Here is a 217,658-nt window from a genome sequence, read left to right as displayed (position 1 = left end):
TTGGGCAGTTCCTCGACGTTGTAGAGGACGACCAGGTCGACGGCCTCCTCCATGAAGTCCATGATGTCGTCGAGGGACGAGGCGAGGGAGTAGATGTCCTCGCGGTCGAAGGGCGTGATGAAGGAGGAGTTCAACTGGTGGAAGATCGCGTGCGTGGCGTCGTCGCCTGCGTGTTCCGCGGCCCGCATACGCTCTGCGATCTCGGCTCGGGCAGACATGTCCGCCCCGAGCAGTTCCATCAGGAGCTTCGAGCCCGTGACGATGTTGTCCGCGGAGGCGGCGAACATGTCGTAGAAGCTCGTCTCCCGGGGGGTCAGACGAAAGCGCACGTGGGGTCCTCTAGGTGCTTCGGTTCCGGTCAGGCTGATGCTAGGCGCAACATTCGGCCACGGCTAACGGGCCGTCCTCCAGTGTCGCCCATAAAGCAGACTTGTCGGCACGGGGGCGGTGAGGTGAATCCGGTCCCGGTTGCGGCCACAGGGTCCATACCCAGGAAAGTTCGTTACGATATACCCGGTTGGGGTATGCGCATGGAGGCGTTATGACGACCACCGAGACCGGTGCGGGCGAGGCGATCGAGGTCGTTACCGATCACGACCGGGGCGTTCACGGGTACCACAAGCAGAAGGACGAGCACCTGAAGCGGCTGCGCCGGATCGAGGGGCAGATCCGGGGGCTGCAGAGGATGGTCGACGAGGACGTCTACTGCATCGACATACTGACGCAGGTGTCCGCGTCCACCAAGGCCCTGCAGTCCTTCGCCCTGCAACTGCTGGAGGAGCACCTTCGGCACTGTGTCGCCGACGCCGCCGTCAAGGGCGGGGGCGAGATCGACGCCAAGGTGGAGGAGGCGACCAAGGCCATCGCCCGGCTGTTGCGGACCTGAGGGGAGAGGGGTGCGTGCGGGGCTCAGCGGGTCTTTTCGCGTTCCTCCGCGACCCTGAGGACCTCGTCGATGCTCTCCAGGCTCAGGCGGTCCTCCGCGGCTGAGGCCGCGATGATCAGCTCTCCGCACAGTTCGATCTCGGCGAGTGCCACGTGGTCCTGTACTGCCGTACCGCCGACCGGAGCCACGCGCATCACCTCTTCTCTGCCGTCACCGACTTCCTAGAGTAGGGAGTGGCCTACACAACGCGCATGGCACGGACGGGCTAGTTCTCGCCCTACGGGTGGGCGGTTGTGGGGTCAGCCTTCGGTCAGTCTTCGGCGATTCTGCCTGCGTAGATGTCCTTTTTGGGGGGCAGCCGCACGTTCGCCGGGGTGCCGAAGTCGTAGAGCAGGGTGGTGGAGGCGACGGACACGGGGGACTGTTCCCGGCCGTTGACGAAGCTGAAGCGGTGCCTCAGCTTGCGGATGCGGCCCTTGTCGTCCAGGTAGGCGTCGAAGGGGACCTGTGCCGAGGCGAAGCCCTTCGCCGCCGCGGTGAGGGAGGGCCTGGTGGTGGGTGAGGCCGCCTGGGCCGCCTTGGTGAGGTCCGCCGTGCCGCGGTAGTGGTGGAGTCTCGTGCCGTCGTCGCCGCTGGTCGCGCCTACGTACGTCGCCTGCTCCGCGCCGCGGAGCACCTCGGCCGCCGTGTACGGGTCCGTCGCGCCGCCCGTCACCAGGTTGCCGTCCGAGATCGTGGCCGTGTCGATCCGCACCCACTTGTCGGACGGGACGCCCGCGCCGCGGTTCTTCATGAACAGCGCGCCCGGCGAGAGCAGCTCGGTGATGGGGTGGTCGGCGGTGCGGCCCGCGGGGTCCTGGGGGAGCCGGACCTTCAGTCGGCCGCGCTGGCGGGTGAAGTCGTAGACGCCCGTGCCGCTGATCGTGACCCTGGTGCCGCCCGTCGCCATCTCCATCGACGTACGGGTGCGGGAGCTGCCCGCCTCGCGGAGGATGTCCGCGGCGTGGTGGAGGGTCTCCAGGGGGGTGGTCGCGGCCTGGGCGCTCTCCGCGGCGGCGCCGCCCGAGCAGGCGGTCGCCGTGGTCCACAGGCCCGCCATCAGGGCGGCCACGACCACGGTTCCGTCCGCCCTGCCGTGCTGCCGCTGCCGTTCCGCCATCGTCGTCCAACCCCCAGCCGGTACGTCCGTCACGGGCCCGTCGTTCCCGTTAACGACGGGTCACTGGGGCCGTCACGCGTGTGTGGGGGTGCGGCGGGAGGCTCGGGGAGGCATACGTGGTGTTCACCCGGCGTGGGTAGCGTTCCGGTGTGACGCAGCAGGACCAGTCCATGACCACGCAGGAGCCGTCCGGGCACCGTACGACCACCATTGAGCAGGGGCCTTTCTGTGTGGCCCGGTGCTCGTGCGGGTGGCGGGGGCCCGCGCGCCGGGCGCGGAGCCTGGCGCGGCGGGACGCGGAGGGGCATGTTCCGCTTGGGGGGGAGTGAGGCCTTTTAGGGGGTGCTCGGGGTGCTCCGGGTGTTCAGGGACGTCAGCAGGTCGTCCAGGAGGGTGCGGTCGCGGGGCTGGGTGAGGCGGGTGCGGGCCTCCTCCAGGGGGAGCCAGAGGATGCGGTCCACCTCGTGGGATGGCGTGAAAGTGCCGGTGCGCGCCTCGGCCGCCCAGTAGCGGACCTCCTTGGGGTGGCCGTCCACCAGGTAGTGGTGGGTGGCCAGTTCGCGGCCCGGGGTCGCGTCGTAGCCCGTCTCCTCCGCCACCTCCCGCAGGGCCGCGGGGAGGTGGTCCTCCTCCGGTTTGAGCTTGCCCTTCGGGTGTGACCAGTCGTCGTACTTCGGCCTGTGGACCAGGCAGATCTCCAGTTCGGCGGGGTGCAGGGGGGAGTGGCGCCAGAGGACGCAGCCTGCCGCCTGGAGGGGGGATGAGGGTTGTGGAGTGGGGGTGGGGGTGGGTTGTGGAGTGGTGGTGGGGGTGGGGGTGGGTTGTGGAGTGGGGGGATCTGGGGGGCTTGTCATGGGGTGGTGACCCTTTGTTTTTGCCATGACTGTTGGAACGCGAACCTCGCCGCCTCTACCTCGTGGCGCTGGTCCGCGTGCAGGACACCCAGAGCGTATGCCGTCGCGGGGGCGATGCGGGGGGTGCGGGCCGCCGACGCTGCCGCCGCCGAGGCCTCCGCGGCGTCGCGGTGGCGGTTGAGGGCCTGGCCCGCCGCGAGCAGCCGGACGTTCACGGTGGCCTCGGCGCCCTCGATGACCTCGCGGGCGTAGCGGTGCAGGCGCAGCAGGAGGCGGACCTGGTGCCAGGGGGCGTCCTGGGCGTGCGGGGCCGGGTCCGGGGAGAGGCCGTGGACGAGGGCCGTCGCGTTGTACGGGTGGCCCGCCGTGAGCAGGGGGAGCGCGGCGACCGCGTCCGTCAGGCGTTCCTCGGCCGCCGCCGCCAGGGGGTGGAGGTCGGCGGTGGTGGCGCTCGGGGTGAGCGGGACCTCGCTGGCCAGGACGGCGACCTTGTCGGCGACGGCGTGGAAGCGGGAGGAGCCGAGGGCCTGGAGGGCGGCGGAGTGGGCGCGGGTGCGGGCGAGGGTGAGTTGGCGGTCGAGCAGGGCGCCTGCCTTTGCCGCGCCTACCGTGAGGTTGGCCGTGTTGGTGGTGGCGGTGGTGGTGCCGGTCGTGGTGCCGGTCGTGGTGGCGGTCGGGGTGGGGGTGGTGGTGCCTGTGGTGCCGGTCGTGGTGGGGGCCGTGGGCTGGGACGGGAGTGCTGGGGAGCCCGAGAGGCGGTGCAGGGCGTTCAGCAGGCGTTCCAGGCGGGCCGCGTAGGCGTGCTCCAGGGCCAGGGTGCCGGAGAGCCACGCCAGTTCCGGGCGCATCCCCTCGGACCAGTCGGGGTCGAGCAGTGGGCGGAAGGTGTGCAGGCTGCCGCTGATGCGGCGGGCCGAGCGGCGCAGGGCCCGCGCGGCGTCGACGGACTCCGCCGAGCCGTTTCCGCCCGCGCCGGTCTCCCGGTGCTGGCGCAGGGCTCGGAGGAACTCCGTGGCCTGGGCGCGGAGGTAGCCCGCGAGGGCGTTCCCCGTCACCGTCCTGGCCATGGGGTCCGTCGGGTCAAGGTGTTGCTGTGCCACGCCGGCGCCTCCGGGCGTCTATGAGCATCTCCTGGACGTTTCGCAGGGGGTGGCCGTCCGTGTCGGTCGCGTGCCGGGTCCATTCGCCGTCCGGGCCCAGGTGCCAGGAGGCGGTGGAGTCCGACATGCCGGTCTCCAGGAGCCGGTTCAGCGCGGCCCGGTGGGCCGGGTCGACGACCCGGACCAGGGCCTCGATACGGCGGTCGAGGTTGCGGTGCATCATGTCGGCGCTGCCGAGCCACACCTCGGGTTCGCCGCCGTTGCCGAAGGCGAAGACCCGGGAGTGCTCCAGGAAGCGGCCGAGGACCGAACGCACGCGTATGTTCTCCGACAGGCCCGGCACGCCTGGGCGTACCGCACATATGCCGCGCACCCAGACGTCCACGGGTACGCCCGCCTGCGACGCGCGGTAGAGCGCGTCGATGACGGCCTCGTCGACCATCGAGTTGACCTTGATGCGGACGTAGGCGGGTCGTCCGGCGCGGTGGTGCTGCGCCTCCTTGTCGATGCGCGAGACCAGGCCGTCGCGCAGGGACTTCGGGGCTACGAGGAGACGGCGGTACGTCTCTCGGCGGGAGTAGCCGGAGAGGCGGTTGAACAGGTCGGAGAGGTCCGCGCCGACCTGGGGGTCCGCCGTGAGCAGGCCGAGGTCCTCGTAGAGGCGGGCCGTCTTGGGGTGGTAGTTGCCCGTGCCGACGTGGCTGTAGCGGCGGAGGGTGTCGCCCTCCTGGCGGACCACGAGGGAGAGCTTGCAGTGCGTCTTGAGGCCGACCAGGCCGTAGACGACGTGGCAGCCCGCCTCTTCGAGCTTGCGGGCCCACTTGATGTTGGCGTGTTCGTCGAAGCGGGCCTTGATCTCCACCAGGACGAGGACCTGCTTGCCCGCCTCGGCGGCGTCGATCAGGGCGTTGACTATGGGGGAGTCGCCGGAGGTGCGGTAGAGCGTCTGCTTGATGGCGAGGACGTCCGGGTCTTCGGCCGCCTGTTCGAGGAACGCCTGTACGGAGGTGGAGAAGCTGTCGTACGGGTGGTGGAGGAGGACGTCACGCGTGCGGAGCGCGGCGAAGATGTCGGGCGGTGAGGACGACTCGACCTCGGCGAGGTCGCGGTGGGTGCCCGCGATGAACTTGCGGTACTTCAGCTCGGGGCGGTCCAGGCCGTGGATGCGGAACAGGCCGGTGAGGTCGAGCGGGCCGGGGAGGGGGTAGACCTCCGCCTCGCTGACCTTCAGTTCGCGGACGAGGAGGTCCAGGACCTCGCGGTGGATGGACTCCTCCACCTCCAGGCGGACGGGCGGGCCGAAGCGGCGCCGCATGAGTTCCTTCTCCAGGGCCTGGAGGAGGTTCTCGGCGTCGTCCTCTTCCACTTCGAGGTCCTCGTTGCGGGTGACGCGGAACGCGTGGTGCTCCAGGACCTCCATGCCGGGGAACAGCTCTTCGAGGTGGGCCGGGGCCGCGATGACGTCCTCCAGGGGGACGTAGCGGCCGGGGGACGCCTCCAGGAAGCGGGAGAGCAGCGGGGGGACCTTCACGCGGGCGAAGTGGCGGTTGCCGTTGACCGGGTTGCGTACGACGACGGCCAGGTTGAGGGAGAGGCCGGAGATGTACGGGAAGGGGTGGGCCGGGTCGACGGCGAGGGGGGTGAGGACCGGGAAGATCTGGTGCTTGAAGAGGGTGAACAGGCGGGCCTGTTCCTTCTCCGTCAGCTCCGACCAGCGGACCAGGTGGATGCCCTCGTCGGCGAGGGCGGGGGCGACGTCCTCGTGGAAGCAGGCGGCGTGCCGGGCCATGAGTTCGCGCGAGCGTGCCCAGATCATCTCCAGGACCTCGCGGGGCTGGAGGCCGGAGGCGGAGCGGGTGGCTACGCCGGTGGCGATGCGGCGCTTCAGGCCCGCGACGCGGACCATGAAGAACTCGTCCAGGTTGCTGGCGAAGATCGCGAGGAAGTTGGCACGCTCCAGGAGGGGGGTGTCGGGGTCCTCGGCGAGTTCCAGGACGCGTTCGTTGAACGCGAGCCAGCTACGTTCGCGGTCGAGGAAGCGGTTGGCGGGGAGGGGGGTGGCGCCGCCTGCCGCCTGGGTCTCCTCGTAGGCGTCGAGGTCGGAGTCGAGGTCGGGCTCCAGGTCGGAGACGGAGCCTGCCACGGTGCGGGCGCGGTGGGCGGCGATGGAGCCCACGGAGGGCTGCGCGTGCTGGGGCTGGACCGGTGCCTGGGCGTTCTGCTGGCTCATGTCGCCATTCTTCCGTGCCCAGGGGTTCTCGGGCGCGTCGGAACGTGCGGGCGGGAGCGGGAGCACGGCGGCTTCGTTCTCCGCGGGGCCCTTGGGGGGCGGCGAAGGCTCTGGCACGGCGGGCGTCATTGGCTGAGCGTTGCAAGGTCATCTGAATCGATGGTTACGGCGACATGACGTGCGAGATAGCGGGGGGCGGCTCCCGGGGGCGGGCGGGGGTGCCTGCGGCGGCCTGCGCGGGTGGGGTGGGTGGCGTGCGTAGCGCTGTCTGCCGGGGGGTGGGTCGGGGCCGCGCCGGGGGGTGTCCGTCCTCGGAACCGCGCGGGCTGTTGGGTGCGCGGTAAACGGCGTTCTCCGCGCGAACCACTGCGGGCGGACACCCCCCGACACGTCCCCTTCCGTCGTACGGCGACTGCGGCCCGTCGCCAGCTAGCGCCCTAGCCGCGGGCAGCCCCGCCGCCGTAACCGCCTTAGCTGCGGGCAGTCGTGCCGCTGGGGCGGCACGGGTGGGCGCAGCGGCACCCCGTCAGCGCCGGGCCGCGCGACCCACCCCCGCGCCAGCAGCCGCGCCGGGCAACCTGTGGGCGCTGGGCCGCGCGCCGCGCGACGGTCACGTCTCCGTGCGGTACATCAGGTCCGTCTCGTACGTGGTGAAGCCGAGGCGTTCGTACACCGTCACCGCCGCCGTGTTGTCCGCGTCGACGTACAGCATCGCCGTCGGCAACCCCTGCGCCGCCAGATGGCGCAGCCCGATCGTGGTGAGGGACTTGCCGAGGCCGCCCCCCTGCGCGCCGGGTGCGACGCCGAGGACGTAGACCTCGCCGAGCTGCTCCTCGGCGTGCACCTTCGTCCAGTGGAAGCCGACGAGGTCGTCGCCGCGGAAGGCGAGGAAGAAGCCCGCGGGATCGAACCACGGCTCGGACTTGCGGTCGTCGAGGTCGCGTTGGGTGAGGGAGCCCTGTTCCGGATGGTGGGCGAACGCGGCGGCGTTCACGGCCAGCCACGCCGTGTCGTCCGCGCCGGGGACGAAGGTGCGTACCGTCACGTCGGCGGGCAGGGCCGGGTCGGGCAGGTCGAGGTCGGTCAGGGGGCGGCGTAGCTGTCGTAGCTCGCGGAAGAGGGTGAGGCCGAGGACCTGCGCGAGGTGCCGCGCGGCCGAGTGGCCGCCGTGGGCCCACACCCGTAGCCGTTTGCCGGACGCGGCGAGGAGGGCGGAGCCGAGGGCGCGGCCGTGGCCCTTGCCCCGGTGGGAGGGGTGGATGACCAGTTCCGCGGCGGGCGCCTCCACCGGGTCGGTGTCCTCCAACTGGGCGTAGCCGACGAGTTCGCCGCCGTTGGTGGTGAGGAGGAAGTGGGACACGCCCTCGCGCGGGCCGCCGCGCAGTGCCAGTCGGCCCTGTTCGGACACCGCCTGCTGGCCGTCGCTGCGGGCGGCCTCCGCGAGCAGGTCGAGTACGGCGTCGGTCTGCTCCGGGGTGAGCGCGGGGAGGGTGCGGAGGGCGCGGGAGTGGCCGGGGCGGGCGAGGTCGTCGCTGGTCATGCCTCTGAGGGTAAAGGGGAGGGGGCGGGGAGCGGGGGCAAAGGGAAACCAGGATGTAACCATGCACCCCCTGTCGCGCTACGCGCGTTGACTCTAGGCTGCGGGCGATCAGCCAATGCCTCACAGGACCCACAGGGGGGCGCCATGCCAGCTACCACATCCCAGCCGCACCGGCGCCGGAGAAGCCGTACGTACCGGCTCCTCACGGCCGCGGCGAGTATCGCGACCGTCGGCGCGCTGGCGGCTGCCCTGCCGTCCGCCGCGTCCGCCGGTGAGAAGGGCAAGCCCGGCAAGGAGACGTCCGGCCGCTACCAGGACGTCCAACTGCTGTCCTTCAACGACCTGCACGGCAACCTGGAGCCCCCGACCGGTTCCTCCGGCCGCCTCACCCACCTGAACGCGGACGGCACGACCACGACCGTCGACGCGGGCGGTGTCGAGTACCTGGCCACCCACCTGCGCCAGGCGCGCGAGGGGAACAAGTACTCGATCACCGCGGCGGGCGGTGACATGGTCGGCGCCTCGCCGCTGATCTCGGGTCTCTTCCACGACGAGCCCACCATCGAGGCGCTGAACAAGCTGGAGCTGGACGTCACCAGCGTCGGCAACCACGAGTTCGACGAGGGCGCCCGGGAACTGGCCCGCCTTCAGAACGGCGGCTGCCACCCGACCGAGGGCTGCTACACCGACGAGGGCTTCGCGGGCGCCGACTTCCCGTACCTCGCGGCGAACGTCCTGGACGAGAAGACCGGCAAGCCGATCCTCAAGCCGTACTGGGTGTGGAAGAAGAAGGACGTCAAGGTCGGCTTCATCGGCGTGACCCTGGAGGCCACCCCGAACATCGTCTCCGCCGACGGCGTCAAGGGCCTCACCTTCAAGGACGAGGTCGAGACGATCAACAAGTACGCCAAGGTGCTCCAGGCGCAGGGCGTGAAGTCGATCGTCGCGCTGATCCACGAGGGCGGCTCCCCGGCCTCGGCGGCGTACAACTACGACTGTGACTCCCCCGGCGCGGGCGACGGCATCTCCGGCCCGATCGTCGACATCGCCAAGAACATCACCCCGCAGGTGGACGCGCTGGTCACCGGCCACACGCACGCGGCGTACGCCTGCACGATCCCGGACCCGGCGGGCAACCCGCGCACGGTCACCTCGGCGGCGTCCTTCGGCCGCCTCTACACCGACACGACGCTGACGTACGACCGGTGGACGGGTGACATCGCCCGTACGGCGGTGAAGTCCGCGAACCACGTGGTCAGCCGGGACGTCACCAAGGCGCCCGACATGACCGAGCTGATCAGCAAGTGGAACACGCTGGCCGCCCCGACCGGCAACCGTCCCATCGGGTACATCACCGCCGACATCGGCATCACCGGCACCGAGTCCCCGCTCGGCGACCTCATCGCCGACGCGCAGCTCGCGTACGGCAAGGAGCTGGACCCGGAGACCGACCTCGCGCTGATGAACCCCGGCGGCATCCGGATGCCCCTGACCTACGCGGCCAAGGGCGCCGAGGGCGACGGCGTGGTGACGTACGCGGAGGGCTTCGCGGTGCAGCCGTTCGCCAACACCGTCAACCTCCAGTCCTTCACCGGCGAGCAGGTCGTGCAGGTCCTGAAGGAGCAGGTCAGTGGCGCGAACGCGGCCTCCCCGAAGATCCTCCAGCCGTCGTCCGGGCTGACGTACACGCTGGACCTGACGAAGACCGGCGCCGACCGTGTCGTCACCGACTCCATCCGGTTGAACGGCGCCCCGATCGACCTGACGGCCACCTACCGCGTCGCCACCAACAGCTTCCTCGCGGGCGGCGGCGACGGCTTCCCGACGCTGGCCACGGGCGGCGACGACCTCGTCGGCGCGGACGACCTGACGGCCCTGGAGAAGTACCTGACGGCGACCTCCTCCCCCACGGCCCCGATCGCTCCTCCGGCGGCCAACCGGATCACCATCGTCCGGTAGCACGACGGTTTCTGAGCGGGGCTCCGGGTTCTCCGGGGCCCCGCGCGTTTCCCTCGTTCGAGTGTTGTGAGTGTGGTTACTGCTTGGTGTTTTCGCAGTTCACGCGGCTTTTCAGGGCGTTCCGTGATGGGCGTCCGTAGATCGTTCTCCCGGTATGTATGGGGCTCGCTGTCAGAGAGCCTGAGGGGGACGATCAACTTGAGGGACGGGATGTTGCGCACGCGCCTGGGGCGTGGGTGTGCCGTGGTGCTGGCGGCGGTGGGGCTGGTGGTCTCGGCTCCGCCGACCCACGCGACCTCCGCCGCCACGTCAGTGGGGCTGCCGGGCGGAAACAAGATCGTGATCAACGCCTGGCACTGCGCGGTCTACGCGAACGCCTGTGACTGGAAGGCGTCCACGAAGATGTCCGGCAACAGCCCCAAGCGGGCACGGTGGATCCAGAACCGCGCCGAGTTGGAGGCGCACGGAGTGGGTGTCTCGATCACCATCTCGAAGAACCCCGAGGCCACCCTGAACATGGTCAGCCGGTCCCTGGGCGTGGTGCGCTGGAAGAACACCCGCGCCCGGATCTCCGACACCTACGGCCAGATGCGGCCGAGCAAGACGACCCTGTACGTGTCGACCCGTAGCTGCGGTTCGGCGCAGGTGACGGGCTCGATCAGGGTGAGTGAGAAGTGCGCCTACGCGGGCGCTTCCTGAACAGGGGTGGGGTGGCCGTGGCCGCTGCCCTGGTGGCGGTGGCGTCGTGCGGGTTCGGAGGCGGACGCCCGGAGCTGCCTCAGCACCCCGCCGCGCGGCAGTTCGACCTGCTGGTCAGTGAGCAGAACGGCTACTACTACCCGCCCTTCCTGCGCGAGCAGCCCGCGGGGGCCGAGGCGCAGTCGTACGCCGTGCGCGCCCTGGCGGAACTGGGGCGGCGGCCCCGGGTGAGCGCCTCCGCGGACCGGGTCGCGGCGCTGCGCCGGGAGGCGCTGGCGTCCTCACCGCTGTGGGGTCGCGAGTGGCTGGTCGCGCTGCGGCGGGCCGGTGCCACGGGAGTCCTCGACGCGGGGGACGCGCGAGCGGTACGGCGGTTGCGGGCGGACGGCGGTTGGTACGTCGATCCCGCTCTCGGCGACGGTACGGACGCGGCTCGGCTCGGCGCGACCTGGGCGGCCCTCGGCGTACTCGAAGCCCTGGGGCGGCTGGACGACTTGTCGGCGGCGGAGCGGAACAGGACCGCCGACTGGTTGTCCTCACGGGTGACCGAAGGGCTTCCGGCCGATCAGAAGGCCGCGCTGGCGGGTTCGCTGCGGCTGCTCGGCAGGTCCGTGCCCGCGCGGATTGCCGCCGTCGCCGCGCCCCGCACCGCTCACTGGACAGCCCTCTCCCCTGACGACCGGGTGGAGTTGCTGAGCGACACCTATCACTACGTCCTGGTGCGAGAGGCGGCTGACCTGCGTCCCGTCGTCGACCGGGGACTGTGGGAGGCGGTCCTGCGGGAGGGCGCGGACGTCCTGCCGTACGAGCAGCTCTACTGGGTGGTGCACATCCTCAAGGCGGCCGGGGCGGACGGGGACTCGTTCGAGGGTGTCGGGGAGCGGCTCGGTGCCGCGCGGCTTGACGACGGGACCCTGCGGGACCCGAGCGTCTACCTCGGTGATCCCGAGTCCTCCCTCTTCGTCGAGCGGCTACGGGCGCTCGCGGGCTGGCCGCGCCGGGACCTCCGGCTGCTCGCTGCCGTCGAGCGGGAGGAGGCGTCCGGTGAGGCGAGTCAGGACGGCGGTGACCGGCTGAGCCGAGCGGCGGTGCGCAGGCTCGCCGGCGGCGAGGGCGCGGGAGGCGATGACGCGGGGCGGCTGTGCGCGGCTGGCGGGGTGCTGCCCGGCGTCGTGACCGCGGGCAATGCCGCGCAGTGGCAGCGCGCCGCTCTCAACTGCGCCGACGCGGGGGCCACTGGAGCCATCGCCGCTCCCCGGGTCGAGGCCTGGGAACTGGGCGGCCCGGACGCCGTGGTGGCCGCGGCCACGGTCGTCGTCGGGTTCGCCGACGCGGGGTTGCCGGGGCGTACGCCGACCTGGATCGCGCGGGGCGCGCTGCGGCCTTGGGCCCGGAGTCCGGAGCGGTTCGTCTCCCTCTACGACTACAGCCTGGTCGTACGGGCGTACGCCCTGCTCGGCGGTGAGCTGGACCGGCCACTGCGGTCGGCGCTGGAGCGCGGTGTGGTGCCTTATCGGGGTTGCCCCGGGCTGCCGGATCTGTTCCGGGTGAGGGCTGGGGATCCGGCCTGCGATCTCAAGACCACCTGGGGTGTGTGGGCGCTGGACCGGGCGTGGGGCGGGGTCATGGGCTGGGTGCCGGGGAGCGGTACCGGAGCGGGACGAGGGACGGGAGCAGGTCGGTGAGCACGCTGTTGCGGGCGGAGGGTGTGGGCAAGACCTATGCCCGGCGGGAGAAGGAGAAAAGGCGAGGGATTGGGGTTCTGCGGGACGTCGATCTCGGCGTACGGGGAGGAGAGGTGACCGCGCTGGTCGGTCCCTCGGGGGCGGGGAAGACCACGCTCCTGCACATCCTGGGGCTGCTGACCCCGCCGGACAGCGGCCGGGTGTGCGTCGGGCACGGCGCGGACGAGGTCGACACGACAGGGCTCGGGGACCGTGCGCTGGCCGATCTGCGGCGGGCCCGGCTCGGGTTCGTCTTCCAGTCGTACAACCTCCTGCCGCAGCACTCGGCGTTGCGCAACGTGCTCCTGCCGTACGCCGGACGCGCCGCGGAGGGTGCCGAGCGCGCCCGCGCGCTGCTGGAACGGGTCGGACTCGCCGAGCGCGCCGGTCATCTGCCCGGTGAGCTGTCCGGCGGGGAGCAGCAGCGGGTCGCGCTGGCCCGGGCGCTGATCAACGACCCGCGCGTGCTGCTGGCCGACGAACCCACCGGCAACCTCGACACCTGCAACGAGGAGACGCTGCTCGGGCTGTTCCGCGAACTGGCCGACGAGGGGCGGGCGGTGGTGCTGGTGACGCACAATCCGGCGGTGTCGGCGGTCGCGGACACCGTGTACCGGGTGGACGCGGGGGCGCTGGTGCCGGAGCGGAGTGCCGCGTGAACGTCCTGGTTCTGGCCCTCGCCAACGTACGTGCGCTGCGCCGCCGTCTGTACGGGCTGATGGCGCTGGTCGCCGTCGCCGTCGCGCTCTGCCTCGGAGCGCTGGGCGTCGCCGACCGGGCGCAGGGCGCCACCGACTCCAAGGTCACCGAGAGCGCGGCGAACCGCAGCATCACCGTTGACCGGCCCGACGACCGTCCCGGCACGGCGCCGCTGACCGACCACACGGCCGGACGGCTGGCCAGGCTGCCCGGCGTCGTGTCGGTCCAGCACCGGGCGCAGGTGTCGTTCAGCGTGTCGACGGAAGAGGGCGACACCGCCCTGCTGTACGCGACGACCCACCGGGCCGCGCTCACCCCACCGGTGACGAGGTCCGTGCGGAAACGGGTCTTCCCGCTGCGGCCCGGCGAGATCGTGGCACCGGCCACCGCGCAGGGTGTGGACCTGTCCCGACTGGTGGGCCGGGAGGTCGAGGTGGAGACCATCCGCTTCGTACGGCCCGGAGAGGGCACCGGCGTCACCGGTCGGGCCCGCCTCGTCGGCGTGTACGACCCCTCCTGGCAACTGGATGGCCCCGACGCGACCTACGCGGACGACGCGACCGTGATCCAGTGGGCGGCCCAGCGGGCGGGGCGGCCGACGGACGACTACCTCGGCGCCGTCGGCTACGACCAGCTCACCGTGGTCGCGCGGACGGCGGATGACGTACCCGGCGTACTGCGGGCCGTGCAGGACCGGGGCTATCCGGCGGTCACCCTGCGGCAGCAACTCGCCGCACTGCCCGCGGTCCTGGAACTGGTGCGGGTGGTCGGGCTGGTGTTGCTCGCCGTGCTGGGTGTGCTGGCGTTCGCGGGTGCCGTCACGGTGACCGGCGCGCTGTCGCGGCGTCGCGCCCAGGAGATCGGTGTCCTCAAGGCGGTCGGGTTCCGTACCCGGGCGGTGCTGACGATGCTCGTCGCCGAGATGGCGCTCGCGGGCGCGGCCGCCGCGTTGGTCGGTACGGCGCTGGGCGCGCTGCTCGGCGGGGCGGGCGCGGCTCTGATGAGGGGGAGCGCGGACCTGGCGCCCTACGCGGTGGACCGGGTGCCCCTGCCGACGCTGGGGGCGGTGGTGGCGGTGCTCGGGCTGACGGTGCTGGTGGTGACGGCAGGGGCGCTCGGACCGGCACGGCGGGCGGCGGCGATGTCGCCCGTGGACGCGATGCGGGAGTGGTGAGCCGTCCTGTGGCCTGGTCGAGGAGTCGGGGAGCGCGGCTGCTGGTCGCCTTCGGTGCGGTGGCCGCTTCGGTGATGGCGTGCGCCGGGCCGGGCGGGGTGGAGCTGGGGCACGACTGGCAGGGCGCCAGTTCGTTCGCGCTCGCTCGGGTGGACGGGCTGGTGACGGTGGTCGGTGTCGATCCCCGCGCGGGGCGCGCGGAGAGCCTCGCGGTCGTGTCGCAGCAAGCCGACGACACCGACTCCGTCAGCCCGCAGATCGTCGAACTCGCCGATGGGCGCTGGCTGGTGAGCGTGCCCCGGGACGGGGCCCGGGCAGATCGGCGGTACGTGGTCAACCGGGCCGACCGGGTTCTCGACGGGGTGGCGGGAGGTGAAGCGTGGCGCCGGGTGCTGGCGGGGCGGAGCCTTGTCGCCGAGCGCGGTGGCGGCGACGGACACGTCGATCGTGATCGCCGTCGCCACCGGTGCGGACACCGAGGTCGTCCAGCTCGATTCCCTCACCGGCCGCGAAGAGCACCGGGTGCGGGTGGCGGGGGTCGCGACGTCGCTGGCCCTCACGCCCAGTCCGGTGGGTTGGCTCCTCTATGCGGAGGAGTCGGTGACGTGCGTCGATCTGGCCACGGGGCGGATGACGCGATTCCGTCTGCCGGGCACCCTGTTGGACGCATGAGTTCGGGATCAACCGCCGGTGATACGGCCGCCCCGGCTGACGGCGATCCGGAGGGCGTCGTCCAGGGACTCCACGGTTCGGGTGAGGGCGAAGCGGACGGCCCGTTCACCGGCTTTGGCGTCGGCGAGCACTGCCCTGGCGCCCGCGCGGACCTGTTCGCCAGCGGCCAGTTGGGCCTCCTCCACGTCGTCCGCGAGGCGGGAGAGCAGGCTGCCGGGGTCGTCGGTGCTCAGGTAGCAGGGCTTGCCCTCGGGGGTGGTCCAGGGGAGGAGGCGTAGTCCGTTCTTCGTCATGCGGGGGCCTCCACCATGTCGAGGCTGCGGAGGTACGGGCGGCCCAGCGGGGTGTCGTACCAGATGGGGGAGTCGGGGTGGGTGGGCGGTGGGGGTGCCGGGAGTCGTGGTGACGGGGGGTGTTGGCGGGTCGCCCGGTGGCTGCCGCGGGCGGGGAAGAGGATGCGCGTGAGCAGGAGGAGCAGGGACTCGCGGAATCCGGGCATGCGGGCGCGCATGGCGATCTCCTTGGCGGGAGCAGGGGTGGGTTGACGAGCGGTGATTACCGTTCGTGCCCTGATCGTCACAGGAGCGGCGTACGCTGCGGAAGGGGTTGAGTGTTGTCTGGGGCGCCAGGCAACGGAGAGGGGTGACATGGGTGTCGCGGTTGACGGAGGGCGGGTCGCACTGGGGCGGACGCTCAGGTTCCTGCGGGAGGCGGCGGGCAAGTCGCTGGGCCAGTTGGCCGAGGAAACCGGGTACGACAAGAGCTACCTGAGTCGTCTGGAGTCGGGTGAGCGACTGTCCAAGGTGCGGGTCATGGAGGACCTGGACAGCTACTACGGCTCCGGTGACCTGCTGGTGAGCCACTGGAAGGCCGCACGGCACGATGCCTTCAAGGCCAAGTACCAGGACTTCATGCGGCTGGAGGAGACGGCGCGGATCATGCACAAGTACGCGCCCAACGTGCCCGGTCTGCTTCAGACCGAGGAGTTCGCCCGCGAGGTGTTGTCTGAGCCCCAGACAACACCTCGGGACGCCGATGCGGTGGAGGAGCAGGTGGCCGCGCGCCTGGGTCGGCAACTCCTGCTGCGGAAGGACCCGGCGCCCAGTGTGCGTTTCGTGGTGGACGAGTTGGCGTTCCGCCGTGCCTCCGCGAGCGCGGAGGTCTGGAACGGGCAGTTGCTGCAAGTCGAGGCCGTCGCTCAGTGGCCGAATGTCACCGTTCAGGTGCTGCCGTTCGCCGCGGGTCTTCACGACCTCATGGGGAAGGGGTCCCTGACCCTGCTCTGGCAGCGGGATGGAAGTGCCGTCGCCTACACGGAGGGTGACAGCAGCGGCCTGCTGACGGACGATCCAGACGACGTGTTGCGCCACCGCTTGTCCTACGATCGGCTCCGGGATCTGGCGCTGTCGCCGTCGGACTCGCTCTCGTTCATCCGGGACGTACTGGAGGAGCACCGGTCATGAAGCGCATCCCCGACCTCGATGCCGCCGTGTGGCGCAAGTCCACCTACAGCGACGGGGGCGACAACAACTGCCTCGAAGTCGTGGACGGATTGGGCATAGTTCCTGTCCGCGACAGCAAGGCCCCGGAGGCCGGGGTGTTGGTCTTCGGGGCTGACTGCTGGCGGGTGTTCGTCGCGGGGGTCAGGACGCCGTAGGGGTCCAGTCGGTGAGCCAGTCCGCCGTCTCCTGGTCGGCTGCCTGGGACGCGGTCAGGATGGGGCGGTTGGTGGAGGCGGGGCCTGCGCCGGGGCCCGTGTTGTTGTACTCGGCGAAGCGGTCGTCCTTCCAGGAGAAGCCGCTCATGTCGGTCCAGGGGGTGGACTTGATGGCCGCGCTGAGGGTGGTGTCGCGGACCGTGGTCTGGGGGTCGAGGGTGGCGTCGCCGCCCGCGTGCCAGGGGCGGCCCAGGTAGAAGGAGGCGGCCGAGACGTCGCCGTTGACCGTGGAGCGGGTGATCAGGAAGCCCTTGCGGTTGGCCGCTGTGCTGGGGGCCGTGAGGTAGCCCGCCGACGTGCCGTTCCAGCGCTTCTTCAACGTGAGGACCGAGCGGTCGATCACTGCCGTCGCGCGGCCGAAGATGAAGTCGACGTTGCCGACGACGTAGGAGTTGGTGAGGTAGACCCTGCCCAGCCTGTCCTTGGACGCGGTGTCGAGGAGGAGGGTGTCCTGGTCGCCGTTGATGATGAGGGAGTCCAGGAGGATTCTGTCGGCCGCCGTGCGGAGGGCTACCGCCTGGTGGCCGGAGAGGGACTGGTTCGCGGCCTCGTCGAAGTCGTTGCTGATGGTGAGGTTGCGGGCCTGGAAGTCGTCCGCCTCGACGGCGACCGTCGCGCTGCCCGAGGTGCCGTAGGTGCCGGAGCCGTCCGGCTTGGGGGTGCCGGACGCGTTGTTGTAGACGATCTCCGTGTCCTTGCGGCTGGCGCCGGTGCCCTGGAAGGTGATGTGCGGCTTGTTGGAGGGGACCTTGACCGTCTCGCGGTAGGTGCCGGGGGCGATGGAGATGACCACGCGGCTGGTGTTGTTCGCCGGTACGGCGTTCACCGCGGCCTGCACGGTCGTGTACTGGGCCGAGCCGTTCTTGGCCACGGTGAGGGTCGTGGCGGCAGTGGTGGCCGTGGTGGTGGCCGTGGTTGTCGTGCCCAGGGTGCTGCGCGGGCCCGTCTGGGACTTGAGGAGGGACGGGACGGTCGTCGCCTGGTCGAGGGTGTACGGGTAGTACGTCCTCGGGTCGAACGCCGTGCCGCCGCTCTCGTTGCGGCCGGTCATGCCGGAGAAGTGGTTGCCGCGCTGGACCAGGGTGGCCGTGCTGTCCTTGATGACCGGGTTCGTGAAGCCCTGGAAGTAGGAGTTCTCCAGGAGCATCGACGTCCGGCCGCGGGAGTAGTTGCCGTAGGAGGACGTGATGCCGGTGCCCGCCGTGTCCTCCAGGTAGTTGTTGTAGAGGTGGGCGTGGGCGCAGTTGTCGGTGGACGGGTTGCGCTGTTCCGTCTCGCGGATCCAGTTGTGGTGGATCGTGATGTCGGTGACGACGTTCTCCGTCCAGCCGATGCCGAACGTCTTGTTGTTGTTGCTCATCCGGTTCCAGGAGACCGTGACGTTCGTGCTGTCCTTGCGGACGTCGATCAGGCCGTCCGCCATGTGGCGCAGGTCGTTGTGGTCGATCCAGACGTGGTGGGCGCCGTCCATCTGGATGGCGTCGTAGTCGTGGTCCTTGTCGTTCCAGATGCCCTGGTACGTGTCCCGGATGGTCAGGTTCCGGATGATCACGTTGTGGACGCCCTGGCCGAGGAAGAAGCCGCCGCCGACGATGTGGCCCGAGGTGCCGGAGCCGATGATGGTCTTGTCGGAGGCGACCTTGATTTCCTTGCCCACGGGGTTCATGTTGATCGCCGCCGCTACGACGATGACGTACGGCTCGGGCGCGGTGGCGTACTTCTCCAGGTCCGCGAGAGTGCGGACGGTGACCGTCTGGCCGTCCCGGCCGCCGTACGTGCCGTTCTGGCCGAGGGAATTGACGGAGGCGAAGCCGTCGGCTGTGTCCGAGGCCCAGGTCGCGGTGGCCGCGGCTGCGGTGCTGCGGGCGTCGGCGCCGAAGACGCCCGCGTCCGTGCCGTACACGAGGGCGGCGGTCGTGGTGAGGGCGACGGGGAGGCCCAGGGTCATGAACGTCGTGCGCTTCCTGCGGTGGCGGGGGCGGGGGCGACGTGGTTGGGGTACGCGGGTGTGGGTGTCACTCATGGGCCCGGTCCGTTCCGTGGGGGTGGGGATGGTCGTCCCCTAGTCGCCGCGGAGTGGTCCCGGGTTGCCGGGGGTGAACGGATCGGGTGGCCGACGCGTCTGAGGAGGGACTCAGGGAGGCGTTCGATGCGTGTGGTACCGACAGCGGTTGTCGCGGTGGTTGCCGTGGTGGGGGGTCTGGCGGGGTGTGGTGCGTCGGAGGGGGGCTCGGCGGCTGTGTCCTGTGCCTACGTCGTGGCCTATGACGGGCGTGCCTACTGGGGGACCGGGGACGGCGGCTTCGAGGTCCGCGAGTCCATCGGGACCGCCACCCAGCCGCCCTGCGACGACACACCGGGTGCGGAGGGGGACGGCGGCACCGGTGGTGCCGGGGTCCTGACCGCCTACCGGGTCGAAGGGCTGGACACCGGTACCGCCATCGCCGTGGGAACCTCGCCGGACGACGTCGTCCTCACGCGGGTCGATCCGGACAAGCTCGGTGCGGACGTCGTACGGGAGTTGTTCGAGGGGAACTAGCGCCCCCTACGGGACCTCCGGCGGTGGGGTCGCCGCGCCCGGTAGCCGGACCGTCGCCACCGTGCCGCCGTTCCGTGCCGGGCGCAGGGACACCTCGCCGCCCGTCTGCTGGATCGTGCGGGCGACGATGGAGAGGCCGAGGCCGGAGCCGGGGAGGGCGCGGGCGGACGGGGAGCGCCAGAAGCGGTCGAAGACGTGGGGGAGTTCGTCGGCGGGGATGCCGGGGCCGTGGTCGCGGACCGTGAGGGTGCCGTCGGCCAGGTGGACCTCGATCGTGCCGGACTCCGGGCTGAACTTCACCGCGTTGTCGAGGATGTTGACGATCGCCCGCTCCAGGGCCGACGGTTCCGCGCGGACGTACCAGGGGTGCACGTCCGCCGTGATCGTCAGCTCCGGGCCGCGCAGCCGGGCGCGGCGCAGGGCCGAATCGACCGTCTCGTGGAAGGCGATCACCTGGGCGCGGGCGGCGCTGTGCTGGCCCGTGTCCGGGCGGGAGAGTTCCTGTAGGTCGCCGATGAGGGCGGCCAGTTCCGTCATCTGCGCCTTCACCGACGCCAGCAGGGCCTTGCGGTCGGCCTCGGGGAGGGGGCGGCCGGTCTCCTCGCTGCGGGTGAGGAGTTCGATGTTCGTACGGAGGGAGGTGAGCGGGGTGCGCAGTTCGTGGCCCGCGTCCGCGATCAGTTGTTGCTGGAGGTCGCGGGAGCTGGCCAGGGCCGACGTCATCGAGTTGAAGGAGTGGGAGAGCCGGGCCACCTCGTCGTCGCTGTCCTCCTCCACCGGGATGCGGATGGTGAGGTCCTCGGTGCGGGCGACGTGCTCCACGGCCTCCGTGAGCTTGTCGACGGGGCGCAGTCCCGCGCGGGCCACCGCCAGGCCCGCGGCCCCGGCGCCGACCACTCCGACGCCGGAGACGATGAGCAGGAGCAGGGCGAGTTCGTTCAGGGTGGACCGGGTGTCCTTCAGCGGGAACGCGAACTGGAGGGCGACCCCCTCGGCGAGCGGCGCGGTCATCACCCGGACGTCGTTGCCCTCGCTGTCCTTGCCGTCCCGGAAGCGGGCCTCCCCCTCGGCCGTCTCGGCGACCTTGACGTCGGCGGCGGTGATCCGCACCGCGCCCGCCGAGTCGTTGAAGACGCAGGCGTCGCCGTCGGAGGTGACGAGTTGCTTGTAGGAGCGGATGCTGGGGCCGATGCCCGGGGGCGCGTGGGGCGTCTGGCTGCAGTTCTGCAGGGTGGGGCGGACGTCGGCCAAGGCCACTTGGACGTTGCCGCCGCCCAGATTGTCGTCGATCTCGTCGTACAGCTTCCCGCGTACCACGAACCAGCACGTCACCGACACCGCCGCCACCGCGAACGCCACCGCCGCGGCCACCAGCAGCGCCAGTCGGGAGCGGATCGGCAGGGCGCGGAAGCGGCGGGCGAGGTGGTTCACTCGGCGCCGCCCTGGCGCAGGACGTAGCCGACGCCGCGCACGGTGTGCACGAGGCGGGGTTCGCCGCCCGCCTCGGTCTTGCGGCGCAGGTACATGACGTACACGTCGAGGGAGTTGGAGGACGGCTCGAAGTCGAAGCCCCAGACCGCCTTGAGGATCTGCTCCCGGGTGAGGACCTGGCGCGGGTGCGCCATGAACATCTCCAGCAGGGTGAACTCCGTGCGGGTCAGCTCCACCGGGCGCCTGCCCCGCGTCACCTCCCGCGTCGCCAGGTTCATGCGGAGGTCCGCGAAGGACAGGGTGTCGTCCTCCAGGTCGGTGCCGGGGACCGCCGCCGCGTAGGAGCTGCGGCGCAGCAGGGCGCGGATGCGGGCGAACAGCTCGTCCAGCTCGAAGGGCTTGACGAGGTAGTCGTCCGCGCCCGCGTCCAGGCCGGTCACCCGGTCGCCGACCGTGTCGCGGGCGGTGAGCATGAGGATGGGGAGGGTGTCGCCGGTGCCGCGGATTCGGCGGGCGGCGGTGAGGCCGTCCATGCGGGGCATCTGGATGTCGAGGACGACCAGGTCGGGCCGGTAGGCGGCGGTCTTCTCCAGGGCGTCCGCGCCGTCGACGGCGACCTCGGTGTCGTAGCCCTCGAAGGCGAGGCTGCGCTGGAGTGCTTCGCGCACCGCGGGCTCGTCGTCGACGATGAGGATGCGCTGGGGGTCGCGGTCGCCTTCGGCGGGGCTCATGGGTCTTCGGTCCTCGGGTGCGGTGGCGGGAGGGTGACGGGGCTGGCTGTTATCAGCGTCGCACGGTGGTGGGCGGTCCGGTGGGGTGGCTCAGCCGTTGACCGGGGTACGGCGGCGGGTGGCGGGCCTGCGGGACACGGGGGGCGCCAGCTCGGGGGCCCGGGTGCGGGGCGCGTGCAGTTCGTGGGCCACTTCCAGGGGCAGGGTGTGGTCCGCCGGGTCGGTGGCGGTGGTGGGTGCCGTCGTGTGCTGTATCTGCCTGATCATGTTCTGCTCCTTCGGAGTCAGTCGGTGCCGCCCGAGCGCAGCTCGCTCAGGTCCGCCTTCACCGTGTTCACCGGGATCGCGAAGCCGAGGCCCACGCTGCCCGCGTCCGCGGAGGACGACGAACCCGCCGACGAGTACATCGCGGAGTTGATGCCGATGATGTCGCCGTTCATGTCGATCAGCGCGCCGCCGGAGTTGCCGGGGTTCAGGGACGCGTCCGTCTGGATCGCCTTGTACGTCGTCGTGGACGAGCCGGTGTCGCCGTTGAACTGCTCGCCGCCGAACTCGAACGGCCAGCCGCCGCCCGGCTGCCGCTGTTGCTGGCCCTCGTCGGTGGAGACGGTGACGTCGCGGTCGAGGGCGGAGACGATGCCGCTGGTCACGGTGCCGGTGAGGCCCTCGGGGGAGCCGATCGCCACGACGGTGTCGCCGACCTGGACGTCGTCGGAGTCACCGAGCGAGGCCGCCTTCAGACCGGAGGCGTCGGCCAGCTTGATCAGCGCGAGGTCCTTGGCGGCGTCGGTGCCGACGACCTCGGCGGTGTACTCCTTGCCGTCGCTGGTCTTCACCTTGATCTCGTTGGCGCCGGAGATCACGTGGTTGTTGGTGACGATCTCGCCGTCACTGGTGATGATCACACCGGCGCCGGTGGACTCACCGCTGCCGGAGGTGGCGTTGATCTCGACGATGCTCGGGCTGACCGCCGCCGCGATCGCCGCGATGTCGCCCTTGCTGCTCGACGGCACCACGCTGGTGGCGGTGGTGCCGCTCGCGGCGGTGGTGTCGGAGCCGGTCAGCTCCTGGATGCCGTACGCCGTGCCGCCGCCGATGGCCGCGGCGACGATGGCGACGGCGGCGAGCAGACCGACCGGGCCCCGGGCACGGCCCTTGCGGCGGGCGGGCGGGGCGGCGACGGGCTCGGTGAGGAGGGGGGTGGGCTGGTAGGCGGGAGGGGGCGGCGGCCACTCCGGGTTCACGGGGGCCGCAGGGTGCGCCGGGTTCGCGGGGGCCGCAGGGTGCGCCGGGTTCGCGTGGCTCATGCTCTCGGTCATGTTCATGAGCCTGTCGCGCGACCATGAGAACGCCCTGAGTGCTCCCTGAGAAGCCCGGCAGAACCTCGTATGCCCGATATAAAGCCCGCCCTTGGGCCGCCGCTACGCGCGGGCCCTCACTCGCAGCCGCACGAGCGGCGCCGCACCAGCTTCGACGGGAACACCTTCAGGCGTTCCTTCCGTGAGCCCGCCACCCGCAGGCCGTCGTCCAGGACCAGGTCCACCGCCGCGCGGGCCATCGCCGAGCGGTCGGAGGCGACCGTCGTCAGGGGCGGGTCGGCGAGCGCCGCCTCCTTGATGTCGTCGAAGCCCGCCACCGCCAGTTCGCCGGGTACGTCGATCCGCAGCTCGCGGGCCGCGCGCAGCACGCCGATCGCCTGGTCGTCGGTGGAGCAGAAGATCGCGGGCGGGCGGCGCGGGCCGGAGAGGATCTCCAGGCCGACCTGGTAGGCGTCGTAGCGGTTGTACGGCGCCTCGAAGAGGCGGCCCTCGGTGGAGATGCCCGCCTCGGCCATCGCGCGCCGCCAGCCCTCGACGTGGTCGGAGACCGGGTCACCGACGGCCGGGGTCTGGGCGGTGCCGCCGACACAGGCGACGTAGTCGTAGCCGTGCTCCAGCAGGTGGCTGACGGCGGTCTGGGCGCCGCCGAGGTCGTCCATGACCACCGCGACGTCGTCCATGGCCTCGGGGCGTTCGTGCAGCAGCACCACGCGGGCGTCCCAGGCGTCGATCTCGGCGGCGGCGAGGTCGTTGAGGGCGTGGCTGACGAGGATGAGTCCGGAGACCCGCATCCCCAGGAAGGCGCGCAGGTAGTGCACCTCGCGCTCGCCGATGTAGTCGCTGTTGCCGACCAGCACCATCTTGCCGCGCTCGGACGCCGCCTGTTCGACCGCGTGCGCCATCTCCGCGAAGAACGGCTGGCGCGCGTCCGGCACGATCAGGCCTATGAGGTCGGTGCGCCGCGACGCCATCGCCTGGGCCACCCGGTCGGGGCGGTAGCCCAGCTCCTTGATGGCGGCGAGGACACGCTCGCGCGTGGCCGGGGCGACCGGCCGGGGTCCGTTGTTGATGACGTAGCTGACCACGGCGGTGGAAGTCCCCGCCAGTCTCGCCACGTCATCCCGAGTCACCTTGGCCACGCGCGGAGTCTACGCGGATGGACCCGCTCTGGGCAGGGCGTACGCCACTTCCGGACGGCGCATCGCCCGGCGTGACGGCGTGTGCTCACACGTGTGAGCACGCGCGCGCTCCGTCGTGCGCGTCCGTGCGCGTCCGCCGGGTGCGGTGACGCCTGCGGAGTCCGTCCGCGGGGCGCCATCGCGCCTACGCCCTACGCCTGCGCCAGGCGCCGTTACCGCCTACGCCTGCGCCAGGCGCCGGTTACCGCCTACGCCTGCGCCAGGCGCCGGTTACCGCCTACGCCTCCGCCGTCACCTCGGCCGCGTCCAGCGCCGCGGGCGCGCTGTCCGGCGCCTCCCGCTTCGCCGGGGCCGCCTTGGCCGCCTTCGCCTCGTCGGTGCCGCGGTCCGCCTTCTCCGGGGTGACGAAGCGGTAGCCGACGTTCCGTACGGTGCCGATCAGCGACTCGTGCTCCGGGCCGAGCTTCGCCCGCAGCCGCCGTACGTGCACGTCCACGGTGCGGGTGCCGCCGAAGTAGTCGTAGCCCCAGACCTCCTGGAGGAGCTGCGCGCGCGTGAAGACGCGGCCCGGGTGCTGGGCGAGGTACTTCAGCAGCTCGAACTCCTTGAAGGTCAGGTCCAGGACCCGGCCCTTCAGCTTCGCGCTGTACGTCGCCTCGTCCACCGACAGGTCACCGTTGCGGATCTCCATCGGGGAGTCGTCGTTGACGATCTGCTGACGGCCCATCGCGAGCCGCAGCCTCGCCTCGACCTCCGCCGGACCGGCGGTGTCGAGGAGGACGTCGTCGATGCCCCAGTCCGCGGTGACGGCGGCCAGGCCGCCCTCGGTCACCACCAGGATCAGGGGACAGCCGGGGCCCGTGGACCGCAGCAGTTGGCACAGGCTGCGGACCTGGGGGAGGTCGCGACGCCCGTCGATGAGGATCACGTCGGCGCCGGGGGTGTCCACCAGCGCGGGGCCCTCCGCCGGAGCCACGCGCACGTTGTGCAGCAGCAGGCCGAGCGCGGGGAGCACCTCCGTCGACGGCTGGAGGGCGTTGGTGAGGAGCAGCAGAGAACTCATCGCGCCCCTCCCGCCCGGTCGGTGTTGCGTCGTCGTCGTCCGTGCACGGTTCGCTCGCCCATAACGTCTGGTTCCTCCTCGGTCCCTGCGAGGACGTATGCGGCACTGCTTCGTACTGCTCCGCCATGCCATCGACAACCCGTACACCTGCGGTTTCCCGCGTCGTATACAACGCTTCCGAAAGCACAAAAGGACCCGGGGGCTACGCTGCCCGAGTCCTCTGCCCAGCAGAATAGCCCACATGAGCAACGGTCCGGCAGGTCATGTGACCCGATCCAGCCCGCCATCCGGCTTTCGTCCACACTCCGAGACGCCCGCGCGGCACGGAACCGCCCGATTGCGGACGTTTCTGTACACCGTCGACGGCGTGCCGATCGACGCCGTATACGACCCGGGTGCGGTCGTATACGAAAACTCCCGGCCGCCCTCCGTTCAGCCCGTGTTCGTCGTCGCCCACGGGTTCACCGGCGACGTCGACCGGCCGCACGTTCGGCGGGTGGTGCGCGCGCTGCGGGCTTACGGCGCCGTCGTCACGTTCTCCTTCCGGGGGCACGGCGCGTCCGGTGGGCGGTCCACCGTCGGCGACCGCGAGGTGCTCGACCTGGCCGCCGCCGTCGCCTGGGCACGCGAACTCGGGCACGCGCGCGTGGCCACCGTCGGCTTTTCCATGGGCGGCTCGGTCGTCCTGCGGCACGCGGCCCTGCACCCGGACGACACCGACGCCGTGGTCTCCGTCAGCGCGCCCGCCCGCTGGTACTACCGGGGTACGGCACCCATGCGGCGCCTGCACTGGCTCGTCACCCGGCCCACGGGGCGCCTGGTCGGCCGCTACGGCTTCCGCACCCGCATCCACCACCGGGACTGGGACCCCGTGCCGCTCTCGCCGGTCGAGGCCGTGCCGCGGATCGCGCCGACGCCGCTGCTCATCGTGCACGGCGACCGGGACGGCTACTTCCCCGTCGACCACCCGCACATGCTGGCCGCGGCGGCCGGTGACCACGGCGAACTCTGGCTGGAGGAGGGCATGGGGCACGCCGAGCACGCCGCGTCGGAGGAGCTGCTGGCGCGGATCGGCGGCTGGGCCGTGGGACGGACTGTCGGCGGGGCGGGCTAGCCTGGCCGTGTTACTGCGTTACTGCCGACTGACTCAAGGAACGAGATGGCAAAGGTCACGGTGCGCTACTGGGCCGCCGCGAAGGCCGCGGCCGGGACCGCCGAGGAGCGCTACGACGCGGCCACGCTCGCCGAGGCGCTCGACGCCGTGCGCGAGCGGCACCCCGGCGAACTGACGCGCGTGCTGCTGCGCTGCTCGTTCCTGATCGACGGCGACCCCGTGGGCACGCGCGGGCACGAGACGGTACGGCTGGCCGAGGGCGGCACGGTCGAGGTGCTCCCGCCGTTCGCAGGAGGGTGACCGCAGCGATGAGCGAGCAGCCGTACCAGCAGTACCAGGGGTCCTACGACCCGTATCAGCAGCAGTACCCGCAGCAGCAACACCAGCAGCAGCAACAACACCAACAGCAATACCCGCAGCAGTATCAGCAGCCGCAGCCGTACCAGCAGCCGCAGCCGCAGCCCTCCTGGTCCGGTCAGCAGGGGTATGACCCGGCCTACGCCGACCAGCAGTACACCCAGCAGTGGCAGGGGCAGACCTGGGAGACGCAGACGCAGCCCCCGGTGCCGCCGGTCGCGGCGGCCGAGACGGCGTACCTGCCGCCGGTGAGCGAGCAGGCGTACCCGGTGGACGACCACCAGGAGCCCGCCCCCCACCCCGCGGCGACGGCGGCCGACCCCGGCTACGGCCCCGCCACCCTCGCCGGGAACTCCCGGGTCACCGACGCCCAGCGCGCCCGGCTCGAAGGGCGTTCCCCGATCATCGAGCCCGGCGGCCAGCCCGCCGCGCTCACCGCGCTGCTGGGGCTGCTCCTCGGCGGTACGGCGGCCATCGGGTCGTACGCCCTGCTCGTACCGCTCGTCGTGCTCCAGGCGGTCACCGCCGCGGGCTGGTTCCGGCTGAACGGCATGTGGCCCGCCCGGCAGGGCATCGCGCTGGCCTTCGCGGGCGCGCTGACCGCCGACGCCGTGCTGCTCGCGGCGGGCCGGGAGCACGGGCCCGCGGCGATCCTCGGCACGATCGGCGTGTGGGTGCTGCTCGCCCTCGTCCTCCAACTGCGCTCGCACGCCGACCCGGACGAGCGGATGTACGGCCTGACGGCGACCGTCGTCTCGGCGGCGCTGTCCGTCGTGGCCGCCGGGTACCTCGCGGCCGAGGCGGACGCCGTGACCGTCGGTGCCGTCGCGGTGGGCGTCGCCCTCGTCGCGCGGGCGCTGCCGATGCCGACGGTCGCGTCGGTGGCCGTGGCGCTGCTCGCCGCGGCGGGCGCGGGCATCGCGGTCGGCGGGCTGACCGGCGTCGGGGCCGAGGGCGCCCTGGTGGGCGTCGGCGCGGCGGCCTGCGCGCTGATCGGGCACCGGGTCGCGAGCTACGACTACCCGTCCCGCTTCGTCCACTTCACCGCGGGCGTGGCCCTGCCGCTGACGGCGGCGGCGCCGGTGGTGTGGGTGCTGGGGCGGGCCCTGGGCTGAGGGCGCCGGGGGGAGGGCCGGGCCGCGGGCCCGCCCTGTCACAGCCTGTCGACAATCCGGGGGGCCGCCGCCTCCGCAGGGTTACGGTGGCGGTGACCTCGAAGACCGCCCGGGTGGGGGAACATGCGCGCGCTGCGAATAACTCTGATCGTCGTCGTCGTCCTCGGCGGCCTCTTCGTGGCCGCCGACCGGCTCGCCGTCCACTTCGCCGAGGGGGAGGCCGCGGACAAGCTCCGCACCACCGAGAACCTCGCCACCACCCCCGACGTGTCCATCAACGGCTTCCCGTTCCTCACCCAGGTCGTCGGCGGTGAGCTGGACGACGTGGAGATCGGCATCGAGAACTACGAGGCGACCGCGGGCGACGACGGCACGAGCATCCGGATCGACGACCTCAGGGCGAACATGAAGGGCGTCGAGTTCTCCGGCGACTACAGCTCCGCCACCGCCGACACCGCCACCGGCACCGCGACCATCGCCTACGACGAGCTGCTGAAGACCGCCAGGTCCGAGCCCGCGCAGGTGGCCCCCGGGGTCACGGCCAAGGTCGTCGGCCTCTCCGACGGCGGCGACGGCAAGATCAAGGTCGCGGTGGAGGCGACGGCGTTCGGCACCAAGCTGCCGCGGCCCGTCTCCGTGCTGAGCACGGTCACCGCGGAGGGCGACACCGTGCGGGTGAAGGCCGAGGCGCTGCCCAGCATCGGCGGGGTCGAGATCGGCGAGGACCAGATCCGGTCGATCACCGACTTCGAGCAGCGGATCGACGAGCTGCCGGGCGGCATCAAGCTGGACGAGGTGCGGGCGGCGGAGGACGGGGTGCGGATCACCGTGCGGGGTTCGGACGTGCGGCTGGCCGGGTAGCCCACCCGGTTGTCCGAGGGGCGAGACATGGGCGTCCGTACCGCAGATGTGACGGGGGATACAGGGCGCCGGGGGCCGTACGGGAGCTGGTCGTACGATCTTCCGGTCCCGCATCCTGGACGATCGCGTCTCAGTATCCGACACACCGGTGACATGCCCGCCCGACCGTCCCTACGATCGAGGCCATGAGACGACAGGCGGACCTCACGAAGCGGCGGGCAGTGGACCTGTGCCGCGTTGCCGCCATGCTCTGTCGCACCTTCTGACCGGAGGCCGTCGCCTCCGCGTTCCCCACCGCCCCGCACCAGGGGCACCCGTGCGCCCTGCGCACCCACGCACCTCGCACTGACCCACATTGGCACGCCCCGCCGCAACTGCCCCGGAGGAGACACCATGAGCCGCAGCGACGTCCTGGTCGACGCCGACTGGCTTCAGGACAACCTGGACGACCCGAACATCGCGGTCGTCGAGGTGGACGAGGACACGTCCGCGTACGACAAGAACCACATCCGCAACGCGATCAAGATCGACTGGACCGACGACCTCCAGGACCCGGTCCGCCGCGACTTCATCGACCAGGAGGGCTTCGAGAAGCTCCTCTCCGCCAAGGGCATCGCCAACGACACGCTGGTGATCCTCTACGGCGGCAACAACAACTGGTTCGCGTCGTACGCCTACTGGTACTTCAAGCTCTACGGCCACGAGAACGTCAAGCTCCTCGACGGTGGCCGCAAGAAGTGGGAGCTGGACGCCCGCGAGCTGGTCGAGGAGGTGCCCGAGCGCCCGGCGACGCAGTACAAGGCCAAGCCGCAGAACACGGCCATCCGCGCCTTCCGCGACGACGTGGTCGCCGCCATCGGCACCCAGAACCTGGTCGACGTCCGCTCGCCCGACGAGTTCTCCGGCAAGCTGCTCGCCCCGGCCCACCTCCCGCAGGAGCAGTCGCAGCGCCCGGGCCACGTCCCGTCCGCGCGGAACATCCCGTGGTCGAAGAACGCCAACGACGACGGCACGTTCAAGTCCGACGACGAGCTGAAGAAGCTCTACGAGGAGGAGAGCGTCGACCTCTCCAAGGACACGATCGCCTACTGCCGCATCGGTGAGCGCTCCGCCCTGACCTGGTTCGTGCTGCACGAGCTGCTGGGCGTGGAGAACGTCAAGAACTACGACGGCTCCTGGACCGAGTACGGCTCCCTCGTCGGCGTGCCGATCGAGCTCGGCGCCAACAAGTAACCGACCGACCTTCTACGTCCCTAGGAGAGACCCATGTGCGGAGCGAAGGCCGGTGGCCCCGACGCCTCGACGATCAAGCCCGGTGAGACCACGATCCAGGGCCAGGTGACCCGCGACGGCGAGCCCGTGACCGGCTACGTCCGGCTGCTGGACTCGACCGGCGAGTTCACCGCGGAGGTGCCCACCTCCGCGACCGGTCAGTTCCGGTTCTACGCGGCCGAGGGCACCTGGACGGTGCGCGCCCTGGTGCCCGGCGGCACGGCTGACCGTACGGTCGTCGTCGCCGAGAAGGGCGCCCTGGCGGAGGTCGCGATCGCCGTCTGAGTCCCGACGGGACGGCAGTGACGCTGGCGGGCCGTACCCGCGGGTGGTGAACACCCGGGGTGCGGCCCTTCGGCGTGCCCACCGGCCGGGCCGACCTACGCTGGAGTCATGTACGCACGGCGTCGTCGTCGCTACTTCGCCATGATGGGCTGCTGCCTGGGCCTGTTCGTCCTGGCCTGGGGCGTCGTACGGCTCTGGTCCGTCCCGGCCGCCGTCGCGATGTGCCTGGTCGCCATGGTCATCCCCCCGCTCGCCGCGATGGTCGCCAACCGGCGCGGCCCGGACGACCGGTGGTGGGACGACCCGTCCGGCGACCCCGAGTCCGACGAGTGGTGGGACGAGCTGGACGGCAAGCGCCGGGACCGGTAGGTCAGAAGACCTCGGTGGCTCAGGAGACTCGGTGGCTCAGTAGACGAGTGCCTGGGTGTCGTCCGCCAGGGACTCCTGGACGAAGACCTGCGCGCCCGCGATGCGGACGCCCTCGATGACGTCCTTCTCCGTGATCTCGCGGCGCGCCGCGCACTGGGTGCACAGGGTCACGCGGCCCCCGGCGAGCAGGGAGTCGAGCAGGTCGGGGAGCGGGGCGGCGTGCGGGAGGTCGAACTCGGCGGCGCGGCCCGGCAGGGCGAACCACGACGACTCCCCGGTCAGCCACAGGGACACCTCCACGCCGCTGGCCACGGCCACCGCGGCCACCGTGAACGCCTGCGAGCAGCGTTCCGGGGCGTCCGCCCCGGCCGTCACCTTGATCACGAGCTTCTTCGCCATCCACGAATCGTAATCAACGCCGCTACAACCTCTGACCAACGCTGTGGGTCCACTGTGCGCGCTTGTGGAATACGAGATTCGCGTTCTGTGGGGGACGTAGTGGAAAACGTGAGAGAAGAAGAACCCGAGAGACAGGTGCCGCAACCCGGTGCGGCGGGGGCGCCCCGGCGGCGTCGGGGGCGTACCGCCCTGCTCCTCGCCACCGCCGCCGTGCTCGGCGCCGTCGCCGGTACCTGCGTCGGCTACCTCGTCCAGGCCGACCGCGCGCCCACCAAGCTGCCGTCCCTGTCGCAGCCGGTGCTGCCGCAGGCGAAGGGCCCGGCGCCGGAGCCGCTGTCGGCCGCGCGGGACCGGCGGGTGCGGACCGACGGGGACCTGCGCAAGCTGCTGCTGGACCGGCCCCGCGGGGCCCGGGAGGGCGACTGGGCGGGCGAGGACGGCTGGATGGAACTCCCCGAGTACGCGGCGACGTACGAGCAGCCGGACGGGGCCTTCGACAACTCCATCGAGGCCGAGTTCCGCCGCGCCGCCGTCGCCACCTGGGAGCAGGGGGACTCCACCGTGGAGATCCGCCTCGTGCAGTACCGGCAGGAGCAGGACCTGGGCGCCCGCGAGGACATCGAGAACCTCGTCTACTGGGCCGACCAGGACGAGGACGCCGAGAGCTGGCCGATCCCCGGCACCGGGAACGACGTCGGGCTCGCGTACGCCGACACCGCGCCCACGAGTGAGCCCGGCTACCTGCCGTACTGGGAGGCCAGGGCGTTCGCCTGGCGCGGCGACATCGCCGTGCAGATCTGGGTCGCGGACAGCAAGCGCATCCCCAAGGCGAAGATCATGGATCTGGCCAAGCGGCAACTGGAGCGGCTGTGAGCGAGGTAGGCGAGACGAACGAGGCCAGCGAAGACAGCGGGGCCAACGAGGCCAGCGAAGTCAGCGTGGCGAATGAGGCCAGCGAAGTCAGCGTGGCGAATGAGGCCAGCGGGGCCAACGAGGTCCCTGAGGTCCCTGAGGTCTCTGAGGTCCCCGAGGTCCCCGAGGCGCCCCCGCCCCGGCGGAGCGGGCGCCGTATCGCCGCCGTCGTCGCCGCCGTGCTGGTGGTCGGGGCGGTGGTGGCCGGTACCGGGTACACCGTCGTGACCGTGCGGGACGCCGACCGGGACGCCGGGGCCCCCGTGTGGAGGTTCCCGAAGACCACGGCGGACAAGGCCGAGGCCAGGGCGTCGGGGCTGGCGGACATGCTCGTGCCCTTCGACGACACCGAGTGGGCCCGCGGCCCGGACATCGGACACTTCGGGTCGGACGCCTCGCTCAACGGGGACCGGGCCCTGGAACTGCGCAAGGAGTCGCTGCGCGACCTGCCGCGGTCCGAGCGCCGGGAGCTGGAGAGGCATCTGGAACGGCAGGAGATCCAGGGCCTGGCGATGCGCAGCTACCAGCGGACCCCATGGGGGGTGACCGACCGGGACCACGCCGTGACCGTGAGCGTGGAACTGGTCCGCATGGACCGGCGGGCCGCCCGCAGCGGTGCCGCGACCGTGAGGGAGTTCGTGGACGTCCTCGACGTCTTCCGCAAGGGGCCGGAGATCAAGGGCCACAAGGACGCCTACTGCTACCTGCCGCCCAAGGAGGCCGACGTGGAGCTGGACGCGATGTTCTGTACGGCGGTGCAGGGGGACGTGCTCGTCACCGCCACCGCGTACGGAGTCAAGCCGCTGGACACCGAGGCGGTGGCGGAACTGCTCCGTGAGCAGCTCGACCGGGTGGACGGGCCGGGGGAGGCGGTATGAGCAGCGAGGAACCGACCCCTGGCGTCGTCGCGCCGCCCATGCCCGCCGAGCCGCCCCGCATCGTCCCCGCCGTCCCCGCCGTACCCGCCGCCCCCGTCCGCAAGGACCGGCGGGTGCTGCGGGCCGTGCTGCGCTGGACCGCCGCCGCGGTGGTCTTCGCGGCGGTCGGTACGGCCACGGCGTACGGGATCACCGGGATGGAACGCACGGACGTGCCCGGTCTGGCCACCGAGTCGGACGGGCGCTGGGACTACCCCGAGCTGACCCGGCCGCCGCTGCCGTCCGGCAGTCCCGCCGCCTTCGCCGACTCCAACTCCGCGGCCTCCCACCACGCCGACCTGCGGGAACTCGTACTTCCCGCGCCCGAGGGCGCGACGCAGGACCCGAAGCTGCGGGGGCGGGACGGCTGGCTGCCGGTCGCGGAGTTCGTCGACCTGTTCGAGGCCGACACCGACCGTGAGGACATCACCTACGTCCTGCGCGACTACGGCGTCCGGCACATCGCCGCCCGCGGCTGGACCATGCCCGACGGCACCCGCGGCCGGGTCTACCTGCTGCGCTTCGACACGGCGGCCGTCGCCGACGAGGTGTACGCGCAGGAGCTGTTCCTCTCCGGTTCGCCGCGGTACGAGGTGCGGGGCGTCGACGTCGGCTCGCTCCCGGACGGCGGGTTCAAGCCGCCCAAGGCGCTGTACGACCTGGAGATCCAGGCCTTCGACGAGGCCAAGCCGTACGGCCGGGAACGGGTCCGGCAGGCGTACATCAGCGCGGGCGACGTCCTCGCGGTGATCGTGCTGTCCGGGAAGGACGGGGTGGCGGAGATCCCGTTCCAGCAGACGGTGGTGCTCCAGGGGCAACTGCTCGGCTGAGTGGACCGGTCGTCGGGAGGGCGTACCTCACAAAGAAGGGCGGGGGCTGGCCGCGTAAGCTGGGGCCCGGCCCCTGCCCGTCGTATCGCGCTCAATCGAGGAGCACCCGTGGAGATCTTCTTCTCAATCCTGCTGGTCCTGGTCTGCGTCGCCACCCTCGCGTTCGCCGGACTGGCCGTGAAGAAGCTCTACCAGGGCCAGCGCTGACCCGTACCCCGGAAGCACCCGTCTCCAGGAAACACCCAGGAAGTCCCTCTGATGATCGAGATCCCGTCCGACCTCCACAAGGACCTCGTCCCGCTTGCCTTCCTGCTCGGCAACTGGGCCGGTGCCGGGGTGCACGACTTCCCCGGCGCCGAGAAGTGCAACTTCGGGCAGGAGGTCACCTTCACCCACGACGGCCGGGACTTCCTGGAGTACCACTCGTACTCCTGGGTCCTCGACCAGGACGGCAACAAGGTGCGACCGCTGGAGTCCGAGCACGGCTTCTGGCGTATCGACGGCCTGCGCAAGGTGGAGGTCACGATGACCCGCGACGACGGCGTCATCGAGATCTGGTACGGCGAGCTGGCCGACCAGAAGCCGCAGATCGACCTGGTTACGGACGCGGTGGCGCGGACCCCGAACGCCCGCCCCTACAGCGGCGGCAAGCGGCTGTACGGCTACGTCAAGGGCGACCTGATGTGGGTCGGCGAGAAGCAGACGCCCGAGGTGTCGCTGCGGCCGTACATGTCCGCCCAGCTCAAGAAGGTCGTGACCCCGGAGGACGTCGAGCGCTGGGCGAAGGCCCTGCCCGACGACATGCCGGACGACGGGATCGCCTTCTTCAAGTAGTCCTAGACTCTCCAGTGTGGTGAGCACCGACTGGAAGAGCGACCTCAGGCAGCGCGGCTACCGGCTGACGCCGCAGCGGCAACTCGTCCTCGAGGCCGTCGACACCCTTGAGCACGCGACCCCCGACGACATCCTGGGCGAGGTCCGGAAGACGGCGTCGGGGGTCAACATTTCCACGGTGTACCGGACCCTGGAGCTGCTGGAGGAGCTGGGCTTGGTCAGCCACGCGCACCTGGGGCACGGCGCGCCCACGTACCACCTCGCGGACCGGCACCACCACATCCACCTGGTGTGCCGGGACTGCACGAACGTGATCGAGGCGGACGTGGAGGTCGCGGCGGAGTTCACGGCGAAGCTGCGGGACACGTTCGGGTTCGACACCGACATGAAGCACTTCGCGATCTTCGGGCGGTGCCGGGACTGCGCGGGGGCGGGGTCCGGTCCGGGCCCGGTAGCCGACGGTTCGGGTAATCGTTCAAGTACCGAGTCGTAGGCTTGGGGGCATGAAGAGCCCTCTGCTGTCCCTGCCCGGCGCCGTACCCGGCGAAGGCGTGGACGAAGGTGTCGCCGCGCACTACGGCGATCTGTTCCGGGAGCAGCGTGCCCTCGCCGAAGGCACCGGTTTCGTCGACCTGTCCCACCGCGGGGTGATCACGGTCTCCGGTGACGACCGGCTGAGCTGGCTGCACCTGCTGCTCACCCAGCACGTCAGCGAGCTGCCGGTCGGGCAGGCCACCGAGGCGCTGATCCTCTCCGCGCACGGGCACATCGAGCACGCGCTGTACCTCGTCGACGACGGTACGACCGTGTGGGCGCACGTTGAGCCGGGGACCGAGGACGCGCTGGTGGCGTACCTGGAGTCGATGAAGTTCTTCTACCGGGTCGAGGTCGCCGACCGCGGTGACGCCTACGCGGTCGTGCACCTGCCCGCCGGGTCCATCGCGGAGGTGCCGGAGGGCGTCGTCGTGCGCGAGACGTCGTACGGGCGCGATGTGTTCCTGCCGCGCGCCGAGCTTGAGGCGTACGCGGCGAAGGTCGGGCCCGCGGCCGGACTCCTCGCGTACGAGGCGCTGCGGGTGGAGCAGCACCGGCCCCGGCTCGGCTTCGAGACCGACCACCGGACCATTCCGCACGAGCTGGGCTGGATCGGGAGCGCGGTGCACCTGCAGAAGGGGTGCTACCGGGGGCAGGAGACCGTCGCCCGGGTGCAGAACCTCGGCAAGCCGCCGCGCCGGCTGGTCTTCCTGCACCTCGACGGCAGCGAGGTGCACCTGCCGCCGCACGGGACCGAGCTGCGGCTCGCCGCGGAGGGTGCCGAGGGGCGGAAGGTCGGGTTCGTGACCACGTCCGTGCGCCACCACGAGCTGGGGCCGGTGGCGTTGGCGCTGGTGAAGCGGAACGTGCCGGTGGACGCGGCGCTGGTCGCCGATACGACGGCGGCGGCGCAGGAGGTCGTGGTCGAGCCGTAGGGCTCAGATTTCGAGCAGGACCGTGAACGGGCCGTCGTTGGTGAGGCCGACCCGCATCCGGGTGCCGAAGCGGCCCGTGGCCACCGTGGCGCCGAGGGCGCGGAGCTGGGCGACGACCTCGTCGACGAGGGGTTCCGCGACGGGGCCCGGGGCGGCGGCGTTCCAGGTGGGGCGGCGGCCCTTGCGGGCGTCGCCGTAGAGGGTGAACTGGCTGATGACGAGCAGCGGGGCGTCGGTGTCGCTGCATGACTTCTCGTCGTGCAGGACGCGCAACGTCCAGAGTTTGCGGGCCAGTTGGGCCGCCTTCTCCTTGGTGTCGTCGTGCGTCACGCCGACCAGGACGCACAGGCCCTCGCCGGTGATCTCGCCGACCGTCTCCTCGTCCACGACGACGCTGGCGCCGTCCACTCGCTGAACCACTGCACGCATGGGGTCCATGATGCCCTGGGCTGATTTTCGCTCCGTACCCCCCCATCTGGGGCTGATCGGGGGCACTCGGTCACATAGCGGCCACTGGGGGTGGCACGATGCTGCCATTCGCCGGTCGAGGGGACGGTAGAGGCACATGAGCACACCGAGTACGGGGCAGCCCCCTGGGGCTGCCGTCTCGCTGACGTCTGTGGGCAGCGGAGCGGCGGGGGCCAGCGCCCGGCCGCCCGTGCAGCGCACCGACAGTCCGCGGCTGCCCGGGGAGCCGCCCGGGCGGGAGCTGACCGGGCTGAGCCTGCCCGAGCTGCGCACCCTGCGACGGGACGCGCAGCGGGACGAGGCGGACCTGAGTTATGTACGACGGCTGTTGCAGGGGCGGATCGACATCCTGCGGGCGGAGCTGGCGCGGCGGGGGCCGTCCTCGGCGGCGTCCGTGGTGGAGCGGCTGCCGGAGATCCTGACGGACGCCCCGGCGCGGTACCGGTCGTCCGCGCGGCACGTCACCGTCGGTACGCCGTACGGGGAGGAGTACCGGCGGCTGGCGGCGGAGATGCTCGCGGAGGTGGAGCTGTCGGCGCTGGACGCGCGCACGGACCTGGAGCTGACCAGCGCGATGGGACGGCTCGTCCGCTACGAGCAGCAGGTCTCCCGCCGCCGCCAGCGCCTCCAGCGGACGGCTGACGGGTGCAGCGCGGAGATCGCCCGCCGGTACCGCGAGGGGGAGGCCCAGGTGGACGACCTGCTGACGTGACACCCGCGGTGGGCCGCGCGGGTCCGGTGGGCGGCGCCGGGCCGGGCGGCGCACCCCGCCGTCCGCCCGAAAACGTCGCGACGTGCGGGACCTCGTAGCCCTAGCCTCGCTGGCATGAACGACGACGCCGCCGCCATAGACGTACGCCCGATCACCCGCGACGAGATACCCGCCTGGCTGCACGCAGTGAAGGTCGGGTTCCTGAAGTCGCCCGTCGTGACGGACGAGGACATCGCCGACCGCACCGCGCAGATCGACCCGTCGCGGGCGCTCGGCGCGTTCGACGGGGGCCGGTGCGTGGCGACGTTCAGGTCGTTCCCGCAGGAGCTGACGGCCGTGGGCGGCACCGTCGTACCCGCCGACGCGATCACGGCCGTGACGGTCACGGCGACGCACCGCCGCCGCGGCCTGCTCACCCGGATGATGCGACAGGACCTCACCGCGGCGAAGGAGCGGGGCGACGTCGTGGCGACGCTGATCGCGGCGGAGTACCCGATCTACGGCCGGTACGGCTTCGGCCCCGCCACCTCCGCCGTGGAGTGGACGGTCGACACGCTGCGCACCGGGTTCGACCGGAGTCGGCCGGGCCCGGAGTGCGGTGGGCGTATCGAGATGGTGGACGGCGAGGAGGTCCGCAAGATCGGGCCCGAGCTGCACGAGCGGCTGCGGCGGGCGCAGCACGGCGCCATCGACCGGGACGAGCGGTGGTGGCGGCTGACCACCGGGGCGGTGCGCCCCTCGCACGAGGAGTGGACCGAACCGTTCTACGCCGTGTACCGGGCGCCTGACGGTGAGGTGGAGGGGCTGGTCGCCTACCGGACCGACGGGGCGTGGAGCGCCAACAAGCAGCCGGAGAACACCGTGACCGTGCGGTGGCTGAACGCCGTGAGCCCGGCGGCCGAGCGCGCCCTGTGGACGTACCTCTGCACCCTGGACTGGGTGACCGTCGTGAAGAGCGGGATGCGGGCGCCGGACGACCTGCTGCCGCTGCTGCTGCCGAACCCGCGGGCCGCCAGGGTCACCGGCGAGGGGGACTGGCTGTGGGTGCGCGTCCTGGACGTCGTGCGGGCGCTGGAGGCGCGGGCGTACTCCGGGGCGGGGGAGCTGGTGATCGAGGTCGTGGACCCTGACGGGTTCGTCGGGGGGCGGTACCGGCTTGAGGCCGGGGAGGACGGCGCGCGGTGTACGGCGACCCGTGCCGACGCCGATCTGGTGCTGGGGGTGGGCGAGCTGGCCGCCCTGTGGCTGGGGGAGGAGTCCGTGGCGCGGTTGGCCGCGCTGGGGCGGGTCCGGGAAGGACGAGCGGGCGCCGGCCGGGTGGCCGACGCCCTGCTGCGTACGCCCAGGCGACCTTGGTGCCCGGACATGTTCTGAGTTCGGGTGGGTGTGGTGGTCGGTCCTTGCGGCCTCCTCGGGGTGGGTTCCGGGTGTTCCGTAGCTGTGCTCGGTGCCTGATTGAGTTGTGGCTGTGCGTCTGCGGTATTCGGTTGTCGGTGTTCAGTTGTGGCTGTGCTGGCTGTGCTGGCTGGCTGGCCGGGCTCCCGGCTCCCCTCCGGATGGGAGATCGGTCAGCCGGACTGGGCGAGCAGCATGACGAGGATGACCGCGCCGATGCCGCCGATCATGGTGTTCTTGGCCTTGACCCCGATGGTCAGCGCGACCAGCGCGATGATCCCCATCGGACCGAGCTTCCACTGGACGAACTGTTCGAAGCCGATGACCAGGGCGGCGATGACGATAGCGATGTACGGCATACGGTCCCCCCTTTCGGGCCGACCCTGGCGGCCAACCCCCCGTAAGTTTGACCATGTCGCGCAAGTTGGTGACCAACTTAACTCTGGTTATCTCCACTTGGAGCCGTCTCATAACCACCCGTCGGTGAACTGCCCCAAGATGGCGGGAAGTTGTAGTGTTTGGTTGTGGAGCCGGGAAACGACTCCGCCAATGGGCGGAAGAGGCCACAACCGTCACTGCCGGCACATCGCCGGGTGGCGGACGAGCTGCGCGCCCGCATCACCTCCAGGGTGCTGCGGCCGGGGCAGCGGATGCCCACGCAGGCGCGGCTGGCCGAGGAGTTCGGTGTGGAGCGCGGGGCCGTCCGGCAGGCGCTGCGCATCCTCCAGGAGGAAGGGCTGCTGACCAACGTGTCGCGGGGCAGCCCGGCGACGGTGGCCGACCGCCTTCCCGACGCCGTCACCGGGCCGGAGGCCCTGCCGCAGGCCACCATGGTGGCGCTGGCACCGCGGATCGCCCACGCCTTCACCGGCGCCCACGTCGAGATCGACGCCCTCTGCCTGACCGCGATCTCGCTCACCCTGGCGCTCGGCGAGCCGCTGCGGCGGATTCACGCCGGGGAGCTGAAACCGGCCAAGGTCGACGTCCGCGTGCTGCTGCCCAGCCGGGACATCGAGCTGGCCTTCCCGGCGCCGGTGGAGGCCACGGAGGACACCGAGCTGCTGCACCAGCGGTGGCTGGCGATGCGGAACGCGCAGGGGCAGGTGCTCCAGCACAACCTGCTGGCGCTGCGCTCCACCCACGGCATCGACGTGCGGGTCTCCTTCCGGGCGCTGCCGTTCACGCCGCCCGTGAAGCTGTACCTGCTCAACGGGGACGAGGCGCTGTTCGCCTACTACACGCTCCGGCGGCGGGCGGAGCAGGTGGGCGGGGAGCGGCTGGAGGTGTACGACGCGCTGGGGACCCAGACGACGCTCTTCGCCTTCGAGCAGGGGGCGGGCGCGCGGGACACGACCTTCGTGGAACAGTCGTGCCTGTGGTTCAACGCGCTGTGGGAGACCATCAGTTCGGAGCTGGTGCTCACGACCTGACGTCTCCCGTGTGCTGCGAGAGTGGTGTTGTCCTACAGGGCGGGGCCCGTCACCAGGAGGGCCAGGACGACCGCTCCGATGGAGCTGACCGCGGGGCTCTTGGCCTTGATGCCCAGGGTGAGCAGCAGCAGGCCGACGATGCCGGTGGCTCCGTACTTCGTTTCGACGACCTGCTCGAAGCCGACGACGAAGAGGGCGGAGAGGAGGGCGAGTGCAGGCACGATGGTTCCCCCTTCGCTTCCGCCAACTCTGAAAAGTTGGCGACCAACTTTGTTTAGGTTGTCCCCACTTGGTCGATAGTCATAAACAACTTCACAACAACTCCCGGTAAGTCGGCAAGAGTTGTAGCGTTTGGTCGTGACCCAGGAGAACGTGGCAGTGAACGGCAGCAGAAGGCTCACGCCGCAGGAGATCGCGGATGTCCTGCGGGAACGCATCCGTGCCGGGGAGCTGAAGGCCGGAGACCGGCTGCCCACCCAGGCCGAGCTGGCCGACGAGTTCGGCGTGGAGCGCGGCACCGTGCGCCAGGCGCTGCGGGTGCTCCAGGAGGACGGCCTCCTCACCAACGTAAGCAAGGGCAGCCCGCCCCGCATCGCCCCGCGCGCGCCCGTCCAGGACGAGCCGCAGCCGACCATGGTCGGGCTCTCGCCCCGGCTGACGGAGGCGTTCGGGGCGCGGCAGGTGCGGATCGCCGTCGTCTGCCACACCGCCGAGACGCTGATGCTGGCCCTCGGCGAGCCCCTGCGCCAGATCCACGAGGGGCGGGTCCGCCCGGAGACCATCGACGTGCGCATCCTGCTGCCCTCCCGGGAGATAGACCTCGCCTTCCCGGTGCCGGTCGGGGGCGCGGGCGAGGACGATCCCGTCCACCAGCGGTGGCTGGCGATGCGGAACGCGCAGGGTCAGGTGCTCCAGCACAACCTGCTGGCGCTGCGCTCCACCCACGGCATCGACGTGCGGGTCTCCTTCCGGGCGCTGCCGTTCACGCCGCCGTTCAAGCTGTACCTGCTCAACGGGGAGGAGGCGCTGCTCGGGTACTACATGCTCACCCGGCGGGAGGAGGAGTGGGGGGACCAGGTCCTCGACATGTACGACGCCCTGGGCGCCGCCTCGCTGCTGTTCTCCTTCCACGCGCGGGCCGGTCACCGGGACGCGGCCTTCGTGCAGGAATCGCAGAAGTGGTTCGACGCCCTCTGGGAAACCATCACCTCGGACCTGACACTCTCTTAGTGACTTCTGATACGACCCGGACCGAACACGTGTCAGCACCCACCGAGCGCCTGCGGGAGCGGATCTCCGGGGCGCGCGTCGTCCTGTGGGACTTCGACGGGCCGATCTGCCGGTTGTTCGCGCGGCACCGGGCCGAGCTGATCGCCCGCGACATGGTCGACTGGCTGGCCGCCCGCGGGCTGCGGGGCCTGCTCCGGGAGGAGGAGATACGGTCCTCCGATCCGCACTACGTGCTGCGCGCGGTCGGCGGACGGCATCCGAACAGCGACCTCGTCGCCGAGCTGGAGGAACGTCTCACCACGGAGGAGCTGCGGGCCACGTTCACCGCGATGCCCACGGCGTACGCCGATCCGCTCATCCGGACCTGGGCCGCGGTCGGCGCCCGGCTGGCCATCGCCACCAACAACTCGCCCCTCGCGGTCCGCCGCTACCTGGACGGCCGCGAGCTGACCGGCTACTTCACACCCCACATCTACGGCCGCACCCAGCGACTGGACCTCCTCAAACCCGACCCGCACAGCCTCCGCCGCGCCCTCAACGCGATGGGCTCCGCCCCCGGCGACGCCCTGATGATCGGCGACACCCCGAGCGACTGCCACGCCGCGACGGAGGCCGGGGTGCCGTTCCTCGGTTACGCGCGGAACGCGGAAGGGGACGAGCGGTTGCGGGTGGCTGGGGGCGATGTGGTCGTGGACTCGCTGGAGCCGGTGCTGGAGCTGGTGGCGGGCGGTCGCTGATCCCGGTCTCGCCTTCGAGACCTTCTCGGGCCGCCTCACGCCTGGAGCATCAGGAGGAGCAGGGCGACCGCGCCTAGGGACGCGCACGTGGAGTTGTTCGCCTTGAGGCCGATGGCCAGCAGGAGCAGGGCCGCGATGCCCACGGGGCCGAAGCGCCACCCCATCAACTGCTCCGCGCCCATGCCCACGGCCGCTACGAAAAGGCTCAGTACCGGCATGATATCCCCCTTGGTGGTCGTCAACCTTCCTGCCAATTGGACTGGTTGACTTGGATTGGGGTTTCCCGGTTCATGTGATCGTCTAACTTCCGGTCCAATGGGTGGATGGGTTGGCCGGAAACGGTGTGCCGCTGGTGCGGGTGCGGGTAGTTTGCACCCGTGGCCACATCATCAGCACAGTCAGGGGCCGGAGCGGGCCGGGCGGGGCGCGTGGAGGGCGGCCGAGCGTCCGCGCTGGTGGAGTCCGTGCTGCGCGAGCAACTGGCCAACGGCACGCTCCGGGTCGGTCAACTGCTCCCTCCGCAGCGGGCACTGGCGGACGAGTTCGGCGTCAGCCGGGACACCATCCAGCGGGTGCTGCGCAGACTCATCGAGGAGCGCTGGCTCCAGGCCCGGCAGGGCAGCGGCATCCGCGTGGTGCGGGTGCCGGATGTGGCCCGGACCGAGCCGGGACCGGAGGCCCGCGGTCGGGCCACTCTCGGTCCACTCATCCACCGGGCCTTCGAACAGCCCGAGGTCACCCTGGACACCTTCTCGCTGACCTCCGAGACCCTGGTCAGCCATCTGCGGGTGCAGGGCGAGCGCATCGCAGCCAGGGAGATCACCCCCGCGCGCGTGCGGCTGCGGATGCTCCTGCCCGCGGAGGAGCCCCGGTTGGCCTACCCGGCCGCCGTGGATCCCGTGGACGACCGCGTCTGGGCGCGCTGGCAGGCCATGGCCCAGGGATACGCCGACACGGTGGTTGAGCTCGCCGGGCGGTTCGCGCAGTGGGGCGTGGACGCCGGGGTGGAGATCCGCCGGGTGCGGATGACCCCGCAGTTCAAGCTGTACGTCTTCAACGACACCGACATGCTGTTCGGGCCCTACGAGGTGATGCGGCGGTCCATCGCGGTCGGCGACGGCGTCCCCGTCCCGGCGCTGGACGTGCTCGGCCTCGGCTCCGCCCTCTACCTGCACCACCGCGACCCCGACGACCCGGAAACCCACGACGGCTTCTTTGCGACCATGAAGGCCACCTTCGAGTCGTACTGGGAGCACCTGGGCGAGCCCGCGACCGAAACCTGACGGAACTGCACGACATCCGGCACGGTCCGTGACTGAGGGGCGGTCCACATGGTGACACGAAGTGAAGCAGGTCACGTGGCGTACTACTCTGAGCCGCCATGTCACCCCCTCTGCCTCGCTGGGCCCACCAGCATCTGGTGCGCTACTTCGCGGAGGCACGGCGCCGTGGCGCCGACGGACCGGTGGTTTCCGGCCATCACAACATCAACCTCATCGCGCCCCTGGGCCAGCCGCTGGCGTACCTGCTCGGCGCGGGGTCCGGCGCGGTCCGCGCCAAGTTCCGCACGCCGTACCCCACCGTCGAGGTCGTGCCGCGGATCTGGCCGCGCGAGGCGGAGGTGCTGCGGGTGGTGAGCGCACGCGTGGCTGAGGCACCGCGCTGTCTTGCGGACTTCGGAGAATGGTCACTGCACGACTACCTGGACGGGCAGCCGCTGTCCGAGGTGACACCCGAAGGGCAGCCGGTGGGCAGTGCGCGGCTGGCCGCGCTGGCGGCGTTCTTCGCCCGATTGGCCGAGGTACCGGCCGACGAGTTGCCGCCCCGTCCGGCCGACTGGCCCGGCAGTGGCGACAGCCGCGGGTTTCTGGACTGGCTGGCCCGGTTCGCCGAGCGGGACGTCCATCAGTCCAATCGGCCGCGTTTCGGCGCCCTGTTCGACGCGGTGGGGGTTCCGGTGGACGCCGTGGACCGCTTTCTGCGGACGGTGCCGCCGATGACGCCGCGGCGGTTCGCGCTGCTGCACACCGACGTCCACCGGGCCAACGTGATCGTCGTGACGGGCGCGGGCGGGGAGCGGCTGGCGGTCATCGACTGGGAACTCGCCCTGTACGGCGACCCGCTGCACGACCTGGCCACTCATCTGGTGCGGATGGACTACGACAAGGCCGAGCAGGAGCTGATGGTGCGGATGTGGGCGGACGCCATGCGGCACGCGGGCTACCCGGACGCGACCGCCGGGATGGACACCGACCTGTCGGTCTACCTCGCCTTCGAGTACGCCCAGTCCGTGTTCCCCGATGTCATGCGCGCGGCGCTCGCGCTGCCGGACGAGCCGGAGGAGCACCACTTCGGCGGCGCCGCGGCGCGTGTCCACCGGGCGCTGCGCCGGGCGAGCGAGCCGCTGGGGCTGGTGGACGGGCCCAAGGACGAGCAGCAGATCGTCGAGGTACTACGGCGCTGGCACGCGGCGGACCGGGCGGGAGCAGTGGCGTGAGCGCCGCCGACCCCGGAGGGCGGGGGACCGGGGGCGTTGGCGGTGGCGTGACGACGGCCGACCGGAGGGCGCGGGAACTGCTCGACGGGGCGGCGTGCGTGCTGTTCGACTTCGACGGACCCCTCTGCCGCCTCTTCCCCGAGGGAGCCTCGGCGCCCCTCGCGGACGAGGTGCGGAACCTGGTCGACAAGTTCGGTCTGGGCGGTGTACTGAACGAGTCCCAGCGCGCCAGCATCGACCCGCACGTGGTGCTGTGCGCCGTGCACCGGGCACGGCACGAGCGGGACGTCACCGAGCCGCTGGCGGTGATGGAGGCCGCCGTCACCGCCGGTGAGCTGTCCGCCGCGCGGTCCGCCTGGCCCACCCCGCGCGCTGACGCCCTCGTGACGTGGCTGGCGCGCCGGGGCGCCCGCCTGGCGGTCGTCACCAACAACGCCCCCGGCGCGGCGACGGCCTACCTGGACGGCAGGGGCCTGCTCGGCCACTTCGACACCGTCCAGGGCCGCACGGCCGACCCCGGCCTGATGAAGCCCCACCCCGACGTCCTGCACCGCGCCCTGCGCGCCCTCGCCCTCACCCCCGCCGACGCCGTCATGATCGGCGACACCAGCACGGACGCCACCGCGGCCCGCGCGGCCGGGGTGCCGTTCATCGGCTACGCCCGCAACGCCCGCAAGGCCCACGGCCTACGCACGGGCGGCGCGGACGTGATCGTGACGTCGTACGACCACCTGACCGGGCCGTTGCCGACCCGGCGGTGACTGCGGCCTGCTGGAGGGATGGCTCAGTGGCGGGTCAGGAGGTCGGTGACGCGCATGAAGCCGTCGGTGGCGTGGCCCAGGGCGATGACGCGGCGGGCCTGGCCCTCCGCCGCGCGTAGGACGCTCGCGTCGATGCCGTGGGCCTCCGAGGCGTGCACGATGTGGGCCATGGAGGAGGCCGCCGACGTGATCGGGTTGAGGTCGCCGGAGTACGTGCCGTCGTCGGCGTCGGCCGCGAACTGCTCGATCAGCGGCGGCAGGATCGCGGCGATGCCCTGCGCGAAGGGCGCCAGCTCGCGACCGGTGATGCCCTCCGCGCGGGCCACGGCGAGGGCGTGCGCGTAGCCCGCCATGGCCGTCCAGAAGATGTCGAGCAGGGCGATGTCGTAGGCCGCGGCGCGGCCGATGTCCTCCCCGAGGTGGGTGTGCGTGCCGCCGAGGGCGTCGAGGACGGGCCGGTGGCGCTCGTACAGCTCGCGTGGGCCGCTGTGCAGGAACACCGCGTCCGGCGTGCCGATGGTGGTGGCCGGGGTCATGATCGCGCCGTCGAGGTAGCCGACGCCGTGCTGGTCCGCCCAGGCGCCGGTGTCCCGGGCCCGGCCCGGCGTGTCGGCGCTGAGGTTGACGACCGTGCGCCCCTTGAGGGCGTCGGTCACCTCCTCCTCACGGAGGATGGCGTCGGAGGCGTCGTAGTTCACCACGCAGACCACGGTCAGCGCGCTCGCGCGGGCCGCCTCCGCGGCGGTCGGGGCCGTCGTCGCCCCACGGGCCGTCAGTTCCTCGGCCCGCCCTGGGGTGCGGTTCCAGACGGTGGTGCGCAGGCCGGAGTCGAGGAAGGCAGCGGCCAGGGCGCGGCCCATCGGACCGAGGCCGAGGACGCTGACGGCAGACTGGTCGTCGTACGAGGACATGCGGGAACTCCCGTGCGTTCGCATGGTGGTGGGGAAGAGTGGATCGCCGAGGGGGCGAGGATGACGCGCAGCCGGGCCCAGGACCCGAACGTGTGCGGGGTGACCGCCGCGATCGCCGTGATCGACGGCAAGTGGAAGACGAGCCTGCTGTGGCTGCTGGAGTCCGGGCCGCACCGCCCCGGCGAACTGCGCCGACGGCTGCCCGGCCTCAGCGAGAAGGTGCTGACGCAGGCGCTGCGCGAGATGGCGGAGGACGGTCTGGTGCACCGCGAGGTGCACGACGGTCTGCCGCTGAAGACGGTCTACTCGCTGACCGACTTCGGACGTGAGCTGTCCGAGGTGCTGGGCCCCCTCTCCGACTGGGGCCACCGGCGGCTGGAGCGGCTGGTGGCCCGTTGACTGACCCCCTCAGCGTCTCGTCGTAGCCGCGCCCTGCCAAGTACCCACTTTTTTGTGGGTATCAGTGGGTGTCAGTGGGTCTCAGTGGGTGTCAGTGGGTGTCAGTGGGTATCAGCGGCGCCGGGTCACCGCCGCTCCCTCACGTCGGCCACCACGCAGCTCACGTTGTCGGGGCCGCCCGAGCGGTTGGCGCGCTCGATGAGTTCGCGTACGGCCCGCTCCGGGTCGTCGGCCGTGCCGAGCAGCACCTCGCGGACCTCCGCCACGGGTACGACGGTGGAGAGGCCGTCCGAGCAGAGCAGGTACCGGTCGCCCGCGCGGGCGTCGTGCAGCCGCAGGTCGGCCGCGGCCTCGCCGTCGGCGCCCAGGGCCCGTACGAGCAGCGAGCGCTGGGGGTGTGAGGCGGCCTCCTCCGGGGTCAGGCGGCCCTCGTCGACCATCGACTGGACCATGGTGTGGTCGTGGGTGATCTGGAACAGCTCCCCGTCCCGGAGCAGATGGGCGCGCGAGTCGCCGATGTGGACGAGGGCGAGCTGCGAGCCCGTCCAGAGGAGGGCGGTGAGCGTGGTGCCCGCCTCCGCCGTCGACGGGTCGGCGGCGGCGACGCCGTGTACCGCGCGCTCGGCCCGCTCCACCGCGTCCTCCAGGACGTTGAGGAGGTTGCCCGCCGGGACGCCGTCCGTCTCCAGCCGCCTGAGCGCGTCCACGGCGGCGGCGCTGGCGGGCGCGCCGCCCGTACCGAACCCGTCGGCCACGGCGAGCAGCCGGGCGCCCGCGTACACGGTGTCCTGGTTGCTCTCGCGGACCAGCCCGGCGTCGGAGAGCGCGGCGTAGCGGATCTCCAGGGGCGCGGTGGCGGGTGCCGTCAGTGGGTCCATCGGTGGTTCCTTCCCTGACAGGTGGTCGACGAGGAAGGCGACCAGGTCCCGGCGGGCGGCGACGTCGGCCTCGACCTCCGCCCAGTAGGCGCGTACCTCCTGGGCGGCGGCTCCGGTCTCCGTGGTCCTGGCGTCCACCGCCTCGCAGACGCGGCGGATACGGGCCAGCGGCATCCCCAGCCGCCGGAGCCAGGCCACCAGCCGGGCCCGCTCCAACTGCCGGGGCGCGTAGTGCCGGTAGCCGGTCACGGGGTCGACCCGCGCCGGGGGCAGCAGGCCCAGCTCGTCGTACAGCCGCAGTGCCTTGGGCGACAGGCGTGCCGCCCGCGCGAACGCACCGATGGTCAGCAGGTCCGTGCCGTCCACGTCCACCGTCCTCGCCTTCCTCGTGCCGGGCGGTGTCGCCCGGCACGGATGATGCTGGGGGCTGCCCCAGGGGGAAGGTCAAAGCCCGGAACAGGGACGATACGGCGTCACGCCTCCGCGGTTCTCTGGCGCAGGGCCTGCCTGGTCTCGCGGTCGACCGTCCAGACGTTGGCGACCGGGCCGACGTGGCTGAGCTTCTCGGGGTTGAGGACGGAGCGGATGGCCTGGACCCGGCCGTCCAGGATGTCGAGTACGAGGGTGTTGATGACCTTGCCGTGCCGGTCCCGGAAGACCGCGCCGGGCTGGCCGTTGACGTGGCGCTGCTCCACCGAGCCGCCGATCCGCACGAACGGTGTGACGAGTACGGCGAGCAGCCGGGACACCTGCTCCGCGCCGAAGACGCCGGCGCGGAACTTCGGCGCCTTGCCGCCGCTGTCGCTGACCAACTGCACGTCGGCGGCGAGCAGTTCCCGCAGCCCCTTCAGATCGCCCTCGCGGAAGGCGTCGAAGAACCGCCCGGCGAGTTCCTCGCGCTCCTCGTGGTCGGCGGCGAAGCGGGGGCGCCCGGCCTCCATGTGGCGGCGGGCGCGGACCGCGAGCTGGCGGCAGGCGGCCTCCGAGCGGCCCACGGCCGTGGCGATTTCCGGGAAGCCGAACCCGAACACCTCCCGCAACACGAACACCGCGCGTTCCAGCGGGCTCAGCCGTTCCAGGAGGAGCAGCGCGGCCACGGACACCGAGTCGGCCAGTTCCGCGGAGCGTTCCGGGTCGTCGTAGGGGTCGGTCATCAGCGGCTCCGGGAACCAGGGGCCGACGTACTGCTCGCGGCGGACGCGGGCCGAGCGCAGGATGTCGATGGAGATCCGGGTGACCACGGCGGACAGGAAGGCCCGGGTCGACTTGGGCGTGGTGGGGGCGGCCTCCCAGCGCAGCCAGGTCTCCTGGACGGCGTCCTCCGCCTCGCTCACGCTGCCGAGGAGGCGGTAGGCGATGGCGAAGAGCAGTGGTCGCAGTTCCTCGAACTCCTCGGTACGGGTCATGCCAGTCTCCTCGGTACGGGTCATGCCAGTCCCTCCCTGAAGCCTTCCCGCCATGACGGGTAGTGCAGTTCCCAGCCCAGTTCGCGCTTGGCCCTGGCGTTGGAGAAGCCGCGACCCTCGGTCATCACGGCCACCGCGACCTCCCCGGCGAGCAGCCGGGCCAGCCAGCCGGGCAGGCGCACCGGTGGCTTGGCGCCGACGCAGGCCGCGAGATGGGGGAGCCACTCGCGGGCCGGTGCCGGTTCGTCGTCGACGATGTTGAACACGCCCCTCGCCTTCTGTTCCACGGCCAGTACGGTGGCGCTCGCCGCGTCGTCGACGTGCACCCACGAGTGGTGCCCGGCGCCGTCGCCGAGGAGCGGGAACCTCCGGCCCCGGACGCGTCGGACCTGGTCGTCGGTCGCGCCCGGCCCGTAGAACTCGCCGTAGCGCAGGACGGTGCCGCCGTCTCCCGCGACAGTGTCCTCGACGTACCTGATCGCCATGGCGGCCGGGTGGGCGGCCGTGCCCTCGTGCGGGTCGAGGGGGTCGTCCTCGGTCTTCACCCAGCCGCCCTCGCGGATGCCGTTCCAGCCCGCGAAGCTCTGCGCGAGGACGTGGCGGACGCCGGTGCCCTGGGCGGCGGCGAGCAGGTGGTCCGTGCCCTCGGTGCGCAGCCGGATCGTGGTGGCGGACCAGCGGTCCAGCCGCCCGAGGCGGGGCCTGCCCGCGTGGGCCGCGGCGAGGGCGGTCATCTGGTGCACGATCGCGTCCGGCGACGCGGCGGCCACGGCCTCGCCGACCGACATCGCGTCCAGCCCGTCCATGACCACGCCCGCCGCCCCCAGCCGCCGGAGCAGCCCCAGCTTGGCCGCGCTCGTGGTCGTGGCCGTCACCTGATGCCCCCGGGCCACCAGCCGCACCACCACCCGCCGCCCGAGGACGCCGGTCCCCCCGGCCACGAACACCCGCATAACCACCCTCACCCACCTTCTCGGCACCCATCGCCTGCCAGCCCTCTGACACGACGGAGACGAGACAGGGCTTGCGGGTGTGACACGGGGCTGCGAAGAGGGTGGGGGGAGGGGGGCGGGGGAGGGGCTGGGAGGGCTCAGCCGGTGAACTTCTCGGGTGAGGGCGCCGCTCTCGTCGTACAGCTCAAGGGTGAAGCGCACGCCGAAGCGGGAGAGCAGCGCGGCGAGGGTGTCGAGCCTGTCGGGGTCGATGACGCCGTGCAGCAGGGTGTCCGACCCGTCGGCCGGGTCCAGCTCGACCTGGCACCAGGCCGTCTCGACCTCGTACGCGTCCCAGGACGACGACCGGGACCGCCAGCCAGCGCCGACGAACTGCCCGGCCACCGCCGAGGCGCCGCGGTTGCGCAGGACGCCGTACAGGTTGTTGTCGGCTTCGCGCCAGGCGGGAGCCAACTCGGGGCCGTCGTCAGAGAGGTCCATCGTCCGTTCCCTACGTCGCGAGTCAGAGGGTGTCAGGTGGTGCCAAGTGGCGCCAAGTGGTGCCGGGTGGTGCCACTCGGGTGGTGTCGTGTGCTGGCAGTGGGGCGTTGCCGTGCGTGGAGCCGTGGGGTTTTGGCGAATTTCCCGGCGTTTACGCAGCTCAGCGCGGGATGGTGGCGTTGTGTGTCATGAGTGGTGCCATTCGGGGTTGCGGATGGCGTCACTGTGGTGCCAAGATAGCGGCCATGGACCTCACACCGTATGTCGACACCCTGCGACGCGAACTCGCGGTGGCCGCCGAGGCGGGGGGTGAAGACGCTCGGGAGCTGGCCGAGCGGCTCACCGCTCCGCTGGAGTCGGCGACCCGGCTGACCCTGCTCAACGTGCTCTCCGCCGCGATGGACGAGATCACCCGCGAGCTCGCCCCCGGCTCCGTCGACGTACGGCTGCGCGGACTCGACCCCGACTTCGTCGTGACCCCGCCGCCCGCTGGCGCCAGCCCCGTGGAGGCGCCGGTCGCGCCCGTCGAACCGTTCCGGACGCCGCCGCCCCCAGAGGGCGACGAGGGCGGCACCGCACGCGTCAACCTGCGGCTGCCCGCCCACCTCAAGGCCCGCGCCGAGGAGGCCGCGAGCCGCGAGGGCCTCTCGGTCAACGCCTGGCTCGTACGGGCCGTGTCCGCCGCGGTCGACGGCGGCGGCCAGCCCCGTACGACGGAGAAGACCCGCACCATCGGACAGAGCTTCACCGGCTGGGTGCGCTAGCCCCCGACCCGGACCCGCACCCCTCACCCCCCCACCCGCACCCCAACCACCCTTCACGTCCCGCGAGGGACGACCCGAGACCCACGAGGACGCCACAGCCATGCCTTCTTTCGACACTCCCACCACGATCTCCGTCACCGCGCACGTCTCCGCCGGTTCCATCCGGTTCACCGCGGGCGACCGGACCGACACGGTCGTCGACGTACGGCCCCGCGACCCGAAACGGGACCCCGACGTCCGTACGGCCGAGCAGACCGACGTGACGTACGCGGGCGGCGTGCTCACCATCAGGACGCCCAAGCAGCGCAACCTCATCGGCCGCACCGGCACCGTGGACATCGCGGTCGAACTGCCCACCGACTCCCGCGTCGACATGACCGGCTCCTGGGCCCAGGTCCTCGGTGAGGGCCAGCTCGGGGAGGTCCGCGTCAAGACCTCGTCCGGCGACGTACGACTCGACGCGACCGGTCCGCTCCAGCTCACCGCCTCCCACGGCTCGATCACCGTCGACCGCGTCGACGGCATGGCCGAGATCACCACCAGCTCCGGCAGCCTGCGGGTCGGCACCGTCCACGGTCCCGCCGTCCTGAAGAACTCGCACGGCTCCACCACCGTCGGCGCCGCCACCGGCGACCTGCGGGTCAGCGGGGCCAACGGGGACATCGACATCGCCCGCGCCGAGGGCTCGGTCGTCGCCACCACCGCCCACGGCGCCCTGCGCATCGCCGACATCGCCCGCGGCACCGCCCAGTTGGAGACGTCCTACGGCGCCATCGAGGTCGGCGTCCGCGAGGGTACCGCCGCCTGGCTGGACGTCAGCTCCGAGCACGGGCAGGTGCGCAACACGCTCGCCGCCTCCGGGCCGCCGGAGGAGGCCGAGGACACCGTCCGGGTCCGCGCCCGCACCCGCTACGGCAACATCGACGTCCGCCGCGCCAAGGTCTGAGCGTCCCCCCCAACTCCCACCTCCTTCCGCCTCTCAAAGGGAGAGCGCCATGCCTTCTTCTGTCATGCCCATGTCGAGCAACAACGAGAACGACGGCCACCCGCTCCCCGCCCAACGCGGCGGCGACGGCCCCCTGCCCCCCGCCGCCATCTCCACCCTCGGCCTCCGCAAGTCGTACGGCGACAAGACGGTGCTCGACGGCATCGACCTCCGCATCCCCGCGGGCACCGTCTTCGCGCTGCTCGGCCCGAACGGCGCGGGCAAGACCACCACCGTGCAGATCCTGTCCACGCTCATCGCGGCCGACGGCGGACAGGCCCAGGTCGCGGGCCACGACGTCGCCACGGCACCGGACGGCGTACGCGCCGCGATCGGCGTCACCGGCCAGTTCTCCGCGCTCGACGACCTGCTCACCGCCGAAGAGAACCTCATCCTCATGGCGGACCTGCTCCGCCTCGGCAAGCGCGAGGGCCGCTCCCGGGCCCGCCGCCTGCTGGAACGCTTCGACATCGCGGACGTCGCCCACCAGCGCGCCGCGACCTTCTCCGGCGGTATGCGGCGCCGACTCGACCTCGCGATGACCCTGGTCGGCGACCCCCAGGTGATCTTCCTGGACGAGCCGACGACCGGACTCGACCCGCGCAGCCGCCGCACCATGTGGGAGACGGTGCGCTCGCTGGTCGCGGGCGGTACGACGGTCTTCCTCACCACGCAGTACCTGGAGGAGGCCGACCAGCTCGCCGACCGCGTCGCCGTCCTCGACGGCGGCCGGATCGTCGCCGAGGGCACCGCCGAGGAACTCAAGGCCCGGATTCCCGGCAGCCACGTACGGCTCCGGCTCACCGACTCCGCCGAGTACGAGCGCGCCGTCGCCGCCCTCCCCGACGCGGCCCGCGACGACGAGAACCTCGCCCTGCGCGTCGCGGGCGACGGCGAACTGGAGGCACTGCGCGCCCTGCTGGACCGGCTCGACGCGGCGGGCGTCCGGGCCGCCGACCTCTCCGTGCACACCCCCGACCTCGACGACGTGTTCCTGGCCCTGACCGGCCACGGCACGACCGCCAGCCCCCTCACCGCCCAGGAGACCTCGCGATGAGCACCCTCACCTACGCCGTGCACGACTCCGCGACGATGCTGCGGCGCAACCTCCGGCACGCGATCCGCTACCCGGCCGTGGGGTTCGGCAGCGCCATGACGCCGATCCTGATGCTGCTGCTGTTCGTGTACGCCTTCGGTGACTCGATCGGCGCCGGGATGGGCGGCGGCCGGGACGCGTACCTGAACTACCTGACGCCCGGCATCATCATCATGGGCGTGGCCGCCGGTTCGATGTCGACCTCGATCGCGATCTGCTCCGACATGACCGAGGGCATCATCAACCGGTTCCGCACCATGGACATCACCCGCTCGTCGTTCATGACCGGCCATGTCGTCGGCAGCGTCATCCAGACGATGGTGTGCGCCGTCCTGGTCGTGGGCGTCGCGCTCGCCGTCGGCTTCCGGTCGGACGCGAGCCCGCTGGAGTGGCTGGCCGCCGCCGGGTTCCTCACGGCCATCGCGTTCGCGGTGACCTGGCTGTCGGCGGCGCTCGGCCTGATCTCCAAGACCGTCGAGTCCGCGAGCAACAAGCCGCTGCTGATCCAGTTCCTGCCGTTCCTCGGCTCCGCGTTCGTACCGGCCGAGTCGATGTCGCCGGGCCTGCGCTGGTTCGCCGAGTACCAGCCCTTCACCCCGATGACCGAGACCCTGCGCGGCCTCCTCTCCGGTTCGGAGATCGGCGACAACGGCTGGATCTCACTGACCTGGTGCGCCGCCATCGCCGTAACCGGCTACCTCTGGTCCCGCTCACTCTTCAACAGCACGACGACGAAGCGGAACTGAACCACCAGCCGCCCCGGCACCGATCCACCAGCCGCCCCGGCACCGATCCACCAGCCGCCCCGGCACCGATCCGCCAGCCGTACCGGCACCGATCCGCCAGCCGCACCGGCCCCGATCAACCAGCGGAGGGCCCCGCACACCCGCGGGCCCCCCGCTTCCGGCGTCCGTCCCGGCGGCGGCGCCGCGCGAGCGGCTCCCCCGAGGCGAAATCCCGCACCCTCCCCCCACGATCACTCCGACACTGCACCCATGCGCAGCTACCGAACCCTCTTCCGCACCCCCGAGTTCACCCCGTTCCTCCTCTCCTTCGCCGCCTCCGCCGCCGCCCAGACGATCGGCTCCCTGGCCCTCGGCACCCTGGTGTTCCGGGCCACCGGCTCCCCGCTCCTCACGGCGCTCAGCATGTTCGGGCCGCACCTGGCCATGCTGGCGGGGGCGGCACTGCTGCTCTCGGCCGCCGACCGGCTGGCCCCGCGGGCGATCCTCACCGGCCTCTCCCTCGTCTTCGCGGCGGCGACGGCGGTCCTGGCACTGCCGGGACTCCCGGTCTGGGCGGTCTTCGTCGTCGTACTCCTCCAGGGCCTGGTCGCCTCCCTGGGCGGCGGTGTGCGCGGCGGGCTGCTGAACGAGATCCTCACCAAGGACGGCTACGTGCTGGGCCGTTCGGTCTACAACATGCTCTGGGGTCTGACGCAGGTGGCGGGGTTCGCGACCGGCGGCGCGCTGCTGGTGCTGCTGTCCCCCCGGACCTGCCTGCTCCTGGCGGCGGGGCTGTACGCGGTGTCGGCCCTCGTCACCCGTCTGGGCCTCACGGCCCGCCCGCCGCGCTCCACCGGCCGCCCGTCCGTGGCGGCGACCTGGCGCACCAACGCCGTCCTGTGGTCCTCCCGCTCCCGCCGCCTGACCTACCTGGGCCTGTGGGTGCCCAACGGCCTGGTGGTCGGCGGGGACTCGCTCTACGTCTCCTACGCCCCCGACTCCGCGGGCACGCTGTACGCGTGCGGCGCGCTGGGCATGTTCGCGGGCGACCTCGCCGTGGGTCGTCTGGTGCCGCCCGCGTGGCGGCCCCACCTGGCGACGCCGCTGCGGCTGGTGCTGGCGGTGCCGTACCTGTTCTTCGTGCTGCGGCCGGGCGTGGCGCTGTCGGCGGTGGCCGTCACGGTCGCCTCGGTCGGGTTCGCCGCGAGCCTGGTCCTCCAGGAACGCCTGATGTCCCTCACCCCCGACGACCTGACCGGGCAGGCCCTCGGCCTGCACACCACCGGCATGGCCGCCATGCAGGGCGTCGGCGCGGCCGTCGCGGGCACGATCGCCCAGCTGACGTCCCCCGCCACGGCGATCACGGTGATGGCGGCCACCTCCGTCACGGTGACCCTGACCCTGGCGGCGCTCACGAGGAACGACCCCCGGGAGGCGACGGCCACGCGCCCCGCCACCGCGGAGTGACCAGGGCAACTTTTGCAAGCGGGCGCTTGCAAAAGTTAGCGAGGGTGGGGCAAGGTGGACGTATGGCATCGCTCAACGTCGGCAATCTCGGTGAGTACCTGCGCGAGCAGCGGCGCAACGCGCAGTTGTCGCTCAGGCAGCTCGCCGACGCGGCCGGGGTGTCCAACCCGTACCTGAGTCAGATCGAGCGCGGGCTGCGCAAGCCGAGCGCGGAGGTGCTGCAGCAGGTCGCCAAGGCGCTGCGGATCTCCGCCGAGACGCTGTACGTGCGGGCGGGCATCCTCGACGCCGAGCGGGACCGGGACGAGGTGGAGACCCGTGCCGTGATCCTCGCCGACCCCACGCTGAACGAGCGGCAGAAGCAGGTACTGCTCCAGATCTACGAGTCCTTCCGCAAGGAGAACGGCTACGAGGTCGCCGTCGACGCGGACGCCGGTGGTGACACCGGCGGCGATGCCGCGGGAGACCAGCAAACCCTCAGTACGGGGAGCGCCGGGGTTCGTAAGAATGGTGCGAACCCCCAGTGAAGCGAGTGAAACGTACGAAACGGATCCAGGAGGATCATCCCCATGGCCATGGCAGACGATCTGCGTAAGACCCTGAGTGACCCCAAGCCGCTGTACTTCGCCGCCGGCACCGCCGACCTCGCCCTCCAGCGGGCCAGGAAGGTCCCGGAGCTGGTGGAGCAGTGGCGCACCGAGGCCCCGGCCCGGTTCGAGGCCGTGCGCAACGCCGACCCGAAGGCCGTCCAGGAGAAGGCCGCCCACCGCGTCAAGGAGACGCAGGAGACCCTTCAGGCCCGGGTCGGGGAGTTCTTCGGCTCCCTGGACACCGACCTGAAGAAGCTCGGTGAGAGCGCCCAGGACCTCGCGCTGCGCGGGGTCGGCGTGGCCGCCGAGTACGCCGTGAAGGCCCGGGAGGCCTACGAGAAGGTCGCCGAGCACGGTGAGCAGGCCGTGAGGCAGTGGCGCGGCGAGGCCGCCGAGGAGATCGAGGAGCTGGCCGTGGCCGTCGAGCCGAAGGCCCAGCCCGTCGAGGTGAAGGAGGAGAAGCCGGTCGTCGCGGGGAGGACGGACACCGCCGTGAAGACCGACGCTCCCGCCAAGAAGGCCGCGGCGAGGAAGACCCCGGCCGCCCGCAAGGCCACCGCCAAGAAGACGACTCCGCCCGCCAAGTGATAGCGGGGGCGTCCGGCGTCACCCGGACAGGTGAACGGTCACGGGTCGGGCACTAGTGAGGTGTCCGGCCCGTTGTTCGGGTAGCGGGCCGGGATGTGCGGGTACGGTGACCGCGTAGGTCGAGTCGAGTCGGGTGGTGGACGTCGTGCTGTTGCAGGGTTTCGCAGGGTTCATGTCGCTGTTGAGCCTGGCTCTGACCGTTTTCAGCGGTTTCGCGCTGATCGATGCCGCCACGCGCCGTGAGGACGCCTATCGCGCGGCCGACAAGAAGACCAAGCCGTTCTGGCTGATCATCCTCGGGATCGCCTTCGTGGTGACCCTGCTCTTCCCGCTCCTGTCGCTGCTGCCGATCATCGGCCTCGTCGCGACGATCGTGTACATGGTCGACGTCCGCCCGGCCATCCGCAGCCTCCCGGGCGGAGGCCGCAACAGCAGACGGGGCTCCAGCAGCGACGGCCCCTACGGCCCTTGGAACGGCGGTCGCTGAGCCCTTCGGGCACACGCACGCAGGGGGGCGGCCGGAAGCCGTCAGGCGCCTACCGGACCGTTGGGACCCCGGTCCAGCAACAGCACCGCCACGTCATCGGTCAGCTCGCCGCCGTTGAGTTCCCGGACCTCGCTCACCGCGGCCCGCAGCAGTTGTTCTCCGCGCAGGCCCTGGGAGAGCTGGCGGCGGATCATCTCGACCATGCCGTCCTGCCCGAGCCGCTCGCCGCTCTCTCCGACACGGCCCTCGATCAGACCGTCCGTGTAGAGCATCAGGCTCCACTCGGCGCCCAGCTCCACCTCCATGCGCGGCCAGCGGGCGCCCGGCAGCAGGCCGAGGGCGGGGCCGTTGTTGTCGTAGGGGAGCAGGTGGGGCCGTCGGCCGGGGCGGGCGATCAGCGGGGACGGGTGACCGGCGAGGTACAGGCCCGCGCGGCGGCCGTCGGGGGCGATGTCCACCGTGCACAGCGTCGCGAAGATCTCCTCGTCGGAGCGCTCGTGCTCCAGGACCTGCTGGAGGGTGCTCAGCAACTGGTCACCGCAGAGCCCGGCCAGGGTCAGCGCCCGCCAGGCGATCCGCAGCTCCACGCCGAGCGCCGCCTCGTCGGGCCCATGGCCGCACACGTCACCGATCATGGCGTGCACGGTGCCGTCGGGGGTGCGGACGGTGTCGTAGAAGTCACCGCCGAGCAGCGCGCGGGAGCGGCCGGGGCGGTAGCGGGCGGCGAAGCGCAGCGAGGAGCCGTCCAGGAGGGGCGTGGGCAGCAGGCCGCGCTCCAGCCGGGCGTTCTCCTGCGCGCGCAGCTTGCCCTCGGCCAGCCGCCGCTCCGCCGTGTCGGAACGTTTCCGCTCCACCGCGTACCGGATCGCCCGGCTCAGCAGCCGTCCGTCCAGTTCGTCGCGGAAGAGGTAGTCCTGGGCGCCCACGCGCACGGCCTCCGCGCCGCGCTCGGCGTCGCCGGAGGCGGTCAGCGCGAGCACGGCGTGCCGGGGGGCCAGCTCCAGTACGTGCTTGAGCGGGGCCAGCTCGTCCTCGTCGCCGTCACCGGCGCGGCCCGGCGTGGGCAGCGCGAGGTCCAGCAGGATGCAGTGGACGTCGTCGGTGAGCAGCCGCTCGGCCTCGGTGAGGTTGCGGGCGGTGCGGACGCGGATCGGCTTGCCGGAGGAGTCCAGCAGCTCGGGCACGATCGTCGAGCCGCCCGGGTCGTCCTCGATGAGCAGCAGGGTGAGCGTGGTGCTCGCGGGGGTCGTGTGGGTTCCGACCGTGTGGTGGGCGACCGTGTCTTCCTTGCGCGGGGCCTCGGTGTCGGCCTCGGCGCCGGTGGGGCCGCCGACTGCGGGCGCGGACTGCGACGCCTGACCACTCTCCACGGCCGGGATCGCTCTCTGCCGCGGTACGGGTACGGGCATTGGCTTGGGTTCCTTCCCTCCCCCCGAGGGCGTGGCAGGGCGAGGGACATCGACCTACCGACGGGGACCATAGCGGGTGTCGGCGCCGCAACGGAATGGTGTGGGACACGTCGCCCGGCAGGAAGCCACTGTCATATGCCGCGTTCCGTACCGCAGTTGGACAGGGTGCCGCCTGGCCTGGGATGACGAAGGTCACGCCGGGCGGGTGGGGGGAGGGTGTTCGACGTGGAGTGGGTCACGTGACCCGGTCCACAGCCCTCATTCCGCCCCCGGCCGGACCACCCCGAGTATCGGCATCGAACCGGCCCCCGCCACCGTCACCGCCCGCCCCGGGCGCGGGGCGTGCACGATGGCGCCGTCGCCGACGTAGAGGCCCACGTGGCTGGCGTCGTCGAAGTAGATGACGAGGTCGCCGGGGCGCATGTCCTCGACGGCGACCCGCTTGAGCTGCTTCCACTGCTGCTGGGAGGTGCGGGGGATCACCGCGCCCGCGGTCGCCCACGCCTGTGAGGTCAGCCCGGAGCAGTCGTACGACATCGGCCCCTCGGCGCCCCATTCGTACGGTTTGCCGATCTGGGCCGTGGCGTACGCGACGGCCTTCCTGCCCGGGCCGGTCGCCTCGGGGTCGAGGTCGTCCAGGATTCCGGAGCTGAGCCAGGCGTTCTGTGCCTTGCGGGCGGCCTCCCGCTCCAGCAGCTCCAGGCGCTCCTTCTCCTCCTGCTCCAGCTCGGACTCCAGCTTCTCCGCCGCCGCGATCCGCTTCTTGATCTTCTTCTTGGCGGCGGCCTTCGCCTTGCGGTTGGACTCCAGCTTCTTCCACTGGGTGGAGGCGTCCGCCGCGTACTGCTCCAGGTCCTGCTGGGTGCGGGTCAGTTCGCTCAGGACGTGCTGGGTGGCGCGCTCGCCCTGGAGGATGCGGCCCGAGCCGTCGAGGAACTGCCGCGGGTCGTCGCTCAGCACCAACTGGGCCTCGGGCGGCAGCCCGCCGGTGCGGTACTGGGCGCGGGCGGCGGCGCCCGCGCGGTCCTTCAGCTCGTCCAGCCGCTTCTTGCCCTGGACGATCCGCTGGGCCAGCTTCACGATCTCCGCGGACTGCTGTTCGGCCTTCTCCTCCGCGGCGTTGTAGGCGTCGGTGGCGACGGCGGCCTCGTGGTAGAGCGTGTCCAGCCGCTGGCGGACCTCCTCAAGGTCCTTGCTCGGCGGGGGAGTCGGGGCGGCGGGGGCGGTCGAACCGCTCGGTGTGGGGGCCGGGTCCGCGAACGCCGTACCGGGCGCCGCCGCCAGTACGGTGACCGCGCAGACCACGGTCACGGCCGCCGTGAGCAGGCCACGCTTGCCCGTTCCCATCCCACTGCCCCCCAACTGATTTCCCGTCAGTAACTTACGAGCGCTCGGGGGATCGTGCCATGCCGCGCCGCAAAACGACAGAGGTGGTGACTCCCTCCCTCGTTCCCTCCGGTCTACGACAATCCCCCGCGGCCCTGTGACCAACACCTCACCCTTTGCGACGAACGACGGCCGGAGATCGTTCCCAAGGGACCAGAACCGGGACCGCGGCCGGGATCGAGATCGGGACCAGGTCAGGACCTCGGCGCCAACGCCGCCCACCGCACGGTCACTTCCCCCTGCCGCCACCGCCGCGGCCCGTCCACGACCGGCCAGTCGGCGCGCAGGTCCCGTACCGCCCGCAGCCAGCGCTGGCGGGCGCCGTAGGCGGCGTAGGGCGCGGCGGCGGCCCAGGCGCGGTCGAAGTCCCGGAGGAACGCGTGCACCGGCTCACCCGGGACGTTGCGGTGGATGAGCGCCTTCGGCAGCCGTTCCGCGAGGTCGGAGGGACGCTCCAGCGAGCCCAGCCGGGTCGCGAAGGTGACGGTGCGCGGCCCCTCGGGGCCGAGCGCCACCCACACGTGCCGTCGGCCGACCTCGTCGCACGTCCCCTCGACCAGCAGCCCGCCCCGCGACCCCGTCGACGGGTCGACCGGCGCGAGCCGCGCGCACAGCCGCTGCCAGACGGCGGCGACCTCGGCCTCGTCGTACTGGCGGAGCACGTTGGCCGCGCGGATCAGCAGCGGCCTCCCGGGGACGGGGACCTCGAAGCCGCCGTGCCGGAAGGTGAGGCCGTCCCGCTCGTACGGCAGGGCCGCCGCGACCCGGCCCTGGTCGATCTCGACGCCGACCACGCGCGCGTGGGGCGCGGCCGTGCGGAGCCGGGTGAGCAGTTCGACGGCGGTCCAGGGGGCGGCGCCGTAGCCGAGGTCGACGGCCACGGGGTCGGCGGCGCGGCGCAGTTCGGCGCCGTGCGTGGCGGCGATCCAGCGGTCCATGCGGCGCAGGCGGTTCGGATTGGTGGTCCCGCGCGTCACCGTGCCGAGGGGGCGGGTCGTGGCGCGGGCTGTCATGCGTCGAGGGTATGCGGGCGCACCGCGCGGGCACCCGCGACGGTGTGGGCGGCCATCGAGACGCGTCCCGCTCTCGAACGGTTGAGCGAAGAACGGTAATGATTCGGCAAAGACGCGATCACCGGAAATGGAGCGAACCCTTCCGGTGTTGCCTCCTTCGGAGGGGCCCCAGGCACCTCCTGGCAGTCATGCCCACGGCGAGGAGGACCGGCACGTGAGCCAATACGTCAGCAGGCTCGGTCGCCGTTCCCCGGCGACGTCCCCGCGGCTCCGGCTCGGGCACCGCCGCCCACGCCGGGTGGCGATGCTCTCCGTGCACACCTCGCCGCTCCACCAGCCCGGCACCGGCGACGCGGGCGGCATGAACGTCTACATCGTCGAACTCGCCCAGCGCCTCGCCGCCCTCAACATCGAGGTGGAGATCTTCACCCGGGCCACCACGGGCGCCCTTCCGCCCACCGTCGAGATCTGCCCCGGCGTCGTCGTCCGGCACGTCGACGCGGGCCCCTACGAGGGCCTCGCCAAGGAGGAGCTGCCCGCCCAGCTCTGCGCCTTCACCCACGGCGTGATGCAGGCGTGGGCGGGCCACCGCCCCGGCCACTACGACCTCGTCCACTCGCACTACTGGCTCTCCGGCCACGTCGGCTGGCTCGCCGCCCAGCGCTGGGGCGTGCCCCTGGTGCACGCCATGCACACCATGGCCAAGGTCAAGAACGCCAACCTCGCCGACGGCGACACCCCCGAGCCCGCCGCCCGCGTCATCGGCGAGACCCAGATCGTCAACGCCGCCGACCGGCTGATCGCGAACACCGCCGAGGAGGCCGCCGAGCTGGTACGGCACTACGCGGCTGACCCGGCCAAGGTCGCCGTCGTCCACCCCGGGGTCAACCTCGACCGCTTCCGTCCCGCGGACGGCCGCGCCGCCGCCCGCACCCGCCTCGGCCTGCCGCCGGACGCCCTGATCCCGCTCTTCGCGGGCCGCATCCAGCCCCTGAAGGCCCCGGACGTGCTGCTGCGCGCGGTCGCCGTCCTCCTCGACCAGCGCCCCGAACTGCGCACCCGGCTCGTCGTCCCCGTCGTCGGCGGCCCCAGCGGCAGCGGCCTCGCCAAGCCCGAGGGGCTCCAGAAGCTCGCCGCCCGGCTCGGCATCGCGGACGTCGTACGGTTCCGGCCGCCGGTCGGGCAGGAGCAGCTCGCGGACTGGTTCCGCGCGGCGTCCGTGCTCGTGATGCCGTCCTACAGCGAGTCCTTCGGCCTGGTCGCCATAGAGGCGCAGGCGGCGGGCACCCCGGTGCTCGCGGCGGCGGTCGGCGGCCTCCCGGTCGCCGTCCGCGACGGGGAGACCGGCTTCCTCGTCCAGGGCCACGACCCGGCGGCGTACGCGCGCGTGCTGCGCGACTTCGCCGAGTCCCCGGAGCTGACGCACCGGATGGGCGAGGCCGCGGCCCGGCACGCCCGCCGCTTCGGCTGGGACACGGCGGCGGCGGCCACGGCCGAGGTCTACACGGCCGCCCTGCACACCCACCGGCGTCGCGTACGCTCGCACCATGGGTGAGCACCATGGGTGAACCTCAAGACGCGGCGGCACGGACCGTCGAGGACGTCCTGAAGGACGCCGAACTGGAGTGGGAGAGCCCGGAGCCCGGCCACTACGTGGTCACGCTCCCCGGCACCCGCAAGCTGTCCACGACCGTCTCCCTGATCGTCGGCCGCCACTCCCTGTCCCTGAACGCCTTCGTCATCCGCCACCCCGACGAGAACGAACCCGGCGTCCACCGCTGGCTCCTGGAACGCAACCTCAAGCTTTACGGCGTCAGTTACGCCGTCGACCCGCTCGGCGACATCTACGTCACCGGCAAGCTGCCGCTGGCCTCCGTCACCGCCGACGAGATCGACCGCCTCCTCGGCCAGGTCCTGGAAGCCGCCGACGGCAGCTTCAACACCCTCCTGGAGCTGGGCTTCGCCACCGCCATCCGCAAGGAGTACGCGTGGCGCGTCTCCCGGGGCGAACCGACCCGCAACCTGGACGCGTTCGCGCACCTGACGCGGCGCCCGGAGCGGTAGTCCTCCTCAGGTAGGAGCCGCGGCCGACAGCCGGTAACGCCCCGGCGGCACCCCCACCAGCCTCCGGAAGTGCCGCGTGAGGTGCGACTGGTCGTAGAACCCGGTGCTGACCGCGACCTCCCCGGGCGACCGCCCGTCGAGCAGCAGCCGCCGGGCGCGCTCGACGCGGCGGGACATCAGGTACTGGTGCGGCGCGATGCCGTAGGCGGCACTGAACGCCCGTACGAGGTGGGCGGGGTGGGCCTGGAGCAGCGCGGCGGCGTCCTCCAGGGACACGCCCTCGACGACGCGCGCGTCGAGCAGTTCGCGCAGCCGCCGGGCGAGGACGGGATCACGTGACGGCGGTCGCCCGGCCGCCCCCGGCCCCCGCAGATGGGCCCGCAGCCGCTCCCCGACCAGTGTCAGCCTGCTGGCCGCCTCCAACTCGTCACCGGCCCGCGTGAGCGCCCCGTGCAACTGCCCGACGCGCCGCCGCAGCAGCGGGTCACGCAGGTCGGGCGCGTCGACCGCCGGGCCGATGAGGTCCTCCCCGAGCTGGGAGGCGTCCAGGTACAGCACGCGCTTGCGGAAGCCGTCCGCGGTGGCGGCGGAGCCGTTGTGCGGGACGTGGGGGGGCAGCAGGGTGACCGTGTCGTGCGGGGTGCCGTGCTGGTGCCGGTCCAGGTCGTACCGTACGGCGCCGTCGTCGACGATCAGCAGCGTCCAGGCGTCATGGACGTGCATCGGGTAGGCGTACTCGGTGAAGCGGGCGTGGAAGACCTCCACGACGCCGGGGATGCCGGGGCGCCAGGCGGTGACGGACTCGCGGGCGGCGGCCATGCAAAGAACGTACAAGACGGGCCGGGGAGACGATCGGCAGTCTCAAGGCATGAGCACGCGATTCGACACCAAGATTGCCGTCCTGCTCCGCGACGACCTGGAGCCCTGGCAGCGCCTGAACGTGACCGCCTTCCTGGTCAGCGGCCTCGGCACGGCCGTGCCCGAGGTGGTCGGGGAGCCGTACGAGGACGCCGACGCCGTGCCGTACCTGCCGATGTTCCGGCAGCCTGTGCTGGTCTTCGAGGCCACGAAGGAGACGCTGACGACGGCCCACGCGCGCGTGCTATCCCGCGCGCTGCCCCGCGCGGTCTTCACCTCCGACCTGTTCGCCACCGGCCATGACGAGGCCAACCGGGCCGCGGTACGGGCCGTACCGACCGCCGACCTGGACCTGGTGGGCCTCGCGGTGTACGGCCCGCGCAACGCGGTGGACAAGGCGGTCAAGGGCGCACGGATGCACCCCTGAGCGCGTCAGGCGGTGCGGGCGGGCCTCAGACCGTGCTGGAGGCCGCCCGCTCGGCGGCGACGGGCTCCACCGTCGCCGCCGCCGTCTCGTCCGGCAGCCGCCGCATCAGCGTCGCGTACCCGACGCCCGCGACGGTGCCGATGACCGCGGACAGCCCCCACAGCCACTCGGCGCCGTACCGGTCGATGACGAAACCGGACATCAGCGGCGCGACCAGCGCGGCGACGGACCAGGACATCGTGTACATGCCCTGGTAGCGACCCCGCCCGTGCACGGGGGACAGCCGTACGACGAGACCGGTCTGCGTCGGCGCGTTCACGATCTCGGCGAGGGTCCATACGCACACCGTGAGCGCGATCACGCCGACCGACCCGGCGAACGCGGTGAGCCCGAACCCGTACCCGGCGAGCAGCGACGAGACCACGAGCAGCCGCCGCGGGTCCCGGTGTTCGATGAGCCGCGTGACGGGGATCTGGAGCGCGACGATCAGCACGCCGTTGACGGCGATCGCCATGCCGTAGTCGGCGGACGAGAACCCGGCCTGCCCCATGGCGACGGGCAGCGCCACCGACCCCTGCTGGAAGATCAGGGCGACGAGGAAGGACAGCCCCACGACGCCCATGAACCGCCCGTCCCGCAGGACGGTCCCGAGCCCCACGGGCGGCGCGTCGTCCCCGGCGGCCTTGGCGGCGCGCTCCGGCCGCGACTCGGGCAGCTTCAGGAAGATGAGCACGGCACACGCGAGGGTCATGGCGGCCTCGATCAGGAACCCGGCGAGGTAGCTGCTCTCCGCGATGAACCCGGCGCCCATGGCGGAGACGGCGAAGCCGAGGTTGATCGCCCAGTAGTTGAGCGAGAAGGCCCGCACCCGGTCCTCGGGCCGCACGATGTCGGCCATCATCGCCTGCACGGCGGGCCGCGAGGCGCTGGAGGCGGCGCCGACGAGGAACGCGACGCCCGCGATCGACACCGGGTCCTGGACGAACCCGAGCGCCGCCACGGACACGGCGGTGGAGGTCTGCGCGACCAGCAGCGTGGGCCGCCGCCCGAGCCGGTCGGTCAGCACCCCGGCCCCCAGCGACGCCACCACCCCGCCGAGCCCGTGCAGCGCCGCGACGAGACCGGCGTACGAGGCCGAGTAGCCGCGGTCGAGGGTCAGGTAGAGCGCCATGAACGTCGCCACGAACGCGCCGAGCCGGTTGACGAGGGTGCTCGTCCACAGCCACCAGAACTCGCGGGGGAGTCCGGAGACGGTCTCTGACAGGGCACGTCTGAGGGCGGCAGGTGGCATCGAGGGGTCCCCCACGGTGTAAGTAAGTAAGCGGCTCAGCAAGCAAGCACACCTTACGTCGACTCCTCGCCCCCCATCCACTGATTAACCGCCCCCCACAGGGCGCGCTCCGCTACCTCCCCTACCTCCCGTACCGCCCTCCGGAGGAGCGATCGATCACCCGGTTCGATTACGCTCAGGCCCATGGCCGACGCACCGTACAAGCTGATCCTCCTCCGCCACGGCGAGAGCGAATGGAACGCGAAGAACCTGTTCACCGGCTGGGTGGACGTCAACCTCAACGAGAAGGGCGAGAAGGAGGCAGTCCGCGGCGGCGAGCTCCTGAAGGACGCCGACCTCCTCCCCGACGTGGTCCACACGTCCCTCCAGAAGCGCGCCATCCGCACCGCGCAGCTCGCGCTGGAGGCGGCCGACCGCCACTGGATCCCCGTCCACCGTTCATGGCGCCTCAACGAGCGCCACTACGGCGCCCTCCAGGGCAAGGACAAGGCCCAGACCCTCGCCGAGTTCGGCGAGGAGCAGTTCATGCTGTGGCGCCGCTCCTACGACACCCCGCCGCCGCCGCTCGCCAACGACGCCGAGTACTCCCAGTTCTCCGACCCGCGCTACGCGACCCTCCCGCCGGAGCTGCGCCCCCAGACGGAGTGCCTCAAGGACGTCGTCGTCCGGATGCTCCCCTACTGGTTCGACGCCATCGTCCCCGACCTCCTCACCGGCCGCGTCGTCCTCGTCGCCGCCCACGGCAACAGCCTCCGCGCCCTGGTCAAGCACCTGGACGGCATCTCCGACGCCGACATCGCGGGCCTGAACATCCCCACCGGCATCCCCCTCGCCTACGACCTCGACCCCGACTTCAAGCCCCTCAACCCGGGCGGCACCTACCTCGACCCGGCCGCGGCAGCGGCAGCGATCGAGGCGGTCAAGAACCAGGGCAAGAAGAAGTAAGCAGAGGCAAGAAGAACCAAGCGGTACTGATTAGCCCCCTGCCCGCAGGTTGTCCGCTGGTAGGGGGCTTTTCGTTGCCTTGAGCCTGTCGCTGGGCCGTCAGCCTGTGGACTGGTCCGTCAGGCGTGCCCGACGCGCCGCCACCCGTACCGACGTCTCTGGGAAGGCACATCAGGCGACGTCGTGGACGTTGTGCTCATGGAGGTCGGATGCGTGCCGGGCAACGGCACGGTAACCGGCATCGTCGTGGAGGTGGTGGGCTGCGGTGCTCCCCGGCCTGGGCAATACGACGCCGCACCGCGCTGATTCAACGCCCCGCGTTCTTCGGCACTGCCACATCGGGATAGAGGTCGGTGAACATCTCCGCGATCTCGTCGGAGCAGCCGGACCAGCGGATGAGTCGCGCAGGTAGATCACCGGCTGTGCTTCTCCGCCCGGTGCAGACGCTCTGCGTCCTCGACGGCACCCCACTCACGCGCACGCTCGAAGTGACGGCTGAGGCGCGCCACGCGCTCCTGCTGCTCGGCGTAGAAGCGCAGAGCGAGATTGACCGCCTCCTTCTTGGTCCTGACCTTGGACAGGGCCAAGGCGCGTTCCAGGGCATCGTCGTCGATGTCGATCTGGGTCACGGACATGCGGCACCTCCTCGCAAAGTTGGTGATGTACATAGAGGAATACGTCACCAACATTCAGCAGCTCGACTCTGGCAAGTCCCACTGTCAGCCCTCAGCTGTAGGTTGCCACTCATGGCTGAGAGACCGACTGAGAGTTGGCGTCGCGGTATAGCTGAGGAGGCCGCGGAGCTTGCTGCGGGCACGCTGGAGGCCGAGTGTGCCTGCATGGCTGAGCTGTTCCCCGAGGAACTTCTCAGGGTGACCGACGAGGTGCTCGACGCCTTCGAGGGTGCGCTTCCTGGGTTGGGCAACGCCAGTGACGAGGAGGTCTTTGCCGTCGTAGAGCGGGTTGTCCTGAGCCTGAACGCGGTGAACGAGGCCCACGGCGAAGCCGCCTTCGAGACCGACGAGCGTGAGGAGTTGTGCGCATACATTGACCAGTCGCTCAGCGAGTGCGGTGTCGATGTCGTCGGTCTGACCGCGCGCCACGGGCTCGGTCGGTATGAACTCACGGACAGGTGGCGGGAGTGGTAGGGCGGGAAGAGGCTCTCCTCGCCTGGCGGTGAGTCGGGTGCACCGGGTCCGTGACAGACAATCCGACACGCTCAGAGGGAAGCCTCAGCGACGGGTACGCCGAGTTGGCCGCCGTAGGTCCGTACGGGGCCGAGCTTGGACATGCCGTGGATGACTGGATGACCGCGGGGCGGTACGCCGAGCTGCGGTGAGCCCGGGCGGTGCGGTGGGCGGCGAGTGTCGTCGCCGCCCAGGGTGGCGCGGGCGTCAGATGGACAGCGGCACCGGATGCACCTCGTCCGCCGGGTGCCCCGCGCGCTCGTGGACGCGTTGGACCGCGTCCGCCGAAGGGGCCGCGGAGAGGCAGTAGACCGTGCCCGACTCCGGGTCGGCCCAGGCGCGTTCGAAGTGGACGCCCTTCTCCTCCTTCTCGATGGCCAGGTCCGCGTTGTGGGCCTCGCGTAGCTGCTCGGCGGTGATGCCCTTCATACCGTGGTGGACGTCCATGAACTGGGGCATGACGTCATGCCTCCCTCCGTCCTGGTACGGGTCTCACCTTCCATGCTGCGCCCGCCCGGCGGACCTGTCAGCCGCACTGGCAGGGGCCGCCCGACTGGCAGCCGCAGCCGCAGCCCGAGCCGCAGCCGCAGGCGGCGACGAGGGGCAGCGACCGTACCTCCACGGGCTGCTCGGTCGGGTGCTGCTGGGTGGGGTCGGGGGTCGGGGCGGGCTGGGTGGTGGGGGAGTCGGGCATGGTCGGTCCCTCCTGGAGGACGGTGCCGGTACCTGCACCTGGCCCCGTACGGCGCCGGTGCCTTGCCCATTCCATGCCCGTTCCCCTGGGCGCATCAACGGCGCACGGAGGCGAACACGCGCCCAGGGAAGGGGAGGGGGGAGGGCCGGGGCGGGACGGACCCAGCCCCGCCCCCGGCCCAGACCTCAGCCCTCCTCGCCCCCCGGCACCGTCTGGATCTCCGGCTGCGTCTCCTGCTGGAGCTCGTCCGCGTGCTCGCCCGTCACCAGGAAGACGACCCGCTTGGCGACCGACACCGCGTGGTCGGCGAAACGCTCGTAGTAGCGGCCCAGCAGGGTCACGTCGACGGCCGTCTCGATGCCGTGCTTCCAGCGCTCGTCGATCAGGTGCTGGAACAGGGTGCGGTGGAGCAGGTCCATCGCGTCGTCGTCCTGTTCGAGCTGGAGCGCCAGGTCGACGTCCTTGGTGACGATGACCTCCGCCGCCTTCGCCATGAGCCGCTGCGCGAGCTGGCCCATCTCCAGGATGGTGGCGTGCAGGTCGTGCGGGACGGCCCGCTCCGGGAACCGCAGCCGCGCCAGCTTGGCGACGTGCTGGGCGAGGTCGCCGGAGCGCTCCAGGTCCGCGGACATCCGCAGCGAGGTCACCACTATCCGAAGGTCCGTCGCCACCGGCTGCTGCCGCGCCAGCAGCGCGATCGCCCGAGCCTCCAGCTCGTGCTGGAGTTCGTCGACCCGCTTGTCCGCCTCGATCACGCTCTCGGCCAGCTTCAGGTCGGAGTCGAGGATGGCCGTGGTGGCGCGCCCGATCGCCGACCCGACCAGCCGGGCCATTTCGACCAGGCCGTCGCCGATCGAGTCCAGTTCCTCGTGGTACGCGTCCCGCATCAGGGTTCCTCTCGTGGTCGTGCGTCTCTTTCGGGTGGTTTCGGACACCTTCCGGCACCCCCGGAAAGGCCCCGGGAGATCCGGGGAAGGGGCCGGGCGGAGGTCCCGGAAGGTGTCCGAAGGGTGATCCGGCCGGAGTCCGGAAGCTCCGGTACCGCCCGGACCGACCCGGCCCCAGACCTACCCATGAGCCGGAAAGCCCATGGTGAAACCGGCGCCGCTCCCCCCACGCTCCCACGTTCCGGCCCGAACGCGTCGGTTTCCGCCACCCCAAATGAACCATCCCTGGCTCCAAGGTGAACTCTGGGCGACGAGTGTTCGAGCTGGTGCTCGGATGTCTGTGGGCACCGCACACGACATGCCTAACCTGGAGACATGGACGTGAACGCGGCGGTCGCCGCAGCGGCAGCGATCGCCGGGGTGCTCACCGGCGTGATCGCCATGCTGGCGTTCCGCTGGAGCGAACGCGACCTCAAGCGCCCCACCCGGACCTCCCTGCACACCGACCCGGTGCTCCCACCGGGCGTGGACACCGTGCTGTCGGTGCTGCGCTCCTCCGCCGTCGTCCTCGACGAGGCCGACGCCGTCGTCAAGGCCAGCTCCGCGGCGTACGCCCTCGGACTGGTCCGCGGCGGCAGGCTGGCCGTGGAGCCGATGCTGCAGATGGCCCGCGACACCCGGCGCGACGGCGAGATACGGCAGGTCGAACTGGACCTGCCCCGGCGCGGCACCGGCCGCGGCGAGGCCCTCGCCGTCTCCGCCCGCGTCGCCCCGCTCGGCTCCCGCCTGGTGCTGCTGCTCGTCGAGGACCTCACCGAGGCCCGCCGCATAGAGGCGGTCCGCCGTGACTTCGTCGCAAACGTCAGCCATGAGCTGAAGACCCCGGTCGGCGCGCTCTCCCTGCTCTCCGAGGCCGTCATGGACGCCTCCGACGACCCCGAGGCGGTGGAGCGGTTCGCCGGGCGGATGCAGATAGAGGCCACCCGGCTCACCAACCTGGTGCAGGAACTGATCGACCTCTCCCGTGTGCAGAACGACGACCCCCTGGACGACGCCGAACCGGTCCGGGTCGACGAACTCGTCGCCGAGGCCATCGACCGCTGCCGCCACACCGCCTCCAACAAGCAGATCACCATGGCCACCGGAGGCACCGCCGACCTGCACGTGTGGGGCCACCGCGGCCAGCTCGCCGCCGCGCTCGGCAACCTCGTGGAGAACGCCGTCAACTACTCACCCGCCCGCACCCGCGTCGGCATCGCCGCCCGCCGGGTCACCGCGACCGGCGGTGACATGATCGAGGTCGCCGTCACCGACCAGGGCATCGGCATCTCCGACAAGGACAAGGAGCGCATCTTCGAGCGCTTCTACCGGGTCGACCCCGCCCGCTCACGCGCCACCGGTGGTACGGGGCTCGGGCTGGCGATCGTCAAGCACGTGGCCGCCTCGCACGGCGGGGAGGTCACGGTGTGGAGTTCCGAGGGACAGGGCTCCACCTTCACCCTGCGGCTGCCGGAGGCGGGCGCCGCCCGCGACCGGGCCCACCAGCACCCCGCCGTCGACGACGAGGACGACGACGCCGGCGCCGGTCAGTCCACGGGCTCCCGTTCTCCGTCCCCTGACTCACCACCGTACGAAACACTTCCCGCTCCGGAGGTCCTTCCGTGACCCGTGTGCTCGTCGTCGAGGACGAGGAGTCCTTCTCCGACGCCCTGTCGTACATGCTCCGCAAGGAGGGCTTCGAGGTCGCCGTCGCGACCACCGGGCCCGACGGACTCGACGAGTTCGAGCGCAACGGCGCCGACCTCGTTCTGCTCGACCTGATGCTGCCCGGCCTGCCGGGCACCGAGGTCTGCCGTCAGCTGCGCGGTCGCTCCAACGTTCCCGTGATCATGGTGACCGCCAAGGACAGCGAGATCGACAAGGTTGTCGGGCTGGAGATAGGAGCCGACGACTACGTCACCAAGCCGTTCTCCTCGCGGGAGCTGGTCGCCCGCATCCGCGCCGTGCTGCGCCGCCGCGGCGAGCCCGAGGAGGTGACCCCGGCGGCCCTGGAGGCCGGTCCGGTCCGCATGGACGTCGACCGGCACGTGGTCACCGTCGGCGGCACCAAGGTCGACCTGCCGCTGAAGGAGTTCGACCTGCTGGAGATGCTGCTGCGCAACGCGGGCCGGGTCCTGACCCGGATGCAGCTCATCGACCGCGTCTGGGGCGCCGACTACGTCGGTGACACCAAGACCCTCGACGTCCACGTCAAGCGCCTGCGCGCCAAGATCGAACCCGACCCCGGCGCCCCGCGCTACCTGGTCACGGTCCGCGGCCTCGGCTACAAGTTCGAGCCGTAGGCCGTAGCCACCTCCGCGGTACGACGGTGAAGGGCGGGACCTCCGGTGAGGTCCCGCCCTTCGTCGTGCGTCGTGCGTACGGCGCTCAGTGGCCGCTGGCCTCTTCGCTGGCCTCGCCGCCCTCGGCCGGGGCGCTCGACTCCGGCGAGGTGGCTTCCTCACCCGAGTCCGACTCCGACCCGGACTCCGCGCCCGACTCGGTCGCGGTGGCCTCCGGCGACTCCTCGGCCTCCGGCGCCTCGGCGGCGGCGCTCGGGCCCCACGTCTCGTAGAAGCCCTCGGACGGCACGATGAACGCGTCCAGCGCCACGTCGCCGGTCTTGCTGAAGGAGAAGGTGACCTTGTGGGCGTCGCCGTCCGTGAGGCTGGCGCCGTCGGAGAGGACCGCCGAGGCGTTGCCCTCGCCGCCGATGACGACCGAGCCGCCCGCGGGGACGGTCAGCTTGCCCTCGCCCTGCGCGGGCGTCAGCTCCACCGAGCCGCTGACGCCGTCCAGGGTGATCGACTCCAGGGTCTGGGCGCCGGAGCCGCTGTTGAAGACCGTGGCCGAGATCGCGGCCGGACCGGTCGCCTCCGCCTCGGGCTGGGTGATGACGACGGCGTTCTGGATCTTGATGTCCCCGACGCTGGTGGCCGCGTTGTCCGGCTTGATGCCCAGGGTCTGGGAGCTGTTGCCAGCGCCGCAGGCGGCGAGCGAGGCGATCGAGAACGCGATGGCGGAAGCGGCGAGGGCGCCGCGTCGAAGGCTGCTGCTCACGGCGGCGGCAACTCCTTGAACGCAGGGGCGGCTGTCCTTGTAAAGCCACCCTAAGGATCTGTCAGCGGCCCCAGGTTACCGATCCGTTCCCCGGCCGCCGCACCCGACCCTCCCTACGGGGTGTCCCCGCGCCGGGGCGACTTCCGCGCCGTCGGACGTCGTCCCGGCGTCGGCCATTCCTATAAGCGGCGCGTAAGACGTGCGTAAGCCGCGCGTAACCCCCGCGGGGCAATCCGCGACGAAATCCCGGTGCGGAATGTGTCTGACCGAGGGCCAGAATTGATCACCGGAGAAGCGTCGGGCTAAGCCCGGCTAACCGGTGTGGGGGATCAGCGAAGTGGCTGTGATCAATTTCCGGAAACGTCTCGGACCCGACTCCCGGGGCCGAACGGAGTAGCGGAAGTCGATCGTTTGGAAGCGGACATATGTGGACGTTACGCCACTTGGCAGGGGTGCCGGAGGCGTGTAACACATGCGTTTCCCGTGCCCTGGAGAGCCGCTCCGACCTGCGAATACCGTGTTCCGGCGAGGCTGCGAAGCACGTTCCTGTCGCTGTTGTCAAGCCCTGAGATATGCCCTGACCTGCGAAAACGCCATTCAGAAGACGCCGTATCCGTGTTACCCTGGATAGCCACGGAAGGGGTACCTGTCACATGACGTTCAAGGTTGGCGACACCGTGGTCTATCCCCATCACGGGGCCGCGCTGATCGAGGCAATCGAAACTCGCCAGATCAAAGGCGTGGACAAGACCTACTTGGTGCTGAAGGTCGCCCAGGGTGACCTGACGGTACGTGTGCCAGCGGACAATGCGGAGTTCGTCGGCGTACGTGATGTGGTCGGTCAGGACGGGCTGGACCGGGTCTTCGAGGTGCTGCGCGCGCCGTACGCCGAGGAGCCCACGAACTGGTCGCGTCGGTACAAGGCAAATCTGGAGAAGCTCGCCTCCGGCGATGTCATCAAGGTCGCGGAAGTCGTGCGTGACCTGTGGCGTCGTGAGCGTGAGCGTGGACTCTCCGCCGGTGAGAAGCGGATGCTCGCCAAGGCCCGGCAGATCCTGGTCAGCGAACTCGCCCTCGCGGAGAACACCAACGAGGACAAGGCCGAGGCCCTGCTCGACGAGGTTCTCGCGTCCTGACGCGTGGCAGGTAGCCCGCGCACACCCACACCTCACTACTAGCGGCTGTCCACAGCCTGCTTCCTAGCGAGTGCGCGTGCCGCACGCTCTGCGCGCATCGAAATGCCGCGGTGCCCGATGACGACGACAGTGTGAACTGTCCCCGTCGCCGGGCGCTGCGGCATGTCTGTCTCCGGACCGCCCGTCTCCAGGCCCGCCCGCCCCGGTACTTTGGTGTGCCGGACTCGGGCTGCTGGCTTGACCAGTGTCACGGAAGGGTCCGGTCAAGGCGTCGCGCCCGGCACTCCCCGCGCTCCAGGAGCACGGGGTACGCCCAGGCCATACCCACGCCAGGCCAGCACACAAACCTGACAGGAACCGATGTCTGACACTTCGCGTCCTTCGCCCTCGGGAACCGGTCCGCGGGCCCTCGCAGACGGTCGTACGCAGCCCCTTGGCTCCGGTGCCCGCACCGCCGCGGTGATCCCGGCCGCGGGGCGGGGAGTGCGGCTGGGACCGGGCGCCCCCAAGGCGCTCCGCGCGCTGAACGGCACCCCGATGCTGGTGCACGCGGTGCGGGCCATGGCCGCCTCCCGTGCCGTGTCCCTCGTCGTGGTCGTGGCCCCGCCGGACGGTGCCGCGGAGGTCAAGTCCCTGCTCGACGCGCACGCGTTGCCCGAGCGGACGGACTTCCTCGTGGTCCCCGGCGGACAGTCCCGGCAGGAGTCCGTGAAGCTCGGCCTCGACGCGCTGCCGCCCGGCTACGACATCGTGCTGGTCCATGACGCGGCCCGGCCGCTGGTGCCGGTGGACACCGTGGACCTGGTGATCGAGACGGTGCGGGGCGGGGCGCCCGCGGTGGTGCCCGCGGTGCCGCTCGCGGACACCGTGAAGGAGGTCGACCCCGCCGAGGTGGCCGGGGCGGCCGAAACCGTCGTCGCCACGCCGGTGCGGGCGCGGCTGCGGGCGGTGCAGACGCCGCAGGGCTTCGAGCGGGGGGCGCTGGTGCGGGCGCACGAGACCGTGACGGGCGAGGTCACCGACGACGCGGGGATGGTCGAGCAGGTGGGGCTGCCGGTGGTGGTCGTACCCGGGCACGAGGAGGCGTTCAAGGTGACGCGGCCGTTGGACCTGGTGCTGGCGGAGGCGGTTCTGGCGCGCAGGAGGCTGAACGATGGGTTCTGAGGACATGCCGGTGGTGCTGCCGCAGGTCGGGATCGGCACGGACATCCACGCCTTCGAGGCGGGGCGGGAGCTGTGGTGCGCCGGGCTGAGGTGGGAGGGCGAGGGGGACGGGCTCGCCGGGCACTCCGACGCGGACGTCGTCGCCCATGCCGCGTGCAACGCGCTGTTCTCGGCGGCGGGGCTGGGGGATCTGGGGCAGCACTTCGGTACGGGGCGGCCGGAGTGGGCCGGGGCGTCCGGGGTGGTGCTGTTGGCGGAGGCGGCTCGGATCGTGCGGGCGGCGGGGTTCCGGATCGGGAACGTCGCGGTGCAGGTGGTGGGGGCGCGGCCGAAGATCGGTAAGCGGCGGGGGGAGGCGGAGAAGGTGTTGTCCGAGGCGGTGGGGGCGGCGGTGTCCGTGTCCGGGGCGACGACGGACGGGCTGGGGTTTCCTGGGCGGGGGGAGGGGTTGATGGCGGTGGCTACGGCGTTGGTGGTGCGGGTGCGGTAACTGTGTCGGGCGGGGGTGAGGTGGGCCGCGGGGTCCGGCGTCGACGGGTGCCCGGCGTGGCTGCTGGCGCGGCGGCCGGGTCGCGCGGCCCGGCGCTGCGGGGTGCCGCTGCGCCCACCCGTGCCGCCCCAGCGGCACGACTGCCCGCAGCTATGTGCATCCTGCGGCTGTGTACATAAAGACACAGGGCATCGCTTCCGGGCCACTACCCTGGAGGGGTGACTATTCGGCTGTACGACACCAGCGCCCGGCAGATTCGTGACTTCGACCCGTTGACGCCGGGCTGTGTCTCGATCTACCTGTGTGGTGCCACCGTGCAGGCCGCGCCGCACATCGGGCACATCCGGTCGGGGCTGAACTTCGACATCCTGCGGCGGTGGTTCGAGTACCGCGGCTACGACGTGACGTTCGTGCGGAACGTGACCGACATCGACGACAAGATCATCACCAAGTCCGCGGAGCAGGGTCGGCCCTGGTGGGCCATCGGGTACGAGAACGAGCGGGCGTTCAACGACGGCTACGCCGCGCTCGGCTGCCTGCCGCCCACCTACGAGCCCCGGGCCACCGGGCACGTGACCGAGATGGTCGAGATGATGCGCGGCCTCATCGAGCGCGGGCACGCCTACGAGGCCGACGGCAACGTCTACTTCGACGTGCGGTCGTTCCCGGAGTACCTGGAGCTGTCCAACCAGGAGCTGGACAACCTCAAGCAGCCCTCCTCCGCCGGTGAGACCGGCAAGCGCGACCCGCGCGACTTCGCCATGTGGAAGGCGGCGAAGCCGGGCGAGCCGAGCTGGGAGACGCCGTGGGGGCGGGGTCGGCCTGGGTGGCACCTGGAGTGCTCCGCCATGGCGCACAAGTACCTGGGCCGTGAGTTCGACATCCACGGGGGCGGGCTCGACCTGATCTTCCCGCACCATGAGAACGAGATCGCCCAGGCCAAGGCGTACGGCGACGAGTTCGCCCGGTACTGGCTGCACAACGCCTGGGTCACCATGAGCGGCGAGAAGATGTCCAAGTCGCTCGGCAACTCGGTGCTCGTCTCGGAGATGGTGAAGCACTGGCGGCCCATCGTGCTGCGGTACTACCTCGGCACCCCGCACTACCGCTCGATGATCGAGTACAGCGAGGAGGCCCTGCGCGAGGCCGACGCCGCGTTCGCCCGGATCGAGGGGTTCGTGCAGCGCGTCGTCGAGCTGGCCGGTGCCGTCGAGCCCGCCGCCGAGGTGCCGACCGCCTTCGCCGAGGCGATGGACGACGACCTCGGCGTCCCGCAGGCGCTCGCCGTCGTGCACACCACCGTCCGGCAGGGCAACTCCGCCCTCGCCGCCGACGACAAGGAGGCCGCGGTCGCCCGCCTTGCCGAGGTCCGCGCCATGCTCGGCGTCCTCGGTCTCGACCCCCTCGACCCCCAGTGGGCCGGGGACGGCGACCAGGGCGAGGACCTGCGCGGCGTGGTCGACGGGCTCGTACGGCTCGTCCTGGAGCAGCGCGAGGCGGCCCGCGGGCGCAAGGACTGGGCGACCGCGGACGCCATCCGCGACCAGCTCAAGCAGGCCGGTCTGGTCATCGAGGACAGTCCGCAGGGGCCCCGCTGGAGCCTCGGCGAGCGCTGAGCGCGGTGATCGATTGTGCCGCCCGGCCCCCCGGGCGGCACACTGCACAGAGCACACACGCATTTCCCCACTCCACTTCTCCCCACAGAACAGACAGGTAGGTCATGGCCGCGAACAACCGCCGCATGTCCGGCAAGAAGGGCGCGCAGGTCGGCAGTGGCGGCCAGCGGCGCCGGGGCCTGGAAGGCAAGGGCCCCACGCCGCCCGCCGAGATGCGCAAGGGGCACGTCAAGCAGCGGGCCGCCGCCGCGAAGGCGCGCCGCGCGCAGGGGCGCACACCCCAGCGCCGTACCGGCAGGACGGCGTCCGAGTACGTCGTCGGCCGCAACCCCGTCGTCGAGGCGCTGCGCGGCGGGGTGCCCGCCAGCACGCTGTACGTGCAGCAGTTCATCGACAACGACGAGCGGGTGCGCGAGGCGCTCCAGCTCGTCGCCGAGCGCGGTGGCGTCAACCTGATGGAGGCGCCGCGCCCCGAGCTTGACCGGATGACGAACGGGCTCAACCACCAGGGCCTGGTGCTCCAGGTCCCGCCGTACGAGTACGCGCACCCGGAGGACCTCGCCGACGCCGCCGCCGACGCGGGCGAGGACCCGCTGATCGTCGCCCTCGACGGGGTGACCGACCCGCGCAACCTGGGTGCCGTCGTACGGTCCGTCTCCGCGTTCGGCGGCCACGGGGTCGTCGTACCCGAGCGGCGTGCGGCCGGGATGACCGCGGGTGCCTGGAAGACGTCCGCGGGGACGGCCGCGCGGACGCCCGTCGCCCGTGCCACCAATCTGACGCGCACGCTGGAGGCGTACAAGAAGGCCGGGATCGTCGTCGTCGGGCTCGCCGCCGACGGGGAGACCGAGGTGCAGGAGCTGTCGGCGCTGGACGGGCCGGTCGTGATCGTCGTCGGCAGCGAGGGCAAGGGGCTGTCCCGGCTGGTCGGGGAGACCTGTGACTTCCGGGTGCGCATCCCGATGCCGGGCGGCGCGGAGTCGCTCAACGCCGGTGTGGCGGCGGGGATCGTGCTGTACGAGGCGGCGCGGCGCCGCGCCTGAACGCGCGTGCGGAGGGTCAACCGTACGGGGTAATCCGGGCGTTGAGGACGAGCTTGACGGGGTCCGGACACATCGCCCAAGTCAAAGCAGTGTCCTAAGCACACGTCACTCGGTTAGATGAGTGTGGACACCAGAACACCCCGCACACCCACGGGGGACCGCTCGTCGGGATTCGACGACGCTCCCGCGCTGAGCATGGTGAAGGTGCCGAGCGATCCGGCGCAGGTCATCGTCAATCATGCGAGCTTCCGCGTGCAGTTGGGCGCGTCCTCCGCACGGGCGGCCCAGCTCCCGCGGATCGCACGGCACGCGAGCGCCACCGAGGACACCGCCCGGATGCCCGTCGTCGGCGCGAGTACGGGCGCGCGGCGCCGCCCCGTCGTCTGGAGCGGGCGCTCCCTGCCCGACGACTCCGGCGCGCACCGCCTGCTCCAGGCCGTGCGCGGTGCGGGCGTCCGCCCCGCCGAGGAAGCCGACGCCGGGGCCGCCGCCGCCACCCAGGTCATCCCCCGCCTCGACCCCCAGCCGGGATACGACGCCTACGGCGGCGGTTACGGCGACGGGCCGGACGACGACCTCGTCCAGACCGTCGAGACGCCCGTCGTCGGCGCCCAGCGCGGCCCCGGCGACGCCACCCGGCTGCTGCCGCACATGCGCACCGTCGCCAGCGCCGACGAGGAAGCGGCGGCGGAGGCGGCGTACGCGGCACCCCCGTACGCCGACGAGGAACCGGACACCGCCGACGACCCGCCCGAGAGCGCCCCGCGCAGACACGGCGACGACCCCGCCCGGCACGCCTACTACCCCGGCCGCCGGATGAACCTCGGCGTGGTGCTGCTCCCGCTGCGGGTCTTCCTCGGGTTCATCTCCATCTACGCCGGGATGGGCAAGCTCTGCGACCCCGTCTACTTCGACGGCGGCAAGCGCGGCTCGATGGTGAAGTGGCTCAACACCCTGCACCCCTGGGAAGTGGCGGAGCCACTGCGGCAGTTCGCCCTCGCGCACCCCGTCGGCTCCGGGCTCGTCATCGCGTTCTTCCAGGTCATCGTCGGGGTGCTGACCGTGCTGGGCTGCTGGCAGCGGGTCGCCGCGGTGGTCGGCGCGCTGCTGTCCGCCGCGCTGCTCGTCACCGTGAGCTGGAAGAGCGTCCCCGCCTACGACACCCCCGACATCATCTACCTCGCCGCCTGGTCCCCGCTGATCATCGCCGGGGCGCCGGTGTACTCCGTCGACGGGCGGCTGGCGAGCGGTGCCTGGCGGCGGCTCGGACCGCGCTCGGACATCTGGGAGCTGCGGCTGTACGTGCTGCGGCGCGGCGCCCTCGTGACCGCCATCGTCGCCGGGCTGACGCTGCTCATCGGCTCGCTGCTCGGCAGCGCGGTGCGCGACGCCGACCGGGTCGTCGTCCCCGGGCCCGGCGAGGCCCCGCGCAACGAACTGCCGGGCTCACCGCTGCCGCGTGACCCGGACCGGCGCGGCACGTCCCCGTCGGCGTCGGCCTCGTCGCCCACCCAGGGCATGACGCAGGGCGCCACGTCGGCGGCGCCCACCGCGGGCGCCGCGGCCTCGCCGGGTGCCACCCGTGAGACCGGCGCGGTCACCGGCGGCGCGCCCAGCCAGACGCAGGGCACGGCGGGGCAGGCGCCGCCGCAGCAGACCTCGCCGGGGCAGCAGGCGCCGCCGAGCACCAGCTCCGGGCCGACCTCCGGCGGTGTGGCGACGAGCGGTGGCGATCCGGCGGGCGGTACGGGCGCCTCCACCGGGGCGGGTGGCGGCTCGGGCGGCGGTGAGACGACGTCCGGCGGTCAGCCGGGGCTGGTGGGTGGCCTGCTGGGCTGACCACGGGACAGTCGACGACGGAGCCGGGTCCCGCACCCTTCGAGGTGCGGGTCCGGCTCCGTGGCGCGCGCGCTCAGCGTCTGAGGGACGCCAGTTCCTTCGCCGCCTCCGTGAGGTCCTTCGCGGTGTCGATGGCGCGCCAGTAGGCGCCCTGGGGGAGCGGGAAACCGGCGAGGCGGTGCTCGCGGGCCAACTGGGGGAACGTGCTGCGCTCGTGGTCGCCGCGGTCCGGGAGCAGCTTGGCGAAGGCGGGCGAGAAGACGTAGACGCCCGCGTTGATCTCGAACGTGGACGGCGGGGACTCTATGAAGTCCGTGACGTGGCCGAAGCCGTCCGTCTGCACGGCGCCCCACGGCAGCCGGGGACGGGCCAGGGCGAGGGTGGCGACGGCGTCGCGCTCGGTGTGGAAGTCGGCCATGTCGCGCAGCGAGAACCGGGTCCAGATGTCGCCGTTGGTGGCGTACCAGGGCCGGTCGGGGTGCGGGAGGCGGGCGGCGGCGTACTTGAGGCCGCCGCCGCGGCCGAGGGGTTCGGGTTCGACGACGGTGGTGACGGAGACCGGCAGGTCGGCGGTGTCCAGCCAGTCCTGGAGCACCTCGGCGAGGTGGCCGCAGCTCACCACCACGTCGGTGACGCCCTCACCGGCGAGCCAGGAAAGCTGGTGGCCGATGATCGGAGTCCCCGTGCCGGGGATCTCGACCATCGGCTTGGGCCGGTCGTCGGTGTACGGGCGCAGCCGGGAACCCTGGCCACCGGCCAGGATGACGGCTTGGACGGGCCTGGCCGCGGCGGCGTTCGGATCAGTCATGTCCGGAAGCGTAAGGGCGTTCCGCGCGCGGCCGTCCGGCGGGTGTGCGGTAGGGGGTCGGACAGGGGTGCCGTACGGGGGTCAGTGGTGGGCTGCGGCCACCCCCGCGGCGAAGGCGGTGTCGCAGACCGGGCGGGCGTAGGACTGGGCGCGCGTCGGGCCGTAGACGCGGACGGCGGCGCGGCCGAGGGCGCGGGCGATGGAGGCGCAGTGCCGGGCCAGCGCGGGGCTCTCGTTGACGGCCTGCTGGAGCTGGGTGAGGGCGGCGCCCGGGTTCTTCGCCTGGAGCTCGGTCAGCAGCCGGTCCTGGAGGACCTGGTACGGGGCGCGGGCGGCGGCCTTGGAGGAGGCGCCGACGGCTGAGGCGTCCGCCGCGGTGAGCACCGGGTGCGAGGGGTTCCCCGACCAGTTGACTCGGGTGACCGCGAGGGTCCCGGAGAGCACCAGGACGACGGGCAGGACGAGGGCGAGGGTGCGGCCGATACGGCGGGCGGGGCCCCGGCCGCGACGCGTCTGTTGGGTGGTGGAGTGCTTCACGCGAGTGAGGGTAGCGCCCGGTAATGATTTGGCGACATTTGGTCACCGTATTGGGGGACGGGCAGGTGGGTTCTCCGGGGTGCGGGGTTGACGCACATGGTCGAAATGGGCGGTGTGCCGGGGTATTTGTCGACAAGCGAAAGCGCACGAAACGGGCCCCGTGGCGGTTCGCGGGGCCCGTTTCGTCAACCTGCGTGATTCACCCGGCTTCGCCGGTTTCGGCGTGGCTCAGGCGGCTGCGGTGCGTGCGGCTCAGTCGGAGAGGCGCGCGCCCGTGGAGGTGGAGAACACGTGGGTCTCACCGGAGCGCGGGACGATGTGCAGCGTGCTGCCCTTGTCCGGGACGCTGCGGCCACCGACGCGCACCACGAGGTCCTTGGACTCGCCGCCGACCTTGGCGGTGCCGTAGACGTACGCGTCGGAGCCCAGCTCCTCGACGACGTTCACGGTGACGGCGAGGCCCTGCTGGGAGTCGGCGCCCTCGACGTCGAAGTGCTCGGGGCGGACGCCGACGGTGACCGTCTTGTCGGTGGTGGCGGCGAGCGCGTCACGGTCGACCGGCACCACGCTGTTGCCGAACTTCACACCGCCGTCGGTGATCGGCACCTCGACCAGGTTCATCGCCGGGGAGCCGATGAAGCCCGCGACGAAGAGGTTGGCGGGCTTGTCGTACATGTTGCGCGGGGTGTCGACCTGCTGGAGCAGACCGTCCTTGAGGACGGCCACGCGGTCGCCCATCGTCAGGGCCTCGACCTGGTCGTGGGTGACGTAGACGGTGGTGATGCCCAGGCGGCGCTGGAGGGAGGCGATCTGCGTACGGGTGGAGACACGCAGCTTGGCGTCCAGGTTGGACAGCGGCTCGTCCATGAGGAAGACCTGCGGCTCACGCACGATGGCGCGGCCCATGGCGACACGCTGGCGCTGACCGCCGGAGAGCGCCTTCGGCTTGCGGTCCAGGTACTCGGTGAGGTCGAGGATCTTCGCGGCCTCTTCGACCTTCTGCCGGATCTCCGCCTTGTTGACGCCCGCGATCTTCAGGGCGAAGCCCATGTTGTCGGCGACCGTCATGTGCGGGTAGAGCGCGTAGTTCTGGAACACCATGGCGATGTCCCGGTCCTTGGGCGGCAGGTGCGTGACGTCGCGGTCACCGATGCGGATGGCGCCGCCGTTGACGTCCTCCAGGCCCGCGAGCATCCGCAGGGAGGTGGACTTGCCGCAACCGGACGGGCCGACCAGGACGAGGAACTCCCCGTCCGCGATCTCGATGTCGAGGCCGTCGACGGCGGGCTTGGTGGAACCCGGGTAGATCCGGGTCGCCTTGTCGAACGTGACTGTGGCCATGGTGAATGGGCCCCCTTCTACCGGCAGGAACGTGCCGGACGATCCGTTGTAGGAAGGTGGTGTAGTCCACGGCTGTGGACCAGCTCTCGGACGGTACCTGGCGTTCACCTGTTCTGTCAGTAGCCGAAGGGCTGTGAACTTCGCGGAAATTTTCGACGGGGCCCCGCCGCGAGCTGGGTACACTGCACGGGCACGCCGTCACGCGCGCGTGCGTGCCTCCTTAGCTCAGTTGGTCCAGAGCGGCTGTCTTGTAAACAGCAGGTCGTCGGTTCGAATCCGACAGGGGGCTCCAACAGCCCCGTTTCAGGCGGTGTTCCGCAGGGCGCGGGCGATGTGCAGGTGCTCCGGGGACGGTGGTTGGCCGGTCTCCGTCTGCCAGACGCAGTTCTGGAGGACGCGGGCGAGGGTCCAGGCGCGGGCCCGGTGGCGGTCCAGGGCGAGTACGGCGGTCAGCGCGTCGAAGCGGTGGCGGACGTCGGCCGGGTCGAAGCGGTTGGCCAGGGCCGGGAGGAGTTCGAAGCCGGGGTCGCCCGCGAGGGGCTTGGGGTCGATGGCGAGCCACGGGGCGCGCTCGGCGGCCAGGACGTTGGCGAAGTGCAGGTCCCAGTGCAGCAGCCGGTCGCCGGGCTCGGCGGCGACCTCGCGCAGGGCGGCGGCGCAGTCGGCGAGCAGCGCGCGGGCCGCCGGGTCGGCGACGCGGACCAGGGCCGGTGGGGTGCGGTCCAGGAGCGCCGGGGCGAGGTCGGCCAGGCGGCGCAGGCCGGGCGGGGCCGGGCGGGCGGTCAGGCGGGCCAGCAGACGGCCGATGACGAGGGTCGCCTCGTGGACGTCCGGGAGGGCGGCGAGGGTGCGGGCGGGGTCGAGGCGTTCCAGGAGCATCGTGCCCGTGGGCGGGTCGTGCGCGAGGAGCCGTACCGCCCCGTCGCCGTTCCAGGCGCGCAGCGCGACGGGTTCGCCGGTGCTCTCGTCGTCGGGGAGCTGGAGCTTCAGCGCGGCGGGGGTGCCGTCGGCGCGGACCACCGGCAGGACCAGCGCGCACACGCCGTACATCGAGGGACCGTCCGGGCGCAGCGCCCACGCGTCGAGGAACCGGGCGGCGAGACCCGGCAGCGCGGCGATGAACGCACGGCCCGCGGCGCCGTTGTAGCGGCTCTGGGTGGCCGCCAGCTCCGCCGGGACCTCGATCATCTACGGGACTGTAGCCGCGCGTTGCCCGGGATGCCGAGGGCTTTTCAGCGCACCGGCTCCGCCGCCGGTTCCGTCGCCGGGGTGCCGTGCTTCGGGGGCTTCGCGGTGACCATCAGGGCGGCCACCACCGCCGCCAGCAGCATCACCGCCGCCGCCCACCAGATCGCGACCGTGTAGCCGTGCACGGTGCCCTCGCGGACGACCTCCGCGCGCCGGGCCGGGTCGGTGAGGTGGGCCGTGACGTAGGCGGTCGTGCTGGTGGTGGCGATGGTGTTGAGCAGGGCCGTACCGATGGAGCCGCCGACCTGCTGGGCGGTGTTGACGGTGGCCGAGGTGACGCCGGAGTCCTGCGGGGCGACCCCCGCCGTCGCGGTCGAGAACACCGGCATGAAGGTGAGGCCCATGCCCAGGCCCATCAGGATCAGCGCGGGCATGATCTCCGTCGCGTACGACGAGTCGACCGTCAACTGGGTCAGCAGCACCATGCCGCCCGCCGCGAGCACCATGCCCGGCGCCATCAGCAGGCGCGGCGCGACGTGCTGGAGGAGCCGGGCGGAGATCTGCGTGGCGCCGACGATGATCGCGGCGGTCAGCGGCAGGAACGCCAGGCCCGTCCGCACCGGCGAGTAGGCCAGGATGACCTGGAGGTAGTAGGTCATGAACAGGAACAGGCCGAACATGCCGATCACGGCCAGCGCCATGGTGAGGAAGCAGCCCGCGCGGTTGCGGTCCCGGACGACGTGCAGCGGCAGCAGCGGCCTGGGCGCCCGGTTCTGCCACCACACGAACGCCGTCAGCAGGACGACGCCCACCGCGAACAGCGCGAGGACGTACGCGTCGCTCCAGCCGCGCGGCTCGGCCTCGCTGAACCCGTAGACGATCGCGACCAGCCCGCCGCAGCCGAGCAGCACCCCGGGGACGTCGAGCCGGGCGCCGGTGTGGCCGGGGCGGTCGTGGAGCAGTGCGAAGGCGCCGAACACGGCGAGGGCGGCGATGGGCACGTTGACGTACAGGCACCAGCGCCAGTCCAGGTACTCGGTGAGCAGACCGCCGACGATGAACCCGATCGCGGACCCGCTGCCCGCGAGCGCCCCGTACACGCCGAACGCCTTGCCGCGCTCCCTCGGGTCGGTGAACGTCGTGGTCAGCAGGGAGAGCGCGGACGGCGCGAGGACGGCGGCGAAGACGCCCTGGAGGGCGCGGGCGCCGAACAACATGCCCGAGCCGGTCGCCGCGCCGCCGAGCGCGGAGGCGCCCGCGAAGCCGATCAGGCCGATGACGAAGGTGCGTTTGCGTCCCACGAGATCCGCGATCCGGCCGCCGAGCAGCAGCAGTCCGCCGAAGGCGAGGGTGTAGGCGGCGATGACCCACTGCCGGTCCCCGTCGGAGATCCCGAGGTCGCGCTGGGCGGAGGGGAGGGCGATGTTCACGATCGTCGCGTCGAGTACGACCATGAGCTGCGCCAGCGCGATCACCACCAGGCCCCACCAGCGGCGCGGGTCGTGCTGGTCCGTTGCGGTGCTGGGTTCACCTTTTCGGGTGATACTCATCCGGCCAGAAGACCACGAATCGGGACGTGTCGCATCTGCGGGGGGCTGGTTGCCGCGAGGTTGGCCGCCGGGGGTCTGACTGCCGGGGGGGCTGGCTGCCGGGGGGCTGGCTGCCGCCGGGCTTCCTGGTCATGGCTCCCGCACCACCTCGCCGGTCACGGCTCCAGTACCACCTTGCCGGTCGTGCCGCGGGACTCCAGCGCGCGGTGCGCGGCGGCGGCCTCGGCGAGCGGGAAGCGCCGCACGGCCGGTACGAGGCGGCCCGCGGCGGCCTCGGCGAGCGCGCGCAGCTCCAGGGTGCGCACCGGGTTGTCGCCGCCCGCCTTCGCCAGCATCACCGGCCCGAGCACCTGCTCGGACACGCCCTCCACCAGGTACGGGACGGAGCCCTCCTTGATGCCCTGCGCCGACCAGCCGAAGACGATGTGCCTGCCGCCGGGCGCGAGCAGGCCGACGGCCGTGCGGGCGGTGTCGCCGCCCACGCCGTCGTAGACGATCGTCACCTTGCCGTCGTACGCGCCGACCCGCTCCGGCCACGCCGGGTCGCGGTAGTCGACGGCCAGGTCAGCGCCGTTGGCGGCGGCCATGGCCGTCTTCTCCGGGCCGCCCGCGAGGCCGATCACCGTGGCGCCCGCGTTCTTGGCGTACTGCACCAGCAGGGTGCCGATGCCCCCCGCGGCGGCCGGGACGAGGACCACGTCAGCGACCGGCTCGGCGAACTGCACGATCCCCATCGCCGTACGCCCCGTACCGATCATCGCGACCGCCGCCGCGGCGTCCAGGTTCGGCGGGATGTCGTGCAGGCGGGCGGCGTCGGTGACGGCGAGTTCGGCGTACCCGCCGGGGGCGAAACCGAGGTGGGCGACGACGCGCCTGCCGAGCCACGCCGGGTCGGTGCCCTCCCCGAGGGACTCGACGGTTCCGGCGACCTCGCGACCGGGGATGGTGGGCAGCGGGGTCGGGGCGGGGGCGGGGCCCTGCTGGCCCTCCCTGAGGGCGGTGTCCAGGAGGTGGACACCGGCCGCCGCTACGGCGATACGGACCTGGCCGGGACCCGGCCGGGGCGCCTCGACCTCCTCAAGGACGAGGTTCTCGGCGGGACCGAAGGCGTGGAGGCGGATGGCGTGCATGGGGTTCCCCTGGGCTGGTGAGGTCGGCGGGTGGGCCGGTGAGTGCCGGTGCGCCGGTGCGCTGATGTGCCCCGGCGTGCCGGTGGGTTCCTGGCTCTCACAGCCTTCAACCTCAAGCGTGCTTGAGGTCAAGCGGGATCTGGTCGCCGCGCCTGCCGAGGGCCAGGGAGACCGCCGTCAGGGCGCTGTTGAAGGAGACCTCGGAGAGCACGCCCGGCGCCGCCACCTGGTCCCCCGCGAGGTACACCCCGTCACCCCGGTCCACCGCGGGCCGGTCGCGCCAACTGGTGCCGGGCAGGTCGACGGCGCCGGTACGGCCCTCCGACGTCGCCTCGCTGCGCCAGGTGACGCGCTCCCGCCAGCCCTCGAACCCCAGGTCCAGCAGGTGCTCGGCGCGGGCGACACCGTCCGCGCGGGACTCGTGCTGGGCGATCGGGACCTGCCCCTGGATGAGCTGCTCCCCGGCCGGGGCGAGGGTGCGGTCCTGCGCCGTGAACCGCTCCAGCCAGCCCGGCGCGTCCAGGTCGGAGACGGCGAACGCGTCACCGCGCCGGGTGCGGACGGCGACGTCGACCAGCGCGGTACGGCCACTCGGCCAGGTCAGGCTGTCGTCGCGCAGCAGCCGCCGGGCGGCGTCCAGGGAGGTCGCCACGATGACCGGGCCCTGCCCCACCGGGACCGTGTCGACACGGGACAGGGTCTCCATGCGCACGCCCAGGTTCCAGGCGCGCGCCGCCATCCGGTCGATCATGGTCGCCCAGCCCCCGCGCGGGTAGTGCGCCTCCGGCGGCAGCTTGGTCGCCCGGCGCAGCCGCTCCTGCACGAACGCCGCCGACAACGCGCCCGGGTCGTGGTGGAACAGCGCCACCGCCGAGTAGTGGGCGGCGGCCCGCGCGGCCTCCTCACCGGCCTGTTCGGTCGCCCAGGTGAGGAAGTCGACGTCGACGGGGGCCTGACGGGCGGTGCGGCGCAGCAGCTTCAGCATCGAGAACGGCGGCGTGCGGCGCAGCACGCCCTTGTGCCGCAGCCGCAGCCGCGCGGCCTCCAGGGGCGGCAGCGGGGCCAGCGGGCCGATCAGGTCACGCCGGGAGAGCCAGGTCCAGTGCGGGCCGCCGCTGTAGAGGGCGTGCGGGCCCTCGTTGGTCCGGTAGGGGGCCTCGGCGGTCCGGGCCCGGCCGCCGAGGGTGTGGTGTGCCTCGTGGATGGTGACCTTGGCGCCCGCTTCGGCGGCGGTGATGGCCGCGGTGAGGCCGGCGAAGCCGCCGCCGATGACGGTGATGCGCAGCATGGCTGGACTCCCTCGGGTGGGCTCGTGCGTGCGTGGGGTCGTGCGTGCGTGGGCTCGTGCGTGCGTGGGGTCGTGCGTGCGGGGGGTCGTGCGTGCGGGGGGTCGTCATTACGACCCCTGAGGGGCACCCGAATGTGACATCGGCGCCGGAAAAAGGTTGTTTGTGCAGGTCAGCGGGATTGTCAGTGGTGGGGTGCAGCATGGGGGCATGGTGAGGCGAGGCGATGGACGACCGGTGGCACGGCGGCCCGAGGTACGGCTGGCGGGGCTGGAGCCGTGGAGAGGGGGCGGACTGGAACCGGATGGGGACTACGACGGGCTGGCGTTCGAGAACGCCGACCTCGGCGGGCAGGACGGCGGGGGCGCCCGCTTCATGGACTGCGCCCTGACCGGCTGCGTCCTGGACGAGACCCGGCTGCGGCGGGCCCGGATCCTGGACTCCCGCATCAGCGCCCCGCGCGGCGTCGGCACCGACCTCGCCGACACGACGCTGCGGGACGTGGAGGTGCTGGACGCCCGGCTGGGCGGGGCGCGGCTGCACGGTGCCGCGCTGGAGAGGGTCCTGGTGCGGGGCGGCAAGCTCGACTTCGTGAACCTGCGGGGCGCGCGGCTCAGGGACGTCGTCTTCGAGTCCTGCGTCCTCGTCGAACCGGACTTCGGGGGCGCGCGGTTGGAGCGGGTCGGGTTCGTCGACTGCGTGGTGCGGGGCGCGGACTTCAGCGCGGCCACCCTCCAGGACGTGGACCTGCGCGGCGCGGCCGAGCTGGGCATCGAACGGGGGGTGGAGCGGCTGGCCGGGGCGGTGATCAGCCCGGGGCAACTGGTGGAGCTGGCGCCGGTGCTGGCGGGGGCGTTGGGGATTCGGGTGGAGGGGGAGTGATAAGGGCTGAGGGGGAGTGAGGGGCCCGTCAGGGCAGTCGGGGGAAGCGGGCCTGGAGGGTCCAGATGGCCGGGTTCTCCGCGAGGTCCTCGTGCATGTCGCACAGGTCCGCGATCAGGTCGTGCAGGAAGTCCCGCGCCTCGTGGCGCAGTTCGGTGTGGGAGAAGGTGAGCGGGGGCTCCTCGCCCGGCATCCAGTCGGCCTCGACGTCCACCCAGCCGAAGCGGCGCTCGAAGAGCATCCGGTCCGTCGACTCGGTGAAGTCCAGCTCCGCCCGCTGCGGCCGGGAGGCGCGGGAGCCCAGCGGGTCCTGGTCCAGTCGCTCGACGATGTCACAGAGCGCCCACGCGAAGTCGAGCACCGGCACCCACCCCCAGGCTGTGGACAGCTCCCGGTCCGCCTTGGTGTCGGCGAGGTAGACGTCCCCGCAGAACAGGTCGTGCCGCAGCGCGTGGACGTCCGCACGGCGGTAGTCGGTCTGCGGGGGGTCGGGGAAGCGGGGGGAGAGGGCGTAGCCGATGTCGAGCACGGGCTGATCGTGTCACGGCTCGCCGCCCGCCCCGACGTGGGGCGTCGCCGGGTCGCGGGGAACCTCCCCTCCGCCCCTCCCGCCGCCCCATAGAGTCGACGAGTGCGCGCCGCCCCCCGCCCTTTGCTCATGCCCCTCGCCCTCGCCCTCACCGCCTGCGCCGGAGGCGGCGTGTCCGGTGCCCCCGGGGACGACGGCCTCGGTGACCCGTACTTCCCGAGGGCGGGCAACGGCGGGTACGACGTGCGCCACTACTCCCTCACCCTCGACTACACCCCCGCGACCCGGCACCTCACCGGCACGGCGGTCCTCACCGCCCGAGCGACGCGGGACCTCTCCGCGTTCCGGCTGGACCTGACGGGGCTGGACGTCGCGTCGGTCACCGTCGACCGGCGGGCGGCCCGCTGGAACCGCGCCGGGCAGGAGCTGACGGTCCGGCCGCGGGACGACCTCGACGCCGGGGACGTCTTCCGGGTGGCCGTCCGGTACGGGGGCACGCCGGTCACGGTCACCGACCCGGACGGCTCCGAGGAGGGCTGGCTGCCCACCGTGGACGGCGCCCTCGCGCTCGGTCAGCCGACGGGCTCGATGGCCTGGTTCCCGGGCAACCACCACCCCTCCGACAAGGCGTCGTACGACCTCACCGTGACCGTGCCGAAGGGGCTGTGGGCGGTCTCCAACGGTGAGTTGAGGGGCGAGCCGGTGACGCGCGGCGGCCGGACGACGACGTACGCCTGGCGGGTGGCCGAGCCCATGGCGAGTCATGCGGCGACGGTGGCGATCGGGCGGTACGACGTCCGGCGCACCACCACCGGGGGCGGACTGCCCGTCCTCACCGCCGTCGACCCGGAGCAGGCGGACGCGAGCCGTGCCGCCCTCGGCCGGATTGCCGAGGTGATCGCGTGGGGGGAGCGGAACTTCGGCCCGTACCCCTTCGCCTCCACCGGTGTGATCGTCGACCGGCCGGGGGACGCCGGGTACGCGCTGGAGACCCAGAACCGCCCCGTCTTCCCCGGCGCCCCGGACACCGCCCTGCTCGTCCATGAGCTGGCCCACCAGTGGTACGGCGACTCCGTCACCCCGCGGACCTGGCGGGACATGTGGCTCAGTGAGGGATTCGCCACCTACGCGGAGTGGCTGTGGCGGGAGGACCACGGCGGAACCACCGCCGAGGAGACCTTCACCGCGCTCTACGAAGGCGGCGGCGACGGGGAGGGTGACGAGGGCGATGGCGACGGGGGCGAGGACGACCTCTGGGCCTTCCCGCCCGCCGACCCGCCCGACGCCGCGCACATCTCGGGCCGTCCCGTCTACGACCGCGCCGCCATGGTCCTGCACCAGGTCCGCCGGGCCCTCGGCGACGACGCCGCCTTCCGCGCCCTGCTGCGCGACTGGGCCACGGAACACCGGCACGGCACCGCCGACACCGGGGACTTCACGGCCTGGGTGGAACGCCGGTCACCGGAGACGGACTTCGGCGGCGTCTGGCGGGACTGGCTGTACGGGGACGGGAAACCCGACGCCCAGTGAGGCGCCGGACGCCCCGAGGGAACGCCCGGGCCCCGGAACCGTGCGTTCCGGGGCCCGGCGACCTCATGCCGCTCAGGTCAGACGTTCACGCCGAAGTCCTGGGCGATACCGGCCAGGCCCGAGGCGTAGCCCTGGCCGACGGCGCGGAACTTCCACTCGGCGCCGTTGCGGTACAGCTCGCCGAAGACCATCGCCGTCTCCGTGGCCGCGTCCTCCGAGAGGTCGTAGCGGGCGATCTCGGCGCCGCCCGCCTGGTTGACGATGCGGATGTAGGCGTTGCGGACCTGGCCGAAGTTCTGCGAGCGGCTCTCGGCGTCGTAGATGGAGACCGGGAAGACGATCTTGTCGATGTCGGCCGGGAGGGCCGCCAGGTTGACGTTGATCGCCTCGTCGTCGCCCGCGCCCTCACCGGTGCGGTTGTCGCCGGTGTGGACGATGGTGTTGTCCGGGGTCTGCTTGTTGTTGAAGAAGACGAAGTGGGCGTCGGAGTAGACCTTGCCCTGGGTGTTGACCGCGATGGCGGAGGCGTCCAGGTCGAAGTCCGTGCCGGTCGTGGTGCGGACGTCCCAGCCGAGGCCCACGGTGACGGCGGTCAGGCCCGGAGCCTCCTTGGTGAGCGAGACGTTGCCACCCTTGGACAGGCTTACAGCCATGGTTTGGGAGTCCCTTCCCTCGGTTTTGTACGCGGTTGTACGGAGCCGTGATGTACGGCCATGAAGCTACAGCTACCCCTAAGAACGCCGCGCGGGGTGCCACAAGTTCCGGGTGTCTTTACTTTCTTTGCCGAATGGGCGGCCCGGACGCGTTCCCGATATTGGGGTGACGTGGACCGGACAGACCGGGGAACATGGTCGGCATGTCCGGTCCCTACGTCATCCGTGGCTCCGTCTCGCTCCCCGAGGCCGAGCTGATGTGGCGTTTCTCCCGGTCCTCCGGCCCCGGCGGACAGCATGTGAACACCACCGACACCCAGGTGGAGCTGCGCTTCGACCTGGCCCGCACCGAGGCGCTCCCCGAGGTCTGGAAGCGGCGCGCCCTGGAGAAGCTCTCCGGTCGGCTCGTCGACGGGGTCGTCACCGTGCGCGCCTCCGAGCACCGCTCGCAGTGGCGCAACCGTGAGGCGGCGGCCGTCCGGCTCGCCGCCCTCCTCGCCGAGGCCACCGCGCCCCCGCCGCGCCCGCGCAGGCCGACCCGCGTCCCGCGCGGGATCAACGAACGGCGGCTGCGGGAGAAGAAGCAGCGCGCCGAGACCAAGCGGGGCCGGTCCGGCCGGGACTGGACCTGACCCGCCCGACCCTCAGACCTTGGGCCCGCACGACGCTCAGCCCAGTTGGGCCCGCACGACGCTCAGCCCAGTTGGGCCCGCCCGACCCTCAGCCCAGTTGGCGGTAGCGCCCCTTGAAGTAGGTCAGCGGTCCGCCCTCCGCGCTCGGCACGCGCGCGGTGAGGACGCGGCCGATGACGAGGGTGTGGTCCCCCGCGCGGACGCGCTGCTCGGTGCGGCACTCCAGGGTGGCCAGCGCCCCGCCGACCAGCGGCGCGCCGGTGACCTCGCCGCGCACGTAGGGGATGTCCTCGAAGAGGAGCCGGTCGCTGATGCGGCCCTTCATGGCGAACCGGCCCGCGATGTGCCGCTGGCTCTCGGAGAGCACGGAGACCGCCCACTGGGGCTGTTCGGTGAGCAGGTCGTCCATGCGGGAGCCGTCGCGCAGGCTGACCAGGACCAGCGGCGGGTCGAGCGAGACGGACATGAAGGCGGTCGCGGTCATGCCGACGTCCTCGCCGCCCGGTGCCTGCGGGTCGTCGGGGTCCAGCGGCGGTTCCTGCGCGGTGACCAGCACCACGCCCGCGGCCAGCCGGGACAGTGCGGCCCGGAACTCGTCGTTGCTCACCCCTTCAGGATGCCCGGCGGTACGCGGCGGGGCGGGGACGGTCAGGGTGGTGGCGGTGGCGAGCGGGAGGCTTGTGGGGGGAGGGACTGCTGTGGGGAGAGGGTGGTTGGGCACGTCCCGCACGCTAGTCTCCGGTACGTGTGCCGCGCATCGGGCGGTGGTCCGAGGGGAGCCCTGGGCGGATGGTCCTAGGACCACTCGTCAGGACACCCCCGGGTCCGCGGGTCCGCCGGGGGGACGGACCGTGTCTTGATGTGGTGCCGACAAAGGATGAAACCCCACCCAATTACTCACGTTTCGCTGTGACTTGAGTCACAAGGGGCAGTAATTGTTGACCCTGTGTACCGAGTGGGCAGCGCGCTGTGATTCAGTGGCGGGGAAGCTGTAATGGCACCGTCCAGAATCCGGCGACCGGAAGCGGCGTCGAGAAGCCCTGGATTCTGTTTCACTGCGAGGTCTCGGGGGGAGGGCGAGCATGGAGACCGAGTCGGAACCGTACGTCCGCCTTGCGTCCCTGCGGCAGCTACACCAGGTCATGGCCGACATGAACGCGGCCCGCAGCCTGGCGGACACCCTGCAGACGGTCGCCGACGGCGTGGTCAGCGCCCTCGGCTACGAACTGGCCTGTGTGAACCTCGTCCGCCCGGACGGCGACCTCGTCGTCGCCGCCTTCTCCGGGAACCCCGCCGCCGAGGCCCTGATCACCGGCCGGGTCGGCTCCCGGGACTCCTGGGAGCGCCGCCTGCGGATGGGCGAGCAGTGGGGCAACCTGATCTTCATACCGCACACCGAGGGCTGGATCCTCGACGACGACGACGTCCCGCAGTGGTACACCGACGGCCCCGCCCCCCGCTTCGAGGACGAGTGGCACCCCTCCGACCGGCTCTTCGCGCCGATGTACGGCGGCTCCGGCGACGAACTGATCGGCGTGCTCTCCGTCGACCGGCCGCGCAACGGCCGCAGGCCCGGCGCCTGGGGGCGCGAGGCGCTCCAGATGTACGCCTTCCAGGCCGGGATCGCCATCAGCAACGCCCGCCTGCGCGCCAACATGCAGCGCGCCCTGGTCCGTCTGGAGCGCGAGCAGCAGGCGCTGCGGGCCAGCGAGGAGAGCTTCCGGCAGGCGTTCGAGTACGCGCCCTCCGGCATGGCCATCGCCGAAATGGGCGGCGACCAGCACGGCCGCATCCTGCGCACCAACGACGCGCTGTGCCGCCTCCTCGGCCGCCCCGCCTCCGCCATGCGCCGCTACTCGTTCTCCGACCTGGTCCACCCCGAGGACATCGGCACCCTGCTGCGCACCTCGGCCGAGGGCGGCCGGGCCGAGCTGCGCCTCGGCCGCCGGGACGGCAGCTACGTGTGGGTGTCGCTGCGCAACTCCGTCGTCGCGGACGCCGCCGACGGGCCGCGTTTCCTGCTCACCCACGTCGAGGACATAGAGGAGCGCAAGCGCCGCGAGCTGCAGCTCGCCCACCGCGCCTCCCACGACTCCCTCACCGGCCTGCCGAACTCCGCCGAGCTGCGCGCCCGGCTCTCCTCCCGGCTGTGCCAGCAGCGCCCGCAGCTCACCCACGGCGGCGCCCTGGAGCCCGTGCCCGTCGACGCGGCCTACGGCCACCCGGTGACGTACGAGAACGACTTCGGCTTCCGCGCCGACGGCACCGTCGGCGACGCCTACGACGGCTACGACCACCACGTCCACACCACCGCCCCCGAGGGGCAGCGGGACGACGGCGCCAAGGGGCTCGCGGTGCTCTTCTGCGACCTCGACGGCTTCAAGTCGATCAACGACAGGTTCGGGCACAACGCGGGCGACGCGGTCCTCATCGAGGTGGCCCGGCGGCTCAGCAACGGCGTGCGGGACGGCGACACGGTGGCCCGGCTCGGCGGTGACGAGTTCGTCATCCTCGCCGACGGCCTCGGCCGCGCCGACGCACAGGACCTCGCGGCCCGCCTCCGCACCGAGATCATCCAGCCGATCCGGGCCGAGGGCCGGGCCGTACGCGTCGGCGCCAGCTTCGGCATCGGGTGGGCGCACTGCGGCATGACCGCCGACGAGGTGCTGAAATCCGCTGACGAACGGATGTACGTCGAGAAACGGTCTCGTCCCAAACAGCACAGACGTGCGGGATGACACGCAGGTCAGCGCGGTGATGCGGTCCGAGTCACCCGTTTGGGTCAGCAAGAGCGGGTAGGCTCGCCATCCTCACCACACGTACCGCATCCGCCCCGCACCTGAGGAGTACGAAGGGATGACGCCCGGCAACAACGGCGCGAGCACGCCCGAGGACGACGACCCGTTCGGCTACCTCTACGCCGACGGTCAGGCCAACGGCGCCCAGCCGCCCTCCGGCGGCTACGGCTACCCGAACTCCGTCAGCAGGGTCCGAGCGGTCGGCGAGCGGCAGTACGGCCAGCAGCCGCCGCCCGGGGCGCCCGGTGGGCCGCCGCACCCGCAGCAGGCCGCCTACGGCCAGCCGAACACGCACTACGCCGCCCCGGAGACCTTCCCCGGCGGCAGCGCCCCCACGGCGCCGCAGCACCCCGTGCAGGGCGGCCGGAGCGGTGGCCGGGGCGGCCGGGGGCCGAACACCAAGGGCCTGCTGATCGGCGCGGTGGCCGTGGTCGCCGCCGTCGTCATCGGCATCAGCGTGGCCATGCTCGGCGGCGACGACACCGACGACGGCAAGACCGACGACCAGGCGGGGCCCACGCCCACCCAGACCGAGAGCGGCGAGCCGACGCCGTCGAGCAGCGCGGGCGAGGACGGCGAGGAGGTCGACCTCCCGGCGATCGACGCCAAGGCGCTCCGCCTCAGCGACGGCATGTCCACGGCCTCCGACATCCAGGGCGCCCAGGCCGACGGCGGCGTCTACGTCACCGGCTTCAACAAGGTCGGCGCGAAGGTCACGTGGACGGTCAACGGCATCGAGAAGGCGGGGAGCTACCGGCTCGACGTGCGCTACGGCATCCCCGGCACCGACGCCGACGCGACGCTCCTGGTCAACGGCAAGGACACCACCCGCCCGCTGAACATGAAGAACTTCGGCGGCACGCCCGAGGGCGACTGGGAGAAGGGCTGGCAGACCACCTGGGCCACGGTCAACCTCAACGAGGGCACCAACACCATCGAACTCGCCTGTAACGAGGGCAACAAGTGCGACGTGGTGTTCGACCAGTTCGCCATCACCGAGGGATGAGCCTGACCGGCGGCCGTCAGGCCGCCGTCGCGTCCGCCGTCACCGCCACGCGGTCCAGCAGCTCCTCGTAGGTCGGCCACTCGAACTCGCCCGCCGTCGCCGCGTGGACCGCCGCCGCCGACAGGGCCGTCGCCCGGGTGAGGCGTGCGGGCCAGGGGAGGTGTTCGGTCAGGGCCGAGAGGAGGCCCGCCACCGCCGCGTCACCCGCGCCGCTGGGGTTGCCCCGCAGGGGCGTGGGGAGGCTGGTGCGCCAGCGGCCCTCGGGCGTGAGGGCCAGCAGGCCGTCCGGGCCCAGGGAGGCGACCACCGCGCGGGCACCCCGGCGCCGGGCGTCCTGGGTGGCGCGCAGCGGGTCGTGGGAGCCGGTCAGCTCCGCCAGCTCGTCCGCGTTCGGCTTCACGATGTCGGGGCGGGCCGCGATCCCGCGGCGCAGCGGCTCCCCGCTGGTGTCCAGGAGCACGGGCACGTTCGCCGCGCGGGCCGTGCGGACCAGGCCCGCGTACGCCCCCACCGGCACCCCCGGCGGCAGGCTGCCGCACAGGGCCACCGCCGAGGCGGGGCGCAGCAGATCCTCGTACGCCTCCTGGAAGGCCCGCCACTCCGCCGGGCTGATCGTCGGGCCGGGCTCGTTGAGCTGGGTGGTGTCGCCGGAGCGTTCGTCGACGACGGCGACGGTGCGCCGGGTCGCCCCGGTGACGGGCACCAGGGCGTCGGTCACCCGGGGCGTGGCGGTGAGCCCGTCCCGCACGGTGCGGCCGGTGCCGCCGCCCGCGAAGCCCGTGACGGTCACCTCGTGGCCGAGGGCGGCCAGCACCCGCGCCACGTTGACGCCCTTGCCGCCGGGCCGCTCGACGACGTCGGTGACCCGGTGCGTGGTGTGCGGGCGCAGGGCGCGTACGTGGTACGTGATGTCGAGTGCGGTGTTCAGCGTGACCGTGAGGATCACCGGGGCCGACCTCCCCCCATCGCCTGCGCTTGCGGTGTGTCCCGGGGGCACGATCATGCCAAAGAGACGGCGGTCGGCCCACCCCCTCGACCTGCGGTTCCTCACCCCAGTCGCGGCTCCACGACCCACGCGCCACGCCGCATCACGCCCGTCACGTCGAAGGCGTCGTCGAGCAGCACGAGGTCGGCGTACCTGCCCGGCTCCAGGGAGCCGATGGTGTCCGACTGGCCGAGCAGTCGGGCCGGGTTGGCCGACAGGGCCGTCACCGCGTCCTCCACGGTCAGCCCGTCCACCGTCACCGCCCGCTTGAACGCGCGGTCCAGGGTCAGCGTCGAACCCGCGATCGAGCCGCCCTCCACGAGGCGCGCCACGCCGTCGGCGACCTCGACCTCCAGCGGGCCGAGCATGTAGCGGCCGTCGCCGAACCCGGCCGCGTCCATCGCGTCGGTGATGAACGCCACCCGGTCCGCGCCCGCGTGACGGAACGCCAGCTCCAGCGCGGCGGGGTGCAGATGGGTGCCGTCGTTGATCAGCTCGACGGTGACGCGCTCGTCCTGAAGCAGCGCCGCGATCGGGCCCGGCGCGCGGTGGCCGAGCGTCGGCATCGCGTTGAACAGGTGCGTCGCGACCGTGGCGCCCGCGTCGATCGCCTCGACGGTCTGCTCGTAGGTGGCGTCCGTGTGGCCCACGGCCGCGATCACGCCGTGTTCGGCGAGCAGGCGTACGGAGTCGATGCCGCCGGGCAGTTCGGTGGCGAGGGTGAACATCCTGGCCTGGCCGCGCGCCGCGTCCATCAGCTTGCGGACGTCCGCCGGGTCCGGGTCGCGCAGCAGCTCCTCCGCGTGCGCGCCCTTGCGGCACGGCGAGATGAACGGCCCCTCGAAGTGGATGCCCGCGATGTCGCCCTGCTCGGCCAGCTCCGAGAGCAGCCCGGCGCGCTGGGCGAGGAAGTCCATGTCGCCGGTGACGGTGGAGGCGACCAGCGTCGTCGTGCCGTGCAGGCGGTGGGTGTGGATGCCGGTGAGGACCTCCTCGACCGTGCCGGAGGTGAAGGAGGCGCCACCGCCGCCGTGGTTGTGGATGTCGACGAAGCCGGGCACGAGCCAGTGCCCCGACACGTCGATGACCCGCGCGTGCTCCGGTGCCCGCGCGGCGATGCGGGTGCCGTCGACGACCACCTGGCCGTCGCTGACCGTGCCGGTGGGCAGGACGACGCGGGCGCCGGACAGGACGAGGGGGGCCGTCACGGCGGTCGTGGACTGCGGGGCGGTTGCCATCAGGCCGTTGCCTCCTTGAAGGTGGTCGAGTCGAGGAGGTCCCAGGCCAGGAGCCCGGCACCGAGGCAGCCAGCGGTGTCCCCCAGCGCGGCGGGGACGATCGACGGCAGCTTCTGGAAGGTGACGCGCTCTCGCACCGCGTCCCGCAGGGGTGTGAACAAGGTTTCCCCCGCCTCGGCGAGCCCGCCACCGATGATCAGGGTGCGGGGGTCCAGGAGGGTGAGCGCGGTGACCAGGCCGTCGGCGAGGGCGTCCACCGCCCGCTGCCAGACCGCGCGTGCGGCCGGGTCACCCGCGGCCACCGCGCGGGCGCAGGCCGCGGCGTCGTCCGCACTCGCGCCGGTCGCCTCGGCCCACGCCTCGGAGACCGCCGCCGCGGACGCGTACCGCTCCAGGCAGCCGCGCTGGCCGCACGGGCAGGGGGTGCCCCGCGGTCGTACGACGATGTGGCCGATCTCGCCCGCGAAGCCGTGCGCGCCCGCCTCCACCCGGCCGTCCAGGCCGATCGCGCCCGCGATGCCGGTGCCCAGCGCCACGAACAGGAACCGGTCCGCGCCCCGGCCCGCGCCGACCCGGCCCTCGGCGAGGCCGCCGGTGCGGACGTCGTGGCCGAGGGCGACCGGGATGCCGCCGAGGCGGTCGGCGAGCAGGTCGCGCAGGGGGACGTCGCGCCAGCCGAGGTTGGCGGAGTAGGCGGCGACGCCGCGCGCCTCGTCGACGATGCCGGGGACGGCGACGCCCGCGGCGGTGGCCGGGGCGCCGTGGTGCGTCGCGCCGTGGGCGCGCAGCTCGGCGGCGAAGTCGAGGATGCCCTCGACGACGGCGTCCGGGCCGTGCTCGCGGCCGGTCGGGCGGCGGGCCTGGTGAAGCAGGGTGCCGTCCGGGCCGACGAGGGCGGCCTTCATGCCGGTGCCGCCCACATCGAGGGCGATGACGTGTCTCACGGGGACAGTCTGGCCCTTACACCCTGAAGAGGTCTAGTCCACTTACGTGGTGTAGACCTTGTTCTCTGGTTTTCGAGAGGTGTAGACCTTGTTTCGAAAATCGGACAGGAAGGCTTCGTGATGGTTTGGGGCGGTACAGCGGTGCGGGTCGTACGACGAAGGCGTGTGGGGGGTGGACTGGTCTCCGGCGCGTGCGTGCTGGCGCTGGTCGCCACCGTGGGCGGGTGCGGGGTCGGGGGTGGCTCCGGCGACGTCACGCTGCGGCTGGTCGCCGCCGACTACGGCACCAGCTCCGCCAACAGCTCCGAGAAGTACTGGGCGAACGTCGTCGACGCGTACGAGGACGCGCATCCCGACGTCCGGGTCGAGGTCAGCGTCTACTCGTGGAACGACGTCGACCGCAGGGTCAAGGAGATGGTCGACGCCGGGGACGCGCCGGACATGGCGCAGATCGGCGCCTACGCCGACTACGCGGCGGACGGGCTCCTCTACCCCGCCGACGACCTGCTGTCGATCTCCGCCCAGGCCGACTTCGCCGCGCAGCTCGCCGACGCGGGGCGGGTGGGCGGGACGCAGTACGGGATGCCGTTCGCCGCGTCCACGCGGCTGCTGTTCTACAACAAGACCCTGTTCCAGCGGGCCGGGATCACCCCGCCCACCACCTGGGAGGAGCTGGCCGCCGACGCCGCCGCGCTGAAGGCGGAGGGCGTGAAGTACCCGTACGCGCTGCCGCTCGGGCCGGAGGAGGCGCAGGCCGAGACCATGCAGTGGCTGCTGAGCGGGGGCGGCGGCTACACCGACCAGGCCGGTGCGTACGCCGTGGACTCGCCGGAGAACGTCGAGACGTTCACCTGGCTGCGGGACGAGCTGGTGGGGGAGGGGCTGACCGGGCCCGTCGCGCCCGGGAAGCTGAACCGGGCCGACGCGTTCTCGGCGTTCGCCGCGGGGGAGGTGGGGATGCTGAACGGGCACCCCTCGCTGATGCGGATGGCGGCGGACAAGGGCGTGAAGTTCGGCATGGTCCCGATGCCGGGCGTCGACGGTCCGACCAAGGCCACGATGGGCGTCGCGGACTGGATGACGGCCTTCAAGGAGAACGGGCACGGGCGGGAGGTCGGGGAGTTCCTCGACTTCGTCTACAGCGAGGAGAACGTGCTCGCCTTCTCCCGTGAGTACCAGTTGCTGCCGGTGACCAACTCCGCGTCCCAGACGATGGCGGGCGCCGACACCGACAAGGACCTCCAGCCGTTCCTTGAGGAGCTGCCGCTGTCCGAGCTGTACCCCGTGGGGAAGACGTCGTGGGCCGCGGTCAGCGCGGACGTGAAGCGGCGGATCGGGGCCGCGGTGACCAGCGGGGGGAGCCCGGCCGGGGTGCTCGGGAAGATCGCGGGGACGGCCGTGTCGGCGGAGGGCGCGGCTTCGGGGGCGTAGGACCCTCGTTGTCAGTGGCCCTCTGTACGGTGCTTGGCATGGGTGAGCAGGAAGGGCTCGGGCGGCGGGAGCGGGACGTGCTGGCGCTGGAGCGGCGGGGGTTCCCCGGGCCGGGGGCCAAGGAGCGGGCGATACGCGAGGAGCTGGGGATGGCGCCGGTGCGCTACTACCAGTTGCTGAACGCGCTGCTCGATGACCCCCGGGCGGTGGCGCACGACCCGGTGACGGTGAACCGGCTGCGGCGGGTGCGGGAGGCCCGGCGGGGGGAGCGGTGAGCGTCGCGGGTGCGGTTGCGTGGGGCGTCTCGTGGATAGGGTCGTTCTCATGAGCGAACCGAGCGGATCTCTTCCCACGCCGGGTACGCAGGCCGGGCGTGACGGCCTTGAGGCGATGCTGGCGCGGCCCTCGCGCGCGGTGATCGCCCTCGACTTCGACGGCACGCTGGCGCCGATCGTCGCCGACCCGGAGTCGGCACGGGCGCACCCGGGGGTGGTGCCCGCGCTGGCCTCGCTGGCGCCGAAGGTGGCGTCCGTGGTGGTGATCACCGGCCGTCCGGCCGAGGTCGCCGTGCGCTACGGGGGGTTCGCGGGCGTGGCGGGCCTGGAGCACCTGGTGGTGCTCGGGCACTACGGCGCCGAGCGGTGGGACGCGGTGACCGGGAAGGTGACGGCGCCGCCGCCGGACGCGGGTGTGGCGGCGGTACGGGCGGAGCTGCCCGGCGTGCTGGAGCGGCTGGGCGTCGCGGACGGCGACGCGTGGGTCGAGGAGAAGGGGCGGGCCGTCGCCGTGCACACCCGGCGGGCGCGTGATCCCCAGGGCACGTTCGAGGTGCTGCGGGAGCCGCTGGGGGAGCTGGCGGCGCGGCACGGGCTGGTCGTGGAGCCGGGGCGGCTGGTGCTGGAGCTGCGGCCAGCGGGGATGGACAAGGGCATGGCCCTGCTGGACCACGTCCGGGAGATTGGCGCGGAGTCCGTCCTCTACGCGGGCGACGACCTCGGGGACCTGCCCGCCTTCGCCGCCGTGACCCGGCTCCGCGCCGAGGGCACGTTCGGGGTGCTGGTGTGCAGCAGCGGCTCCGAGGAGGTGCCCGCCCTCCGCGACCAGGCCGACCTCACGGTCCTCGGCCCGGAGGGCGTCATCGACCTCCTCACGTCCCTGGCCGGCGCCGCGGTGTGAGGCCCGCGGCGGCCGGGGCCCGTCCCCGGCCGCCCCGTCAGGTCACCGCTTCAGTTCGTTGAGCTGGTCCAGGAACCAGCGGGTCGGCGGGAGCGCCGTCGCCGCCGCGGCCAGCCGCTTGGTGCGCTCCGCGCGCTCGCCCGGCGGCAGGGTCAGGGCGGCGTGCAGCGCGTCCGCCGTCTGGACGACGTCGTAGGGGTTGACCGCGATCGCGTCCTCGGACAGCTCCTCGTACGCCCCCGCCTCCCGGGAGAGCACGAGCGCGCAGCCGTCGTCGGAGACGACCGGCACCTCCTTGGCGACGAGGTTCATGCCGTCCCGGATGGGGTTGACGAGGGCCACGTCGGCGAGGCGGTACGCCGCCAGGGAGCGGGCGAAGTCGTCCTTGACGTGCAGGATGACCGGCGTCCAGGTCGGTGTGCCGTGGTCGGCGTTGATCTGCTCGGCGACCCGCCGCACCTCCGCCGTGTAGTCGCGGTACACGGCGAGGTCCTGCCGCGACGGGTAGGCGAACGCCACGTGGGTGACGCGGTCGTGCCACTCGGGGCGGGTGTCGAGGAGGTGCCGGTAGGCGTGCAGGCCCCGGACGATGTTCTTGGACAGTTCCGTGCGGTCCACGCGCACGATCGTCCTGCGGGGGCTCCCGTCGGGTGCCGTGCCGATCTCCGCGCGCAGGGCGTCCATCCGGTCCGCCACGTCCGGCTGGTGGGCCCGGTCGCGGAGGAAGTCCGCGTCGGCGCCCAGGCCGTGCACGCCCACCCGGGTCGCGCCGAGGCCGTCGGTGAGCGCCTCGCAGCAGGCGGTGAAGGCGTCCGCCCAGCGCCGGGTGAGGAAGCCGAGGCGGTCGGCGCCCAACATGCCGTCGAGGATCTCGGCGGCGATGTCGTCGGGGAGGACGCGGAAGTACTCGGGGGGCGCCCAGGGCGTGTGCGAGAAGTGCCCGATGCGCAGGTCGGGGCGGAGGGCGCGGAGCATCCCGGGGACCAGGGTGAGGTGGTAGTCCTGGACGAGCACGCTCGCCTCGGGCGCCGCCTGCTCGGCCAGTGCCTCGGCGAAGGCGCGGTTGTAGGTGGCGTAGGAGTCCCACTGGGCGCGGAACTCCGCGTCGAAGGTGGGGGCGACGGGGGTCTCGTACAGCATGTGGTGGACGAACCACAGGACCGAGTTCGCGATGCCGTTGTAGGCGGCCGTGTGGACGGACGCCGGGATGTCCAGCATGTGGACGCCCGGTTCCGAGACGCCGCGGCGCAGCGCCTCGCGGTCGCCGTCGCCCAGGGTCGAGCAGACCCAGAGCGCGCCCGCGTCGGGGCCGATCGCGGAGAGTCCGGAGACGAGCCCGCCGCCGCCGCGTCTGGCGTGCAGCGAGCCGTCCTCGTCCACCTGGTAGGAGACCGGGCCGCGGTTGGATGCGACCAGCACCTGTGCAGCCTGCGTGGAAGCCATACGCCTCAACCTAGCCCGGCCCGGAAACGCTCAAACGTGCGGTACGGCACGCTGGCCGGGTCACGCCACCTTGCGGGAGGCGTACTCGGCGATCTCCACCATCGGCGGCCGTTCCTCGGTGTCGACGGAGTAGGTGCGTGGCTCGAAGCCGTCCTCCCCGCGTTCGAACTGGGTGAGGGACGGCCGGATCAGATGGCCGCGGGCCAGCCGGAGCTGGGCGGTGCGGTAGATCGCCGCCGCCATCCGGCCGAGGGCCTGGCCGTCCTGGTGGCGGTGCTTGCGGACGCCCACGTCGACCTGGGCGAGGGCGTCTAGGCCCACCAGGTGCAGGCTGTCGACCAGCATCCCCAGCTCCACGCCGTAGCCGACGGGGAAGGGGAGCTGTTCGAGGAGCGTGCGGCGGGCCGCGTACTCGCCGCCCAGCGGCTGCACGAAGCCCGCGAGCTGCGGCCAGTGCATGTTGAGCAGGGGGCGGGCCATGAGTTCGGTGACCCGGCCGCCCTGGCCGCCGGTACCGGCGAGGGGCCGGTCGTACATGGCCTTGACGAGGTCCACGCCGGGGTCGGTGAGCAGCGGGCCGACGATGCCGGAGACGAAGTCGGAGGAGAACTCCTTCAGGTCGGCGTCGACGAAGCAGACGATGTCCCCCGAGGTGGCCAGCAGGGACCGCCAGAGGACCTCGCCCTTGCCGGGGACGGTGGGGACGCGCGGGAGGATCGCGTCGCGGTGCACGACCGTGGCGCCCGCCGCGGCGGCCACCTTGGCGGTCTGGTCGGTGGAGCCGGAGTCGACGACCACGATCTCGTCGACCAGGGGCACCTGGTGGACGAGATCGTGGCGGATGGCGGCGACGATGTCGCCCACCGTCTCCTGCTCGTTGAGCGCGGGCAGCACGACGCTGACCGACTGGCCCGTCGCGCGTTTCGCGGCCAGTATCTGGTGGAGCGGTCGGTCGGTCTTGGACCAGGAGCGGGTGCTCAGCCAGCGCTCGACTTCTTCCAGCACAGTTGGCGGCTCCTCACTGTTCGATCAGGTGGTCACGGCGTGCGTGTGTGATCCATCTCGCGGTTCGGACGACTATCTCAACTGTCCTGGCCTTCGGTTACAGTCTTGAACAACGCGGATGACCATCGCATGTCGGGGGGCATCGGCGTTCACAACCACATACCGCTCATCCAGAGGGGCAGAGGGACACGGCCCGTTGAAGCCCCGGCAACCCTCCAGTCGGTTCTCGTACCGGTCGATGGCGACCGCTTCCGCGAGGCTCCCGGCTAGGGAAGGTGCCAAATCCGTCTCACGGCGAGATGCGTCGTGAGGAAGATGAGGAGAAAGGGCCTCGCCTCACATGGCTGTGCAGACTGTTGCAAGCGCCACCCCCACTGTTGACCTGGGTCCCGCCGCGGCGCTCTCCTGTCGGGAGTGCGGACACCGGGTACCCCTCGGGCCCGTCTTCGCCTGCGAGGAGTGTTTCGGGCCGCTGGAGATCGCCTACGACTTCTCCGCCTACGACGCCGAAGAGCTGCGTCAGCGGATCGAGGCCGGGCCCGCGAACATCTGGCGTTACGCGCCGCTGCTGCCCGTTCCGGCCGACGTGGCCGACAAGCCCAACCTGAACCCCGGCTGGACCAAGCTCGTCGACGCCCGGAACCTGGCGCGGGAGCTGGGCGTCACCGGCGGTTTGTATGTGAAGGACGACTCCGGTAACCCGACGCACTCCTTCAAGGACCGGGTCGTCGCGCAGGCGCTGGAGGCGGCGCGGGCCTTCGGGTTCACCACCCTGTCGTGCTCGTCGACCGGGAACCTCGCCGGTGCCGTCGGTGCCGCCGCCGCGCGGGCCGGGTTCCGCTCGTGCGTGTTCATCCCGCACGACCTGGAGCAGGGCAAGGTCGTCATGGCCGCCGTCTACGGCGGCGAGCTGGTCGGCATCCAGGGCAACTACGACGACGTCAACCGGTTCTGCTCCGAGTTGATCGGCGACCCCGCGGGCGAGGGCTGGGGGTTCGTCAACGTGAACCTGCGGCCCTACTACGCCGAGGGCTCCAAGACGCTCGCGTACGAGGTGTGCGAGCAGCTCGGCTGGCGGCTGCCCGACCAGATCGTGGTGCCGATCGCCTCCGGCTCCCAGCTCACGAAGATCGACAAGGGGCTGCGGGAGCTGGTCGAGCTGGGCCTCGTGGAGGACCGGCCGTACAAGATCTTCGGGGCGCAGGCGCTCGGCTGCTCGCCGGTGTCCACCGCCTTCAAGGCCGGGCACGACGTCGTACGGCCGCAGAAGCCGGACACCATCGCCAAGTCGCTGGCCATCGGCAACCCGGCCGACGGGCCCTACGTGCTGGACATCGCCCGGCGCACGGGCGGCGCCGTCGAGGACGTCACGGACGCGGAGATCGTCGACGCCATCAAGCTGCTCGCGCGGACCGAGGGCATCTTCGCCGAGACGGCGGGTGGTGTGACGGTGGGCGTCACGCGCAAGCTGATCGAGGCGGGGGTCCTGGACCCGACGCTGACCACCGTCGTCCTCAACACCGGTGACGGTCTGAAGACCCTCGACGCGGTGGCCGGTACCGGTCTGACCGCGACCATCCGTCCCAACCTGGAGTCGTTCCGAGAGGCTGGCCTCGCATGAGCGTGACCGTTCGCATCCCCACCATCCTGCGCACCTACACCGGCGGCCAGGCCGAGGTCGCCGCCGAGGGCGCGACCCTCGCCGAGGTCATCTCCGACCTGGAGAAGAACCACACCGGCATCGCCGCCCGCGTCCTCGACGACCAGGGCAAGCTGCGCCGGTTCGTGAACGTGTACGTCAACGACGACGACGTGCGCTTCGAGCAGGGGCTGGAGACGGCCACCCCGGACGGCGCCGGTGTGTCGATCATCCCGGCGGTCGCCGGAGGCTGAGCCCCGCCGAGCGTCGCCCGCGCCCCCTCTGTGACCCCCTTCGCAAAAAGCGGAGGGGGTCATTCCGTGTGATTGAGCGCGGTACAGTTGGGGAACGGGTCGCCTTCCGGATGCCGAGTGGCTATGAGTTCCGGCTCCGCGTGCGATAAGAAGTAGCCAAAGTGTGTGCCACCTTTGCGCCATTCAATCCTTTTGTCGGGCCCGACTTGCCCTGAATTCTGGTGAATTCTCGGCAAATTCCCGACCGGTGCTGCCCGGATTTCTCGTCCGACTGACCTGTTGCAGACGGCAGTTGGACAGATACATTCAGCCGCGGTCGACGCGTTCCGGCGCACGCCCCCGATCCACGGGGGGTGAGGTCTGACCCGGGTCCGCGAAGTGTGGATCTGTGCAAGGGCCAGTAATAGGGGAGTTAGGCATGGCTCAGGGCACCGTCAAGTGGTTCAACGCGGAGAAGGGGTACGGCTTCATCGCGGTCGACGGTGGTGCGGACGTCTTCGTCCACTACAGCGCGATTCAGATGGACGGTTACCGCACCCTGGAAGAGGGCCAGCGGGTCGAGTTCGAGATCTCGCAGGGTCAGAAGGGCCCGCAGGCCGACATGGTTCGCGTCACCGCCTGAACATTCTTCCGCGTAGGGCCCGCATCGGAGGCGTCATCCGCCGCCGGTGCGGGCCCTTCGCTGTGCCCGGCGCGGTGCCCGGCGCCGTGCCCGCTTCGCGGGCGCGCCTTGCACTCGACGGGGTCGAGTGCTAATCATTGGCGTTAGCACTCTGAAGGTGAGAGTGACAAAGAAGGACCGGGTCGGTGAGGCCGCAGGCCAGGTGGGGCAAGGAACCACACGGCAGGCGAGCCGTCCGTCGCGGGCGCGGGCGCGGTCCGAAGGAATCACCCCCAGTCCTGGAGGGACCACTTCACATGGCCAAGATCATCGCGTTCGACGAGGAGGCGCGGCGCGGCCTCGAGCGCGGCATGAACCAGCTCGCGGACGCCGTCAAGGTGACGCTCGGCCCCAAGGGTCGCAACGTCGTCCTCGAGAAGAAGTGGGGCGCCCCCACGATCACCAACGACGGCGTCTCCATCGCCAAGGAGATCGAGCTGGAGGACCCGTACGAGAAGATCGGCGCCGAGCTGGTCAAGGAAGTCGCCAAGAAGACGGACGACGTCGCCGGTGACGGTACGACCACCGCGACCGTCCTCGCCCAGGCCCTCGTCAAGGAAGGTCTGCGCAACGTCGCCGCCGGTGCCAACCCGATGGCCCTGAAGCGCGGCATCGAGAAGGCCGTCGAGGCCGTCTCCGGCGCCCTGCTCGACCAGGCCAAGGAGGTCGAGACCAAGGAGCAGATCGCCTCCACCGCCTCCATCTCCGCCGCCGACACCCAGATCGGCGAGCTGATCGCCGAGGCCATGGACAAGGTCGGCAAGGAAGGCGTCATCACCGTCGAGGAGTCCCAGACCTTCGGTCTGGAGCTCGAACTGACGGAGGGTATGCGCTTCGACAAGGGCTACATCTCCGCCTACTTCGCGACCGACATGGAGCGCATGGAGGCGTCGCTCGAGGACCCCTACATCCTCATCGCCAACTCCAAGATCTCCTCGGTCAAGGACCTGCTCCCGCTCCTGGAGAAGGTCATGCAGTCCGGCAAGCCGCTGCTGATCATCGCCGAGGACGTCGAGGGCGAGGCCCTGTCGACCCTGGTCGTCAACAAGATCCGCGGCACCTTCAAGTCCGTCGCCGTCAAGGCCCCGGGCTTCGGTGACCGCCGCAAGGCCATGCTCGGCGACATCGCCATCCTCACCGGTGGCGAGGTCATCTCCGAGGAGGTCGGCCTCAAGCTGGAGAACGCGACCCTGGACCTCCTGGGCCGCGCCCGCAAGGTCGTCATCACCAAGGACGAGACCACCATCGTCGACGGTGCCGGTTCCGCCGACCAGGTCGCCGGTCGCGTGAACCAGATCCGCGCCGAGATCGAGAACTCCGACTCCGACTACGACCGCGAGAAGCTCCAGGAGCGCCTGGCCAAGCTCGCGGGCGGCGTGGCCGTCATCAAGGCCGGTGCCGCCACCGAGGTCGAGCTGAAGGAGCGCAAGCACCGCATCGAGGACGCCGTGCGCAACGCCAAGGCCGCCGTCGAGGAGGGCATCGTCGCCGGTGGTGGCGTGGCCCTGCTCCAGGCGTCCCAGGTCTTCGAGAAGCTGGAGCTGGAGGGCGACGAGGCCACCGGTGCCGCCGCTGTGAAGCTGGCCCTGGAGGCCCCGCTGAAGCAGATCGCCGTCAACGCCGGTCTCGAGGGCGGCGTCGTGGTGGAGAAGGTCCGCAACCTCACCCCGGGCCACGGCCTGAACGCCGCGACCGGTGAGTACGTCGACCTGATCAAGGAAGGCATCATCGACCCGGCGAAGGTGACGCGTTCCGCGCTGCAGAACGCCGCGTCCATCGCCGCGCTCTTCCTCACCACCGAGGCCGTCATCGCCGACAAGCCGGAGAAGGCCGCCGCGCCCGCCGGTGGCGGCGGTATGCCGGGCGGTGACATGGACTTCTGATCCTCCAGGATCGGCAGTTCACCGCCGTAGCACGGCAGCGGTACGACATCGAGGGCGGTCCTCCTGGTGACAGGGGGGCCGCCCTCGGGCGTGACCTCGGGTGTCCTCAGAGCTCCTCAGGTCTCCTCAGGGACCGATCCGTACGGACCTGAAGCGCGGCCAGGCGCCGTCCGGGTCCTCGTTGCGCACGCCCAGCGCGATGCCGCCGCTGGTCTCGGCGGGCGGCACGCCCTCCGGGCGGGGGAGGGTGAGCGTGGTGCCGTCGACCGTGATCCGTACGGACCCGGGCGTCACCCGCAGCGCCACCTCCCGTTCCGTGGCGGGCGCCAGCCGTCTGCTCGTCACCTTCGGCGGGTCCGCGCCGGGGCCCCGCTGGACGAACCGCAGCCCGGCGCGGCTCACCGTGAGCGTGGCCGGGTGGAGGCTGCCGTGGCCCACCTCGACGGAGACGCCGGTGTCCGGGCCGCCGAGGCGGTCGGCGCGCGCCGTGACCCGGTAGGTGCCCCAGTCCGCGGTGGACAGCGGGCGGTACGCGGCCGACAGGTGCCGGTGCCGCGCCGAACCCGTCTCCGTCAGTGCCGCCAGGCCGCCGTCCTGGCCGTCCGGGAACGTCCAGCGCCCGGCGTGGCGCAGCGGCTCCGGCTCGTCCCCCGGCACGGCGGTCGACCACGCGCGCACGCTCCGCAGCAGGGCCGTCGGGGTCGTGCCCGCCCCCACCTCCAGGCGCTGCACGAGACCTGCGGCTGCCGCCCGTGGTCCGGCGGGCAGTGGGCGCGGGGCGCTGTTGGTGAGCGTGGTGGCGTACCGCTGCCGTAGCAGCCGGTCGAGTACGGCCGTACCGCCGCCCGGCAGGTTGGAGGCGCGGCCCGTCTCCGAGAAGGGGTAGGCGAACAGGCGCGGCGCGGGCAGGGCGTGCCCGGCGAAGGCGCGGGTGGAGCGGTCGAGGTCGCGGGCGACGCGCGCCCGGTACTCGCCCGGCGTCTCCAGCCGCCGGCTCCCGTCCAGCCAGAGCCGGTTGGCGAGCACCGAGCCCTGCCGTCCGTCCGCGGCGACGGCGGCGCGGCGGTGGCCGTCGTGGGTGTGGGCCTGGAAGTCCCAGCGGCCGGAGGCGGCCATCCGGCCGATCTCGGCCCAGGTGAGGTAGTAGGGGCGGCGGGTGCCGACCACGCCGGTGATCAGGTACGTCGCGGCCCGCATCCGGTGCTTGGCGAGGACCGGGTCCGCGTACGCCCACAGGCCCCGGGTGCCGTCGTCGAAGGTGAGGTAGACGGTGCGGGGCGCGGGGGCGCGGCCGGTGGCGAGGTAGCGCAGGAACTCCGCCGAGGACAGCGAGCGGTAGCCCGCGGCGCGCAGCGCGGACAGGTGGGCGTCGAACTGCCCCGGGGTGACGGCGTAGTGGCTGTTGGAGTCCGGGGCGACGTCGTGGTAGGCGAGGACGACGGGTGCGGCGGGGTGCCGTACGGGCGGCGGCGCGAGCCGTGGGCCAGGGCGGCCCGCCGGAGCCGCGGCCTGCGCGGACACCGCGCGGCGGTGCGCCTCGTACTGCCAGGCCGCGACGAACGGGGCGGCGACCAGGACGGCGGCGAGGGCGGCGAGCGTGCCGCGCAGGAGTGTGCGGCGCACCCGGCCGCCGACGGGGTTCGCGGTCACCGGGGGCCGCCCCGGGTCAGGACGACGAGGTACAGGGCCGCGAGGGCGGCCAGGGTGAGGAGGGTGGCCGTGGCGCGGCCGAGGGCGTGGAGGGGGCGTCGCTCAGGGGGTCTCATGGGGGCTCCTCGTTGAGGGAGGCTCGTGCGGGGCTCCTCGTCCAGGGGGTCTCATGCGGGGCTCCTCGTCCAGACGCCGCGGCGGAGGGTGAGGACGGCGTAGGGCAGCAGCCAGGCCAGGACGCAGCAGGACAGCACGCTCATCAGGGGGCGGTAGCGCCAGCGCCGGTCGCCGGGGTTGTCCAGCCGGTACGCCAGCCCCCACAGGGCGCCCTTGAGCAGCACCCCGCACAGGTAGAGCAGGGTCAGCCCGGCCGCCCAGTGCAGCGGCGCCCACACCAGGTGCCAGAAGACCAGCGCGGGGGCGGCCAGCACCCACAGGGCGTGGCCGTAGTAGAGGAGGGCGGGGACGGGGCCGCGGCGCCACATGAAGCCGCCGGTGAAGAACAGGTTGCGCACGAAGCTCTTCTTCCAGCGGACCTGCTGGTGCAGGAACGGCCGCCAGCGCGCGGGCACGTTCGTCCACACCTGCGCGGCGCGGCTGTACCCGACCAGCCAGCGCCGCTCCGGATGGTCCCCGGCGGTGGCGAGGGGCGAGTCGGCGTGCCGTCGCTTCAGGGCCGCGCCGCGCCACGCCTGGCCCAGGACGTAGCCGGTGAGCTGGCGGTCGGTGGCGAAGCGGAAGGGCGCGCCCGCGAAGCGGTCCTCGGCCCAGGCGGGCAGGTAGTCGGCGATGGCGTCCCTGCGGAACGCGGCGAGCGGTCCGGAGACGCAGGTCACGGAACCGAAGGCGGCCTCGGCGGCCTTGGCGATGCGGAACTGGCCGTCGTACCAGATGTCCTGGACGCGGGTGAGCAGGCTGGCGGGGGCGTTCAGGGCGCGGCAGTGGCCGCTGACCGCGCCGAGGTCGGGGTGGCGGACGAGGGCGCGCACGCAGAGCCGTACCGCGTCGGGGGCGACGACGCAGTCGGAGTCGGTGAACACCAGCACGTCCCCGGTGGCGAGGGCGCAGCCGCGCACCAGGGCCGCCTTCTTGCCGAGGTTGCGGTCGAGGTGGAGGACGGTGACGCCGAGTTCACCGGCGAGGCGGTCGAGGATGGCGCCGGTGCCGTCGCGGGAGCCGTCGTTCACGACGATGACCTCCAGGCCGGGGCAGTCGGAGGCGGCCATCGACCGCACGCACGCCTCCACGAGGCCCGCCTCGTCCTTGACGGCGAGCAGGAAGCTGACGCGGGGCCGGTCGGGGAGCGCCGGGAACTCCTCGTGGCGGGGCGCGCGGTGGCGCAGGGTGCGCAGGGCGGGGTCGTCGTAGCGGGCGTAGGCGAGGTAGAGCAGGCAGCAGGTGCCGGTGAGCACGGTGAGGCCGTAGAGGGCGACGGGGCCCCTCAGGTACGGCAGTTGGGCCGCGCGGTGGGCGATCAGGAGGAGGACGGGGACCAGCGCGGCGAGGGCGAGCAGCCGGACCAGGGCGTGGTGTTCGGGCCTCGGCAGCGCGGCGAGGGCGGGGCGGGCGCGCTGGGTCAGCAGGCGGCGCACGGGGGAGCGGGCGGGGGGCGCCGGGGTGATCAGGACGCGTCCGTCGCGGGGGACGGGGAGCCCGTAGCGCACGGCGGTGACGGTGTCCGGTCCGTCGAGCGTGGCGGTCATGACGTGCCCACCGGGACGCGGGGCGCGTGCGGCGCGCGGGGTGTACCGGGCAGGTGCCGGGACCGTGGGTCGTGGACGAGCGGCACGGTGTCGAGCCAGGTGAGGTCGTCGCCGGGGTGGGCGGTGTGCACGATGACGAGGTCCCAGGGCTGGTCCTGCGGGCGGTCCACCGAGCGCAGGACGGCGCCGTCCACGGTGAGTTCGGGGACGAAGGGGTCGCTGTAGCGCACGTCGGCGCCCTCGGCGGCGAGCTGGCCGAGGATGTGCGCGGCGGGGCTCTCCCGGACGTCCGACACCCCGGGCTTGTAGGCGGCGCCGAGCACCAGCACGCGGGCCCCGGCGGGTCCGCGTCCGGCGGTGCGCAGCAGGTCGGCGGCGCGCCGGGCGACCTGGGCGGGGCGCTGGCGCAGGGCGGCCATGGCGGCGGTGGTGACGGGGGCGGTGGGGCCGTCGGGGCCGTCGGGCGGTAGCTGGCCGAGCAGGTAGTGCGGGTCGCAGGGGATGCAGTGGCCGCCCGCGCCGGGGCCCGGGTAGAAGGGCAGGAAGCCGTACGGCTTCGTCGCCGCCGCCTCGATCACCGGCAGCGGCGCGAGGCCGAGGTGCAGGCAGGCGTCGGCGAGTTCGTTGGCGAGGGCGATGTTGACGGCCCGGAAGACGTTCTCCCAGAGCTTGGCCATCTCGGCGGTCTCCGGGTCGGGCACCGGGTGCAGCCGGGACGCCGTGGGCCGGAGCAGGAACGTCGCGGCACGGGTGCTGAGGGGACCGGCGCCGCCGAGGACGCGGGGGGTGCGTTCCGGGGTGTGGCGGGTGTTGCCGGGGTCGACGCGCTCGGGCGAGAAGGCGACGAGGACGTCCTCCTCGACGGTGAGCCCGCGCGCCGCCAGCGGTTCGGTGAGCAGCTCGCGCGTGCTGCCGACGTGACTGGTCGAGGTCAGGACGATGAGCTGGCCCCCGGCCGCGTGCCGGACCACGGTGGCGCAGGCGGCGCGCAGGGCCCGCAGGTCGGGGGCGCGGTCCTCGGTGACGGGGGTGGGCACGCACACCACCACGGCGTCGGCGTCCCGCAGCGGTGCCGGGTCGGCGGTGAGGCGGAGGTCGCCGGTGCGTTCGGCGCAGACCAGCGCGGCGTGCTGGGGCGGGAGCAGGTCGACGGCGCCCGCGCGGATGTCGCGCAGCCGCCGCTCGCTGGTGTCGAGGCCGGTGACGGTGGCCCCGGCGCCGCACAGCGCGAGCGCGGTCGGCAGCCCGACGTAGCCGAGCCCGACGACGGCGACGCTGAGCCCGGCGAGGTGCGTCGCCGGGGTGGCGGACGCCTGGCCCGCCCGTTCGGTCCAGTGCCGGACGGCGGGTGGGTCCGGGGGCCTGGTGGTCTCTGTTCCGGTTGCCGTAAAAGTCACATGGTGATATCTACGGCGCGAAGTGCGGGAAGCGCGGCAAATGGCGCGGGGGTGGGGGGTGGTTCACCCGGTTGCCCTGGTGGGCGCGACGGGCAACTTTCATGCACGCGCATAAGATCGCGTGTGCAATAATGTGCGTGCGCATTAAAGAGCGCGTGCATGAAACTGTGTCCGTGTGCGGACACGTGCGTCCCGCTTCTCCCGAGGAGTCCCCATGAGCACCGCACCGCCCGCCCTCCGTGCCGCCGAGATCCTCTCCCGGCCCGTCTCCGTCAACGGTCTCACCCTGCGCAACCGGATCGCCATGGCCCCCATGACCCGTGAGTTCTCGCCGGGCGGCGTGCCCGGCGCGGACGTGGCGTCGTACTACTCCCGGCGGGCCGCCGCGGGGGTCGGGCTGATCATCACCGAGGGGACGTACGTCGGCCACGAGTCGGCCGGGACGAGCGACCGCGTCCCCCGCTTCCACGGGGCGGAGCAGCTCGCCGGGTGGGCGCGGGTCGCCGAGGCGGTGCACGCGGCGGGCGGGCGGATCGTGCCGCAGCTCTGGCACATCGGCATGGTGCGCGAGCCGGGCGCCCCGCCGTTCCCGGACGCCCCCGCCGTCGGCCCCTCCGGGCTGCGCGTCGGCGCCACCGAGCCCACCGGCCGGGCGATGACACGGGCCGACCTCGACGCGGTGATCGCGGCCTTCGCCGACGCCGCGGCCGACGCCGAGCGGATCGGCTTCGACGGCGTCGAACTGCACGGCGCCCACGGCTACCTCATCGACCAGTTCCTCTGGTCGGGCACCAACCGCCGCACCGACGCCTACGGCGGTGACCCGGTCGCCCGCGCCCGGTTCGCGACGGAGATCGTGGCCGCCGTACGCGAGCGGGTCTCGCCCGGGTTCCCCGTCCTGTTCCGCTACTCGCAGTGGAAGGCGGACGCCTACGACGCCAGGCTCGCCGAGACCCCGGAGGAGCTGGAGTCGATCCTCACGCCGCTCGCCGAGGCCGGGGTCGACGCCTTCCACGCCTCCACGCGCCGCTACTGGCTGCCGGAGTTCGACGGCTCCGACCTGAACCTCGCGGGCTGGACGCGCAAGCTGACCGGCAAGCCCGCCATCACCGTCGGGTCGGTGGGGCTCGACGGCGACTTCGTGAAGGCGTTCCAGGGGGAGGGCGCCCCGGTGCGCAGCCTCGACAACCTCCTCGACCGGCTGGAGCGCGACGAGTTCGACCTCGTCGCCGTGGGCCGGGCGCTGCTCCAGGACCCGGAGTGGGCGGCGAAGGTGCTGGAGGGACGGCTGGCGGAGCTGAAGCCGTACGACCCGGCGTCGCTGACCACCTTGAGCTGAGGGGGCGTCTACAGGTTCCCCATCGGCTCGATGTCGACGCGGACCGGGGTGCCCCAGACCCGCAGCACCTCGTAGTCGGTGAACTCGTGCACGAGCCGGTACGCCATCGCCGGTCGGGAGCCGCGCCGCTGCGCCGCGAGGTACAGCTCGGCCTCCCGGCGGTCCCGGCGCGGCGTACCGCAGAGCTGCCACTCCTGCCCGTTCCACAGCTCCGGCAGCCAGCGCTGCTGGGGCTGCGGGCGGTCGCCGCGGACGCCGTACCGCGAGGGCGCGTTCTCGGGCGGCCGGTGCGGGCTCGCCGGGCCGTTGAACTCCGCCCGGCGTGCCGCACGGCGCCGCGTCTCACACAGCAGGCACAGGTCGGGGGCGCTCTCGTCCACGGGGCCGGTCGGGTGCTCGGCGCACCGGGTGCTGGGCGCGGCGCCCGTGACGCTCTCGTCCAGCAGCTCCAGCGCGCGCTTCAAATCCGCCCTGACCTCGTGCAGCTTGGCGTCCGGCGTGTCACCGGTGAGGGCCTCACCGTGCTCGCCGAGGAGGCGCAGGGCACGGCCTAGGGTGGTGAGCTGGGCGTGGTTCATGCCCCCATGGTCACACCGCGCGCCCCGGGCCGGTGTCAGCCCATCGTCTTCGCGCCGTCGAGGGACTCCCGGATGATGTCGGCGTGCCCCGCGTGCTGCGAGGTCTCGGCGATGATGTGCAGCAGCACCCTGCGCGCCGACCACCGGGCGTCCTGCTGGAACCACGGCGCCTTCGGGAGCGGGTGGGAGGCGTCGAGGTCGGGCAGGGTGGCGACCAGCTCGTCCGTCCTACGGGCCACCTCGGCGTACTCCGCGAGCACCCCGGCGAGCGTGTCGCCGGGCAGCATCCGGAACTCGTCGGCGCGGCGGGCGAAGTCCTCCTCGGTCATCGCGTCGAAGTCGCCGAGCGCGGAGGGGCCGTTCAGGATGAAGTCGACCCAGCCCCGCTCCACCGACGTCACGTGCTTAATCAGCCCACCGAGGCACAGCGCGCTCGCGGTGGTCTGCTTACCGGCCTGCTCGTCGGTGAGGTCACGGACGGTGAAGCGGAGGAAGCCGCGGTGCTTGCCGAGGGTTTCGAGCAGGTCGGCGCGCTCGGCGGAGAGGGGGGTGGGGGTGGTGGCGGTGGTCATGGGTCTCGTCCTCCGGGGTGGTGTTCTTCCGTCGTTCGAGTCCTCACGGTAGGGGGGAAGTAGGTCAGATCCTGACCGCCTTCCGGGTGTGGCTCAGCGGGTCACGTGGAACGTCGTCGCCTTGGCGGAGAAGGTCGTGTCCTCGTCCTTCGCGGTGACCAGGACGGCCATGTTCCAGGTGCCGGTGGGCATGGTGGCGGCGTCCTTCTCCTTGTCCAGCGGCGTGGTGTAGGTGCACACCGAGGTCGTCGCCGAGGTCGCCTCGCAGGTCGTGGGCTCCGCGTACTCCATCTCGGCCGCCTTCGGGTCGAGCTTCGACCCTTCCGGCCAGGGCAGCACCCGCACGCTCTTGATGCCGGAGTTGTCGCTCACGGTCGTGGTGAAGGTGAAGGTCTCCCCGGAGACCCCCAGCACCACCGAGGTGGCCTTGGCCTTGTCGATCGTCGGCCGGGCGGGAGCGGCGTCGGCGGTACCGACCAGGGCGACGGCGGCGAGTGCGCCACCGCCCAGGACGGCGACACCGGCGAGCGAGGAGAGCAGCAGACGAGCGGACATGGGAAACCCCCGTGGGTGGAGAAGCCGAGTGGAAGTACGTGAGCCCCGGGGCGCCTTCCTTCCGGCTCCCCGCTGTTCACCGCGTCCATGGTGTGGCTCGGGGGCTTCCCGGAACCTGAGTACGTCTACTCATCCAGGCCGTCACTTCTTCAACAGGGCTGCATGAGTACCCGGTGACGGCAAGTCACGTGCGCTTGAGGGCCGTGACGAACGCCGACCACGCCTCCGTCTGGAACGTGAGCTTCGGGCCGTCGGGGTTCTTGGAGTCGCGGACCGGGATGAGGGTGGGGTGGGTCTCGGCTACTTCCACGCAGTCGCCGCCGCTGCCTCCGCTGTAGCTGGACTTGCGCCAAGCGGCGGGGTCGATGTCGTAGTCAGGAATGTTCCTCATGGCCGTAATTCTGGGCCAACGCCTCGATCATGGCTAGGGACTTCTGAGGCGAGAGGGCTGACGCCGCGAGGAGTTCGAAGGCGAGCCTCATGCGGGCGACGATGGCCGGGTCGTCCTCAAGCCGTCCCGTGCCGCCGCCCTCGAAGTAGGCCAGCGGCGGGGCGTCCTCGAAGTACATCAGCTTCAAGGAACTCTCCATCGACGTGTGCGCTCCCGCGTCGAACGGCAGGACCTGCACGATGACCCGGTTCCGTCGGATCAGGTCGGTAATGTGGCGCAGCGACTCCGCCATCACCGCTCGGCCGCCCGTCTCCCGGCGGAGGGTGGCCTCGTCAAGGACGGCCCACAACAACGGGCCGGTTGGATCGTCGAGCAGACGCGTCCGCGCCATTCGGGCTTCCGTGCGCTCGGTGATCGTCTCCTCCGGCGCCGTGGGTTCATAGGCGCGGTTCACCGCTCGCGCGTACGCCGACGTCTGGAGCAAGCCGGGGATCAGCGTGGACGCGTACTGCCGGATCTCCGTAGCGATCGCCTCCGCCTCCGCAGCCTCCGCGAAGTGGTCCGGATAGCGCGACTTCGCCGCGGCCTTGCAGTTCCGGTGGAAGAAGTCCTCCGTCCCCAGCACCTCGTCCAGCATCCGGGCGTAGTCCGGCTGCATCCGTCGCGTGCCCGCCTCCAACTGCCCGATGAACGAACCGCTGACGAACAGCCGCTGGCCCAGTTCCTCCTGGCTGAGTCCCGCCTTCTCGCGGGCGTGGCGTAGTTCCGCGCCCAGGAAGGCGCGGGGGGAGGAGGACGGGTCGAGGTCCTTGGGTCCTGGCATGGGCAACTCCCGGTCACGCAGACGAGGTTGTTGGGGCGTCTCGTATGGCCAGGTTAGGCGGGTTGCGGACACGCTGTGTGGTGAATCGGGAACTCTGCGTGGAGAGGTGAGGGTGCGTGCGGTCGACGGACGAAGTGGTGGTGTCCCTGAGGAAGGCCCTGCGGGGCGTCGGTGTCGTGCTGCCCGGCCTGCGGGTGGACGCGGCTCTCGTCGACCTCGGGCGGTGCAACGCGCGTGTCGCCGAGCGGCTGGCGTCGGCGTTGCGGGGGGAGCGGCCCGTCGTCGGCGGGTACGTGGTGGACGAACGGGTTGACCGGCTCGGCGAGGTCATGGGGCACGTGGGCAAGTCGGTGCAGTTGCGGCCGATGGGGGGTGGGAGGGAGTGGGACTGCCCGGTGGAGGTGCTGCGGGCCGCCCGGCAGGAGGAGGTGCTGCGGGAGCAGGTCCGGTTGGCGAACCGGGGTGGTGGGGCCGTCCGGTGAGGGGTCAGCCTTCCGACGACATCGCCGCCGCCTCCAGTGCCGTGCGCAGGCGGCCCCCGGAGCGGTCCAGGAGGCGGGCCGCCGTGGGGGCGTCGACGTGGGTCAGGAGGATCAGGATCGCGTTCTTGGTCTCGCCGTCGGCCGCGGTCAGGGCCGCCTCGATCTCCTGGTCGTCGGCGCCGGTCGCCTGGGCGACGATGCGGTGGGAGCGGGCGCGGAGCTTGGCGTTGGAGGCGCGGACGTCGACCATGAGGTTGCCGTAGGTCTTGCCCAGGCGGATCATCGTGAGCGTCGAGATCATGTTCAGGACGAGTTTCTGGGCCGTGCCCGCCTTCAGTCGGGTGGAGCCGGTGAGGAGTTCGGGGCCGGTGACGATCTCGATGCCGTGGTCGGCGGCGGACGCCAGCGCGCTGTTCTCGTTGCAGGCCAGGCCGATCGTCAGCGCCCCCCGCGTCCGCGCGTGCCGTACCGCGCCGACGGCGTACGGGGTGCGGCCGGACGCCGAGACGCCCACCACCGTGTCGTCGGCGGTGAGGGCGAGGGCGTCGAGGTCGGCGGCGGCCAGTTCCGGCGAGTCCTCGGCGCCCTCGGAGGACGTGACCATCGCCGCGGGGCCGCCCGCGATGAGGCCGACGACCTGCCCGGCGCCGGTGTTGAAGGTGGGCGGGCACTCCGAGGCGTCCAGCACGCCGAGGCGGCCCGCGGTGCCCGCGCCCGCGTAGACCAGGCGCCCGCCCTTGGCCATCCGCTCCGCCACGGCGTCGATCGCGGCGGCGATCTCGGGCAGGCGCCGGGACACCGCCGCCGGGACGGTCGTGTCCTCGGCGTTCATCAGGCGGGCCAGGTCCAGGGTGGGCAGCCGGTCGATGTCGGCGAGTTCGGGGCGGAACGCCTCCGTGGTCAGGGTCTCCAACTGGGTGCGCAGGTCGCGGGGGTCGGAGGTGGGGGAAGTCATGGAGGGGCGGCTCTCTTCGGCTTCGGGGGCGACAGGAGGGTACGGGGGTCAGCCGCGCGGAGTGCTCCGGTGGCGGTGGGCCAGTGCCTCGTACGACGCCGACAGGGCGGGCGCGGCGGTGTCGTAGGTGCGCTGGGCGACGCCCACGAACAGGCAGTCCACGACCAGGAGCTGGCTCGTGCGGGACGACATCGCGGCCGGGCGCAGCTCCGTCTCCCGGGAGGTCGCCGTCGTCAGCACGTGGTCGGCGTACTGGGTGACCGGGGAGTCCGGGCGGCCGGTGATGGCGATCGTGGTGGCGCCGTGCTCGAAGGCGACGCGCAGGGGTTCTATGACGTCGCCCGTGGAGCCGGAGTGGGTGATGGCGATCGCCACGTCCCCGGCGCGCAGTTGGACGGCGTTGGTGACGGCGAGGTGCGGGTCGCTGTGGGCGTGCGCGATCAGTCCTATGCGCAGCAGCTTCTGGGTGAGGTCCTGCGCGACCAGGCCGGAGGCGCCGATGCCGTACACGTCGGTGCGGCGGGCGGCGGCGAGGGCGGTGACGGCGGCGCCGAGCTGGGCGGTGTCGAGTCCGGCGGCGGTGTCGGCGAGGGTCTGCTGTTCGTCGTAGGCCAGTTTCGCCACCACGTCGGCGATGGGGTCGTCCACCGCGATGTCGGTGGTGATGGCGGGCGCGCGGCCGGACTGCTGCTGGGCGGCGAGGCCCGCGAGGGCGAGGCGCAGGTCGCGGTAGCCGGGGTAGCCGAGGAGGCGGGCGGTGCGCACGACGGTGGCCTCGCTGGTGCCGGTCAGCTCGGCGAGACCGGTGACCGTGAGGGCCGCGCAGCCCGCCGGGTCGTGCGCCACGGCCTCGGCGACGCGCTGCATGGAGCGGGTCATCGAGGGGGCGAGGGTGCGCACCTTGGCGGCGAGGGCGGCGGGGGCGGGAGGAGAGGCGGGCGGGGGGACGGCCGGGGCCTTCGCGTCCTCGAAAGTTTCCTTCACATTCCGGGTCACCTGTGAAAGGTATTTTCAGTTCGGCTGGCTGGTCAAGAGTGCGCACAATGGGGGCATGGACCACCCCGTCAGCCCCCTCGAACAAGCCTTGCACGCCGCCCGCGCCCTGGTGCTCGCCGATCTGGTGGCGCGTGAGGTGGCGGAGGCGGACGTGGTGTCGCTGGTGGAGGAGTCCGTCGTGCGGCGCCGCTGGTGGGTCGAGCAGTGGCCGGACGGCGTCGAGTTCCTCGCCGGGCTGGTCGCGCAGGACGTCCAGGACGCGCTGCTTGAGCGGTACGGGCGCTGGCCGCTGTGCCCGGTGTGCGGCACGGGCGACCCGCACGCCCTGGAGATCGAGCCCGAACTCGGTCCCGACCCGCACTGGGTCTGCCACCAGGCCGGTGTGAAGGTCGCCGCGGTCGGCTCCCTGGGCGGCGCCTTTGGTACGTCCGTCTCGTGACGGTCTACATCGACCCGCCGACCTGGCCGGGCCACGGCCGCCTGTGGTCCCACCTCGTCAGCGACCGGTCGTTCGAGGAACTGCACGCGTTCGCGGCGGGGTTGGGCGTCCCCCGGCGCGCCTTCGAACGCGACCACTACGACCTCCCGTCCCACCGGTACGCGGACGCGGTCGCCGCCGGTGCGGTGGAGGTGAGCAGCCGCGAGGTGGTGCGGCTGCTCACCGAGGCGGGGTTGCGCAGACCCAAGGGGCGCAGCGCCTAGGGGGTGGTCGGCGGGGTGAGCTGGTCGAGGTCGAGGCTGATCTCGAAGGGGACGGGGCGCTTCAGGGAGCCGCGGAAGATGCCCGCGGGCGCGTAGACACCGGTCGGTCCGTCGAGTTCGTAGACGTGGACGACGGGGGCGCCGCGTTCGTCCTCGACGCACCAGTAGTGCGGGATGCCCGCCTCCGCGTACTTGCGCAGCTTGACCGTGCGGTCGCGGTGGGCGGACTCGGGGGAGACGACCTCCACGACGAGCTGTACGTCCTCTGGCGCGTACCACGTCCGGTTCGGGTCATAGGGGAGCGTCGTCACGAGCAGGTCCGGCTCCGGACGGTTGTGCTCGTCGAGTCTTATCGTCATCTCCCGTTCGATCTCGAAACCGGCCGGTGCGGCGGTCATGAGCGTGGTGGTGAGGGAGGTGAGAACGCGGCCGTGCCAGGACCGCTGCGGCGACATCATGAAGACGAGTGCTCCGTCGATCAGCTCGGTATGGCGGGGTGCCTCGGGGAGGCGGTCCAAGTCCTCCGCGACCCAGCCTTCCTCGCGCGGCGGGCGCATCCAGTCGGGTAGTGCGGTCATGGCTCAACGATAGCGATCGGCGCGCAGTTCGTACGCGTGCAAGGTGTCCTCGTCGTCCGGTGTGCTGACGCGGGTGAAACCGGCGCGGGTCAGGACCGCCTGGGACGGGGTGTTGGCCGGTTCGACCGTGGCGAAGACCGTCCTGACCTCCTCGCGGGCGAGGGCCCAGGCCGACAGGGTGCGCAGGGCCTCGGTGGCGTAGCCGTGGCCGCGGGCCGGTGGGGCGAGGTCGTAGCCGATCTCCACGCGGCCCTCCTCGTCGGGGACGCCGTGGAAGCCCATGGCGCCGACGGCGAGGTGGTCGTCGTCGCGGACGAGGACGTACATGCCCCACTCCGGGCGGTGCGTGCCCGCCTCGTACTGCTTCACCAGCATCCCGGCGCCCTCGCGGGTGCCGTCGACGGGCCCGCCCTCGATCCACTCGAAGCCGCCGTCGCCGCCCGCCGCCAGGTCGGCCGCGGCGGCCGGGGTGGCGCCCTCCAGGGTGAGGCGGTCGGAGGGCAGGACCATGTTGTTGCTCCACCGCCACCGCGTGACCCGGGGACGGCCGGGCAGGTCGCCGCGTCCCGTCGCCCACAGCAGGGTCTGCCAGGGGTCGGTGCCGGGGCGCACCTCGGGGAAGATCCGGGTCAGCACGAACCGGCACAGCTCGGCGCGCGGCACGTAGGCCAGGCCGAGGCCCAGCGCCAGGTCGTGGGTGTGCAGCAGCACCTCGGCGACGCCCATCGCGGCGAAGCCCTCACGGTTCGCGCTGCGGAACGGGTACGGGTGGAAGGCGCGCACGTGCCGCGGGGTCGTGTCGAGGGTCGCGGTGAACAGGGCGCCGGTGGTCTCCAGGACGTGCAGGAGCCCCGCGTTGTCGGCGGGGTCGATGCTGGTGCCCACGCCGTCGACGGTGATGTCGAAGGGGACGTACGCGCTCCGCGCGCGCCCGGCGAGGTTGCCCGCGTAGCAGATCAGGTCGCTGGCGACGTGCGTGACCGTCTCGCGGCAGCTCCAGGACAGCGAGCCCGCCGGGGTGGCGCTCCAGTCCTGGTCCGTCGCCGTGCCGAGCACCGCCACCGCGTCCGCGACGGCCTGCCGTATCTGTTCCCCACCGGTGATGCGCATGTCGTGCAGGCTAGACCGGGCGGCGGCCTCAGGACGACAGCATTTCCAGTTCGCCGGTGAGGTTGTAGCGGGCGGTCGCCTCCCAGTGCTCCGCGCCGTACGGGGTGTGGAAGAGGCGCGGCAGGGCGAGGAGTTGGCGCAGTACGGCGGCGCGGCCCTCGCGGAAGGCGTCGTTCGGGACGAAGCCGTACTCCTCGCGGACGGCGGCGGTGTAGGCGGCGTACGCGGACGGCGCGGCGGCGAGGATCGCCAGGTCGGCGTCGCACAGGACCTGCCCGTCGGGGTCGTCGGGCGCGGGGTCGTGGGTCACCGTCAGCCGGACCAGACGCGCCACCTCGGCCGTCTTCGCCTCCGGCACCCCGGCCTCCGGCAGCGCGCGCTCGGCCAGCCGCGCGGACCGCTCCTCGTTCTCGGAGCGGTCGGGGAGGTACACCGCGTCGTGGAACCACGCGGCCAGGCGTACGACGTCCGGGTCCGCCGCGTGCTCCGCCAGGACGTCGACGTGGTCGAGGACCGCCGTGAGGTGCGCCAGCGTGTGGTAGCGCCGCTGCGGTTCGGCCCAGCGGGCGAGCAGGTTGTCCGCGTACGGCGCCGGGTCGGGGCCGTCGGTCCCGGCGCCCCGGGCACCCTCCAGGGCGCTGGCGAAACGGGCGCGCAGGTGGCGCAGGAGCTGCGGGGACGGCGTGGCGTGCGGGGCGTTCGGAGCGTTCGGATCATCGGCCATGGGCTCATTGTGGGCGCCGCGCCGGTGCCCGGCAGCGCGGCGGGCGCATCCCACGTTCGGGTGAGTCAGGTCAACTCCCGCGAGCGGGGCGGGCGGTGGTCCCTACGGTGTGGCACCTACCGAGAAGCGGCGAGGAGAGACGTGACGCCCAAGCGCACCGAGACGTCCCAGCGCATCGAGATCCGGGTCGGCGGCGGCGGGCCCGCGACCGCCGACCTGTACCGCTGGCTGCGCCGGGACCCGCGCGTCCGTCGGCACGCGCAGGTGACCCTGGGGCGCTCCCGTCCCGACGCCGCCGTCATGGGGGCGTACGACGTCGTGGAACTCGTCGTCGGGCAGGGCATCGCCGCGCTCAACCTGGCCCTCTCCTACGCGGCGTGGCGCGCCACCCGCCCCGCGGCGCCCTCCGTCACCCTCACCGCGAACGGGCGTTCGATCACGGTGCGGGGCCGGTGCGACGAGGCGACGACCCGGCTCATCGCCGAGCTGCTCCAGGACGGCGGCGGCGATCCGGCGGCGGCGCGTGACGACCGGGAGTCCGCGTAGTGACGCAGTCCGACCCGCGCGGGTCACGTGCGGTGCTCATCGGCGTGAGCGGCTACCGGGGCGCGGGGCGGGGCGCGCCCGGCCTCGATCCCCTGCCCTCCGTGGCGGGCGGGGTGCGGCGGCTCAAGGAACTGCTGACCGATCCCGCCGTCTGGGGGCTGCGCGACGAGCACTGCGTGGCCCTGCTCGACCCGGCGTCGTCGGACGACGTGCTGCGCGCCGTGTGCGACGCCGCGCGGGAGGCCACCGACGCCCTGCTCGTCTACTTCGCGGGGCACGGCTGGCCGGTCGGCGGCAGCGACCTGTGCCTCATGCTGCCGACGGCGCACCCGGACGGGCTCTACGGCGCGGTCAGGTACCGCGACCTGCGCAGGGTGCTGGTGGACGAGCGCCGGGCCCGGGACCAGGTGGTCGTCCTCGACTGCTGCTTCTCCGGCGCCGCCGTCACCGGCAGCATGGGCGGCGGCGCGGGGGACCTCGCGCGGCACGCGGCCGTCGAGCGGACGTACCTGATGACGGCGTGCGCCGCGCAGGAGCTGGCGTACGCCCCGCCCGAGGAGCCGTACCCGGCGTTCACCGGGGAGTTGGTCCGCACGATCGCCCGTGGCGTGCCGGACGGGCCCGACCCGCTGCCCATGCGGGACGTCTTCGTCCAGGTACGGGACGCCCTGCGCGCGACCGGCCGCCAGGAGCCCCAGGACCTGGCGACGGGCGTGGGCCACGAGATCGCCCTCGTGCGCAACCGGGCGGGCGACCCGGGGATTCCGGACGAGGCGGCGGTCACCGTGCGGCCGGTCCGGCGCGCGGTGTCCTGGCGGGCGGTGCCCCGGCGCGCGGTGTCCTGGCGGGCGGCGGGGTGGTCCGCGGCGGTCACCCTCGCGGCGGGCGTCCTCGTACTGCCTCTCCTCCCGGGCTGGCTGGGCGACTCCGCCGGGGAACGGCCGCCCCCCATCGACGCCAGCGCCGACCCCTGCGCGCTCGCCGCGCCCGCCGCGCTGGGCCGGTTCGGGAAGACCACGCTGGACGCCGCGTACGGCGGCTTCGACCGCTGCGACGTCCTCGTGGAGCGGGCGGACGGCGACGAGGTCGACGTCCTCGTGGAGTTCGACGCGGGCCAGGAGCGGCCCACCGCCGCCGCCGCCGGGAGCACCGGCCGGGTCACGGTGGTGAGGCTGCCCGGCGAGAGCGACGCGTGCACCCGGCACCTGCTGCCGGAGGGGGAGGACACCACCGTACGGGTCGAGGCGAAGACGTACGACGACGGGCCGCACCCCCTGTGCGCCATGGCCGACACCGCCGTCCGGCACGCGGTCGACGTGCTCAACAAGGGCGAGGTGCCCCGCCGCACCAAGGGGTTCCCGAGCGACTCCCTCTTCCACGAGAACGCCTGCGGGCTGCTGGACGCCGCCGCGCTGGAGGCCGTACCCGGCGTCGACGCGAACGACCCCGACCCCGGGTTCGCCGACTGGGTGTGCAAGTACTTCAGCACCACCAGCCACCTCCAGCTCGACGTGCGTTTCGACCGGGGCCAGCCGCCCTCGGTCGCGGACGGCGGCACGCCCACCCGGCTCCGGGGCCGCCGCGCGTTCGTGCAGCCGGAGGCGGACGGCGCGGACACGTGCCGGGTCCGGCTGGTGCAGCGGACGTACGCCGACCCCACCCACCCGGAGCTGGCCGAGACCCTGGACGTCACCCTGCGCGGCGACGACGACCGCTCCCCGGCCGACCTGTGCCGCCTCGCGACCCGCCTCGCGGACGCGGCGACCGCGAACCTGCCCCCGAACTCCTCGTGAGGGCGGGAGCCAGGCCCTAGCGTGGGGCGCATGACTACTGCGGATGCGCACAACGGACGGGACCCCGAGCTGCCGGGGCGGCTGCTGGTCGTCGAGCGGGACGTGCTGCTGCCGGTGTTGCGGGGGCGGGCGGAGGCCGACTTCGGGCTGCCGGTGGCGGCGTGCCCGGGGTGGACGGTGCGGGACCTGCTGGCGCACTGCTCGGCCGCGTTCACCCGGGTGCTGGAGCGGCGGTTCGAGGAGGGCGTCTTCTCACCGGAGTCCAACGACCGGGACATCGCGGAGCGGGCCGACTGGACCACCGCGGAGGTGCTGGACGAGCTGGAGCGCGGGATGACCGAGGTCGGCCCCGTCCTCGCCCGCGGCAAGGGGCCGCTGGACGCGCTGGCGCTGGGCGAGTGGGTGCACGCCGGGGACGTGCGCGAGACGTTCGGGCTGCCGGAGGCGTACGCCGGTCCGGGGCTGCCGCACGCGCTGGCGCTGCTGGCCTGGGTGACCCGGCTGCGCGGGCACGTCCCGCTCCACGCCGACCTCGACGACCTGGACGAGCCGCTGCTCCTCGGCGACGGCGGCGGCGAGCGCACCCCGGCCCGTTACATCGGCGACGCCCCCACCCTCGTACGCCTCTACACGGGCCGTCCGCTGCCCGAGGACGCGGAGTTCGAGCTGGCGGGGGTGGAGGCGGGGGAGCTGAACCTCTTCGGCTGAACTCGGACCCCGCGCGACGGCCGAACTTCGGATGTGATCGCGGGCCCCTCCCGGCGTACCCTGAGATTGGACTAGACCTGTAGCCGCTCCGGGGAAACCCAAGGAAAGGGGTCCTATGAGCACGCGTGCGCTCCTGGAGGTGATCGCCCTCGACGCCGAGGACGCGGTCGCCGCCCAGGCCGGAGGCGCGGACCGCCTCGAACTGGTCACCGACATGGCGGCCGACGGGCTCACCCCGTCGGCCGGGACCGTCGCCGCGATCCGCGCCGCCGTCGACATCCCGCTGCGCGTGATGCTGCGGCTGGCGGACGGGTTCGCCGCCGGGGACGTCGAGCGGCTGACCGACACCGCCCGCCGGATGCGGGAGACGGCGGGCGCGGACGAGTTCGTGCTCGGGTTCCTCGGCGCCGACGGCGGGGTGGACCTGGACGCCGTGGAGCGCGTCGTCGGCGTGCTGGACGGCTGCCGGTGGACCTTCCACCGCGCCATCGACCGGGCCGCCGACCGGGACGCCCTGCGCAAGCAGCTCGACGGGCTCCCCGGCCTCGACACCTACCTCACCGCGGGCGCCGGTACCGGCGTCGACGACGGCCTGCCCACCCTCGTCGCGGAGGCGGCCCGCGACGGCGAGCAGGGCTACGAGCCCCGCATCCTCGTCGGCGGCGGGCTCCGCCTCGACCACGTGCCCGAACTGCTCGCCGCCGGGATCGACGCCTTCCACATCGGCGGCGCGGCCCGGCCGGACGGCTGGTCAGGACCGGTGTCCGCGGCGGCGGTGCGCGAGTGGCGCGAGGCGCTGGACGCGCGCTAGCCAGAGCCGGACCGGCGCTAGCCGAGCTGCGGGGGCAGTGGTGACGCGTGGGTGACGATCAGGCCGGAGACCGCACGGGTCAGGGCGACGTACAGACGGCGCAGGCCCGTGCGCTCGTCGGGCTCGCCGTCGACCACCGCCCGGGGTTCGTCGAGGACGACGTAGTCGTACTCCAGGCCCTTCGCCAGCGACGCCGGTACCAGCGTCAGCCGTCGCTCCGGCGTCGTCTCCTCGCCCGGGTCCAGCGGGCTGAGACCCGCCGCCGCCAGCGCCTCGGCGAGGGCGGGGACCCGGGCGTCGGCGGCGATCAGGCCGATCGAGCCCTCCTCGCGCAGGGAGTCGACGCAGGCCGCGACCACCTCCGCCGTGCCGGTCACCGGACGGATCTCGAAGGACCCCGGGTTCTCCCGCACCGACGCCACCGGGGCGAGGCCCGGCGCGATGTGCGGCAGCAGCCGGGAGGCGTAGGCGATCACGTCCGTCGGCACGCGGAAGCCCGCGGTCAGCTCCTCCACCGTCGCGTCCGGCTTGCCCAGGTGGGCCAGCGCCTCGCCCCAACTGCGCGTCGCCCACGGCGTGGTGCCCTGCGCCAGGTCACCGAGGACGGTCGCGGAGCCGGTGGTGCAGCGGCGGCCGACCGCGCGGTACTGCATGGGGGACAGGTCCTGCGCCTCGTCCAGGACGACGTGGCCGAGGGAGTGGGTGCGCCGCACCAGGTCGGTCGCCTCGTCGATCAGCACCGCGTCCGCCGCCGACCACTTCGCGGACTTCACGGAGCGCGCCGGTTTGGTCCAGAGGATGGCTTTCTGCTCGTCGTCGGTGAGGACGCCCTCCGCGTGCACGGCGAGGAAGTCCGCGTCCGACAGCAGCCGCAGCACCAGCTTCTGCGGGTCGACCGGCGGCCAGATCGCCTTCACCGCCGCCTTCACGGCGCTGTTGCGGGCGACGGCGTCCTGCACGCGGTCGTCGGGCGCCTCACCGGAGCGTTCCATCTGCACCAGCACGGCGTGCGCGATGCGCTGCGGCAGGGCCTCGCGGGCGGCGCCGTAGCGGATGCCGCGCTCCAGCAACTCACCGACCAGCTCCTGTAGTTCGTACGCCGGAACGCGCCAGCGCCGCGACCCGCGCACCACCACGACCGGCTCGGTGGGCGGGGTGACGTGGGAGTACACCGCCCGGCGCAGCACCTCCGCCATCCTCGCGTCGCCCTTGACGACCGCGGCGGTCGCGTCGTCCGTGCCGCGCACCTCCACGTGCGCCACCAGGTCGTCGACCGTCGCCTGCTTGACCGACAGCTCGCCCAACGCGGGCAGCACCTGCTCGATGTAGTGCAGGAAGGAGCGGTTCGGGCCGACGACGAGGGTGCCGGTGCGGGCGAGCCGCTCCCGGTGGGCGTACAGCAGGTAGGCGACCCGGTGCAGGCCCACCGCCGTCTTCCCGGTGCCGGGGCCGCCCTGCACGCACACCGTGCCGCCAAGCCCGGACCGTACGATCTCGTCCTGCTCGGGCTGGATCGTCGCCACGATGTCCCGCATCGGGCCGACGCGCGGGCGCTCGATCTCCTGCTGGAGCAGCTTGCTGGAGCGCGCCGCCTCCGCCGGGTCCGACAGGTGCTCGTCCTCGTACGCCGTCAGGTCGCCGCCCGTGTAGCCGAACCGGCGGCGCAGGCCGACGTCCATCGGGTCCTTCTTCGACGCCCGGTAGAACGGCTGCGAGACCGGCGCCCGCCAGTCGATCACCATCGGGTCGCCGTCGGCGTCGTGGACGTGCCGCCGCCCGATGTAGAAGCGCTCGCCCTCCGCGCCCTCCGCGAGGTCGGCGCCGGGGGCGTGCAGGTAGTCGAGGCGGCCGAAGAACAGCGGGGTGTGGCTCAGGTCGGCGAGCGCCTTGACGCGCTCGTCGATGTGGCGGGCCAGGATCTGCGCGTCCACCCAGTTCGCGGTGGAGTTGCTGATGTCGAGGGACTCGACGTCCTCCCGCATGGCGCGCAGGGCGGCGCGGGACGCGGTGAGGTGCGCGCGTTCACGCGCGAGGGGGTCGTCGACGGACGCGGACAAGGGGGTGCCTCCGGGTGACCTGCGGGGTGACTGGAACCGGTGTGCCGACCGGTTTCCGTCCGGTCGGCGGCACTCCGTGAAGGGAGGCGGGCAAGAGCGGAGATCCTAGGTGACCGGGAGGGAACGGGGCCACTCAATTACGGCGGCCCGGTCCCGTACGGCGGCCCCCTCCAGCGCCCCGGGTCAGCTCTCCGCCAGCAGCTCGTCCGCGTCCATGATCCGGTAGGCGTAGCCCTGTTCGGCCAGGAAGCGCTGGCGGTGGGCGGCGAAGTCCTGGTCGATCGTGTCGCGGGCGACGACCGAGTAGAAGTGCGCCTGGTGGCCGTCCGCCTTCGGGCGCAGCACCCGGCCGAGGCGCTGCGCCTCCTCCTGCCGGGAGCCGAACGTGCCCGAGACCTGGATGGCGACCGTCGCCTCCGGCAGGTCGATGGAGAAGTTCGCCACCTTCGACACCACCAGCACGCTGATCTCGCCCTGCCGGAACGCCTCGAACAGCTTCTCCCGCTGGGCGTTGGTCGTCTCGCCCTTGATGACCGGCGCCCCCAGGTGCTCGCCCAGCTCGTCGAGCTGGTCGATGTACTGCCCGATGACCAGGATCTGCTGGCCCGCGAACCGACGGACGATCGCCTCCGTCACCTTCCGCTTGGTGTCGGTCGTCGCGCAGAACCGGTACTTCTCCTCCGCCTCGGCCGTCGCGTACGCGAGCCGCTCGGAGTCGGTGAGGTTGACCCGGACCTCCACGCAGTCGGCGGGCGCGATGTAGCCCTGCGCCTCGATCTCCTTCCACGGCGCGTCGAACCGCTTCGGCCCGATGAGGGAGAACACGTCCGACTCCCGGCCGTCCTCCCGCACCAGGGTCGCCGTGAGGCCCAGGCGGCGGCGGACCTGGAGGTCGGCGGTGAACTTGAAGACGGGCGCGGGCAGCAGGTGCACCTCGTCGTAGATGATCAGGCCCCAGTCCCGGGAGTCGAACAGCTCCAGGTGCGGGTAGACGCCCTTCCGGCGCGTCGTCAGCACCTGGTACGTGGCGATGGTGACCGGGCGGATCTCCTTGCGGGTGCCGCTGTACTCACCGATCTCGTCCTCGGTCAGCGACGTCCGCTTCACCAGCTCGTGCTTCCACTGCCGGGCCGAGACCGTGTTGGTGACCAGGATCAGCGTCGTCGACCTGGCCTGCGCCATCGAGCCCGCCCCGACCAGTGTCTTGCCCGCGCCACACGGCAGGACGACGACACCGGAGCCGCCGTGCCAGAAGTTCTCCACCGCCTGCTTCTGGTACGGGCGCAGCGCCCAGCCGTCCTCCGCCAGGTCGATGGGGTGCGCCTCACCGTCGACGTACCCGGCGAGGTCCTCGGCGGGCCAGCCCAGCTTCAGCAGGGTCTGCTTGATCTGCCCGCGCTCCGAGGGGTGCACGGCGACCGTGTCGGGGTCGATGCGGGCGCCGACCAGCGGGGCGACGCGCTTGGAGCGCAGCACCTCCTCCAGGACCGGGCGGTCGGTGGTGGTGAGGACGAGGCCGTGCGTCGGGTGCTTGCTCAGGGTGAGGCGGCCGTAGCGGTCCATCGTCTCCGCGATGTCCACCAGCAGCGCGTGCGGCACCGGGTAGCGGCTGAACTGCACCAGCGCGTCCACGACCTGCTCGGCGTCGTGCCCGGCCGCGCGCGCGTTCCACAGGCCCAGCGGGGTGACGCGGTAGGTGTGGATGTGCTCGGGCGCCCGCTCCAGCTCGGCGAAGGGGGCGATGGCGCGGCGGCAGTCGTCGGCCCGCTCGTGGTCGACCTCGAGGAGCAGTGTCTTGTCGGACTGGACGATCAGCGGACCGTTCACGCGGGGCACCCTTTCCCTCCGGCCGGACGGTTCGGCCGAACGTCCAGTGTGCCTGATCGGCGCGCGTCAACGGTTTCGTCGTACAGGATGTCTATTCATCCCGTGGGGTGACGCGACTTCGCCTGAATGGCCGCGGCTGCGAAGAATGCGCACCGTGCAGTCTCCCCCTCGCGCCCCGTCGTCCCCGCCGACCACCACGCTCGGGTACGCGCTGTTCGCCACCCGCTGGCTCCAGGCCCCGCTGTACTTCGGGCTGGTGGCCGCGCAGGGCGTGTACGTCTACAAGTTCTTCAACGAGCTGTGGACGTTAGTGCTCCGGTGCCTGACCGGGCGGGCCACCGAGACCTACGTCATGCTCGCCGTGCTGAAGCTGGTCGACGTGGTGATGATCGCCAACCTGCTGATCATGGTGATCGTCGGCGGCTATGAGACGTTCGTCTCCCGCATCGGGCTCCAGGGCCACCGGGACCAGCCGGAGTGGCTGTCGCACGTGAACTCCAACGTGCTCAAGGTCAAGCTGGCCACCGCGATCGTCGGGATCTCGTCGGTGCACCTGCTCCAGATGTTCGTGGACGTGCACCACACCGAGCGGCACTCCCTGCTGTGGGGCACGGTCATCCACATGGCGTTCATCGTCTCGGCGGCGATCCTCTGGTACATGTCCGGGGCGGCGACCAACCCCCACGCCGACCAGCACCAGCAGCCCCCCGCCGCGGCGCGGGCGGTGTCCGTGCCCGCGCAGGGCGGGCCGCCCGCCGCCGACGACGGCCCCGACGCCGAGGAGCGGGTCCGGGCGGCCGGGTTCCCGGTGCGCAGGACGCTGGAGGAGTTCGACGCCGACCACCCCCGCGCCTTCGACCGGGACGCCGTGGCCCGGCTCGGCAAGCTGGACTTCCTCGCCGTACCCGGCAACGTCGTCCTCACCGGTCCCCCCGGCACCGGCAAGACCCACCTCGCCGTGGGCCTCGGGCTGCGGGCCTGCGAGGCCGGGCACCGGGTGCTGTTCGCGACCGCCGAGGACTGGGCCGCGCGGCTGTCCCGCGCCGAGTCGGCGGGGCGGCTGGCGGAGGAGCTGGCCGACCTCGACGCCTACCCCCTTCTCATCGTCGACGAGGTCGGCTACGTCCCGTTCGACGCGGACACCACCCGGCTCTTCTTCCGCCTCGTCTCGCACCGCTACGAACGGGGCTCGCTGATCGTCACCAGCGACCGGCCGCCGCACCGCTGGGGCGAGGTCTTCGGCGGCCCGGCCGCCCCGGCGATGGTGGACCGGCTGGGCCACCACGCCGAGACCGTGCGCATCGACGGCGACAGCTACCGCACGCGGCGGGCTACCGCAGGGTGGGCAGAGTGAGGTTGTTGACCAGCGGCCCCTCGATGGCGATCCCCTCCGTGACGAGCGGCTCGACGGCGATGGGCAGGGGGTGCGACGGGGCGGCGGAGGGCGCGGCGGAGGAGACCGCGGAGGGCGCGGCGGAGGCGTCCGGGGCGAGTGCGGCGATCATCGCGGCGGCGGAGACCAGCGCGGCGGCCGACACGGCCACGGCGGACCGGACCTGGGCGGCGGAGGCGGAACGGGTGCGGTGGGGGAGGAGCTTGGCGCGCATGGGGCGTCAGGGCCTTTCACGGGTTCGGGGCGGGACCGCTCTGCGGGCCGGGCCGGTCGTGGGGCGACGTACCGGCCCGGCCCGTCAGAGGGCGCTAGATCGGCGGCGTTTCGAGTACCAGTCCGGCGACGTCGATGCCGATGGCCGCCGCCTGGGTGGCGAAGGCGCCGATCAGCACGGCGGTGGCGGTCACTACGGCGGCGACTCGGCGGGCAGTACGCATGGCGGTTCCTCACTGGTGGGGGTTGGCTCGGACACCCCCTGGCTGCCCCACGCCCCCGCGCCGGATGCCCGACACGGATCAAGCTCCCTCATGGGTGGGAAGTCTCCGGCGTGGCGTGCATGGATCGGCGCCGCCACCCGCACGGGTGAGCCGCCGCCTCAGCCACCGCAGCCGCGGCCGTCTCAGTCCCCCGGCCCGTCCGCCAGCTCCGCCACCCCCGTGATCCGGTGCAGCGCGTACGTGCGGACCTCGTCCGCGGTGTGGTCGTACGCCGTCACGAAGCCGCCCTCGACCCGGACCGGCGCGATCACGCGCTGGCTCGCGGCGCCCTCGGCGTTCACGTACCCGATCCACAGGGCCTGCCCGGTCAGCACCGCGGCCTGCATGGTGGCGAGGGTCTCCGCCGGGCCGGTGCGGGGCAGTTCCCCGCCCGTCGTCGCCGGGGTGTCGGCGGGCGGCTTGCGCGGGGTCGTGGTGGCGAGGTCGCCCGCGCGGATGGCGCGGATCGCCGCCGCCAGCAGCGTCGCGTCCGGCGTGGGCGGGCCGTCCGGGACCGGCTCCGGGGGCGTGCGCGGGGGCGTGCGGTGGGCGTGGGCGCGGGTGATCAGCACATCGCCCTCCGCGGACTCGGCCGCCGGGGCGAAGCCCATCGCGCGCAGCCCCTCCAGCAGGGCCGCCGGGTCGGCCTGCGCGGCCAGCACCGTCGGCGCGAGGCGGCGCAGGCCCAGCCCGGCGGAGCGCTTGTCGGCGAGGATCTCGTTCAGCAGGGCGTCGTCGTCGCAGCGGACGTACGCCGAGGCGGCTCCCACCCGCAGGTGCCCGTGTCTGCGGGCCACGTCGTCGATCAGGTAGGCCAGCGGCTGCGGCACCGGCGTGCGCGAGTGCTCGGCGAGGAACGCGTGCAGGTCGGAGGCGCTGCGGCCCGCGTCCAGGGCCCGGCGTACCGAGCCGGGCGTGAAGCGGTACACCGTGGCCCCGCCCTTGGACTCCACGTCCGCGAGGACGCCGAGCATGTCGGCCAGCGGGCGGCGCAGCGGGCCCGGCGCCACGGCGGTCAGGTCCGCCTGGAGCAGGACGTGGTCGAGAGGTTCGGGCAGGAGCGGGGCGAGCAGGCGGGCCGCCGCCGCGGTGGCGGTGGCCTGTTCCTGGGCGGAGAGGGCGGGGAGCGGCGGGGCCGGGCGGTGGCGGAAGGGGAGCCTGTCGCCCGGACCGGCCTCGGCGGGGGGCCGCGGGTGCTTCGGGGCTGTGCCCAGGAGCGCCCTGCCGTGCGTCGACAGCGCGCCGCGGCCGGTGACGCCGAGCTGCTCCGCCTCGGTCAGCGTCCACTCCGCGAGGCGGGCGCGCAGGTCGTCCCCGGCGCGCGGCGGGCGTTCCCAGCGCAGCCGGGCCTGGAGGGACCCGGGGTCCGGCGCGGTGCCCTCCGGGAGGTCCGCGAGCAGGGTCAGCACCCGGTGCCGTACCTCCTGCGCGGCGGACCGGTCCAGGCCGGGGCCCAGCGCCGACAGCGTGCGGTCCTTGGCGTCCCGGCCGCCCACCAGGCCCGCCGTCCGGGTCGCCGTGAGCCACGCCTCCGCCAGCCGCGCCCAGCGGTCGGCGGGGGGCAGCTCCCGCCACTCGTCGTAGGCCGGGGTGGCGGCGTACCGCTCGTCGGCCTCGCCGTCGGAGGCCAGCAGCCCGGCGGCGTAGGCGAGTTCCACCCAGAACGCGGCGACCGGCTCGGACACGTCCAGGGCGACCGCGGTGCGCTTGAGGTCCCGCACGCTCAGCCCACCGGCGCGCAGGACCGCCGGGCCGCCCTCGTCCCAGTCCTTCAGCAGCTCCTCGACGGTCGCCAGCGCGGTGTACGCCTGGCCCGCCGCCGTGCTGTCCACAACCTGTGGATGGTGGGTGGCGGTGGTCGTGACGGGCGGTGGGGTGGGTTCTGGAGTGCGGTGTGCCCGGCCCGCGCGCAGGTGCAGCGCCACCTCGCGGGGGAGTACGACCGTCCCGGGCGCGGTCGGCAGGAGCAGCCCGCGGTCCAGCAGCCAGCGCAGCCGGGGCGCCGGGTCCGCGGTGACCTGGCCGTACGGCGGGCCCCACACCAGTCGGTCCAGCACCTCGACCGACTCGGCGGGGGCGTCGGCGAGCAGGCCGGTCATCCGGGCGCGGTCGGTGAACAGGTCGGTGAGCGCGGCGACCGCGGAGACCGAGTCGTGCGTGGACGGCAGCCCGGCCGTCGTGACGATCTCCTGGATGCGGCCCGGCGACATGCCCGACGTCGCCTCCCGCACGGTCGGGCCGAGGCCGGTCGGGGACGGGTGCTGCGGGGTCGGGGCCAGCAGCTCGCGCGCGGTGCGCACCAGGCGCAGGCAGTCGTCGGCGCCCCACACCAGCGCCTGTTCGCGCAGGATGTGCAGCGCGTGCGGGAGGGCGGCCGTCACCGCCGGGTCGCGGTCGTCGCCCGCGAGCAGGCCGAGCAGTTCGTCGTACGTCGCCGGGTCCGGCGCCACCGCCAGCGCCTGCGCCGTCTGCACCGCGAAGCGGTCAAGACGCTCCAGGGCCCGGACGACGGAGGCGCGGGTGCCCGCGCGGGTGGCGAGCTGGGTGAGGTCGGTGGGGACGGGGGTGATGAGGTCGGGACGGCTGCGCAGGAGGGCGGCCAGGTCGGCGTCGTCGCGCGAACGGAGCGCCTCCGCGAGGGACCGGGGCGCGGTCGGCTGCTCGGGCCGCTTCTCGTCGCTGCTCATCCGGTCAACGGTAGCGGGTGTGGGGGCGGGGGAGGGGAACGGAACGTTTCTACGGCGCTGTGCGGGCCGCTCTCTCCCTGTGCGGGCTGCGCTACCGTCGTCCGGGTGGGGATCGAGAGCGACAAGGTCGTCTACGAGTACCTGAGCCGCGTGGGTGACGTGGCGCAGCAGCGGCAGCTTCCGTCCGCTGTGCGGATGCGGCTGGTGTCGCAGCTCCGGGACGAGATCGACGAGCGGCGGGCGCGGGCCGGGGTGGACACCCCGGCGGCCGTGCGGCGGATCATCGCCCGGCTCGGCAGTCCGGACGACGTGGTGTCGGCGGCGGGGCCGGGGGCGGGGGCGGGGTCCGGGGCGGGGAGCGGGGTGGCGCCCGGCGCGGTGGTGGGGGTGCCCGCGCCGCGGGAGGCGGAGTCCGAGCCCGCGGTCGTGGAGCCGCGGGGGGTGGAGCCTCGGGTGGTGGAGCGGGGGGCGCGTGGCGACTGGTGGCAGGAGCGGGGGCCGTTCGGGGACGAGGTCCCCGGGTTCGTGGGGGGCATCGAGATCGCGGAGGTGCTGCGGCCGCCGGTGGCCGAGCCCGTGGCGGGGGAGGAAGCCGACGCCGAGGAGGAGGTTCCCGCCGAGGAGGCGCCCAAGCGGCGGTTGCCGCGGTTGCCGTCCCTGCGGGGGTGGGGCAGCCCGCTGCTGCTGCTCGCCGCCGGGCTGCTGGTCGCGGGGGCCGTGCTGGGCAACCTCGTGCCCCTCGCCTTCGGCTGGCTGATCGTCTACCTGTCGCGGCGGCTCAGCCGGAACGAGGTGCGGGTGGCCGTGATGGGCCTGCCCGGCGCCGCCCTGGCGTGCGGGCTGCTGTGGCTCTGGGGGCGGGCCGCCGGGCGGTGGGGGGAGCCCATCGCGGACGGGGCGATGAGTGATGCGGTGGGGGAGGCCTGGCCCTGGGTTGTCCGGGGGGCCGCTGTCTCTTCCGCCGTGTTCCTGGTGTGGCGGGCTCGTCGGCGGGGCTAGTCGTGCCTGCGGCGGCCTGTGGCGGTGGTTGCGTGGCGTGCGTAGCGCTTTATGCCGGGGGGTGGGGCGGGGCCGCGCCGGGGGGTGTCCGTCCTCGGAACCGCGCGGGCTGTGGGTCGTGAGGTGAGCGGGGTTCTGCGCGCGAACCACTGCGGGCGGACACCCCCCGACACGTCCCCTTCCGTCGTACGGCGACTGCGGGTCCGGCCTGGCCTGCACAATGGGCCGTATGGCCCTGACGAGCGCTTTTCCCACTGTCGGTTTCGATCTCGACATGACCCTCATCGACTCCCGGCCCGGCATCCACGCCTGCTACCTGGCGTTGGCCGAGCGGACGGGGGTCTTCATCGACGCCGATCTGGCCGTTACGCGGCTGGGGCCGCCGTTGGAGGAGGAGTTGCGGAACTGGTTCCCGGAGGGGGAGGTCGCGGGGGTGGCCGACCTCTATCGGGCGATGTATCCGTCCATCGCCGTGGCTGCGACGCCCGCCATGGCCGGGGCGCGGGAGGCGATCGGGGCCGTGCGGGAGGCTGGTGGGCGTGCCGTGGTTGTCACCGCCAAGTTCGAACCCAACGCCAAACTGCACCTCGCGCACCTGGGCATGGAGCCGGACGCGGTCATAGGTGACCTGTGGGCGGAGGCCAAGGCGGAGGCGCTGCGGGAGCAGGACGCCGTGGTGTACGTGGGCGATCACGTGGGTGACGTGCGCGGGGCCCGGGCCGCCGGTGCGCTGTCGGTGGCGGTGGCGACCGGGCCGTGTGCGCCCGCGGAGCTGCGGGCGGCGGGGGCGGACGTCGTCCTTGATGATCTGCTGGGGTTCCCTGAGTGGCTTTCGGCCTATCTGGACGCCTCCCGCGCCTGACGGCGGGCCGCCGCGATGGAGCGCAGCACCCCCGCGGCGGCGATGGCGAAACCGACGCCCATGAACATGCTCAGCCCGAACATGTAGGTGGGAAAAGGCGTAGTTCCCAGGAACAGCGGCATCACCGTGACCAGGGTGGCGACGGTACCGATGAGGAACACCACGGCACCGGCACGGATCAGCCGGTCACCGGGTGCGGCGGAATTCGTTTGGGTTTTGTCACGCACCGGACCAGGGTAGTTCCCAGCGCGAAGGAACAACCGGGTGACGTCTTGTCACCGGCTCCTGTACCCATAGTCTTGGTACCGGCGGGTCATGGACGACCCGCCCCAGTGCTATCAAGAGCCGTTTTCCGAAGCAGTTTTCCGACGAGTACGAGGACGAGGACAGACGTGCCTACCGGCAAGGTCAAGTGGTTCAACAGCGAGAAGGGCTTCGGCTTTCTCTCCCGTGACGACGGCGGTGACGTCTTCGTCCATTCCTCGGTTCTCCCCGCCGGAGTCGAGACACTCAAGCCGGGTCAGCGCGTGGAGTTCGGGGTCGTCGCCGGGCAACGCGGTGACCAGGCCCTTTCGGTGACGTTGCTCGATCCGACGCCCTCGGTCGCCGCCGCGCAGCGGAAGAAGCCCGATGAGTTGGCCTCGATCGTCCAGGATCTGACCACCCTCCTGGAGAACATCACGCCCATGCTCGAAAAGGGCCGTTATCCCGACCGGGCTTCGGGCAAGAAGATCGCCGGACTGCTGCGCGCCGTCGCCGACCAGCTCGATGTGTGACAGGTCCTAGGGGAAGGTGAGGGCCTGCGGGCCGAGGGGCGGGAGGAGTCCCTCGGCCGCCGCGCGGGTGAGCAGGCCCCGTACCGCCGCGTAGCCGTCGGGGCCCAGGTCGGCGGTGAACTCGTTGACGTACAGGCCGATGTGCTGGTCCGCGACCGACGGGTCCATTTCCTGGGCGTGTTCCCTCACATAGGGGCGGGAGGCTTCGGGGTTCTCCCAGGCCAGTTGGACCGAGGTGCGCAGCGCGGCGGCGAGGGCGGTGAGGGTGGGGGCGCCCAGGTCGCGCTTGGCGATGATCGCGCCGAGCGGGATCGGCAGGCCCGTGGTGCTCTCCCAGTGCTCGCCCAGGTCGGCCAGCTTGCGCAGGCCGTAGTTCTGGTACGTGAAGCGGGCCTCGTGGATGACCAGGCCCGCGTCCACCTTGCCGTCGCGGACCGCGGGCATGATCTCGTGGAACGGCATGACGACGATCTCACCGACGCCGCCCGGTACGGTGTCCGCCGCCCAGAGGCGGAACAGCAGGTACGCCGTCGACTTCTCGCTCGGTACGGCGACCGTACGGCCGGTCAGGTCGGTGGGCCCCCCGTCGCGGGTCAGGACCAGCGGGCCGCAGCCCCGGCCCAGCGCGCCGCCGCAGGGCAGCAGGGCGTAGGTGTCCAGGACGTACGGGAGGACGGCGTAGGAGACCTTCAGGACGTCGTACTCGCCGCGCTCGGCCATGCCGTTGGTGACGTCGATGTCGGCGAAGGTGACGTCGAGGGCGGGGGCGTCGGGGACGCGGCCGTGGGCCAGGGCGTCGAAGACGAACGTGTCGTTGGGGCAGGGGGAGTACGCGATGCGGAGCCGCTCACCTGTGGTCATGTGGGTTCCAACTCTCCAGTACGGGCGTGAGCTTCCCGAACGCCTCGGTGAGCGCCGCGAGCGCCTCGCCGATGCGCCAGGCGGCGCGGTCCCGCGGGCCGACCGGGTTGGAGACGGCCCGTACCTCCAGGACGGGAACGCCGTGCAGGGCCGCCGCCTCCGCGACGCCGAAGCCCTCCATGGCCTCCGCGAGCGCGCCGGGGTGCCGGGCGCGCAGCGCGGCGGCGCGGGCGGCGGTGCCGGTCACCGTGGAGACGGTGAGGACGGCGCCGGTGCGGGCGCCGGTCGCGGCGGCGGCCTGCCGTACCAGGGCGGCGGGCGGACGGTGGGTGACGGCGCCGAAGCCGAGGTCGGTGACCGGCAGGAAACCGTCGGCGGTCTCCGCGCCCAGGTCGGCCGCGGTGATCTCGTCGGCGACGACCAGGGAGCCGACGGGGGCGTGGGGCTGGAAGCCGCCGCCGATGCCCGCCGAGACGACGAGGGTGTGGCCGGTGGTCGCGAGCGCCGTCGCCGTGGCCGCCGCGGCGGCGGCCGGACCCACTCCGGCGGCGATCACCGGGCCGGGGAACGCCCGCGCCACCGCGTCCCGTTCGGCGGGGACGGCGGTGGCCACCAGGACGCGCGCGGCGGACGGGGTCAGTAGTCCTTCTCCAGCTTGAACGACCACAGGCCGGTGATGTCCTTGTCGCCGCCCGCCTTGACGGAGACGACGGTGGAGTCGCCCTGCGCGCCGTACTGTTCGTTGAAGAAGACGCTGCCGGGGACGGTGCGGTAGGTGCTCTCGCTGGAGTCGGAGATGGCCCGGCCGTTCATCAGGACCGTCCAGCCCTCCTCGGCGATCTCCTGGTCGACACCGATGCGTACGGTCTCGTCCTGGCCGACCTTGATGGACTTGACGTCCTCGTCCTTCTGGCACTTGGCGACGTCGGCGGCCTTGAGCGTGTCGCCGTCGTTGTAGCAGAGCGCCTCGGAGCTGACCGAGTCCGATCCGACGGTGACCGTCGACATCGGCGTCGGCTTGTCGCAGGCCGACAGGACGAGCAGTCCGGCGGATACGGCGCCGGCGGCGGCGACGGCGCGGCGGCGTCGCACAGCAGCGGATTGCATGGTCATGGCCGAAGGCTATCGGGCGCCCGCCGCCCGCTGGCCATGTGGGGTGCGCGGAGCGCGGTGCGTTACGCCACGCGGGGACGGCCCGACCCGCCGCGCCGGACCGAGGCGAGCAGCCCGCGCACGGTCGCCAGCCAGCCGACGGCGACGATCGCGGCGCCCACCGACAGGCCCAGCGTGCCGTTCAGCGGCAGGGCGATACCGACCGCGCCGCCCACCACCCACGACATCTGGAGCAGCGTCTCGGAGCGGGCGAACGCCGAGGTGCGGACCAGTTCGGGCACGTCCCGCTGGATCAGCGCGTCCAGCGACAGCTTCGCCAGCGCCTGCGCGAACCCGGCGAGCGCCGCCAGGCACACCACCAGGAACGCGCCGAAGAACGCCGCCGCCGTGATCGCCGCGCCCACCTCGATCGCGACCACCGTCACGATAATGATCTCCGGCGCCCGGGACCGCAGCCACGCCCCGACCGCCGTGCCCAGCGCGTTGCCGGTGCCCGCCGCCACCGCCACCGCGCCCAGCGACACCGCCGCGCTCTGCCCGGACAGCGGGTGCTCCCGCAGCAGGAACGCCAGGAAGAAGATCAGGAAACCGGCGAGGCAGCGGATCGCCGCGTTGGCGCCCAGCGCGTGGGTGACCGCGATGCCGACCGTGCGCAGGCCCGGGCGCTTGACCGGCTTGAGGTGCGGGCCGTGCAGGTGCTCCTCGTCCGCCGCGAGCAGCGCGGTGTCCTCGCCCTTGGCGGAGTCGACCTTCGGGGGGAGGGAGAAGGAGAGGAACATGCCCGCGATGAAGATCACGAAGGCGCCGTAGAGCGGCCAGCGCGGGCCGACCGCCTGGAGGCCGGCGCCGATCGGCGCCGCGACGCCGGTGGCGAGCAGCCCGCCGAGCGTCACCCGTGAGTTGGCCTTGACCAGGGAGAACCCGGTGGGCAGCAGCCGGGGGACGACCGCGCTGCGGACCACGCCGTACGCCTTCGACGCCACCAGCACGCCGAGCGCCGCCGGGTACAGCTCGATGCTGCCGCTGATCACCGCGCCGGACAGCACCAGGGCGAGCAGCGCCCGCGCGAGCATCGCGCCCGCCATCGCCGCGCGGCGGCCGTGCGGCAGCCGGTCCAGGAGAGGGCCGATCACCGGGGCGAGGAGCGTGAACGGCAGCATCGTGATCGCCAGGTACAGCGCGACCCGGCCACGCGCCTCGTCGGTCGGGACCGAGAAGAAGACGGTGGAGGCGAGCGCCACGGTGATCATGACGTCGCCCGCGCCGTTCACCCCGTGCAGTTCGATCAGCTTGCCGAGGCCGGACTCGCCCGCGCCGTGCGCGTGGGTGGCTCTGCGGATACCGCGGGCGGTGCCCGTCACCGGGAAGTGCAGGGCACGGCCGACCGAACGCACGGACCCGAGGAGCCGGGCCCGCACGTCACCTGCGCTCTTTCCGCCGATCTGGCCACCGATGCCGGTGGCCCCGTCGGATGACTTCGCGGTTGCCACCCCGTCATAGTGCCCCGAGAAAGCCGCCCGTAGTGCGTGTACGGCGCGTATGGCCCGCACTTCACAGAAGACGCGCCCGGCCGGAAGATCACCGTCGGGCCGCGATCCGTCCCGTCGGTGTAGGCCAAGCGCCGCCGAACAGGTAGCGTGCGTATCTCGGCCATCCCGCAGAATGGATGGTGTCAGGTGCGCTGGTAGTGCGATGGCGCGTGGACGTCGACGCGGTCCCCCGGTCCGCTCCGTCCGCCCCGCCGCCTTCAGGCAGGCGCACCCGAGAGACGGCGTAGGAGAGAAGCGATACCTGTGAGCGCAGCGACAACGCGAAGCCGCACCCCCGACCGCCTGTGCGCCGAGGCAGTCGACCTCGCCCGCGCCGCAGCCGAGGAGGCCGCGGCACCAGGAGTCGTCGGCGAGCATGTGGGGCTGGTCTCCGAGGGGGACCGGGTCGTCACCCACTTCTTCGAGTGCAAGGAGCTGGGCTACCGCGGCTGGCGGTGGGCGGCGACGGTGGCCCGCGCCTCCCGCGCCAAGGTCGTCACGCTGGACGAGGTGGTCCTGCTGCCCGGCCCGGACGCGCTGCTCGCCCCCGAGTGGGTGCCCTGGAGCGAACGCCTCCGCCCCGGCGACATGGGCCCCGGCGACCTGCTGCCCACCGACGCCGAGGACCTCCGTCTGGAGCCCGGCTGGACGGGCGAGGAGGAACCCCCGCCGAACTCCGCCGTCTCCGACGAGATGGCCGACCTGGTCGAGGCCGAGGACGCGGAGGTGACGGCGGGCACGCCCGCGACCCTCCCGGTGGCCCCGACCCGGGGCTCCATCTCCGCCGTCGCCGAGGAACTCGGCCTGCGCCGCGCCCGGGTCCTGTCCCGGTACGGCCTCCACATCGCCGCCGACCGCTGGGAGGAGGCGTACGGCGCCAAGACCCCGATGGCCCAGGCGGCCCCCGCGGCCTGCGTGAGCTGCGGCTTCCTCGTCCCGCTCGGCGGCTCCCTCGGCCAGGCGTTCGGCGTCTGCGCCAACGAGTTCTCCCCGGCGGACGGCCGGGTCGTCTCCCTCACCTACGGCTGCGGCGGCCACTCGGAGGCAGCGGTCATGCCGAAGCCCCCGGTCCCCGCCCCACCGGTCATCGACGAGACCCGGGTGGACCCGTTCCCCCTCCGCCCGCTACGGGACTCGGGTTCGGTCCCGGAGGTGACGGACGAGGAGACGGCGGAGCTGGGGCACTCGTAGGGGGTCAGGACTCCAACGGAAGCGGAGGCTGTTCCGCGGCTGGTCCCAGGTACGTGTACTCGGTGGAGCGGGCGATACCCACGGAGTCCAGATGTTGACGGAAACGTACCCGGAAGTGGACGTTGTCGCCCAGACCAGGACGCATACGGAGCAGCTTCTCGGGCTCCTCGAAGTGCACGTCGTAGGCTGGGGCGTTTTTCGCCGTCCCGGTCTTGACCTTCACCCACCCGCTTTCGCGTAGCTCGGTGATCCGGCCTGAGATGGTGATCTCCTGATCGCGCGGTCGGGTTTCGCGCAGGTGTTCGACGTGGCGTCTGCCGCGCTCGGTCAGTCGGGCGCGGCGCATACCGCCGTCAGCGCCGTACCAGGTCATGCCCAGGTTGAGGCCGTACTTTCCCAGGGCGCGGGCAAGGCCATCCACCGCGTCGAAGAGCCGCGCCCATTCCCGGATGTCCTCCTCGGACTCCAGGGCGGTCAGCAGCTTCGTGAGCGCGTACATGCCGGTGCTGGCGGCGGAGGTGGCGGGAGCGTCCATGGCGGGTGGCTCGGTGGGGGCCAGGGTGGCGACTGGGCGCGCATACACGACGGTGCTACCCGCTGAGACGCCCGTGAGTTCGAGTTGCACCGGCGTGCCCGCAGCGACCGAGAGGGCGTTCTCCACGGGGCTGAGAAGCGCGTCGCCCCACTGGAAGCGCAGGGCGCCTCCCTCGGTGTCCGGCCCTGTCAGGCGAAGCTGAAGTTCCTCATCGAGGCGAGCCTGGGGCTCGTATTCGCGCGCGGCTGCCAGACGACTCGTCCGATGTTCGGCTTCGACCTCCTCGTCATCCCGTTCCTCGGTGCCCATCTCGTCGAGCAGGCGGGTCGTGAGGTCGGCGTCGTCTCCGAGGATCGCGCGCCTGCGCTCGCGCCAGTTGTCGCCAGCAGTCACAGCCGCACCTCCAGGCATCCGCGCGCCGGGGCAGCGCTCGCTTCGGATGGTGCTTCCGTGAAGCATGTCCGGTCCTGGGACGTCATGCGTTCGGGGCGGAACACGTGGACGACAGGTCGGTAGCCGATTCTCACCGGCGAGACGCCGAACTTGTCCCTCATGCTGCTACGGCTCTTGAAGGCGGTGGTCAGCCACTTGGAACCCGGCTTGCCGCGCACCGCGAACTCGGCTCGCGTGTCGATCAGCAGGGCCACGTCGATGTTCCGCGGGTTGAGCTTCGTACTGACGTAGCTGCCGCCCAGCCACAGCCTGTGGACGAGAGTGAGCCCATCCAGGAGGTCTGCGTATACGTCCTCCAAGGTCAGGAAACGGTCCAGGTAGTCGTGCAGACCGTCCCACAACGCATGGCGGGTCGCGGACGCTCGGAACTCCTCGGCAGTGACGAGTATCTCCTCGGCTTCGCTGAGGGAGATCGAATACCGGCCCTGTGGCAGGAACCCGTTCGATGTGAAGGCAGGCAGCACGTGAGGTCCTCTCCGGGTTACGTGTGAAGGGCTATGAGCGGGAGGCCACGGGTGCCGGTCATCTTGCCGGTAGGCACTCGTCGGCGTCTTGGGTTCGCGTCACCTCGTTGGCTGCCGCCGTGCACGACCGGCACCTGCCAGGTCGTGGAGCTCGGAACGCGCGGTCACAGCCGTCGCAGTTCTGGAGCGGGTGCCGTGCGGCCGCTGGGGAAGCCGGGGCGCGAAACGGCGGGGGAGGCGGTAGCTGGGCGGTGAGGCGGTGTGCCAGGAGGGCGGCGGGCCGCCGTAGACCCTCGGGCGGAAGGTCGGCGGTCAGGGCTCGTTGTACGGCCGTGGGGGCGATGTCGCGTTCCAGCCAGGCGGCGACGCCCGGGGCGAGGTGGGTGACGTCCTCAGCGGACAGGAGCAGACGAGGATCGAGGCGGTGGAGGCCGACGAGAAGGTCCGTTGCCGCCTGGAGGAGACCAGGAGAGGGGTACACCGGACGAGGAACGGCGGGCAGGGCCTTCTTGCGGGGCGTCCGCTGCCGCGGCTTGGCGGCCTGCGCGGGGGGTGCGGCATCGGGGGTGGCGGGTTGACGGTCGTGGTGGCCGGGCTGGTTGCAGGAGATCGTGCGGGTGACGATACGGCCGCCGGGGACGCGTTGCCGGGGACGGCGGAGGTATCCGTGGGTCTCCAGCTCACGCAGCGCGGCGGCGATCCGGCCCGCGCCCTCCGGGAAGCGCGCCGCGAGGGTCTTGATGTCCGCGCGGGCACCGGCCGGGAGGGACTGGAGGTGCACCGACAGGCCGATCGCCAGGAGCGACAACTCCGGGTGCTGCGCCAGGTGGTTGCCGATCACCGTGAAGCGGGTGGTGTGGCGGGCGTTGTCGTGCACCAGCCCGGTCGAGTGCTCGGGAGGGCCTGAGTAAGGCCGCCGGTTCGGGTGGCTGTTGCCCGTAGGGCGGGACTGGGCGTGCGGGGGCACGCTAGGGTGCTGCGTATCCATCAGGAAGGCCTTCTTCTTCCTTGGTGGTCAGGCCCTCGCCTTGGGATTGCCGGTCCCGGCGAGGGCCGTCGCATGTCTGCGGTGGTGTCGCGCTGAGCGTAGGGCAGGCAACAGGCGCCCAATCCAGCCGATTTGGGGATGTTCACCCGTGCGGGTGAGGCCGGAACGCGGGCGGGTGGGGTGGGGCTTGGTGGGGTTCTTTCCTCGTGTGGTTCTTCTTGGGAGACGCCCGGCGCACCGGAGCCCGGAAGGTCGGGCCCCGGTGCGGGCGGATGCGGCAACTGAGCCCCTGAGGTGGGCGGTTTCCCTGTTCGTGTCACTTGACGGCGTGCGGTGTGCGTACGGTGATGAGTGACGGAGTCGGCACGCACAGTGACCGACTGGAGGGGTGGACGGGAGACGGAGGGGGAGCGCATGTCGGTGGATACGACCGAGAGCCGGATCAAGGCCGAGACCGACGAACCGGGTTGGGAGGTGGACCCGGACGACGAATGGGGCATGGCGGTCATCGGCACCGTCGGGCGGCAGTTGCGACTCCGCCGGGAAGCCGTGGGGATGCGCGCCGCCGACTTCGGTACCGCCGTCGGCTACGGCGAGGACCTCGTGTACAAGATCGAGGGCGGGAAGCGTATCCCCCGGCCCGAGTACCTCGACAAGGCGGACGAGGTGCTGGAGGCGGGCGGGCTGCTCGCCGCCATGAAGGAGGACGTACGGAAGGTCCGGTACCCGAAGAAGGTGCGGGACCTGGCGCAGGCGGAGGCGAAGGCAGTCGAGCTCCAGCTCTACGACCCGCTGAACATCCACGGGCTGTTGCAGACCCCGGAGTACGCCCGTGCGCTGCTCAGGATGCGGCGGCCCGCCTACTCGGAGGAGGAGGTGGAGCGGTTCATCGCCGCGCGCGTGGCCCGCAAGGCCGTTTTCGACAGGAACCCTGCCCCGGAGATCAGTTTCGTGCTGGAGGAGTGGACGCTGCGGCGCCCACTGGGAGGCAAGGCGGTGCTGCGACGGCAGGTTGAGCATCTCCTGGAGGCGGGACGGTTGCGGAACGTCGAGCTTCAGGTGATGCCGATGGACTGTGAAGGGCACGCGGGTGTGGATGGCGGAATCGACGTGCTGAAGTTCGCGGACGGTTCGGCCGTGGGTCGTTCGCCCGTAGTGGCAAACGGCCGACCGGTCTGTGACCTGAGGCAGCTTCGTATCCTGGAACTGCGCTATGGCATCATCCGGGCTCAGGCTCTCACTCCGCGTGAGTCAACGGCCTTCATCGAGCGACTGCTGGGGGAGACATGATCCGCAAAGCCTCGGCCGACAACGCCACTGATCTGGCATGGTTCAAGAGCAGCTACAGCAGTGGCAGCGAAGGCGATTCGTGTGTCGAGGTTGCCGCGACTCCCCGCACCGTCCACATCCGTGACTCCAAGAACGTCGAGGGCCCCCAGCTCGCCGTCACGCCGACCGCCTGGGCGGGCTTCATAACCTACGCAGCCGAGGGCTGACCTGTCCCCGGCATAGGCCAGCGCGGTGCTCCGGTACCTTCGTGCTCACGCCGATGAGGAGAGTGGACGTGAGCAAGTTCGTGCGGCCCGCAGCCGAGGGTGCGGATCCCTTCGGGACGGCCCGTCTCAGGCGAGGCGTCCTGGACGCCTGGGCCACCAGTCCGGCCCGTTTCCGTGAGGACGCCAACGCCGAGGAGGACCTCGTCCTCGGCGGCTACCGGGACCGCCTCGTCGTGGAGCTGGCGCAGAACGCCGCCGACGCCGCCGCCCGCGCGGGCACCCCGGGCCGTCTCCGGCTCACCCTGCGGGACAACGTCCTCGTCGCCGCCAACACCGGCGCCCCCCTCGACGCCGCCGGTGTCGAGTCCCTCGCCACCCTCCGCGCCTCCGCCAAGCGGGACGCCGAGGCCGCCACCGTCGGCCGGTTCGGCGTCGGCTTCGCCGCCGTGCTGTCGGTCACCGACGAACCGGCCGTCGTCGGCAGGCACGGCGGCGTCCGCTGGTCCCTCGCCGAGGCCCGCGACCTCGCCGCCGAGACCGCCGCGCGCAGCCCCGGGCTCGGTGACGAGCTTCGCCGCCGCGACGGCCACGTCCCCCTGCTGCGGCTGCCGTACCCCGCCGAGGGCACCGCCCCGGACCCGTACGACACCGCCGTCATCCTCCCGCTGCGCGACCCGGCCGCCGCCGATCTCGCCGAGCGGCTGCTGACCGCCGTGGACGACGCCCTGCTGCTCGCCCTGCCCGGCCTGGCCGAGGTCGTGGTCGAGGTCGGGGACACCGTCCGCACCCTCAGCCGCCGCACCGAGGGCGAGCTGACCGTCGTAGCCGACGACCGCGACGGCACCACCCGCTGGCGTACCGCCTCGGCGCACGGCGCGCTCACCCCCGACCTGCTCGCGGACCGGCCCGTCGAGGAGCGGCTGCGTCCGCACTGGTCGGTGACGTGGGCCGTCCCCGTGGACGCCGGGGGCGCGCCCGAGCGGCCCCGCACCAGCCCCGTCCTGCACGCGCCCACCCCCAGCGACGAGCCCCTCGGCGTGCCCGCGCTGCTCATCGCGTCGTTCCCGCTGGACAGCACCCGGCGGCACACCGCGCCCGGACCGCTGACCGACTTCCTGGTGGAGCGCGCGGCGGACGCCTATGCCGGGCTGCTCGCGGACTGGCGGCCGGTCGGGGAGGGCGTCATCGGGCTCGTCCCCGGTCCGCTCGGCAAGGGCGAGCTGGACGGCGCGCTGCGGCAGGCCGTCCTCGCGCGGCTGCCCCGCACCGCCTTCCTGCCACCCGCCGCCGAACCGTCCCCCGCCGACGCGGACGCCTCCGATGAGGACGGTGGCCTCCCGGAGGCGCTGCGCCCCCGGGACGCCGAGGTCGTCGAGGGCGCGGGCGCGCAGACCGTGCGGGTGCTGGCCGAGGTGCTGCCGACGCTGCTGCCCGCGGGGCTTGAGCGCCGCGTGGAGCTGCGCACGCTCGGCGTCGCCCGGGTGCCGCTGACCGACGCCATCGACCGGCTCGCCGGTCTGGAGAAGGCGCCCGAGTGGTGGCGGCGGCTCTACGACAGCCTCGCCGGGGTCGACCCCGACCGGCTCTCCGGGCTGCCCGTGCCGCTCGCCGACGGCCGGACGACCATCGGGCCCCGCCAGGTGCTGCTGCCCACCGCCGACGCCGCCCGCCTCGACGCCGACGTCCTCGCCCGGCTCGGCCTCAAGGTCGCCCACCCGGACGCCGCCCACCCCCTCCTGGAGAAGCTCGGCGCGCTGCCCGCCACGCCCCGCGCCGTGCTGACGACCCCGCAGGTGCGGGCCGCCGTCGCCGCCTCCCTCGACGAGGACGGCGGCGCCTGGGACGAGGACACCCCGGACGCCGAGGAACTCGCCGACACCGTCCTCGCCCTCGTCCGCGACGCCGGTCTCGACGCCGGTGAGGAACCCTGGCTCGGCGCCCTCGCGCTGCCCGACGAGGACGGCGAACTCGCCCCCGCCGCCGAGCTGGTCTTCCCCGGCAGCCCCTTCGCGGAGATTATCCGGCCGGGCGAACTCCCCTTCGTGGACGCCGAGTTGGCGGAGAAGTGGGGCGTCGGCCCGCTCGCCGCCTGCGGGGTCCTCGCCGACTTCGCGCTCGTCCGCGCCACGGACGTCGTCCTCGACCCGGACGAACTCGACCCCCGCGAGGGCGACTTCCCCGAGCCCGACGACCCGGGGCTGCTGGACGCCGTCGACGTGTGGTGCGAGGACATCCTCGACCGCTTCCCCGACAGCCCGGTGCCGCCCGTCGCCACCGAGCTGACCGCCGTACGCGATCTCGACCTGGTCGCCGACGACCAGTGGGCGCGCGCCCTGTCCCTGCTCTCCAAGCCGCCGCTGCGGGACGCGCTCGTGCAGTCCGTGCGGGTCCTGCTGCCCGACGGCACCCACGAGGTCGTACGGCCCTACACCGCGTGGTGGCTGCGCGGGCACCCCGTGCTCGACGGGCGCCGCCCGGCCGGGCTGCTCGCCGCCGGGGGCGACCCGCTGCTGCGCGGCCTGTACGACGAGGCCGACGCGACCGGCTTCGACGACGAGCAGGTGCTGCGGGCGCTGGGCGTACGGACGTCCGTCGCCGCGCTGCTCGACGAGCCGGGCGGCGCCGCCGAACTGCTGGACCGGCTGGCCGACCCGGAGCGCACCGTCACCGCCGCCCAACTGCACGGGCTGTACGGCGCCCTGGCCGACCTCGACCCGGAGCAGGTCACCCTGCCGGACGAGCTGCGGGCCGTCGTCGACGGGCGGGTGGAGATCGTCGACGCCGCGGACGCGGTGGTCGTCGACTCGCCCGACCTGCTGCCGTTCACCGGCGGGGTGCCGCTGCTGCCGGTGCGGCCCGCGCGGGCGGCGGAGCTGGCGGAGCTGTTCCAGGTGCGGCGGTTGAGCGAGTCCGTCACCGGGGCCGTGGACTCCGAGGGCGTCGAGCACGACGTACCGGAGTCGGTGCGGGTGCTGCTGGGGCCGCGTACCCCGTCGTCGTACGTCGAGCACGAGGAGCTCGTCGTCGACGGTGTCGAGATCGACTGGCGGCTCACCGACGACGGGGTGCTGCACGCGGCCACCCTGGAGGGCGTCGCCGCCGGGCTGGCCTGGGCGGCGCGGCAGTGGCCGCGCCGGTTCGAGGTCGCGGCGCTGCTGGAGGACCCGTCCCGGACGGAGGAACTGGCCCGGGACCGCTGGTTCGACTGAATCCTCATATTTTCTTCACGGCCGTTACAACCATTCACGGCCGTCACGGATCTGATCGTGTGGGCCAACAGGCTCCACGATCACCTGTGCTCCGCCGTGCTCACGGGCCGCAAGGCGCGAAGGGCAGCGGGGCCCCTCTCCTCCATGGGGAACGCAATGCGTATTCGCGCCACCGTGGCCGCCGTCTCCGGCGCCCTGGTCCTCTCCGCCCTCGCCGCGCCGCTCGCGCAGGCGGAAGGGTCCACCTCGTACAGCCCCGCGGACCTGACGAAGTCGGTGCAGGAGGCCCGTCAGGCCGCCGCCGCGGCCCAGTCGGGCCGCAGCGCCTTCGCCGCCACCGCCGACACGGGCTCGCCGTACGCGCTCAACTTCACCTTCTCCAACGTGAAGGTGAACAACGGCTCGTCCATCGTCCTCGGCACCGGCTTCCACAAGGCCGTCCCGGTGACCTACAAGGTCACCCACGGCGCCGACGTCGACATCAACGACCCGGAGCTGTACTTCGACATCGAGCTGTGGCGCGGCGGCAGCTACGTGGAACCGACCAAGGTGCTCATCGGCGACCAGTGGCCGAACTGCACCGCGACCTCCAGCACCACGGCCAACTGCACGGCCACGATCGACATCTATCCCGAGATCGAGCTGACGAACTCGGACGCCACCGTCTGGAACATCGGTGGGTACGCCATCGACTACAACGGTGAGGACCCCCTCGCCGACAACGTCAACTGGGACAACGTGGGCGTCGCCATGCAGGGCAACATCGGCACGACCCGGCTCAAGCGCATGGCCAAGCTGACCGTCAACGCCTCCCCGGAGCCGGTCGCCAAGGGGGCCACCGTCACCGTCAGCGGCAAGCTGACCCGGGCCGACTGGCCGAACGCGCGGTACGTCGGGCTCAACGGGCAGTCGGTGAAGCTGCAGTACCGGACCAAGACCGGCTCCTACACCACCCTGAAGACCATCACCTCCGGCACCGGCGGCGCCCTGAAGACCACGGTCAAGGCCACCGCCGACGGCTACTACCGCTTCGCCTTCGCGGGCCTGGCGAGCACCGCCCCGGTCAACGCCACCGGTGACTACGTCGACGTGAAGTAGCCGGGCCTCAGGCGGGGAAGCGGCGGCCCACCCAGCGCCACAGCACCTCCAGGGTGGCCGCCGCCACCGCCGCGATGCCCACCGCGACCCACGGCATCGTCATCCCGACCAACTTCAGCGCGAAGAACTCCTGGAGCCACGGCACCACCAGCACCAGCAGGAACCCGAAGCCCATCGCCGCGACCAGCGCGACCCGCCACCAGGTGTACGGGCGGGCGATGATCGCCAGCACCCACATCGAGACCAGGAACAGCGTGAGGGTCGCCGCACTGGTCTCCGCGTCCAGCGCGTCCGTACCGGAGTAGTACGACCGGGCGACGAGGTACGTCGTGAAGGTCGCCGCCGCGGCCACCACGCCGCCCGGGATCGCGTACCGCATCACCCGGCGCACGAAGTGCGGCTGCGCCCGCTCCGTGTTGGGCGCGAGGGCGAGGAAGAACGCCGGGACGCCGATCGTCAGCGTGGACAGCAGGGTCAGGTGCCGGGGCAGGAACGGGTACTCCACCTGCGAGCACACCACCAGCACCGCGAGCAGCACCGAGTACACCGTCTTGACCAGGAACAGCGTCGCCACGCGCGTGATGTTCCCGATGACGCGGCGGCCCTCGGCCACCACCGACGGCAGGGTGGCGAAGCTGTTGTTCAGCAGCACGATCTGCGCCACCGCCCGCGTCGCCTCCGACCCCGAGCCCATCGCCACCCCGATGTCGGCGTCCTTCAGCGCGAGCACGTCGTTGACGCCGTCGCCGGTCATGGCGACCGTGTGCCCGCGGGACTGGAGGGCGCCCACCATGTCCCGCTTCTGCTGGGGGGTGACCCGCCCGAACACCGTTCCCTCGTCGAGGGAGGCCGCCATGCCGTCCTTGTCGGCGGGCAGGCGGCGGGCGTCCACGACCGTCCCGGACAGCCCCAGCTTGTCCGCCACCGCGCCGACCGAGACCGCGTTGTCGCCGGAGATGACCTTGGCGTGGACGTCCTGCTCGGCGAAGTAGCGCAGGGTGTCGGCGGCGTCGGGCCGCAGCCGCTGCTCCAGCACGACGAGGGCGGCGGGCTTGGCGTCCCGGGTCGGGTCGGGGTCGTCCAGTTCCCGGGCGGCGCGGGCGAGCAGCAGGACCCGTAGGCCCTGCTCGTTGAGGCGGTCGGTCTCGGCCAGCGCGGGGTCGTCGTCGGCCAGCAGCACGTCGGGGGCGCCGAGCAGCCAGGTGCTGGCCTCGCCGTTGCCCTCGCTGAAGGAGGCGCCGCTGTACTTGCGGGCGGAGGAGAACGGCAGCGACTCCACGCACCGCCACTCCTCGCTGTCCGGGTAGGCGTCGATGATCGCCCTCAGGGAGGCGTTGGGCCGCGGGTCGGACTCGCCGAGCGCGCCGAGCACCTGGCGTACGTACGACTCGTCATGGCCGTCGAGCGGGCGCAGCTCGGTGACGTCCATGCCGCCCTCGGTGAGGGTGCCGGTCTTGTCGAGGCAGACGGTGTCGACGCGGGCGAGGCCCTCGATGGCGGGCAGCTCCTGGACGAGGCACTGCTTGCGGCCGAGCCGGATCACGCCGATCGCGAAGGCGACGGAGGTGAGCAGCACCAGCCCCTCGGGGACCATCGGGACGATGCCGCCGACGGTCCGGGCGACGGAGTCCTTGAAGTCGTTGTCCTTGACGACGAGCTGGCTGACGACCAGCCCGACCGCGGTCGGGACCATCATCCAGGTGACGTACTTGAGGATGGTGGAGATCCCGGACCGCAGCTCGGAGTGGACGAGCGTGAACCGGGACGCCTCCTCGGCGAGCTGCGCCGCGTACGCCTCGCGGCCGACCCGGGTGGCCTGGAAGGCGCCGCCGCCCGCGACCACGAAGCTGCCGGACATCACCTGGTCGCCGGGGTGCTTGACGACCGGGTCGGCCTCGCCGGTGAGCAGCGACTCGTCGATCTCCAGCCCGTCGGCCTCGACGCAGACGCCGTCCACGACGACCTTGTCGCCGGGCCCGATCTCGATCAGGTCGTCCAGGACCAGCTCCGAGGTGCTGACCTCGGTGGCCTCGCCGTCCCGCCGCACGGTGGGCCGTACCTCACCGATCAGGGCGAGGGAGTCCAGGGTCTTCTTCGCCCGCCACTCCTGGATGATGCCGATGCCGGTGTTGGCGAGGATGACGAAGCCGAACAGGCTGTCCTGGATCGGCGCGACGAAGAACATGATCACCCAGAGCACGCCGATGATCGCGTTGAACCGGGTGAAGACGTTGGCGCGGACGATGTCGGTCAGGGACCGGCTGCTGCGCACCGGCACGTCGTTGACCTCGCCCCGGGCGACCCGCTCGGCGACCTCGCTGGCGGTCAGACCGGCCGCGGACGTCGGCGTGGGCACGCGCACGGGGTGAGCGGGATCGAGTGCGGCGCCCGCGTCGGTGTGCGTCATGCCTTCGACGGTACGTGGGGAGGCGGGCGTTCACCCGGGGAAGACGGCGAAGATCCGACTACGGGAGGACGGCCGTAGTGCGGTGGTTGTACGCCGCGTCAGGCGGACGTCAGGCGGACGTCAGGCGCTGGCCTCGGGGGTGGCCTCCGGGCTGGCCGCGGCGCGCTTGAGGGCGGCGTCCCGCTTGCGGACGTACCAGACGCCGATCAGGCCGAGGCCGCCCCCGGCCAGGCAGGTCCAGAGCCACCAGGTGTGCCCGTGGTCGTCGAACCAGCCGTAGAACGGGAGCTGGACGAGGAAGAGGACGAACCAGATGACGGTGCCGCCGGTGATGGTGGCGACCACGGGCCCCTCCAGGGGCTCCGGCGCCTCGTGCCTGGGTGTCCACTTCGCCATGGGGACAGCTTACGAGGCGGTCCGCGTCCGGTGTGAGGCAGATCCCGACCGCTTCTACGCGCGGAGATAGCGTTTACGGCACTCATATGTTCATACTGAAACCGTTTGCATTTGACCACTTTCATTCGTAGAAAACTCCAACGGCGCGGGGGGAGCGTCCGCTGGGGATGAGGTCCCGCATGTCCACCTCGGCCACTGACGCCAAGGTCCCCGCCCCTGAGCAGCCGGGCGGCCGTCCCGCGAACGGCGCACTCGACCGCTACTTCAAGATCTCCGAGCGCGGCAGCTCGCTCGGCCGCGAGGTCCGTGGCGGCTTCGCCACCTTCTTCGCGATGGCCTACATCATCGTGCTGAACCCGATCATCCTCGGCAGCGCGAAGGACATGTACGGGAACCAGCTCGACAACGGGCAGCTCGTCACGGCCACGGCGCTGACGGCGGCGTTCACGACGCTGCTGATGGGCGTCATCGGCAACGTGCCGATCGCGCTCGCCGCCGGTCTCGGTGTGAACTCGGTCGTCGCGCTCCAGCTCGCCCCGCGGATGTCCTGGCCGGACGCCATGGGCATGGTCGTGCTCGCCGGTTTCATCGTGATGGTCCTGGTCGCCACCGGCCTGCGCGAGCGCGTGATGAACGCCGTCCCCTACGGGCTGCGCAAGGCCATCGCCATCGGCATCGGCCTGTTCATCATGCTGATCGGTCTGGTCGACTCGGGCTTCGTCACCCGGATGCCGGACGCCGCCCACACCACCGTCCCGCTCCAGCTCGGCGCCGACGGCCACCTCAACGGCTGGCCGGTGCTGGTCTTCATCCTCGGCGCGCTGCTGACGCTGGCGCTGATCGTGCGCAAGGTGCCCGGCGCGATCCTGCTCTCGATCGTCGCCATGACCGTCGTAGCCATGATCATCAACGCCGTGGCGGACGTGCCGTCCTGGGGCCTGACCACCCCGACCTGGCCCGGCAACCCGGTCGCCAGCCCCGACTTCGGCCTCATCGGCGAGGTCAGCCTGTTCGGCGGCTTCGACGAGGTCGGCGTGCTGACCGGCGTCCTGTTCGTCTTCACCGTGCTGCTGTCCTGCTTCTTCGACGCCATGGGCACGATCATGGGCGTCAGCGACGAGGCCAAGCTGACCGACGCCCAGGGGCAGATGCCGGGCATCAACAAGGTCCTGTTCATCGACGGTGTCGCGGTCGCCGCGGGCGGCGCTTCCTCCTCCTCGGCCACCACCGCTTTCGTCGAGTCCACGGCGGGCGTCGGCGAGGGCGCGCGCACCGGCTTCGCCAACGTCGTCACCGGCGCGCTGTTCGCCGTGGCGCTCTTCCTGACGCCGGTCGCGACCATGGTCCCGTCGCAGGCGGCGACCCCGGCGCTGCTCGCGGTGGGCTTCCTGATCCTGGCCGGTTCCGTCAAGGAGATCGACTGGGCGGACCACACCATCGCCATCCCGGCCTTCGTGACCATGGTGATGATGCCGTTCACCTACTCGATCACCAACGGCATCGGCATGGGCTTCATCACCTTCGTCGTGCTGCGTCTCGCGGCCGGACGGAGCCGGGAGGTGCCGGTGGCGATGTACGTGGTGTCGGCGGTGTTCGCGTTCTACTACCTGATGCCCGCTCTGGGCCTTACCTGAGCGGGGCGGGGGAGGCCGGAGTTCAGGTGACGGTCTCCCCGTAGAACTTCTCCGTCTCCTCGACGGCGGTCTGGAACCGTTCGTCGAAGTCGTCGCGAATGAGCGTCCGGACCACGTAGTCCTGGACGCTCATTCCGCGTTTGGCGGCATGGTGCCGCAGGCGTTCGAGCAGGTCGCCGTCTATCCGCAGGCTGAGCACGCTGGTCCCCATGGAGACGAGGGTCGGGGACGCCGACCGTGGTGCGCCGCTTTCCACTCCCAGATCACTCGATCGGGCGATGGGGACCGTGCCGTGGTGAGCGTCACGTCATAGAGGGCAGTCGAGGGGTCGCCCCCAGTGGTCCTTAGGGAGAGTAATGAGTTACCCTAAAGAACATGCCGGACCTTACCCATGGCGACGACGCTGCCGCCGTGAACTCCCTGCGCTCCGCGATCATGCGGCTGTCCCGTCGCCTCAAGCACCAGCGGGTCGACGAGTCGCTCAGCCCCACCGAGATGTCGGTCCTGGGCACCCTCGCCAAGTACGGCCGGGCCACGCCCGGCGAGCTGGCCCGCAAGGAACACGTGCAGCCGCCGTCCATGACCCGGATCGTGGCGCTCCTCGAAGCCAAGGGCCTGGTCCGGCTGGAGCCCCACCCGGAGGACCGGCGCCAGAAGGTCGTCACGCAGACCGAGCAGGCCGAGGCGATGCTGGAGGAGAGCCGCCGCAAGCGGAACGCCTTCCTCGCCACGCTGGCCGAGGGTCTCGACGACGACGAGTGGGAGAAGCTCCGCGCCGCCGCGCCGGTGCTGGAGAAGCTGGCGCACTTGTAAGCACGTACCGCATGTACGGCGCGTACTGATCGTTCTTTGGCGTTTCGCGTAGGAGGCGACCCTTTGAGTACGGGACCCGGAGCACACTCCGCCCCCGGACCTGACACCCCCCACCCCACCGCACCCCCCACTACCCCCACCACCACCCCCACCCGCAAGTCCTCGATGTTCAGCTCCCTGAAGATCCGCAACTACCGCCTCTTCTTCATGGGCCAGGTCGTCTCGAACATCGGCACCTGGATGCAGCGCATCGCCCAGGACTGGCTCGTCCTCAGCCTCACCGGCTCCGCGACCGCCGTGGGCGTCACGACCGCCCTCCAGTTCCTGCCGATGCTCCTCTTCGGCCTCTACGGCGGCGTCCTCGTCGACCGCCTGCCGAAGCGCCCGGCGCTCCTCGTCACCCAGACGTCGATGGCGCTCACGGGCGTCGCCCTGGCGCTCCTCACCATCACCGGCCACGTCGAGGTCTGGCACGTCTACGTCGCCGCCTTCGCCGTGGGCATGGCGACGGTCGTCGACAACCCGGCCCGCCAGTCCTTCGTGAGCGAGATGGTCGGCCCCGGCCAGCTCCAGAACGCGGTCAGCCTCAACTCCGCGAACTTCCAGTCCGCGCGCCTGGTCGGCCCCGCCGTCGCGGGTCTGCTCATCACCGGCGTCGGCACCGGCTGGGCGTTCCTCTTCAACGGCCTGTCCTTCATCGCGCCCATCACCGGCCTGCTGCTGATGCGCGCCCGTGAACTGCACGCCGTGGAGCGCGCCCCGAAGTCCAAGGGCCAGCTCCGTGAGGGCCTGCGCTACGTCGCCGGGCGCCCCGACCTGATCTGGCCGATCGTCCTGGTCGGTTTCGTCGGCACCTTCGCCTTCAACTTCCCCGTCTACCTGTCCGCCTTCGCCGACGACGTCTTCCACGCGGGCGCGGGCTCCTACAGCCTCTTCAACACCCTGATGGCGGTCGGCTCGGTCACGGGCGCGCTGATAGCCGCGCGCAGGGGCCACGCCCGCCTGCGCGTCCTGAGCACGGCGGCGATGGTCTTCGGCGCCCTGGAGATCGTGGCGGCCCTGACCCCGTCCCTCTGGCTCTTCGCCCTGCTGATGATCCCGCTCGGCGTCTTCGGCATGACGGTCAACGTCACCGCCAACACCAGCATCCAGATGTCGACCGACCCCGCCATGCGCGGCCGGGTCATGTCCCTGTACATGATGGTCTTCCTCGGCGGCTCCCCCGTCGGCGCCCCGATAGTCGGCTGGATCACCGACACCTACGGCGCCCGCGTCGGCCTCGCCACCGGCGGCGCGATCGCCGCCCTCGCCGCCCTCACCATCGCCCTGATCCTCGCCCGCGTCGGCGGCCTCCGCCTCGCGGTGGGCTGGCACCACGGCCACCCACGCGTACGGTTCGTCCCGCGGGAGGAGCGGGAGAGGGTGGCGGTGGCGGCGTGATCAGTCGCGGGGGAAGTCGTCGGTCTTGAGGACGAGACCGACGACGGTGCTGGTCAGGTCGATGTCGTCGCCGAAGCCGAAGCTGACCTCGGAGTGGTACTCGCCGTCCTTCGGCAGGGTGTGCAGGTGCCACTCCGCCGTGTACGGGTTCACGATCAGGTACACCGGCACTTCAGCGGCGGCGTACGCGGTCTTCTTGGGACCGTAGTCGTTGGCCGCCGTGTCCTTCGAGATCACCTCGGCGACGAACTCGACGTCCTTGTACTGCCAGCGGCCCTTGTCGTCCTTCAGGGCGCCCTCCGCGAGAGCCGTCACGTCGGTGGCGAACCCGTTGAGATGCCCGGGGTAGTCGATGCGGACGTCGGACTTGACGCGCTTGCGCGGGTACTTGGCGCGCAGTTGCTCGACGATCTCCAGGATGATGTCCCAGTGGCTGTCCCGCTGCGGCGACATGAAGATGTGCCCCCCGACGATCTCGGTCTTGTATCCCTCGGGGACGGGCATCTTCTCCAGCCACTCGAACAGCATGTCGAGCGTGAGTTCGCCGCTGCTTTCGGCCATCTCGATCCTGTCGTCAAGGACGGTCATCGTGGCGCTCCTCCCCGGCCGCCGCTCGTTCACGACAACCGCGCGGTACAACGATACGAACGGCGGCCGGGACACGCCCGGCCGTACACATGTGCGGCGGGCACACTGGCCCCATGAGACTCTTCGCCGCTGTGATGCCGCCCGATGAGGTCGCTCGGGAGCTTGCCGCCGAGATCGACCGGCTGCGGACGCTGCCCGGTGCGGACGGGCTGCGGTGGACCGGGCGGCCCGGGTGGCACTTCACGCTCGCGTTCTACGGCGAGGTGGACGACGCCCTCGTCCCGGAACTGTCGGAGCGGCTGGAGCGGGCCGCGAGCCGGAGCGAGCCGTTCGCGCTGGCGCTGCGGGGCGGGGGCCAGTTCGGGCGCGGGCGCGCCCTGTGGGCCGGGGCGGACGGCGACCTGGACGCCCTGCGGCTGCTGGCCGAGCGGACTGAGGCCGCGGGCCGGAAGGCGGGCGTCGACATGGGCGAGCACCGCCGCTACAAGGCCCACCTCACGGTGGCCCGCAGCCGCGACGCGACCGACGTACGGCCGTACGTGACCGCCCTGCGCGACTTCGCCAGCGCCACCTGGACCGTGACCGAGCTGGCGCTCGTCCGCAGCAACCTGCCGAGGTCCGGGCAGCCCGGCGAACAGCCCCGTTATGAGGCGGTCGCCCGCTGGCCACTCGGCGCCGCCCGTTAGGCTCGTCCCGTGGACCCGAAAACCCGAAACCGGATCATGGCCGGTGCGCTCGTGATGATGTTCCTGGTGGTGGCGGTGGCGGCGGCCTTCGGCTGACCGCCGCCCCGCCCCGCACCGTGTCCGTTGCGGGTGGCTACCAGGCGAACGCCTCAGGAGACGGCCCCGGACCCGGGAAGACCTCGTCCAGCCCGGCCAGCACCTCCTCGCTCAGCTCCAGCTCCACCGCCCGCAGCGCCGACTCGAGCTGTTCCGCCGTGCGCGGGCCGACGATCGGGCCGGTCACGCCGGGGCGGGTGAGCAGCCAGGCCAGGGCGGCCTCGCCGGGCGCCAGGCCGTGCTTGTCGAGCAGATCCTCGTACGCCTGCACCTGCGCGCGTACGGCCGGATCGGTGAGCGCCTCCGCCGTGCGCCCGCCCGCCCGGCGGCCACCCTGGGCCTCCTTCTTGATCACCCCGCCGAGCATCCCACCGTGCAGCGGCGACCACGGGATCACGCCGAGCCCGTACTCCTGCGCGGCCGGGATGACCTCCATCTCGGCACGCCGCTCGGCCAGGTTGTAGAGGCACTGCTCACTGACCAGGCCGATCGTGCCGCCCCGCCGCGCGGCGATCTCGTTCGCCTGCGCGATCTTGTACCCCGGGAAGTTCGACGACCCCGCGTACAGGATCTTGCCCTGCTGCACCAGGACGTCGATCGCCTGCCAGATCTCCTCGAACGGCGTGTTCCGGTCCACGTGGTGGAACTGGTACACGTCGATGTAGTCCGTCCGCAGCCGCCGCAGGCTCGCGTCGACCGCGCGCCGGATGTTCAGCGCGGAGAGCTTGTCGTGGTTGGGCCAGGGGTCGCCGTCGGCGCCCATGTTGCCGTACACCTTGGTCGCGAGGACGACCTTGTCGCGCCGGTCGCCGCCCTGGGCGAACCAGTTCCCGATGATCTCCTCGGTACGGCCCTTGTTCTCACCCCAGCCGTAGACGTTCGCGGTGTCGAAGAAGTTGATACCGGCGTCCAGCGCCGCGTCCATGATCCCGTGACTGTCGGCCTCGTCCGTCTGCGGGCCGAAGTTCATCGTGCCGAGGACGAGTCGGCTGACCTTGAGTCCGGTGCGTCCGAGCTGCGTGTACTTCATGGTCCACAGCCAACGTCTTGTAGTGGACTCTAGGCAAGCATCTCGGGGAGCGCACGGAGGAAGGCGGTCCAGGTGGCGGGGGTGAGGGTGAGGGTACGGTCGGGGGATTTGGAGTCGCGGAGGTGGAGGGTGGTGGGGGTGCTGGGGGTGGGGGGAGGGTGGCTATTTCGAGGCATTCGCCGCCCTGACTGCTGCTGTAGCTGCTCTTGAACCAGTTCAGGTCAGTGGTCATAGCTCGTGCGACACCTCATAGATCAGCTTGGCCGATTCCTCGGGGTTCAGGGCCTGGGCCCGCAGGATGCCATATTGGGCGAACAGGTTGCCCAGGTACGGCTGTTCGCTGACGAAGTAGCCGCCTCCCGGCGCTTCGGCGTAGGCGATCTGCCTGCGCTCATCCGTCTCCAGCAGAATCATCGCGCCGTTCAAACCCGCGTGGACTTCCCGGTTGGTCGGCATCAACTGAACGGTGATATTGCGCTGTTGGCACATCTCAAGCAGGTGGGCCAACTGGTCTTTGAGGATGTGCGTGCCGCCGATCGGACGCTTCAGGATGTGCTCTTCGAGGACGAAGCCGACGACAGGCGCGGGTCTGCGTCGCAAGACGCGCTGCCGCTCGATGCGGGCTGCGGTTCGAGCCTCAAGCTCGTCCTCCTCGTACGGTGGGCTCTCCTGAGTGAAGACCGCCCGTGCAAAGGCTTCGGTCTGGAGCAGCCCCGGAATCACATGGTTCGCGTACATGTAGATCGCGCTCGCCTTTGCCTCCAGCTCCGCGTAGTCCTCGAACCATGAAGGGAACCGGGGGGCCCTCAACTTCTTGCCTGCGGTCAGAAGTGCACCTTGTGCACTGAGCACCTCGTCCGCGATTTCAACGAGCTTGCCCTTTGGTGGTCGCTCACCCCGCTCCACCATGGCCACCTGGGACTTGGAGTACCCGACGTACTTGCCCAACGCCTCCTGCGTCATCCCCGCCCGTTCGCGGTAGAACCGCAGCAACGAGCCGAACATCTCCAGGTTCCCCGAACTCCGTTCACCTGAGCGCACACTTGCCTCCCCGGCCGCACAGCACGGCACCACCCGCCCGTAACTCTGGTCACAGTATGTGACCGCGCGAGACGATTTGCGTCATGAACGAGAGAATTGACGCCCCCTGGGTCCCCACCTGGATTCCCGCCTCCGGTCACGCCCTCCGTCACGCGGGCGTCCACTTCGACGCCGTACGGATCAGGGGCGACCTGGGCAAGCGCATCGCCTCGCACCTGGTGCTGTGCACGGACTTCCAGGCGGGCCCGATCGTCCAGGAGGTCACGGGCGAACTCGGCATGTACTTCCTGCTCCCACCCGACACCGCCGCCATCTTCCAGTGGCCGCCCGGCGTCCGCGCCCTCACCCGCAGGGACAACTTCCAGGCGTACGTCGGCATCCCGGCCCTGTCCGGCGTCACCTGGCCGCTGGGTTGGCGCTCGGTCCCGAGCCGGGAGGCCCCCTTCGTGGAGGGCGAGTTGCTGCGGGAGGCGGTGGGCCGGGTGACCGCCCACGTGTGAGGTCACCGTCGGGGCCGCCCGCTTCTTTTGCCAGGGTCGTGCTTCCACGGCCCGGCCTCAAGGGCGCTCCGCTGTCGCTCCGCGTCGCCTTCGGCGATGGCCCTGCGGGCCACCCTTGACCCCGGTCCGCTCCAGCACGGGTGAGAAGCGCGCGGACGGCCCGGAAAGACGGGGGGCCGGGGCCTGTGGGTCCCTTGGGTGGGATCCAAGTGTGCGTGGGTGAGGGGCGCGCTGGCGCCTCGCCTGCACGCCGGGTGGGCTTAGCGGCTTCCGGGCCGGTGGGGGGGATGGGGGGTGGCGGCTGGCCTCTGCTGTCACATGGGCCCCAGGAGTGTGCTGGGAGGGGGTGAGTGGTGCCTTTGGCTCACGCCCTGACCCCTTCTTCCCAGAGGGTGTGGGTCAAAGGGGCCAATCACCGCCCACCCCTTGACACGCAGCCCTCCACCACTCTTCCCTCCCTCCCACCGGGCCGGAAGCCGCTAAGCCAGCCCGGCGTGCTGGCGAGGCGCCGACGCGCCCCTACACCCCGGCCCACCGCGCAGCCCACCTGAAGGGATAACGGGCCTGGGCCCCCCGTCTTTTCGGGCCGTCCGCGCGCTTCTTATCCGTGCTGGAGCGGACCGGGGTCAAGGGTCGGCCGCAGGCCGATCGCCGAAGGCGACGCGACCGCAGGGAGCGCCCTTGAGGCCGGGCCGTGGAGGCACGACCCTGGCAAAAGAAGCGGGCGGCCCCAACGGTGACCTTTCAGGTTGGCGTCAGGGCCGCTCCCTCAGTCGCGAGGGAAGTCCGTCGTCTTGAGGGTGAGGCCGAGAGGGGTCTGGGTCAGGTCGACGTCCGTGCCGAAGGTGACCGTCGTTTCGGTGGTGTAGTCGCCGTCTTTCGGGTCCGTGTAGACGTGGCACTTGCCCTGGTAGGGGTCGGCGATGAGGTAGACGGGGACCTCGGCTTCGGCGTACGCGGTCCTCTTGGGGCCGTAGTCGTTCGGGGCCGTGCCCCGGGAGATGACCTCGGCGATGAACTCGACGTCGTCGTTGCGCCACTGGCCCGCGCTGTCCTTCGTGGCGCCCTCGCGGAGCTTGGCCACGTCGGGGCAGAAGCCGTTCCCGGGGCCGGGGAAGTCGATGCGGACGTCGGAGAAGATCAGGGCGTCCATCCCGAACCTGTCTTCGATGGCCCGCACGATCCGGCGGATGATCTGCCAGTGGATGTCCCGCTGCGGAGTCATATAGACGTTGCCCTCGACAATCTCGACCCTGAATCCGTCGGGGACGGGCATCCGCTCAAGTCGCTCGAACCACTCGTCCAAGCTCAACTGGTCGACCTCGGCCATGGCGATCCTGTCGTCTACGAGGGTCATCGTGGCGCTCCTCCCCGGCTTCGCCCCGGCAAGCGCAGCCGCGCGGTACAACGATACGCACGGTGACCGGGTCACGGCGATGTCCGGTCAGGTGTGCGCGTACTCCTCCCCGATGCCCCACCCCTGGGCCAGCGCGTCCGCGAAGGCGCCCGCGATGCGGTGCTCGCCGCTGGCGTTGGGATGCGTGCCGTCGTAGGTGTCGGCGTGGATGTCGTACGTGTCCGGGAGGGCGGCCAGCAGGAGGGGTGAGCGGGGTTCGTCCAGGTCGGCGGTCGCTTTCGCCAGGAGGTCGTTGAAGGACATCACCTGGTCGGCGAAGGCCGCGTCGGAGGCGGCGCGGATGTTCGCGATCACCGGGAGGATCACCATCCGCACGCGCGGGTTGGCCCCCCGCGCCTCCGTCACGAAGGACCGGACGTTCTCCGCCGTCTGCTCGGCGTTGGTGTAGAAGCCCAGGTCGATCAGGCCGAGGGAGACGAGGAGGACGTCCGCGCGGCCCTCGCGTACCGCCTCCGCGATCAGCGGGGCCATGTGCAGCCAGCCCTCGCCCCAGCCCGCGAGGTGGGCGCGCGGGAAGTCCGGGTCGGCGTAGGCGTGGGACGTGGGGGCGTCGGCCGACTTGTCGTAGAGGGTCTCCCGGGGGCCGACGAAGGTGAACGGGCCGCCGTACGTACGGCACAGGTGCTGCCACAGTCGGTAACGCCAGGTGTGCTCGCCCGCGCTGCCGATGGTCATGGAGTCGCCTACCGGCATGAACCTGAGCATTCGCTCATGATGGACGATCGCGGGGGCGGGCGGGGCGTGAGGTCCACCACCCTCCGTCAACCGCCGCCCGGGATGGCAGGCTTGGGCCATGCGCCGATCCTTCGTTCGTCTGCTGAGGGCCGTCCTGCTCGCCCTCCTCGCCTGTGTGGTCGCCGTGCCGTCCGCCGCCGCCGACGGCGACGACGGCTTCACCATCAAGGATGCGCGCATCACCGAGTCCAGCGGGCTCGCCGCCTCCCACCAGCACCCCGGCATCTACTGGACCCACAACGACAGCGACGACGGCGCCTACCTGTACGCCGTGGACAGTGCCACCGGGGAGACCGTCGCCACGCTCACCCTCACGGGGGTCGGTGAGCCGCGTGACGTCGAGGCCATCTCCATCGGCCCTGACAATCAGATCTTCGTCGGGGACATCGGGGACAACCTGGGGGGCACCTGGGACCACGTCTGGATCTATCAGCTTCCCGAGCCCAAGGAGCTGAAGGACCAGACCGTCAAGGCCACGCAGTACGTCGTCACGTACTCCGACGGGGCCCGCGACGCCGAGTCGCTCGTCGTGCACCCGAAGACCGGGCGCGTCTACATCGTCGACAAGAACACCGAGGGCGGGCACCTGTACGAGGGGCCCGCGGAGTTGTCCCCGTCCGGGACGAACGTGTTCGAGCCCGTCGCCGATCTGCCCGACCTTGAGGCCACCGACGCGGCCCTCTCCCCGGACGGGGAGGTCCTCGTCGTACGGAGTTACTTCGGGTCGGTCGCCTATGACTGGAACGGCGGGAAGCCGAGGAAGACCGGGCGCGTCGGGGTGCCCTTCCTCGGGCAGGGGGAGTCCGTCACCTTCACCGCGGACGGGAAGAAGCTGATGTACGGCGCTGAGGGCGCCGACAGCCGGGTGGAGCCCGAGGACGCGCCCGGGGGTGGGTCCTCGTCCTCCGGCGCCTCCGAGCGCGGCGGCGCGTCCACGTCCGCCGACGAGGGTGAGGGGGGCGGTGAGCGCGGGCTGAAGGTCGGTGCCGTCGCCGTGGCGGCGTTGCTGCTCGTGTGGGCCGGGCTGCGGCGGGCTACTCGGTCGCGCGGCGCCTGACCGTGACCTCCAGGCCGTCCAGGATGCGCTGGAGGCCGAACTCGAAGTGGTCGAAGCCGGGCGCCCAGGTGTTCTCGTCGAGCCCGGCGAGCAGCGGGTAGCGGCCGGACGCCATGACCTTCTCCAGGACCGGCCACTGCGCCGTGAAGAACTCCACGTTGGTCATGCCCGTCGTGCGCTCGGCCTCCTCCGTGTAGACCTCGGTGCGCGCGGCGCCGACCACGTACGCGTCGATCATGATGATCGCGGAGACCAGTTCGCGGTCGGTCAGGCCCATGGGCTTGATGCGGGAGAGCATCTTCTCCATGCCGTCCAGGGCGCTCGGGCCGAGGATCGGGCGGGACTGGTTGACCCTGAGCAGCCAGGGGTGGCGGCGGTAGAGGGCGAGGGTGGCGCGGCCGAGGGCCTGGAGCGCTGAGCGCCAGCCGCCGTCGCCCAGGTCGGCGGGGTTCTCGGAGGGGCGCTGGACGCGGTCCAGCATGAGGTCGAGCAGCTCGCCCTTGCCGGGGACGTAGCGGTAGAGGGACATCGTGCCGGTGCCCAGCTCGGTGGCGATACGGCGCATGGAGACCGCGTCCAGGCCGTCGCGGTCGGCGACCCCGATGGCCGTCTCCACGATCCGCTCCAGCGTCAGGCCGGGCTTGGGGCCGCGGCTGGGGCGTTTGCCGGTGTCCCACAACAGTTCCAGCGTGCGGCCGATGTCTCCGCTGCCGCTGGTGTCGTCCGTGCTGCTCGCCATGGGGGCAGTTTAGTTCCGGCGGAAAAACCGAGTACGGTGTACGCGTTATCGGGTACGGTGTACTCAGTTGGAGAGATGGAAGCAGAGGAGAGGGAAGGGGAGGGGGAGATATGGCGGTCGATGGGAGTGGCGGTAGCAGTAGCAGTGGTAGCGGCTCGTACGCCGTCCTCGCCGAAGGGCTGCAGAAGCGGTACGGCGACAAGCGCGCGCTCGACGGGTTCGACCTCGCGGTGCGCGAGGGCACGGTGCACGGGCTGCTCGGGCCCAACGGCGCCGGGAAGACCACCGCCGTCCGCATCCTGTCCACGCTGGTCCGGCTGGACGGCGGGCAGGCGCGCGTGGCGGGGCTCGACGTGGCGCGGCAGGCGCGGGAGGTGCGCGCCCGGATCGGCCTGACCGGGCAGTACGCGGCGGTGGACGAGGTGCTCACCGGTCGGCAGAACCTGGAGATGTTCGGTCGGCTGTTCCACCTGGGCGGCAGGCGGGCCAGGCAGCGGGCCGTGGAGCTGCTGGAGCAGTTCGACCTGACCGACGCCGCCGACCGGGGCGTGGGCAAGTACAGCGGCGGTATGCGGCGGCGGCTCGACCTCGCCGCGTCGATGATCCTCGCCCCGGCGGTGCTCTTCCTCGACGAGCCGACGACCGGGCTCGATCCGCGCAGCCGCGGTGAGGTGTGGGAGTCCGTGCGGGCGCTGGTAGCGGGCGGTACGACGGTGCTGCTGACCACGCAGTACCTGGACGAGGCGGACAAGCTCGCCTCCCACATCACCGTCATCGACCAGGGGCGCGCCATAGCCGACGACACCCCGGACGGGCTGAAGGACAGGGTCGGCGGTGACCGGATCGAGGTCGTCGTCGCCGAGCGCGCCGACATCGCGCGGGCGGTGAAGGTCGTCGCCCGCGTCTCCGACGGCGAGCCGGAGTCCGATGACGCCGAGCTGCGCGTGCACGCCGCCGTCAGCGACCGGGTGGGCGCCCTCACCGAGGTGGCCCGCGCCCTTCAGGACGAGGGCGTCCGGGTCGAGGACATCGGGTTGCGCAGGCCCAGCCTCGACGACGTCTTCCTGCGTCTCACCGGGCATCGCACGGAGCGGCAGGAGCAGGAGGCGGTCGCCGTATGACCACCGTTGACCTCAAGGACACGGCCGCCCGTGGGCGGGCCTACTGGGTGCTCGCCGACTGCTGGAACATCGTCCGGCGCGGGCTCACCCACTACCAGCGCCAGCCCGTCAACATCGCCTGGCAGCTCGGCTTCCCGATCCTCTCCGTGCTGCTGTACGGCTATGTCTTCGGCAGCGCCATGCAGGTGCCGGGCGGCGGGGACTACAAGGACTTCCTGATGCCGGGCATGTTCGTGATGACCATGGCGTTCGGGTTCATCAACACCGCGACCGTCGTCGTGTACGACGCCACGAAGGGCGTCATCGACCGGTTCCGGTCGATGCCCATGGCGTCGTCCGCGGTGGTCGCCGGGCGTGGGGTGACCGATCTGCTGGTGGCCTGTGCCGAGCTGGGGATCATGATGGTGACCGCGTTCGCCATGGGGTGGCGGCCGGACGGGGGCTGGGAGTTCCTCGCCGCGTTCGGGCTGCTGCTGTGGCTGCGGTTCGCGCTGATCTGGATCGGGGTGTGGCTGGGGCTCATCGTGCCCAACCCGGAGGCCGCGGGCGGGCTGTTCGCCGTCGCCTTCCCGCTGACGATGATCTCCAGCATCTTCGTCGCGCCGCAGCTCATGCCGGACTGGCTGGGCTGGGTCGCCGCCTGGAACCCGATATCCTCCACGGCCGCCGCGACCCGCGAGCTGTTCGGCACGCCGGTCGGCGGCGGGGACTCCTGGGTCGAGCAGCACGCGCTGCTGATGGCGGGCGTGTGGCCGGTGGTGCTGACGGCGGTGTTCCTGCCACTGGCGGTACGGCGGTTCCAGCGGCTCAGCCGTTGAGCGGTGGGGGCGCCGAGTCGCGCTGAGTCGTTGAGCCTCCCGGTGCTCCGCCGGTCTACCGTGGCGGACATGCCTCTCGCGACTCGCTTCCCGCTCGGGCACGGACTGCGGGCCTCACTGCGGAACAACGGCCAGGCGTACGGGTTCTCCGTGTCGATCACCACCGCCGGTGCCCTGCTCAGCGTCGAGGCCGAGCCGTCCGGTGCGCTGCCCGTCGTCTGGTTCGCGCTGGCCGCCGCCCTCGCGTTCAGCGTGCTGGAGGCGCTGGCGACGCGGGGGTTCCGCAGGCCGCTGGAGCCGGAGCCCAGCACGGTGACGGCCCTCGGTGTCTCGTTCGGGCTGTTCTCGGTGGGGGTGTCGGTGGGCGCGGCGTGGCTGGTCGCCCACTTTGTCGGCGGGACCGTCGCCTGGCCCCTGACCGCCTTCCTGGTCAGCCTGGGCTATCCGACCGTCGCCGGGCTGGAACTCGCCGTCGCCCAGCGGGCGCAGGAGGCCACCCAGCGAGCGGAGGGGGAAGGGGAGGCTGATGAGGAGGGGGCGGGGGAGGGGGAGACGTGACGCGGGGCGCCCGGAATGGCTCCGGGCGCCCCACCGTCGTACGGACCGTCGTACGGACGATCCGCGTTACAGGTTCTCGATCACGTAGTCGACGCACTTGGTCAGGGCCTCGATGTCCGCTGGGTCGATCGCCGGGAACATCGCGACGCGGAGCTGGTTGCGGCCGAGCTTGCGGTACGGCTCGGTGTCGACGATGCCGTTGGCGCGCAGCACCTTGGCGACCGCCGCCGCGTCGATCTCGTCGGTGAAGTCGATCGTGCCGATCACGGCGGAGCGCTTCGCCGGGTCCGCGACGAACGGGTTGGCGTACTTGACGTCCTCGGCCCAGCCGTACAGGGTGCGCGCGGAGGTCGCGGTGCGGCGGACGGACCAGTCCAGGCCGCCCTGGCCGTTGAGCCACTCCAACTGCTCGTTGAGGAGGAACAGGGTGGCGAGGGCGGGGGTGTTGTACGTCTGGTTCTTGCGGGAGTTGTCGATCGCCGTCGGCAGGCTGAAGAACTCCGGGACGTGGCGGCCGGAGGCGTGGACGCGCTCGGCGCGCTCGATCGCGGCCGGGGAGAACACGCCGATCCACAGGCCGCCGTCGGAGGCGAAGGACTTCTGCGGGGCGAAGTAGTAGACGTCCGTCTCGGCGATGTCGACGGGCAGGCCACCCGCGCCGGAGGTGGCGTCGACCAGGACCAGGGCGCCCTCGTCGGCGCCCGCGACACGCTGGATCGGCATCGCGACGCCGGTGGAGGTCTCGTTGTGGGTGAAGGCGTAGACGTCGACGCCCGCCTCGGCCTCGGCCTGCGGGTGGGTGCCCGGGTCGGCGGAGATCACGGTGGGCTCGGCCAGCCAGGGCGCCAGCTTGGCGGCCTTGGCGAACTTGGAGGAGAACTCGCCGAAGCTGAGGTGCTGCGACTTGTTCTCGATCAGGCCGTGCGTCGCGATGTCCCAGAACGCGGTGGAGCCGCCGTTGCCGAGGACGACCTCGTAGCCCTCGGGGAGCTGGAACAGTTCGCTGATGCCTTCGCGCACCTTGCCGACCAGGTTCTTCACCGGGGCCTGGCGGTGGGAGGTGCCCATGAGGGACGTGCCGGTGGCCGCCAGTGCGGCCAACGCCTCCGTCCGCACCTTGGAGGGACCCGCGCCGAAACGACCGTCCGCGGGCTTGATGTCAGAGGGGATCTGGATCTCAGCCACGGTCCGGAGCCTATCCGCTACGGGAAACCCGGGTGCAACTTCGTCCGGCCGCTGAGACAAGGCTGAGACCAGGTGAGGGGCCGTGAGAGGGAGGGGGTGGGGCACTCCGCCCCACCCCTTCCGCTCAGGGTGTTCAGGCGCCGGGCCTCAGCCGAGCTTCACCGGCAGTTCGAACAGGTCGTTCTGCGTCACCACCGGCTTGTTGCGCAGCTCCGACGCCGGGACCGCCAGGTCCAGGCCCGGGAAGCGGGCGTACAGGGCCGGGAGCGCGACGCCCGCCTCCAGGCGGGAGAGGGCCGCGCCGGGGCAGACGTGGGGGCCGTGGCCGAAGGAGATGTGCCGGTTGGCCGTCTCCCGGGTGATGTCGAACTCCCCGGCGCTCGGGCCGTGCGCCCGCTCGTCGCGGCCGATCGCGGCGTACGACACGATCAGCGCGTCGCCCTTCGGCAGCACCTTGTCGCCGACCGGGACGTCCTCGGTGGCGAAGCGGATCAGGACGTGCGAGGTGGGCGTGGACCAGCGCAGGGTCTCCTCGACCACCGCCGACCAGTCCGCCTTGCCGGTCAGCACCAGTTCGCGCTGGTCGGGGTGGGTGGAGAGGTTGACGACCGCGTTGACGATGAGGGAGATCGTCGTCTCGTGGCCCGCGGCGACCATCAGCTGGAGGGTGGAGACGATCTCCTGGTCGGTGAGGCGGTCGCCGTTCTCCGAGGCCGCGATCAGGGCGGAGGTCAGGTCGTCGCCGGGGTTCTCGCGCTTCTCCGCGACCGTGTCCGCCATGATCCCGGCCAGCTCGGTGAGGGTCGCGATGACCTCCTCCGGCGGGGTCTGGGTGGAGAAGAACTTCTCGAACAGCTCCTTCAGGCGCGGCAGCCGGTCCTCCGCAAGACCCATCAGGTCGGCGATGACGTACATCGGCAGCGGGTACGCGAACTCCGCCTTCAGGTCGACCGGGCCGCCGTCCTCGGCGGCTGCCGCCACCCGGTCGAGCAGGCCGTCCGTCAGCTCCGTGATCCGCTCCCGCATCCGCTCCACCCGGCGCGGGGTGAGCGCCTGGGCGACCAGGGTGCGCAGACGGCGGTGGTCGGCGCCGTCCACGGTCAGCATGGAGCGGCCCGGGTTGGCCAGCCCGATCAGCGGCCAGTCGGGGGCGATCTCGCCGCGCTGCCAGGCCGTCCACACGTTGATGTCCTTGACCACGCGCGGGTCGGTGAGCAGCTTCTTCGCCTCGGCGTGGTGGGTGACGGCCCACACCGGGACGTCACCGGGCAGCATCACGGCGGCCAGCGGCCCGGCCGCCCGCAGCGCCGCGCTCTCGCCGTCCAGGTCGGAGACGAAGGGGTCGAGGTGGATACGGGTCTGTCCGGTGCCGGTCGTCGGCGTGTCCGTACCAGCCGTCATCTCTGCGTGCCTCCAAGGGCGGGGGTGGGTGTGAAGGTCACCGGGAGTTCGGTCAGACCGCGCAGCCACGGTGAGGGGCGGCGGGTCAGCTTGTCGGCGGGCACCGCGAGGTCGATGTCCGGGAGTCGGTCGAGCAGCACCTCGATGCCGGTCCTGGCGATCACCTCGGCGATCTCCTGCGCCGGGAAGGGGCAGCGGTGCTCCCCGTGCCCGAAGGAGAAGTGCGCGTTGTTGCCGCCGGTCAGCGCGGAGCCGTCGGTGCGCACCTGCGGGTCGGAGTTGGCGCCCTGGAGGCCGAGCAGCACCAGGTCGCCCGCGCGCAGCCGCCGTCCGCCGAGCTGGGTGTCGCGGGACACCCAGCGCCCGGCGATGTTCTGGCTGGGGGTGTCCTCCCAGAGGACCTCGTTCATGGCCTCCGCGACGCTGTTGCGGCCCCCGAACAGGGAGGCGGCGAACCGGCCGTCGGTGAGCATCAGGTGCAGGGAGTTGCCGATCCAGTCGGCGGTCGGCTGGTGGCCCGCCGCCGTCATCACCATCAGGTCCTGGCAGATCTCCTCGGCGGTGAACCCGGACGGGTCCGCGATCATCCGCGACACCACGTCCTCGGCCGGTTCCCGCTGCCGGGCGGCGACCAGTTCCGTCATCGACGTGAACAGGTGCGTCTGCCCGGCGATCGCCCTCTCCCGGCCGTCGATCATGTCGTTGAGGGCGGTGACCAGGCCGGGCCCCGCCTCGTCGGGGAAGCCGAACAGCCGGGCCAGCACCCGCACCGGCAGCAGCATCGCGTACTCGCCGATGATGTCCGCGCTGCCCTGCGGGCAGATGCCGTCGATCAGCTCGTCCGCGAACTTCTCGGCGTAACCGCGCAGTTCGTACGGGTCGATGGCGTCCAGCGCGTTGCCGAGCATCGCGGCGCGCTCGCGGTGGCGTTCGCCGACGGTGTAGAGGATCGACGGCTGCTTGTGGCCGATCATCGGCAGCAGCGGCCAGTCGTCGGGGATGTTCTCCCACTGGTTCCACAGCTCGGAGTCGCGGCTGAACAGCACCGGGTCGCCGGTGACCTGGTGCAGCTCGCGGTAGCCGAGCACCAGCCAGGCCGGTACGTCGCCGTCGAGCAGCACCGGCACCACGCTGCCGTGCTCGCGCCGCATCTCCCGGTACACGCGGGCCGGTTCGCCCTGGAGCGCCGGGCCGCTCAGATGGACGGGGGTGGGGGCGGTCACACCAGCTCCTGACGGGGGGCTCGGGAGGGGTCGGCGTACCGGGCCTGGATGTGTTCCACCAGCGTGATCAGCACCAGCTTGCTGGAGGCCCGGGAGCGCGCGTCACAGCGCACCAGCGGTACGTCGGGGTCGAGGTCGAGGGCCTCGCGGACCTGCTCGGGCGGGAAGCCGGGGCCGCCGAAGTCGTTGCAGGCGACGATGAACGGCGTGCCGTGCTTCTCCAGCCGGTCGATGGCGTACCAGGAGTCGTCGATGCGCCGGGTGTCGACGAGGACGACCGCGCCGAGGGTGCCGGAGAACAGCCGGTCCCAGAGGAACCAGAAGCGTTCCTGACCGGGCGCGCCGAACAGGTACAGCACGTTGCGGGCGTCGAGCGTGATGCGGCCGAAGTCGAAGGCGACGGTGGTGGCGGTCTTGCCGCGCACCTCGCTGATGTCGTCGACCGACTCACCGGCCTGCGTCATCGTCTCCTCCGTGTTGAGGGGACGGATCTCGCTGACCGAGCGGACCATCGTCGTCTTGCCGACGCCGAAGCCGCCCACGACCACGATCTTGAGGCCGTTGTCGGCCGAGGCGCCCAGCGGCGCGCGCGTCGCGGACGCCGGGCGCGTCTCAGCGGGCGTGCGCGGGTCAGAGGTTGCGGAGTCCAACGAGCACCTGCTCCAGGATGTCGGGGTCGGGTACGGCTGCCGTACGCGGGTGCCGGGCGCTGACCCGGCCCCCCGCTTGGAGGTCGGCCAGCAGGATGCGGGTGATGCTCACCGGCAGTTTCAGCTCGGCCGCGATCTCCACGACCGCCGTGGGGCGTTCGGTCATGCGCAGGATCGCCGCGTGCTCGGACTGCATACCGGGCACCGGATCGCACTCGGCGACCACCAGCGTCACCAGGTCGAAGGGGTTGCCGGGCCCGGACCGGGTCCGCCCGCCGGTGAGCGTGTAGAGCCGGTCCGGTGCGTCGTCCCTGCCGGGGCGGCTCATGAGCTGCGGGGCAGGGCGGTCAGGTGCTCGCCCAACTGCTCGACGAGTTCACTCATGTTGTGGCCTACGAGCCCGGGGTCGGCGTCCTCCGCGGTGACGACGGCGAGGTGGGCGCCGTCGCCCGCCTCCACGATGAACAGCACGCCGCCGTAGAACTCGGTCATCGCGGACCGCACGCCCCCGCTGCCGTCGCCGAACTCCACCGAAGCGCCGTGCGACAGCGACTGGATACCGGCGGCGATGGCGGCGAGCTGGTCGGCCTGGTCCGCGGACAGCTCCGGGGTGCGGCACAGCTTCAGTCCGTCGCGGGAGAGCACGAGTGCGTGCCGCGCGCCGGGCGTGCGCTCCAGCAGGCCCTCTATCAGCCAGGTGAGCTTTTCGTCGGCGGTCGTCGTGCCGGTCATGTGGTGGTGTCGCCTTCCGATACGGGGGTGGTCGGTACGGGGGCAGCGGGACCGGTGGGGGAGTCGCCGCTCTGGGCCTCCACCTTGCGAACGGCCTCGCGGAAGCTGCTGAAGCGGGCGGTACGGGCCCGGGTCTCCTCGGCGGTGGGGGCGGGACGCGGGGTGGCGTCCCGGTCGCCCGACCCGCGGGACCGGGCCCGCTCGGCCTCGGCGAGCGTCCGGCCGCGGCGGCGCTTGGGGAGGGCGCGGGGGGCCGCCTCCGACGCCGGGTCGGGACCGTCGTGCGCGGTCTCGTGGGTGGGGGCGGGCTCGCGGTCGATGTCCCGGCGGAGGGTGAGGGTGGGGTCGGGGTCCAGGGCTATGCCCAGGTCCGGGGTGGGGGTGGGGGTTGTACGGGGGATGGTGGGGGTGGTGGCGCGTTCGCGGCGGGGGAGCTGGTGGGGGTCGGGGGCGGGGGTCGGGGCAGCCGGGGGTGCCGCCTTGGGTGCCTCCGTGGGTGTCTCCGTGGTCAGCTTCGGCTCGGGTGCCTTCGGTTCGGTCGCCTTCGGCTCCGGGACCGTGCTCCTGGGCGTCTCAGGCGTCTTGACGACCGCCTTGGACGGCGTCCCGTTGACCGCCTTCGGCGCCGTCCCGCCCGCCGACTCCTCCGGCGCGAGGATGTCCTGCGGTACGAGCATCAGCACGCCGGTGCCGCCGCGGGCGGAGGGGCGGTAGGAGACCTTGAGGCCGTACCGCTGGGCCAGCTTGCCGACGACGGTGAGGCCGAGGCGGGTGCCGGTGAGGCCGCCGAGGTCGGCCGACTCGCCGGAGACGGCGCGTTCGGCGCGGCGGAGCTGGGCCTCGCCCATGACGAGCCCGCTGTCCTCGACGGAGATGATGACCCCGGCGGGGACCTCCTCGACGTACACGTGGACCTCGGCGGTCGGCGGCGAGAAGTTCGCGGCGTTGTCGAGGAGTTCGGCGAGGGCGTGCATGACGCCTTCGGCGGCGTGCCCGGCGACGGCGGTCTCGCTGGTGGAGTGCACCCGCACCCGCTGGTAGCCGCCGATCCGGCCCATGGCGCCGCGCAGGATGGACTCCATGCCGATGGGCCGGGCCCAGCGGCGGCCGGAGCGGGCGCCGGTGAGGACGGCGACGGAGTCGGCGAGGCGTCCGGCCTGGGCGGTGCGGTGGTCGAGGTGGAGCAGGTCGGCGAGGACCTCCTCGTCGGCGTGCCGCTCCTCCATGGCGCGCAGGTCGGCCAACATGCTCGTGGCCAGCGCCTGCATCCGTCCGGCGGCGTTGGCGGTGGCGGAGAGGGTGGCGGCCCGCGCGGTGGTGGCCTCGCGCAGCCGGGCGCTGAGGCGGGCGTTGTCGGCGACGAGCCGTTCGCGTTCCTCGGTGAGCTGCGCGGTGCGGGCCGCGCTCTCCTCGGTGAGGCGGGCGGTGCGGGTGGCGTACTCGTCGGTGAGGCGGGCGGTCTGCGCCGCGTGGTCCTCCGTGAGCTGGGCGGTCTGGGCGGCGTGCTCCTCGGTGAGCCGCGCGAGCTGGGCCGCGTGCTCCTCGGTGAGCCGGGCGGTCTCCGCGGTGTGCGCGCTGGTGAGGCGGTCGCGTTCGGCGGCGACGGCGTCGGCGAGCCGGGTGCGCTCCTGATCGAGTTCGGCGGTGAGCCGGGCGCGCTCGCGGGTCAGTTCGCCGGTGAGCCGGTCGTGCTGGCGCTGCGACTCCTCGGCCAGCCGGGCGCGTTCCTGGAGGAGGCGGCCGATGTCCTGGGTGACGGATTCCAGCCGCCGGTGGACGGCCCGCGCGGACTGCCTGGCGTACACGGCGACGGTGACGGCGGCGCACAGCGCCACGGCGGCCAGCGCCCCGACGACCGCCACGTACCCGTGCGCGGAGTCCGGCGCGAGGACGGCGGCGACGACGACGGCGAGCGCGGCGAGCGCCGCGGTGAGCAGCGGGACCGGGAGCAGGCCGCGCAGGGCGGGGCGGTCGCCGGGGAGCGTGGGGGAGGTCATCAGGTGGTGTCCTCGGTCGGGTCCGCGGGCTGTCACCGTTCGTCCTGGGTGGCCCTCGGGCGGTTCCTTGAAATGTCCGGTCTCATTCGGGCGGGAGCCGACACTCACGCGCAACTGGCGGACACTATAGGTGACTTGCTGATCAGCCTGGGGTGGTTCTCCGGAGGTTTTCGGGGCGCCCGGTCGGACTTCCGGGAAACCGGTTTCCCGCGGATCACCTGGAACCGGGGCGAATCGGAGCACGTGCGAGCCGCGGGGCCGCCCGTGCGGCGCGCCGTCCGCGGGGCATCCTGAGGGGATGACGGGCATGAGGGGCATGACGGGGCTGAGGGGCATGACGGGGCTGAGGGATCTCGAAGCCGACCTGCGGGCCGCCGTCCGGGGCGAGGTGGGGTTCGGCGTCACGGACCGGGCGCTGACCACCATGGACGCCTCCAACTACCGGCGCGTCCCGCTCGGGGTCGTGGCCCCGCGCGACGCCGACGACGTGGCCGCCGTACTGGAGGTGTGCCGGGCGCACGGGACGCCGGTCGTGCCGCGCGGCGGGGGGACGTCCATCGCGGGGCAGGCGACCGGGACGGGTGTGGTGCTGGACTTCACCCGGCACATGAACGGGCTGCTCGCCCTGGACCCGGAGGCGCGTACGGCGGTCGTCCAGCCCGGACTCGTCCTCGACCGCCTCCAGGAGGCCGCCGCCCCGCACGGGCTGCGCTTCGGCCCCGACCCGTCCACCCACGGCCGGTGCACCCTCGGCGGCATGATCGGCAACAACTCCTGCGGTTCCCACTCGGTGGCCTGGGGGACGACGGCGGACAGCGTGCGTGAGCTGTCGGTGCTCACCGCGCGGGGTCGGCGGCTGCGCCTCGGACGGCACTGGCGGGGTGCCCCTAAGGGCCTGCGGGAGCTGGTGGAGGGCGAGCTGGCGCGGCTGCGCACCGGCTTCCCGGACCTGCCCCGCCGTATCTCCGGCTACGCGCTGGACGCCCTGCTGCCCGAGCGCGGCGCGGACGTCGCCCGCTCCTTCTGCGGCTCCGAGGGCACCCTCGGCGTGCTCACGGAGGCCGTGGTGGCGCTGGTCGAGCCCCCACGCGCGCGTGCGCTCGCCGTCCTCGGCTACGGCGACGAAAGCGCGGCGGCGCAGGCGGCGGCGGGCCTGCTGCCGTACGGGCCGCTGACGGTGGAGGGCATGGCCCGTGACCTGGTGCCGGACGCGGCCGGGCTGCCGCGCGGCGGGGCGTGGCTGTTCGTGGAGACGGGCGGGGAGTCGGAGGCGGAGGCACGCGCGCGTGCGGAGGCGGTCGTGCGCGCCGCCGACGTGCTGGACGCGACGGTCGTCACCGACCCGGTGGGCCAGCGCGCCCTGTGGCGCGTGAGGGAGGACGCCAGCGGTACGGCGACGCGGCTGCCGGACGGTTCGGAGGCGTGGCCCGGCTGGGAGGATTGCGCGGTGCCGCCCGCCCGGCTCGGCGCCTACCTGCGTGACTTCCGCGCCCTGCTCGCCGCCCACGGCCTGCGCGGCACGCCGTACGGGCACTTCGGGGACGGCTGCGTGCACGTCCGCATCGACTTCGACCTGCTGACGGAGCCGGGGGTGGCCCGCTTCCGCCGGTTCTCCGAGGAACTGGCCGCGCTGGTCGTCTCCCACGGCGGCTCCCTCTCCGGTGAGCACGGCGACGGGCAGGCGCGGGCGGAACTCCTCCCCCGGATGTACGGCGCGGAGACGGTCGCCCTGTTCGAGCGCGCGAAGGCCGTCTGGGACCCCGACGACCTCCTCAACCCCGGGATGCTGGTCCGCCCGCACCGCCTCGACGAGAACCTGCGCTTCGCCCCGCTGCCCCGCGAGCCCGTCGACGTGACCTTCGGCTACCCGGCCGACGGTGGCGACTTCTCCGCCGCGGTCCGCCGCTGCGTGGGGGTCGCCAAGTGCCGTACGACGACGGCGACCGGGCCCGCCGTGATGTGCCCGTCCTTCCGTGTCACCGGCGAGGAGGCGCACTCCACGCGCGGGCGTGCCCGGCTGCTGCACGAGATGCTCGCGGGCGAGGTGGTGACCGACGGCTGGCGGTCCACGGAGGTACGGGACGCCCTCGACCTGTGCCTGTCCTGCAAGGGCTGCCGGTCGGACTGCCCGGTCGGCGTCGACATGGCCACGTACAAGGCGGAGTTCCTGCACCACCACTACGCCGGACACCGCCGCCCCGCCGCCCACTACGCGCTGGGCCGCCTGCCGGTGTGGCTCCGCTGGACCGCCCGCACGCACACCGCGCCACTGCTCAACGCGCTGGCACGGCTGGGACCGCTGGCGGCGCTGGGGAAGCGGCTGGCCGGGATCGCGCCGGAGCGGGGGATTCCGCGGGTGGCGGGGGAGACGTTCAGCGGGTGGTGGCGCCGGGGGCGTGGCGGGGGCGTGGGGCCCGCCGGGGAGGCAGGCGGTGTCGTGGGGTCTGCCGGGAAGGTGAGCGGCGAGGTGAGCGGCGGCGTGGGGTCTGCCGGGGTGGCGGCGGGCGGCGGGGCGTTGGTCGTGCTCTGGCCCGACACCTTCACCGAGCACCTCTCACCGCACGCCGGACGGGCCGCCGTACGCGTGCTGGAGGCGGCGGGGCTGCGGGTGGCGTTGCCGCCCACGGTGCGGCTGTCGGCGGTGGCGGACGGGGCGTCGAGGCTGCTCAACCCGCTGGCCGCCCTCCGCCGTACCCGCGTGTGCTGTGGCCTCACGTACGTCTCCACCGGCCAGCTCGACGAGGCCCGCGCGGTGCTGCGCCGCACGCTGGAGCTGATGGCGCCGGTGCTGGCGGCGGACGTACCGGTCGTGGTCCTGGAGCCGAGCTGCGCGGCGGCCCTCCGCGCCGACCTGCCGGAGCTGCTGGGCGACGACCCGCGCGCGGCGGCGCTGGCGGCGCGGGTGGTGACGTTCGCGGAGGCGCTGGAGCGGTACGCGCCCGACTGGCGGCCACCGCGCCTCGACCGTCCCGTCGTCGGGCAGACCCACTGCCACCAGCACGCGGTCCTCGGCGACGCGGCCGACCGCCGACTGCGCGCCGCGGCCGGGCTGACCGGGGAGCTGAGCGGCGGCTGCTGCGGCCTGGCGGGCAACTTCGGCTTCGAGCGGGGGCACTTCGAGGTGTCGCGGGCCTGCGCGGAGGAGCGGTTGCTGCCCGCGGTGCGCGAGGCACCGGGGGAGGCGGTGGTCCTGGCGGACGGCTACTCGTGCCGGACGCAGCTGGAGCAGTTGGCCGGGGTGCGGGGGAGGCACCTGGCGGAGGTGCTGGCGGACCACCTCTGAGCCCTCTGAGCGGGGTTCAGACGGTGGTCTCCCCGCGCACCAGCGGACGGCACACGGGCTGGATGTCGGCGGGCAGCTCGTCCGGGTGGCACCAGCGGGCCTCCAGGATCTCGCCGGGGTCGAGGCGCAGCTCGCCGCCGAGCAGCTCGGCCTCGTACGCCACCTCAAGGCGGGTGCGCAGGCCGCTGTTCAGCATGATCAGGCGGCCCGCCGCGATGTCGAGGTCGGTCTCCTCCTTGACCTCGCGGACCAGGCTCTGCCGGAAGTCCTCGTTCTTGTGCGCGAACCCGCTGGGCAGCCCCCACTGCCGCCCCGGCGGCCACATCCGGTGCCGGAGCAGCAGCACCCGTCCCTCGCCGTCGCGCACGACCCCGGTCACGCCGACCACGAACTTGGCGTTCAGGCACCAGACGAGACGGTGCTGTACGGGGCGCAGGGCGCGCCAGAGCACGGGCAGGAGCCGTCGCACAGGACCTCCGGGTCGGGGGAGTGAGGGGACGGACGACGGTACCGGGTGGCGGGGGGCCGTCCACGCACCGGTAACCCGTTGACAGCCGCACACCGTACGCCGGACAGTTGCGTGGGGCGCTTACGCGCCTGACCGAGTCCACTCCGGTGGCCTGGTGAGTACAGTGAAGTGAACGACCTGCCCGCACTCGACTCGGAGTCGCCGTGACCACGCCCAGCGCCCTGCCCGGCCCCTCGACCTCCGCCGTCCCGGCCCCCGCCGGTCCCGCGTCGGACGGCGCCCCCGGCCGACGCGGCTCCCTGGGCCCGGTTGGCCTGGTGCTGGCGGGTGGCGTGTCCGTCCAGTTCGGCGGCGCGCTCGCGGTGAGCCTGATGCCGCGCGCCGGGGCGCTCGGCGTGGTGGCGCTGCGGCTGCTGGTCGCGGCGATCGTGCTGCTGGTGGTGTGCCGACCGCGGCTGCGCGGGCACTCCCGCACCGACTGGAACACGGTCGTCCTCTTCGGCCTCGCCATGGGCGCGATGAACGGCCTCTTCTACCAGGCGGTCGCCCGCATCCCGCTGGGCCCGGCGGTCACGCTGGAGGTCCTCGGCCCGCTCGCCCTGTCCGTCCTCGCCTCCCGCCGCGCGATCAACATCCTGTGGGCCGCGCTCGCCCTCGCGGGGGTGTTCCTGCTCGGGGGCGGCGTGGGCGACCTCGACCCGGTCGGCGCGGCGTTCGCGCTGGGCGCGGGCGCGATGTGGGCGGCGTACATCATCTTCAGCGCCCGCACCGGTCGCCGCTTCCCCCAGGCCGACGGCCTCGCCCTCGCCATGGCGATAGCGGCGGTGTGCTTCCTGCCGCTGGGCATCGCCGAGTCCGGTACGAAGCTCATCGACCCGGTGACCTTCGGCCTGGGCGCGGCGGTCGCCGTCCTCTCCTCCGTCCTGCCCTACACCCTCGAACTCCTGGCCCTCCGCCACCTCCCCGCCTCCACCTTCGCCATCCTGATGAGCCTGGAACCCGCCCTCGCCGCCACAGCGGGCTTCCTCATCCTCAACCAGACCCTCTCCGCCACGGAGGCCGCCGCCATCGCCCTGGTCATCGCGGCGAGCATGGGGGCGGTTCGGACGCAGGTGGGGCGGGGGCGGGTGAAGGAGAAGGAGTGAGAGACCGGCGGCCGACGGTTCACTCGGCCCCGCCGTTCAGCGCCTCACCTGGACCTGAGCGCCCAGCGCCCCCACACCAACCCCACCCCCGCCACCACATACGGCAGCGAGAGCACCGCGAACGCCGCCCCGTGTGACGCGCCCGTCGTCAGCGTCGCGTACGACGCGAAGACGGCGATCGTCACCGCCTCCGTCGCCACGCCCGCCAGGGAGGTCACCGTCGCGCGGGCCGGGCCCGTGATCGTGTGCTGGAGGCGGGCGTCGGCCAGGATGGTGGCCAACTGGAAGCCGCCGAAGGCGAGGCCGACCAGGGCGACGCCCGCGGGCGTGCCCGACCCGGCGCCCAGCGCCATCGCCACGCCGGACCCGGCCAGCAGGAACCCGAGCCGCACGGCGCCCAGTCGTGCCGCGCGGCCCGCGAGGAGGCCGCCGACCGTCGCGCCGACGTAGATCACCAGCAGCAGCCACGGCACGGCCAGATCCGGCACCCCCGTCTCCCGCACCAGCAGCGGCGTGTACTCGTCCAGCGCGCCCCAGACGCCGGTGACGACGGGCACCAGCAGCAGGGCGGCCAGGACGGCGCGGCTGCCGCGCACCTCCTTGACGCCGTCCCGCAGGGACGCCGACCAGCTCTCCGGCACCGAGTCGGGCGCCGGGTCCCCGCGGTGCTCCGGCAGCCGCCACGCCGCCACCGCCGTCAGCAGGCACCCGGCGACGCTCGCCGCGCCCACGGCGCCGTACCCGCCGGACGCGAAGACGGGCCCCGCCACCGCCATCGCCGTCACGACGCCGAGCAGGCCCAGGGAGTGCACGCGCCCCATCACGTGGGCGTAGCGGTCGGACGCGCCGACGCGGTCCAGCTCCTCGTAGACCAGCGCCTCCAGGGCGCCCGAACCGAGCGCGCCCTTGATGCCCCAGAGGACGAAACCGGCGGCGAAGGCCAGGTAGGAGGGGGTGAGGACCCACAGGGCGTAGCCCACGGCCGTGATCAGCGGGCCCAGCCAGAGCAGCAGCCGCCGCGACACGGCGTCGGCCCAGGCGCCGGACGGCACCTCCACGACGACGGACGTCAGCGACCACAGGGCGAACAGGGAGGAGATCTGCCAGCCGGACATGCCGCTGTCCGCGAACAGCAGCGCGTACACGGGGTAGAGCAGGACGAGTTCGTCCAGGTACGCGTAGCAGTACAGGGGGCGCGTCAGCCGCCGTACGGCGCGGGCGTCGCCCACCCGCGCGGGTGAAGGTGAAATGGTCATGGGCCTTCCCACAGGGTCGTCGCTTCGGATGCCGGGGAGACGGCTCCGGAGGCGGCCCTCGGGAGGCGGGCTCTACAGATCAATGTCGCCAGGTCATGCCCTGAGGGTAGGCGGGAGCACCGGTCACCCGCACCCTGTTTCCGACGGTAACCAATTCATGCAAGCACGCTTGATTGTTTCCTTCCCCGCTGCCATGCTCCCCCTCACGCCGCCGTGCCCGAGGGGAGCCAGCCGTGTCCGATCCCACGCCCGTGATCGACGACCTGCGCCGGGAGAGTGAGCAACTCGACTCGCTCGTCGCGGAGTTGGGTGAGAAGGAGTGGCGGCTCGACACGCCCGCGCCGGGCTGGACGGTGGCGCACCAGATCGCCCACCTCGCCTGGACCGACCGCGCCGCGCTCCTCGCGGTGACCGACGCTGACGGCTTCCAGGCCATGGTCGAGCAGGCCCTCGCCGCACCGGACACCTTCGTCGACCAGGGCGCCGAGGACGGTGCCCGGACCCGGCCCGCCGACCTCCTCAGGTCGTGGCGGGAGAGCCGTACCGCCCTCGACCACGCCCTGCGCGCCGCCCCGCCGGGCGCCCGTTTCCCCTGGTACGGCCCTCCGATGTCCGCCGCCTCCATGGCCACCGCCCGGCTGATGGAGACCTGGGCGCACGGCCTCGACGTCGCCGACGCCCTCGGCGCGCCCGCCCCCGCCCCCACCGACCGGCTGCGCCACATCGCCCGGCTCGGCGTCCGCACCCGGGACTTCGCGCACACCGTGCACGGGCTCACCCCGCCCGCCGAGCCGTTCCGCGTCGAACTCACCGGGCCGGAGGGGGACGTATGGGCGTACGGCCCCGAAGAGGCCGCCCAGCGCGTCACCGGGCCCGCGCTCGACTTCTGCCTGCTCGTCACCCAGCGCGCCCACCGCGCCGACCTCGCCCTGCGCGCCGAAGGGCCCGACGCCGACCGGTGGCTCGGCATCGCGCAGGCGTTCGCGGGCCCGCCCGGCGCCGGACGCGCGCCCAAGGGGGCCGGGCAGTGACCCTCCGCATCGGCAACGCCTCCGGCTTCTACGGCGACCGCTTCGACGCCGTGCGCGAGATGCTCACCGGGGGCGAGGTCGACGTCCTCACCGGCGACTATCTCGCCGAGCTGACCATGCTCATCCTCGGACGCGACCGGCTGAAGGACCCCTCCGCCGGGTACGCGCGTACCTTCCTGCGGCAGTTGGAGGAGTGCCTCGGGCTCGCCCACGAGCGCGGGGTGCGGATCGTCGCCAACGCGGGCGGGCTGAACCCGGCCGGGCTCGCCGACGCCGTACGGGAGCTGGCCGACCGGCTCGGCCTGCCGGTGCGGGTCGCGCACGTCGAGGGCGACGACCTCACCGGGGCGTACCCGGGGAGCCTCACCGCGCACGCCTACCTCGGCGGGTTCGGGATCGCCGCCTGCCTGGACGCGGGCGCCGACGTCGTCGTCACCGGGCGGGTGACGGACGCCGCGCTGGTCAGCGGACCGGCCGCCGCGCACTTCGGCTGGGCGCCGACGGAGTACGACCGGCTAGCGGGGGCCGTCGTCGCCGGGCACGTGCTGGAGTGCGGGACGCAGGCCACCGGCGGCAACTACGCCTTCTTCCAGGAAGTCGGCGGACGCGACCTCACGCGGCCCGGCTTCCCGCTCGCCGAGGTGCACGAGGACGGGTCGTGTGTCATCACCAAGCATCCGGGGACGGGTGGTCTCGTCGACGTGGGCACGGTCACCGCGCAGCTCCTGTACGAGACCGGGGGCGCCCGGTACGCGGGGCCCGACGTCACCGCACGCCTCGACACCGTCCGCGTCCGCCAGGACGGCCCCGACCGGGTGCGGATCGAGGGGGTTCGTGGGGAGGCCCCGCCGCCCACCCTCAAGGTCGGCCGCACCCGGCTCGGCGGCTTCCGCAACGAGGTCGTCTTCGTCCTCACCGGCCTCGGCATCGAGGACAAGGCCGCCCTGGTGCGGGAGCAGATGACACGGGCGCTGGCCACACGCCCGCCCGCCGAGGTCCGCTGGGAACTCGCCCGCACCGACCACCCCGACGCCGCCACCGAGGAGACCGCGAGCGCCCTGCTCCGGCTCGTCGTCCGCGACCCCGACCAGGAGGCCGTGGGACGCGCCCTCAGCGGCGCCGCGATCGAGCTGGCCCTCGCCAGCTACCCCGGCTTCCACGTCACCGCCCCGCCCGGCAAGGGCAGCCCGTACGGCGTCTTCGAGGCGTCGTACGTCGAGCGGGGCGCCGTGGAGCAGGTGGCGGTGCTGCCGGACGGGCGGCGGGTGCCGGTGCCGTCGGCGCCCGGCACGCGCGCCCTGGAGCCCGTGCCCGAACCAGCCCCACCGGCACCCCCACCCCAGGGACCCACCCGCCGCGCCCCCCTCGGCCACGTCGTCGGCGCCCGCAGCGGCGACAAGGGCGGGGACGCCAACGTCGGCGTGTGGGCGCGGTCGGAGGAGGCGTGGCGGTGGCTCGCCCACACCCTCACCGTCGACCGGTTCCGCGCACTCCTCCCGGAGACGGCGGACCTGACCGTCGTACGGCACACGCTGCCCAACCTCCGCGCCCTCAACTTCGTCGTCGAGGGCGTCCTCGGGGCGGGTGTCGCCGCCCAGCACCGTTTCGACCCGCAGGCCAAGGCGCTCGGCGAATGGCTGCGCTCCCGCCACCTGGACATCCCGGAGACCCTGCTGTGACGGTTCTTCCCACCTCCCTGGACACCACGGGCGCCGACTACGCCGCCCACCGCGAGGCCATGCTCGCCAAGCTCGCCGAACTCGACGCCGAGCACGCGAAGGCGCTGGCGGGCGGCGGCGAGAAGTACGTCACCCGGCACCGCGAGCGGGGCAAGCTGCTCGCGCGGGAACGCATCGAGCTGCTGCTCGACCCCGACACGCCCTTCCTTGAGCTGTCGCCGCTCGCCGGGTGGGGGAGCGAGTACACGGTCGGCGCCTCCCTGGTCACCGGGATCGGGGTGGTGGAAGGCGTGGAGTGCCTGATCACCGCGAACGACCCCACCGTGCGCGGCGGCGCGTCCAACCCGTGGAGCCTGAAGAAGGCGCTGCGCGCCAACGACATCGCGCTCGCCAACCGGCTGCCCTGCATCAGCCTGGTGGAGTCCGGCGGCGCCGACCTGCCCTCCCAGAAGGAGATCTTCATCCCCGGCGGGGCGATCTTCCGGGACATCACCCGGCTGTCGGCGGCCGGTATCCCGACCGTCGCCGTCGTCTTCGGCAACTCGACGGCGGGCGGCGCGTACATCCCCGGGATGAGCGACCACGTGATCATGGTCAAGGAGCGCGCGAAGGTGTTCCTGGGCGGGCCGCCGCTGGTGAAGATGGCCACCGGGGAGGAGAGCGACGACGAGTCGCTGGGCGGCGCGGAGATGCACGCGCGCGTGTCCGGTCTCGCGGACTACTTCGCCGTCGACGAACCCGACGCCCTCCGCCAGGCCCGCCGCGTCGTCGCCCGCCTCAACCACCGCAAGGCGTACCCGGACCCGGGACCGGCCGTCCCCCCGAAGTATGACGAGGACGAACTCCTCGGGATCGTCCCCGGTGACCTCAGGACTCCCTTCGACCCGCGCGAGGTCATCGCCCGGATCGTGGACGCCTCCGACTTCGACGAGTTCAAGCCGCTGTACGGGACGAGCCTGGTCACCGGCTGGGCGGAGCTGCACGGCTACCCCGTCGGCGTGCTCGCCAACGCCCAAGGGGTCCTCTTCAGCGCGGAGTCGCAGAAGGCCGCCCAGTTCATCCAGCTCGCCAACCAGCGCGACATCCCGCTGGTGTTCCTGCACAACACCACCGGCTACATGGTCGGCAAGGAGTACGAGCAGGGCGGCATCATCAAGCACGGCTCGATGATGATCAACGCGGTGAGCAACAGCCGCGTCCCGCACCTCTCCGTCCTCATGGGGGCGTCGTACGGCGCCGGGCACTACGGCATGTGCGGGCGCGCCTACGACCCGCGCTTCCTGTTCGCCTGGCCGAGCGCCAAGTCGGCCGTCATGGGCCCGCAGCAGCTCGCGGGCGTGCTGTCCATCGTCGCCCGGCAGTCGGCGGCGGCGAAGGGCCAGCCCTACGACGACGAGGCCGACGCCGCCCTGCGCGCCATGGTCGAGCAGCAGATCGAGTCCGAGTCGCTGCCGATGTTCCTGTCCGGGCGGCTGTACGACGACGGCGTCATCGACCCGCGCGACACCCGCACCGTCCTCGGCCTGTGCCTGTCCGCCGTGCACACCGCGCCCTACGAGGGCGTACGGGGCGGCTTCGGCGTCTTCCGGATGTGAGAGGGAACCCCGACGTGATCACTTCTCTGCTCGTCGCCAACCGGGGCGAGATCGCCTGCCGGGTCTTCCGCACCTGCCGTCAGTTGGGAATCCGGACGGTCGCCGTGCACTCCGACCCGGACGAGAACGCCCTCCACGCGCGCGTGGCCGACGCGACGGTACGGCTGCCGGGCGCCACGCCCGCCGACACCTACCTGCGCGGCGACCTCCTGGTGAAGGCCGCCCTCGCCGCCGGGGCCGACGCCGTGCACCCCGGCTACGGCTTCCTCTCCGAGAACGCCGACTTCGCGCGCGCGGTCCGGGACGCGGGACTGACCTGGATCGGCCCGCCCCCGGAGGCCATCGAGGCCATGGCTTCCAAGACCCGCGCCAAGGAACTCCTCGGCCTGACCCCGCTGGCCGAGGTCACCGAGTCCGACCTGCCCGTGCTGGTCAAGGCGGCGGCGGGCGGCGGCGGACGCGGAATGCGCGTCGTACGCCGCCTCACCGACCTCGACGCCGAGCTGACGGCCGCCCGCGCGGAGGCGCTGGCCGCGTTCGGGGACGACGAGGTGTTCGTCGAGCCGTACATCGAGGACGGCCGCCACGTCGAGGTGCAGATCCTCGCGGACGCCCACGGCACCGTGTGGGCGCTCGGCACCCGCGACTGCTCCCTCCAGCGCCGCCACCAGAAGGTCATCGAGGAGGCCCCCGCCCCCGGCCTCACCGACGCCCTCACGGCCGAGCTGTACGACACCGCCGTACGCGCCGCGCGCGCCGTCGACTACACCGGCGCCGGGACGGTCGAGTTCCTCGTCGCCGACGGCCGGGCGCACTTCCTGGAGATGAACACCCGCCTCCAGGTCGAACACCCCGTCACGGAGGCCGTCTTCGGCATCGACCTGGTGGCCGCCCAGATCCGCGTCGCGGAGGGCGAGCGACTCGAAGCCGACCCCCCACGCGCGCGTGGCCACGCCGTCGAGGCCCGCCTCTACGCCGAGGACCCCGCCCACGACTGGGCCCCGCAGACCGGCACCCTGCACCGCCTCGCCGTCCCGGACAGCGTCCGCCTGGACACCGGCTACACCGACGGCGACACCATCGGCGTCCACTACGACCCCCTGCTCGCCAAGGCCGTCGCCCACGCCCCCACCCGCGCGGAAGCCGTCCGCGCACTCGCCGACGCCCTCGACCGGGCCACGATCCACGGCCCCGTCACCAACCGCGACCTGCTCGTCCGCTCCCTGCGCCACAAGGAGTTCACGTCCGCCCACCTGGACACGGGCTTCTACGACCGCCACCTGGACGAGCTGACCTCCCCCGCCCCGGACCCGTACGCCCCCCTGGCCGCCGCCCTCGCCGACGCCCACGCCCGCTCCCGGTTCGGCGGCTGGCGCAACGTTCCTTCCCAGCCCCAGACCAAGCGCTACCGCATGGCGGGCGAGGACCACGAGGCCCGCTACAGCCCCACCCGCGCGGGCGGCTTCGAGACAGAGGCAGACGGGGTACGGGTGGTGCACGCGGACGGGGATCTGGTCGTCCTGGAGGTGGACGGCGTACGGCGCCGCTACGAGATCACACGCTACGGCGACCAGATCTACGCCAACTCCACCCACCTCACCGCCCTCCCCCGCTTCCCGGACCCGACGGCCCAACACGCCCCCGGCTCCCTCCTGGCCCCCATGCCGGGCACGGTGGTCCGCGTGGCGGAAGGGCTGGCGGCAGGCGCCCGGGTGGAGGCCGGACAGCCCCTGCTCTGGCTGGAGGCGATGAAGATGCAACACGAGATCAAGGCCCCAACCACTGGCACGCTCAGCGCCCTGAACGCCGTACCCGGTCAACAGGTCACGGTCGGCTCTCTCCTGGCGGTAGTCGAACTGACCTAGGGGCGCGGGGAACTGCGCGACCAGCCACCCACAAGCCCGCACCCGGAGGACAACAATGACCACCCTCATCGAATCCGAAGAGAACAAGGCACTCCGAGAAGCAGTCTCCGCCCTGGGTAAACGCCACGGCCGCACCCACAACCGAGAAGCCCTCTGGACCGAGGCGGGCAAACTCGGCTACCTCGGCGTCAACCTCCCGGAGGAGTACGGCGGCGGAGGCGGCGGCATCACCGAACTCTCCATCGTCCTCGAAGAGCTGGGCGCCGCGGGCTGCCCCCTGCTGATGCTCGTCGTCTCCCCGGCGATCTGCGGCACGGTGATCGCCCGCTTCGGCACGGACGCCCAGAAGCGGGAGTGGCTCCCCGCCCTCGCGGACGGCACCCGCACGATGGCGTTCGGCATCACCGAACCCGACGCGGGCTCCAACTCCCACCGCATCACCACCACCGCCCGCCGCGACGGCGCCGACTGGCTGCTCACCGGCCGCAAGGTCTTCGTCTCCGGCGTCGACATCGCGGACGCCACCCTCATCGTCGGCCGCACGGAGGACGCCCGCACCGGCAACCTCAAGCCCTGCCTGTTCATCGTCCCGAGGGACGCGCCCGGCTTCCAGCGCAGCAGGATCGACATGGAACTGCACGCCGAGGAGAAGCAGTTCGAGCTGGTCCTGGACGACGTACGACTGCCGCGGGAGGCGCTCGTCGGCGACGAGGACGCGGGGCTGCTCCAGCTCTTCGCCGGTCTCAACCCCGAGCGGATCATGACGGCGGCGTTCGCGATCGGCATGGGCCGGTACGCGCTCGCGCGGGCGGTCGAGTACGCCCGGGAGCGCACCGTGTGGAAGGCGCCCATCGGCGCCCACCAGGCCATCGCGCACCCCCTCGCCCAGGCGCACATCGACCTCGAACTGGCGCGGCTGATGATGCAGAAGGCGGCGCACCTGTACGACGCGGGCGACGACGTCGGCGCGGGGGAGGCCGCCAACATGGCGAAGTACGCGGCCGGGGAGGCGTGTGTGAAGGCGGTCGACCAGGCCGTGCACACCCTCGGCGGGAACGGCCTCACGCGCGAGTTCGGGCTCGCGTCGCTGATAACGGCCGCGCGCGTGTCTCGTATCGCGCCGGTGAGCCGGGAGATGATTCTCAACTACGTCTCCCACCAGACCCTGGGTCTGCCGAAGTCCTACTGAGGGCCCACTCCCGTATCCGCACAGCGTCGTGCGAGGAGGAACCGATGTTCCGCAGCGAGTACGCAGACGTCCCACCCGTAGAACTCCCCATCCACGAGGCCGTCCTCGGCCGCGCCGCCGAGTTCGGGTCGCTGCCCGCGCTCGTCGACGGCACCGACGGCACGACCCTCACCTACGAGCAGTTGGACCGCTTCCACCGGCGGGTCGCCGCCGCGCTGGCCGACGCGGGCGTGCGCAAGGGAGACGTACTGGCCCTGCACAGCCCGAACACGATCGCCTTCCCCACCGCCTTCTACGCGGCCACCCGCGCGGGCGCCTCGGTCACCACCGTGCACCCGCTCGCCACCGCCGAGGAGTTCGCCAAGCAGCTCCGCGACTCCGCCGCCCGCTGGATCGTCACCGTCTCCCCGCTCCTGGAGACCGCGCGGCGGGCCGCCGAACTCGCGGGCGGCGTGGAGGAGGTCTTCGTCTGCGACAGCGCGCCCGGCCACCGCTCCCTGATCGACATGCTGGGCTCCACCGCGCCCGAACCGCACGTCGACATCGACCCGGCCGAGGACGTCGCCGCGCTGCCGTACTCCTCGGGTACGACGGGCACCCCCAAGGGCGTGATGCTCACCCACCGGCAGATCGCCACCAACCTGGCGCAACTGGAGCCGGTGATGGGCACCAGCCCCGGCGAACGCGTCCTCGCCGTGCTGCCGTTCTTCCACATCTACGGGCTCACCGCCCTGATGAACGCGCCCCTGCGCAACGGCGCCACCGTCGTCGTCCTGCCCCGCTTCGACCTGGAGCAGTTCCTCGCCGCGATCCAGAACCACCGCATCACCGCCCTGTACGTCGCCCCGCCGATCGTGCTCGCCCTCGCCAAGCACCCGGCCGTCGCGCGGTACGACCTGTCGTCCCTGAAGTACGTCATCAGCGCCGCCGCCCCGCTGGACGCGAAGCTCGCCGCGGCCTGCTCGCGGCGGCTCGGGCTGCCGCCCGTGGGCCAGGCGTACGGCATGACGGAACTGTCGCCCGGTACGCACGTCGTCCCGCTGGACGCCATGGCCGACGCGCCGCACGGCACCGTCGGCAAGCTGATCGCGGGCACCGAGATGCGGATCGTCTCCCTCGACGACCCCGGTAAGGACCTCGGACCCGGCGACAGCGGGGAGATCCTCATCCGGGGTCCGCAGGTGATGAAGGGCTACCTGGGGCGGCCCGACGCCACCGCCGCGATGATCGACGAGGACGGCTGGCTGCACACCGGGGACGTCGGGTACGTCGACGAGGGCGGCTGGCTGTTCGTCGTCGACCGGGTGAAGGAGCTGATCAAGTACAAGGGGTTCCAGGTGGCGCCCGCCGAACTGGAGGCCCTGCTGCTCACCCACCCCGGCATCGCGGACGCCGCCGTCATCGGCATCTACAACGACGAGGGCAACGAGGTCCCGCGCGCGTTCGTCGTCCGCCAGCCGTCCGCGCCTGACCTCAGCGAGAACGAGGTGATGATGTACGTCGCCGAGCGCGTCGCCCCGTACAAACGCGTCCGGGAGGTCGTCTTCATCGACGACGTGCCGCGTGCCGTCTCCGGGAAGATCCTCCGCCGTCAGCTCCGGGAGGCCAGGTGACGTCCCTGATCGGCCGGGCACGCGCGCGGGGCGTGGAGACCGTCAGCCTGGACTCGCCGGACACCCGCAACGCCCTGTCCGCCGCCCTCGTCGACGCGCTCGCGGGCGCCCTCGCGGAGTGCGGCAAGGACGACGACGTGCGCGCGGTCGTCCTCACGCACACCGGGAACACCTTCTGCGCCGGTGCCGACCTGCGGGACCCGCCGCACCCGGACGCCCTGGTGGGGCTGCTCCGGCAGCTCGTGGAGCTGCCGAAGCCGGTGGTCGCGCGGGTCACCGGGCACGTCCGCGCGGGCGGCCTCGGGCTGCTGGCGGCCTGCGACATCGCCGTCGCCTCGACCGCGGCCAGCTTCGCGTTCACGGAGGTGCGGATCGGGGTGGCGCCCGCCGTGATCTCGCTGACGCTGCTGCCGCGCACCGACCCGCGCGCCCTCGCCCGCTACTACCTCACCGGCGAGCGCTTCGACGCCCCCGAGGCGGCCCGGATCGGGCTGCTGTCGGCGGCGGGGGAGGACGTGGACGCCGTACTCGAACCCGTCCTCGACGGGCTGCGCAAGTCCGCTCCGCAGGCCCTCGCCGAGACGAAACGGCTGCTCACGGCTAGGGTGCTGGAGAACTTCGACCGGGACGCGGCCGAGCTGACCGCGCTCTCGGCCCGGCTGTTCTCCTCCGCGCAGGCGCGCGAGGGGATGACGGCCTTCCTAGAACGACGGGATCCGGAATGGTGGGTGTGAGCACGGCCGAACGTGCCGAGAGGTCCGAAGGCGGCGCCGAGCGGGCTGAGGGGGCTGAGAGGTCCGAGCGGGCCGAGAGGTCCGAGCGGGCCGAGCGCGTGCCCAAGCAGGACCGCAGCCGGGCGACCCGGCAGCGGCTGCTCGCGGCCGCCGTGGCCTGCCTGGCCGAGCACGGCTGGGCGGGCTCCACGGTCGCCGTCGTCGCCGAACGCGCGGGCGTCTCGCGCGGTGCCGCGCAGCACCACTTCCCGACCCGTGAGGACCTGTTCACGGCCGCCGTCGAGTACGTCGCCGAGGAACGCTCCACCGCCCTGCGCGCCCTGTTCCCCGAGGGCGCGCAGGACGACCGGCGGGCCGTCGTCGCCGCCCTCGTCGACCTCTACACCGGGCCCCTGTTCCGGGCGGCCCTGCACCTGTGGGTCGCCGCCTCCAACGAGGAGCAGCTACGGCCCCGGGTGACCGAGCTGGAGGCCCGCGTCGGCCGGGAGACGCACCGGATCGCCGTGGAGCTGCTGGGCGCCGACGAGTCCCGGCCCGGCGTCAGGGAGACCGTGCAGGGCCTGCTGGACATGGCGCGCGGCCTGGGGCTCGCCAACCTGCTCACCGACGACGGGCAGCGGCGGGAGCGGGTCGTGGGGCAGTGGGCGGCGCTGCTGGCACAGACGCTGGACTGAGCCCTCAGGGGGCCAGCCGCTCCACCCGCCAGCTCCCGTCCGGCTGGGCGACGTACCGGAGCCGGTCGTGGAGCCGGTTCTCGCGGCCCTGCCAGAACTCCACCGTCCGCGGCGCCACCCGGAAGCCGCCCCAGTGCGGCGGCACCGGCACCTGCTCGCCCTCGGGGTAGCGGGCGGCGAGGTCGGCGTACGCGGCGTCGAGGTCGGCGCGGGCGACCACCGAGGACTGGGCGCTGGCCCAGGCGCCGAGCTGGGAGCCGTGCGGGCGGGTGCGGAAGTACGCGGCGGTCTCGTCCCGCCCGGTGCGGCGCGCCACGCCCGTGATGATCACCTGGCGGGCCATCGGGTGCCACGGGAACAGCAGCGACACGTACGGGTTCGCGGCGAGGTCGCGGGCCTTACGGGAGTCGTAGTTGGTGTAGAAGACGAAGCCCTGTTCGTCGAAGTGCTTCAGCAGCACCGTGCGGGAGCTGGGCCGCCCCTCGGCGTCGGCGGTGGCGACGATCATGGCGTTGGGTTCGAACAGGCGGCCCTCGGTCGCGGCCTGCCGGAACCAGCGCGCGAACTGCGCCACGGGCGTGGCGGCCAGGTCGTCCTCGGCGAGGCCCTCGGCCCGGTACTGCTGCCGCATCGCGGCGGGGTGGGGGACGTCGTCGGCGGCAGGGGCGGCGGCTGCGTCGGTCACGCGGTCATCTTGCCGTATCCGCGACGGCTTTTCGGCACGGTGTCCTTCGTCACGCGTTTGGCACTGAGTGCCGCGAACTCTCCCCAGGAATGGCACTCAGGGAATATCGTGCAGCCGCACGGGGCATCACAGGGGTGGCATCCGGGACCGCGAGCCGCGCCCGCACAGGGCCGTGGATCCCAGGACGCCGCGCACCTTGTCACCACGCCACCCCTGGCTGCCGACACCCCATCCGTCGCACCCATCACGAGGAGCCGCCTGATGTCCGACTTCGTACCCGGTCTTGAGGGAGTCGTCGCTTTCGAGACGGAGATCGCCGAACCGGACAAGGAGGGCGGCGCCCTCAGGTACCGGGGCGTCGACATCGAGGATCTCGTCGGCCACGTCTCGTTCGGCAACGTCTGGGGACTGCTCGTCGACGGGGCGTTCAACCCCGGGCTGCCGCCCGCCGAGCCGTTCCCGATCCCCGTCCACTCCGGTGACATCCGCGTCGACGTGCAGTCCGCGCTCGCCATGCTCGCGCCGGTGTGGGGCCTGAAACCGCTGCTCGACATCGACGCCGAGCAGGCCCGCGACGACCTCGCCCGCGCCGCCGTGATGGCCCTGTCGTACGTCGCCCAGTCGGCGCGCGGGCAGGGGCTGCCGATGGTGCCGCAGAGCGAGATCGACAAGGCGCACTCCGTCGTCGAGCGGTTCATGATCCGCTGGCGGGGCGAGCCCGACCCCAAGCACGTCGCCGCCGTCGACGCCTACTGGACGTCCGCCGCCGAGCACGGCATGAACGCCTCCACCTTCACCGCCCGCGTCATCGCCTCCACCGGCGCCGACGTGGCCGCCGCCCTGTCGGGTGCGGTGGGCGCCATGTCCGGGCCGCTGCACGGCGGCGCCCCCTCCCGGGTGCTCGGCATGATCGAGGAGATCGAGCGCACCGGGGACGCGGAGGCGTACGTCAGGCGGGCCCTCGACAAGGGGGAGCGGCTGATGGGCTTCGGGCACCGCGTCTACCGCGCCGAGGACCCGCGCGCGCGGGTGCTGCGCCGGACCGCCCGTGAGCTGGGCGCGCCGCGGTTCGAGGTCGCGGAGGCGTTGGAGAAGGCGGCCCTGGCCGAGCTGCACAGCCGCCGTCCTGACCGGGTGCTGGCCACCAACGTGGAGTTCTGGGCGGCGATCGTGCTGGACTTCGCGGAGGTCCCGGCGCACATGTTCACGTCGATGTTCACCTGCGCCCGTACGGCGGGCTGGGCGGCGCACATCCTGGAGCAGAAGCGCACCGGCCGCCTGGTGCGCCCCTCGGCCCGCTATGTCGGACCGGGCCCGCGCGACCCGCGGGAGATCGACGGCTACGAGGACATCGGCCACTGAAGCGCTTTTCGCGCGCGATACGCAGACGACCCGCGAGTCTGGTTCCTCCGGAGAGGAGCCGGCCGGACGTACCGGCGACTCGCGGGTCGGGTGACTGCTGGGATTGGGCCGGCTGTACGCGTCTGTCACGTACGGGTCCGGCACCGCACTGGATGTGGTGACGGGCCGCTAGCCCGCAGCCACCTCACGCGTCCGGTATTCATACATCTGCCGAACCACCTCCCTTCTCGTGTACCGCCACCCTAAGAACCACTCCCGCCGGGATCAACCACTTTTTTTCCGACCGGTTCCCGGCACGGTCCGGTCAGCCGGTGCGGACGCCGTCCAGGAAGGGCTCGATGGCGGCGCGCCAGGCCTGCGGCTGGTCGTAGTGGACGAGGTGCCCGGCGTCGGTGACCTCGGCGTACTCGCCGTGCGGCAGGACGCGGACCATCTCCTGGGCCTCGGCGCGGCCCAGCTCGCCGTCGAGGCCGCGGACGACCAGGGTGGGGCACCGGACCTGCGCCAGCTCCTCCCAGTGGGCGTCGTGGATCCACGTCTCGCGGGACTCCAGCATCTGGGCGGGGTCGAAGACGGGGCGCCAGCCGTCCTCGCACTCGTGCATGACCTCGGCGTAGAACGCGCCGCGGGCCGGGTTGGGGCGCTCCACCCAGGGGTCGTCCTCGCCGAACCACTTGCGGACGTCGGCGAGGGTGGCGAAGGGGACGGGCCAGGCCCGGAACCACTCCTCCCACTCGCGCTGGGAGGCGCCGCCGAGCGCGGAGGCCCGCATGTCGCAGATGACCAGGCCGCGGACCAGGTCGGGGCGTTTGGCGGCGAGCTGCCAGGCGGTCAGGGCGCCCATGGCGTGGCCGACGAGGACGGCCGGGGCGAGGCCGAGCTGTTCGAGGGCGGCCTCCGCGTCCTCGACGTACGCCTCGCGCGTGTAGGAGCCCGGCGGGGGCTTCTCGCTCTGGCCGTGCCCGCGCTGGTCGAGGGCCACGGCGCGGTGGCGGGCGGAGAGCCAGCGGGCGGTGGACGCCCAGTGCGAGGCACGGCCCATCAGCCCGTGGAGTAACAGCACTCCGGGGGAGCGGCGGTCGGCGTCGCTGTGCGGATCGGGCTTCGGCGGGTCGCCGAACTCCCAGGCCGCGAGGCGTACGCCGGTCGCCCCGGTCACGTCGATGCGCCGGACCATTGGTTCTGGCACCCCCAAGCTCCGCTCGGACCGCTGTCGTGTGCGCTGCCCCGCAGGTTATCGAACGGCTATTCGAGATTGGGCCGTCGGTGGGCGACACCCCTCGTTTGAGTGACACCGCTCAAGGAATGATCCACGCCGCCGAGGGGAGATCTTCAGCGGGAGGCGGACCGCTCGGGGAAACCGGTCCGAGGGGAATGACCCTGAGAGCTCGGGGCTCCGGGTCAGCACAGGGGAGGACAGGCCCCGGCGCCACTCGGCGCCGGGGCCCTCCGCTCGTCCGCGGCCCATCCGCCCACCCCCTATTTGTCATATGCCCGGCCCCGGGTCCCACGCGACAGCCTGACACGCCAGCCGCCGAAGCGCTGCGCCCTGAACCACCAAATCCCGGATTGGATGCGATAGATGGGGCCGCGGAGGATGTGCCGTGCCGTCAGCGCTTGGCCACGAACACGTGCGAGGCGACGTCCGCCTCCAGCTCCGCCGCCTCGCCGCTTGAGCCCACCAGCACCCCGCCCGCCGACTCCGTCACGCTGACCACCGAGCCGGGCTGCACGCCCGCGCGGCGCAGCGTGTACATCAACTGGGCGTCCGTCTGGATCGGCTCGCCGATGCGGCGCACCACGACCGTCTTGCCCTCCGTGCCCGGGTCGAGGTCGGCCAGCGACACCATGCCCTCGTCGAGGAACGGGTCAGCGCCGTCCTTCTCGCCCAGCTCCTCCAGGCCCGGGATCGGGTTGCCGTACGGCGACTCGGTGGGGTGGCGCAGCAGTTCGAGGACGCGGCGCTCCACGGCCTCGCTCATCACGTGCTCCCAGCGGCAGGCCTCGGCGTGCACCTGCTCCCACTCCAGGCCGATCACGTCGACCAGCAGGCACTCCGCGAGGCGGTGCTTGCGCATCACGCGGGTGGCCAGCCGACGGCCCTCGTCGGTCAGCTCCAGGTGCCGGTCGGCGGCCACGGAGACCAGGCCGTCGCGCTCCATCCGCGCCACCGTCTGGCTGACCGTCGGTCCGCTCTGGTCGAGCCGCTCGGCGATCCGGGCGCGCATGGGGACCACACCTTCCTCTTCCAGTTCGAGGATGGTGCGGAGATACATCTCCGTGGTGTCGATCAGTCCGGACATACGTGCCCCTCGATGAGATGTGCCGAAGGCTGGACGGCCCTGCGGCGCGCGTGCGCTGGCCCTGGCTTCAATTCTGACGCATACCGCTGACAACCGTGCCGCGCCGTTGAAACGCGGGGGTTACGCGGCCTGTCCCGCCCGCCGCGACGGCCTCCCGCCGCGCGTGTGGCCCACCGGCCCCAGGGGTCAGGCCGCCGTATTGACACGGCACTGGTCCAGACCGCACCGTGATCCGCGACACATCCACAGTGAAGGGGCACCGCATGGGCGACAGCACCCCCGCCGACCAGTACTTCGACGCCGCGATCGGCCTGCTGCACCGCGTCCGCGACGAGGAGGCCGGGGCCATCGCCGCCGCGGGCGAACTGCTCGCCGACACGGTCACCGCGGGCGGGCGGCTGTTCGCGTTCGGCGCCGGGCACTCCTCGCTGCCCGCGCAGGACGTCGTGTACCGGGCGGGCGGACTCGCCCTGATGAACCTGCTCGCCGCGCCCGGCGTCGTCGGCGTCGACGTGATGCCCGCGACGCTCGGCTCCGCCCTGGAACGCGTCGACGGCTTCGCCAGCGCCGTCCTGGACAGCTCGCCGCTGCGCGCGGGCGACGCCCTGGTGATCATCTCGCTGTCCGGCCGCAACGCGCTGCCCGTGGAGATGGCCCTGCACGCGCGCGCCCTGGGTGTGCGGGTGATCGGCGTGACGTCCGTGGCGTACGCCACCGAGACCACGTCGCGGCATGTCTCCGGGACGTTCCTGAAGGACCACTGCGACATCGTCCTGGACTCGAAGATCGCCGTCGGGGACGCGGAACTCACCCTCGACACCGTGCCCGCGCCCTTCGCGCCCGCCTCCACCGTCGTCACCGCGGCGCTCCTGCAGGCCGTCATGGCGGAGACGGCGGCCACGCTCGCCGCCCGCGGCGTCGAACCGCCCCTGCTGCGCTCCGGCAACGTCGACGGCGGCCTCGACTGGAACAGCCGCGTCTTCGAGGAGTACGGCGACCGGATCTTCTACCGGCAGTGAGCCGCGGGGGCTACGACAGGCCCTGGTCCCGCTCGCGTCTCGCCTCCGCCGCCAGGTCCAGGGCCGCCGCGATGCGTGCGGCGACGTCCTCGGCGTAGGCGATGTCGGAACGCTCGAACTGGGTGCGTCCGCCGCCGCGCAGGAACGTCACGACGCCGAGTGTGCGGCCCCGGCTGCGCAGCACCGCGCACAGCGCGTGCACGGTGTCCCGCGGCCACTGCCGGGCCGTCGCCCACGCGCGTGCCTGCTCCACGGGGACGGTGCCGACCCCGGCGCGCACCGTGCCGGAGCGTGCCACGCACTGGAGGGCGGGGTGGCCGTCGCCGTACCGCACGGGCAGGCCCGCCTCCGCGGCCGGGAAGGTCGGCCCGGGGGCGCCGGACGGGGTGGCGGCGAACCGCACCAGCCGTATGGGGCCCGCCGCCCCGGCGTCGGTGAGCGGGCCGCCCGCGACCTTGTCGACCATCGCGTGGTCGGCGAACCCGGCGAGCGCGAAGTCCAGGTGGACGGTGGCCGCCTCCGCGGGGTCCTCGCACTCGGCGGCGGCCCGCGCGGCCCGGTGCAACTGGTTGGTGCGGAACCGCAGCAGGGACGCCTCCTGCTCGCCCTGCTTGGCCTCGGTGACGTCCTGGAACAGCCAACCGACGCCGAGCGGCACCGGCTCCTCCGCGAGCGGCGACGCCAGCCGCACGAAGCCGCAGCGCCAGCAGCGCCGCTTCTCGCCCTCCGGGGCGCGCACGCTCACCCAGATCTCGGCGGGCGCGGGCGGCGCGCCCTCCGCCAGCACGTGCGTGAGCGCGCTCTCCAGCTCCTCCACGCCCTGCGCGAGCAGCTCCCCGAGGGGCCGCCCCAGAACCGCCGTACGGCCGATGCCGAGCGCGCGGGCCGCGTGCGCGTTGACGACGGCGGGCCGCAGGTCGGCGTCGACGAGGACGACGCCCCAGCTCGCGTCCTCGAACAGGGCCTCGCTCAGCGCGATGGACCGCTCCAGGTCGATCTGCGCGTGCACCTCGCTGAAGGCGCAGTACACGCCCGCGGGCTTGCCGTCCGGGCCGCGCACGGCGGCCGACTGGGTGCGCACCAGGACCCGGCCGCCGTCCTTGGTGACCAGCGCGAACTCGTGCACCTGGCGGCCGGGCGCGTGCATCGCGGACATCAGCCGCGTCTCGACGTCCACGGCGTCGGCGCTGCGCGCCGCCCACCCGGTCAGGCCCCGCCGCCCCACGGCCTCGGCGGCGCTCCAGCCGAGGATGCGCTCCGCCTCGCGGTTCCAGTGGGTGACCACCCCGTCGGCGTCGAACGCGCACAGCGCCGCGTCCATGCCGTCGAGCAGGGCGGCGAGAAGATCGGCGCCGTCGCGCTCGGGCTCGTCAGGCCCCAGCTCGTCGGTGGTCCCACTACGCCGGGAAGCACTCACCTGGACCCCCTTGGACCCCCTGCCCGTTGCGCACTCGCTACGGCGCGTCGGTTGGCTCGTTTGCGGTCATTCAACTTGAACGTGATGCAGCCCACATATGGTTCCCGCAAACATCGCCCGGAATCGTTGCACAGCGGAAACGTTTCGGACTACGTCAGTCACCGCCTGTCAGCGGTCGTCGGCGGCCCGTCGCAGATCGACCCACTCGGCGCTCTCCCCGGGCAGCACGTACCGCTCGACCTCGGTGAACCCGCGCGCCTGCGCGAACCGCAGCCCCTCCGTGTTGACCGCGAGGACCACCGTGTCGACGACCTCCGCGCCCAGCACGCGCGCGTGGGCCATCCCACGCTCGTACAGCGCCGTGCCGATGCTCCGGCCCCGGTAGGCGGGCAGCACGCGCGCGATGACCGTCGCCGCGTGCGCGGTGCCGTCCTCCGCGGTCGCCGGGGGGCGCACGGTCGAACAGCCGACGAGGACGTCACCGAGGTAGGCGTTGTCCAGCCGGTACCGTGCGGCGCGCTCGCGCACGTCGTCGAGGGACAGCGCGGCGGGCGGCACGATCGCGTTGTGGACGTCCCGCCACTGCTCCAGCGCCCGCTCCCCGTCGACGGTCTCGATCCGCAGCGCACCCGCCACCGGTCCGCGCCGCGCGTCGACCTCGATCTCGATCCGCATCCGCGGGTCGGCGAGCCCGCACTCCAGCATCGTCGCCGCGGGCCGCACCTCGGCGAAGTGGCGGTGCAGCACCGGCCAGCAGGGCTCGAAGTCCTCCCGCGCGGGCAGCAGGTAGCGCACCCGCACCACGTCGGCGAAGGTGCAGCCCGCCTCCGCGAGCGCCGCGCCGATGTTGCGCAGGCACTGCTCGGCCTGCTCCACCACGTCGTCGGAGATCGTCATCGTGGCGTAGTCGAACCCGGTGGTCCCCGACACGTACACCTGGTCCCCGTCCACGACCGCCCGCGCGCACCCGATGCGCTCCTCGAACACCGACCCGCTGAGGACCGCCCGCCGCTCCCGCTGTCTTGTCATGAGCGGAACGGTAGATCACCGGTTCGGGGAACCGGACCTGTTTTCCGACCCCTCCGCCTCGTCTCCCGATGACGGTCAGGATCTCCCGGTGACGGTCAGGAACCCCACCGCCCCCACCGTCACCAGCAGCACCGCGAGCAGGCACCAGCGGCGCGCGGTGTGCAGGGCGGCGCGGATCTGCCAGACGTGCGCCATGGCGAGCAACCAGCGCACATACGGGTCCGTACGGGCCACGTTGGCGCGGGCGCGCCCCAGGTGGTGACGGAGCAGCTCCCGGCGCCCGGGGTCGGTCTCGGCGGTCAGCGCGCGCTGGAGGTTCGCGGCGATGGCGCGGTGCCGCAGCACGTCGTCGACGCCGGTCGCGGCGGTGCCGAAGAAGTCGGCGGGGGAGGCGTCGACCAGCGCGCGCAGCCCGCGCAGCGCCGGGTCCGCGAGCGTCGCCGTCGTCGTCACCGGCGGCACCAGCACCTTGCTGACCTGCCAGATGGCGAGGCTCACCCCGGCCAGCGCCAGCAGCAGCGCGCCCCCGGCGACGGCCGCCTCCCCGAGCCCGCGCACCTTGCCCACGGCGACCAGCGGCCCGCCGCCGATCAGCGCGGCGCCGACCGCGCCGAACGCGCCGGTCATCCAGCGCGCCGCCGCGCGCAGGTCGGGCACGGCGTCCAGCGGCGACGGCAGCGCGTCGAACGGGGTGCCGGAGACACCGGCGGCGGCGTCCGGCTCGGGCGGCGGCGAGGTCACGCCCGGTCGCCGCCGTCCGAGCCGTCCCGGCTCAGGCCGTTCGGGAGGGCGACGTCGTCGGGCAGGTCCGGGTACGGCACCCACTCCGTCCCGTCGTAGAACTCCAACTCCCCGTCCGGCGCGATCCGTACGTCGTTGACCCGCGGCTCCTCGGCCATGCGGCCCCTCCCGTCACTCCCGTCGCTGCCCCCACCCTCTCAGCCCACCCTTCCCCCGATCCCGGCGAGGTAGTGCAGCACCGCCGTCACCACCGCCCGCTGCACCGGCTCCCGCAGCCGCTCCACGAGCCGCGGGTCGCGGTCACCGTCGAGGATTCCGGCGAGGACCGGGGCCAGCGGGGCGAACCCGCGGTCGGCGCCCAGCGCGGCGAGGGTCCCGCGCGTGGCCTCGGCGGTGCCCGGGTCGCCCGCCGCCGCGCCGACCAGGTTGCCCAGCGCCAGGCTCAGGTGCAGCGCGGGCCACAGCGCCACCGGAACCTCCACCTCACCGCGCAGCGCCGCCAGCGCCCGCGCCGCGACGGGCGCGTCCAGCGGGCCGAGCCCGGCGGCCACGCCCGCGTCCCGCTCGCCGTCAAGGAGCCGCCGCACCACCCCGGCCAGCGGTGTGAACGCCGGGGCCATCGCCTCGTAGCGGTCCAGGTGCTGACGCAGCTTCACCCGCGCCGCCGTGTTGCCGCGCGCCGCCGAGACCAGCGCCGCGAGCGCGGGTTCCCACACGATGCCCCACGCCGCCGCCGCGAGCGCCCCGCCCCGCGACCCGGTGTCGGCCTCCGCGCGGGCCGTGCGGGTCAGCTCCGCCAGCAGCGCCGCCAACCGGTCCTGGCCGGGCGCCAGCCGCTCCAGGAGCCGGTCCAGGGCCACCCCGGGCACCGCGGCGACCCGCGCGCACAGCTCACGCGGGGTGCCCGGCAGTTCGGCGGCGGCCCCGAACTCCCGCAGGTCGGCCACCACCCCGCCCAGCGCGTCCACGGTCCGGCCGCCGGTGAGGGCGCCCAGCAGCGCCCCCGCCAGATGGTGGGCGGCGGCCCCCGAGGCGTCACCCGCGTGGGAGTGCAGGTACGTGCCGAAGTTGGCGTGACTGACCGCGATCGTCGCCGGGACACCCGCGCGGTAGGCGTACCGCAGGCAGTCCCGGCCCCGCGCGAGCGCCGCCGTACCGCGCCCCCGCGCGTCCTCCACGGTGGCGAGCGCCCCGAACACCTCACCCAGGTGCAGATCGTCCCCGGCCGCCTCGAAGACCTCCCGGCACTCCTCCAGGACCGCCAGCGCCTCCTCCGCACGGCCGAGCCGCAGCAGCGCCAGGTAGACCGGGAAACGGGCCTGCGCGAAGTCCGGGCCCGCCGCGCCGCGCCCCGCCTTGGCCGCGCACAGCTCCGCGTTGTACTCCACCGCCCGCGCCCACGCGCCCGCGCTCACCGCGGCCCGCTGCGCGGTGTCGCACAGCTCCTCCCACACCTCCCACCACAGCACCCCCTCGCCGGGCACCCACTCCCGGGGCGTGGCCCGCGTCCGCTCCAGCAGGTCGGCCGCCTCCTCCAGCACCCGCCCGCTGTCCCCGCGCTCCAGCCGCACGTGCAGCCGGTGCACCTCCCCGAGCAGCCGGGTCCACGGGCCGAGACCGGCCACGCGCGCGTGCTCGATCTCCGCGTCCGCCATGGCGAGCGCCTCGTCCAGCCGCCCGGTGCGCAGACACAGCCCGGCCAGCGTGCCCGCCGCGCCCGCCGCCGCCCGGTGGTCCCCGGCCGCGCGGGCGGCGGCGAGGGCCGCGCGGGCCTGCCGCTCCGCCGTCGCCGGGTCGGTCACCCACAGCACCTCGCTGAGCGCGCCTGTCGGCGGCGCGCCCGCGCCGGTCGCGGCCAGCGCGGCGAGCCGCCGCAGCACCGGCAGCACACGCGCGCGCGTGGGCCTGCTGTCGTCCCGTCGCAACACCGCCTGGAGCAGCGCCTCGGCGCCCTGCCACAGCCGCGCCCGGATCAGGTACGGCGCCGCCGACAGCCCCGCCCGCGCGAGCAACGGTCCCGCCAGCCGGGCCCCTTCGGCGGCGGTGCCCTCCCGCCGCCACGCCAGCTCGAACACCCGCACCCAGTAGCCGGACATGCGGGTGTCCACCAGCTCCCGGAACGCCTCCCCGGCCCGCGCCCGCCCCCGCGCGGCGACGGCGGACTGGATGTCGTACGACGACGGGTGCCCGGGCGTCGGCCCGGTCCGCTGGGTGAGCAGACCGCGGTCCACCAGCGCGTCGAGCCCCACGGCGGGGGCGTCGGCGGCGTGGCCGAGCTGGGCGCGTACGGCGGGCCAGTTGTGGTCGACGGCGGCCCGGGTGCGGTCGGGTTCCTCCAGGCAGCACAGGAAGTGGAACAGGTCCCGCTGGACGGGCGGCAGGGCGTCCGCGATGGCGTCCGTCCAGGCGGCCAGGACCCGCAGCCGCTCGTCGGCGTCCGCGCCACCCGGGCCGCCGCTGCGGAACCCGGTCGCGGTGCCCTGACCCCCGCCGAGGAACCCGTCGGCCCGCCCGTCGGCCCGCCCGGCGGACCCCAGCAGCGCCGCCAGCCGTGCCGGGTCGGCCGCCTGCGCGTCGGCCAGCTCCAGCAGGCCCGGATGGCCCCGGGTGGCGTCCAGCAGGCCGGTGACGTACCGCCGGGCGGCGGCGGGCGCCACGCCGGGCAGCCGTCCCTCGGCCAGCCGCGCGAGGTGCGGCAGCTCCCGCGCGAGCAGCACCGCCTCGTCCGGCGTCAGCAGCTCCACCGGCACCGTGGGGACGGCCGCCCCCAGCCCCGGGGGCCGCACCCGTCCCGTCAGCACCACCCGCCCCGGCCCACCGTGCGCCGACAGCGCGGCGAGCAGCGTCCCCCACCGCCCGTCCCGCCAGCCGCCGTCGCCCCTGTCGTCGCCGTCGAGGAGCGCGTCCACGTCGTCCACGACGACCAGCAGCCGCCGCCGCGCGAGGCACCCGGCGAGGGCGGCGACGAACGCGCCGAAGTCACCGTCGAGCATCCGCACCCACGCGGACCCCGGCGCCACCCCCTCCAACGCCACCGCCAACTCCGCGAGCGCGCCCTGCGCGTCCGTGCCCGACCAGCGGGGCACCGCGCACCACACGACCCCGTCGAAGGAGTGCCCGTGCGTCTCGACCAACTCCCGCACGCACGCCGTCTTCCCGACGCCGGGCATCCCGAGCAGCAGCACCCCGCACGCCCCGCCGCCCGGCGCGAGCACGGCGCTGGCCCGCGCGAGCAGCGCGACCCGCCCGACGAACCGCTCGGCCGGGGGCGGCATCGCACCCTGTCCCGCGGCCTCCGCCTCCGCGGCGGCGTCCGAGCCCTCCGCTCCCGCAGCGGTGTCCGAGGCCCCCGCCCCCGCCGCGGCGTCCAACCGCAACCCCGCCGCCAGCCCCCCGAAGAGCGCCGGAGTCACCGCCTCCAGCGCGGGACCCCCGTCCGCCCCCCACACCCCCCGCACCGCCCCGCGCAACGCCTCCGGAAGCGTCCTGCCCTCCAGGACCAGCGCCCGGTACACCCGCTCGGCGAGCGCGATCGCGAAGTCGTCCGCCACCGGGTACCGCATCGCCAGCACCGCGCACCCCAGCCGCCCCGCCAGCTCACCGGCGAGCGCGCCGACGACCTCCGTACGACCGGCGGCGGCCTCCCCGTCCCCCTCCGTGCGACCGGCGGCCTCCCCGTCCCCCTCCGTGCGACCGGCGGCCTCCCCGTCCCCCTCCGCCCCGGTCGGCACCCCCAGCCGCCGTCGCCGTTCCCGGACCGCCACCGCACCCGACCAGCAGGCCGACAGGGTCACCAGGGACACCCCGCGCGCCGCGCCGAGCAGCTCCGCGAGGTCGGCGGCGTCCACGCGGTCGGGTCGTCCGGTGTCGTCCTCCAAGAGGAGTTCGCCGGGGGTGCCGTGGGCGGAGAGGTGCAGGACGTCCCAGCCCTCCGGCCGGGCGAGGAGCGCGGCGAGGCGCTCGCGCGTGACGCCGTACTGGAGGGTGTGGAGCTCCACCGCGCGCCCGGAGTCCGCGAACAGCCGGGTCAGGGCGACCCGTTCGCGCCGCAGGTTCAGGGCCCGGCTGCCCTCCGGCAGGCTGAACAGCGCCAGCACCCGCACGGGCCGTCCCGGCTCCCGCGCGGGTGGTGGCGCGTCGCCGTCGACCTGCACCACCAGGGTGACGTCCCGCACGGCGAGCGGCCCGCCGCCCGCGTGGGCCAGCTCCAGCGGCACGTGCAGCAGCCCGCGCGCCGCCGGGGGCGCGACCACCCGGACCACCGCGGGAGCCGCGGCGAGCAGCGCGTCGGCCACCGGGCCGAGCACCCGCGCGCCGATCCAGGCGCCCAGCTCCCGCACGATCTCCCGCTCCCGGGCCACCCGCTCGTCGGGCGGCGCGTGCCGACGCACGTACCCCGGCAGGTCGACGAACGCCTCGTACAGGGCGCCGTCCCGGTCCAGCCGCACCTCGTGCCCGGCGAGCAGCCGCCCGTCAGGGCCGGTCAGCTCCCAGCGCCACCGGTCGGGCCCGGTGAAGTCCCGGACGGCGAGGACGAGTTCCACCGCCGCTCAGATCCCCAGGGTCCGCCGCAGGTACCGGATACGCTCCACCGCCCCCTGCACCTGCCCGCGCGCCGGGTGCGACCGCGGGAACCGGCGCAGCGCCTCCTCGTACATCCGCTGCGCCTCCGCGGCGTGCCGGACCTGGCCGCTCTGCACCAGCGCCAGCAGCGCGCCGCCGAGGTTGACCGCGCGGACCGGGTACATCGGGTCCTTCAGCGGGGTGTCGTCCAGGGCGGCACGCGCGTGCGTGAGGGCCTCCTCCAGGGTGCCGGGGTCGGGGAACTTCTGGGCGCGGCGCAGCAGCGAGTTGGCGAGGTTGGACCGCTGTCCGGCGTGCTCGGCGTGGCCGGTCGGGAGGATGTCGAGGCAGGAGCGGTACAGGGCGATGGCCTCGTCGATGTCCTGCCGCCGTCCGCCGCGGTCGAACGCCTCCTGGAGGGAGGTCGCCAGGGAGGACATGTGGCGGCCCAGTTCGGGGTCGCCCGGCGGGGAGGCGTCGACGGCCTGCCTGCCGTAGGCCAGCGACCGGTCGAGGAGCGCGGGGTCGCGTTCCCGCTCCCAGCGCAGCCGGTACAACATGCACAGCGCGGACAGCGCGGAGGCGTGGTGGGGGTCGTCGGGCGGGTACTGGCCGCGCGCCCGCTCGGCCGCCAGGACGGCCCGCCGCAGCAGCCCCTGGTCGCCGGTCTGGCCGTAGGCCAGCCGCAGCGCGTCGGCGGTGCTCAGCGGGTCGTCCGCCGTCTGCCCCGCGGGATCGGACGCGTCGGACCCACCGGAGTTCCCGGACCTGCCGAACCATCGGACCACACCCGCCCCCTACGCGTCGGTGGACGTTCGATGGTACGGCGCGCACGCCCCAAGTCGACCCGGGCAAGGCCGAGTTATTCCCCTGAAACGAACCGTTACGGCGCCGTCATCCCTTGCTGACCGCCGCGAGGATCTCCGGCAGCCGCGCGGCGGTCCGCGGCGCGGCGAGCCGCAGCCCCGCGAGGAACAGCGCCGCCCCGTACGCCGTGCCGCCGGGCAGCAGCAGCCACGTCCAGTCGTCGCCGCCGTCGCTGGTGTGCAGCCAGATCGCCGCGGCGATGACCGGCGCGCACAGCAGGGCCGCCGCGAGCATCCCGCCGAACACCGCGATCCAGGCGATGCCCGCCTGCCCGGGGGCGACGTTCTTGTGGCTGTCCTGCGGGATGGAGTACGGGAAGCGCGCCGACGCCCACGCCCCGGTCGCCAGCATCGCGCCGAGCAGCGCGAAGGACAGCCCCAGCGCCTCCGGCAGCCGGGCCCAGTCGTCGAGCATGGCCGTCGTCAGGACGGTGACGAGGGTGGCGTACGGCAGGGTGACCATCAGCAGGGCGAGGGCACGCGCGCGTAGTTCGTCGTAGGCGTCCCGCGGGGAGGAGATGGTCATCGCGACCATCCAGAAGGCGGAGGTGTCCTGACCGAACTGGTTGTACATCTGGATGCCGAGCATCCCCGCGGCGAAGCAGGCGAAGTAGATCGACCCGGTGCCCTGGAGGGCGTTGAACACCGGCACGATCAGCCCGATCGCCAGCGACGTCACCCAGGCCGCCTTGGTCTTGGGGTCGCGCCACACGTACCGCAGGCTGCGCTCCATGACGGTGCCGGTGCGCCCGCCGGGCAGCAGCCGCGCCAGCCCGCTCGCCCCCGCCCGCTCCCGCGCGGCGCCGTCGCCCGCGGCCTGGAGGGTGGACCCGTCCGGTGCGGTCATCAGCCGGTTCAGGTGCTCCGACCAGAGGAGGACGAGCAGCGCCACGGCGGCGCCGCTCAACGCGAGTTGCAGCAGCCCGGTCCCGTACGCGCCCTGGCTCATCGAGTCCACCGCGTCGATCGCGGACGCGGGGGGTATCCAGCGCACCACGTCGGCGAACGGGTCGAGCTGCCCGAGGCCGGCCGTGCCCACCCGCTGCACACCGAAGTTGACGAGTTGCGCGCCGACCGCGATGACCAGTCCGCTCAGCACCGCCAGATCGCGGCCCCTGCGGCTGGTCAGCAGCCGTACGTTGGCCGCGGCGACGGCCCGCGCGAGCGCCACGCACACCAGCAGCACCAGCGGCACGGCGACGACGGCGGTGACGTACCCGGCCGCGCCGTGCGCCACCGCGACCACCGCGCCGACGGTCAGGCACAGCGTGAACAGCGGCCCGATGCCGACCAGGGAGGCCGCGAGCAGCGCCCGCACCAGCGGCCTGGGCCGCAGCGGCAGCATCACCAGCCGGGTCGGGTCCAGGGTCTCGTCGCCGCCGGGGAAGAACAGCGGCATCACCGCCCAGCCGAGCGCCAGCAGCGCCGTCAGCAGCACGACGACGGCGTCGGCGTGCGCGTCGCCGCGCAGCAGCACCAGCCCGAGCAACTGCCCCGCGGCGACGAGCAGCGCGAACACCCCCGACGCGATGTACGCGGCCCGCCGCCCGCCGGACCGCCGCAGCCCGTTGCGCAACAGCGACAGCTTCAGCCGTACGAGGGTGGCGGTGGCGCTCGTCATCGGGCCCCGCCGCCCAGCCAGTCGAGGTGGGAGGCGGCGTCCCGGCCGCCCGCGCCGACCAGGCTGAGGAACGCCTCCTGGAGGGTGGCGGCGTCGCCGCGGACGTCGGCGAGCGGCCCGGTCGCACGGATCCGCCCGGCGGCCATGACGGCCACCCAGTCGCACAGCGACTCCACCAGCTCCATCACGTGCGAGGAGAACACCACGGTCGCGCCGGAGGCGGTGTAGCGCTCCAGGACGCCCCGGATGGTCTGCGCGGACACCGGGTCGACGCCCTCGAACGGCTCGTCCAGGAAGAGCACTTCGGGGTTGTGCAGCAGCGCGGCGGCGAGACCGATCTTCTTGCGCATCCCGGTGGAGTAGTCGACGACGAGCTTGTGCTGCGCCCCCGCCAGGTCGAGGACGTCGAGGAGCTGGGTGGTCCGCTTGTCGACCTCGGCGCCGGGCAGCCCCCGCAACCGGCCGGTGTAGGCGAGCAGTTCACGCCCCGACAGCCGCTCGAACAGCCGCAGCCCCTCCGGCAGCACCCCGATGCGGGCCTTGACCTCCACCGGGTCCCGCCACACGTCGTGCCCGACGACCTCGACGGTCCCCTGATCGGGCCGCAGCAGCCCCGTCACCATCGACAGCGTCGTCGTCTTCCCCGCCCCGTTGGGCCCGACCAGCCCGATGAACCGCCCCGCGGGCAACTCCAGATCGATCCCCCCGACGGCGACCTGCTCCCCGAACCGCTTCCAGAGCCCCCGCACACGCACGGCCACCACGTCTGACTTGGTCATGTCCAAACCCTACGGCGGGGACGCGCCCCAAAAAGGCGCGGGGCTGTGTCGATATGCGGCTCCGCCGCGTGGGCGCGATCAGCCACACACGACCCGCACCCGCCGACGAGGGATCAACCCGGCAGACGAGAAGGCACCCTCACCGATCCCGCCCACACGCATAAGCCAACGGCGAGATCAACTCCTCCACATCCGGCAGCCACCGGTTCACCGCGGTAGGTCGGCAGGCCCACTGCACCGCCCCCCGCGACCCGAACCGCGTGGGCGGCGCCGCCACGTACGCCCCTTCCCCGCACGCCACCAGATCCAGGGACGCGGGCGCCCAGCCCAGCTTCCGTACCAGCTCCGGCACCTTCACCGCCGCCCCCGGCAGCACGAAGAACCGCATCCGCCGGTCCGGCGTCAGCGTCACCGGCCCGAGCCGTAGCCCCATCCGCTCCATCCGGGCCAGCGCCAGGAACCCGGCCGTCTCCGGGACGGAGACCGCGTCGAAGGTGCGTCCCGTCGGCAGCAGGATCGACGCGTTCGGCTGCTTCTGCCACATCCGGCGTGCGACGGTCGCGCTGCCCGTCGCCTGCGTCGCCCAGTCCGGGCGCTGGGGGTGCGCCCCGGGCGCATCGCACGCGGCGTCACCACAGGAGCAGAGCTGCACACCGTCGACCGCTTCCAGCCAGGTGCCGGGGAACACGTCCCAGTGGCGGTCCTCGGCGTAGCGAACTGCGGTCTCCAGCAGCGATTCCCCGCGCTGCTTCGGAATCTGGACGGCATCGGTGGCCGGGATCGTCTCTTCCACGCCCAACACAACTCCCGTGCCCACCGCGGGTTACGGCCGGTTCGCGCGCGGGGGAGGAGCACCGACGCCCGGTCCGGGGCGCACGGGTGCATGTCCGGGGGCGCGCGGGAGGATCGGCGGCGACGGGTGGGTAACCAGGTGGGGGGACGACGCGGGCCGTTGGGTGAGGGGGCGGCTCGGACGGCCTTCCGGCAATCCTCGCAAGCCTCGCATTTTCGGTATGTCCACTGGGCATTGATCTTCACGGCCGGAATCCTTCGGTGCCCGGCACTGGCCGGTGCCCGACGGGTCCCGGCCGGGAAGACACGTCAACTCGGTGCGCGGGCAGGCACCGCAGCCACAGGGGGTTACGCCATGGCCGCAAGGCCGCTTGTCGCGCGGCAGCCGAACGAACGGTTGCAGGCGCTCATCCAGGAAGCCGGTTGCTCGAACGCCGGGCTGGCCCGCAGGGTCAACATGTGCGGCGCCGAGCACGGACTCGACCTGCGGTACGACAAAACGTCCGTGGCCCGTTGGCTGCGCGGTCAGCAGCCGCGTGGTCGGGCCCCGGCGATCATCGCAGAGGCGCTCGGGCGCAAACTCGGCCGTACGGTCACGATCGACGAGATCGGCATGGCCAACGGCAAGAACCTCGCGTCCGGCGTCGGCCTCCAGTTCTCGCCGACGGTACTGGGAGCCATCGAGCAGGTCTGCGAGCTGTGGCGCAGCGACGTGGGGCGCCGGGACTTCCTGTCCGGCTCCTCCGTCGCCGCGTCCGCGCTGGTCGAGCCCAGCCGGGACTGGCTGATCTCCGCGCCGGACTCCCAGGTGTCCCGCTCGGCGGGCCCGCGCGTGGGGCCGTCCGACGTGGCGGCCGTCCGCGCGATGACCCAGGCGCTGGTCGACCTGGACCACCAGTACGGCAGCGGGCACGTGCGGCCCGTCGTCGTGCACTACCTCAACAGCGTCGTCTCCGGGCTGCTCGCGGGCTCCTACCGGGAGTCCGTCGGGCGTGACCTGTTCGCCGCGGTCGCCCGGCTGACGGAGCTGGCCGGGTACATGGCCGTCGACACCGGCCAGCCGGGGCTGGCGCAGCGGTACTACATCCAGGCGCTGCGCCTCGCGCAGGCCGCCGGGGACCGCGGGTACGGCGGCTATGTGCTGGCGGCGTCCATGAGCCACCTCGCGGCCCAACTGGGCAACCCGCGGGAGATCGCGCAGCTCGCGCGGGCGGCGCAGGAGGGGGCCCGCGGGCGGGTGACCCCGCGCGCGGAGGCGATGTTCCACGCCGCGGAGGCCCGCGGGCACGCCGTCCTCGGGGACGCGCGGGCCGCGCAGGCGGCGACGGGGCGGGCGGTGAGCGCGATGGAGCAGGCCGCCGGCGCCTCCGGGGACGACCCCGCGTGGATCGCGCACTTCGACGAGGCGTACCTCGCGGACGAGTTGGCGCACTGCCACCGTGACCTCGGTCACGCCGCCTCGGCGGCGCGGTACGCGCAGGAGTCCCTGGCCGGGCATCCCGAGGGCCGCGCCCGTCGACGGGCCATCGGCTACGTCCTGCTGGCCACCGCGCAGGTCCAGCAGCGCGAGGTCGAGCAGGCGTGCCACACGGGCCTGAAGGCGGTGGAACTCCTGGAGACCCTGCGCTCCAACCGGGGCGCCGAGTACCTGGAGGACTTCCAGCAGCGCCTTGAGCCGTTCCGGGACGAGCCCGTGGTGCGGGAGTTCGGGGCGCGACTGGAGTTGCAGGCGGCGGCCTGAGGGTCGACCGCTACTCAAGGGTCAGTTGAGACGGCGGCTGGGTTTGTAACGGTGGTCACAGGGAAGGAGGCCCGGTTCTGTCCTGCGTGGCATGGGACTTGGGGGACCCGGTAGCGTGAGCCGACGATTCCGAAGGTCCCCCATTCGTAGGAGTCCCGGTGACGCAGAGTGGACAGGGCGAGGAGCCCTCGGCGCGAACCGCGCACGAAGGCATCGTGCTGCCCTCCGACGGTGGCGAACCGCTGCTGCCGGGTACGACGGCAGGGCCCGGTGGCCCGCGGCACACCGCCCCGCCCGCGGGACAGACCTGGGGCCAGCCCTGGGGCCCCGCCGGGGGAGAGCAGTACCCGGCCCCCGCCCAGCCCCAGGCCCAGCCGCCCGCGCAGCCCCAGGCGGGCGGCTGGGGCGCGCCGCCCGCCGAACCGCAGCAGTGGGGCGCGCCGTCCCAGGGCGCGCCGGGCCCGCTGCCCCCGGAGGCGGCGCCCGCGCCGTCGTACGGCCAGCCCGACCAGGCGACGCAGTACCTGCCCCCGGTCCGGCCCGCCGCCCCCGCCGAGGACGGCGCCACCCAGTACCTGCCCCCGGTCCCCTCGCACGGCGGCCCCCAGCCCGCCGACGAGGGCGCGACGCAGTACCTGCCCCCGGTGGGCCCCGGCGCCCTGCCCCCGGAGATGCCCCCGGCCCCGCAGCACGGCACCGGTCAGCCCCACCACCAGGCGCCCCAGCCGTACGGCGGTCACGCCGCCGCCCCGCAGCCCCCCGCGGAGACGACGCAGTACCTGGGCCGCGCCCAGCGTCCGGGAACCGCTCCCGCGGGCCCCGACGCCGAGGCCACCCAGTACATACCGCCGGTGGCCGCGGGCACCCCCTACGGCCACCAGGGCCAGAGCGAGGACCGGCAGCCGCCCGCCGAGTTCGAGGGCCTCTTCCGCAGCGACCCGGGCGGCGCCGCGCCCGCCGGGGCCACCCAGCAACTGCCCCGCTTCGAGGAACCGCCCGCGCACTACGCCCCGCAGCCGGACCACTACGCCGCTCAGGGCGCGTACGACCCGCCGGGCGGCGGCCGGGGACGGCGTGCCGGGCGTGACGACGACGGCGGCGGCCGGGGCGGCCGTACCGGGTCGAAGGTGCCGCTGTTCGCCGCCGTGGGCATCGCCATCGCGGTCGTCGGGGTCGGCGCGGGCGCGCTGCTCGGCGGCGGCGGGGACGAGCAGTCCGACGGCTCCAAGACCGTCTCCGCGACGGCGCCCGCGACGGAGGAGACCTCCGCGTCGCCGTCCCCGACCGTCGACCCGGCCCGCCAGCAGGCCGAGGAGCTGGACAAGCTGCTGGCCGACAGCGGCGACAGCCGGGCCGCGGTGATCAAGGCCGTCGGTGAGGTGAAGTCCTGCACCAACCTCGCCGGGGCCGCCAAGTCGCTCCGGGACGCCGCCGCGCAGCGCACCGGCCTGGTGACCAGCCTGTCCGGGCTCTCGGTCGACAAGCTGCCCCACCACGGCGAGCTGACCACCGCCCTCACCAAGGCGTGGCAGGCGTCCGCGTCGGCGGACAACCACTACGCGGCGTGGGCCGACCAGGTCGCCGCCAACAAGAAGCTGTGCCGCAAGGGCCAGGCGAGCGGCACCGGCCAGACCGCCGCGGGCAACCGCCAGAGCGGTATCGCCAGCGAGCAGAAGACCAAGGCCGCCGGGCTGTGGAACTCCATCGCGAAGTCGTACGGCCTCACCGAACGGCAGCCCACCCAGCTGTGAGGCCCGCGGGCGCCGTCGCCGTCAGTTGACGTCGGCGCCCTGGAGGATCTCGGTCACGTCGGTGAACCCCTTGCGGGCCGCCACCAGCCGCCCGTCGCGGACGACCTGGAGGGTGACGTCGGCGTTGACGAGCCGGGGGAAGCCCACGGAGGCCAGCCGGTCCTGGAACTTCCAGCGCAGCGGCGGCGTGAGCCCACCCGTGTCGATCCGGAACCCGCTGTCCAGCTTCCGCCGTACCGTGTCCGCGGACACCTCCCCGTCGCCGAGGTCGGCGACGACGGCCTGGAAGACGGTGTAGGCGATCCAGGTGGTCTGCGCCCCGGCGTCCGCCGGGTCGATGCGGTTGTCCGCGAACGCCTGCTCGCTGACGACCTTCTTCATGTCGTCCCACCGCTTGTCGCTCGCCACCGGGTACCAGCCGGTGACGTACGCCCCCTCGTACGGCCCCGCGCCGCCGCCGGACGCGTTGACGACGGTCTGGTCGGCGCTGCCCAGCACGGTCCCGGTGCGCACCTCGGGGAAGTCGGCGCGGGCGCGCCGGAAGGAGTCCATGAAGGTGCTGGTGCGGTCCCCGAGCGCGGGCACCACGCACCCCTTCTCCGCGTCGTCGCCCGCGGTGTCCCCGGCGTTCCCGGCACCCGTGCCGCCGTCGGTGACCGCGGTGCCGGACGACTGCTCGGCGCTGTCGGCGGTCGCCTCTTCGAGCGCCTGCTGGGACTGCTCGGAGTACTCGGTGGCGTCCTCCGCCGCCCGTACGTCCTTGACGGGCTCGTGCCCCTGCGCCTCCAGGCCGGAGTTCAGCATCGCGGGCAGCTCGTCACCGGCGATGGTGTCGGGCCGTACCAGCGTGACCGGCCCGCAGTCCGGGGCCAGCGCGTCGCCGAGACCGGCGAGCAGCACCGGCTGGCCGCCGTTGACCGGGTAGGACAGCGGGCTGGTGAACTCGGCGTTCGTGATGCCGTAGCCGCCGATGTAGGGGATTCCGGCGCCTTCGAGGATGGGGAAGAAGGAGTCCGCGTGCTGGCTGTAGGAGCCGAGGACGGCGACGACGTCCTCGTGGACGGCGCGGCGCGCGCACTTCGCGGCGGCCAGGCTCTCGTTGTGGTCGTTGCAGAGCAGGACCCTCAGCTTGCGGCCGTTGATGCCGCCCTGGCTGTTGACCCAGCGGGCGTACGCCTGCGCGAGGGCGGGCATCCCCGGTTTGTTGGTCGCGGCCGTGTCCGTCGGGGCCCAGGTCATGACGGTGATCGTGTCGTCCCCGGAGCCCCCCGTGACCCCGGGGACGACCCCGCAGCCGACGGCGAGCGACGCGCACGCCACCAGCGCCCCCACGCCGCGTGCGGCTGCTCGGACGGGCTGGGGAGGAGTGAGGCGGAATGTGCTGCGGATGCGTGGCCTGCCGGTCATGTCTCCGCACGATTCCGCCACACGGCCAACCTGGAAGTGACCCTTGGTCAACGCTCGGTGACGTGGAGGTGAATTGCGGGGGCTGGTGAGGCCCGTGAGACGAAGAACGTACGATCGATGACCGTGCAAGGTACGGAGAACCCTTCCCGTCGCGGCCGTCGCTCCACCACCATGGGCGGTATGCCACTCAACGACATGCCGTGGTGGCGCTGGCGCAGCAATGTGCGCTCCGCGCTGCACATGCTCTCCGATCCGGCGTTCCAGCGGGACGTCTGGCTGTCCGGGGTCGACGGCTACGGCGACGTCACCGACGCCGTGTACCGGCTGGTCGAGGACACCTGGCTGGACCACTGGTCCGCCGAGAAGTACGTCGGCACGATCTTCCGCGACTCGCAGGAGGCCGCCCTCGTCGACACCGCCGTGCTGCGGGTGCTGCGGATCATGCACCAGGTCGGCCCGGACGCGCCGGTCACCTCCTACGTCGAGCACCAGGGCTGGCCGGACGCGGTGCGTGCCGCGCGGGACGCGCACGTACGGATGGCGACGAGCGACGGCGAGGACCCGGACGCCCCGCCGCGCACCCTTGAGGTGCTGCGCATCCTGACCCGGTCCGCGTAGCGGGACGGCTGCCCGGCGCCGGGGCCGGTATGCGACCCTGTGCTGCATGAACGAGCAGTCCGCCCCCGCCGAGGCCCCGGCCGACCAGTACGTCCTCATCCTGTCCTGCCCCGACAAGCAGGGCATCGTGCACGCCGTCTCCAGCTACCTGTTCATGACCGGCTGCAACATCGAGGACAGCCAGCAGTTCGGCGACCACGACACGGGACTGTTCTTCATGCGGGTCCACTTCTCGGCGGAGGCGCCGGTGACCGTGGACAAGCTGCGGGCCAGCTTCGCGGCGATCGGTGACTCCTTCCACATGGACTGGCAGATCCACCGGGCCGAGGAGAGGATGCGGGTCCTGCTGATGGTCAGCAGGTTCGGGCACTGCCTGAACGACCTGCTCTTCCGCGCCCGGATCGGCGCGCTGCCGGTGGAGATCGCGGCGGTGGTGTCCAACCACACCGACTTCGCCGAACTCGTGGGCTCCTACGGCATCCCGTTCCACCACGTCCCGGTGACCAAGGACACCAAGGCGGAGGCGGAGGCGCGGCTGCTGGACATCGTCCGCGCGGAGGACGTGGAGCTGGTCGTCCTCGCGCGGTACATGCAGGTCCTCTCCGACGACCTGTGCAAGCAGCTCAGCGGGCGGATCATCAACATCCACCACTCCTTCCTGCCGAGCTTCAAGGGCGCCAAGCCGTACCACCAGGCGCACGCCCGGGGCGTGAAGCTGATCGGCGCCACCGCCCACTACGTCACCGCCGACCTCGACGAGGGCCCGATCATCGAACAGGAGGTCGAGCGGGTCGGCCACGACGTCACCCCGGAGCAGTTGGTGGCGATCGGCCGGGACGTGGAGTGCCAGGCGCTCGCGCGCGCGGTGAAGTGGCACGCGGAGCGCCGGATCCTGCTGAACGGGCGCCGCACGGTGGTGTTCGCCTAGGCACGCCTGAGCACGCCGGGCGCCCGCGGGGGAGCCCGCCGGGGCGCCCGCGGGGGAGCCCGCGCCTACATCCTGCTCAGCGCCGCCGCCGCGAACAGCACCTCCCTGATCGCGGACCGGTCACCGAGCTGCCCGGCCACCGCCTCCTCCGGGGGCACGTGCCCCGCGGCCAGACGGCAGAACTCCACCCCGTCGAGGGCGACGTGCGCCACCTCGTGCTCGGCGGAGCCCACCGCCGCCGGGGAGTCCAGCGGGATCAGCCACTCGCCCCCGCCCGACCCCTCGATCTCCAGCCGTAGAGTGCGCCCGGGCTCCCCCGCGGCGACGAGGTGCGGGGCGCTCCCGGGGGCGGCCAGCCCGGCCCGGCGCCGCGCGGCGAGCGCGCCCGGCAGCAGCCGGGCCGCGAGGTCGACCATCTGGTGCAGGTGGCGCGGGGACGGCGGGGCGTACGGGTAGTCCACCGCCTCCGCGATGTCCTCCGCGTGCACCCAGCACTCGAACGCCCGGTCGATCATGGCGTCCCGCAGCGGCAGCTCGAACGTGCCGTACGACACCCCAAGGCCGCCGCCCGCCGCGCTCCCGCCCGTGAAGGCGACCGTCCGGACGACGTCATGGCTCTGCTCCCGCCAGGGCGCCCGCACCGACCGGGTGGGCGGGAAGTGCGCCGCCCGCCAGTAGGCGTCGGTGCGCCCGGTGGGCGTGGGCGGGTCGGCGGTGAGGTCACCGAGCGGGTCGTCGAGCCCGAGGGCCACGGCGACCAGCCCGTCCACGGCCAGGAGGTGCGCGATGACCCCGGCGACGGTGGTGCGGCGGCTGGTGCCCGCCTGACCGGCGAACCAGCGCAGCCGTACCGGCGCGTGCCACTCGGCGTCCCCGAAGTCCTGGAGCAGGGCGTCGAGACGCGCGGTCTCGGCGTCGTACGGCATGGCCCAGCCGGGCACCGGGATGCGCGGGGGCCGCCGGTCCAGGCAGGACTGCAGGACGCGGGTGCGCAGCGCCGGGTCCAGGTCGAGGCTCTCGGAGGGGTGCAGCAGGCCGACGGCCTCACGCAGCCGGAGCGCCTCCTCGGCGCAGTTGCCGCAGTCACCGAGGTGCTCCTCGACGGCGGCGGCCTCCTCCGGTGAGCAGGCGGCCAGCGCCCACGCGCCCAGCAGCGACTTCAGTACGGGGTGCGGCAGCGCGAGCGGGGCGGGGGTCACCGTCTCGGCGGGCAGGTCCGCGAGGGCGGGCAGGGGCCGTCCGGTGTCCTCGACGGAGGCGCGGGGGAAGGGTATGCGGGGTGGCGGCCGGTCGCCGTCACCGGAGCCATGGCCGCCGTCGGCGCCGCTGCCGTCCCCGGTCCCGTCGGGTCCCTTCGCGCGGCCCCGCTGGCCGCGCGGGCCCCGGCCTTCCTCCTGTTCCTGCTCCCGTCCCCGTCCCTGCTCGCGCTCCTTCTCCTCGTCCTTGGTCTCGTTGATCTCGTACGTCTCGTAGGTCTCGTAGGTCTCCGTCTCGTAGGTCTCGTCGTCGAAGTCCCCGGCTCCGGCCCCGTCCTTGTCGTACGCCCCGAACCGGTCGGCCTCGCTCACACCGCACCCCCGTACCCGTGCGGTCCTGGCGGTGCGCCGGGGGTTCCGGCGTCGTGGGCCGTGGAGAGCAGTTGCAGGCCGAGGCGGAGGCGGCGGCGGGCCTCGTCCTCGGTGACGCCGAGGTCGAGGGCGGTCTGGCGGTAGTCGCGGCGCTGGAAGTAGGCGAGGTCCAGGGCGGCGCGCAGCGGGGCGGGCATGGACTGGACGATGTAGTCGGCGCGGGCGGCGACGGAGGCGCGGCGGACCTTGCGCTCCAGTTCCTCCGAGGTGGCGGGGCCGTCGCCGTCGGCCAGCGCGGCGGTCTCGGTGGCGCGCAGCCGCTGGACGGCGAGCCGGTGGGTGAGGGCGGCGACCCAGGAGCGCAGGGGGCCCTGCTTGGGGTCGTAGGCGTCGGGGTGCTCCCAGACGTGGGCGAAGACCTCGCGGGTGACGCGGTCGGCGGCGCGCTCGTCGCCGAGGACGCGGTGGGCGAGGCCGTGCACCAGGGAGGCGAAGCGGTCGTACAGCTCGCCGAGGGCGGCTGCCTCACCGCGGGCGAGGCGCTGCTGCATCTTGCGGTCCCAGCGGGGCGGTGCGTCCCGGTGCGCCATGCTGCCCCCTCCCCGTGCTCCCTGCCCCGTGCCTGGTCCGTGCTTCCCGTTCCAGCCTGCGGCCGGTGTCCTCTCGAATGTAGTCGGCATGTCTGACAACGCACGCCCCTTTATGGCAATGTGCGCCCCCCGGCGGCCTGTTGGTGATAGTGGACCTTTGCCACGTCTTTCGGCTTCTGTCGTGCCTACCCGCCCTCTGTCTGATCAGACATGGACCTAGCCTGTTTGGAATGCGATCGAACCGGATCGGAGCCGACTGAAACAAGCCTTTGCCGAAGGGAACCTGTTTCTCCGGTGGTGTTTCAGGGAACGGCCGCTGGGCAGCCGCGCAGGCAGGAAAACGTAGGAGCTGCCTCCGGTTCCGAGGCTGGACTGCTGGACGGTCCGACGAGTGAAGGGCGTGGTGGTGGCGTTCAATGTGACCGGCGACGAGCGGGGCCACTGGGCCGTGCTGCATGTGTCGGGCGAGCTGGACCTGGTGACGTCGCCGGTGCTGCGGCAGCGGGTGCACGACGCGGTGGCCGAGGGCCGCCACAGTCTCGTCCTCGATCTGTCCGAGGTGTTCTTCTGCGATTCCAGCGGGGTCGGCGTGCTCATCGCCTCCCGCCGGCTGCTGCGGTCCTGCCAGGGGCGGCTGCGGCTGATACTCCCCGCGCAGGGCGCGGTCGACGGCAGCCACGTCAACCGGGTGCTGGGCGCCCTGGGCGTGCGCAGGCTGTTCGACGTGCACGCCGACCTCGACTCGGCGCTGACGGAGGAGTCCCGGCCGCTGTCGGCCTGAGCACGCCCGCGTGTGCCACACCGTTGTGCCAAAGTTCCCCCAGTCTTGGCACAACCGTGGTTTTTCACCGCCGCGCCCGCCGCCGCCGTCGTACGCTCCCTGCCAGACGCACCCCACCTGACATGCGACGACGTAAGGCGGCTCGGAGAGACATGGCCAGCAGCGAGTACGAGCGCAGGATCGCGGCCCGTTTCGCGATCTTCGACCAGGACGGCAACGGCTCCATCGACCGGGAGGACTTCAGCGGCGCGGCCAAGGCGCTGCTCGCGGAGTTCGGCACGGCGGCCCGCTCCGACAAGGGGCAGGCGCTGTACGGCGGCGCCGAGGCGTTCTGGCAGGGCATGGCCGGGATAGCGGACCGGGACGGCGACCAGCGCATCACCCGGGACGAGTTCGTCGGCGGCGCCGTCAAGCGGCTGCGGGACAACCCCGACCGGTTCGCCGAGATCGCCCGCCCCTTCCTGCACG

219 protein-coding genes, 1 tRNA gene, 2 pseudogenes and 1 riboswitch (2 of these 223 cut by a window edge) are annotated in these 217,658 nt (G+C 72.6%); of the genes and pseudogenes, 111 read left to right on the top strand and 111 right to left on the bottom strand.

The window, feature by feature from the left end; translation table 11 throughout:
• On the bottom strand, nt 1-329 hold the 5' portion of the coding sequence (locus tag ACFQZ6_RS17035) for a DUF47 domain-containing protein (RefSeq protein ID WP_381609785.1). 292 nt of this gene lie to the left of the window's left edge; only the first 329 of its 621 coding nucleotides appear in the window; the start codon lies at nt 327-329; its stop codon lies off the left edge, out of view.
• A gap of 212 nt (nt 330-541) precedes the next feature.
• Between ACFQZ6_RS17035 and ACFQZ6_RS17030 the strand changes: the two genes are divergently transcribed.
• Nucleotides 542-886: a metal-sensitive transcriptional regulator gene (locus ACFQZ6_RS17030; protein ID WP_381609782.1), complete on the top strand. Its 345-nt coding sequence runs from the start codon at nt 542-544 to the stop codon at nt 884-886.
• Between the two features lie 23 nt (nt 887-909).
• On the opposite strand, the gene ACFQZ6_RS17025 is transcribed toward ACFQZ6_RS17030, so the two are convergent.
• The 6 genes from ACFQZ6_RS17025 to mshD form a co-directional block, all read right to left on the bottom strand.
• Nucleotides 910-1,080: a hypothetical protein gene (locus ACFQZ6_RS17025; protein ID WP_381609780.1), complete on the bottom strand. Its 171-nt coding sequence runs from the start codon at nt 1,078-1,080 to the stop codon at nt 910-912.
• Nucleotides 1,081-1,196: 116 nt separating this feature from the next.
• Nucleotides 1,197-2,045, bottom strand: a complete 849-nt coding sequence (locus ACFQZ6_RS17020) for a hypothetical protein (RefSeq protein WP_381618369.1) — start codon at nt 2,043-2,045, stop codon at nt 1,197-1,199.
• Between the two features lie 335 nt (nt 2,046-2,380).
• Nucleotides 2,381-2,899, bottom strand: a complete 519-nt coding sequence (locus ACFQZ6_RS17015) for an NUDIX hydrolase (RefSeq protein WP_381609778.1) — start codon at nt 2,897-2,899, stop codon at nt 2,381-2,383.
• Entirely contained in the window at nt 2,896-3,999 is a 1,104-nt protein-coding gene (locus ACFQZ6_RS17010; RefSeq protein WP_381609774.1) for a CHAD domain-containing protein, read from the bottom strand. The genes ACFQZ6_RS17015 and ACFQZ6_RS17010 overlap by 4 nt, the downstream gene beginning before the upstream one ends.
• Nucleotides 3,980-6,358, bottom strand: coding sequence for an RNA degradosome polyphosphate kinase (locus ACFQZ6_RS17005; RefSeq protein WP_381609771.1), 2,379 nt, complete (start codon nt 6,356-6,358; stop codon nt 3,980-3,982). Before ACFQZ6_RS17005 ends, ACFQZ6_RS17010 begins: the two co-directional genes overlap by 20 nt.
• Nucleotides 6,359-6,839: 481 nt before the next feature.
• Nucleotides 6,840-7,769 carry a mycothiol synthase gene (gene mshD, locus ACFQZ6_RS17000; RefSeq protein WP_381609768.1) on the bottom strand — a complete coding sequence of 310 codons (930 nt, stop codon included), beginning with the start codon at nt 7,767-7,769 and terminating at the stop codon, nt 6,840-6,842.
• Between the two features lie 144 nt (nt 7,770-7,913).
• Between mshD and ACFQZ6_RS16995 the strand changes: the two genes are divergently transcribed.
• The 6 genes from ACFQZ6_RS16995 (at nt 7,914) to ACFQZ6_RS16970 (ending at nt 14,696) form a co-directional block, all read left to right on the top strand.
• On the top strand, nt 7,914-9,728 hold the full coding sequence (locus tag ACFQZ6_RS16995) for a bifunctional metallophosphatase/5'-nucleotidase (protein ID WP_381609765.1): 1,815 nt from the start codon (nt 7,914-7,916) through the stop codon (nt 9,726-9,728).
• Nucleotides 9,729-9,938: 210 nt separating this feature from the next.
• A complete protein-coding gene (locus ACFQZ6_RS16990) occupies nt 9,939-10,427 on the top strand; it encodes a hypothetical protein (protein ID WP_381609763.1) in 489 nt (162 codons plus the stop codon).
• A gap of 17 nt (nt 10,428-10,444) precedes the next feature.
• The gene (locus tag ACFQZ6_RS16985) at nt 10,445-12,112 is read left to right on the top strand and encodes a hypothetical protein (protein WP_381609760.1); all 1,668 of its coding nucleotides are present in this window, start codon (nt 10,445-10,447) and stop codon (nt 12,110-12,112) included.
• A complete protein-coding gene (locus ACFQZ6_RS16980; RefSeq protein WP_381609757.1) occupies nt 12,109-12,810 on the top strand; it encodes an ABC transporter ATP-binding protein in 702 nt (233 codons plus the stop codon). Before ACFQZ6_RS16985 ends, ACFQZ6_RS16980 begins: the two co-directional genes overlap by 4 nt.
• Nucleotides 12,807-14,024 (top strand): FtsX-like permease family protein, encoded by a 1,218-nt coding sequence (locus tag ACFQZ6_RS16975; RefSeq protein WP_381609754.1) that lies wholly within the window; start codon nt 12,807-12,809, stop codon nt 14,022-14,024. The genes ACFQZ6_RS16980 and ACFQZ6_RS16975 overlap by 4 nt, the downstream gene beginning before the upstream one ends.
• Nucleotides 14,025-14,447: 423 nt before the next feature.
• Nucleotides 14,448-14,696: a hypothetical protein gene (locus ACFQZ6_RS16970; RefSeq protein ID WP_381609751.1), complete on the top strand. Its 249-nt coding sequence runs from the start codon at nt 14,448-14,450 to the stop codon at nt 14,694-14,696.
• Nucleotides 14,697-14,704: 8 nt separating this feature from the next.
• On the opposite strand, the gene ACFQZ6_RS16965 is transcribed toward ACFQZ6_RS16970, so the two are convergent.
• Both ACFQZ6_RS16965 and ACFQZ6_RS16960 read right to left on the bottom strand, forming a co-directional pair.
• Entirely contained in the window at nt 14,705-14,989 is a 285-nt protein-coding gene (locus tag ACFQZ6_RS16965) for a hypothetical protein (RefSeq protein WP_381609748.1), read from the bottom strand.
• Complete coding sequence (locus ACFQZ6_RS16960) at nt 14,986-15,207, bottom strand: hypothetical protein (protein WP_381609745.1); 222 nt, start codon at nt 15,205-15,207, stop codon at nt 14,986-14,988. The genes ACFQZ6_RS16965 and ACFQZ6_RS16960 overlap by 4 nt, the downstream gene beginning before the upstream one ends.
• Nucleotides 15,208-15,343: 136 nt before the next feature.
• Between ACFQZ6_RS16960 and ACFQZ6_RS16955 the strand changes: the two genes are divergently transcribed.
• On the top strand, nt 15,344-16,159 hold the full coding sequence (locus ACFQZ6_RS16955; protein WP_381609742.1) for a helix-turn-helix domain-containing protein: 816 nt from the start codon (nt 15,344-15,346) through the stop codon (nt 16,157-16,159).
• The gene (locus ACFQZ6_RS16950) at nt 16,156-16,353 is read left to right on the top strand and encodes a DUF397 domain-containing protein (RefSeq protein WP_381609740.1); all 198 of its coding nucleotides are present in this window, start codon (nt 16,156-16,158) and stop codon (nt 16,351-16,353) included. Before ACFQZ6_RS16955 ends, ACFQZ6_RS16950 begins: the two co-directional genes overlap by 4 nt.
• Here ACFQZ6_RS16950 and ACFQZ6_RS16945 read toward each other — a convergent pair.
• Nucleotides 16,340-18,436 carry a pectinesterase family protein gene (locus ACFQZ6_RS16945; RefSeq protein WP_381609737.1) on the bottom strand — a complete coding sequence of 699 codons (2,097 nt, stop codon included), beginning with the start codon at nt 18,434-18,436 and terminating at the stop codon, nt 16,340-16,342. The genes ACFQZ6_RS16950 and ACFQZ6_RS16945 overlap by 14 nt on opposite strands.
• Before the next feature lie 216 nt (nt 18,437-18,652).
• Between ACFQZ6_RS16945 and ACFQZ6_RS16940 the strand changes: the two genes are divergently transcribed.
• Nucleotides 18,653-18,952, top strand: coding sequence for a DUF6281 family protein (locus ACFQZ6_RS16940; protein ID WP_381609734.1), 300 nt, complete (start codon nt 18,653-18,655; stop codon nt 18,950-18,952).
• A 6-nt stretch (nt 18,953-18,958) separates the two neighbouring features.
• Here the strand turns inward: ACFQZ6_RS16940 and ACFQZ6_RS16935 are convergent, their stop codons facing one another.
• The 6 genes from ACFQZ6_RS16935 to ACFQZ6_RS16910 form a co-directional block, all read right to left on the bottom strand.
• Nucleotides 18,959-20,383, bottom strand: a complete 1,425-nt coding sequence (locus ACFQZ6_RS16935; protein WP_381609731.1) for a HAMP domain-containing sensor histidine kinase — start codon at nt 20,381-20,383, stop codon at nt 18,959-18,961.
• On the bottom strand, nt 20,380-21,114 hold the full coding sequence (locus tag ACFQZ6_RS16930) for a response regulator transcription factor (protein WP_381609729.1): 735 nt from the start codon (nt 21,112-21,114) through the stop codon (nt 20,380-20,382). The genes ACFQZ6_RS16935 and ACFQZ6_RS16930 overlap by 4 nt, the downstream gene beginning before the upstream one ends.
• Nucleotides 21,115-21,204: 90 nt before the next feature.
• Nucleotides 21,205-21,381 (bottom strand): hypothetical protein, encoded by a 177-nt coding sequence (locus ACFQZ6_RS16925; protein WP_381609726.1) that lies wholly within the window; start codon nt 21,379-21,381, stop codon nt 21,205-21,207.
• A 17-nt stretch (nt 21,382-21,398) separates the two neighbouring features.
• Entirely contained in the window at nt 21,399-22,433 is a 1,035-nt protein-coding gene (locus ACFQZ6_RS16920; protein WP_381609723.1) for a S1C family serine protease, read from the bottom strand.
• 116 nt (nt 22,434-22,549) lie between these two features.
• Nucleotides 22,550-23,572: a LacI family DNA-binding transcriptional regulator gene (locus ACFQZ6_RS16915; protein WP_381609720.1), complete on the bottom strand. Its 1,023-nt coding sequence runs from the start codon at nt 23,570-23,572 to the stop codon at nt 22,550-22,552.
• Nucleotides 23,573-23,849: 277 nt separating this feature from the next.
• The gene (locus ACFQZ6_RS16910) at nt 23,850-24,635 is read right to left on the bottom strand and encodes a winged helix-turn-helix transcriptional regulator (RefSeq protein WP_381609717.1); all 786 of its coding nucleotides are present in this window, start codon (nt 24,633-24,635) and stop codon (nt 23,850-23,852) included.
• 241 nt (nt 24,636-24,876) lie between these two features.
• Between ACFQZ6_RS16910 and ACFQZ6_RS16905 the strand changes: the two genes are divergently transcribed.
• The 8 genes from ACFQZ6_RS16905 to ACFQZ6_RS16870 all read left to right on the top strand — a co-directional run bounded on the left by ACFQZ6_RS16905 (nt 24,877) and on the right by ACFQZ6_RS16870 (nt 30,008).
• Complete coding sequence (locus ACFQZ6_RS16905) at nt 24,877-25,749, top strand: alpha/beta hydrolase family protein (RefSeq protein WP_381609714.1); 873 nt, start codon at nt 24,877-24,879, stop codon at nt 25,747-25,749.
• Nucleotides 25,750-25,794: 45 nt separating this feature from the next.
• Nucleotides 25,795-26,049 carry a MoaD/ThiS family protein gene (locus tag ACFQZ6_RS16900; RefSeq protein WP_381609711.1) on the top strand — a complete coding sequence of 85 codons (255 nt, stop codon included), beginning with the start codon at nt 25,795-25,797 and terminating at the stop codon, nt 26,047-26,049.
• Nucleotides 26,050-26,057: 8 nt separating this feature from the next.
• Nucleotides 26,058-27,221: a hypothetical protein gene (locus ACFQZ6_RS16895; protein ID WP_381609709.1), complete on the top strand. Its 1,164-nt coding sequence runs from the start codon at nt 26,058-26,060 to the stop codon at nt 27,219-27,221.
• A gap of 123 nt (nt 27,222-27,344) precedes the next feature.
• On the top strand, nt 27,345-28,082 hold the full coding sequence (locus ACFQZ6_RS16890) for an LmeA family phospholipid-binding protein (protein WP_381609706.1): 738 nt from the start codon (nt 27,345-27,347) through the stop codon (nt 28,080-28,082).
• A 185-nt stretch (nt 28,083-28,267) separates the two neighbouring features.
• Nucleotides 28,268-28,348, top strand: coding sequence for a putative leader peptide (locus ACFQZ6_RS16885; protein WP_353963671.1), 81 nt, complete (start codon nt 28,268-28,270; stop codon nt 28,346-28,348).
• 127 nt (nt 28,349-28,475) lie between these two features.
• Entirely contained in the window at nt 28,476-29,315 is an 840-nt protein-coding gene (locus tag ACFQZ6_RS16880) for a sulfurtransferase (RefSeq protein ID WP_381609703.1), read from the top strand.
• A gap of 33 nt (nt 29,316-29,348) precedes the next feature.
• Nucleotides 29,349-29,639 (top strand): DUF1416 domain-containing protein, encoded by a 291-nt coding sequence (locus ACFQZ6_RS16875; RefSeq protein ID WP_043502058.1) that lies wholly within the window; start codon nt 29,349-29,351, stop codon nt 29,637-29,639.
• 108 nt (nt 29,640-29,747) lie between these two features.
• Complete coding sequence (locus ACFQZ6_RS16870; protein ID WP_381609700.1) at nt 29,748-30,008, top strand: DUF3099 domain-containing protein; 261 nt, start codon at nt 29,748-29,750, stop codon at nt 30,006-30,008.
• 36 nt (nt 30,009-30,044) lie between these two features.
• Here ACFQZ6_RS16870 and ACFQZ6_RS16865 read toward each other — a convergent pair whose 3' ends face one another.
• Nucleotides 30,045-30,407 carry a DsrE family protein gene (locus tag ACFQZ6_RS16865; RefSeq protein WP_381609697.1) on the bottom strand — a complete coding sequence of 121 codons (363 nt, stop codon included), beginning with the start codon at nt 30,405-30,407 and terminating at the stop codon, nt 30,045-30,047.
• 135 nt (nt 30,408-30,542) lie between these two features.
• On the opposite strand from ACFQZ6_RS16865, the gene ACFQZ6_RS16860 reads away from it, so the two are divergent.
• The 6 genes from ACFQZ6_RS16860 (at nt 30,543) to ygfZ (ending at nt 35,369) form a co-directional block, all read left to right on the top strand.
• Nucleotides 30,543-31,280, top strand: a complete 738-nt coding sequence (locus ACFQZ6_RS16860) for a hypothetical protein (RefSeq protein WP_381609694.1) — start codon at nt 30,543-30,545, stop codon at nt 31,278-31,280.
• The gene (locus ACFQZ6_RS16855) at nt 31,277-32,197 is read left to right on the top strand and encodes a hypothetical protein (RefSeq protein WP_381609691.1); all 921 of its coding nucleotides are present in this window, start codon (nt 31,277-31,279) and stop codon (nt 32,195-32,197) included. Before ACFQZ6_RS16860 ends, ACFQZ6_RS16855 begins: the two co-directional genes overlap by 4 nt.
• Nucleotides 32,194-33,066: a hypothetical protein gene (locus tag ACFQZ6_RS16850; RefSeq protein WP_381609688.1), complete on the top strand. Its 873-nt coding sequence runs from the start codon at nt 32,194-32,196 to the stop codon at nt 33,064-33,066. Before ACFQZ6_RS16855 ends, ACFQZ6_RS16850 begins: the two co-directional genes overlap by 4 nt.
• A 258-nt stretch (nt 33,067-33,324) precedes the next feature.
• Nucleotides 33,325-33,900, top strand: coding sequence for an FABP family protein (locus tag ACFQZ6_RS16845; RefSeq protein WP_381609685.1), 576 nt, complete (start codon nt 33,325-33,327; stop codon nt 33,898-33,900).
• A gap of 16 nt (nt 33,901-33,916) precedes the next feature.
• Nucleotides 33,917-34,393 carry a Fur family transcriptional regulator gene (locus ACFQZ6_RS16840; RefSeq protein ID WP_381609682.1) on the top strand — a complete coding sequence of 159 codons (477 nt, stop codon included), beginning with the start codon at nt 33,917-33,919 and terminating at the stop codon, nt 34,391-34,393.
• Nucleotides 34,394-34,403: 10 nt separating this feature from the next.
• Entirely contained in the window at nt 34,404-35,369 is a 966-nt protein-coding gene (gene ygfZ, locus ACFQZ6_RS16835; RefSeq protein WP_381609679.1) for a CAF17-like 4Fe-4S cluster assembly/insertion protein YgfZ, read from the top strand.
• 3 nt (nt 35,370-35,372) lie between these two features.
• Here ygfZ and dtd read toward each other — a convergent pair whose 3' ends face one another.
• A complete protein-coding gene (gene dtd / locus ACFQZ6_RS16830) occupies nt 35,373-35,798 on the bottom strand; it encodes a D-aminoacyl-tRNA deacylase (RefSeq protein ID WP_381609677.1) in 426 nt (141 codons plus the stop codon).
• A gap of 136 nt (nt 35,799-35,934) precedes the next feature.
• Here dtd and ACFQZ6_RS16825 point away from each other — a divergent pair, with 136 nt between their 5' ends.
• Nucleotides 35,935-36,549, top strand: a complete 615-nt coding sequence (locus ACFQZ6_RS16825) for an RsiG family protein (protein WP_381609674.1) — start codon at nt 35,935-35,937, stop codon at nt 36,547-36,549.
• A gap of 114 nt (nt 36,550-36,663) precedes the next feature.
• The gene (locus ACFQZ6_RS16820; protein ID WP_381609671.1) at nt 36,664-37,923 is read left to right on the top strand and encodes a GNAT family N-acetyltransferase; all 1,260 of its coding nucleotides are present in this window, start codon (nt 36,664-36,666) and stop codon (nt 37,921-37,923) included.
• A gap of 194 nt (nt 37,924-38,117) precedes the next feature.
• On the opposite strand, the gene ACFQZ6_RS16815 is transcribed toward ACFQZ6_RS16820, so the two are convergent.
• Complete coding sequence (locus tag ACFQZ6_RS16815) at nt 38,118-38,303, bottom strand: hypothetical protein (RefSeq protein WP_381609668.1); 186 nt, start codon at nt 38,301-38,303, stop codon at nt 38,118-38,120.
• Between the two features lie 234 nt (nt 38,304-38,537).
• Here ACFQZ6_RS16815 and ACFQZ6_RS16810 point away from each other — a divergent pair, with 234 nt between their 5' ends.
• Entirely contained in the window at nt 38,538-39,374 is an 837-nt protein-coding gene (locus tag ACFQZ6_RS16810; protein WP_381609665.1) for a winged helix-turn-helix domain-containing protein, read from the top strand.
• Nucleotides 39,375-39,406: 32 nt separating this feature from the next.
• Here the strand turns inward: ACFQZ6_RS16810 and ACFQZ6_RS16805 are convergent, their stop codons facing one another.
• On the bottom strand, nt 39,407-39,595 hold the full coding sequence (locus ACFQZ6_RS16805) for a hypothetical protein (protein ID WP_381609662.1): 189 nt from the start codon (nt 39,593-39,595) through the stop codon (nt 39,407-39,409).
• 130 nt (nt 39,596-39,725) lie between these two features.
• On the opposite strand from ACFQZ6_RS16805, the gene ACFQZ6_RS16800 reads away from it, so the two are divergent.
• Complete coding sequence (locus tag ACFQZ6_RS16800; RefSeq protein WP_381609660.1) at nt 39,726-40,604, top strand: GntR family transcriptional regulator; 879 nt, start codon at nt 39,726-39,728, stop codon at nt 40,602-40,604.
• The gene (locus tag ACFQZ6_RS16795; RefSeq protein ID WP_381609657.1) at nt 40,553-41,341 is read left to right on the top strand and encodes an HAD family hydrolase; all 789 of its coding nucleotides are present in this window, start codon (nt 40,553-40,555) and stop codon (nt 41,339-41,341) included. The genes ACFQZ6_RS16800 and ACFQZ6_RS16795 overlap by 52 nt, the downstream gene beginning before the upstream one ends.
• A gap of 35 nt (nt 41,342-41,376) precedes the next feature.
• Here ACFQZ6_RS16795 and ACFQZ6_RS16790 read toward each other — a convergent pair whose 3' ends face one another.
• Nucleotides 41,377-41,559, bottom strand: a complete 183-nt coding sequence (locus ACFQZ6_RS16790) for a hypothetical protein (protein WP_381609654.1) — start codon at nt 41,557-41,559, stop codon at nt 41,377-41,379.
• 210 nt (nt 41,560-41,769) lie between these two features.
• Here ACFQZ6_RS16790 and ACFQZ6_RS16785 point away from each other — a divergent pair, with 210 nt between their 5' ends.
• The 3 genes from ACFQZ6_RS16785 to ACFQZ6_RS16775 all read left to right on the top strand — a co-directional run bounded on the left by ACFQZ6_RS16785 (nt 41,770) and on the right by ACFQZ6_RS16775 (nt 44,599).
• Nucleotides 41,770-42,624 carry a GntR family transcriptional regulator gene (locus tag ACFQZ6_RS16785; RefSeq protein ID WP_381609652.1) on the top strand — a complete coding sequence of 285 codons (855 nt, stop codon included), beginning with the start codon at nt 41,770-41,772 and terminating at the stop codon, nt 42,622-42,624.
• 98 nt (nt 42,625-42,722) lie between these two features.
• Nucleotides 42,723-43,838, top strand: coding sequence for a phosphotransferase family protein (locus tag ACFQZ6_RS16780; protein ID WP_381609649.1), 1,116 nt, complete (start codon nt 42,723-42,725; stop codon nt 43,836-43,838).
• Nucleotides 43,839-43,885: 47 nt separating this feature from the next.
• A complete protein-coding gene (locus tag ACFQZ6_RS16775; RefSeq protein WP_381609646.1) occupies nt 43,886-44,599 on the top strand; it encodes an HAD family hydrolase in 714 nt (237 codons plus the stop codon).
• Nucleotides 44,600-44,622: 23 nt separating this feature from the next.
• Here the strand turns inward: ACFQZ6_RS16775 and ACFQZ6_RS16770 are convergent, their stop codons facing one another.
• Nucleotides 44,623-45,510, bottom strand: a complete 888-nt coding sequence (locus ACFQZ6_RS16770) for an NAD(P)-dependent oxidoreductase (RefSeq protein WP_381609643.1) — start codon at nt 45,508-45,510, stop codon at nt 44,623-44,625.
• 60 nt (nt 45,511-45,570) lie between these two features.
• On the opposite strand from ACFQZ6_RS16770, the gene ACFQZ6_RS16765 reads away from it, so the two are divergent.
• The gene (locus tag ACFQZ6_RS16765; RefSeq protein WP_381609640.1) at nt 45,571-45,909 is read left to right on the top strand and encodes a winged helix-turn-helix transcriptional regulator; all 339 of its coding nucleotides are present in this window, start codon (nt 45,571-45,573) and stop codon (nt 45,907-45,909) included.
• 125 nt (nt 45,910-46,034) lie between these two features.
• On the opposite strand, the gene ACFQZ6_RS16760 is transcribed toward ACFQZ6_RS16765, so the two are convergent.
• From ACFQZ6_RS16760 to ACFQZ6_RS16750, 3 genes are all read right to left on the bottom strand, one after another.
• Nucleotides 46,035-47,159, bottom strand: coding sequence for a MerR family transcriptional regulator (locus ACFQZ6_RS16760; protein ID WP_381609637.1), 1,125 nt, complete (start codon nt 47,157-47,159; stop codon nt 46,035-46,037).
• A gap of 101 nt (nt 47,160-47,260) precedes the next feature.
• On the bottom strand, nt 47,261-48,193 hold the full coding sequence (locus ACFQZ6_RS16755) for an RNA polymerase sigma-70 factor (RefSeq protein ID WP_381609634.1): 933 nt from the start codon (nt 48,191-48,193) through the stop codon (nt 47,261-47,263).
• Between the two features lie 20 nt (nt 48,194-48,213).
• Complete coding sequence (locus ACFQZ6_RS16750) at nt 48,214-49,626, bottom strand: NAD-dependent epimerase/dehydratase family protein (RefSeq protein ID WP_381609631.1); 1,413 nt, start codon at nt 49,624-49,626, stop codon at nt 48,214-48,216.
• 245 nt (nt 49,627-49,871) lie between these two features.
• On the opposite strand from ACFQZ6_RS16750, the gene ACFQZ6_RS16745 reads away from it, so the two are divergent.
• From ACFQZ6_RS16745 to ACFQZ6_RS16710, 8 genes are all read left to right on the top strand, one after another.
• A complete protein-coding gene (locus tag ACFQZ6_RS16745) occupies nt 49,872-50,390 on the top strand; it encodes a toxin-antitoxin system HicB family antitoxin (protein WP_381609628.1) in 519 nt (172 codons plus the stop codon).
• Between the two features lie 100 nt (nt 50,391-50,490).
• The gene (locus ACFQZ6_RS16740) at nt 50,491-51,336 is read left to right on the top strand and encodes a DUF4097 family beta strand repeat-containing protein (protein ID WP_381609625.1); all 846 of its coding nucleotides are present in this window, start codon (nt 50,491-50,493) and stop codon (nt 51,334-51,336) included.
• Between the two features lie 49 nt (nt 51,337-51,385).
• A complete protein-coding gene (locus ACFQZ6_RS16735; protein WP_381609622.1) occupies nt 51,386-52,432 on the top strand; it encodes an ATP-binding cassette domain-containing protein in 1,047 nt (348 codons plus the stop codon).
• Nucleotides 52,429-53,217: an ABC transporter permease gene (locus ACFQZ6_RS16730; protein ID WP_381609619.1), complete on the top strand. Its 789-nt coding sequence runs from the start codon at nt 52,429-52,431 to the stop codon at nt 53,215-53,217. Before ACFQZ6_RS16735 ends, ACFQZ6_RS16730 begins: the two co-directional genes overlap by 4 nt.
• A gap of 249 nt (nt 53,218-53,466) precedes the next feature.
• Entirely contained in the window at nt 53,467-54,663 is a 1,197-nt protein-coding gene (locus ACFQZ6_RS16725) for an MFS transporter (RefSeq protein ID WP_381609616.1), read from the top strand.
• Between the two features lie 62 nt (nt 54,664-54,725).
• Nucleotides 54,726-55,190 carry a helix-turn-helix domain-containing protein gene (locus ACFQZ6_RS16720; protein WP_381609613.1) on the top strand — a complete coding sequence of 155 codons (465 nt, stop codon included), beginning with the start codon at nt 54,726-54,728 and terminating at the stop codon, nt 55,188-55,190.
• 42 nt (nt 55,191-55,232) lie between these two features.
• Entirely contained in the window at nt 55,233-55,841 is a 609-nt protein-coding gene (locus ACFQZ6_RS16715; protein WP_381609610.1) for a hypothetical protein, read from the top strand.
• 145 nt (nt 55,842-55,986) lie between these two features.
• Nucleotides 55,987-56,328, top strand: coding sequence for a DUF2516 family protein (locus tag ACFQZ6_RS16710; RefSeq protein ID WP_381618365.1), 342 nt, complete (start codon nt 55,987-55,989; stop codon nt 56,326-56,328).
• Between the two features lie 41 nt (nt 56,329-56,369).
• On the opposite strand, the gene ACFQZ6_RS16705 is transcribed toward ACFQZ6_RS16710, so the two are convergent.
• The 3 genes from ACFQZ6_RS16705 to ACFQZ6_RS16695 form a co-directional block, all read right to left on the bottom strand.
• Nucleotides 56,370-57,737 carry a PP2C family protein-serine/threonine phosphatase gene (locus tag ACFQZ6_RS16705; protein WP_381609607.1) on the bottom strand — a complete coding sequence of 456 codons (1,368 nt, stop codon included), beginning with the start codon at nt 57,735-57,737 and terminating at the stop codon, nt 56,370-56,372.
• 258 nt (nt 57,738-57,995) lie between these two features.
• Nucleotides 57,996-59,084 (bottom strand): C40 family peptidase, encoded by a 1,089-nt coding sequence (locus ACFQZ6_RS16700; RefSeq protein WP_381609604.1) that lies wholly within the window; start codon nt 59,082-59,084, stop codon nt 57,996-57,998.
• Between the two features lie 233 nt (nt 59,085-59,317).
• Complete coding sequence (locus ACFQZ6_RS16695) at nt 59,318-60,136, bottom strand: class I SAM-dependent methyltransferase (RefSeq protein WP_381609601.1); 819 nt, start codon at nt 60,134-60,136, stop codon at nt 59,318-59,320.
• Between the two features lie 214 nt (nt 60,137-60,350).
• On the opposite strand from ACFQZ6_RS16695, the gene mshA reads away from it, so the two are divergent.
• Entirely contained in the window at nt 60,351-61,691 is a 1,341-nt protein-coding gene (mshA, locus tag ACFQZ6_RS16690; protein WP_381609598.1) for a D-inositol-3-phosphate glycosyltransferase, read from the top strand.
• Between the two features lie 5 nt (nt 61,692-61,696).
• Nucleotides 61,697-62,200 carry a type III secretion system chaperone family protein gene (locus ACFQZ6_RS16685; RefSeq protein WP_381609595.1) on the top strand — a complete coding sequence of 168 codons (504 nt, stop codon included), beginning with the start codon at nt 61,697-61,699 and terminating at the stop codon, nt 62,198-62,200.
• Nucleotides 62,201-62,206: 6 nt separating this feature from the next.
• Here ACFQZ6_RS16685 and ACFQZ6_RS16680 read toward each other — a convergent pair whose 3' ends face one another.
• Complete coding sequence (locus ACFQZ6_RS16680; protein WP_381609593.1) at nt 62,207-63,019, bottom strand: helix-turn-helix transcriptional regulator; 813 nt, start codon at nt 63,017-63,019, stop codon at nt 62,207-62,209.
• Here ACFQZ6_RS16680 and ACFQZ6_RS16675 point away from each other — a divergent pair.
• Nucleotides 63,018-63,485, top strand: a complete 468-nt coding sequence (locus tag ACFQZ6_RS16675; RefSeq protein WP_381609590.1) for a DUF2000 family protein — start codon at nt 63,018-63,020, stop codon at nt 63,483-63,485. The two genes, ACFQZ6_RS16680 and ACFQZ6_RS16675, sit on opposite strands and share 2 nt — an antisense overlap.
• A 25-nt stretch (nt 63,486-63,510) precedes the next feature.
• On the opposite strand, the gene ACFQZ6_RS16670 is transcribed toward ACFQZ6_RS16675, so the two are convergent.
• Nucleotides 63,511-64,776 (bottom strand): MDR family MFS transporter, encoded by a 1,266-nt coding sequence (locus tag ACFQZ6_RS16670; protein ID WP_381609588.1) that lies wholly within the window; start codon nt 64,774-64,776, stop codon nt 63,511-63,513.
• 183 nt (nt 64,777-64,959) lie between these two features.
• Between ACFQZ6_RS16670 and ACFQZ6_RS16665 the strand changes: the two genes are divergently transcribed.
• A complete protein-coding gene (locus ACFQZ6_RS16665; RefSeq protein ID WP_381609585.1) occupies nt 64,960-65,721 on the top strand; it encodes a phosphoglyceromutase in 762 nt (253 codons plus the stop codon).
• 413 nt (nt 65,722-66,134) lie between these two features.
• Here ACFQZ6_RS16665 and ACFQZ6_RS16660 read toward each other — a convergent pair whose 3' ends face one another.
• Nucleotides 66,135-66,356, bottom strand: coding sequence for a type II toxin-antitoxin system VapB family antitoxin (locus tag ACFQZ6_RS16660; protein WP_381609582.1), 222 nt, complete (start codon nt 66,354-66,356; stop codon nt 66,135-66,137).
• A gap of 111 nt (nt 66,357-66,467) precedes the next feature.
• On the opposite strand from ACFQZ6_RS16660, the gene ACFQZ6_RS16655 reads away from it, so the two are divergent.
• Entirely contained in the window at nt 66,468-66,869 is a 402-nt protein-coding gene (locus tag ACFQZ6_RS16655) for a hypothetical protein (RefSeq protein WP_381609579.1), read from the top strand.
• Between the two features lie 246 nt (nt 66,870-67,115).
• Here the strand turns inward: ACFQZ6_RS16655 and ACFQZ6_RS16650 are convergent, their stop codons facing one another.
• The 3 genes from ACFQZ6_RS16650 to phoU all read right to left on the bottom strand — a co-directional run bounded on the left by ACFQZ6_RS16650 (nt 67,116) and on the right by phoU (nt 68,489).
• Nucleotides 67,116-67,367, bottom strand: a complete 252-nt coding sequence (locus tag ACFQZ6_RS16650; protein WP_381609577.1) for an SCO4226 family nickel-binding protein — start codon at nt 67,365-67,367, stop codon at nt 67,116-67,118.
• A gap of 67 nt (nt 67,368-67,434) precedes the next feature.
• Nucleotides 67,435-67,602: a hypothetical protein gene (locus tag ACFQZ6_RS16645; RefSeq protein WP_381609574.1), complete on the bottom strand. Its 168-nt coding sequence runs from the start codon at nt 67,600-67,602 to the stop codon at nt 67,435-67,437.
• A 185-nt stretch (nt 67,603-67,787) separates the two neighbouring features.
• Nucleotides 67,788-68,489, bottom strand: a complete 702-nt coding sequence (gene phoU, locus ACFQZ6_RS16640; RefSeq protein ID WP_381609571.1) for a phosphate signaling complex protein PhoU — start codon at nt 68,487-68,489, stop codon at nt 67,788-67,790.
• 375 nt (nt 68,490-68,864) lie between these two features.
• Between phoU and ACFQZ6_RS16635 the strand changes: the two genes are divergently transcribed.
• Both ACFQZ6_RS16635 and ACFQZ6_RS16630 read left to right on the top strand, forming a co-directional pair.
• A complete protein-coding gene (locus ACFQZ6_RS16635; protein ID WP_381609568.1) occupies nt 68,865-70,154 on the top strand; it encodes a sensor histidine kinase in 1,290 nt (429 codons plus the stop codon).
• Nucleotides 70,151-70,831, top strand: a complete 681-nt coding sequence (locus ACFQZ6_RS16630) for a response regulator transcription factor (RefSeq protein ID WP_004929857.1) — start codon at nt 70,151-70,153, stop codon at nt 70,829-70,831. The genes ACFQZ6_RS16635 and ACFQZ6_RS16630 overlap by 4 nt, the downstream gene beginning before the upstream one ends.
• 85 nt (nt 70,832-70,916) lie before the next feature.
• Here ACFQZ6_RS16630 and ACFQZ6_RS16625 read toward each other — a convergent pair whose 3' ends face one another.
• Nucleotides 70,917-71,588 (bottom strand): DUF461 domain-containing protein, encoded by a 672-nt coding sequence (locus tag ACFQZ6_RS16625; RefSeq protein WP_381609564.1) that lies wholly within the window; start codon nt 71,586-71,588, stop codon nt 70,917-70,919.
• A 653-nt stretch (nt 71,589-72,241) separates the two neighbouring features.
• Between ACFQZ6_RS16625 and ACFQZ6_RS16620 the strand changes: the two genes are divergently transcribed.
• The 6 genes from ACFQZ6_RS16620 to ACFQZ6_RS16595 all read left to right on the top strand — a co-directional run bounded on the left by ACFQZ6_RS16620 (nt 72,242) and on the right by ACFQZ6_RS16595 (nt 78,876).
• On the top strand, nt 72,242-72,724 hold the full coding sequence (locus ACFQZ6_RS16620; protein WP_003953493.1) for a CarD family transcriptional regulator: 483 nt from the start codon (nt 72,242-72,244) through the stop codon (nt 72,722-72,724).
• A 360-nt stretch (nt 72,725-73,084) separates the two neighbouring features.
• Nucleotides 73,085-73,888, top strand: coding sequence for a 2-C-methyl-D-erythritol 4-phosphate cytidylyltransferase (gene ispD / locus ACFQZ6_RS16615; RefSeq protein WP_381609561.1), 804 nt, complete (start codon nt 73,085-73,087; stop codon nt 73,886-73,888).
• Complete coding sequence (ispF, locus tag ACFQZ6_RS16610; RefSeq protein ID WP_381609558.1) at nt 73,878-74,378, top strand: 2-C-methyl-D-erythritol 2,4-cyclodiphosphate synthase; 501 nt, start codon at nt 73,878-73,880, stop codon at nt 74,376-74,378. Before ispD ends, ispF begins: the two co-directional genes overlap by 11 nt.
• Before the next feature lie 218 nt (nt 74,379-74,596).
• Nucleotides 74,597-75,994: a cysteine--tRNA ligase gene (gene cysS, locus ACFQZ6_RS16605; protein ID WP_381609555.1), complete on the top strand. Its 1,398-nt coding sequence runs from the start codon at nt 74,597-74,599 to the stop codon at nt 75,992-75,994.
• Nucleotides 75,995-76,098: 104 nt separating this feature from the next.
• A complete protein-coding gene (gene rlmB, locus ACFQZ6_RS16600) occupies nt 76,099-77,037 on the top strand; it encodes a 23S rRNA (guanosine(2251)-2'-O)-methyltransferase RlmB (protein ID WP_381609552.1) in 939 nt (312 codons plus the stop codon).
• 117 nt (nt 77,038-77,154) lie between these two features.
• Entirely contained in the window at nt 77,155-78,876 is a 1,722-nt protein-coding gene (locus ACFQZ6_RS16595) for a DoxX family protein (protein WP_381609548.1), read from the top strand.
• A gap of 73 nt (nt 78,877-78,949) precedes the next feature.
• On the opposite strand, the gene ACFQZ6_RS16590 is transcribed toward ACFQZ6_RS16595, so the two are convergent.
• The 3 genes from ACFQZ6_RS16590 to ACFQZ6_RS16580 all read right to left on the bottom strand — a co-directional run bounded on the left by ACFQZ6_RS16590 (nt 78,950) and on the right by ACFQZ6_RS16580 (nt 81,562).
• Nucleotides 78,950-79,684: a nucleotidyltransferase family protein gene (locus ACFQZ6_RS16590; protein ID WP_381609545.1), complete on the bottom strand. Its 735-nt coding sequence runs from the start codon at nt 79,682-79,684 to the stop codon at nt 78,950-78,952.
• Nucleotides 79,685-79,765: 81 nt separating this feature from the next.
• A complete protein-coding gene (locus tag ACFQZ6_RS16585; protein WP_381609542.1) occupies nt 79,766-80,221 on the bottom strand; it encodes a hypothetical protein in 456 nt (151 codons plus the stop codon).
• 252 nt (nt 80,222-80,473) lie between these two features.
• A complete protein-coding gene (locus ACFQZ6_RS16580) occupies nt 80,474-81,562 on the bottom strand; it encodes an ABC transporter ATP-binding protein (protein WP_381609539.1) in 1,089 nt (362 codons plus the stop codon).
• Between the two features lie 214 nt (nt 81,563-81,776).
• Between ACFQZ6_RS16580 and ACFQZ6_RS16575 the strand changes: the two genes are divergently transcribed.
• A tRNA-Thr gene (locus ACFQZ6_RS16575) sits at nt 81,777-81,854 on the top strand.
• 11 nt (nt 81,855-81,865) lie between these two features.
• Here ACFQZ6_RS16575 and ACFQZ6_RS16570 read toward each other — a convergent pair.
• The 4 genes from ACFQZ6_RS16570 to ACFQZ6_RS16555 all read right to left on the bottom strand — a co-directional run bounded on the left by ACFQZ6_RS16570 (nt 81,866) and on the right by ACFQZ6_RS16555 (nt 86,718).
• Nucleotides 81,866-82,750, bottom strand: coding sequence for an aminoglycoside phosphotransferase family protein (locus ACFQZ6_RS16570; RefSeq protein ID WP_381609536.1), 885 nt, complete (start codon nt 82,748-82,750; stop codon nt 81,866-81,868).
• A 44-nt stretch (nt 82,751-82,794) separates the two neighbouring features.
• Nucleotides 82,795-84,300 (bottom strand): MFS transporter, encoded by a 1,506-nt coding sequence (locus ACFQZ6_RS16565; RefSeq protein ID WP_381609533.1) that lies wholly within the window; start codon nt 84,298-84,300, stop codon nt 82,795-82,797.
• A 155-nt stretch (nt 84,301-84,455) separates the two neighbouring features.
• Complete coding sequence (locus tag ACFQZ6_RS16560; protein WP_381609530.1) at nt 84,456-85,430, bottom strand: zinc-binding dehydrogenase; 975 nt, start codon at nt 85,428-85,430, stop codon at nt 84,456-84,458.
• Nucleotides 85,431-85,542: 112 nt separating this feature from the next.
• Nucleotides 85,543-86,718, bottom strand: a complete 1,176-nt coding sequence (locus tag ACFQZ6_RS16555) for an NAD(P)-binding protein (RefSeq protein ID WP_381609527.1) — start codon at nt 86,716-86,718, stop codon at nt 85,543-85,545.
• A 208-nt stretch (nt 86,719-86,926) separates the two neighbouring features.
• Here ACFQZ6_RS16555 and ACFQZ6_RS16550 point away from each other — a divergent pair, with 208 nt between their 5' ends.
• Nucleotides 86,927-87,598 carry a pentapeptide repeat-containing protein gene (locus tag ACFQZ6_RS16550; RefSeq protein WP_381609523.1) on the top strand — a complete coding sequence of 224 codons (672 nt, stop codon included), beginning with the start codon at nt 86,927-86,929 and terminating at the stop codon, nt 87,596-87,598.
• 28 nt (nt 87,599-87,626) lie between these two features.
• On the opposite strand, the gene ACFQZ6_RS16545 is transcribed toward ACFQZ6_RS16550, so the two are convergent.
• A complete protein-coding gene (locus tag ACFQZ6_RS16545) occupies nt 87,627-88,127 on the bottom strand; it encodes a hypothetical protein (protein ID WP_381609520.1) in 501 nt (166 codons plus the stop codon).
• 129 nt (nt 88,128-88,256) lie between these two features.
• Here ACFQZ6_RS16545 and ACFQZ6_RS16540 point away from each other — a divergent pair, with 129 nt between their 5' ends.
• Nucleotides 88,257-89,657 carry a M1 family metallopeptidase gene (locus ACFQZ6_RS16540; protein ID WP_381609517.1) on the top strand — a complete coding sequence of 467 codons (1,401 nt, stop codon included), beginning with the start codon at nt 88,257-88,259 and terminating at the stop codon, nt 89,655-89,657.
• A 77-nt stretch (nt 89,658-89,734) separates the two neighbouring features.
• On the opposite strand, the gene ACFQZ6_RS16535 is transcribed toward ACFQZ6_RS16540, so the two are convergent.
• Nucleotides 89,735-90,310, bottom strand: coding sequence for a TerD family protein (locus ACFQZ6_RS16535; protein WP_381609515.1), 576 nt, complete (start codon nt 90,308-90,310; stop codon nt 89,735-89,737).
• Nucleotides 90,311-90,504: 194 nt separating this feature from the next.
• Here ACFQZ6_RS16535 and arfB point away from each other — a divergent pair, with 194 nt between their 5' ends.
• Complete coding sequence (gene arfB / locus ACFQZ6_RS16530; RefSeq protein ID WP_381609512.1) at nt 90,505-90,942, top strand: alternative ribosome rescue aminoacyl-tRNA hydrolase ArfB; 438 nt, start codon at nt 90,505-90,507, stop codon at nt 90,940-90,942.
• Between the two features lie 88 nt (nt 90,943-91,030).
• On the opposite strand, the gene ACFQZ6_RS16525 is transcribed toward arfB, so the two are convergent.
• Nucleotides 91,031-91,594, bottom strand: a complete 564-nt coding sequence (locus ACFQZ6_RS16525; RefSeq protein ID WP_381618362.1) for a flavin reductase family protein — start codon at nt 91,592-91,594, stop codon at nt 91,031-91,033.
• A 430-nt stretch (nt 91,595-92,024) separates the two neighbouring features.
• On the opposite strand from ACFQZ6_RS16525, the gene cdgB reads away from it, so the two are divergent.
• Nucleotides 92,025-93,680 (top strand): diguanylate cyclase CdgB, encoded by a 1,656-nt coding sequence (gene cdgB, locus ACFQZ6_RS16520; protein ID WP_381609509.1) that lies wholly within the window; start codon nt 92,025-92,027, stop codon nt 93,678-93,680.
• Nucleotides 93,681-93,798: 118 nt separating this feature from the next.
• Nucleotides 93,799-94,746 (top strand): CBM35 domain-containing protein, encoded by a 948-nt coding sequence (locus ACFQZ6_RS16515; RefSeq protein WP_381609507.1) that lies wholly within the window; start codon nt 93,799-93,801, stop codon nt 94,744-94,746.
• A 16-nt stretch (nt 94,747-94,762) separates the two neighbouring features.
• On the opposite strand, the gene ACFQZ6_RS16510 is transcribed toward ACFQZ6_RS16515, so the two are convergent.
• The 3 genes and pseudogenes from ACFQZ6_RS16510 to ACFQZ6_RS16500 all read right to left on the bottom strand — a co-directional run.
• Nucleotides 94,763-95,692 carry a 1-phosphofructokinase family hexose kinase gene (locus ACFQZ6_RS16510; RefSeq protein WP_381609504.1) on the bottom strand — a complete coding sequence of 310 codons (930 nt, stop codon included), beginning with the start codon at nt 95,690-95,692 and terminating at the stop codon, nt 94,763-94,765.
• Nucleotides 95,693-95,793: 101 nt separating this feature from the next.
• Complete coding sequence (nagA, locus tag ACFQZ6_RS16505; protein WP_381609501.1) at nt 95,794-96,969, bottom strand: N-acetylglucosamine-6-phosphate deacetylase; 1,176 nt, start codon at nt 96,967-96,969, stop codon at nt 95,794-95,796.
• Nucleotides 96,969-97,946 (bottom strand): annotated as a pseudogene (locus tag ACFQZ6_RS16500) (ROK family protein); the annotation flags it as partial. The gene nagA and the pseudogene ACFQZ6_RS16500, both read right to left, overlap by 1 nt.
• Before the next feature lie 87 nt (nt 97,947-98,033).
• On the opposite strand from ACFQZ6_RS16500, the gene ACFQZ6_RS16495 reads away from it, so the two are divergent.
• Genes ACFQZ6_RS16495 through otsB form a run of 3 tightly spaced genes read left to right on the top strand, consistent with a single transcriptional unit; the run spans nt 98,034 to nt 100,520 of the window.
• On the top strand, nt 98,034-99,344 hold the full coding sequence (locus ACFQZ6_RS16495) for an extracellular solute-binding protein (RefSeq protein WP_381618359.1): 1,311 nt from the start codon (nt 98,034-98,036) through the stop codon (nt 99,342-99,344).
• 38 nt (nt 99,345-99,382) lie between these two features.
• Nucleotides 99,383-99,619, top strand: coding sequence for a DUF3263 domain-containing protein (locus tag ACFQZ6_RS16490; protein WP_381609499.1), 237 nt, complete (start codon nt 99,383-99,385; stop codon nt 99,617-99,619).
• Between the two features lie 49 nt (nt 99,620-99,668).
• Nucleotides 99,669-100,520, top strand: coding sequence for a trehalose-phosphatase (gene otsB / locus ACFQZ6_RS16485; protein WP_381609496.1), 852 nt, complete (start codon nt 99,669-99,671; stop codon nt 100,518-100,520).
• Between the two features lie 42 nt (nt 100,521-100,562).
• On the opposite strand, the gene ACFQZ6_RS16480 is transcribed toward otsB, so the two are convergent.
• Both ACFQZ6_RS16480 and ACFQZ6_RS16475 read right to left on the bottom strand, forming a co-directional pair.
• Nucleotides 100,563-101,963 carry an alpha,alpha-trehalose-phosphate synthase (UDP-forming) gene (locus tag ACFQZ6_RS16480; RefSeq protein WP_381609494.1) on the bottom strand — a complete coding sequence of 467 codons (1,401 nt, stop codon included), beginning with the start codon at nt 101,961-101,963 and terminating at the stop codon, nt 100,563-100,565.
• Between the two features lie 60 nt (nt 101,964-102,023).
• Nucleotides 102,024-102,968 carry a glucosyl-3-phosphoglycerate synthase gene (locus tag ACFQZ6_RS16475; protein ID WP_381609491.1) on the bottom strand — a complete coding sequence of 315 codons (945 nt, stop codon included), beginning with the start codon at nt 102,966-102,968 and terminating at the stop codon, nt 102,024-102,026.
• Between the two features lie 163 nt (nt 102,969-103,131).
• Nucleotides 103,132-103,290: riboswitch (SAM riboswitch) on the top strand.
• Nucleotides 103,291-103,308: 18 nt separating this feature from the next.
• On the opposite strand from ACFQZ6_RS16475, the gene thrC reads away from it, so the two are divergent.
• From thrC to groL, 4 genes are all read left to right on the top strand, one after another.
• Nucleotides 103,309-104,589 carry a threonine synthase gene (thrC, locus tag ACFQZ6_RS16470; protein ID WP_381609488.1) on the top strand — a complete coding sequence of 427 codons (1,281 nt, stop codon included), beginning with the start codon at nt 103,309-103,311 and terminating at the stop codon, nt 104,587-104,589.
• Entirely contained in the window at nt 104,586-104,861 is a 276-nt protein-coding gene (locus ACFQZ6_RS16465; RefSeq protein ID WP_055625113.1) for a MoaD/ThiS family protein, read from the top strand. Before thrC ends, ACFQZ6_RS16465 begins: the two co-directional genes overlap by 4 nt.
• A gap of 418 nt (nt 104,862-105,279) precedes the next feature.
• Nucleotides 105,280-105,483, top strand: coding sequence for a cold-shock protein (locus ACFQZ6_RS16460; RefSeq protein WP_004986573.1), 204 nt, complete (start codon nt 105,280-105,282; stop codon nt 105,481-105,483).
• A 296-nt stretch (nt 105,484-105,779) separates the two neighbouring features.
• Nucleotides 105,780-107,405, top strand: a complete 1,626-nt coding sequence (gene groL / locus ACFQZ6_RS16455) for a chaperonin GroEL (protein ID WP_381609484.1) — start codon at nt 105,780-105,782, stop codon at nt 107,403-107,405.
• A gap of 126 nt (nt 107,406-107,531) precedes the next feature.
• On the opposite strand, the gene ACFQZ6_RS16450 is transcribed toward groL, so the two are convergent.
• The 3 genes from ACFQZ6_RS16450 to ACFQZ6_RS16440 all read right to left on the bottom strand — a co-directional run bounded on the left by ACFQZ6_RS16450 (nt 107,532) and on the right by ACFQZ6_RS16440 (nt 112,155).
• On the bottom strand, nt 107,532-109,055 hold the full coding sequence (locus tag ACFQZ6_RS16450) for a polysaccharide deacetylase family protein (protein ID WP_381609481.1): 1,524 nt from the start codon (nt 109,053-109,055) through the stop codon (nt 107,532-107,534).
• A gap of 167 nt (nt 109,056-109,222) precedes the next feature.
• Entirely contained in the window at nt 109,223-110,758 is a 1,536-nt protein-coding gene (locus tag ACFQZ6_RS16445; RefSeq protein ID WP_381609478.1) for a glycosyltransferase family 2 protein, read from the bottom strand.
• Complete coding sequence (locus tag ACFQZ6_RS16440; protein WP_381609475.1) at nt 110,755-112,155, bottom strand: nucleotide sugar dehydrogenase; 1,401 nt, start codon at nt 112,153-112,155, stop codon at nt 110,755-110,757. Before ACFQZ6_RS16440 ends, ACFQZ6_RS16445 begins: the two co-directional genes overlap by 4 nt.
• Nucleotides 112,156-112,369: 214 nt before the next feature.
• Between ACFQZ6_RS16440 and ACFQZ6_RS16435 the strand changes: the two genes are divergently transcribed.
• Nucleotides 112,370-113,494 (top strand): NADH:flavin oxidoreductase, encoded by a 1,125-nt coding sequence (locus ACFQZ6_RS16435; RefSeq protein WP_381609473.1) that lies wholly within the window; start codon nt 112,370-112,372, stop codon nt 113,492-113,494.
• An 8-nt stretch (nt 113,495-113,502) separates the two neighbouring features.
• On the opposite strand, the gene ACFQZ6_RS16430 is transcribed toward ACFQZ6_RS16435, so the two are convergent.
• The 5 genes from ACFQZ6_RS16430 to ACFQZ6_RS16410 form a co-directional block, all read right to left on the bottom strand.
• The gene (locus ACFQZ6_RS16430; RefSeq protein WP_381609470.1) at nt 113,503-114,072 is read right to left on the bottom strand and encodes a hypothetical protein; all 570 of its coding nucleotides are present in this window, start codon (nt 114,070-114,072) and stop codon (nt 113,503-113,505) included.
• 35 nt (nt 114,073-114,107) lie between these two features.
• Nucleotides 114,108-114,644, bottom strand: coding sequence for a DinB family protein (locus ACFQZ6_RS16425; protein WP_381609467.1), 537 nt, complete (start codon nt 114,642-114,644; stop codon nt 114,108-114,110).
• 93 nt (nt 114,645-114,737) lie between these two features.
• Entirely contained in the window at nt 114,738-115,199 is a 462-nt protein-coding gene (locus ACFQZ6_RS16420; RefSeq protein WP_381609464.1) for a DUF5707 domain-containing protein, read from the bottom strand.
• A 184-nt stretch (nt 115,200-115,383) separates the two neighbouring features.
• The gene (locus ACFQZ6_RS16415) at nt 115,384-115,590 is read right to left on the bottom strand and encodes a DUF397 domain-containing protein (RefSeq protein WP_381609461.1); all 207 of its coding nucleotides are present in this window, start codon (nt 115,588-115,590) and stop codon (nt 115,384-115,386) included.
• Nucleotides 115,574-116,413 (bottom strand): helix-turn-helix domain-containing protein, encoded by an 840-nt coding sequence (locus ACFQZ6_RS16410; protein ID WP_381609458.1) that lies wholly within the window; start codon nt 116,411-116,413, stop codon nt 115,574-115,576. Before ACFQZ6_RS16410 ends, ACFQZ6_RS16415 begins: the two co-directional genes overlap by 17 nt.
• 116 nt (nt 116,414-116,529) lie before the next feature.
• Between ACFQZ6_RS16410 and ACFQZ6_RS16405 the strand changes: the two genes are divergently transcribed.
• Nucleotides 116,530-116,895, top strand: a complete 366-nt coding sequence (locus tag ACFQZ6_RS16405; protein ID WP_381609454.1) for a hypothetical protein — start codon at nt 116,530-116,532, stop codon at nt 116,893-116,895.
• 4 nt (nt 116,896-116,899) lie between these two features.
• On the opposite strand, the gene murQ is transcribed toward ACFQZ6_RS16405, so the two are convergent.
• Entirely contained in the window at nt 116,900-117,850 is a 951-nt protein-coding gene (gene murQ / locus ACFQZ6_RS16400) for an N-acetylmuramic acid 6-phosphate etherase (protein WP_381609451.1), read from the bottom strand.
• Nucleotides 117,851-117,898: 48 nt separating this feature from the next.
• Nucleotides 117,899-118,846: a MurR/RpiR family transcriptional regulator gene (locus ACFQZ6_RS16395; RefSeq protein ID WP_381609448.1), complete on the bottom strand. Its 948-nt coding sequence runs from the start codon at nt 118,844-118,846 to the stop codon at nt 117,899-117,901.
• Between the two features lie 55 nt (nt 118,847-118,901).
• On the opposite strand from ACFQZ6_RS16395, the gene ACFQZ6_RS16390 reads away from it, so the two are divergent.
• Together ACFQZ6_RS16390 and ACFQZ6_RS16385 are read left to right on the top strand one after the other, a co-directional pair.
• The gene (locus ACFQZ6_RS16390) at nt 118,902-119,285 is read left to right on the top strand and encodes a hypothetical protein (protein WP_381609445.1); all 384 of its coding nucleotides are present in this window, start codon (nt 118,902-118,904) and stop codon (nt 119,283-119,285) included.
• Nucleotides 119,282-119,548 (top strand): DUF4031 domain-containing protein, encoded by a 267-nt coding sequence (locus ACFQZ6_RS16385; RefSeq protein ID WP_381609441.1) that lies wholly within the window; start codon nt 119,282-119,284, stop codon nt 119,546-119,548. Before ACFQZ6_RS16390 ends, ACFQZ6_RS16385 begins: the two co-directional genes overlap by 4 nt.
• On the opposite strand, the gene ACFQZ6_RS16380 is transcribed toward ACFQZ6_RS16385, so the two are convergent.
• The 3 genes from ACFQZ6_RS16380 to ACFQZ6_RS16370 are packed head-to-tail and all read right to left on the bottom strand — an operon-like array spanning nt 119,545 to nt 121,960.
• Nucleotides 119,545-120,126: a Uma2 family endonuclease gene (locus ACFQZ6_RS16380; protein WP_381609438.1), complete on the bottom strand. Its 582-nt coding sequence runs from the start codon at nt 120,124-120,126 to the stop codon at nt 119,545-119,547. The two genes, ACFQZ6_RS16385 and ACFQZ6_RS16380, sit on opposite strands and share 4 nt — an antisense overlap.
• Before the next feature lie 3 nt (nt 120,127-120,129).
• Nucleotides 120,130-121,236, bottom strand: coding sequence for a GNAT family N-acetyltransferase (locus tag ACFQZ6_RS16375; RefSeq protein ID WP_381609435.1), 1,107 nt, complete (start codon nt 121,234-121,236; stop codon nt 120,130-120,132).
• Between the two features lie 28 nt (nt 121,237-121,264).
• Nucleotides 121,265-121,960 carry an HD domain-containing protein gene (locus tag ACFQZ6_RS16370; protein WP_381609432.1) on the bottom strand — a complete coding sequence of 232 codons (696 nt, stop codon included), beginning with the start codon at nt 121,958-121,960 and terminating at the stop codon, nt 121,265-121,267.
• A 141-nt stretch (nt 121,961-122,101) separates the two neighbouring features.
• Between ACFQZ6_RS16370 and ACFQZ6_RS16365 the strand changes: the two genes are divergently transcribed.
• The 4 genes from ACFQZ6_RS16365 to ACFQZ6_RS16350 all read left to right on the top strand — a co-directional run bounded on the left by ACFQZ6_RS16365 (nt 122,102) and on the right by ACFQZ6_RS16350 (nt 125,818).
• Nucleotides 122,102-122,506, top strand: a complete 405-nt coding sequence (locus ACFQZ6_RS16365) for an effector-associated constant component EACC1 (protein WP_381609429.1) — start codon at nt 122,102-122,104, stop codon at nt 122,504-122,506.
• The gene (locus tag ACFQZ6_RS16360; protein ID WP_381609427.1) at nt 122,506-124,299 is read left to right on the top strand and encodes a caspase family protein; all 1,794 of its coding nucleotides are present in this window, start codon (nt 122,506-122,508) and stop codon (nt 124,297-124,299) included. The genes ACFQZ6_RS16365 and ACFQZ6_RS16360 overlap by 1 nt, the downstream gene beginning before the upstream one ends.
• Nucleotides 124,300-124,329: 30 nt before the next feature.
• A complete protein-coding gene (locus tag ACFQZ6_RS16355; RefSeq protein WP_381609424.1) occupies nt 124,330-125,007 on the top strand; it encodes a maleylpyruvate isomerase family mycothiol-dependent enzyme in 678 nt (225 codons plus the stop codon).
• Between the two features lie 115 nt (nt 125,008-125,122).
• Nucleotides 125,123-125,818, top strand: a complete 696-nt coding sequence (locus tag ACFQZ6_RS16350) for a copper homeostasis protein CutC (RefSeq protein ID WP_381609421.1) — start codon at nt 125,123-125,125, stop codon at nt 125,816-125,818.
• 17 nt (nt 125,819-125,835) lie between these two features.
• Here ACFQZ6_RS16350 and ACFQZ6_RS16345 read toward each other — a convergent pair whose 3' ends face one another.
• Together ACFQZ6_RS16345 and ACFQZ6_RS16340 are read right to left on the bottom strand one after the other, a co-directional pair.
• On the bottom strand, nt 125,836-127,875 hold the full coding sequence (locus ACFQZ6_RS16345; RefSeq protein ID WP_381609418.1) for a HelD family protein: 2,040 nt from the start codon (nt 127,873-127,875) through the stop codon (nt 125,836-125,838).
• Between the two features lie 183 nt (nt 127,876-128,058).
• Complete coding sequence (locus tag ACFQZ6_RS16340; protein ID WP_381609415.1) at nt 128,059-129,702, bottom strand: DNA repair helicase XPB; 1,644 nt, start codon at nt 129,700-129,702, stop codon at nt 128,059-128,061.
• Between the two features lie 145 nt (nt 129,703-129,847).
• On the opposite strand from ACFQZ6_RS16340, the gene istB reads away from it, so the two are divergent.
• Nucleotides 129,848-131,056 (top strand): IS21-like element helper ATPase IstB, encoded by a 1,209-nt coding sequence (gene istB, locus ACFQZ6_RS16335; RefSeq protein ID WP_381609412.1) that lies wholly within the window; start codon nt 129,848-129,850, stop codon nt 131,054-131,056.
• On the opposite strand, the gene ACFQZ6_RS16330 is transcribed toward istB, so the two are convergent.
• The 3 genes from ACFQZ6_RS16330 to ACFQZ6_RS16320 form a co-directional block, all read right to left on the bottom strand.
• Complete coding sequence (locus tag ACFQZ6_RS16330; protein WP_381609409.1) at nt 131,034-131,309, bottom strand: hypothetical protein; 276 nt, start codon at nt 131,307-131,309, stop codon at nt 131,034-131,036. The genes istB and ACFQZ6_RS16330 overlap by 23 nt on opposite strands.
• Nucleotides 131,310-131,403: 94 nt before the next feature.
• The gene (locus ACFQZ6_RS16325; protein ID WP_381609407.1) at nt 131,404-131,532 is read right to left on the bottom strand and encodes a hypothetical protein; all 129 of its coding nucleotides are present in this window, start codon (nt 131,530-131,532) and stop codon (nt 131,404-131,406) included.
• A gap of 182 nt (nt 131,533-131,714) precedes the next feature.
• Nucleotides 131,715-134,258, bottom strand: coding sequence for a helicase-associated domain-containing protein (locus ACFQZ6_RS16320; protein ID WP_381609404.1), 2,544 nt, complete (start codon nt 134,256-134,258; stop codon nt 131,715-131,717).
• A gap of 105 nt (nt 134,259-134,363) precedes the next feature.
• Between ACFQZ6_RS16320 and ACFQZ6_RS16315 the strand changes: the two genes are divergently transcribed.
• On the top strand, nt 134,364-135,257 hold the full coding sequence (locus ACFQZ6_RS16315) for a hypothetical protein (protein ID WP_381609401.1): 894 nt from the start codon (nt 134,364-134,366) through the stop codon (nt 135,255-135,257).
• 229 nt (nt 135,258-135,486) lie between these two features.
• Nucleotides 135,487-136,119, top strand: coding sequence for an HAD family hydrolase (locus ACFQZ6_RS16310; RefSeq protein ID WP_381609398.1), 633 nt, complete (start codon nt 135,487-135,489; stop codon nt 136,117-136,119).
• On the opposite strand, the gene ACFQZ6_RS16305 is transcribed toward ACFQZ6_RS16310, so the two are convergent.
• Nucleotides 136,095-136,346 carry a hypothetical protein gene (locus ACFQZ6_RS16305; protein ID WP_381609395.1) on the bottom strand — a complete coding sequence of 84 codons (252 nt, stop codon included), beginning with the start codon at nt 136,344-136,346 and terminating at the stop codon, nt 136,095-136,097. The genes ACFQZ6_RS16310 and ACFQZ6_RS16305 overlap by 25 nt on opposite strands.
• A gap of 165 nt (nt 136,347-136,511) precedes the next feature.
• Between ACFQZ6_RS16305 and ACFQZ6_RS16300 the strand changes: the two genes are divergently transcribed.
• Nucleotides 136,512-136,895 (top strand): cold-shock protein, encoded by a 384-nt coding sequence (locus ACFQZ6_RS16300; RefSeq protein WP_381609392.1) that lies wholly within the window; start codon nt 136,512-136,514, stop codon nt 136,893-136,895.
• A 6-nt stretch (nt 136,896-136,901) separates the two neighbouring features.
• Here ACFQZ6_RS16300 and ACFQZ6_RS16295 read toward each other — a convergent pair whose 3' ends face one another.
• The 4 genes from ACFQZ6_RS16295 to ACFQZ6_RS16280 all read right to left on the bottom strand — a co-directional run bounded on the left by ACFQZ6_RS16295 (nt 136,902) and on the right by ACFQZ6_RS16280 (nt 140,359).
• Nucleotides 136,902-137,756: a 1,4-dihydroxy-6-naphthoate synthase gene (locus ACFQZ6_RS16295; RefSeq protein WP_381609389.1), complete on the bottom strand. Its 855-nt coding sequence runs from the start codon at nt 137,754-137,756 to the stop codon at nt 136,902-136,904.
• On the bottom strand, nt 137,743-138,423 hold the full coding sequence (locus ACFQZ6_RS16290) for a futalosine hydrolase (protein WP_381609388.1): 681 nt from the start codon (nt 138,421-138,423) through the stop codon (nt 137,743-137,745). The genes ACFQZ6_RS16295 and ACFQZ6_RS16290 overlap by 14 nt, the downstream gene beginning before the upstream one ends.
• Complete coding sequence (locus ACFQZ6_RS16285; RefSeq protein ID WP_381609385.1) at nt 138,393-138,869, bottom strand: DUF2771 domain-containing protein; 477 nt, start codon at nt 138,867-138,869, stop codon at nt 138,393-138,395. Before ACFQZ6_RS16285 ends, ACFQZ6_RS16290 begins: the two co-directional genes overlap by 31 nt.
• Nucleotides 138,870-138,931: 62 nt before the next feature.
• The gene (locus tag ACFQZ6_RS16280) at nt 138,932-140,359 is read right to left on the bottom strand and encodes an MFS transporter (protein WP_381609382.1); all 1,428 of its coding nucleotides are present in this window, start codon (nt 140,357-140,359) and stop codon (nt 138,932-138,934) included.
• Between the two features lie 303 nt (nt 140,360-140,662).
• Here ACFQZ6_RS16280 and ACFQZ6_RS16275 point away from each other — a divergent pair, with 303 nt between their 5' ends.
• The gene (locus ACFQZ6_RS16275) at nt 140,663-141,589 is read left to right on the top strand and encodes a DUF3027 domain-containing protein (protein WP_381609378.1); all 927 of its coding nucleotides are present in this window, start codon (nt 140,663-140,665) and stop codon (nt 141,587-141,589) included.
• A gap of 4 nt (nt 141,590-141,593) precedes the next feature.
• Here ACFQZ6_RS16275 and ACFQZ6_RS16270 read toward each other — a convergent pair whose 3' ends face one another.
• From ACFQZ6_RS16270 to ACFQZ6_RS16260, 3 genes are read right to left on the bottom strand one after another with little or no spacing between them, the layout of a single operon-like run.
• Nucleotides 141,594-142,517, bottom strand: a complete 924-nt coding sequence (locus ACFQZ6_RS16270; RefSeq protein WP_381609376.1) for a hypothetical protein — start codon at nt 142,515-142,517, stop codon at nt 141,594-141,596.
• Nucleotides 142,514-143,041, bottom strand: a complete 528-nt coding sequence (locus ACFQZ6_RS16265; RefSeq protein ID WP_381609374.1) for a DUF6932 family protein — start codon at nt 143,039-143,041, stop codon at nt 142,514-142,516. Before ACFQZ6_RS16265 ends, ACFQZ6_RS16270 begins: the two co-directional genes overlap by 4 nt.
• A 58-nt stretch (nt 143,042-143,099) precedes the next feature.
• Nucleotides 143,100-144,029, bottom strand: a complete 930-nt coding sequence (locus ACFQZ6_RS16260; protein ID WP_381609372.1) for a helix-turn-helix domain-containing protein — start codon at nt 144,027-144,029, stop codon at nt 143,100-143,102.
• A gap of 414 nt (nt 144,030-144,443) precedes the next feature.
• Here ACFQZ6_RS16260 and ACFQZ6_RS16255 point away from each other — a divergent pair, with 414 nt between their 5' ends.
• The 4 genes from ACFQZ6_RS16255 (at nt 144,444) to ACFQZ6_RS16240 (ending at nt 149,832) form a co-directional block, all read left to right on the top strand.
• Nucleotides 144,444-145,319 (top strand): helix-turn-helix domain-containing protein, encoded by an 876-nt coding sequence (locus ACFQZ6_RS16255; protein ID WP_381609369.1) that lies wholly within the window; start codon nt 144,444-144,446, stop codon nt 145,317-145,319.
• Complete coding sequence (locus ACFQZ6_RS16250; protein WP_381609366.1) at nt 145,316-145,525, top strand: DUF397 domain-containing protein; 210 nt, start codon at nt 145,316-145,318, stop codon at nt 145,523-145,525. The genes ACFQZ6_RS16255 and ACFQZ6_RS16250 overlap by 4 nt, the downstream gene beginning before the upstream one ends.
• Nucleotides 145,526-145,593: 68 nt before the next feature.
• On the top strand, nt 145,594-148,734 hold the full coding sequence (locus ACFQZ6_RS16245) for a sacsin N-terminal ATP-binding-like domain-containing protein (RefSeq protein ID WP_381609363.1): 3,141 nt from the start codon (nt 145,594-145,596) through the stop codon (nt 148,732-148,734).
• Nucleotides 148,735-148,890: 156 nt separating this feature from the next.
• Nucleotides 148,891-149,832 (top strand): hypothetical protein, encoded by a 942-nt coding sequence (locus tag ACFQZ6_RS16240; protein ID WP_381609360.1) that lies wholly within the window; start codon nt 148,891-148,893, stop codon nt 149,830-149,832.
• Nucleotides 149,833-149,839: 7 nt separating this feature from the next.
• On the opposite strand, the gene ACFQZ6_RS16235 is transcribed toward ACFQZ6_RS16240, so the two are convergent.
• Both ACFQZ6_RS16235 and ACFQZ6_RS16230 read right to left on the bottom strand, forming a co-directional pair.
• On the bottom strand, nt 149,840-152,239 hold the full coding sequence (locus ACFQZ6_RS16235) for an HAD-IC family P-type ATPase (RefSeq protein WP_381609356.1): 2,400 nt from the start codon (nt 152,237-152,239) through the stop codon (nt 149,840-149,842).
• 120 nt (nt 152,240-152,359) lie between these two features.
• On the bottom strand, nt 152,360-152,635 hold the full coding sequence (locus tag ACFQZ6_RS16230) for a DUF2530 domain-containing protein (protein WP_381609353.1): 276 nt from the start codon (nt 152,633-152,635) through the stop codon (nt 152,360-152,362).
• Nucleotides 152,636-152,814: 179 nt separating this feature from the next.
• Between ACFQZ6_RS16230 and ACFQZ6_RS16225 the strand changes: the two genes are divergently transcribed.
• A complete protein-coding gene (locus ACFQZ6_RS16225) occupies nt 152,815-154,269 on the top strand; it encodes an NCS2 family permease (protein ID WP_381609350.1) in 1,455 nt (484 codons plus the stop codon).
• A gap of 22 nt (nt 154,270-154,291) precedes the next feature.
• On the opposite strand, the gene ACFQZ6_RS16220 is transcribed toward ACFQZ6_RS16225, so the two are convergent.
• Entirely contained in the window at nt 154,292-154,480 is a 189-nt protein-coding gene (locus tag ACFQZ6_RS16220; protein ID WP_381609348.1) for a ribbon-helix-helix protein, CopG family, read from the bottom strand.
• 164 nt (nt 154,481-154,644) lie between these two features.
• Here ACFQZ6_RS16220 and ACFQZ6_RS16215 point away from each other — a divergent pair, with 164 nt between their 5' ends.
• Together ACFQZ6_RS16215 and ACFQZ6_RS16210 are read left to right on the top strand one after the other, a co-directional pair.
• Entirely contained in the window at nt 154,645-155,082 is a 438-nt protein-coding gene (locus ACFQZ6_RS16215; RefSeq protein WP_381609344.1) for a MarR family winged helix-turn-helix transcriptional regulator, read from the top strand.
• Between the two features lie 63 nt (nt 155,083-155,145).
• Nucleotides 155,146-156,522, top strand: coding sequence for an MFS transporter (locus ACFQZ6_RS16210; protein WP_381609341.1), 1,377 nt, complete (start codon nt 155,146-155,148; stop codon nt 156,520-156,522).
• On the opposite strand, the gene ACFQZ6_RS16205 is transcribed toward ACFQZ6_RS16210, so the two are convergent.
• Nucleotides 156,523-157,110 carry a Uma2 family endonuclease gene (locus ACFQZ6_RS16205; protein ID WP_381609338.1) on the bottom strand — a complete coding sequence of 196 codons (588 nt, stop codon included), beginning with the start codon at nt 157,108-157,110 and terminating at the stop codon, nt 156,523-156,525.
• 113 nt (nt 157,111-157,223) lie between these two features.
• Here ACFQZ6_RS16205 and thpR point away from each other — a divergent pair, with 113 nt between their 5' ends.
• Entirely contained in the window at nt 157,224-157,796 is a 573-nt protein-coding gene (gene thpR, locus ACFQZ6_RS16200) for an RNA 2',3'-cyclic phosphodiesterase (RefSeq protein WP_381609335.1), read from the top strand.
• 133 nt (nt 157,797-157,929) lie between these two features.
• On the opposite strand, the gene ACFQZ6_RS16195 is transcribed toward thpR, so the two are convergent.
• From ACFQZ6_RS16195 to ACFQZ6_RS16180, 4 genes and pseudogenes are all read right to left on the bottom strand, one after another.
• Nucleotides 157,930-158,922 carry an aldo/keto reductase gene (locus ACFQZ6_RS16195; protein ID WP_381609333.1) on the bottom strand — a complete coding sequence of 331 codons (993 nt, stop codon included), beginning with the start codon at nt 158,920-158,922 and terminating at the stop codon, nt 157,930-157,932.
• A gap of 29 nt (nt 158,923-158,951) precedes the next feature.
• Nucleotides 158,952-159,098, bottom strand: coding sequence for a DUF397 domain-containing protein (locus ACFQZ6_RS16190; protein WP_381609331.1), 147 nt, complete (start codon nt 159,096-159,098; stop codon nt 158,952-158,954).
• A gap of 5 nt (nt 159,099-159,103) precedes the next feature.
• Nucleotides 159,104-159,154: pseudogene (locus tag ACFQZ6_RS16185) on the bottom strand (DUF397 domain-containing protein); the annotation flags it as partial.
• On the bottom strand, nt 159,151-159,927 hold the full coding sequence (locus ACFQZ6_RS16180; protein WP_381609328.1) for a helix-turn-helix domain-containing protein: 777 nt from the start codon (nt 159,925-159,927) through the stop codon (nt 159,151-159,153). The gene ACFQZ6_RS16180 and the pseudogene ACFQZ6_RS16185, both read right to left, overlap by 4 nt.
• Nucleotides 159,928-160,046: 119 nt before the next feature.
• Between ACFQZ6_RS16180 and ACFQZ6_RS16175 the strand changes: the two genes are divergently transcribed.
• Nucleotides 160,047-160,463, top strand: a complete 417-nt coding sequence (locus tag ACFQZ6_RS16175) for a hypothetical protein (RefSeq protein ID WP_381609326.1) — start codon at nt 160,047-160,049, stop codon at nt 160,461-160,463.
• A gap of 769 nt (nt 160,464-161,232) precedes the next feature.
• Here the strand turns inward: ACFQZ6_RS16175 and ACFQZ6_RS16170 are convergent.
• Nucleotides 161,233-161,820, bottom strand: a complete 588-nt coding sequence (locus ACFQZ6_RS16170) for a Uma2 family endonuclease (RefSeq protein ID WP_381609324.1) — start codon at nt 161,818-161,820, stop codon at nt 161,233-161,235.
• 87 nt (nt 161,821-161,907) lie between these two features.
• The gene (locus tag ACFQZ6_RS16165) at nt 161,908-162,585 is read right to left on the bottom strand and encodes a GDSL-type esterase/lipase family protein (protein WP_381609322.1); all 678 of its coding nucleotides are present in this window, start codon (nt 162,583-162,585) and stop codon (nt 161,908-161,910) included.
• Nucleotides 162,586-162,673: 88 nt separating this feature from the next.
• On the opposite strand from ACFQZ6_RS16165, the gene ACFQZ6_RS16160 reads away from it, so the two are divergent.
• A complete protein-coding gene (locus tag ACFQZ6_RS16160; RefSeq protein WP_381609320.1) occupies nt 162,674-163,672 on the top strand; it encodes a WD40 repeat domain-containing protein in 999 nt (332 codons plus the stop codon).
• On the opposite strand, the gene ACFQZ6_RS16155 is transcribed toward ACFQZ6_RS16160, so the two are convergent.
• The gene (locus tag ACFQZ6_RS16155; RefSeq protein ID WP_381609317.1) at nt 163,650-164,411 is read right to left on the bottom strand and encodes a TetR/AcrR family transcriptional regulator; all 762 of its coding nucleotides are present in this window, start codon (nt 164,409-164,411) and stop codon (nt 163,650-163,652) included. The genes ACFQZ6_RS16160 and ACFQZ6_RS16155 overlap by 23 nt on opposite strands.
• Before the next feature lie 110 nt (nt 164,412-164,521).
• On the opposite strand from ACFQZ6_RS16155, the gene ACFQZ6_RS16150 reads away from it, so the two are divergent.
• The 3 genes from ACFQZ6_RS16150 (at nt 164,522) to ACFQZ6_RS16140 (ending at nt 166,908) form a co-directional block, all read left to right on the top strand.
• The gene (locus ACFQZ6_RS16150; protein WP_381609315.1) at nt 164,522-165,532 is read left to right on the top strand and encodes an ATP-binding cassette domain-containing protein; all 1,011 of its coding nucleotides are present in this window, start codon (nt 164,522-164,524) and stop codon (nt 165,530-165,532) included.
• On the top strand, nt 165,529-166,350 hold the full coding sequence (locus tag ACFQZ6_RS16145; protein ID WP_381609313.1) for an ABC transporter permease: 822 nt from the start codon (nt 165,529-165,531) through the stop codon (nt 166,348-166,350). The genes ACFQZ6_RS16150 and ACFQZ6_RS16145 overlap by 4 nt, the downstream gene beginning before the upstream one ends.
• A gap of 69 nt (nt 166,351-166,419) precedes the next feature.
• Complete coding sequence (locus ACFQZ6_RS16140) at nt 166,420-166,908, top strand: hypothetical protein (protein ID WP_381609310.1); 489 nt, start codon at nt 166,420-166,422, stop codon at nt 166,906-166,908.
• Nucleotides 166,909-166,974: 66 nt separating this feature from the next.
• On the opposite strand, the gene serC is transcribed toward ACFQZ6_RS16140, so the two are convergent.
• The 7 genes from serC to ACFQZ6_RS16105 form a co-directional block, all read right to left on the bottom strand.
• On the bottom strand, nt 166,975-168,093 hold the full coding sequence (serC, locus tag ACFQZ6_RS16135) for a phosphoserine transaminase (protein ID WP_381609307.1): 1,119 nt from the start codon (nt 168,091-168,093) through the stop codon (nt 166,975-166,977).
• A 147-nt stretch (nt 168,094-168,240) separates the two neighbouring features.
• A complete protein-coding gene (locus ACFQZ6_RS16130) occupies nt 168,241-169,494 on the bottom strand; it encodes a cytochrome P450 family protein (RefSeq protein ID WP_381609304.1) in 1,254 nt (417 codons plus the stop codon).
• Nucleotides 169,491-170,717: a cytochrome P450 gene (locus tag ACFQZ6_RS16125; protein WP_381609300.1), complete on the bottom strand. Its 1,227-nt coding sequence runs from the start codon at nt 170,715-170,717 to the stop codon at nt 169,491-169,493. The genes ACFQZ6_RS16130 and ACFQZ6_RS16125 overlap by 4 nt, the downstream gene beginning before the upstream one ends.
• The gene (locus tag ACFQZ6_RS16120) at nt 170,714-171,367 is read right to left on the bottom strand and encodes a GTP-binding protein (protein ID WP_381609298.1); all 654 of its coding nucleotides are present in this window, start codon (nt 171,365-171,367) and stop codon (nt 170,714-170,716) included. The genes ACFQZ6_RS16125 and ACFQZ6_RS16120 overlap by 4 nt, the downstream gene beginning before the upstream one ends.
• Nucleotides 171,348-171,695 (bottom strand): DUF742 domain-containing protein, encoded by a 348-nt coding sequence (locus ACFQZ6_RS16115; RefSeq protein WP_360225685.1) that lies wholly within the window; start codon nt 171,693-171,695, stop codon nt 171,348-171,350. The genes ACFQZ6_RS16120 and ACFQZ6_RS16115 overlap by 20 nt, the downstream gene beginning before the upstream one ends.
• Nucleotides 171,692-172,099, bottom strand: coding sequence for a roadblock/LC7 domain-containing protein (locus ACFQZ6_RS16110; RefSeq protein WP_381609294.1), 408 nt, complete (start codon nt 172,097-172,099; stop codon nt 171,692-171,694). Before ACFQZ6_RS16110 ends, ACFQZ6_RS16115 begins: the two co-directional genes overlap by 4 nt.
• On the bottom strand, nt 172,096-174,096 hold the full coding sequence (locus ACFQZ6_RS16105; protein WP_381609290.1) for an ATP-binding protein: 2,001 nt from the start codon (nt 174,094-174,096) through the stop codon (nt 172,096-172,098). Before ACFQZ6_RS16105 ends, ACFQZ6_RS16110 begins: the two co-directional genes overlap by 4 nt.
• 298 nt (nt 174,097-174,394) lie before the next feature.
• On the opposite strand from ACFQZ6_RS16105, the gene ACFQZ6_RS16100 reads away from it, so the two are divergent.
• Nucleotides 174,395-177,379: an FAD-binding and (Fe-S)-binding domain-containing protein gene (locus tag ACFQZ6_RS16100; RefSeq protein ID WP_381609287.1), complete on the top strand. Its 2,985-nt coding sequence runs from the start codon at nt 174,395-174,397 to the stop codon at nt 177,377-177,379.
• Nucleotides 177,380-177,395: 16 nt separating this feature from the next.
• On the opposite strand, the gene ACFQZ6_RS16095 is transcribed toward ACFQZ6_RS16100, so the two are convergent.
• Nucleotides 177,396-177,848 carry an NUDIX hydrolase gene (locus ACFQZ6_RS16095; protein WP_381609284.1) on the bottom strand — a complete coding sequence of 151 codons (453 nt, stop codon included), beginning with the start codon at nt 177,846-177,848 and terminating at the stop codon, nt 177,396-177,398.
• A gap of 203 nt (nt 177,849-178,051) precedes the next feature.
• Here ACFQZ6_RS16095 and ACFQZ6_RS16090 point away from each other — a divergent pair, with 203 nt between their 5' ends.
• Nucleotides 178,052-178,993, top strand: coding sequence for an EamA family transporter (locus ACFQZ6_RS16090; RefSeq protein ID WP_381609281.1), 942 nt, complete (start codon nt 178,052-178,054; stop codon nt 178,991-178,993).
• A 44-nt stretch (nt 178,994-179,037) separates the two neighbouring features.
• Here ACFQZ6_RS16090 and ACFQZ6_RS16085 read toward each other — a convergent pair whose 3' ends face one another.
• On the bottom strand, nt 179,038-180,249 hold the full coding sequence (locus tag ACFQZ6_RS16085; RefSeq protein WP_381609278.1) for an MFS transporter: 1,212 nt from the start codon (nt 180,247-180,249) through the stop codon (nt 179,038-179,040).
• 233 nt (nt 180,250-180,482) lie between these two features.
• On the opposite strand from ACFQZ6_RS16085, the gene ACFQZ6_RS16080 reads away from it, so the two are divergent.
• The 8 genes from ACFQZ6_RS16080 (at nt 180,483) to ACFQZ6_RS16045 (ending at nt 190,629) form a co-directional block, all read left to right on the top strand.
• On the top strand, nt 180,483-181,280 hold the full coding sequence (locus ACFQZ6_RS16080) for a TIGR03084 family metal-binding protein (RefSeq protein ID WP_381609275.1): 798 nt from the start codon (nt 180,483-180,485) through the stop codon (nt 181,278-181,280).
• On the top strand, nt 181,277-182,959 hold the full coding sequence (locus ACFQZ6_RS16075) for an acyclic terpene utilization AtuA family protein (protein ID WP_381609272.1): 1,683 nt from the start codon (nt 181,277-181,279) through the stop codon (nt 182,957-182,959). Before ACFQZ6_RS16080 ends, ACFQZ6_RS16075 begins: the two co-directional genes overlap by 4 nt.
• The gene (locus tag ACFQZ6_RS16070; protein WP_381609269.1) at nt 182,956-184,554 is read left to right on the top strand and encodes an acyl-CoA carboxylase subunit beta; all 1,599 of its coding nucleotides are present in this window, start codon (nt 182,956-182,958) and stop codon (nt 184,552-184,554) included. Before ACFQZ6_RS16075 ends, ACFQZ6_RS16070 begins: the two co-directional genes overlap by 4 nt.
• 14 nt (nt 184,555-184,568) lie before the next feature.
• On the top strand, nt 184,569-186,419 hold the full coding sequence (locus ACFQZ6_RS16065; RefSeq protein WP_381609266.1) for an ATP-binding protein: 1,851 nt from the start codon (nt 184,569-184,571) through the stop codon (nt 186,417-186,419).
• 55 nt (nt 186,420-186,474) lie between these two features.
• A complete protein-coding gene (locus ACFQZ6_RS16060) occupies nt 186,475-187,608 on the top strand; it encodes an acyl-CoA dehydrogenase family protein (protein ID WP_381609263.1) in 1,134 nt (377 codons plus the stop codon).
• A 44-nt stretch (nt 187,609-187,652) separates the two neighbouring features.
• Complete coding sequence (locus ACFQZ6_RS16055) at nt 187,653-189,221, top strand: 4-coumarate--CoA ligase family protein (protein WP_381609260.1); 1,569 nt, start codon at nt 187,653-187,655, stop codon at nt 189,219-189,221.
• Entirely contained in the window at nt 189,218-189,955 is a 738-nt protein-coding gene (locus ACFQZ6_RS16050; RefSeq protein WP_381609256.1) for an enoyl-CoA hydratase family protein, read from the top strand. The genes ACFQZ6_RS16055 and ACFQZ6_RS16050 overlap by 4 nt, the downstream gene beginning before the upstream one ends.
• 98 nt (nt 189,956-190,053) lie before the next feature.
• Entirely contained in the window at nt 190,054-190,629 is a 576-nt protein-coding gene (locus tag ACFQZ6_RS16045; RefSeq protein WP_381618356.1) for a TetR/AcrR family transcriptional regulator, read from the top strand.
• 4 nt (nt 190,630-190,633) lie between these two features.
• On the opposite strand, the gene pdxH is transcribed toward ACFQZ6_RS16045, so the two are convergent.
• The gene (gene pdxH / locus ACFQZ6_RS16040; RefSeq protein ID WP_381618353.1) at nt 190,634-191,260 is read right to left on the bottom strand and encodes a pyridoxamine 5'-phosphate oxidase; all 627 of its coding nucleotides are present in this window, start codon (nt 191,258-191,260) and stop codon (nt 190,634-190,636) included.
• 315 nt (nt 191,261-191,575) lie between these two features.
• Between pdxH and ACFQZ6_RS16035 the strand changes: the two genes are divergently transcribed.
• Nucleotides 191,576-192,676 carry a citrate synthase 2 gene (locus tag ACFQZ6_RS16035; RefSeq protein ID WP_381609254.1) on the top strand — a complete coding sequence of 367 codons (1,101 nt, stop codon included), beginning with the start codon at nt 191,576-191,578 and terminating at the stop codon, nt 192,674-192,676.
• A gap of 304 nt (nt 192,677-192,980) precedes the next feature.
• On the opposite strand, the gene ACFQZ6_RS16030 is transcribed toward ACFQZ6_RS16035, so the two are convergent.
• Nucleotides 192,981-193,853 (bottom strand): alpha/beta fold hydrolase, encoded by an 873-nt coding sequence (locus ACFQZ6_RS16030; RefSeq protein WP_381618350.1) that lies wholly within the window; start codon nt 193,851-193,853, stop codon nt 192,981-192,983.
• A gap of 433 nt (nt 193,854-194,286) precedes the next feature.
• Entirely contained in the window at nt 194,287-194,979 is a 693-nt protein-coding gene (locus ACFQZ6_RS16025) for a metal-dependent transcriptional regulator (RefSeq protein ID WP_381609251.1), read from the bottom strand.
• A 263-nt stretch (nt 194,980-195,242) separates the two neighbouring features.
• Between ACFQZ6_RS16025 and ACFQZ6_RS16020 the strand changes: the two genes are divergently transcribed.
• Nucleotides 195,243-195,998: an SIS domain-containing protein gene (locus ACFQZ6_RS16020; protein ID WP_381609248.1), complete on the top strand. Its 756-nt coding sequence runs from the start codon at nt 195,243-195,245 to the stop codon at nt 195,996-195,998.
• 10 nt (nt 195,999-196,008) lie between these two features.
• Here the strand turns inward: ACFQZ6_RS16020 and ACFQZ6_RS16015 are convergent, their stop codons facing one another.
• The 9 genes from ACFQZ6_RS16015 to ACFQZ6_RS15975 all read right to left on the bottom strand — a co-directional run bounded on the left by ACFQZ6_RS16015 (nt 196,009) and on the right by ACFQZ6_RS15975 (nt 207,816).
• Nucleotides 196,009-197,415: a PAS domain-containing protein gene (locus ACFQZ6_RS16015; protein ID WP_381609245.1), complete on the bottom strand. Its 1,407-nt coding sequence runs from the start codon at nt 197,413-197,415 to the stop codon at nt 196,009-196,011.
• 168 nt (nt 197,416-197,583) lie between these two features.
• A complete protein-coding gene (locus ACFQZ6_RS16010) occupies nt 197,584-198,444 on the bottom strand; it encodes a GNAT family N-acetyltransferase (protein WP_381609242.1) in 861 nt (286 codons plus the stop codon).
• A 75-nt stretch (nt 198,445-198,519) separates the two neighbouring features.
• Nucleotides 198,520-199,185 (bottom strand): hypothetical protein, encoded by a 666-nt coding sequence (locus tag ACFQZ6_RS16005; RefSeq protein ID WP_381609239.1) that lies wholly within the window; start codon nt 199,183-199,185, stop codon nt 198,520-198,522.
• Nucleotides 199,182-199,343: a hypothetical protein gene (locus ACFQZ6_RS16000; protein ID WP_381609236.1), complete on the bottom strand. Its 162-nt coding sequence runs from the start codon at nt 199,341-199,343 to the stop codon at nt 199,182-199,184. Before ACFQZ6_RS16000 ends, ACFQZ6_RS16005 begins: the two co-directional genes overlap by 4 nt.
• 39 nt (nt 199,344-199,382) lie before the next feature.
• Entirely contained in the window at nt 199,383-203,729 is a 4,347-nt protein-coding gene (locus tag ACFQZ6_RS15995) for a CHAT domain-containing protein (protein WP_381609233.1), read from the bottom strand.
• A 6-nt stretch (nt 203,730-203,735) separates the two neighbouring features.
• Nucleotides 203,736-204,536: a hypothetical protein gene (locus ACFQZ6_RS15990; protein WP_381609231.1), complete on the bottom strand. Its 801-nt coding sequence runs from the start codon at nt 204,534-204,536 to the stop codon at nt 203,736-203,738.
• Nucleotides 204,537-204,642: 106 nt separating this feature from the next.
• Complete coding sequence (locus tag ACFQZ6_RS15985) at nt 204,643-206,235, bottom strand: transporter (RefSeq protein WP_381609228.1); 1,593 nt, start codon at nt 206,233-206,235, stop codon at nt 204,643-204,645.
• The gene (locus ACFQZ6_RS15980; RefSeq protein WP_381609225.1) at nt 206,232-207,014 is read right to left on the bottom strand and encodes an ABC transporter ATP-binding protein; all 783 of its coding nucleotides are present in this window, start codon (nt 207,012-207,014) and stop codon (nt 206,232-206,234) included. The genes ACFQZ6_RS15985 and ACFQZ6_RS15980 overlap by 4 nt, the downstream gene beginning before the upstream one ends.
• A gap of 139 nt (nt 207,015-207,153) precedes the next feature.
• Entirely contained in the window at nt 207,154-207,816 is a 663-nt protein-coding gene (locus tag ACFQZ6_RS15975; protein WP_381609222.1) for a bifunctional DNA primase/polymerase, read from the bottom strand.
• Between the two features lie 345 nt (nt 207,817-208,161).
• Between ACFQZ6_RS15975 and ACFQZ6_RS15970 the strand changes: the two genes are divergently transcribed.
• Together ACFQZ6_RS15970 and ACFQZ6_RS15965 are read left to right on the top strand one after the other, a co-directional pair.
• Nucleotides 208,162-209,547 (top strand): transcriptional regulator, encoded by a 1,386-nt coding sequence (locus ACFQZ6_RS15970; protein ID WP_381609219.1) that lies wholly within the window; start codon nt 208,162-208,164, stop codon nt 209,545-209,547.
• Nucleotides 209,548-209,705: 158 nt separating this feature from the next.
• A complete protein-coding gene (locus tag ACFQZ6_RS15965) occupies nt 209,706-211,298 on the top strand; it encodes a hypothetical protein (RefSeq protein ID WP_381609216.1) in 1,593 nt (530 codons plus the stop codon).
• A 21-nt stretch (nt 211,299-211,319) separates the two neighbouring features.
• Here ACFQZ6_RS15965 and ACFQZ6_RS15960 read toward each other — a convergent pair whose 3' ends face one another.
• Entirely contained in the window at nt 211,320-212,705 is a 1,386-nt protein-coding gene (locus tag ACFQZ6_RS15960; protein ID WP_381609213.1) for an ABC transporter substrate-binding protein, read from the bottom strand.
• 117 nt (nt 212,706-212,822) lie between these two features.
• Here ACFQZ6_RS15960 and ACFQZ6_RS15955 point away from each other — a divergent pair, with 117 nt between their 5' ends.
• Both ACFQZ6_RS15955 and purU read left to right on the top strand, forming a co-directional pair.
• The gene (locus ACFQZ6_RS15955) at nt 212,823-213,323 is read left to right on the top strand and encodes an SCO4402 family protein (protein ID WP_381609211.1); all 501 of its coding nucleotides are present in this window, start codon (nt 212,823-212,825) and stop codon (nt 213,321-213,323) included.
• 46 nt (nt 213,324-213,369) lie between these two features.
• A complete protein-coding gene (purU, locus tag ACFQZ6_RS15950) occupies nt 213,370-214,251 on the top strand; it encodes a formyltetrahydrofolate deformylase (RefSeq protein WP_381609208.1) in 882 nt (293 codons plus the stop codon).
• A gap of 65 nt (nt 214,252-214,316) precedes the next feature.
• Here purU and ACFQZ6_RS15945 read toward each other — a convergent pair whose 3' ends face one another.
• The gene (locus ACFQZ6_RS15945) at nt 214,317-215,708 is read right to left on the bottom strand and encodes a zf-HC2 domain-containing protein (protein ID WP_381618347.1); all 1,392 of its coding nucleotides are present in this window, start codon (nt 215,706-215,708) and stop codon (nt 214,317-214,319) included.
• A 107-nt stretch (nt 215,709-215,815) separates the two neighbouring features.
• Nucleotides 215,816-216,409 carry a sigma-70 family RNA polymerase sigma factor gene (locus tag ACFQZ6_RS15940; RefSeq protein ID WP_381609205.1) on the bottom strand — a complete coding sequence of 198 codons (594 nt, stop codon included), beginning with the start codon at nt 216,407-216,409 and terminating at the stop codon, nt 215,816-215,818.
• Nucleotides 216,410-216,809: 400 nt separating this feature from the next.
• On the opposite strand from ACFQZ6_RS15940, the gene ACFQZ6_RS15935 reads away from it, so the two are divergent.
• The gene (locus ACFQZ6_RS15935) at nt 216,810-217,190 is read left to right on the top strand and encodes an STAS domain-containing protein (protein WP_381618344.1); all 381 of its coding nucleotides are present in this window, start codon (nt 216,810-216,812) and stop codon (nt 217,188-217,190) included.
• Between the two features lie 152 nt (nt 217,191-217,342).
• Nucleotides 217,343-217,658 carry the 5' portion of an EF-hand domain-containing protein gene (locus ACFQZ6_RS15930; RefSeq protein ID WP_381609202.1) on the top strand. It continues 197 nt past the right edge of the window, so only the first 316 of its 513 coding nucleotides appear in the window; it begins with the start codon at nt 217,343-217,345; its stop codon lies beyond the right edge, outside the window.

This window comes from Streptomyces flavalbus, assembly GCF_042674625.1.
Taxonomy (GTDB): Bacteria; Actinomycetota; Actinomycetes; order Streptomycetales; family Streptomycetaceae; genus Streptomyces; species Streptomyces flavalbus.
This window is presented reverse-complemented; position numbering and strand designations above follow the sequence as displayed.

What these genes read in the sequence shown, in the direction of transcription:
- ACFQZ6_RS17030 (WP_381609782.1), top strand. Translation starts at nt 542, where the DNA reads ATGACGACCACCGAGACCGGTGCGGGCGAGGCGATCGAGGTCGTTACC.
- ACFQZ6_RS17025 (WP_381609780.1), bottom strand. Translation starts at nt 1,080, where the DNA reads ATGCGCGTGGCTCCGGTCGGCGGTACGGCAGTACAGGACCACGTGGCA.
- ACFQZ6_RS17020 (WP_381618369.1), bottom strand. Translation starts at nt 2,045, where the DNA reads ATGGCGGAACGGCAGCGGCAGCACGGCAGGGCGGACGGAACCGTGGTC.
- ACFQZ6_RS17015 (WP_381609778.1), bottom strand. Translation starts at nt 2,899, where the DNA reads ATGACAAGCCCCCCAGATCCCCCCACTCCACAACCCACCCCCACCCCC.
- ACFQZ6_RS17005 (WP_381609771.1), bottom strand. Translation starts at nt 6,358, where the DNA reads ATGACGCCCGCCGTGCCAGAGCCTTCGCCGCCCCCCAAGGGCCCCGCG.
- mshD (WP_381609768.1), bottom strand. Translation starts at nt 7,769, where the DNA reads ATGACCAGCGACGACCTCGCCCGCCCCGGCCACTCCCGCGCCCTCCGC.
- ACFQZ6_RS16995 (WP_381609765.1), top strand. Translation starts at nt 7,914, where the DNA reads ATGCCAGCTACCACATCCCAGCCGCACCGGCGCCGGAGAAGCCGTACG.
- ACFQZ6_RS16990 (WP_381609763.1), top strand. Translation starts at nt 9,939, where the DNA reads ATGTTGCGCACGCGCCTGGGGCGTGGGTGTGCCGTGGTGCTGGCGGCG.
- ACFQZ6_RS16965 (WP_381609748.1), bottom strand. Translation starts at nt 14,989, where the DNA reads ATGACGAAGAACGGACTACGCCTCCTCCCCTGGACCACCCCCGAGGGC.
- ACFQZ6_RS16960 (WP_381609745.1), bottom strand. Translation starts at nt 15,207, where the DNA reads ATGCGCGCCCGCATGCCCGGATTCCGCGAGTCCCTGCTCCTCCTGCTC.
- ACFQZ6_RS16955 (WP_381609742.1), top strand. Translation starts at nt 15,344, where the DNA reads ATGGGTGTCGCGGTTGACGGAGGGCGGGTCGCACTGGGGCGGACGCTC.
- ACFQZ6_RS16950 (WP_381609740.1), top strand. Translation starts at nt 16,156, where the DNA reads ATGAAGCGCATCCCCGACCTCGATGCCGCCGTGTGGCGCAAGTCCACC.
- ACFQZ6_RS16945 (WP_381609737.1), bottom strand. Translation starts at nt 18,436, where the DNA reads ATGAGTGACACCCACACCCGCGTACCCCAACCACGTCGCCCCCGCCCC.
- ACFQZ6_RS16930 (WP_381609729.1), bottom strand. Translation starts at nt 21,114, where the DNA reads ATGAGCCCCGCCGAAGGCGACCGCGACCCCCAGCGCATCCTCATCGTC.
- ACFQZ6_RS16925 (WP_381609726.1), bottom strand. Translation starts at nt 21,381, where the DNA reads ATGATCAGGCAGATACAGCACACGACGGCACCCACCACCGCCACCGAC.
- ACFQZ6_RS16920 (WP_381609723.1), bottom strand. Translation starts at nt 22,433, where the DNA reads ATGACCGAGAGCATGAGCCACGCGAACCCGGCGCACCCTGCGGCCCCC.
- ACFQZ6_RS16910 (WP_381609717.1), bottom strand. Translation starts at nt 24,635, where the DNA reads ATGAGTTCTCTGCTGCTCCTCACCAACGCCCTCCAGCCGTCGACGGAG.
- ACFQZ6_RS16905 (WP_381609714.1), top strand. Translation starts at nt 24,877, where the DNA reads ATGAGCAACGGTCCGGCAGGTCATGTGACCCGATCCAGCCCGCCATCC.
- ACFQZ6_RS16900 (WP_381609711.1), top strand. Translation starts at nt 25,795, where the DNA reads ATGGCAAAGGTCACGGTGCGCTACTGGGCCGCCGCGAAGGCCGCGGCC.
- ACFQZ6_RS16895 (WP_381609709.1), top strand. Translation starts at nt 26,058, where the DNA reads ATGAGCGAGCAGCCGTACCAGCAGTACCAGGGGTCCTACGACCCGTAT.
- ACFQZ6_RS16890 (WP_381609706.1), top strand. Translation starts at nt 27,345, where the DNA reads ATGCGCGCGCTGCGAATAACTCTGATCGTCGTCGTCGTCCTCGGCGGC.
- ACFQZ6_RS16885 (WP_353963671.1), top strand. Translation starts at nt 28,268, where the DNA reads ATGAGACGACAGGCGGACCTCACGAAGCGGCGGGCAGTGGACCTGTGC.
- ACFQZ6_RS16880 (WP_381609703.1), top strand. Translation starts at nt 28,476, where the DNA reads ATGAGCCGCAGCGACGTCCTGGTCGACGCCGACTGGCTTCAGGACAAC.
- ACFQZ6_RS16875 (WP_043502058.1), top strand. Translation starts at nt 29,349, where the DNA reads ATGTGCGGAGCGAAGGCCGGTGGCCCCGACGCCTCGACGATCAAGCCC.
- ACFQZ6_RS16870 (WP_381609700.1), top strand. Translation starts at nt 29,748, where the DNA reads ATGTACGCACGGCGTCGTCGTCGCTACTTCGCCATGATGGGCTGCTGC.
- ACFQZ6_RS16865 (WP_381609697.1), bottom strand. Translation starts at nt 30,407, where the DNA reads ATGGCGAAGAAGCTCGTGATCAAGGTGACGGCCGGGGCGGACGCCCCG.
- ACFQZ6_RS16850 (WP_381609688.1), top strand. Translation starts at nt 32,194, where the DNA reads ATGAGCAGCGAGGAACCGACCCCTGGCGTCGTCGCGCCGCCCATGCCC.
- ACFQZ6_RS16845 (WP_381609685.1), top strand. Translation starts at nt 33,325, where the DNA reads ATGATCGAGATCCCGTCCGACCTCCACAAGGACCTCGTCCCGCTTGCC.
- ygfZ (WP_381609679.1), top strand. Translation starts at nt 34,404, where the DNA reads ATGAAGAGCCCTCTGCTGTCCCTGCCCGGCGCCGTACCCGGCGAAGGC.
- dtd (WP_381609677.1), bottom strand. Translation starts at nt 35,798, where the DNA reads ATGCGTGCAGTGGTTCAGCGAGTGGACGGCGCCAGCGTCGTCGTGGAC.
- ACFQZ6_RS16825 (WP_381609674.1), top strand. Translation starts at nt 35,935, where the DNA reads ATGAGCACACCGAGTACGGGGCAGCCCCCTGGGGCTGCCGTCTCGCTG.
- ACFQZ6_RS16820 (WP_381609671.1), top strand. Translation starts at nt 36,664, where the DNA reads ATGAACGACGACGCCGCCGCCATAGACGTACGCCCGATCACCCGCGAC.
- ACFQZ6_RS16815 (WP_381609668.1), bottom strand. Translation starts at nt 38,303, where the DNA reads ATGCCGTACATCGCTATCGTCATCGCCGCCCTGGTCATCGGCTTCGAA.
- ACFQZ6_RS16790 (WP_381609654.1), bottom strand. Translation starts at nt 41,559, where the DNA reads ATGCCGGTACTGAGCCTTTTCGTAGCGGCCGTGGGCATGGGCGCGGAG.
- ACFQZ6_RS16780 (WP_381609649.1), top strand. Translation starts at nt 42,723, where the DNA reads ATGTCACCCCCTCTGCCTCGCTGGGCCCACCAGCATCTGGTGCGCTAC.
- ACFQZ6_RS16770 (WP_381609643.1), bottom strand. Translation starts at nt 45,510, where the DNA reads ATGTCCTCGTACGACGACCAGTCTGCCGTCAGCGTCCTCGGCCTCGGT.
- ACFQZ6_RS16765 (WP_381609640.1), top strand. Translation starts at nt 45,571, where the DNA reads ATGACGCGCAGCCGGGCCCAGGACCCGAACGTGTGCGGGGTGACCGCC.
- ACFQZ6_RS16755 (WP_381609634.1), bottom strand. Translation starts at nt 48,193, where the DNA reads ATGACCCGTACCGAGGAGTTCGAGGAACTGCGACCACTGCTCTTCGCC.
- ACFQZ6_RS16750 (WP_381609631.1), bottom strand. Translation starts at nt 49,626, where the DNA reads ATGGACCTCTCTGACGACGGCCCCGAGTTGGCTCCCGCCTGGCGCGAA.
- ACFQZ6_RS16745 (WP_381609628.1), top strand. Translation starts at nt 49,872, where the DNA reads ATGGACCTCACACCGTATGTCGACACCCTGCGACGCGAACTCGCGGTG.
- ACFQZ6_RS16740 (WP_381609625.1), top strand. Translation starts at nt 50,491, where the DNA reads ATGCCTTCTTTCGACACTCCCACCACGATCTCCGTCACCGCGCACGTC.
- ACFQZ6_RS16735 (WP_381609622.1), top strand. Translation starts at nt 51,386, where the DNA reads ATGCCTTCTTCTGTCATGCCCATGTCGAGCAACAACGAGAACGACGGC.
- ACFQZ6_RS16730 (WP_381609619.1), top strand. Translation starts at nt 52,429, where the DNA reads ATGAGCACCCTCACCTACGCCGTGCACGACTCCGCGACGATGCTGCGG.
- ACFQZ6_RS16725 (WP_381609616.1), top strand. Translation starts at nt 53,467, where the DNA reads ATGCGCAGCTACCGAACCCTCTTCCGCACCCCCGAGTTCACCCCGTTC.
- ACFQZ6_RS16720 (WP_381609613.1), top strand. Translation starts at nt 54,726, where the DNA reads ATGGCATCGCTCAACGTCGGCAATCTCGGTGAGTACCTGCGCGAGCAG.
- ACFQZ6_RS16715 (WP_381609610.1), top strand. Translation starts at nt 55,233, where the DNA reads ATGGCCATGGCAGACGATCTGCGTAAGACCCTGAGTGACCCCAAGCCG.
- ACFQZ6_RS16705 (WP_381609607.1), bottom strand. Translation starts at nt 57,737, where the DNA reads ATGCCCGTACCCGTACCGCGGCAGAGAGCGATCCCGGCCGTGGAGAGT.
- ACFQZ6_RS16700 (WP_381609604.1), bottom strand. Translation starts at nt 59,084, where the DNA reads ATGGGAACGGGCAAGCGTGGCCTGCTCACGGCGGCCGTGACCGTGGTC.
- ACFQZ6_RS16695 (WP_381609601.1), bottom strand. Translation starts at nt 60,136, where the DNA reads ATGACAGCCCGCGCCACGACCCGCCCCCTCGGCACGGTGACGCGCGGG.
- ACFQZ6_RS16685 (WP_381609595.1), top strand. Translation starts at nt 61,697, where the DNA reads ATGGGTGAACCTCAAGACGCGGCGGCACGGACCGTCGAGGACGTCCTG.
- ACFQZ6_RS16675 (WP_381609590.1), top strand. Translation starts at nt 63,018, where the DNA reads ATGCAAAGAACGTACAAGACGGGCCGGGGAGACGATCGGCAGTCTCAA.
- ACFQZ6_RS16680 (WP_381609593.1), bottom strand. Translation starts at nt 63,019, where the DNA reads ATGGCCGCCGCCCGCGAGTCCGTCACCGCCTGGCGCCCCGGCATCCCC.
- ACFQZ6_RS16670 (WP_381609588.1), bottom strand. Translation starts at nt 64,776, where the DNA reads ATGCCACCTGCCGCCCTCAGACGTGCCCTGTCAGAGACCGTCTCCGGA.
- ACFQZ6_RS16665 (WP_381609585.1), top strand. Translation starts at nt 64,960, where the DNA reads ATGGCCGACGCACCGTACAAGCTGATCCTCCTCCGCCACGGCGAGAGC.
- ACFQZ6_RS16660 (WP_381609582.1), bottom strand. Translation starts at nt 66,356, where the DNA reads ATGTCCGTGACCCAGATCGACATCGACGACGATGCCCTGGAACGCGCC.
- ACFQZ6_RS16655 (WP_381609579.1), top strand. Translation starts at nt 66,468, where the DNA reads ATGGCTGAGAGACCGACTGAGAGTTGGCGTCGCGGTATAGCTGAGGAG.
- ACFQZ6_RS16650 (WP_381609577.1), bottom strand. Translation starts at nt 67,367, where the DNA reads ATGCCCCAGTTCATGGACGTCCACCACGGTATGAAGGGCATCACCGCC.
- ACFQZ6_RS16645 (WP_381609574.1), bottom strand. Translation starts at nt 67,602, where the DNA reads ATGCCCGACTCCCCCACCACCCAGCCCGCCCCGACCCCCGACCCCACC.
- phoU (WP_381609571.1), bottom strand. Translation starts at nt 68,489, where the DNA reads ATGCGGGACGCGTACCACGAGGAACTGGACTCGATCGGCGACGGCCTG.
- ACFQZ6_RS16635 (WP_381609568.1), top strand. Translation starts at nt 68,865, where the DNA reads ATGGACGTGAACGCGGCGGTCGCCGCAGCGGCAGCGATCGCCGGGGTG.
- ACFQZ6_RS16620 (WP_003953493.1), top strand. Translation starts at nt 72,242, where the DNA reads ATGACGTTCAAGGTTGGCGACACCGTGGTCTATCCCCATCACGGGGCC.
- ispD (WP_381609561.1), top strand. Translation starts at nt 73,085, where the DNA reads ATGTCTGACACTTCGCGTCCTTCGCCCTCGGGAACCGGTCCGCGGGCC.
- ispF (WP_381609558.1), top strand. Translation starts at nt 73,878, where the DNA reads ATGGGTTCTGAGGACATGCCGGTGGTGCTGCCGCAGGTCGGGATCGGC.
- rlmB (WP_381609552.1), top strand. Translation starts at nt 76,099, where the DNA reads ATGGCCGCGAACAACCGCCGCATGTCCGGCAAGAAGGGCGCGCAGGTC.
- ACFQZ6_RS16595 (WP_381609548.1), top strand. Translation starts at nt 77,155, where the DNA reads ATGAGTGTGGACACCAGAACACCCCGCACACCCACGGGGGACCGCTCG.
- ACFQZ6_RS16590 (WP_381609545.1), bottom strand. Translation starts at nt 79,684, where the DNA reads ATGACTGATCCGAACGCCGCCGCGGCCAGGCCCGTCCAAGCCGTCATC.
- ACFQZ6_RS16580 (WP_381609539.1), bottom strand. Translation starts at nt 81,562, where the DNA reads ATGGCCACAGTCACGTTCGACAAGGCGACCCGGATCTACCCGGGTTCC.
- ACFQZ6_RS16570 (WP_381609536.1), bottom strand. Translation starts at nt 82,750, where the DNA reads ATGATCGAGGTCCCGGCGGAGCTGGCGGCCACCCAGAGCCGCTACAAC.
- ACFQZ6_RS16565 (WP_381609533.1), bottom strand. Translation starts at nt 84,300, where the DNA reads ATGAGTATCACCCGAAAAGGTGAACCCAGCACCGCAACGGACCAGCAC.
- ACFQZ6_RS16560 (WP_381609530.1), bottom strand. Translation starts at nt 85,430, where the DNA reads ATGCACGCCATCCGCCTCCACGCCTTCGGTCCCGCCGAGAACCTCGTC.
- ACFQZ6_RS16555 (WP_381609527.1), bottom strand. Translation starts at nt 86,718, where the DNA reads ATGCTGCGCATCACCGTCATCGGCGGCGGCTTCGCCGGCCTCACCGCG.
- ACFQZ6_RS16550 (WP_381609523.1), top strand. Translation starts at nt 86,927, where the DNA reads ATGGTGAGGCGAGGCGATGGACGACCGGTGGCACGGCGGCCCGAGGTA.
- ACFQZ6_RS16540 (WP_381609517.1), top strand. Translation starts at nt 88,257, where the DNA reads ATGCCCCTCGCCCTCGCCCTCACCGCCTGCGCCGGAGGCGGCGTGTCC.
- ACFQZ6_RS16535 (WP_381609515.1), bottom strand. Translation starts at nt 90,310, where the DNA reads ATGGCTGTAAGCCTGTCCAAGGGTGGCAACGTCTCGCTCACCAAGGAG.
- arfB (WP_381609512.1), top strand. Translation starts at nt 90,505, where the DNA reads ATGGTCGGCATGTCCGGTCCCTACGTCATCCGTGGCTCCGTCTCGCTC.
- cdgB (WP_381609509.1), top strand. Translation starts at nt 92,025, where the DNA reads ATGGAGACCGAGTCGGAACCGTACGTCCGCCTTGCGTCCCTGCGGCAG.
- ACFQZ6_RS16515 (WP_381609507.1), top strand. Translation starts at nt 93,799, where the DNA reads ATGACGCCCGGCAACAACGGCGCGAGCACGCCCGAGGACGACGACCCG.
- nagA (WP_381609501.1), bottom strand. Translation starts at nt 96,969, where the DNA reads ATGGCAACCGCCCCGCAGTCCACGACCGCCGTGACGGCCCCCCTCGTC.
- ACFQZ6_RS16495 (WP_381618359.1), top strand. Translation starts at nt 98,034, where the DNA reads ATGGTTTGGGGCGGTACAGCGGTGCGGGTCGTACGACGAAGGCGTGTG.
- ACFQZ6_RS16490 (WP_381609499.1), top strand. Translation starts at nt 99,383, where the DNA reads ATGGGTGAGCAGGAAGGGCTCGGGCGGCGGGAGCGGGACGTGCTGGCG.
- otsB (WP_381609496.1), top strand. Translation starts at nt 99,669, where the DNA reads ATGAGCGAACCGAGCGGATCTCTTCCCACGCCGGGTACGCAGGCCGGG.
- ACFQZ6_RS16480 (WP_381609494.1), bottom strand. Translation starts at nt 101,963, where the DNA reads ATGGCTTCCACGCAGGCTGCACAGGTGCTGGTCGCATCCAACCGCGGC.
- thrC (WP_381609488.1), top strand. Translation starts at nt 103,309, where the DNA reads ATGGCTGTGCAGACTGTTGCAAGCGCCACCCCCACTGTTGACCTGGGT.
- ACFQZ6_RS16465 (WP_055625113.1), top strand. Translation starts at nt 104,586, where the DNA reads ATGAGCGTGACCGTTCGCATCCCCACCATCCTGCGCACCTACACCGGC.
- ACFQZ6_RS16460 (WP_004986573.1), top strand. Translation starts at nt 105,280, where the DNA reads ATGGCTCAGGGCACCGTCAAGTGGTTCAACGCGGAGAAGGGGTACGGC.
- groL (WP_381609484.1), top strand. Translation starts at nt 105,780, where the DNA reads ATGGCCAAGATCATCGCGTTCGACGAGGAGGCGCGGCGCGGCCTCGAG.
- ACFQZ6_RS16445 (WP_381609478.1), bottom strand. Translation starts at nt 110,758, where the DNA reads ATGACCGCCACGCTCGACGGACCGGACACCGTCACCGCCGTGCGCTAC.
- ACFQZ6_RS16435 (WP_381609473.1), top strand. Translation starts at nt 112,370, where the DNA reads ATGAGCACCGCACCGCCCGCCCTCCGTGCCGCCGAGATCCTCTCCCGG.
- ACFQZ6_RS16430 (WP_381609470.1), bottom strand. Translation starts at nt 114,072, where the DNA reads ATGAACCACGCCCAGCTCACCACCCTAGGCCGTGCCCTGCGCCTCCTC.
- ACFQZ6_RS16425 (WP_381609467.1), bottom strand. Translation starts at nt 114,644, where the DNA reads ATGACCACCGCCACCACCCCCACCCCCCTCTCCGCCGAGCGCGCCGAC.
- ACFQZ6_RS16420 (WP_381609464.1), bottom strand. Translation starts at nt 115,199, where the DNA reads ATGTCCGCTCGTCTGCTGCTCTCCTCGCTCGCCGGTGTCGCCGTCCTG.
- ACFQZ6_RS16415 (WP_381609461.1), bottom strand. Translation starts at nt 115,590, where the DNA reads ATGAGGAACATTCCTGACTACGACATCGACCCCGCCGCTTGGCGCAAG.
- ACFQZ6_RS16410 (WP_381609458.1), bottom strand. Translation starts at nt 116,413, where the DNA reads ATGCCAGGACCCAAGGACCTCGACCCGTCCTCCTCCCCCCGCGCCTTC.
- murQ (WP_381609451.1), bottom strand. Translation starts at nt 117,850, where the DNA reads ATGACTTCCCCCACCTCCGACCCCCGCGACCTGCGCACCCAGTTGGAG.
- ACFQZ6_RS16390 (WP_381609445.1), top strand. Translation starts at nt 118,902, where the DNA reads ATGGACCACCCCGTCAGCCCCCTCGAACAAGCCTTGCACGCCGCCCGC.
- ACFQZ6_RS16380 (WP_381609438.1), bottom strand. Translation starts at nt 120,126, where the DNA reads ATGACCGCACTACCCGACTGGATGCGCCCGCCGCGCGAGGAAGGCTGG.
- ACFQZ6_RS16375 (WP_381609435.1), bottom strand. Translation starts at nt 121,236, where the DNA reads ATGCGCATCACCGGTGGGGAACAGATACGGCAGGCCGTCGCGGACGCG.
- ACFQZ6_RS16370 (WP_381609432.1), bottom strand. Translation starts at nt 121,960, where the DNA reads ATGGCCGATGATCCGAACGCTCCGAACGCCCCGCACGCCACGCCGTCC.
- ACFQZ6_RS16355 (WP_381609424.1), top strand. Translation starts at nt 124,330, where the DNA reads ATGACTACTGCGGATGCGCACAACGGACGGGACCCCGAGCTGCCGGGG.
- ACFQZ6_RS16350 (WP_381609421.1), top strand. Translation starts at nt 125,123, where the DNA reads ATGAGCACGCGTGCGCTCCTGGAGGTGATCGCCCTCGACGCCGAGGAC.
- istB (WP_381609412.1), top strand. Translation starts at nt 129,848, where the DNA reads ATGCGCACCGTGCAGTCTCCCCCTCGCGCCCCGTCGTCCCCGCCGACC.
- ACFQZ6_RS16330 (WP_381609409.1), bottom strand. Translation starts at nt 131,309, where the DNA reads ATGCGCGCCAAGCTCCTCCCCCACCGCACCCGTTCCGCCTCCGCCGCC.
- ACFQZ6_RS16325 (WP_381609407.1), bottom strand. Translation starts at nt 131,532, where the DNA reads ATGCGTACTGCCCGCCGAGTCGCCGCCGTAGTGACCGCCACCGCCGTG.
- ACFQZ6_RS16320 (WP_381609404.1), bottom strand. Translation starts at nt 134,258, where the DNA reads ATGAGCAGCGACGAGAAGCGGCCCGAGCAGCCGACCGCGCCCCGGTCC.
- ACFQZ6_RS16310 (WP_381609398.1), top strand. Translation starts at nt 135,487, where the DNA reads ATGGCCCTGACGAGCGCTTTTCCCACTGTCGGTTTCGATCTCGACATG.
- ACFQZ6_RS16295 (WP_381609389.1), bottom strand. Translation starts at nt 137,756, where the DNA reads ATGACCACAGGTGAGCGGCTCCGCATCGCGTACTCCCCCTGCCCCAAC.
- ACFQZ6_RS16285 (WP_381609385.1), bottom strand. Translation starts at nt 138,869, where the DNA reads ATGACCATGCAATCCGCTGCTGTGCGACGCCGCCGCGCCGTCGCCGCC.
- ACFQZ6_RS16260 (WP_381609372.1), bottom strand. Translation starts at nt 144,029, where the DNA reads ATGGATACGCAGCACCCTAGCGTGCCCCCGCACGCCCAGTCCCGCCCT.
- ACFQZ6_RS16255 (WP_381609369.1), top strand. Translation starts at nt 144,444, where the DNA reads ATGTCGGTGGATACGACCGAGAGCCGGATCAAGGCCGAGACCGACGAA.
- ACFQZ6_RS16250 (WP_381609366.1), top strand. Translation starts at nt 145,316, where the DNA reads ATGATCCGCAAAGCCTCGGCCGACAACGCCACTGATCTGGCATGGTTC.
- ACFQZ6_RS16240 (WP_381609360.1), top strand. Translation starts at nt 148,891, where the DNA reads ATGCGTATTCGCGCCACCGTGGCCGCCGTCTCCGGCGCCCTGGTCCTC.
- ACFQZ6_RS16235 (WP_381609356.1), bottom strand. Translation starts at nt 152,239, where the DNA reads ATGACGCACACCGACGCGGGCGCCGCACTCGATCCCGCTCACCCCGTG.
- ACFQZ6_RS16230 (WP_381609353.1), bottom strand. Translation starts at nt 152,635, where the DNA reads ATGGCGAAGTGGACACCCAGGCACGAGGCGCCGGAGCCCCTGGAGGGG.
- ACFQZ6_RS16225 (WP_381609350.1), top strand. Translation starts at nt 152,815, where the DNA reads ATGTCCACCTCGGCCACTGACGCCAAGGTCCCCGCCCCTGAGCAGCCG.
- ACFQZ6_RS16220 (WP_381609348.1), bottom strand. Translation starts at nt 154,480, where the DNA reads ATGGGGACCAGCGTGCTCAGCCTGCGGATAGACGGCGACCTGCTCGAA.
- ACFQZ6_RS16215 (WP_381609344.1), top strand. Translation starts at nt 154,645, where the DNA reads ATGCCGGACCTTACCCATGGCGACGACGCTGCCGCCGTGAACTCCCTG.
- ACFQZ6_RS16205 (WP_381609338.1), bottom strand. Translation starts at nt 157,110, where the DNA reads ATGACCGTCCTTGACGACAGGATCGAGATGGCCGAAAGCAGCGGCGAA.
- thpR (WP_381609335.1), top strand. Translation starts at nt 157,224, where the DNA reads ATGAGACTCTTCGCCGCTGTGATGCCGCCCGATGAGGTCGCTCGGGAG.
- ACFQZ6_RS16195 (WP_381609333.1), bottom strand. Translation starts at nt 158,922, where the DNA reads ATGAAGTACACGCAGCTCGGACGCACCGGACTCAAGGTCAGCCGACTC.
- ACFQZ6_RS16190 (WP_381609331.1), bottom strand. Translation starts at nt 159,098, where the DNA reads ATGCCTCGAAATAGCCACCCTCCCCCCACCCCCAGCACCCCCACCACC.
- ACFQZ6_RS16180 (WP_381609328.1), bottom strand. Translation starts at nt 159,927, where the DNA reads ATGTTCGGCTCGTTGCTGCGGTTCTACCGCGAACGGGCGGGGATGACG.
- ACFQZ6_RS16175 (WP_381609326.1), top strand. Translation starts at nt 160,047, where the DNA reads ATGAACGAGAGAATTGACGCCCCCTGGGTCCCCACCTGGATTCCCGCC.
- ACFQZ6_RS16170 (WP_381609324.1), bottom strand. Translation starts at nt 161,820, where the DNA reads ATGACCCTCGTAGACGACAGGATCGCCATGGCCGAGGTCGACCAGTTG.
- ACFQZ6_RS16165 (WP_381609322.1), bottom strand. Translation starts at nt 162,585, where the DNA reads ATGCTCAGGTTCATGCCGGTAGGCGACTCCATGACCATCGGCAGCGCG.
- ACFQZ6_RS16160 (WP_381609320.1), top strand. Translation starts at nt 162,674, where the DNA reads ATGCGCCGATCCTTCGTTCGTCTGCTGAGGGCCGTCCTGCTCGCCCTC.
- ACFQZ6_RS16155 (WP_381609317.1), bottom strand. Translation starts at nt 164,411, where the DNA reads ATGGCGAGCAGCACGGACGACACCAGCGGCAGCGGAGACATCGGCCGC.
- ACFQZ6_RS16150 (WP_381609315.1), top strand. Translation starts at nt 164,522, where the DNA reads ATGGCGGTCGATGGGAGTGGCGGTAGCAGTAGCAGTGGTAGCGGCTCG.
- ACFQZ6_RS16145 (WP_381609313.1), top strand. Translation starts at nt 165,529, where the DNA reads ATGACCACCGTTGACCTCAAGGACACGGCCGCCCGTGGGCGGGCCTAC.
- ACFQZ6_RS16140 (WP_381609310.1), top strand. Translation starts at nt 166,420, where the DNA reads ATGCCTCTCGCGACTCGCTTCCCGCTCGGGCACGGACTGCGGGCCTCA.
- ACFQZ6_RS16130 (WP_381609304.1), bottom strand. Translation starts at nt 169,494, where the DNA reads ATGACGGCTGGTACGGACACGCCGACGACCGGCACCGGACAGACCCGT.
- ACFQZ6_RS16115 (WP_360225685.1), bottom strand. Translation starts at nt 171,695, where the DNA reads ATGAGCCGCCCCGGCAGGGACGACGCACCGGACCGGCTCTACACGCTC.
- ACFQZ6_RS16110 (WP_381609294.1), bottom strand. Translation starts at nt 172,099, where the DNA reads ATGACCGGCACGACGACCGCCGACGAAAAGCTCACCTGGCTGATAGAG.
- ACFQZ6_RS16105 (WP_381609290.1), bottom strand. Translation starts at nt 174,096, where the DNA reads ATGACCTCCCCCACGCTCCCCGGCGACCGCCCCGCCCTGCGCGGCCTG.
- ACFQZ6_RS16100 (WP_381609287.1), top strand. Translation starts at nt 174,395, where the DNA reads ATGACGGGCATGAGGGGCATGACGGGGCTGAGGGGCATGACGGGGCTG.
- ACFQZ6_RS16085 (WP_381609278.1), bottom strand. Translation starts at nt 180,249, where the DNA reads ATGACCATTTCACCTTCACCCGCGCGGGTGGGCGACGCCCGCGCCGTA.
- ACFQZ6_RS16060 (WP_381609263.1), top strand. Translation starts at nt 186,475, where the DNA reads ATGACCACCCTCATCGAATCCGAAGAGAACAAGGCACTCCGAGAAGCA.
- ACFQZ6_RS16055 (WP_381609260.1), top strand. Translation starts at nt 187,653, where the DNA reads ATGTTCCGCAGCGAGTACGCAGACGTCCCACCCGTAGAACTCCCCATC.
- pdxH (WP_381618353.1), bottom strand. Translation starts at nt 191,260, where the DNA reads ATGCGGCAGCAGTACCGGGCCGAGGGCCTCGCCGAGGACGACCTGGCC.
- ACFQZ6_RS16035 (WP_381609254.1), top strand. Translation starts at nt 191,576, where the DNA reads ATGTCCGACTTCGTACCCGGTCTTGAGGGAGTCGTCGCTTTCGAGACG.
- ACFQZ6_RS16030 (WP_381618350.1), bottom strand. Translation starts at nt 193,853, where the DNA reads ATGGTCCGGCGCATCGACGTGACCGGGGCGACCGGCGTACGCCTCGCG.
- ACFQZ6_RS16025 (WP_381609251.1), bottom strand. Translation starts at nt 194,979, where the DNA reads ATGTCCGGACTGATCGACACCACGGAGATGTATCTCCGCACCATCCTC.
- ACFQZ6_RS16020 (WP_381609248.1), top strand. Translation starts at nt 195,243, where the DNA reads ATGGGCGACAGCACCCCCGCCGACCAGTACTTCGACGCCGCGATCGGC.
- ACFQZ6_RS16010 (WP_381609242.1), bottom strand. Translation starts at nt 198,444, where the DNA reads ATGACAAGACAGCGGGAGCGGCGGGCGGTCCTCAGCGGGTCGGTGTTC.
- ACFQZ6_RS16000 (WP_381609236.1), bottom strand. Translation starts at nt 199,343, where the DNA reads ATGGCCGAGGAGCCGCGGGTCAACGACGTACGGATCGCGCCGGACGGG.
- ACFQZ6_RS15985 (WP_381609228.1), bottom strand. Translation starts at nt 206,235, where the DNA reads ATGACGAGCGCCACCGCCACCCTCGTACGGCTGAAGCTGTCGCTGTTG.
- ACFQZ6_RS15980 (WP_381609225.1), bottom strand. Translation starts at nt 207,014, where the DNA reads ATGACCAAGTCAGACGTGGTGGCCGTGCGTGTGCGGGGGCTCTGGAAG.
- ACFQZ6_RS15970 (WP_381609219.1), top strand. Translation starts at nt 208,162, where the DNA reads ATGGCCGCAAGGCCGCTTGTCGCGCGGCAGCCGAACGAACGGTTGCAG.
- ACFQZ6_RS15960 (WP_381609213.1), bottom strand. Translation starts at nt 212,705, where the DNA reads ATGACCGGCAGGCCACGCATCCGCAGCACATTCCGCCTCACTCCTCCC.
- ACFQZ6_RS15955 (WP_381609211.1), top strand. Translation starts at nt 212,823, where the DNA reads ATGACCGTGCAAGGTACGGAGAACCCTTCCCGTCGCGGCCGTCGCTCC.
- purU (WP_381609208.1), top strand. Translation starts at nt 213,370, where the DNA reads ATGAACGAGCAGTCCGCCCCCGCCGAGGCCCCGGCCGACCAGTACGTC.
- ACFQZ6_RS15940 (WP_381609205.1), bottom strand. Translation starts at nt 216,409, where the DNA reads ATGGCGCACCGGGACGCACCGCCCCGCTGGGACCGCAAGATGCAGCAG.